This is a genomic window from Pseudoalteromonas sp. SCSIO 43088, from assembly GCF_023650795.1.
Lineage (GTDB): Bacteria > Pseudomonadota > Gammaproteobacteria > Enterobacterales > Alteromonadaceae > Pseudoalteromonas > Pseudoalteromonas shioyasakiensis.
The window spans coordinates 1,687,230-1,917,915 of record NZ_CP072675.1 but is presented as its reverse complement, the minus strand read 5'-3'; the positions used below and the strand labels follow the sequence as shown (position 1 = coordinate 1,917,915).

194 protein-coding genes, 14 tRNA genes and 1 pseudogene (2 of these 209 only partly in view) are annotated in these 230,686 nt (G+C 40.7%); 75 read left to right on the top strand and 134 right to left on the bottom strand.

The window, feature by feature from the left end; genetic code table 11:
* The 6 genes from J8Z28_RS08915 to J8Z28_RS08890 form a co-directional block, all read left to right on the top strand.
* Positions 1–808, top strand: partial view of an electron transfer flavoprotein-ubiquinone oxidoreductase gene (locus tag J8Z28_RS08915; protein WP_250660345.1) — the 3' end only. Its footprint begins 839 nt before the window's first position; the window shows 808 of its 1,647 coding nt (coding positions 840–1,647); its start codon lies off the left edge, out of view; the stop codon is at positions 806–808.
* A gap of 103 nt (positions 809–911) precedes the next feature.
* Positions 912–1,376, top strand: coding sequence for an acyl-CoA thioesterase (locus tag J8Z28_RS08910; RefSeq protein WP_054561436.1), 465 nt, complete (start codon positions 912–914; stop codon positions 1,374–1,376).
* 239 nt (positions 1,377–1,615) lie between these two features.
* The gene (locus tag J8Z28_RS08905) at positions 1,616–2,188 is read left to right on the top strand and encodes an outer membrane beta-barrel protein (protein ID WP_054561435.1); all 573 of its coding nucleotides are present in this window, start codon (positions 1,616–1,618) and stop codon (positions 2,186–2,188) included.
* 98 nt (positions 2,189–2,286) lie between these two features.
* Positions 2,287–2,991: a tRNA (N6-threonylcarbamoyladenosine(37)-N6)-methyltransferase TrmO gene (tsaA, locus tag J8Z28_RS08900; RefSeq protein WP_054553913.1), complete on the top strand. Its 705-nt coding sequence runs from the start codon at positions 2,287–2,289 to the stop codon at positions 2,989–2,991.
* A gap of 113 nt (positions 2,992–3,104) precedes the next feature.
* Positions 3,105–4,829, top strand: a complete 1,725-nt coding sequence (locus J8Z28_RS08895; RefSeq protein ID WP_055198358.1) for a proline--tRNA ligase — start codon at positions 3,105–3,107, stop codon at positions 4,827–4,829.
* A 142-nt stretch (positions 4,830–4,971) separates the two neighbouring features.
* Positions 4,972–5,805, top strand: a complete 834-nt coding sequence (locus J8Z28_RS08890; protein ID WP_054561432.1) for a UDP-2,3-diacylglucosamine diphosphatase — start codon at positions 4,972–4,974, stop codon at positions 5,803–5,805.
* Here the strand turns inward: J8Z28_RS08890 and J8Z28_RS08885 are convergent.
* The 5 genes from J8Z28_RS08885 to J8Z28_RS08865 all read right to left on the bottom strand — a co-directional run bounded on the left by J8Z28_RS08885 (position 5,802) and on the right by J8Z28_RS08865 (position 11,810).
* The gene (locus J8Z28_RS08885; protein WP_250660344.1) at positions 5,802–6,593 is read right to left on the bottom strand and encodes a response regulator; all 792 of its coding nucleotides are present in this window, start codon (positions 6,591–6,593) and stop codon (positions 5,802–5,804) included. The genes J8Z28_RS08890 and J8Z28_RS08885 overlap by 4 nt on opposite strands.
* Positions 6,594–6,673: 80 nt before the next feature.
* Positions 6,674–8,839, bottom strand: coding sequence for an ATP-binding protein (locus tag J8Z28_RS08880; RefSeq protein ID WP_250660343.1), 2,166 nt, complete (start codon positions 8,837–8,839; stop codon positions 6,674–6,676).
* A gap of 172 nt (positions 8,840–9,011) precedes the next feature.
* Positions 9,012–10,220 (bottom strand): ABC transporter permease subunit, encoded by a 1,209-nt coding sequence (locus J8Z28_RS08875; protein WP_054553916.1) that lies wholly within the window; start codon positions 10,218–10,220, stop codon positions 9,012–9,014.
* Positions 10,213–11,001, bottom strand: coding sequence for an ABC transporter ATP-binding protein (locus tag J8Z28_RS08870; RefSeq protein ID WP_054561430.1), 789 nt, complete (start codon positions 10,999–11,001; stop codon positions 10,213–10,215). The genes J8Z28_RS08875 and J8Z28_RS08870 overlap by 8 nt, the downstream gene beginning before the upstream one ends.
* Complete coding sequence (locus J8Z28_RS08865; RefSeq protein WP_250660342.1) at positions 10,998–11,810, bottom strand: DUF3025 domain-containing protein; 813 nt, start codon at positions 11,808–11,810, stop codon at positions 10,998–11,000. Before J8Z28_RS08865 ends, J8Z28_RS08870 begins: the two co-directional genes overlap by 4 nt.
* Positions 11,811–11,920: 110 nt before the next feature.
* Here J8Z28_RS08865 and J8Z28_RS08860 point away from each other — a divergent pair, with 110 nt between their 5' ends.
* Entirely contained in the window at positions 11,921–13,546 is a 1,626-nt protein-coding gene (locus J8Z28_RS08860; RefSeq protein ID WP_250660341.1) for a M28 family metallopeptidase, read from the top strand.
* A gap of 71 nt (positions 13,547–13,617) precedes the next feature.
* A complete protein-coding gene (locus J8Z28_RS08855) occupies positions 13,618–14,790 on the top strand; it encodes a putative manganese transporter (protein ID WP_054561427.1) in 1,173 nt (390 codons plus the stop codon).
* Between the two features lie 61 nt (positions 14,791–14,851).
* Here the strand turns inward: J8Z28_RS08855 and J8Z28_RS08850 are convergent, their stop codons facing one another.
* The 6 genes from J8Z28_RS08850 to seqA form a co-directional block, all read right to left on the bottom strand.
* On the bottom strand, positions 14,852–16,423 hold the full coding sequence (locus J8Z28_RS08850; RefSeq protein ID WP_250660340.1) for a dihydrolipoyllysine-residue acetyltransferase: 1,572 nt from the start codon (positions 16,421–16,423) through the stop codon (positions 14,852–14,854).
* Positions 16,424–16,431: 8 nt separating this feature from the next.
* Positions 16,432–17,409, bottom strand: a complete 978-nt coding sequence (locus J8Z28_RS08845) for an alpha-ketoacid dehydrogenase subunit beta (RefSeq protein ID WP_054561425.1) — start codon at positions 17,407–17,409, stop codon at positions 16,432–16,434.
* Positions 17,409–18,623, bottom strand: coding sequence for a thiamine pyrophosphate-dependent dehydrogenase E1 component subunit alpha (locus J8Z28_RS08840; protein WP_054561424.1), 1,215 nt, complete (start codon positions 18,621–18,623; stop codon positions 17,409–17,411). Before J8Z28_RS08840 ends, J8Z28_RS08845 begins: the two co-directional genes overlap by 1 nt.
* Before the next feature lie 269 nt (positions 18,624–18,892).
* Positions 18,893–19,948, bottom strand: coding sequence for a succinylglutamate desuccinylase (gene astE / locus J8Z28_RS08835; RefSeq protein ID WP_250660339.1), 1,056 nt, complete (start codon positions 19,946–19,948; stop codon positions 18,893–18,895).
* 79 nt (positions 19,949–20,027) lie between these two features.
* Positions 20,028–21,665 carry a phosphoglucomutase (alpha-D-glucose-1,6-bisphosphate-dependent) gene (pgm, locus tag J8Z28_RS08830; protein WP_054561422.1) on the bottom strand — a complete coding sequence of 546 codons (1,638 nt, stop codon included), beginning with the start codon at positions 21,663–21,665 and terminating at the stop codon, positions 20,028–20,030.
* A 16-nt stretch (positions 21,666–21,681) separates the two neighbouring features.
* Positions 21,682–22,284 (bottom strand): replication initiation negative regulator SeqA, encoded by a 603-nt coding sequence (gene seqA, locus J8Z28_RS08825; protein ID WP_250660338.1) that lies wholly within the window; start codon positions 22,282–22,284, stop codon positions 21,682–21,684.
* A gap of 131 nt (positions 22,285–22,415) precedes the next feature.
* Between seqA and J8Z28_RS08820 the strand changes: the two genes are divergently transcribed.
* The 5 genes from J8Z28_RS08820 (at position 22,416) to fur (ending at position 24,958) form a co-directional block, all read left to right on the top strand.
* A complete protein-coding gene (locus J8Z28_RS08820; protein ID WP_054561420.1) occupies positions 22,416–23,180 on the top strand; it encodes an alpha/beta fold hydrolase in 765 nt (254 codons plus the stop codon).
* Between the two features lie 99 nt (positions 23,181–23,279).
* Positions 23,280–23,501, top strand: a complete 222-nt coding sequence (locus tag J8Z28_RS08815; RefSeq protein WP_036968243.1) for a DUF2788 domain-containing protein — start codon at positions 23,280–23,282, stop codon at positions 23,499–23,501.
* Between the two features lie 2 nt (positions 23,502–23,503).
* The gene (gene ybfE / locus J8Z28_RS08810; protein WP_004586673.1) at positions 23,504–23,782 is read left to right on the top strand and encodes a LexA regulated protein; all 279 of its coding nucleotides are present in this window, start codon (positions 23,504–23,506) and stop codon (positions 23,780–23,782) included.
* A 14-nt stretch (positions 23,783–23,796) separates the two neighbouring features.
* Positions 23,797–24,324 carry a flavodoxin FldA gene (fldA, locus tag J8Z28_RS08805; protein WP_054553928.1) on the top strand — a complete coding sequence of 176 codons (528 nt, stop codon included), beginning with the start codon at positions 23,797–23,799 and terminating at the stop codon, positions 24,322–24,324.
* Between the two features lie 190 nt (positions 24,325–24,514).
* Positions 24,515–24,958, top strand: coding sequence for a ferric iron uptake transcriptional regulator (fur, locus tag J8Z28_RS08800; RefSeq protein ID WP_054561419.1), 444 nt, complete (start codon positions 24,515–24,517; stop codon positions 24,956–24,958).
* Positions 24,959–25,026: 68 nt separating this feature from the next.
* On the opposite strand, the gene bamJ is transcribed toward fur, so the two are convergent.
* The 7 genes from bamJ to J8Z28_RS08765 all read right to left on the bottom strand — a co-directional run bounded on the left by bamJ (position 25,027) and on the right by J8Z28_RS08765 (position 30,258).
* On the bottom strand, positions 25,027–25,644 hold the full coding sequence (gene bamJ, locus J8Z28_RS08795; RefSeq protein ID WP_054561418.1) for a BamJ family beta-barrel-assembly machinery protein: 618 nt from the start codon (positions 25,642–25,644) through the stop codon (positions 25,027–25,029).
* A 73-nt stretch (positions 25,645–25,717) separates the two neighbouring features.
* Positions 25,718–26,119, bottom strand: coding sequence for a hypothetical protein (locus tag J8Z28_RS08790; RefSeq protein WP_250660337.1), 402 nt, complete (start codon positions 26,117–26,119; stop codon positions 25,718–25,720).
* A gap of 52 nt (positions 26,120–26,171) precedes the next feature.
* A tRNA-Ser gene (locus J8Z28_RS08785) sits at positions 26,172–26,262 on the bottom strand.
* 73 nt (positions 26,263–26,335) lie between these two features.
* Complete coding sequence (locus tag J8Z28_RS08780) at positions 26,336–26,713, bottom strand: hypothetical protein (RefSeq protein ID WP_250660336.1); 378 nt, start codon at positions 26,711–26,713, stop codon at positions 26,336–26,338.
* A 199-nt stretch (positions 26,714–26,912) separates the two neighbouring features.
* A complete protein-coding gene (locus J8Z28_RS08775; RefSeq protein ID WP_250660335.1) occupies positions 26,913–27,461 on the bottom strand; it encodes an NAD(P)H nitroreductase in 549 nt (182 codons plus the stop codon).
* 63 nt (positions 27,462–27,524) lie between these two features.
* On the bottom strand, positions 27,525–28,235 hold the full coding sequence (locus tag J8Z28_RS08770; protein ID WP_250660334.1) for an HvfX family Cu-binding RiPP maturation protein: 711 nt from the start codon (positions 28,233–28,235) through the stop codon (positions 27,525–27,527).
* Between the two features lie 61 nt (positions 28,236–28,296).
* The gene (locus tag J8Z28_RS08765; RefSeq protein WP_250660333.1) at positions 28,297–30,258 is read right to left on the bottom strand and encodes an oxidoreductase; all 1,962 of its coding nucleotides are present in this window, start codon (positions 30,256–30,258) and stop codon (positions 28,297–28,299) included.
* 199 nt (positions 30,259–30,457) lie between these two features.
* Between J8Z28_RS08765 and sppA the strand changes: the two genes are divergently transcribed.
* A complete protein-coding gene (gene sppA, locus J8Z28_RS08760; RefSeq protein WP_054561414.1) occupies positions 30,458–32,323 on the top strand; it encodes a signal peptide peptidase SppA in 1,866 nt (621 codons plus the stop codon).
* A gap of 59 nt (positions 32,324–32,382) precedes the next feature.
* The gene (ansA, locus tag J8Z28_RS08755) at positions 32,383–33,393 is read left to right on the top strand and encodes an asparaginase (protein ID WP_054561413.1); all 1,011 of its coding nucleotides are present in this window, start codon (positions 32,383–32,385) and stop codon (positions 33,391–33,393) included.
* Between the two features lie 55 nt (positions 33,394–33,448).
* On the opposite strand, the gene gnd is transcribed toward ansA, so the two are convergent.
* Positions 33,449–34,822: an NADP-dependent phosphogluconate dehydrogenase gene (gnd, locus tag J8Z28_RS08750; protein ID WP_250660332.1), complete on the bottom strand. Its 1,374-nt coding sequence runs from the start codon at positions 34,820–34,822 to the stop codon at positions 33,449–33,451.
* Positions 34,823–35,246: 424 nt separating this feature from the next.
* On the opposite strand from gnd, the gene pyk reads away from it, so the two are divergent.
* Positions 35,247–36,680, top strand: coding sequence for a pyruvate kinase (gene pyk, locus J8Z28_RS08745; protein ID WP_054561412.1), 1,434 nt, complete (start codon positions 35,247–35,249; stop codon positions 36,678–36,680).
* A gap of 83 nt (positions 36,681–36,763) precedes the next feature.
* Here pyk and J8Z28_RS08740 read toward each other — a convergent pair whose 3' ends face one another.
* From J8Z28_RS08740 to thrS, 10 genes are all read right to left on the bottom strand, one after another.
* On the bottom strand, positions 36,764–37,588 hold the full coding sequence (locus J8Z28_RS08740) for a LytR/AlgR family response regulator transcription factor (RefSeq protein WP_054554883.1): 825 nt from the start codon (positions 37,586–37,588) through the stop codon (positions 36,764–36,766).
* Positions 37,585–38,658, bottom strand: a complete 1,074-nt coding sequence (locus tag J8Z28_RS08735) for a sensor histidine kinase (RefSeq protein ID WP_250660331.1) — start codon at positions 38,656–38,658, stop codon at positions 37,585–37,587. Before J8Z28_RS08735 ends, J8Z28_RS08740 begins: the two co-directional genes overlap by 4 nt.
* Positions 38,659–38,813: 155 nt before the next feature.
* On the bottom strand, positions 38,814–40,370 hold the full coding sequence (locus tag J8Z28_RS08730) for a SulP family inorganic anion transporter (protein WP_250660330.1): 1,557 nt from the start codon (positions 40,368–40,370) through the stop codon (positions 38,814–38,816).
* A 144-nt stretch (positions 40,371–40,514) separates the two neighbouring features.
* Positions 40,515–40,973 (bottom strand): Lrp/AsnC family transcriptional regulator, encoded by a 459-nt coding sequence (locus J8Z28_RS08725; protein ID WP_036968198.1) that lies wholly within the window; start codon positions 40,971–40,973, stop codon positions 40,515–40,517.
* 145 nt (positions 40,974–41,118) lie between these two features.
* A complete protein-coding gene (locus J8Z28_RS08720) occupies positions 41,119–41,760 on the bottom strand; it encodes an MBL fold metallo-hydrolase (protein WP_250660329.1) in 642 nt (213 codons plus the stop codon).
* A 1-nt stretch (position 41,761) separates the two neighbouring features.
* Entirely contained in the window at positions 41,762–43,558 is a 1,797-nt protein-coding gene (locus tag J8Z28_RS08715) for a M14 family metallopeptidase (protein WP_250660328.1), read from the bottom strand.
* Between the two features lie 199 nt (positions 43,559–43,757).
* A complete protein-coding gene (gene rplT / locus J8Z28_RS08710) occupies positions 43,758–44,117 on the bottom strand; it encodes a 50S ribosomal protein L20 (protein ID WP_036968189.1) in 360 nt (119 codons plus the stop codon).
* A 15-nt stretch (positions 44,118–44,132) separates the two neighbouring features.
* Positions 44,133–44,333 (bottom strand): 50S ribosomal protein L35, encoded by a 201-nt coding sequence (gene rpmI / locus J8Z28_RS08705; protein ID WP_054554888.1) that lies wholly within the window; start codon positions 44,331–44,333, stop codon positions 44,133–44,135.
* A 208-nt stretch (positions 44,334–44,541) separates the two neighbouring features.
* Positions 44,542–45,105, bottom strand: a complete 564-nt coding sequence (gene infC, locus J8Z28_RS08700) for a translation initiation factor IF-3 (RefSeq protein WP_082401559.1) — start codon at positions 45,103–45,105, stop codon at positions 44,542–44,544.
* A 57-nt stretch (positions 45,106–45,162) separates the two neighbouring features.
* A complete protein-coding gene (gene thrS, locus J8Z28_RS08695; RefSeq protein WP_054561407.1) occupies positions 45,163–47,073 on the bottom strand; it encodes a threonine--tRNA ligase in 1,911 nt (636 codons plus the stop codon).
* A 248-nt stretch (positions 47,074–47,321) separates the two neighbouring features.
* Here thrS and J8Z28_RS08690 point away from each other — a divergent pair, with 248 nt between their 5' ends.
* The 4 genes from J8Z28_RS08690 (at position 47,322) to J8Z28_RS08675 (ending at position 52,029) form a co-directional block, all read left to right on the top strand.
* Complete coding sequence (locus J8Z28_RS08690) at positions 47,322–48,335, top strand: endonuclease/exonuclease/phosphatase family protein (RefSeq protein ID WP_058584951.1); 1,014 nt, start codon at positions 47,322–47,324, stop codon at positions 48,333–48,335.
* Positions 48,336–48,399: 64 nt separating this feature from the next.
* A complete protein-coding gene (locus tag J8Z28_RS08685) occupies positions 48,400–48,852 on the top strand; it encodes a DUF3010 family protein (RefSeq protein WP_054561405.1) in 453 nt (150 codons plus the stop codon).
* Positions 48,853–49,086: 234 nt separating this feature from the next.
* Positions 49,087–50,802, top strand: a complete 1,716-nt coding sequence (locus J8Z28_RS08680) for an AMP-binding protein (protein ID WP_250660327.1) — start codon at positions 49,087–49,089, stop codon at positions 50,800–50,802.
* Positions 50,803–51,054: 252 nt separating this feature from the next.
* Complete coding sequence (locus tag J8Z28_RS08675; protein WP_250660326.1) at positions 51,055–52,029, top strand: transposase; 975 nt, start codon at positions 51,055–51,057, stop codon at positions 52,027–52,029.
* Positions 52,030–52,341: 312 nt separating this feature from the next.
* Here the strand turns inward: J8Z28_RS08675 and gdhA are convergent, their stop codons facing one another.
* The 3 genes from gdhA to J8Z28_RS08660 all read right to left on the bottom strand — a co-directional run bounded on the left by gdhA (position 52,342) and on the right by J8Z28_RS08660 (position 56,454).
* Positions 52,342–53,694 carry an NADP-specific glutamate dehydrogenase gene (gene gdhA, locus J8Z28_RS08670; protein ID WP_239964464.1) on the bottom strand — a complete coding sequence of 451 codons (1,353 nt, stop codon included), beginning with the start codon at positions 53,692–53,694 and terminating at the stop codon, positions 52,342–52,344.
* Between the two features lie 82 nt (positions 53,695–53,776).
* Positions 53,777–54,262, bottom strand: coding sequence for a hypothetical protein (locus J8Z28_RS08665; RefSeq protein ID WP_250660325.1), 486 nt, complete (start codon positions 54,260–54,262; stop codon positions 53,777–53,779).
* 2 nt (positions 54,263–54,264) lie between these two features.
* Complete coding sequence (locus J8Z28_RS08660; RefSeq protein ID WP_250660324.1) at positions 54,265–56,454, bottom strand: LruC domain-containing protein; 2,190 nt, start codon at positions 56,452–56,454, stop codon at positions 54,265–54,267.
* A gap of 223 nt (positions 56,455–56,677) precedes the next feature.
* Between J8Z28_RS08660 and J8Z28_RS08655 the strand changes: the two genes are divergently transcribed.
* Positions 56,678–58,834: an ATP-binding protein gene (locus J8Z28_RS08655; RefSeq protein WP_250660323.1), complete on the top strand. Its 2,157-nt coding sequence runs from the start codon at positions 56,678–56,680 to the stop codon at positions 58,832–58,834.
* On the opposite strand, the gene J8Z28_RS08650 is transcribed toward J8Z28_RS08655, so the two are convergent.
* The 4 genes from J8Z28_RS08650 to J8Z28_RS08635 form a co-directional block, all read right to left on the bottom strand.
* Entirely contained in the window at positions 58,827–60,224 is a 1,398-nt protein-coding gene (locus tag J8Z28_RS08650; protein WP_250660322.1) for a M28 family peptidase, read from the bottom strand. The two genes, J8Z28_RS08655 and J8Z28_RS08650, sit on opposite strands and share 8 nt — an antisense overlap.
* Before the next feature lie 118 nt (positions 60,225–60,342).
* Positions 60,343–61,251: a sensor domain-containing diguanylate cyclase gene (locus J8Z28_RS08645; protein WP_054561397.1), complete on the bottom strand. Its 909-nt coding sequence runs from the start codon at positions 61,249–61,251 to the stop codon at positions 60,343–60,345.
* A 61-nt stretch (positions 61,252–61,312) separates the two neighbouring features.
* Positions 61,313–61,708, bottom strand: a complete 396-nt coding sequence (locus J8Z28_RS08640) for a VanZ family protein (protein ID WP_055022248.1) — start codon at positions 61,706–61,708, stop codon at positions 61,313–61,315.
* 3 nt (positions 61,709–61,711) lie between these two features.
* Positions 61,712–62,545 (bottom strand): alpha/beta hydrolase, encoded by an 834-nt coding sequence (locus tag J8Z28_RS08635; RefSeq protein ID WP_250660321.1) that lies wholly within the window; start codon positions 62,543–62,545, stop codon positions 61,712–61,714.
* 156 nt (positions 62,546–62,701) lie between these two features.
* Between J8Z28_RS08635 and J8Z28_RS08630 the strand changes: the two genes are divergently transcribed.
* The gene (locus J8Z28_RS08630) at positions 62,702–64,549 is read left to right on the top strand and encodes an ABC transporter ATP-binding protein (protein WP_250660320.1); all 1,848 of its coding nucleotides are present in this window, start codon (positions 62,702–62,704) and stop codon (positions 64,547–64,549) included.
* Between the two features lie 74 nt (positions 64,550–64,623).
* On the opposite strand, the gene J8Z28_RS08625 is transcribed toward J8Z28_RS08630, so the two are convergent.
* Positions 64,624–65,040, bottom strand: coding sequence for an MAPEG family protein (locus J8Z28_RS08625; protein ID WP_250660319.1), 417 nt, complete (start codon positions 65,038–65,040; stop codon positions 64,624–64,626).
* Between the two features lie 314 nt (positions 65,041–65,354).
* Here J8Z28_RS08625 and J8Z28_RS08620 point away from each other — a divergent pair, with 314 nt between their 5' ends.
* Complete coding sequence (locus tag J8Z28_RS08620; protein WP_250660318.1) at positions 65,355–66,554, top strand: Nramp family divalent metal transporter; 1,200 nt, start codon at positions 65,355–65,357, stop codon at positions 66,552–66,554.
* 66 nt (positions 66,555–66,620) lie between these two features.
* Here the strand turns inward: J8Z28_RS08620 and J8Z28_RS08615 are convergent, their stop codons facing one another.
* The 3 genes from J8Z28_RS08615 to J8Z28_RS08605 form a co-directional block, all read right to left on the bottom strand.
* Positions 66,621–67,847: an amidohydrolase family protein gene (locus tag J8Z28_RS08615; RefSeq protein WP_054561391.1), complete on the bottom strand. Its 1,227-nt coding sequence runs from the start codon at positions 67,845–67,847 to the stop codon at positions 66,621–66,623.
* Between the two features lie 11 nt (positions 67,848–67,858).
* Positions 67,859–69,241, bottom strand: a complete 1,383-nt coding sequence (locus J8Z28_RS08610) for an amidohydrolase (RefSeq protein WP_239964083.1) — start codon at positions 69,239–69,241, stop codon at positions 67,859–67,861.
* A 112-nt stretch (positions 69,242–69,353) separates the two neighbouring features.
* A complete protein-coding gene (locus J8Z28_RS08605) occupies positions 69,354–70,139 on the bottom strand; it encodes a hypothetical protein (RefSeq protein ID WP_054561389.1) in 786 nt (261 codons plus the stop codon).
* Between the two features lie 358 nt (positions 70,140–70,497).
* Between J8Z28_RS08605 and J8Z28_RS08600 the strand changes: the two genes are divergently transcribed.
* Positions 70,498–70,860, top strand: coding sequence for a DUF3718 domain-containing protein (locus J8Z28_RS08600; protein ID WP_054561388.1), 363 nt, complete (start codon positions 70,498–70,500; stop codon positions 70,858–70,860).
* A 53-nt stretch (positions 70,861–70,913) separates the two neighbouring features.
* On the opposite strand, the gene J8Z28_RS08595 is transcribed toward J8Z28_RS08600, so the two are convergent.
* Positions 70,914–71,609 (bottom strand): DUF445 domain-containing protein, encoded by a 696-nt coding sequence (locus tag J8Z28_RS08595; RefSeq protein ID WP_239964082.1) that lies wholly within the window; start codon positions 71,607–71,609, stop codon positions 70,914–70,916.
* Positions 71,610–71,721: 112 nt separating this feature from the next.
* On the opposite strand from J8Z28_RS08595, the gene J8Z28_RS08590 reads away from it, so the two are divergent.
* Entirely contained in the window at positions 71,722–72,582 is an 861-nt protein-coding gene (locus J8Z28_RS08590) for a fructosamine kinase family protein (RefSeq protein ID WP_239964081.1), read from the top strand.
* A 228-nt stretch (positions 72,583–72,810) separates the two neighbouring features.
* Complete coding sequence (locus tag J8Z28_RS08585) at positions 72,811–73,014, top strand: CPXCG motif-containing cysteine-rich protein (protein WP_054561385.1); 204 nt, start codon at positions 72,811–72,813, stop codon at positions 73,012–73,014.
* 18 nt (positions 73,015–73,032) lie between these two features.
* Here the strand turns inward: J8Z28_RS08585 and J8Z28_RS08580 are convergent, their stop codons facing one another.
* Positions 73,033–73,659: a riboflavin synthase subunit alpha gene (locus tag J8Z28_RS08580; RefSeq protein ID WP_239964080.1), complete on the bottom strand. Its 627-nt coding sequence runs from the start codon at positions 73,657–73,659 to the stop codon at positions 73,033–73,035.
* Positions 73,660–73,753: 94 nt separating this feature from the next.
* Between J8Z28_RS08580 and J8Z28_RS08575 the strand changes: the two genes are divergently transcribed.
* From J8Z28_RS08575 to J8Z28_RS08560, 4 genes are all read left to right on the top strand, one after another.
* The gene (locus tag J8Z28_RS08575; RefSeq protein ID WP_054561383.1) at positions 73,754–75,112 is read left to right on the top strand and encodes an MATE family efflux transporter; all 1,359 of its coding nucleotides are present in this window, start codon (positions 73,754–73,756) and stop codon (positions 75,110–75,112) included.
* The gene (locus J8Z28_RS08570) at positions 75,087–76,106 is read left to right on the top strand and encodes a DUF3080 family protein (RefSeq protein ID WP_239964078.1); all 1,020 of its coding nucleotides are present in this window, start codon (positions 75,087–75,089) and stop codon (positions 76,104–76,106) included. Before J8Z28_RS08575 ends, J8Z28_RS08570 begins: the two co-directional genes overlap by 26 nt.
* A 114-nt stretch (positions 76,107–76,220) precedes the next feature.
* Positions 76,221–76,297, top strand: a tRNA-Val gene (locus J8Z28_RS08565).
* Positions 76,298–76,319: 22 nt separating this feature from the next.
* Positions 76,320–76,396, top strand: a tRNA-Val gene (locus J8Z28_RS08560).
* 317 nt (positions 76,397–76,713) lie between these two features.
* On the opposite strand, the gene J8Z28_RS08555 is transcribed toward J8Z28_RS08560, so the two are convergent.
* Positions 76,714–77,448, bottom strand: coding sequence for a tetratricopeptide repeat protein (locus tag J8Z28_RS08555; protein WP_250660317.1), 735 nt, complete (start codon positions 77,446–77,448; stop codon positions 76,714–76,716).
* 823 nt (positions 77,449–78,271) lie between these two features.
* Between J8Z28_RS08555 and J8Z28_RS08550 the strand changes: the two genes are divergently transcribed.
* A complete protein-coding gene (locus J8Z28_RS08550; protein WP_250660316.1) occupies positions 78,272–78,964 on the top strand; it encodes a hypothetical protein in 693 nt (230 codons plus the stop codon).
* 257 nt (positions 78,965–79,221) lie between these two features.
* On the opposite strand, the gene J8Z28_RS08545 is transcribed toward J8Z28_RS08550, so the two are convergent.
* The 5 genes from J8Z28_RS08545 to J8Z28_RS08525 all read right to left on the bottom strand — a co-directional run bounded on the left by J8Z28_RS08545 (position 79,222) and on the right by J8Z28_RS08525 (position 83,403).
* Positions 79,222–80,577, bottom strand: coding sequence for a DUF3987 domain-containing protein (locus J8Z28_RS08545; protein ID WP_250660315.1), 1,356 nt, complete (start codon positions 80,575–80,577; stop codon positions 79,222–79,224).
* Positions 80,570–80,815, bottom strand: a complete 246-nt coding sequence (locus tag J8Z28_RS08540; RefSeq protein ID WP_250660314.1) for a helix-turn-helix domain-containing protein — start codon at positions 80,813–80,815, stop codon at positions 80,570–80,572. The genes J8Z28_RS08545 and J8Z28_RS08540 overlap by 8 nt, the downstream gene beginning before the upstream one ends.
* Positions 80,815–81,054, bottom strand: coding sequence for a helix-turn-helix domain-containing protein (locus J8Z28_RS08535; RefSeq protein ID WP_250660313.1), 240 nt, complete (start codon positions 81,052–81,054; stop codon positions 80,815–80,817). The genes J8Z28_RS08540 and J8Z28_RS08535 overlap by 1 nt, the downstream gene beginning before the upstream one ends.
* 254 nt (positions 81,055–81,308) lie before the next feature.
* A complete protein-coding gene (locus J8Z28_RS08530) occupies positions 81,309–82,136 on the bottom strand; it encodes a hypothetical protein (protein WP_250660312.1) in 828 nt (275 codons plus the stop codon).
* Positions 82,129–83,403 carry a site-specific integrase gene (locus tag J8Z28_RS08525; RefSeq protein ID WP_250660311.1) on the bottom strand — a complete coding sequence of 425 codons (1,275 nt, stop codon included), beginning with the start codon at positions 83,401–83,403 and terminating at the stop codon, positions 82,129–82,131. Before J8Z28_RS08525 ends, J8Z28_RS08530 begins: the two co-directional genes overlap by 8 nt.
* Positions 83,404–84,053: 650 nt before the next feature.
* Between J8Z28_RS08525 and J8Z28_RS08520 the strand changes: the two genes are divergently transcribed.
* Both J8Z28_RS08520 and J8Z28_RS08515 read left to right on the top strand, forming a co-directional pair.
* Positions 84,054–84,124 (top strand) — tRNA-OTHER (locus J8Z28_RS08520).
* Between the two features lie 220 nt (positions 84,125–84,344).
* Positions 84,345–85,106, top strand: coding sequence for an IS5 family transposase (locus J8Z28_RS08515; protein WP_024600859.1), 762 nt, complete (start codon positions 84,345–84,347; stop codon positions 85,104–85,106).
* A gap of 180 nt (positions 85,107–85,286) precedes the next feature.
* Here J8Z28_RS08515 and J8Z28_RS08510 read toward each other — a convergent pair whose 3' ends face one another.
* Positions 85,287–87,233: a glycoside hydrolase family 97 protein gene (locus J8Z28_RS08510; RefSeq protein ID WP_239964487.1), complete on the bottom strand. Its 1,947-nt coding sequence runs from the start codon at positions 87,231–87,233 to the stop codon at positions 85,287–85,289.
* 194 nt (positions 87,234–87,427) lie between these two features.
* On the opposite strand from J8Z28_RS08510, the gene J8Z28_RS08505 reads away from it, so the two are divergent.
* The gene (locus J8Z28_RS08505; RefSeq protein WP_250660310.1) at positions 87,428–88,336 is read left to right on the top strand and encodes a substrate-binding periplasmic protein; all 909 of its coding nucleotides are present in this window, start codon (positions 87,428–87,430) and stop codon (positions 88,334–88,336) included.
* 40 nt (positions 88,337–88,376) lie between these two features.
* Here J8Z28_RS08505 and prpF read toward each other — a convergent pair whose 3' ends face one another.
* From prpF to J8Z28_RS08480, 5 genes are all read right to left on the bottom strand, one after another.
* Complete coding sequence (gene prpF / locus J8Z28_RS08500; protein WP_239964485.1) at positions 88,377–89,546, bottom strand: 2-methylaconitate cis-trans isomerase PrpF; 1,170 nt, start codon at positions 89,544–89,546, stop codon at positions 88,377–88,379.
* A gap of 3 nt (positions 89,547–89,549) precedes the next feature.
* Positions 89,550–92,141: a Fe/S-dependent 2-methylisocitrate dehydratase AcnD gene (acnD, locus tag J8Z28_RS08495; protein ID WP_054561377.1), complete on the bottom strand. Its 2,592-nt coding sequence runs from the start codon at positions 92,139–92,141 to the stop codon at positions 89,550–89,552.
* Between the two features lie 116 nt (positions 92,142–92,257).
* On the bottom strand, positions 92,258–93,382 hold the full coding sequence (gene prpC / locus J8Z28_RS08490) for a bifunctional 2-methylcitrate synthase/citrate synthase (protein ID WP_054554725.1): 1,125 nt from the start codon (positions 93,380–93,382) through the stop codon (positions 92,258–92,260).
* Between the two features lie 24 nt (positions 93,383–93,406).
* Entirely contained in the window at positions 93,407–94,282 is an 876-nt protein-coding gene (gene prpB, locus J8Z28_RS08485) for a methylisocitrate lyase (RefSeq protein ID WP_250660309.1), read from the bottom strand.
* An 87-nt stretch (positions 94,283–94,369) separates the two neighbouring features.
* The gene (locus J8Z28_RS08480; protein WP_250660308.1) at positions 94,370–95,071 is read right to left on the bottom strand and encodes a GntR family transcriptional regulator; all 702 of its coding nucleotides are present in this window, start codon (positions 95,069–95,071) and stop codon (positions 94,370–94,372) included.
* Between the two features lie 280 nt (positions 95,072–95,351).
* Between J8Z28_RS08480 and rsmF the strand changes: the two genes are divergently transcribed.
* Entirely contained in the window at positions 95,352–96,791 is a 1,440-nt protein-coding gene (rsmF, locus tag J8Z28_RS08475) for a 16S rRNA (cytosine(1407)-C(5))-methyltransferase RsmF (protein ID WP_055198655.1), read from the top strand.
* 310 nt (positions 96,792–97,101) lie between these two features.
* Positions 97,102–97,917: a polysaccharide deacetylase family protein gene (locus tag J8Z28_RS08470; RefSeq protein ID WP_054561372.1), complete on the top strand. Its 816-nt coding sequence runs from the start codon at positions 97,102–97,104 to the stop codon at positions 97,915–97,917.
* Here J8Z28_RS08470 and J8Z28_RS08465 read toward each other — a convergent pair.
* The 14 genes from J8Z28_RS08465 to yceD form a co-directional block, all read right to left on the bottom strand.
* Positions 97,914–99,770: an alkaline phosphatase D family protein gene (locus J8Z28_RS08465; RefSeq protein WP_502934621.1), complete on the bottom strand. Its 1,857-nt coding sequence runs from the start codon at positions 99,768–99,770 to the stop codon at positions 97,914–97,916. The genes J8Z28_RS08470 and J8Z28_RS08465 overlap by 4 nt on opposite strands.
* Complete coding sequence (locus J8Z28_RS08460; RefSeq protein ID WP_250660307.1) at positions 99,770–100,549, bottom strand: TatD family hydrolase; 780 nt, start codon at positions 100,547–100,549, stop codon at positions 99,770–99,772. Before J8Z28_RS08460 ends, J8Z28_RS08465 begins: the two co-directional genes overlap by 1 nt.
* Before the next feature lie 13 nt (positions 100,550–100,562).
* Complete coding sequence (locus J8Z28_RS08455) at positions 100,563–100,889, bottom strand: PilZ domain-containing protein (protein WP_054554720.1); 327 nt, start codon at positions 100,887–100,889, stop codon at positions 100,563–100,565.
* Positions 100,890–100,897: 8 nt separating this feature from the next.
* Complete coding sequence (locus J8Z28_RS08450; protein WP_250660306.1) at positions 100,898–101,791, bottom strand: DNA polymerase III subunit; 894 nt, start codon at positions 101,789–101,791, stop codon at positions 100,898–100,900.
* Position 101,792: 1 nt separating this feature from the next.
* Positions 101,793–102,419, bottom strand: a complete 627-nt coding sequence (gene tmk, locus J8Z28_RS08445; protein WP_054561369.1) for a dTMP kinase — start codon at positions 102,417–102,419, stop codon at positions 101,793–101,795.
* A 17-nt stretch (positions 102,420–102,436) separates the two neighbouring features.
* Complete coding sequence (gene mltG / locus J8Z28_RS08440) at positions 102,437–103,414, bottom strand: endolytic transglycosylase MltG (protein ID WP_250660305.1); 978 nt, start codon at positions 103,412–103,414, stop codon at positions 102,437–102,439.
* The gene (pabC, locus tag J8Z28_RS08435; RefSeq protein WP_250660304.1) at positions 103,411–104,223 is read right to left on the bottom strand and encodes an aminodeoxychorismate lyase; all 813 of its coding nucleotides are present in this window, start codon (positions 104,221–104,223) and stop codon (positions 103,411–103,413) included. Before pabC ends, mltG begins: the two co-directional genes overlap by 4 nt.
* A gap of 57 nt (positions 104,224–104,280) precedes the next feature.
* On the bottom strand, positions 104,281–105,519 hold the full coding sequence (fabF, locus tag J8Z28_RS08430) for a beta-ketoacyl-ACP synthase II (RefSeq protein WP_054554715.1): 1,239 nt from the start codon (positions 105,517–105,519) through the stop codon (positions 104,281–104,283).
* 117 nt (positions 105,520–105,636) lie between these two features.
* Positions 105,637–105,873, bottom strand: a complete 237-nt coding sequence (gene acpP, locus J8Z28_RS08425) for an acyl carrier protein (protein ID WP_016707440.1) — start codon at positions 105,871–105,873, stop codon at positions 105,637–105,639.
* 238 nt (positions 105,874–106,111) lie between these two features.
* The gene (gene fabG, locus J8Z28_RS08420; RefSeq protein WP_054554714.1) at positions 106,112–106,858 is read right to left on the bottom strand and encodes a 3-oxoacyl-ACP reductase FabG; all 747 of its coding nucleotides are present in this window, start codon (positions 106,856–106,858) and stop codon (positions 106,112–106,114) included.
* 11 nt (positions 106,859–106,869) lie between these two features.
* The gene (gene fabD, locus J8Z28_RS08415) at positions 106,870–107,796 is read right to left on the bottom strand and encodes an ACP S-malonyltransferase (RefSeq protein ID WP_250660303.1); all 927 of its coding nucleotides are present in this window, start codon (positions 107,794–107,796) and stop codon (positions 106,870–106,872) included.
* Between the two features lie 70 nt (positions 107,797–107,866).
* Complete coding sequence (gene plsX / locus J8Z28_RS08410; RefSeq protein WP_054554712.1) at positions 107,867–108,895, bottom strand: phosphate acyltransferase PlsX; 1,029 nt, start codon at positions 108,893–108,895, stop codon at positions 107,867–107,869.
* Positions 108,896–108,906: 11 nt separating this feature from the next.
* The gene (gene rpmF / locus J8Z28_RS08405; protein WP_036967969.1) at positions 108,907–109,077 is read right to left on the bottom strand and encodes a 50S ribosomal protein L32; all 171 of its coding nucleotides are present in this window, start codon (positions 109,075–109,077) and stop codon (positions 108,907–108,909) included.
* Between the two features lie 10 nt (positions 109,078–109,087).
* Positions 109,088–109,612, bottom strand: coding sequence for a 23S rRNA accumulation protein YceD (yceD, locus tag J8Z28_RS08400; protein WP_054554711.1), 525 nt, complete (start codon positions 109,610–109,612; stop codon positions 109,088–109,090).
* Between the two features lie 141 nt (positions 109,613–109,753).
* Between yceD and J8Z28_RS08395 the strand changes: the two genes are divergently transcribed.
* A complete protein-coding gene (locus J8Z28_RS08395) occupies positions 109,754–110,350 on the top strand; it encodes a Maf family protein (protein ID WP_250660302.1) in 597 nt (198 codons plus the stop codon).
* A gap of 52 nt (positions 110,351–110,402) precedes the next feature.
* Positions 110,403–111,485 carry a hypothetical protein gene (locus tag J8Z28_RS08390; RefSeq protein ID WP_250660301.1) on the top strand — a complete coding sequence of 361 codons (1,083 nt, stop codon included), beginning with the start codon at positions 110,403–110,405 and terminating at the stop codon, positions 111,483–111,485.
* 20 nt (positions 111,486–111,505) lie between these two features.
* Here J8Z28_RS08390 and J8Z28_RS08385 read toward each other — a convergent pair whose 3' ends face one another.
* Positions 111,506–112,150 carry an HAD-IA family hydrolase gene (locus tag J8Z28_RS08385; RefSeq protein ID WP_250660300.1) on the bottom strand — a complete coding sequence of 215 codons (645 nt, stop codon included), beginning with the start codon at positions 112,148–112,150 and terminating at the stop codon, positions 111,506–111,508.
* A complete protein-coding gene (gene rluC / locus J8Z28_RS08380; protein ID WP_250660299.1) occupies positions 112,137–113,105 on the bottom strand; it encodes a 23S rRNA pseudouridine(955/2504/2580) synthase RluC in 969 nt (322 codons plus the stop codon). The genes J8Z28_RS08385 and rluC overlap by 14 nt, the downstream gene beginning before the upstream one ends.
* 619 nt (positions 113,106–113,724) lie before the next feature.
* Here rluC and rne point away from each other — a divergent pair.
* Positions 113,725–116,982 carry a ribonuclease E gene (gene rne, locus J8Z28_RS08375; protein ID WP_250660298.1) on the top strand — a complete coding sequence of 1,086 codons (3,258 nt, stop codon included), beginning with the start codon at positions 113,725–113,727 and terminating at the stop codon, positions 116,980–116,982.
* A 59-nt stretch (positions 116,983–117,041) separates the two neighbouring features.
* Here rne and J8Z28_RS08370 read toward each other — a convergent pair whose 3' ends face one another.
* The 8 genes from J8Z28_RS08370 to yejK form a co-directional block, all read right to left on the bottom strand.
* On the bottom strand, positions 117,042–117,908 hold the full coding sequence (locus J8Z28_RS08370; RefSeq protein ID WP_250660297.1) for a PhzF family phenazine biosynthesis protein: 867 nt from the start codon (positions 117,906–117,908) through the stop codon (positions 117,042–117,044).
* Positions 117,908–118,420, bottom strand: a complete 513-nt coding sequence (locus J8Z28_RS08365) for a GNAT family N-acetyltransferase (protein ID WP_055198665.1) — start codon at positions 118,418–118,420, stop codon at positions 117,908–117,910. Before J8Z28_RS08365 ends, J8Z28_RS08370 begins: the two co-directional genes overlap by 1 nt.
* A 243-nt stretch (positions 118,421–118,663) precedes the next feature.
* Positions 118,664–119,377 carry a hypothetical protein gene (locus J8Z28_RS08360; RefSeq protein ID WP_250660296.1) on the bottom strand — a complete coding sequence of 238 codons (714 nt, stop codon included), beginning with the start codon at positions 119,375–119,377 and terminating at the stop codon, positions 118,664–118,666.
* Positions 119,378–119,512: 135 nt separating this feature from the next.
* Positions 119,513–120,040 (bottom strand): tellurite resistance TerB family protein, encoded by a 528-nt coding sequence (locus J8Z28_RS08355; RefSeq protein ID WP_250660295.1) that lies wholly within the window; start codon positions 120,038–120,040, stop codon positions 119,513–119,515.
* Positions 120,041–120,075: 35 nt separating this feature from the next.
* Positions 120,076–120,525: a DUF3291 domain-containing protein gene (locus J8Z28_RS08350; protein WP_250660294.1), complete on the bottom strand. Its 450-nt coding sequence runs from the start codon at positions 120,523–120,525 to the stop codon at positions 120,076–120,078.
* Positions 120,526–120,790: 265 nt separating this feature from the next.
* On the bottom strand, positions 120,791–121,135 hold the full coding sequence (locus J8Z28_RS08345; protein WP_054561353.1) for a hypothetical protein: 345 nt from the start codon (positions 121,133–121,135) through the stop codon (positions 120,791–120,793).
* A gap of 129 nt (positions 121,136–121,264) precedes the next feature.
* Complete coding sequence (locus J8Z28_RS08340) at positions 121,265–121,654, bottom strand: hypothetical protein (RefSeq protein ID WP_054561352.1); 390 nt, start codon at positions 121,652–121,654, stop codon at positions 121,265–121,267.
* A gap of 119 nt (positions 121,655–121,773) precedes the next feature.
* The gene (gene yejK / locus J8Z28_RS08335; protein WP_054554703.1) at positions 121,774–122,790 is read right to left on the bottom strand and encodes a nucleoid-associated protein YejK; all 1,017 of its coding nucleotides are present in this window, start codon (positions 122,788–122,790) and stop codon (positions 121,774–121,776) included.
* Between the two features lie 63 nt (positions 122,791–122,853).
* Between yejK and J8Z28_RS08330 the strand changes: the two genes are divergently transcribed.
* From J8Z28_RS08330 to J8Z28_RS08305, 6 genes are all read left to right on the top strand, one after another.
* Positions 122,854–123,066 carry a YejL family protein gene (locus tag J8Z28_RS08330; protein ID WP_036967930.1) on the top strand — a complete coding sequence of 71 codons (213 nt, stop codon included), beginning with the start codon at positions 122,854–122,856 and terminating at the stop codon, positions 123,064–123,066.
* Between the two features lie 5 nt (positions 123,067–123,071).
* On the top strand, positions 123,072–124,565 hold the full coding sequence (locus J8Z28_RS08325; RefSeq protein ID WP_250660293.1) for a DUF3413 domain-containing protein: 1,494 nt from the start codon (positions 123,072–123,074) through the stop codon (positions 124,563–124,565).
* Between the two features lie 75 nt (positions 124,566–124,640).
* Positions 124,641–125,120 carry a DUF4124 domain-containing protein gene (locus tag J8Z28_RS08320; protein ID WP_055021030.1) on the top strand — a complete coding sequence of 160 codons (480 nt, stop codon included), beginning with the start codon at positions 124,641–124,643 and terminating at the stop codon, positions 125,118–125,120.
* A 91-nt stretch (positions 125,121–125,211) separates the two neighbouring features.
* Entirely contained in the window at positions 125,212–126,936 is a 1,725-nt protein-coding gene (aceK, locus tag J8Z28_RS08315; RefSeq protein ID WP_054561349.1) for a bifunctional isocitrate dehydrogenase kinase/phosphatase, read from the top strand.
* A 16-nt stretch (positions 126,937–126,952) separates the two neighbouring features.
* Positions 126,953–127,891: a LysR family transcriptional regulator gene (locus J8Z28_RS08310; protein WP_054554698.1), complete on the top strand. Its 939-nt coding sequence runs from the start codon at positions 126,953–126,955 to the stop codon at positions 127,889–127,891.
* 186 nt (positions 127,892–128,077) lie between these two features.
* A complete protein-coding gene (locus tag J8Z28_RS08305) occupies positions 128,078–128,521 on the top strand; it encodes a ferritin-like domain-containing protein (RefSeq protein WP_054554697.1) in 444 nt (147 codons plus the stop codon).
* 69 nt (positions 128,522–128,590) lie between these two features.
* Here J8Z28_RS08305 and J8Z28_RS08300 read toward each other — a convergent pair whose 3' ends face one another.
* The gene (locus tag J8Z28_RS08300) at positions 128,591–130,012 is read right to left on the bottom strand and encodes a DUF1254 domain-containing protein (RefSeq protein WP_250660292.1); all 1,422 of its coding nucleotides are present in this window, start codon (positions 130,010–130,012) and stop codon (positions 128,591–128,593) included.
* 262 nt (positions 130,013–130,274) lie between these two features.
* Positions 130,275–131,252: a catalase family peroxidase gene (locus tag J8Z28_RS08295; RefSeq protein WP_250660291.1), complete on the bottom strand. Its 978-nt coding sequence runs from the start codon at positions 131,250–131,252 to the stop codon at positions 130,275–130,277.
* Between the two features lie 290 nt (positions 131,253–131,542).
* On the opposite strand from J8Z28_RS08295, the gene J8Z28_RS08290 reads away from it, so the two are divergent.
* Positions 131,543–131,941, top strand: coding sequence for an ExbD/TolR family protein (locus J8Z28_RS08290; protein WP_055021032.1), 399 nt, complete (start codon positions 131,543–131,545; stop codon positions 131,939–131,941).
* A gap of 59 nt (positions 131,942–132,000) precedes the next feature.
* On the opposite strand, the gene J8Z28_RS08285 is transcribed toward J8Z28_RS08290, so the two are convergent.
* The 4 genes from J8Z28_RS08285 to J8Z28_RS08270 form a co-directional block, all read right to left on the bottom strand.
* Positions 132,001–134,907, bottom strand: coding sequence for a TonB-dependent receptor plug domain-containing protein (locus J8Z28_RS08285; RefSeq protein WP_502934616.1), 2,907 nt, complete (start codon positions 134,905–134,907; stop codon positions 132,001–132,003).
* Positions 134,908–135,032: 125 nt separating this feature from the next.
* Entirely contained in the window at positions 135,033–136,103 is a 1,071-nt protein-coding gene (locus J8Z28_RS08280) for a FecR family protein (RefSeq protein ID WP_062565237.1), read from the bottom strand.
* Positions 136,100–136,660, bottom strand: a complete 561-nt coding sequence (locus J8Z28_RS08275) for an RNA polymerase sigma factor (RefSeq protein ID WP_250660289.1) — start codon at positions 136,658–136,660, stop codon at positions 136,100–136,102. Before J8Z28_RS08275 ends, J8Z28_RS08280 begins: the two co-directional genes overlap by 4 nt.
* An 85-nt stretch (positions 136,661–136,745) precedes the next feature.
* Positions 136,746–137,621: a LysR family transcriptional regulator gene (locus J8Z28_RS08270; protein WP_250660288.1), complete on the bottom strand. Its 876-nt coding sequence runs from the start codon at positions 137,619–137,621 to the stop codon at positions 136,746–136,748.
* A 106-nt stretch (positions 137,622–137,727) separates the two neighbouring features.
* Between J8Z28_RS08270 and J8Z28_RS08265 the strand changes: the two genes are divergently transcribed.
* From J8Z28_RS08265 to J8Z28_RS08220, 10 genes are all read left to right on the top strand, one after another.
* On the top strand, positions 137,728–138,381 hold the full coding sequence (locus J8Z28_RS08265; protein ID WP_250660287.1) for a peroxiredoxin-like family protein: 654 nt from the start codon (positions 137,728–137,730) through the stop codon (positions 138,379–138,381).
* A 55-nt stretch (positions 138,382–138,436) separates the two neighbouring features.
* Positions 138,437–139,129 carry a haloacid dehalogenase type II gene (locus J8Z28_RS08260; protein ID WP_250660286.1) on the top strand — a complete coding sequence of 231 codons (693 nt, stop codon included), beginning with the start codon at positions 138,437–138,439 and terminating at the stop codon, positions 139,127–139,129.
* Between the two features lie 129 nt (positions 139,130–139,258).
* Positions 139,259–140,464 (top strand): efflux RND transporter periplasmic adaptor subunit, encoded by a 1,206-nt coding sequence (locus J8Z28_RS08255; protein ID WP_054561341.1) that lies wholly within the window; start codon positions 139,259–139,261, stop codon positions 140,462–140,464.
* Positions 140,465–140,478: 14 nt separating this feature from the next.
* Entirely contained in the window at positions 140,479–143,652 is a 3,174-nt protein-coding gene (locus tag J8Z28_RS08250; protein ID WP_250660285.1) for an efflux RND transporter permease subunit, read from the top strand.
* A gap of 105 nt (positions 143,653–143,757) precedes the next feature.
* Positions 143,758–144,351, top strand: coding sequence for a PilZ domain-containing protein (locus J8Z28_RS08245; RefSeq protein ID WP_250660284.1), 594 nt, complete (start codon positions 143,758–143,760; stop codon positions 144,349–144,351).
* Between the two features lie 84 nt (positions 144,352–144,435).
* Positions 144,436–145,494, top strand: coding sequence for an agmatine deiminase family protein (locus J8Z28_RS08240; RefSeq protein WP_250660283.1), 1,059 nt, complete (start codon positions 144,436–144,438; stop codon positions 145,492–145,494).
* Positions 145,487–146,380, top strand: a complete 894-nt coding sequence (locus tag J8Z28_RS08235; protein WP_055198676.1) for a carbon-nitrogen hydrolase — start codon at positions 145,487–145,489, stop codon at positions 146,378–146,380. Before J8Z28_RS08240 ends, J8Z28_RS08235 begins: the two co-directional genes overlap by 8 nt.
* A 29-nt stretch (positions 146,381–146,409) precedes the next feature.
* Positions 146,410–149,883, top strand: a complete 3,474-nt coding sequence (gene mfd / locus J8Z28_RS08230; RefSeq protein WP_239963735.1) for a transcription-repair coupling factor — start codon at positions 146,410–146,412, stop codon at positions 149,881–149,883.
* The gene (locus tag J8Z28_RS08225; protein ID WP_250660282.1) at positions 149,883–150,713 is read left to right on the top strand and encodes a peptidoglycan binding protein CsiV; all 831 of its coding nucleotides are present in this window, start codon (positions 149,883–149,885) and stop codon (positions 150,711–150,713) included. Before mfd ends, J8Z28_RS08225 begins: the two co-directional genes overlap by 1 nt.
* An 11-nt stretch (positions 150,714–150,724) precedes the next feature.
* Complete coding sequence (locus J8Z28_RS08220; RefSeq protein ID WP_055198739.1) at positions 150,725–150,988, top strand: hypothetical protein; 264 nt, start codon at positions 150,725–150,727, stop codon at positions 150,986–150,988.
* 49 nt (positions 150,989–151,037) lie between these two features.
* On the opposite strand, the gene J8Z28_RS08215 is transcribed toward J8Z28_RS08220, so the two are convergent.
* The 3 genes from J8Z28_RS08215 to J8Z28_RS08205 all read right to left on the bottom strand — a co-directional run bounded on the left by J8Z28_RS08215 (position 151,038) and on the right by J8Z28_RS08205 (position 156,124).
* Positions 151,038–152,414 carry a hypothetical protein gene (locus tag J8Z28_RS08215; protein ID WP_054561335.1) on the bottom strand — a complete coding sequence of 459 codons (1,377 nt, stop codon included), beginning with the start codon at positions 152,412–152,414 and terminating at the stop codon, positions 151,038–151,040.
* Positions 152,415–152,522: 108 nt separating this feature from the next.
* Complete coding sequence (locus tag J8Z28_RS08210) at positions 152,523–155,114, bottom strand: TonB-dependent receptor plug domain-containing protein (protein ID WP_250660281.1); 2,592 nt, start codon at positions 155,112–155,114, stop codon at positions 152,523–152,525.
* Between the two features lie 590 nt (positions 155,115–155,704).
* Positions 155,705–156,124: a hypothetical protein gene (locus J8Z28_RS08205; protein ID WP_250660280.1), complete on the bottom strand. Its 420-nt coding sequence runs from the start codon at positions 156,122–156,124 to the stop codon at positions 155,705–155,707.
* 346 nt (positions 156,125–156,470) lie between these two features.
* Here J8Z28_RS08205 and ccoN point away from each other — a divergent pair, with 346 nt between their 5' ends.
* The 10 genes from ccoN (at position 156,471) to uspE (ending at position 165,397) form a co-directional block, all read left to right on the top strand.
* Positions 156,471–157,904, top strand: coding sequence for a cytochrome-c oxidase, cbb3-type subunit I (ccoN, locus tag J8Z28_RS08200; protein WP_036967883.1), 1,434 nt, complete (start codon positions 156,471–156,473; stop codon positions 157,902–157,904).
* A 12-nt stretch (positions 157,905–157,916) separates the two neighbouring features.
* The gene (gene ccoO / locus J8Z28_RS08195) at positions 157,917–158,591 is read left to right on the top strand and encodes a cytochrome-c oxidase, cbb3-type subunit II (protein ID WP_054561332.1); all 675 of its coding nucleotides are present in this window, start codon (positions 157,917–157,919) and stop codon (positions 158,589–158,591) included.
* A 5-nt stretch (positions 158,592–158,596) separates the two neighbouring features.
* Positions 158,597–158,782 carry a cbb3-type cytochrome oxidase subunit 3 gene (locus J8Z28_RS08190; RefSeq protein WP_054561331.1) on the top strand — a complete coding sequence of 62 codons (186 nt, stop codon included), beginning with the start codon at positions 158,597–158,599 and terminating at the stop codon, positions 158,780–158,782.
* Entirely contained in the window at positions 158,779–159,744 is a 966-nt protein-coding gene (gene ccoP / locus J8Z28_RS08185) for a cytochrome-c oxidase, cbb3-type subunit III (RefSeq protein WP_054561330.1), read from the top strand. Before J8Z28_RS08190 ends, ccoP begins: the two co-directional genes overlap by 4 nt.
* Before the next feature lie 149 nt (positions 159,745–159,893).
* Positions 159,894–160,385 (top strand): FixH family protein, encoded by a 492-nt coding sequence (locus J8Z28_RS08180; protein WP_054561329.1) that lies wholly within the window; start codon positions 159,894–159,896, stop codon positions 160,383–160,385.
* Positions 160,386–160,394: 9 nt separating this feature from the next.
* Positions 160,395–162,770: a heavy metal translocating P-type ATPase gene (locus J8Z28_RS08175; RefSeq protein ID WP_250660279.1), complete on the top strand. Its 2,376-nt coding sequence runs from the start codon at positions 160,395–160,397 to the stop codon at positions 162,768–162,770.
* Entirely contained in the window at positions 162,767–162,934 is a 168-nt protein-coding gene (ccoS, locus tag J8Z28_RS08170; RefSeq protein ID WP_054553052.1) for a cbb3-type cytochrome oxidase assembly protein CcoS, read from the top strand. Before J8Z28_RS08175 ends, ccoS begins: the two co-directional genes overlap by 4 nt.
* Entirely contained in the window at positions 162,927–163,598 is a 672-nt protein-coding gene (locus tag J8Z28_RS08165) for a sulfite exporter TauE/SafE family protein (protein ID WP_250660278.1), read from the top strand. Before ccoS ends, J8Z28_RS08165 begins: the two co-directional genes overlap by 8 nt.
* A gap of 38 nt (positions 163,599–163,636) precedes the next feature.
* The gene (locus tag J8Z28_RS08160) at positions 163,637–164,371 is read left to right on the top strand and encodes an FNR family transcription factor (protein WP_054553050.1); all 735 of its coding nucleotides are present in this window, start codon (positions 163,637–163,639) and stop codon (positions 164,369–164,371) included.
* Positions 164,372–164,473: 102 nt separating this feature from the next.
* Entirely contained in the window at positions 164,474–165,397 is a 924-nt protein-coding gene (gene uspE / locus J8Z28_RS08155; RefSeq protein WP_058584855.1) for a universal stress protein UspE, read from the top strand.
* 48 nt (positions 165,398–165,445) lie between these two features.
* Here the strand turns inward: uspE and ttcA are convergent, their stop codons facing one another.
* The 6 genes from ttcA to J8Z28_RS08125 form a co-directional block, all read right to left on the bottom strand.
* On the bottom strand, positions 165,446–166,339 hold the full coding sequence (ttcA, locus tag J8Z28_RS08150) for a tRNA 2-thiocytidine(32) synthetase TtcA (RefSeq protein ID WP_054561325.1): 894 nt from the start codon (positions 166,337–166,339) through the stop codon (positions 165,446–165,448).
* Between the two features lie 226 nt (positions 166,340–166,565).
* The gene (locus J8Z28_RS08145) at positions 166,566–166,985 is read right to left on the bottom strand and encodes a hypothetical protein (protein WP_250660277.1); all 420 of its coding nucleotides are present in this window, start codon (positions 166,983–166,985) and stop codon (positions 166,566–166,568) included.
* A gap of 117 nt (positions 166,986–167,102) precedes the next feature.
* Positions 167,103–167,417 (bottom strand): hypothetical protein, encoded by a 315-nt coding sequence (locus J8Z28_RS08140; RefSeq protein ID WP_250660276.1) that lies wholly within the window; start codon positions 167,415–167,417, stop codon positions 167,103–167,105.
* An 11-nt stretch (positions 167,418–167,428) separates the two neighbouring features.
* Positions 167,429–168,322 (bottom strand): polyphosphate kinase 2, encoded by an 894-nt coding sequence (ppk2, locus tag J8Z28_RS08135; RefSeq protein ID WP_082665603.1) that lies wholly within the window; start codon positions 168,320–168,322, stop codon positions 167,429–167,431.
* A 494-nt stretch (positions 168,323–168,816) separates the two neighbouring features.
* Positions 168,817–169,485, bottom strand: a complete 669-nt coding sequence (locus J8Z28_RS08130; protein WP_054561320.1) for a DUF2987 domain-containing protein — start codon at positions 169,483–169,485, stop codon at positions 168,817–168,819.
* Positions 169,478–170,296 (bottom strand): glucosaminidase domain-containing protein, encoded by an 819-nt coding sequence (locus J8Z28_RS08125; protein WP_250660275.1) that lies wholly within the window; start codon positions 170,294–170,296, stop codon positions 169,478–169,480. The genes J8Z28_RS08130 and J8Z28_RS08125 overlap by 8 nt, the downstream gene beginning before the upstream one ends.
* Before the next feature lie 214 nt (positions 170,297–170,510).
* Between J8Z28_RS08125 and J8Z28_RS08120 the strand changes: the two genes are divergently transcribed.
* Entirely contained in the window at positions 170,511–171,806 is a 1,296-nt protein-coding gene (locus tag J8Z28_RS08120) for an anti-phage deoxyguanosine triphosphatase (RefSeq protein ID WP_250660274.1), read from the top strand.
* A gap of 101 nt (positions 171,807–171,907) precedes the next feature.
* On the top strand, positions 171,908–172,999 hold the full coding sequence (locus tag J8Z28_RS08115; protein ID WP_239964767.1) for a DUF481 domain-containing protein: 1,092 nt from the start codon (positions 171,908–171,910) through the stop codon (positions 172,997–172,999).
* Positions 173,000–173,067: 68 nt separating this feature from the next.
* Here the strand turns inward: J8Z28_RS08115 and J8Z28_RS08110 are convergent, their stop codons facing one another.
* From J8Z28_RS08110 to J8Z28_RS08085, 6 genes and pseudogenes are all read right to left on the bottom strand, one after another.
* The gene (locus tag J8Z28_RS08110) at positions 173,068–175,221 is read right to left on the bottom strand and encodes a prolyl oligopeptidase family serine peptidase (protein ID WP_250660273.1); all 2,154 of its coding nucleotides are present in this window, start codon (positions 175,219–175,221) and stop codon (positions 173,068–173,070) included.
* Positions 175,222–175,382: 161 nt separating this feature from the next.
* Positions 175,383–176,384: pseudogene (locus tag J8Z28_RS08105) on the bottom strand (branched-chain amino acid aminotransferase); the annotation flags it as partial.
* 178 nt (positions 176,385–176,562) lie between these two features.
* Positions 176,563–177,351 (bottom strand): SDR family oxidoreductase, encoded by a 789-nt coding sequence (locus tag J8Z28_RS08100; protein WP_054561314.1) that lies wholly within the window; start codon positions 177,349–177,351, stop codon positions 176,563–176,565.
* Between the two features lie 21 nt (positions 177,352–177,372).
* A complete protein-coding gene (locus J8Z28_RS08095; protein WP_250660271.1) occupies positions 177,373–177,876 on the bottom strand; it encodes an Mpo1 family 2-hydroxy fatty acid dioxygenase in 504 nt (167 codons plus the stop codon).
* 104 nt (positions 177,877–177,980) lie between these two features.
* On the bottom strand, positions 177,981–178,385 hold the full coding sequence (locus J8Z28_RS08090; protein WP_250660270.1) for a V-type ATPase subunit a family protein: 405 nt from the start codon (positions 178,383–178,385) through the stop codon (positions 177,981–177,983).
* Between the two features lie 53 nt (positions 178,386–178,438).
* On the bottom strand, positions 178,439–179,101 hold the full coding sequence (locus J8Z28_RS08085; RefSeq protein ID WP_055021052.1) for a Crp/Fnr family transcriptional regulator: 663 nt from the start codon (positions 179,099–179,101) through the stop codon (positions 178,439–178,441).
* A 109-nt stretch (positions 179,102–179,210) separates the two neighbouring features.
* On the opposite strand from J8Z28_RS08085, the gene J8Z28_RS08080 reads away from it, so the two are divergent.
* On the top strand, positions 179,211–180,500 hold the full coding sequence (locus J8Z28_RS08080) for an amidohydrolase (RefSeq protein ID WP_055198688.1): 1,290 nt from the start codon (positions 179,211–179,213) through the stop codon (positions 180,498–180,500).
* Positions 180,501–180,616: 116 nt separating this feature from the next.
* Positions 180,617–181,246: a trimeric intracellular cation channel family protein gene (locus J8Z28_RS08075; protein WP_250660269.1), complete on the top strand. Its 630-nt coding sequence runs from the start codon at positions 180,617–180,619 to the stop codon at positions 181,244–181,246.
* Here the strand turns inward: J8Z28_RS08075 and J8Z28_RS08070 are convergent.
* The 8 genes from J8Z28_RS08070 to J8Z28_RS08035 all read right to left on the bottom strand — a co-directional run bounded on the left by J8Z28_RS08070 (position 181,243) and on the right by J8Z28_RS08035 (position 196,652).
* Positions 181,243–181,698 (bottom strand): GNAT family N-acetyltransferase, encoded by a 456-nt coding sequence (locus J8Z28_RS08070; RefSeq protein WP_250660268.1) that lies wholly within the window; start codon positions 181,696–181,698, stop codon positions 181,243–181,245. The two genes, J8Z28_RS08075 and J8Z28_RS08070, sit on opposite strands and share 4 nt — an antisense overlap.
* Complete coding sequence (gene recD / locus J8Z28_RS08065) at positions 181,685–183,751, bottom strand: exodeoxyribonuclease V subunit alpha (RefSeq protein WP_250660382.1); 2,067 nt, start codon at positions 183,749–183,751, stop codon at positions 181,685–181,687. Before recD ends, J8Z28_RS08070 begins: the two co-directional genes overlap by 14 nt.
* A 5-nt stretch (positions 183,752–183,756) precedes the next feature.
* A complete protein-coding gene (gene recB, locus J8Z28_RS08060; RefSeq protein ID WP_250660267.1) occupies positions 183,757–187,332 on the bottom strand; it encodes an exodeoxyribonuclease V subunit beta in 3,576 nt (1,191 codons plus the stop codon).
* On the bottom strand, positions 187,319–190,642 hold the full coding sequence (recC, locus tag J8Z28_RS08055; RefSeq protein ID WP_250660266.1) for an exodeoxyribonuclease V subunit gamma: 3,324 nt from the start codon (positions 190,640–190,642) through the stop codon (positions 187,319–187,321). Before recC ends, recB begins: the two co-directional genes overlap by 14 nt.
* A gap of 153 nt (positions 190,643–190,795) precedes the next feature.
* Positions 190,796–191,857: an alkaline phosphatase D family protein gene (locus tag J8Z28_RS08050; RefSeq protein ID WP_250660265.1), complete on the bottom strand. Its 1,062-nt coding sequence runs from the start codon at positions 191,855–191,857 to the stop codon at positions 190,796–190,798.
* Positions 191,854–192,981, bottom strand: coding sequence for a sulfatase-like hydrolase/transferase (locus J8Z28_RS08045; protein WP_250660264.1), 1,128 nt, complete (start codon positions 192,979–192,981; stop codon positions 191,854–191,856). Before J8Z28_RS08045 ends, J8Z28_RS08050 begins: the two co-directional genes overlap by 4 nt.
* A gap of 57 nt (positions 192,982–193,038) precedes the next feature.
* Entirely contained in the window at positions 193,039–195,396 is a 2,358-nt protein-coding gene (locus J8Z28_RS08040; RefSeq protein ID WP_250660263.1) for a TonB-dependent receptor domain-containing protein, read from the bottom strand.
* Between the two features lie 212 nt (positions 195,397–195,608).
* Positions 195,609–196,652, bottom strand: coding sequence for an alkene reductase (locus J8Z28_RS08035; protein ID WP_250660262.1), 1,044 nt, complete (start codon positions 196,650–196,652; stop codon positions 195,609–195,611).
* A gap of 284 nt (positions 196,653–196,936) precedes the next feature.
* Between J8Z28_RS08035 and J8Z28_RS08030 the strand changes: the two genes are divergently transcribed.
* Complete coding sequence (locus J8Z28_RS08030) at positions 196,937–197,518, top strand: TetR/AcrR family transcriptional regulator (protein ID WP_250660261.1); 582 nt, start codon at positions 196,937–196,939, stop codon at positions 197,516–197,518.
* A gap of 85 nt (positions 197,519–197,603) precedes the next feature.
* Complete coding sequence (locus tag J8Z28_RS08025; RefSeq protein ID WP_054561299.1) at positions 197,604–198,002, top strand: DUF2750 domain-containing protein; 399 nt, start codon at positions 197,604–197,606, stop codon at positions 198,000–198,002.
* 27 nt (positions 198,003–198,029) lie between these two features.
* Here the strand turns inward: J8Z28_RS08025 and J8Z28_RS08020 are convergent, their stop codons facing one another.
* Positions 198,030–198,914 carry an AraC family transcriptional regulator gene (locus J8Z28_RS08020; RefSeq protein WP_250660260.1) on the bottom strand — a complete coding sequence of 295 codons (885 nt, stop codon included), beginning with the start codon at positions 198,912–198,914 and terminating at the stop codon, positions 198,030–198,032.
* A 229-nt stretch (positions 198,915–199,143) separates the two neighbouring features.
* Here J8Z28_RS08020 and J8Z28_RS08015 point away from each other — a divergent pair, with 229 nt between their 5' ends.
* Complete coding sequence (locus J8Z28_RS08015; protein WP_250660259.1) at positions 199,144–199,668, top strand: carboxymuconolactone decarboxylase family protein; 525 nt, start codon at positions 199,144–199,146, stop codon at positions 199,666–199,668.
* A 163-nt stretch (positions 199,669–199,831) separates the two neighbouring features.
* Here J8Z28_RS08015 and J8Z28_RS08010 read toward each other — a convergent pair whose 3' ends face one another.
* The 25 genes from J8Z28_RS08010 to J8Z28_RS07890 all read right to left on the bottom strand — a co-directional run bounded on the left by J8Z28_RS08010 (position 199,832) and on the right by J8Z28_RS07890 (position 218,424).
* Entirely contained in the window at positions 199,832–200,404 is a 573-nt protein-coding gene (locus J8Z28_RS08010) for a uracil phosphoribosyltransferase (protein WP_250660258.1), read from the bottom strand.
* Position 200,405: 1 nt separating this feature from the next.
* A complete protein-coding gene (locus J8Z28_RS08005) occupies positions 200,406–201,671 on the bottom strand; it encodes a P-loop NTPase family protein (RefSeq protein ID WP_250660257.1) in 1,266 nt (421 codons plus the stop codon).
* Positions 201,634–202,581, bottom strand: a complete 948-nt coding sequence (locus J8Z28_RS08000; RefSeq protein WP_250660256.1) for a radical SAM protein — start codon at positions 202,579–202,581, stop codon at positions 201,634–201,636. The genes J8Z28_RS08005 and J8Z28_RS08000 overlap by 38 nt, the downstream gene beginning before the upstream one ends.
* Entirely contained in the window at positions 202,578–203,804 is a 1,227-nt protein-coding gene (locus J8Z28_RS07995; RefSeq protein WP_250660255.1) for an ankyrin repeat domain-containing protein, read from the bottom strand. The genes J8Z28_RS08000 and J8Z28_RS07995 overlap by 4 nt, the downstream gene beginning before the upstream one ends.
* Positions 203,805–204,562: 758 nt before the next feature.
* Positions 204,563–204,650: transfer RNA gene (locus tag J8Z28_RS07990), tRNA-Ser, on the bottom strand.
* Positions 204,651–204,796: 146 nt separating this feature from the next.
* Positions 204,797–205,837 (bottom strand): quinolinate synthase NadA, encoded by a 1,041-nt coding sequence (nadA, locus tag J8Z28_RS07985; RefSeq protein ID WP_054561293.1) that lies wholly within the window; start codon positions 205,835–205,837, stop codon positions 204,797–204,799.
* 129 nt (positions 205,838–205,966) lie between these two features.
* A tRNA-Lys gene (locus J8Z28_RS07980) sits at positions 205,967–206,042 on the bottom strand.
* Between the two features lie 53 nt (positions 206,043–206,095).
* Positions 206,096–206,171 (bottom strand) — tRNA-Lys (locus J8Z28_RS07975).
* Positions 206,172–206,222: 51 nt separating this feature from the next.
* A tRNA-Lys gene (locus J8Z28_RS07970) sits at positions 206,223–206,298 on the bottom strand.
* A gap of 56 nt (positions 206,299–206,354) precedes the next feature.
* Positions 206,355–206,430, bottom strand: a tRNA-Lys gene (locus tag J8Z28_RS07965).
* A 58-nt stretch (positions 206,431–206,488) separates the two neighbouring features.
* Positions 206,489–206,564: transfer RNA gene (locus J8Z28_RS07960), tRNA-Lys, on the bottom strand.
* 56 nt (positions 206,565–206,620) lie between these two features.
* Positions 206,621–206,696: transfer RNA gene (locus J8Z28_RS07955), tRNA-Lys, on the bottom strand.
* 56 nt (positions 206,697–206,752) lie between these two features.
* A tRNA-Lys gene (locus tag J8Z28_RS07950) sits at positions 206,753–206,828 on the bottom strand.
* A 63-nt stretch (positions 206,829–206,891) separates the two neighbouring features.
* Positions 206,892–206,967 (bottom strand) — tRNA-Lys (locus J8Z28_RS07945).
* A 168-nt stretch (positions 206,968–207,135) separates the two neighbouring features.
* Positions 207,136–207,897: a tol-pal system protein YbgF gene (gene ybgF / locus J8Z28_RS07940; protein WP_054561292.1), complete on the bottom strand. Its 762-nt coding sequence runs from the start codon at positions 207,895–207,897 to the stop codon at positions 207,136–207,138.
* A 12-nt stretch (positions 207,898–207,909) separates the two neighbouring features.
* Positions 207,910–208,452, bottom strand: a complete 543-nt coding sequence (gene pal / locus J8Z28_RS07935) for a peptidoglycan-associated lipoprotein Pal (RefSeq protein ID WP_250660254.1) — start codon at positions 208,450–208,452, stop codon at positions 207,910–207,912.
* A gap of 34 nt (positions 208,453–208,486) precedes the next feature.
* A complete protein-coding gene (tolB, locus tag J8Z28_RS07930) occupies positions 208,487–209,845 on the bottom strand; it encodes a Tol-Pal system beta propeller repeat protein TolB (RefSeq protein ID WP_054561291.1) in 1,359 nt (452 codons plus the stop codon).
* Between the two features lie 9 nt (positions 209,846–209,854).
* The gene (gene tolA, locus J8Z28_RS07925) at positions 209,855–210,793 is read right to left on the bottom strand and encodes a cell envelope integrity protein TolA (protein WP_054561290.1); all 939 of its coding nucleotides are present in this window, start codon (positions 210,791–210,793) and stop codon (positions 209,855–209,857) included.
* Position 210,794: 1 nt separating this feature from the next.
* The gene (gene tolR / locus J8Z28_RS07920) at positions 210,795–211,229 is read right to left on the bottom strand and encodes a protein TolR (RefSeq protein ID WP_054561289.1); all 435 of its coding nucleotides are present in this window, start codon (positions 211,227–211,229) and stop codon (positions 210,795–210,797) included.
* The gene (gene tolQ, locus J8Z28_RS07915) at positions 211,216–211,920 is read right to left on the bottom strand and encodes a protein TolQ (RefSeq protein WP_054561288.1); all 705 of its coding nucleotides are present in this window, start codon (positions 211,918–211,920) and stop codon (positions 211,216–211,218) included. Before tolQ ends, tolR begins: the two co-directional genes overlap by 14 nt.
* Positions 211,921–212,918: 998 nt before the next feature.
* Positions 212,919–213,923, bottom strand: a complete 1,005-nt coding sequence (ruvB, locus tag J8Z28_RS07910; protein ID WP_054553011.1) for a Holliday junction branch migration DNA helicase RuvB — start codon at positions 213,921–213,923, stop codon at positions 212,919–212,921.
* A 7-nt stretch (positions 213,924–213,930) separates the two neighbouring features.
* Positions 213,931–214,551 (bottom strand): Holliday junction branch migration protein RuvA, encoded by a 621-nt coding sequence (ruvA, locus tag J8Z28_RS07905; RefSeq protein WP_250660253.1) that lies wholly within the window; start codon positions 214,549–214,551, stop codon positions 213,931–213,933.
* Between the two features lies 1 nt (position 214,552).
* Positions 214,553–215,077, bottom strand: a complete 525-nt coding sequence (ruvC, locus tag J8Z28_RS07900; protein WP_250660252.1) for a crossover junction endodeoxyribonuclease RuvC — start codon at positions 215,075–215,077, stop codon at positions 214,553–214,555.
* A 136-nt stretch (positions 215,078–215,213) separates the two neighbouring features.
* Positions 215,214–217,715, bottom strand: coding sequence for an ABC transporter permease (locus J8Z28_RS07895; RefSeq protein ID WP_250660251.1), 2,502 nt, complete (start codon positions 217,713–217,715; stop codon positions 215,214–215,216).
* Positions 217,705–218,424, bottom strand: coding sequence for an ABC transporter ATP-binding protein (locus J8Z28_RS07890; RefSeq protein WP_054561283.1), 720 nt, complete (start codon positions 218,422–218,424; stop codon positions 217,705–217,707). The genes J8Z28_RS07895 and J8Z28_RS07890 overlap by 11 nt, the downstream gene beginning before the upstream one ends.
* Here J8Z28_RS07890 and J8Z28_RS07885 point away from each other — a divergent pair, their 5' ends adjacent.
* Positions 218,425–219,042 carry an arylesterase gene (locus J8Z28_RS07885; RefSeq protein WP_250660250.1) on the top strand — a complete coding sequence of 206 codons (618 nt, stop codon included), beginning with the start codon at positions 218,425–218,427 and terminating at the stop codon, positions 219,040–219,042.
* Positions 219,043–219,147: 105 nt separating this feature from the next.
* A tRNA-Pro gene (locus J8Z28_RS07880) sits at positions 219,148–219,224 on the top strand.
* Positions 219,225–219,725: 501 nt separating this feature from the next.
* On the opposite strand, the gene J8Z28_RS07875 is transcribed toward J8Z28_RS07880, so the two are convergent.
* Positions 219,726–230,686, bottom strand: partial view of an LPD38 domain-containing protein gene (locus J8Z28_RS07875; protein WP_250660249.1) — the 3' portion only. It continues 280 nt past the right edge of the window; 10,961 of the gene's 11,241 nt are visible here — the last part of the coding sequence; its start codon lies off the right edge, out of view; the stop codon is at positions 219,726–219,728.

Sequence of the window (230,686 nt, the reverse complement as noted above, 5' to 3'; positions counted from 1 at the left end):
GCGCATGAAACATCACCCTGTCTTTAAAGATGTTTTAGAAGGCGGAGAACGTATAGCCTATGGCGCAAGAGCCATTGCCAAAGGTGGCCTGCGCTCTTTACCGAAAATGCACTTCCCGGGGGGGTTACTTGTAGGTTGTGATGCGGGCACATTGAACTTTGCCAAGATCAAAGGTAACCACACAGCCATGAAATCAGGCATGGTTGCCGCTGATGTGATTGTTGCAGCCCTTAGCAACGGTAAAGAAAATGCCGATTTAACTGAATATAAATCAGCCTTTGAACAAAGCTGGGCGTACAAAGAGCTTTATCAATCGCGTAACTTTGGCCCTGTTATGCATAAACTTGGTAAGTTCTTAGGTGGTGCTTATAACACCCTCGTTCAAAACCTATTTGGTGGCAACTTACCATTTAACTTTGAAGACAACATGCCAGATCATGCCACATTAGTTGCAGCTGACCAGGCCGAAAAAATCGATTACCCGAAAGCAGACGGCAAGCTTAGTTTCGATAAACTTTCATCGGTGTTTTTATCAAATACCAATCATGAAGAATCACAGCCATGCCATTTAAAGCTAAATGATAACTCGATTCCAATTAAGGTGAATTTACCGCAATTTGATGAGCCAGCACAACGCTACTGCCCTGCGGGAGTTTACGAAGTACAAGAAGTTGAAGGTGAAAAAGAGTTTGTGATCAACTCACAAAACTGTGTGCACTGTAAAACCTGCGACATAAAAGACCCAAGTCAAAACATTACTTGGGTAACACCTGAGGGAGCTGGCGGGCCAAACTATCCTAATATGTAACGCACGTTACTCATTTAATTAAAATTTATCCTAAATTGCAGGGGCTTCGGCCCCTTTTTTAGGCTATGCTGAAAATGTCGTGTTTTATAAAAGTGAGTAAAGTATGCCGTCTTCAAGTGTAACCTTTCGTTTTTTAGCTGAACCTACTGATGTCAATTTTGGCGGTAAAGTTCATGGTGGTGTGGTAATGAAGTGGATTGACCAAGCTGGTTACGCCTGTGCTGCAGGTTGGAGCGGTCATTACTGCGTAACTGTCTCAGTTGCGGGTGTAAAGTTTCAGCGCCCTATTTTGGTTGGCCAAATAGTCGAAGTGAAAGCTAGTATCGCACACACAGGTAAAACCAGTATGCAAATCTTTATTCAAGTACGCTGCGGCGACCCTAAAACCCAAAACCTAGTTGAAACCAATCATTGTGTTATAAGTTTTATTGCTATGGATGAAGCAGGCTACCCAATCGAAGTACCTTCATATACAGCCGTAACAGACGAAGAAAAGAAAATCGAAAACTATGCGATAAAAATGAAAGAGATTGCGATAGAAACAGAAACCCTTTTACAAAAAGCCTAAAAGCTTAAAGGAACAAAAAATTATAAACCGTACCTAGTAACTTCTACAGAGCACCCTGAAATTGTTACGACTGCCAAACTGAATGCCTGATTACAGTTTCAACAAACTGCACAAAAAACCACTTAAAAAAGCCTAAAAACAATACTTTAGGCTTTGTTTTAAGCTTGGCATTGCCGTTGCAATACTCCTTGTGAATGACGCGAAACATTCGTTTATTTATTTTATAAAGGAGCTATTAAATGATTAAAGCAATTTCACTTTCTGCACTTTCTTTAGCACTACTAGGTTTTAATAATGCTGCACATGCAGATATTACCGAAATGGATTCTCCGCGTATTTATACCGGTATCGGCTACGGCCAATATTCTTTTGAGTTTGAAGACAGTGAAAATGACACTGACTTTGATGACGATTCACAAATGCTGAAAGGTTATATTGGTACTCAGTTTAACAAGTACTTGAGCCTTGAACTTGCCTATCAAAATTTTGATGAAGTAAGCGATATCGATTCTAAAGCCGAAATTGACGGTGTTTCATTAGCAGCACGCTTAGCAGCCCCAATTACAGATAGCTTTTCTGTTTATGCCAAAGGTGGTTGGCTAGAGTGGGATGCTGAAATTGAGCAAGACCTAGGCGAGCTTGGCAGTATCAGTGCTGATACAGACGGTGGTGATGTATTTTATGGTGCAGGTGTAGAATATGCTTTCACAACAAACATGCAAGTACGTTTAGAGTATGAGCGCTATAAATTAGAAGATGATATTGACCCAGATATGGATGTAGCGTCTGTATCATTCCAATACATGTTTTAATTTAGACTACATAGTCTAAATATTAAAAGGCAGTCTCGACTGCCTTTTTTTACGTTTGCATGTAAAATGTCGGCAGATTTTCTTAACAACAATGCACAATGAGCGAATACCAATTAACTGCCGTCGGCCATATTCAATCTCCTTATAAACAAAAGTTTGCCATACCTCGCCAACCTCGTTTGGTTCCTGAGGCTAAAGCAAAGCTGGTATTCAGCAGCGATTTTAATCGTGAAGAGTTTGTACGCGGCCTCGATGAATTTAGCCATATTTGGTTACTATTCAGATTTCATGAAACCGCAGATAAAGGCTATTCAGCAATGGTGAGACCCCCTCGCCTAGGCGGTAATGAACGTAAAGGTGTATTTGCAACACGTGCAACCTTTCGCCCAAATGCTATAGGCATGAGTGCTGTAAAACTTGAAGGCATTGAATATAAAAATGGTCAATTAAGCTTATTGCTTTCAGGTATCGATTTACTCGATGGCACACCTATTTTAGACATTAAACCTTATTTGCCCTACTCAGACGCAATGACCGATGCCACCGCAGGCTTTGCCGATACCCGACCAGAAACCGATATGAGCGTTGAGTTTAGTGAAGAAGCGCTTGCGTTTATTGCAAAGCAAACTGAGCAACCTGAATTAAAAGCGTTTATAAGCAATGTATTAAAGCAAGATCCTCGCCCAGCTTATAAAAAGCAACGTGACTCAGAACAAAGCTACGGCATGACCTTATATGATTTTAATATTAGGTGGCATGTTCAGGACAATCATAATACAGTGACCAGCATTGAAAAATGCTAGTTTTTAGCATATAGCGCTTTAGTGTCAGTGCTTCCACTGGTAAACTTAGCGCCTTGTTATTACTCAAACGTCTTGAGTAAACGATAATAATTTTAACACTACTTGGAATAGAGATGCGTACCAGTCAATATATACTCGCAACACTTAAAGAAACTCCGTCTGATGCAGAAATTGTTTCTCATCAATTAATGCTACGAGCAGGCATGATCCGCCGCGTTGCGTCGGGTTTGTATACATGGTTGCCCTCTGGTCTACGCGTACTTAAAAAAGTAGAAAACATCGTACGTGAAGAAATGGATAAAGCAGGCGCTATCGAAATGTTAATGCCTATAATCCAACCAGCTGATCTTTGGGAAGAGTCTGGTCGTTGGGAGCAATTTGGTCCTGAATTACTTCGTATTAATGACCGTCACAACCGCCCATTTGCACTTGGCCCTACACACGAAGAAGTGATCACTGATTTTGTACGTAAAGAAGTAAACTCTTATAAGCAATTACCGCTTACTCTTTACCAAGTACAAACAAAAGTACGTGACGAAGTTCGCCCTCGTTTTGGTGTAATGCGTGCTCGTGAATTTACGATGAAAGATGCTTACTCTTTTCACTTAAGTGATGAGTGTTTAGAGAAAACTTACCAAGTTATGCACAAAGCTTACTGCAACATCTTCGAGCGCCTTGGTCTTGATTACCGCCCTGTTATCGCTGATACCGGTTCTATCGGTGGTAGCGTGTCACATGAGTTCCATGTGCTTGCAGAATCAGGCGAAGATGCAATCGCATTTAGTGATGCAAGTGATTATGCTGCAAATATCGAAAAAGCAGAAGCGCTGGCACCGACTGAAGACCGCCCAGCTGCAAGCAAAGAACTAAAAGCGTTCCCAACGCCTGATGCAAAATCAATTGCTGAGCTTAAAGAGCACTATGGTGTTAAACCTCATCGCGGTGTAAAAACATTAATCGTGTATGGCGCACCAGATGAAAACGAACAACGTGGTTTAGTTGCCCTTGTATTACGTGGTGACCATGATCTAAACGAGTTAAAAGCTGAGAAACACCCGCTTGTTGACTCACCGCTTGAAATGGCAAAAGAAGAAGACATCGTTGCTGCTATTGGCGCAAAACCAGGTTCATTAGGCCCAGTCGGCCTATCAATGCCAATAATTGTTGACCGTACAGCTAACGTAATGGCTGATTTTGTAGCTGGTGCTAATAAAGATGGTGAACATTTCAGCGGTATCAACTGGGATCGCGATGTAGAAAACTACGAAGTGGCTGATATCCGTAATATCGTGGAAGGCGATCCAAGCCCGTGTGGCCAAGGTTCACTGCAAATTAAACGTGGTGTTGAAGTTGGCCATATTTTCCAACTTGGCACTAAGTACTCAGAAGCAATGAAAGCAGGCGTATTAAGTGAATCAGGTAAAAACCAAGTAATGACAATGGGTTGTTACGGCATAGGTGTATCACGTATCGTAGCTGCCGCTATTGAGCAAAACAACGACCAATACGGTATTAAATGGCCGCAACCTATCGCACCATTTGATTTAGCAATTGTACCTATGAACATGCATAAGTCTCATCGTATTCCTGATATTGCAGATAACCTTTACAAAGGTTTAAAAGATGCAGGTTTAGATGTGTTGTTTGATGACCGTAAAGAGCGCCCTGGCGTTATGTTTAACGACATGGAGTTATTAGGTGTGCCTTTCACGCTGGTTATTGGTGAGCGTAACCTTGATGAAAATAAGGTGGAGCTTAAAAACCGTCGTACTGGTGAAAAGCTAATGCTTGATTTAGACAGTGCCGCTTCCGAAATTGCCGCACTTGTTAAAGGCTAATTAAGTCAGCTCAACAAAATATAAAAAACCGCTTCGGCGGTTTTTTTGTATTTCTTAATTGTCATAGATGTTTCGCTAAAGCGTCTTTTAACTGTCATTGATTCTGCCTAGCATTTACTTTATTACACCATGAGTAAATGCCATGAATAACACCACTTGCAGTAGTAAAACCCACTATCCTGCCGTTTGGATTTCCGACGTTCACTTAGGTTATAAAGACTGCCAAGCGCAGTATTTACTAGACTTTTTAAATGCGATTGAATGCGATGTTCTGTATTTGGTCGGTGATATTGTCGATTTATGGTCGATGAAACGACAGTTCTTTTGGCACCCTAGTCATTATGATGTATTAGCGCTTATTCAACAAAAAGCGAAAGATGGCACTCGAGTGATCTATATACCGGGTAACCACGACGAAACCTTTCGCCATTATGCCAATGATTCATTATTCGGTATTGAAGTACATAAACAATATATCCATACCACAAAAGCCAACAAACGGTTTTTACTGTTGCATGGCGACGATTTTGATTCAGCAACCCGCTACAACAAATTAATCAGTATTGCGGGCGATGCAGGATACGACTTTTTACTTTTTTTAAATCGTTGGACTAATCGCATTCGCCGTTTATTTGGTGGTAATTATTGGTCATTGGCCTCTTGGATAAAAGCGCGAGTGCATAAAGCACGTGAAGCAATTGACGCATTTGAAAAAGCGGCAATCCACGAAGCAAAAAAACAAGCCGTCGATGGCATCATTTGTGGGCATATTCATCACCCAGCCGTTAAAGTGGTTGATGGAATTTTGTATTGCAATGATGGCGACTGGATTGAGAGCTGCACTGCATTAGTTGAAAACAGCTCTGGCCGTATTGAGTTATTGCACTGGAGTGAAACACAAAAAGTGATTCACTCTGCTGATATTAGTACATTAACGCCTAAACCTGCATTTAATAAAGATCGTGATGCCGCTTAAGTCTTCAGCCACATTGAGAGCTTTTTACGCAATGTGGCTTGTTTAATTGGCTTGGTGATATAGTCGTTCATACCAACACTGAGGCATTTTTCTCTATCGCCAGCCATCGCGCTTGCGGTCATGGCTATGATCACCACATCTTGGTATTTCTCACCTGTTTTTCCCTGCCTGATTGCTTTGGTACAGTCATACCCATTTAAGTTTGGCATTTGGCAATCCATTAAGATCAGATCAAATTGAGTTTCGCTGTTATTCAATACCTCAATTGCTTCAAGACCATCGCTGGCTGATTCAATATGAACATAGCTATCTCTTAAGATCGCTTTGCTCACCTCAATATTAATCATATTATCGTCGACGATAAGCACTGAACGAGATGTTAAATCAAGCTCAATAATTTCTTTTGTATCTGTATTTTTACGCTCAATAACAGAATCATTGTTATTAAATAAAACAGCGAGTTTGTAGGCTAATTCATCAGGAGTGACAGGTTTTGCAATAACAGTACAATTGCTCGGTAATGTTTCTTTTTGTTTAAGTGATGCCATCACACCTAAAATTAATACACAGGTGTCGGAGTATTTATTTGCAAAACTCAACACATTGTTTAGTTCTGGGTGTTTATGATCAATGATAAGTAAATCTAACTCATTGAAAACATTGTCAGGTATATCACTTAATCGAGAAACATTCGATGGCTGAGGCTGACAAGTTTTCTCTAATTGGGTTTCTATGTTTTGACCAAGCAGATCATATAAAACTGCACAACCAACGTGTTTGTTATTCAAAGCCGTAATCGCCCCCTGCTCTTTTAATGAGGCACTGAGTGATACTGTGATACTGGCACAAAAGCGGCTGCCCTTTCCTTTTAACTTTCAACGATAATATCACCGCCCATCAACTGAGCGAGTTTTCGGCTTATTGAAAGGCCTAAACCACTGCCACCATAATGGCGTGTTGTACTTGAGTCCTCTTGAGTAAACACTTCAAACAATTTACTTTGGTTTTCTTTCGAAATACCAATACCTGTATCTTCAACTACAAAGCTTAGGCAAAGCGACTTATCTGTATGCAGCTGTTCCTTAACCGTTAAACTAACATGACCTTTATGAGTAAACTTAAATGCATTACTGAGTAAATTATTGAGAATTTGTTTTAAGCGGTGGCTATCCCCCATCACGGTTCGCTGAGTAATATCATGCGCATCGAACAGTATCTCAATACCTTTTTTCTGACCTTGAACAGCCATCGATGTTATTAAATCACTGCACACTGAAACGACATCAAATTCGTGACTATCTAAATCAAGTTTACCAGCTTCAATTTTTGAAAAATCTAGAATGTCATTAATCAGTGTCATCAATGAGTTAGCGCTGGTATTTGCATAATGTAAGTATTGCATTTGCTGAGTAGATAATGGCTCTTCTTCAAGCATTTCGAGCATGCCAAGTACGCCATTCATCGGGGTGCGGATTTCATGGGAGATATTGGCGACAAATTCACTTTTAGCTTTACTTGCAGCTAATGCTTCTTCGGTGGCCTTTTCGAGCTCGGCTGTGCGGCTTTTCACTTTTTCTTCTAATGTCACATTAAGCTTTTCTAGTTGATGTTGAGCGCACTTAAGTGAATCAATATTGCGTAGTATTGCCGCTATTTGATATTGCTGTTTTGCTGCATCAAAAACAGGTGTCATGGTAATCGAGAAATAATGTGTGCTTAGCTCGCTGATGTGAACCGCTTCAAACGAGCACCGCTGCCCTTCTTTAATGGCTTGTGCAATCCCTTGAAAATCTTCATCGTTATAATTAAACAATGTATCAAAGTGGGTGGTTTGTTCTGTTATACCAAAAAACGTTTGTGCCGTTTCATTGGCATTACAAATAACACCATCTGGCTGAACCATAATAATGGCATCTGTTGAGTTTTCTATAATTTTACTGTTCTTTTCTTTTAGAAAACTGAGCTCAATTTTTCTGTTGATGTCACGTTGATAGATTATAAATAACATCAGCACAACTAAAATGATTAAGCATAAAATGCCAATAAACCTTAATCGTTTTTGATGTATTTCATTCAGCAGTGTATCAGTGCTTATAGAGACAGCCAGTGTAAACGGCTGCATATGTACACCATCTTTAAACTCAATAATTTTATCTAGATAAAGTTTTTCAGGTAGGTTTACTACGTCAAAAAAATCAACTGAACTAATTTTGAGGTCGGCACTAAATTCCTCTGACCAATAATGTGGATCATCTAACTCAAAACTAAAACGGTATGATTCCTCTGGATGATAGATAAATTGTTGTTGAGCATTTAACAGATAAACAGAGAATTTATCTGATGATTTGCTTGTTAGCTTGTTAATAAGATCTTCTGCATAATAATTGAGGATAAGAACAGCAAAGGGCTTACCTTCGTTATCTTTCACCAGCTTTGCAATCCGGTATGTGCTGGTATAAGGCTGTTGTAAACGACCATTTTCGCGGTTGTAGTTAATTGGTGATAAGTAGATTTGACCATTTTCAAGCTTTGCCGTAATTTGCATGTAATCACGTTGGCCTTTGTGTTGTAAGTCCTCCTCACTAATTCTAAAGACCTGTTTATTCACACTATCAACGCGTACAACCTCTTTGCCATTATCAGCAATGTAGATATAACGAGCCTGAGCTAAGTCTTTATCTGTTGTCATAAAACCAGTAAAGATTTTAGCTAGGCGATCTTTCCATGCCGAGATAGGCGTGCCTAAAACGGGATCTATATTTTGATCATTGGTTGCGCGCATAATTGCAAGCACTGGCGGCGTTGAATCTAAAAAGTTAAGTGCAGAAATATTCTCTCTTAAACTTGTTTTTAGCACACTTTCTTTAGTGTCGAGCTCTCTTTGCATCTGTTCAAAGGTGCGGCTGAACACATCCTCTCTAAGGTCGTATTCATACTTTACAGTTACAAAAATAGCCAATAGCAAGAGAATACAAAAAGCAAGTATTGGTAATTTGTGACGTTGATAGAAATGCGCTGAATGTCCAGAATCCATTGAATCGAAAGCCTTCTTTTCTACTCTGCTTTAGAGTATAGGAGAGAATAGTAATAAAAGCGGAGTATACAGAAAATATATTAATTAATAAGGATTAGCAGGTACTTAGCTTGGCTTACAAACAAATAAAGCACCAAAATGGTGCTTTATTATTAGGTAAAATCAGTATCTCTTATCTAAATAAGACATCTTCTTTATTAAACCATTTAACGCAAAACGCGAGTAATGCACCTGCCACAATCACTGTCGCTAAGAAAATTAAACCCACGAGTGTGTAATCAACTGTACCTTTAATAATTTCTTTGATTGCCAAGGCTACATTTGTAACAGGAATAAAAGCAGTTTTGCTCGTCAGTTCAACATTTGGCATCAAGGCAACCATAATTGGGAAAATTACACCCATGCTAAGTGGTGCCATGTAGTTTTGCGCTTCTTTAAAGGTTCGCGCATAAATTGAAATAGCCAACGCTAATGATGAGAAGATTGCGGCAATAGGTAATAACAACACAAAAATCAGCCCTAAATCTAATACGGTTAAAGAGCTAAATGCGTTTTTAACAACTGCTAAATCTACAAATGCAATGGCCACTGATATCCATACACCCATACTGAGTACAGTAATGGTGGTTGTTGCAATAGAAGAAGCAAGTAAGGTTACAAACTTACCTAACACCAGCTGTGTACGGGTGATTGGTGTAAGTAGAAGGGTTTCGAGGGTACCGCGCTCTTTTTCCCCAGCTCCTAAATCAATCGCCGGATACGTTGCGCCCATCAATACCAGAGGAATAAGTAGATAAGGAATAAACCCACCTATTTTCTCGCCAAGATTTTCACGTTTATCTGCAGTGTCGACCTTCACAACTTTAATAGGCTCGATAATGGCAGCTTGTTGCTCTTCTGATACACCAAAGCTTAATAGTTTGTTTGTACGCAGCGTATCGCCATATTCTTTTGCCAGTTCTTTTACACGGTCAAATAGGAAGTTAATTGCTTTTGCGTCGTTATACACAACTTGCCATTCGCTTTGCTTTGCATCATCTAACGTTTGCTTAGCGTCTGACGGTAAATAGATACCCATGTCTATGGTGCCTGCTTTTACCGCTTTAGTGAGATCTTCTACCGTATTAAAGGTTTCGTCGCCTTTATATAAAGCAAAGCTCTTATGGTAAAACACCTTATCTGTAAAATCTTGCGCGTAATTGCCATTGATAATAGCGTAAGTATGGACCTCTTGTTCTGCCTCTAACGCCGCTTGTGAACTAATAAAGGCCATAACAGCAAATAAAAGTGGGAAGATAGCAACCGGTAGTGCAACAACGAATATCAATGTTTTACGGTCACGTAATAGCTCTTTTAATTCCTTTTTAAATACTTCAAACATCACGGCTCTCCGTTAAAATATTCATAAACGCTTGGTTTAATTCTTCACTTTGACCTGTTTGTTTAAACTCATCTAAGGTGCCATCAAAGCAACTAATTCCTTGGTTTATCACTGCAACACGGTCACAAAGTAAGGCAACTTCATCTAAATGGTGCGTTGAGAAAATAACTGGTGTGCCCTGCTCTTTAAGGCCGCGAATAAAGTTAATTACGGTTTGCGTAGTCATAATATCTAAACCAGTTGTCGGCTCATCAAGAATAACCACATCAGGATGATGAACAACAGCACGGGCAATATTGGCTTTTTGCTTCATACCTGTTGAAAGGTTTTCGGCGCGTTTATCAATAAAGCTGTGCATATCAAGTAAGGTGAATAGCTCATCACAACGAGCGGCTACCGCTTTTTTACTCATGCCATGTAAACGGGCAAAGTATTCAACGTTTTCTTTAACTGTTAAACGCCCATATAAGCCGGTACTACCTGACAGAAATCCAATTGATTTGCGGCCAACCAATGGCTTTTTAACGATATCGTGACCAGAGATGGTAATGCTGCCTTCATCTGGTTTTAAGGCTGTTGAAATCATTCTAAGGGTGGTTGTTTTACCGGCACCATTTGGGCCGAGTAAACCGAGTACTTCACCTTTGTTACATTGAAAGCTGACGTCTCTTACAGAATGGAAAAACTCTTTATCTTCACGGGGGTCTACGTTGTCCGTTTTATTTTTTTTATGATCTTTTGTTAGCTTAAACTTCTTTTTAAGCCCTGCCACTTCAATCATGTGCGTTTCCTTCGTTTCGGTCTAAAGTAATCAGTGTTACTGTAAAATTCTGGATCTTCATTGTCAGTCCACCATCCTGGTACGCCTAACAAGGGTAAGGGTGATAAGTTTTTATTATCATGCAAACAATCATCAAGCTTTATCATCTCATAAAGACGTTGATCTAGATACGCATATTGCTCGCTTAAATCTTTACAAAATATGTCATCAGGAACAATTACAAATAATGCTTTACCCGTTAAACCAATATACGGCTGAGTGAGCATTTCGTAGTTAGCATGACCAAACATAAATGGCCTAATGCTTTTACCCCAATGTTCACGTTGTTCTACAAAGGCTTGCTGCCATTGGTGGTCGCGTAATTGCTGCTGCCAGCTTTGCTCAGTAATTGCCAGCACCACACCGCACTCGTCAAATAAAGTAAGCGCATTTCGGTGTTTACTACGCTCTTTTAGACCATGCAGTTTAATTTCTTCGATATGCTGATGATTAATCAGCGCTTTGGTTTTTGGAAATAAACACCAAATAAAGCCACCAAAAAGGTCATGCCAATTTTGTTGTCTTGTCGGTACTTGCCCTGTCTCAAATATGATTTGCTCATAATAACGGGTTTCATCAGCAAACTTTTCATCTTCAACAAAGGTTATGGGTTTGCCCTGTGTAGTTTTCGCATTTAGATATTGATTAAACCACTGGCAAGATGGCCAATCTGACAGTTTATCTAAATTAAATAGCGTCGCTAGGTCACTAAAAGCACCCGTTGTGAGGTATTGTGTTGACCATTGCTCGGGAGCAGTAAATCGTTTCATTGCTTATTTTTTAACTTCTTGATGTATTGTGGGTAGTTTACCGTAAAAACTGGTTCTCATTAATAGAACCTCATATACTAATACCACCATAAAACAAAAAAAGAGCTATTATGAAACGCTATTTTCCAATGACAGTCCTTGCAAGTGCCATCCTTGCGGGCTGTGCTTCAACAAGTATCACATCAAGTGATGTCGAAAAAGCCTATCAAAGCATTAATTCAGAGCAATTAGCAGAGCACATTAAAGTGCTTGCCTCTGATCAGTTCGGTGGCCGTGCACCATCATCTAAAGGTGAAGAGCTAACGCTTGCCTATTTAACCGACCAATTTAAAGCATTGGGTTTTGAGCCGGGTAACGGTGATAGCTTCTTACAAGAAGTACCGCTTGTTTCACTAGAAGCTGATTCAGACATGGTACTTACCATTGGCGGCAAAGATTACCAATACAAAAAAGATATGGTAATGGGTAGCAGCCGTATTAGTGCTAAGCAAAGCATTAAAGATTCTGAATTAGTATTCGTTGGCTACGGTGTTAATGCACCAGAATACAACTGGAACGACTACGAAGGCCTAGATGTTAAAGGCAAAACAGTTGTTATGCTGGTAAACGATCCTGGTTTTGCGACGAAAAACCCTGATTTATTCACCGGCGATGCCATGACCTATTACGGTCGTTGGACATACAAATATGAAGAAGCAAGCCGTCAAGGTGCAGCAGGTGCGATTATCATTCACGAAACCGCACCGGCTTCTTACCCATGGTCAGTTGTTGAAAACTCTTGGAGCGGTGAGCAATTTGGTTTCCAAAAAGAAAATAACAACATGGACCGTGTTGCTGTTGAAGGCTGGGTAACAACTGATGTTGCTAAAGAGCTTTTCACAAAAGCAGGCTTAGATTTCGATACAATGAAAGCTAATGCGGCAAAAGGCGCTTACCATGTTGATATGGGCGACCTAACAGCAAGTGTTGAAGTAAATAACACAATCAAAAAGTCAATTTCGTATAACTTCATCGCGACGTTACCGGGTAGCGAAAAGCCAGACGAGCACATCATTTATTCAGCTCACTGGGATCACCTTGGTACTGATAAAACCCGCAAAGGCGACCAAATCTATAATGGTGCCCATGATAATGCAACGGGTACTGCTGGTTTAATCGAAGTTGCTGAAGCATTCGCTACTTTACCTGAGCACCCTAGCCGTTCAATGACTTTCTTAGCCGTTACTGCTGAAGAACAAGGTTTACTTGGCTCGAAATATTATGCTGCAAACCCAGTGATCCCAGCATCACAAACGGTTGCTAACATCAATATGGATAGCTTAAACCTATTAGGTAAAGTAAAAGACATCAGTGTTGTTGGTATTGGCAAATCAGAAATGGATAGCCTGCTAGAAACAGCTGCAAAAGCTCAAGGTCGTACAGTATCTGGTGATCCTAAACCGTCTTCAGGTGGTTACTACCGCTCTGATCACTTTGCATTTGCAAACATGGGTGTACCAGCAATGTATGCCGGTGGTGGTAGTGAAGCTCTTGACGAAGAAACGGCAAATTACCGTAAGCGTATGAGCTTAGTGCTACGTGGTTGTTATCATCAGCCTTGCGACCGTTACCGTGATGAATGGGATTTATCAGGTGCCGTTCAGGACCTTCAGTTATTCTATCAAGTAGGTTTTGATATCTCAGAACGTAAAGAGTGGCCGACCTGGAATGCCACTTCTGAGTTCCAACGCAAATAGATACAAATGAGATTGATTTTCATTTAAAATCGTAATACAGTGTAACCTGATTAATTTTTAGGTTGCACTGTATGCTCTCACTAACACAAACGAGGTTTATTCCTAATAAAGCGAGGTGTTACATTACGGATAATAAACGCTTAATTTTACCCCTTTTATTACTGATTTCTTTAGCGGTACCTGCAAGCCGAGAATTCACCCTACAAGCGCTGAGTGATGCTTTTTTTCAAGTATCTGTATTTGTTGCAGCCACCTTATTAATCTATTACTACCTTATTGATCGACTTCCTCAATTACAGCTTAGCTATTTACGTGCTAAATCAGGCATTCTAGAGGTGAGCTTTGCATCTATTTTAGGTGCTTTGCCTGGCTGTGGGGGTGCCATTATTGTGGTAACCCAATTTACTAAAAAGCAGGCTAGCTTTGGCTCTGTTGTTGCTGTCTTAACCGCAACCATGGGCGATGCCGCCTTTTTACTGTTAGCAACCCGCCCGCTTGATGGTTTATTAATGATGTTAATCGGTGTTGCTGTAGGTATTATTAGCGGTCAGATAGTTAATACATTTCATAGCCCAGATAAATTTCAACCTGACGAAGCAAGTGAATATACTGAGCAGCCACAATGCCAACCAAGCGCTTTGAAATTTAGCCGCCCTATTTGGAAGTTTACCCTAGTACCAAGCTTGATTATTGCTTCTGTCATAGCTACCAATTCTGACCTTAGCGAATTTAGTCAAAGCGTTAATACTGGCGTCACCCTGTTTGGCTCAATCATGGCGCTATTCACCGTGGTTGTGTGGTCTCTGTCTTCTAAAGGCAGCAGTTATAAGCAAGTAACCAGTGAAGAAGCGCCTTGCACACCTCCCTCAAAGCTCACGAAAGTATTAATGGACACGCACTTTGTTACTGCCTGGGTTGTTGCCAGTTTTATGCTGTTTGAAATTCTCGTTAACCTAGTCGGTGTTGATTTAACAGCCTGGTTTTCTGAGTATGCTTATCTTGCACCGCTGGTGGCTGTGGCTATTGGCTTATTACCTGGCTGCGGGCCACAAATCGTCGTAATGACACTCTATATTCAGGGTATTATTCCATTTAGTGCGATGACAGCCAATGCAATTTCAAATGACGGCGATGCCCTATTCCCAGCTATCGCATTAGCACCAAAAGCGGCCTTAATCGCGACGGTGTATTCATCAATACCTGCGCTGTTACTGGGTTATGGGTTGTATTTTTACGGAAAATAGCAAATACAAAATTTACAATTAAAAAAACCAGCCGAGGCTGGTTTTTTAATGCTTACTAATGTTAGCTCATCGCCATCATCATTTTTGCAGGGTCTTCTAAGTAAGACTTCCATAAGTTATTGAAACGGGCAATTGTACCGCCATCAATCACTCGGTGGTCTCCAGACCAGCTTACTTGCATAATAGCAGCTGAAACGACATTGCCTTGTGCATCAAAGCGAGGTAAATGCTGCAGTTTACCTAAAGCAACAATAGCTACCTCAGGTTTATTGATGATCGGGGTTGCAATTGTGCCGCCAATCGCACCGATGTTAGAAATGCTAATAGTGCCGCCTTTCAAATCATCCGGTGAAACACGACCATCACGTGCTGCTTCAGTTAAACGAGTCACTTCGTTTGCAACATCTACGATACTCTTTGACTGGCATGATTTAATGTTTGGTACTAGTAAACCAATCTTAGAATCAACCGCCATACCGATATTATGATCATCAAAGTAAGTTAGCTCACTGCAATCATCATTTACTTGCGAGTTTAGTACTTGGAATTGCTTAATCGCTAACGACAGTGCTTTGATAAAGAACGGCATCATAGTGAGCTTAACGCCCTGTTGCTTATACTGCTCTTTAAGCTCACTGCGCATTGCAATTAGTTTAGTTAGGTCAATTTCATCACAGAAAGTAAAGTGAGGAATTGTCGAAACTGAAGCAACCATTTGCTTAGCCATTGCCGCTTTAATGCCTTTAATAGGCTCTACGCGACTGCCACTAGAAGACGCCACAGTTGAGACAGGCTCTGCCGCTTTTGGCGCAGCTTGTTGTGATGCTGCTTGGCTTGGTGTTTCATTCAAGAAATCTTCGATATCTTGCTTATAAATACGGCCATTTTTACCAGAGCCTGGCACTTGTGTTAAATCAACATCAAGTTCGCGGGCTTTACGACGAACAGCAGGTGAAGCAACAGCTTTCTTATTCAATTGTTTGCTAGAGTTTGCTGAAGTCGCAGACTTCTGCGAAGGTTTAGTTGCTGCATTTGTTTGTGCTTTAACTACCGCAGAACTTACATCTGGCTCTGCACTTTGGCCTGCAATGCTCATTTGGAATAATGGGCTGTGAACCGCTGCAATATCACCTTTTTGATAATAAAGCTTTTCAACTTTACCTGTGTATTTAGCCGGAATTTGCACCAATGCTTTGTCTGTCATTACATCACACACAGCTTGGTCTTCTACGATTTCATCGCCTTCACTCACTAACCACTCAACGATTTCACACTCAACGATACCTTCACCGATATCTGGTAAAATGAAATCTTCTAAGTGCTCACCCGCCTCAGATGATGCTTCAGTTGGAGTTGCAGGAGCTTGCACTTCTTCGCTTTGTGTTGGTGCTTCGCCATCAACATCCATTGCAAATAATGGTGCATGTACTTTCGCAATATCCCCTTTTGCATAATAAAGCTTACTGATCACACCATCATGAACAGCAGGAATTTGCACAAGCGCCTTGTCGGTCATAACATCACAAATAGGCTGGTCTTCTTTTACAGAATCGCCTTCTGCAACTAACCATTCAACAATTTCACACTCTACGATGCCTTCGCCGATATCTGGCAAGATAAAATCTTTAGACATACTGACTCCTAAAACTCTACTGATTGCTTAATCGCAGCAAGCACTTTAAGTGCATCCGGCACATATTCTTTTTCAAGTGCTAATGGGTATGGCGTATCTAAACCACACACGCGAGCAATTGGCGATTCAAGGTGTAAGAAACACTCTTGTTGAATTGTTGCAACAATTTCTGCACCAAAACCATTCGTGATTGGTGCCTCGTGGCTTACCACTAAACGGCCTGTTTTAGTCACTGATTGAGCAATGGTCTCAACATCCCATGGTAAAATGGTACGTAAGTCGATCACTTCACAACTAATACCTTGCTCTGCAGCTTTTTTAGCGGCGTCTTCGATGATTTCCATCTGTGCACCCCAAGCAAGTACAGTGACATCAGTACCTTCTTGCACGATTTCAGCTTTACCGAGCTCGATGCTGTAATCTTCTTCTGGAACTTCACCTGTTGATGCACGGTACAAACGTTTCGGCTCAAAGAAAATAACAGGGTTATCATCTTTAATCGATGCACGAAGCAAACCTTTTGCTTGATATGGGTTACGTGGCACCACCAACTTCAAACCCGGTGTGTGAGCAAAATAAGCTTCTGGTGATTGTGAGTGATATAAGCCGCCTGCAATACCACCACCGTACGGTGTACGAATTGTTAGATTGCCAACATTAAATTCATTACCACTACGGTAACGGAACTTAGCTGATTCATTCACGATTTGGTCAAATGCAGGGAAAATATAATCTGCAAACTGAATTTCAGCTAATGCAGGCGCACCAAACGCCGCTAAACCATTAGCAAAACCTAAAATACCTTGCTCAGTTAACGGTGTATTGAACACACGATGCTTACCATATTTTTCTTGTAAGCCAGATGTAGCACGGAATACACCACCAAAATAACCAACGTCTTCACCGAAAATACATGCATTTGGATGCTCTGCCATGGTGATATCAAGGGCAGAGTTAATTGCATGAAGCATGTTCATTTTAGCCATTACTTTAATCTCCCTGCAGTTGTTGGATAAGCATCAGGATGCTGCAAAATGTGCTCTTTTAGTTCTTCATATTGTTTTTGCAGTGATGGGATTGGCTTATCATAAACATCAGAAATAAGGTCTTCTAATGCTGGCTTTTCAACTTTTTCAGCGCGTTTAAGGGCTGCTAAAATTTCTTCACGAATAGTTTCTTTGTCTTTTGCGTCTTGCGCTTCGTCTAACCAGCCTTGCTTTAATAGCCACTTACGGAAACGCTCGATTGGACAGCCTTTATGTTTTGCTTCTTCATCTTTTGTACGGTAACCGCTTGGATCGTCACTGGTTGAGTGAGCGCCTAAACGATAGGCAATCGATTCAATTAAAACAGGTTCACCTTTGGTAGTCGCAATTTCACGGGCTTTTTTCGTTGCTGCATAAACAGCAAGTGCATCAGCACCGTCAACACGGATTGTTTTAATGCCATAGCCAACACCACGTGATGCAATACCATCACCTTTAAATTGCTCGTCAGCAGGTGTAGAAATCGCATAACCATTGTTACGGGCAAAGAAAATTACCGGTGCTTCATGAACTGCGGCCATATTTAAACCAGCATGGAAATCACCTTCGGATGCAGCGCCTTCACCAAAGTAACAAATAGTGATGTTATCAATAGTGCTGTTTAACTCACCTGTTTGGGCATCAATATGACGAACTTTTTGGCCATATGCATAACCTGTTGCTTGCGGAATTTGTGTACCAAGCGGTGATGAAATAGTCATGTAGTTAAGTTCGCGTGAGCCATAGTGAATTGGCATTTGACGACCTTTACCCAAATCTTTTTCATTTGAGAACATTTGATTCATGAATTGGTCAAGGCTAAAACCACGATAACGTAAAGCTGCTTGCTCACGGTATTGGGCCATGATCATATCGTTTTGATCGAGCGCTGCAGCTGATGCTGTTACAGCCGCTTCTTCGCCTAGACATTGCATATAAAAGCTAACACGGCCTTGACGCTGTGCTGCTTGCATACGCTCATCAAGTGCTCTAATAAAACGCATTGTTTCATATAGGCGGATTGCCGTTGCTTTGTCGATATCAGGTGCGGTTGCACCTTCGTAGATGTCGCCTTCCTCATTAAGAATACTTAATGTAGGGATCGTTAATGCGTGACCATCAATAAATGACAGTTCATGATTAATGTTTAGCGATACGTTATTTGGATTACTCATAACCTACCTTCTTTCGTTGTCAGAAACCTACGCTACTGCCCTTAATTATATTTTTATCAGCATGAGCTGTAAGGATAAAGTTTGCGCAATATTCAATCTAATTAAATTAAACTGCCGTCACTTTACGTTAACGTAAGTTGTTATTCAACTAATCATAGACGAATAGATGACAAATGGCTAAAAACGCATGGAAAGTTAACTATACAACAAGATAAGTTCTTTAAAGTCATATAGTTAACTAAATTTAGATGGGTGTTAATGCAGAGATTTTAAATAAAGTTGCTATCAACTTGCATTGGAATAACAGTAAGTAAAGCGCGCTGACCTAAGGCTACATCAGCGTTTGGGAAGATAATAGCTTCACCATCTACTTCCGCTTCATATCTGGTCTGACCATCAGTTGCCATTAATTCACCCTTTGCGAAACCGGTGAAATTTTCCACATCATCAGCAAATGGAAAACTAAAGTCTTCGCAAGTACGGTTTATTGTTCTATATACTGAAAACAACTCGAAATCCTCTGCATTGAATTCTTTATATTCAACAGATTCTTGACTAATTAATGCAGTTAAGGTTTGTTTGGTTTTCTCAAATCGCGACATGTCATTTTCTCCAAATGGTTTTACTTGGCCAAGTTCTACCGTAAATGAATCAGCTCCATGTACAAACGACGAGTAGTAACTGAAGGTAGTTGCCGCTGATTTCATCATTAGTACCGTGTTTACGCCACAGCTAAGTAAAAATTGCAGTTGTGATTTTTTCCACGGTTTACCATGTAAGAAAGGATACACTGCAAACTTTTCATTTTTAGAGCCACGAATTGCAGTGTGAAGATCATAATGAAAACGCTCACTGTCTTGGTTGCCTCTAGCAAAGAAATCAGTAACCACGTCTTCAAGTAGCTTTGCACGAACTCGCTCAGGGTTAGAAGCAATGCCTTCAACAGTATGATGACCATTAAACAAACGGTTTAAGTTTTCATCAACAAAACGCTTACCGATATTAATAGATTTAGGATTACCATAAATAAACAGTACACGCTGCTTCAAGGTAAGTTGTTCTGTAATGATTGACTTGATTAATTGATCGCAAATTTCAATTGGCGCAGTTTCGTTACCATGTACCGCACTTGAAAGTACAATATCTTTGTTTGTTTGCTGTGCAGGTTGAAACTCAATGATACCCGTGTCGTGAACAGTGACATCAGTACCGTTTGTAAGGGTAAATGCACAAGGTTCTAGTGAAAATTCATTGTTGCGGGTCAAGGTTAAAAAGTCGCCAGTACTTTTTAATTCTTCGAGATATGAAGGAGTTGAATAGCTCATTGTTCTATCCTAAAAATGCGTGAGAGTAGAATACAAAAACGGCTGAGAATCTCAGCCGTTTTAATAGGTAAAAAAGAAATTAGCTAATTACTGAATCAACCAGCTTTTTCGCTTCTTTTTCTAATAATGCTAGATGTTCTTCACCTTTGAATGATTCAAGGTAAATTTTATAAATGTCTTCAGTGCCAGATGGGCGTGCAGCAAACCAACCGTTTTCAGTAACAACTTTTAAACCGCCGATAGCAGCGTTATTACCAGGGGCATGGGTTAATTTTTGCGTAATAGCATCACCCGCTAATGTACTTGCAGTTACATCATCAGCTGATAACGCTTTTAAACGTGATTTTTGCTCAGCACTAGCTGGCGCATCAATACGTTTATAAATAGGCGCACCGAACTCTTGTTCAAGTTCTTTATAAAGCTGTGAAGGTGTTTTACCTGTTACAGCTAAAATCTCTGCAGCAAGTAGACCTAAGATGAAACCATCTTTATCAGTGTTCCAAACTGTTCCATCAAAACGTAAGAATGACGCCCCTGCACTTTCTTCACCACCAAAAGCAAGGGTACCTTTGCTTAGACCTTCTACAAACCATTTAAAGCCTACCGGTACTTCTTTTACTTCACGGTTATTACGTGCAACAACTTTATCAATCATGCCGCTTGATACCAGTGTTTTACCAATTGCGACATCTTTTGACCATTCGCGGTTATTTAATAAGTAGTCAATCGCAACTGCTAAAAAGTGATTTGGATTCATTAAACCGTCAGGCGTAACAATACCATGGCGATCATAATCAGGGTCGTTACCAATACCGATATCATAGTCATCTTTTAATGCAATAAGGTTTGTCATTGCATAAGGAGAAGAGCAATCCATACGGATTTTGCCGTCTTTATCTAAAGGCATGAACGAAAATGTTGGGTCAACAGACTCATTTACGACCGTTAAGTCTAAATTATATTTTTCTGCAATGACTGGCCAAAAGTTGATACCAGAACCACCAAGTGGATCAACACCAATTTTGATTTTCGCATCGCTAATTGCTTTTAGATTAACGATATTAACTAAGTCATCAACGTAAGGGGTAATTAAGTCTTGGTACTTAATAAAACCAGAACGTGAAGCTTTAGCATATGGAAATAACTCTACTTCAACTAAGTCTTCTAAAAGTAATTGATTTGCTCTGTCTTCAATCCACTTAGTCACATCAGTATCTGCAGGTCCACCATTTGGCGGGTTATATTTAAAACCACCGTCTTCTGGCGGATTATGTGAAGGAGTTACCACAATACCATCAGCAAGTTCATTTGGGTTTTCTTTGTTATGGCAAACAACAGCATGACTGATCACCGGCGTTGGCGTGTAATCGTCATTTTCTTGTGCAATGACTTGCACTTCGTTTGCAACAAGTACTTCAATAGCAGAGTTAAAAGCCGCTTCACTCAATGCATGTGTATCTTTACCTAAGAAAAGTGGACCAAAAATATTGTTTTCTTTACGGTAATCACAAATTGCTTGAGTGATCGCTAAAATATGCGATTCATTAAATTTTACATCGAACGAACAACCACGATGGCCAGACGTACCAAAAGCAACACAATGCTCTGGGTTTTGTTCTAGGTCAGGTTCATTTAAGTAATAAGCCGAGATCAGTTTTGGTACATTCACTAAGCTTGATTGCGGTGCAGGTTTACCTGCATCTGGATGAATCGCCATATTATTTCCTTATGGATTATAAGTAATCACGAATTTTTTCTGCTTCATCCGCACTGTAACCTAAGCACAGTGCAACTTCGTGAAGCATCATTTTTTTTCTGGTTGTATTTGAATTTGTCATCACCCAATACTCAGTATCAGTGATATTTTTTGGATTCATGCTGCTACCGCTTTCCAGTAGTGCTTCTTTGCTAGTAGCAAAATAAACACGGTCACGGCCTTTAATTTCAAGCACGTTAACAAAATCTTTTTTATGCGTTCTATATAAAGCAGCTAGTATAAATAAGAATCGACCAACAACACCTTTTTGCATTGCTAGCTCTTCTTTGTTTAATACATTAAACACATTAACTTTCACTTGTGTCGATGCTGTGACAGTTTGTGCAGCCTCTTCAACATTTTCGTCGCTTGGTTCAGGGCTTGTTTCTTGTTCTGCTTGTTCTTGTACTTCAACAACTGGGGTTTCTTGTTCAGTTTTAGTAGTTGTTTCAACTGGGGCATTGGCGCCATCAGAGAGGTTTAATAAACGACGCAAAATGGTTGATGCACTTTCACCAATACTTTGCGTGTTGCTTGCAATGTATTGATATAACTCGTCGTCTATGTCGATTTTTTTCATGTTATTCCTGTCTTTACGGGTCACATTTTAAAAGTTCTCAATGATTATACCTAAGCTCGCAGCAATTCTCTATGTTTTGCATTTTGTAATTTCACTAGGCAAAATACTGCCATTAAAATTAGGAGTTGAAAATGCTATTAAACTACCAACAAATGGGTCAAGGTTCAGACGTTGTATTGATCCACGGTTTGTTTGGCTCACTTGAAAACCTCAATGTAATCGCAAAAGCATTAGCTGAAAATTATCGTGTAACGAATATTGATTTACGTAACCACGGTAAATCATTCCATAGCAATACCATGAATTATCACGCTATGGCTGAAGATGTCAGTGAGTTACTTGAACATCTAAATATTAGTAAAGCACACATCATAGGTCATTCAATGGGTGGCAAAGTGGCCATGCAATTAGCACTTAATCACTCTGCACTTATCGATAAGCTTGTAGTGTTAGATATTTCTCCTGTTGCTAATAACCCTCGTCACAGTGCTATTTTTGCAGGCCTAAACGAAGTTGCACAGTCTAATATCACAGATAGAAAAGCGGCTGATGAAATACTTACCAAGCACATTGATGAAATGGGCGTACGTCAGTTTTTATTAAAAAGCTTTGCTAAAAATGATCAAGGTCACTATCAATGGCGCTTTAATTTAGCTGTTTTATACCAGCAATATGAAAATATTTTAGCGCAAGTTAGTGAAAATGATTCTTGTTTATGTGATACTTTATTCATTAAAGGTAATGATTCTGACTACATTTTAGCAGAACACCGCCCTGCTATTATGGCGTTATTCCCTAATGCAAAAGCAAAAATTATTCATGGTGCAGGTCACTGGCTACATGCCCAAAAACCACTTGCTGTAAATAAAGCAATCAGCGATTTTTTAGCTCATTAATTGGGCTGATAAAATTCGCTGTTTTTGATCGTGCGCACTAAATTATTACAAATTTGTGTGCTATAGTACGCGCCGTTTAATTTAAAGGTTTATACGTTGATGGTCAGTCAGTTAATTAACGAATTTGATACCTTAGGGTTGTATTTTGGCTTAGCCGGTATTTTCTTTTTTATTGGAATGGCAATTCAAGACGTCCTTAAAAAAGGTGATGTACCACGATTTGGCCGATACATCGTTTGGTTAGTGCTATTTTTAGGCTGTTCTGGGTTTATAGCGAAAGGACTTATTCAAGTCTTCTGGCAAGGCGCAGGTGTGGGCTAGACATGGCAAAGTCAGAAACAGATAGAACAACACCCGATTTATTTGAATACGAAAAGCGTCCAGGTAGGCCGAAAACAAATCCCCTACCTCGCGATATGCAATTAAAAGTAAATAAACGTAATCAAATAAAGCGAGATAAAGCACGTGGTTTAAAGCGTGTAGAATTTAAGGTTTCATCACAGTTATATCAAGCATTAAGCGATATGGCAGATGCGCAGAATATTAGCCGTAGCGCGTTGATTGAAACAATTTTACAAGAAAGATTGGCTATTGATAGATAGAAGGTTTTAAATCCATGTCAAGCGTAGGTATTTTTTTCGGAAGTGACACAGGCAATACTGAACACGTAGCTAAAATGATTCAAAAAGAATTAGGTAAAAAGCTTGTAGCGGTTCACGACATTGCAAAAAGTTCTAAAGAAGAGATTGCTGAATTCGATTTATTGTTATTCGGTATTCCAACTTGGTACTACGGTGAAGCTCAATGTGACTGGGATGATTTCTTCCCTGAATTAGAAGAAGTTGACTTCGAAGGTAAACTTGTTGCTATTTTCGGCTGCGGTGACCAAGAAGACTATGCAGAATACTTCTTAGATGCAATGGGCATGATCAACGATATCGTTACTGAGCGTGGCGCAATCGTAGTGGGTCATTGGTCAACTGAAGGCTACGACTTTGAAGCTTCAAAAGCACTAGTAGATGACAGCAATTTTGTTGGCCTTGGTATTGATGAAGACCGTCAACCAGAGCTTACTGAAAAGCGTGTTAAAGACTGGTGTGCTCAGGTTTATGACGAAATGTGTTTAGCGGAACTTGCTGATTAATAACAAGTACTACTCGCATTTACTAGCTGATGTAAAGATGCACAACCAGTTCATTTTTGTTTGAAAAATCGGCAAATAGACGAATTGTTCTTTGCACTTAGTAACTAGGCACGTTATTCTAATAGTTGCTAATGTGTCGTGTGCATCTTGATGATGCCTAGTATAACTAAATAAAATTGAGACAGATTGAATGACTGATCACAACTTGGAATTAAAAAAAGCAGGGTTAAAAGTAACTCTGCCGCGTATTAAAATTTTAGAGATTCTGCAATCTCCAGACAACCAACACATCAGCGCTGAAGATGTCTATAAAATTCTTTTAGACAAAGGCGAAGAGATTGGTCTTGCAACTGTCTACCGTGTTCTTAACCAATTTGATGATGCAGGTATTGTATCTCGCCACCACTTCGAAGGCGGCAAGTCAGTATTTGAATTATCAGGTAGCACTCACCATGACCACTTAGTGTGCCTAAAATGTGGTAAGGTTGTTGAGTTTGAAGACGATACAATTGAACGTCGTCAAGAAGAAATCGCAACAGAGAATGGTATTAAACTGACCAACCACTCTCTTTACCTATATGGTGAATGTGAAGACACTGCTGCGTGTAAAGAATACGCTGAATCAAATAGCTAATTAGCTATTTGTTTCAGACATAAAAAAACCTGCTTTAAGCAGGTTTTTTTATGTCTATTTGAAATCGATTAGATGATTTCTAATAGCTCAACGTCAAAGATTAGCGTTGAGAAAGGAGCGATTGCTGCACCAGCACCGCGCTCACCGTAAGCAAGTTCGTGTGGTACGTATAAGCGCCACTTAGAACCAGTACCCATCATTTGTACTGCTTCAGTCCAACCTTTGATTACACCGCCAACTGGGAATTCAGCTGGTTGACCACGCTCGTATGAGCTGTCAAATACTGTACCGTTGATTAGTGTACCGTGGTAGTGTGCACGGATTGTTGAATCAGCAGTTGGTTTTTCACCGTCGCCTGCAGTAAGTACTTCGTATTGAAGGCCTGATTCAGTTACTGTTACTTCTGGACGTTTTGCATTTTCTTCTAAGAATGCAATACCTTCAGCTGCAAGAACTTTAGCTTCTTCTTCACGACGAGCTTGGATCTCAGCGTTGATTTTCTCAAAAGCTGCTTGAATTTCTGGGATTTCAACTTGGAAATCATTACCAGTGTATGCGTCTTTCATACCTTCAAATACAGAATTTAAGTTTAAACCTTCGAATGGATTCGCTTTTAATTGCTCACCCATTTGTAAACCAATACCGTAACTTGCTTTTTCAGCGTCTGTTGTAAAATTATCTGACATGTTTTAATTCACGTTTATTTAGTTAAAAGACGTGCTCATACTAACATAAAAAAACAACGAATATCGCCTAGTTTTACTGCGTTTGCTCAGTGTTTGCACTAATTCGCTGCTTTATTTTATCAATTACAAATGTCGCAACAGGTAATGTAGCGATCATCGAAGCAATAAAAAAGCCGCTCATTAAACCATCTTTGCCTAACATAATTAAAGGCACAGCAATAAGACCCACAGTAGAAATCACACATGCAGCAATGACAGACCAATGCTTGTCGTATTTGCCAATAAGGTGCCCTACTAACACATTAAAGCCAATACCATAAGCGATTGAAGATATTAACCCGTAATCAGGCTGCGCATCATGGGCCATAGCTACAAGTACATTGATCCCGCTGTGATAAAAATAAGAAAAGATACACCAAAGCAGAACATGTTTAACAATGCGCATTAGTGTAGAAGAAGACTCGCTTGCTGACATTACTTATCTCCAGATAGCAAAAAACCGCCCTAAAGGCGGTTTTTCTAAATAATGGTGGAGAGATAGGGATTTGAACCCTAGAGGGGCTACAAACCCCTGCCGGTTTTCAAGACCGGTGCATTCGACCACTCTGCCATCTCTCCGTACGGCGCGCATAATAGTGTTTACTGCGTTCGTTGTAAAGCCATAAATGTAAAAAACTTTAAAAAAGTAATTTTAATAGTACTGCTTAGGGCGCTTTGCGATTAAAGAGCAAACTAAACAAACAATTAAACTAACAATTGCAAAGCCTGAACCCTGCACTATTACGTCAATTTTATTGAGGTTATAGCTAGGTATAATGACTAATGCAAAGGCTGGTAAGCAGGTGATCGTTAAAACGTAGCAACAAATTTTAAAAGCGCGGCCGAAATCGAAACGTTTAGTGCTTTGCATCCACCAAGTCAATAGGAATAATACCACTACAGCAGACAAGCCAAGGTAATGAGGTTGTTTCGTAGACATGGCAACAAAAAAAGTGACCACGGCGCCAACTAAGCCCCAAATTGACCAAGCGAACCAATTTTCTTTTTCACGTAAAAATAAGTTTCCCATCGTTCTCGTCTTCTTTATCGTTATTTTTTTAAGACTATCCATACGTTAACAAAAAATAACCGATTAAAAAACACACTGAAGAAGAATTATTTCGTTTTTTGCATCCGTGCGCTTCTTACAGCTAAGCTAAATCTAAAAAAACTAACATATGTAAGCTTAATAGTGTCTGACTGCTTAACTGCAAAAAAGTTCCTAATATTTATAAATTCTCAAAAAACGTCTCTGGCTTGTGTCTTATTGGTTTTTTAATGTCTACTTCTGGTGTACCTAGATATAAGTAGCCAACAATCTCATCTTGTTCTTTACAACCTAATGCCGCTTTAACAGCAGGGCTCTGTGCAAAATAACCTGTGCGCCAAATGCCCCCTAAACCTTGCGCAAATGCCGCTTGTTGCATTGCAAGTACAGCGCAGCCTGCACTTTGTACTTGTTCAATACGTGGCACTTTTGGGTTTTCAGTTACATCAGCAATGGCAATGATCATCATAGGAGAACGCAGCGGTAGCTCTTTAGCGCGCTCAATGGTTCTATCATCTTGGTTTTCAGCAACAGCGGCTTGATGGTAGATATCGCCTAATTTATTACGTGCATCGCCTTCAACGACAATAAATCGCCAAGGAGCAATACAGCCATGATCAGGCACTTTAATGGCCGCTCGCTTAATAATTTCAAGTTGTTCTGCAGTTGGCCCTGGTGCAATAAGACGAGGATCTGATTGTCGAGTTTGTAATAGCGTTAAAGCGTCCATGAATATTCCGTAAATGCTTAAGTACGATGCCCCTTAATAATCGGGGCAGAAAACCCAAGCTTATCATTTATCTTTATTAGCAATAAAGCTATTCGATGCTTTTCTAGTTAACCAATAATCTAAACTGACGTAACGACCGCCACCTGCAAAAAATAAACTTAAAAGCATAACAAAGTATATTGCGGAAAACTCAATACCATTATTTAAGATCACAGGTTTCCCTTTCGCATAGAGGTACTCTGTATAACCATGCGTTTCTAGCAACTCGCGCATTTTGGTTAATCTTTCACTGGCTTCATTGGAATTAACTAAACTGGCTTCACTTCCTGGTATTGCTAGCCAATTCAGTACTCTCGCAGGGCTGGTACTGGCATCGGTAGGTGTTACAGCAAACCAGCCATTACTGGCATGTACTGTTGTCGCTGCAACCAGCATGGTGATCATTAAAGGGATAGCTGTTAAACGAGTAAATAAACCCAATAATATAAAGATCCCCCCTAAAAACTCAGTCCATGCAGCTAAAAAGGCCAGTAGAGATGGCATGGGTAGGCCTAAACCCCATTCACTATTTCCGAACCAAGCAACAATATCATCTGATGCTAAAAAGTATTGATAAAAATGAGTTACATCACCGCTTAAAGCTAGTTTATTAAAGCCGGCAATGATCATCACTGGGGCTAAGATCAAGCGAATTAACAGGCTGGGGAGCCCATCTAAAAACTGCAGTTTATTTAAAATGCGATGGTAAAGGGGTGTTAGGTGTGTGTTCAACATAGCGGTCTCGTGACTAAATAGATTAATCACACAGACCGCACGTTTTCTAGTTTACTTTCAATTAAATTTTACGAGCAACTTGTAGCGCTTCAAAAATCGCACGTTTTGCATCAATAGCAGCAGCTAGTTTTGCGCCACCAATAACGTGTACTTTAGCGTTTTCGGTTTGATTATCGAACGTTTCAGTATTTGACACCTGACCAATACAGGCAATCACAGTATCAACATCGAGGATTTGCTCTTCACCTTTTACCGTTATCTTCAAACCTTGCTTATCAAAGCTTAGATACTGACACTCAGCGATTTGTTTAACACCGTGTTGTTTAGCAACTTGACGGTGGATCCAACCCGTTGTTTTACCCAGTTCACTACCAAAGCGCCCTGCACTTCGCTTAAGCATGTAAATTTGACGATTGTCTTTTTCAGGCGCAGCTTCGCATTCAATACCCCATTGAGTTTTGAATTGCTCAATTGTTTGGCCTTTGTGTTCACTTAAAAAGGCAACCATATCAAAACCGATACCACCGGCACCTAGAATCGCAATTTTATCCCCTAGTTCTACTTCACCACGAATTACTTCATCGTAAGCGAATACGCGTTTGCCATCACTGCATTCTATTTTGGCTTCGCGCGGACGTACGCCTGTTGCAAACACCACATCATCGTATTGGTTGAGCATATTGTCAGTAAATTCAGTACCGAGCTGTAAATCGACATTTAAACGCTTTAATTCATTAGTAAAGTAGTTAAGGGTATGGTTAAAGTCTTCTTTACCCGGCACTTGCATGGCTAAATTAAATTGGCCACCCATTTGTTCTTTACGTTCAATTAAAGTCACTTTGTGACCTTTCGCTGCTAAGTAACAACTTGCAGCAAGGCCTGCAGGGCCAGCACCCACAACCAGGACTAATCGAGAAGATGGTGCTTTTTCAAGGCTGTAATCTAACTCAAAAGCCGCTTGCGGGTTAACCAAACAGGTTGCACGTTTATTTTTAAACACATGGTCTAAGCAGCCCTGATTACAACCAATACAAATATTGATTTGCTCAGACTTATTATTAACGTATTTATTGAAAAACTCTGGATCTGCTAATAAAGGACGTGCCATCGAAATTAAATCAGACTCGCCTGCTTCTAAAATTCCATTGGCAATTTCAGGAGTGTTAATACGGTTAACCGCGATCACTGGCACTGATACCGTTTCTTTTAAGCGTTTTGATGCTTCTTTAAATGCACCTGCTGGTACCATACTGGCAATGGTTGGTACACGAGCTTCGTGCCAACCAATACCCGTGTTAAAAATATCAACGCCAGCTTGTTCAAGTGCCAATGCTTGTTGTTTTACTTCATCAGGTGTTGATCCATTAGGAATTAAATCCATCACAGACAAACGAAATACAATAATGAACTTTTGACTTACTTTAGCGCGTACAGCTTTAACAATTTCAACAGCCAAGCGCATGCGGTTTTCTAAACTACCGCCATAGTTGTCTGTTCTTTTATTAGTGTGGTTAGCCATGAATTCATTAATCAAATAACCTTCAGAACCCATGATTTCAACACCGTCATAACCTGCTTTTTCAGCCAATTTTGCTGAGTTAGCAAAGTCTTTGATGGTTTTTTTAATTGAACCTAACGACATTTCTTTAGGTTTATACGGATTAATAGGTGCCTGAATTGAGCTTGGCGCTTGATTGAATGGATGATAAGCATAGCGACCTGCATGCAATAATTGTAAGCAAATTTTTCCGCCATGCTGATGCACTGCATCAGTATATGCTTTGTGTTTGATCACATCATAAAATGAGTTAAATGTTGATGCGAACGGAGATAGCTTGCCACGAATATTTGGGCTATAACCACCTGTAATGATTAAACCCGTGCCGCCTTTGGCACGTGCTTCGTAGAATGCACGTAAGCGTTTACGGTTATGCCAGCCTTCTTCTAAGCCGGTATGCATTGAGCCCATAACCAAACGATTACGAAGTTCGGTATGCGGTAATTGTAATTTTTGTTCTAACATTGTGTGCCCCGTTAACTGGTCGAACCTCTATTTGAAATAGATTCTGCGGCAATAACTTAGAATAATCAACTTTTCACTGGTAATTTATATGTAGCAAATTGTCGTTTTAAACACTCTGTTACTATTTAACAGTTAATTTTAAAGTTATTCTAAGCTAAGATGAGATCACTACTAAGCTGTACTGAATTAAGGATTTATTTTGCTAGCAAAGATATTTAAAGGCATTTGGACCGGGATTAATTTCTCCCGCCGTTTGGTCCTAAACATATTATTTCTATTACTAGTAATACTCTTCTTTGTTGCCATCACAGGTGAAGAAGACCAAGTAAAAGTAGCAGACGGAACCGTGCTACGCCTAAACTTAAATGGCCCTATTGTTGAAGAAAAAACGTATGTTGATCCTGTAGAAGCAGCAATCAACGATGCAACTATGGGTAAAGAAGCACCATCAGAAATTCTACTTGATGATGTTGTTGAAGTGATCAACCAAGCAACTAAAGATGATCGCATCAGTGTGATGCTTCTTGATCTACAAAAAATGCCAAGTGCACACATCAATAAGCTAAAACAAATAACTAAAGCAATTGATGCGTTTAAAGAAGCAGGCAAGCAAGTTATTGCAACGGGCTATTACTATACACAAGCTCAATACTATATTGCAGCCCACGCTAATGAAGTGTCTATGCACCCTTATGGTGGTGTGAGCATTGAAGGCTACGGTATGTTCCCGCTTTACTTCAAAGATGCGCTTGAAAAATTAAAAGTAACTCAACATATTTTCCGTGTTGGTACTTATAAGTCAGCGGTTGAGCCTTTTATTCGTAATGACATGTCAGATGCGGCAAAAGAAGCGAATAGCGTTTGGTTAACTGCACTTTGGAACGAGTATAAAACTGACGTTGCTGCGAGCCGTCCATTCGATGAAAGTAATTTCGATGAAGATATGGATGTTTACCTTGCAAAAATGCAAGCAGTAGACGGTAACTCGGGCCAATACGCTCTAAATAATCAGTGGGTTGATTCTTTAAAAACCTCACAACAAATTCGCCAACAGCTTATTGAGTTAGTTGGTGCAGAAGAAACAGGCAAAACCTTTAAGCAAGTAAGCTTCCGTGAGTATTTATCGCTGGTAAAACCGCCTGTTGAGTTCGATAACCCAATCACTGAAAAAGTAGCTGTGGTTGTTGCGAAAGGAACCATTGTTGATGGCGAGCGTAAAGCAGGTGAAATTGGTGGTGACTCTACAGCAGCCCTACTTCGCAAAGCGCGTCTTGATGACAAAGTGAAAGCCGTTGTACTACGCATCGATTCAGGTGGTGGTAGTATGTTTGCTTCTGAAGTTATCCGTGCTGAAGTATTAGCTCTTAAAGCAGCGGGTAAACCGGTTATCGCTTCAATGAGCTCAGTGGCAGCATCAGGTGGTTACTGGATTGCATCTGCAGCCAATGAAATTTGGGCAGCCCCTAGCACAATTACAGGTTCAATCGGTGTATTCGGTACTTTCATGACGTTTGAAAATACTATGGCTGAATTAGGTATATACTCAGATGGTGTTGCTACAACAGACCTTGCTGGCTTCTCTATTGCACGCCCACTTGACGAGAAAATGTCAGATATCATTCAAATGAGCGTTGAAAATGCATACAAACGTTTTTTAAATGTAGTGGCTGAAGCGCGTAACATGACCCCTGAGCAAGTTGATAAAATTGCCCAAGGCCGTGTATGGATTGCAACTCAAGCAAAAGAACTGGGTTTAGTTGATAAACTTGGTGATAAGCAAGATGCAATTAAGGCGGCAGCTGAGCTTGCTAAGCTTAATCATTATGATGTTAAAACCATCAAGCAATCGCTCACACCACAAGAGCAAATGCTGCAAGATATCTTTGGCACCGCGGCTGTTAAGAGCTTTTTTGCTAAATCTGATTCATCACAATCAGTACTAGCAACACAAGCCAACTTACAAAGCCTAATTAATCAGTTAAGTAGTGAAATTGATAACCTAAAAGATTACAACGATCCACAAGGCGTTTACGCTCGTTGTTTAGTGTGTAATGTTATTCAATAAGTTACTTAGCTAAGCGATTTTAGGTATACTAAGCCCAGTTATTTAACTGGGCTTTTTTTATGAAACGTAAACGTATATATATCGCCTATACGGGTGGTACTATCGGTATGAAAAAATCGAGCCGTGGCTATGTTCCAGCGGAAGGTTTTTTAACCGAAACAGTGGTCAATAATGCAGAGTTTAATCGTGATGAAATGCCTTTGTTTGATATTCACGAATATTGCCCGCTCATTGATTCTTCAGATATGTCCCCTGCCCACTGGCAATTAATTGCTGACGATATTAAGAGTAAATACCAAGACTATGATGGCTTTGTGGTTCTGCATGGTACCGATACCATGGCCTACACAGCTTCTGCTTTGTCTTTCATGTTCGAAAACCTCACAAAACCTGTAATTGTGACAGGCTCACAAATTCCATTGTCGCAACTTCGTTCTGATGGCCAAGTAAACTTACTTAATGCCATGTATTTAGCCGCTAATTACCCAATTGCTGAAGTAAGCCTGTTTTTTAATAACCAATTATTCCGCGGTAACCGTGCAACAAAAGCCCATGCTGATGGCTTTGATGCCTTTGCATCACCGAACCTTGAACCATTAGCACTATCAGGAATTAATATTCAACTGATCAAAGGGCAACTTAGCCCTTATGTTGATAACGAACTACAGGTGTCAAATATCACGCCACAGCCAATTGGTGTGCTTTATCTCTATCCTGGGATCAGCCCAAAAGTGGTTAAAAGTTTAGTTAATGACGACATCAAAGCACTAGTTTTATTAAGTTTTGGCGTAGGTAATGCCCCGCAAGATCCGGCGTTCTTAGATATTCTTAATGATGCAAGTAAACGCGGTATGGTGATTGTTAATCTAACGCAGTGCTTAAAAGGCCAAGTTAATATGGGCGGTTATGCAACCGGTAATGCCTTATTAAATTGTGGTGTGATCAGTGGCTACGATATGACATTAGAAGCGTGTTTGACCAAGTTACACTACTTATTTAGTCAAAAGCTTGAAGTAGAAACAATTCGTCACTTGATGCAAGACAACCTGCGCGGTGAGCTAAGTCGTTAATGCAGCAAATACAAAAAAAGGCACCAATTGGTGCCTTTTTTATGCTTTTTGATAATTAACGAACTTTTTCGTCAATCTCAACTAAGTCTGTTAAATGGCAAATCTCACCACTGTGAGTTTTAATACCATGTTCACCGAAGTAGTCACGTTGTGCTTGAACTAGATGACCATTACTTGGTGTTGTTAACGTCGCAATGTAAGTTTGCGTTGCTGTTAACACTGGGAATGCAAGACCAGATGAAACTGCTGCACCCGTTACTTTACGTAATGCTGCTGATTCACGCTGCATAGAATCAATAAATTCTACACCTTCAGCTACATTGTCTAAGTAATCAGCACGGATGATACAACCTGCGCGCCACGTTTGTAGCGTTTTAGAAAGATCTACTTTCCACTGATGCGCACGAGACGCACCTTTGATAAGCGCTAAACCTTGGCGGTAAGCAAGTAAACTTGCCAATGTGAATGCGTCTTTTAGCTCTGCTAAGTCTAAATCAACGGTATCAGTTGCTTTAGCAGCGTAAGTCATTTCTTTAGCAGCATGCGTAACACACGTATTTGTTAAGTGACGTGCTTGAACAGCTGCAACTAGTGATGGCACTGCAATTCCAAGCTCTAGGGCATTTTGTGCAGTCCATAACCCCGTGCCTTTCGCGCCAACTTTATTGTCGATTAAATCAACTAGTGGCTCGCCTTCTGTCGTTTCAAGGCTTAAGATATGGCTTGAAATTGACAATAAGTAGCTATTTAAAGTGCCTTCAGACCATTCATTGAAAATGTCAGCCACTTCTTTTGGTGAACGATTAGTACCTAAACGTAATAGTTGATACATTTCTGCAATTAATTGCATTAACGCATATTCAATACCGTTATGAACCATTTTCACAAAGTGACCACTTGCAGATTGGCCTACACGTGCAAAACACGACTCACCTTTGTAGCTTGCCGCTACTTTTTCAAACCACGGCTCAACACGCTCCCAGCCGCCTTCTGAACCACTTGCCATCATTGCAGGACCGTGACGTGCGCCTTCTGCACCGCCAGAAATACCCATAGTGGCAAATTCAAATTTGTTTTGATATTTAAGTTTACGGCTAATGCCATCTTTGTAGTTACTGTTGCCGCAATCTACGATAATGTCATCACAGTCAACACCTGCTTCTGCAAGCTCTGTACATACTTTATCAACCAATTCACCAGCAGGAACTAAAAGAAGAATCGAACGAGGCGGCTCTAAGCGTCTAACCATATCATTTAAATCAGACACAATATGTAAACGGTCTGCCAAACCTAGTGCTTTCGCACAGCTTAGTAACTCGGCACCCGCATCTGGGTTTTTATCATAAGCTACTAATGTCAGCCCTTTTTCAATCAGGTTGAGGGCAAGATTTTTACCCATAACGCCTAACCCTACTAATGCAACTTGCATTTAGTGTCCTCCTCGGTAACAACTATTGGTTAGTTAATCAAAATAATTACGCGCGCATTATACCCAAGCAGCCCAAAAATGCGAGCTTGACAGCCAACTTGAGATAAATCATCGAAATCATGAAGCGACGTTGCCCCCCAGTATATCAAAATAACCAAGGCATCGGACCAGATTTTTATAATACCCTTTAAAAAGGTATGTGTATTGACGCTACCTGACACCGGTGTCATAATAACGTCATTCACCCTTTGTATACTCTATAATTAATACAAAGAGCCAGATTCTCATAAGTAAAAACAATCATTTTTTACTTATGAGTTCTACATTGTGCTTATGTATAAGCCTATATTAAAGGTTTATAGCACGACATTTTAATAGATAACCATCAATTCGCTTAATATATTTGAGCGCACAGGAGAATTTGATGCTAAGACGCACAAAAATTGTTGCGACCCTTGGACCGGCAACCGATCGCGATAACAACCTAGAAAAAATTATTCGTGCAGGTGCAAATGTGGTTCGTTTGAACTTCTCACATGGCGTAGCACAAGATCACAAAGACCGCGCAGAAGCGGTACGCAGCATTGCTAAGCGTTTAGGCAAACACGTTGCTATCCTTGCAGACTTACAAGGTCCTAAAATTCGTGTATCAACGTTTAAAGACGGTAAAGTAAACCTAGAAGTTGGCGCAAAATTTACCCTTGACGCAAAAATGGAAAAAGGTCAAGGCGACGTTAATGCGGTAGGTATCGACTATAAAGAGCTACCTAACGACGTTAAAACAGGCGACTTACTGTTATTAAACGATGGTTTAATTCAATTAACGGTAGATAGCGTTGATGGTGACCTAGTGCACACGACTGTTACTGTTGGTGGCGTACTTTCAAATAACAAAGGTATCAACCGTTTAGGTGGTGGTTTAACAGCCCCTGCTTTCACTGATAAAGATAAAGAAGATTTAATTACTGCCACTGAGATTGGCGTTGATTATATTGCTGTTTCATTCCCACGCAGTGGTGATGACATGCGTTATGTTCGCTCTTTAGCAGAAGCCGCTGGCTCAAACGCACAACTATTAGCGAAAATCGAACGTGCAGAAGCCGTTGAAAACGTTGAAGCAATTGACGATATCGTACTTGCTTCTGACGCTGTAATGGTTGCTCGTGGTGACTTAGGTGTTGAAATTGGTGATGCAGCCCTAGTTGGTAAGCAAAAGCTTATCATTAGCCGTGCTCGTTCACTTAACCGTACAGTTGTTACTGCAACACAAATGATGGAATCTATGATCGATAATCCTATGCCAACACGTGCAGAGGTTATGGACGTAGCAAACGCCGTATTAGATGGTACTGATGCAGTTATGTTATCTGCTGAAACAGCCGCTGGTGACTACCCTGAAGAAACAGTAGCTACTATGGCTCGCGTTTGTTTAGGTGCTGAATCACAAAAAGAAACGCACGTTTCTAAGCATCGTTTAGACAGCCGTTTTTCATCAAATGCTGAATCAATTGCATTATCTGCGATGTATGCAGCTAACCACTTAGATTCTGTTAAAGCTATTGTGACTCTGACTGAATCAGGTAGTACAGCTAAATTGATGTCGCGCATCAGCTCTGGTTTACCAATTTATTCATTATCACGTCATCCAAGCACACTGGGCCAAACAGCACTTTACCGTGGTGTTTATCCTGTATTTTTCGATTCAACGAAGTGTGAAGATGAAAGCATGGTACGTGATGCATTAAACACACTTGTTGAGCAAGGCTCACTAGTAGCTGGTGATACTGTGATTTTAACTCACGGTGATGCAATGGAAACGATTGGTGCAACAAACACTATGAAGATTGTAACTGTTTAATCTGTTACGAATTTTCATTAAAAAAGGCGCAATTAATAATTGCGCCTTTTTTTGTTTTTAACTTATTAAATTTTGAATAGCTATTAGCTCGCGAGCGCTGCTTTCACTTTATCGCGATAGCTACGGCTTACTTTTAGCTCTTGGCCGTTATCAAGCACTAAAAGATACTCACCGCTTACTTGAGTTACAAGTTTGCTAATTTGCTTCGTATTCACAATGGCACTGCGATGAACTCGCACAAATAGTTGTGGATCAAGCTCTTGTTCAAGCTCTTTCATTGTTTTACGAAGGATATGCGTTTGCCCATCTTGGCAATGAAGGCACATATAATCACCAGCCGCATCAACCCATTGAATTGTAATAACAGGCACACGAACAATCTCGCCCTGCTCTTTTACAGCTAATGATTCTGGATAACGACGGTCAGCAAGACTATCGCCCGTTGCTAACTTCTTTAAAATTTCTTCGCAATTATTGCCTGTAATACCTGCAACAAAGCTCGCTAGTTTTTTCTTATGGGCGTTATCTTGTTGCGTTTTTAAATAGGTATGCACTTTTTCTACCGCCTGTTTTAGTCTGTTGTCATCGACTGGTTTAAGAATATAATCCAACGCATGAATCTCGAATGCTTTAACTGCAAACTGGTCAAAAGCCGTTACAAACACAATAGCGGGTAATGGATTTACGCTCTCACTAAGTGCTCTTGCAACTTCAAAACCGTTCATATTTGGCATTTGAATATCTAAGAAAACCAATTGAATATTGCCTGATAAGCATTCATCAATTGCCTCTTGACCATTGCTACATAAACGAATGACTTCTAAATCGTCAAACTCAGAAAGTCGAACTGCTAAGCCTTTTCTTGCTAGCGGTTCATCATCAACGATCAAAGTTCTAATTTTGCTCATTTCTTAACAGCCCTTTCAAACGGAACGCGCAGATTAACTTTTAATCCACTTGGCGTATTGTCAGAGAGAACAAACGAGTAGTTGTTCTCATAAAGTGTTTTTAAGCGGTCCTGTGTATTAGCTATGCCAACGCCTTGAGAATTAACCAGTTGGCCATTTTTAAGCTCAGTGCCAGGACCATTATCGCCTACTTCCAATAATAGTTCATTTGCAAAAACTTGTGCTTTAATATCAATCACACCACCTTCATTTAGTTGCGCTATTGCATACTTTATCGAGTTTTCGATAATCGGTTGGAGGATCAAGCTTGGTACCAAGGCTTCTTTTGCCTGCTCGCTTACATCTACATTAACTTGTAAACGTTCATCAAAGCGTACTTTTTCAATTTCTAAGTACAGCATGAGGGCATGAATTTCTTGCTCTAATGGCACCTTTTTTATTGGGTCGGTATTGAGTGTGTATCGTAAGAAGTCACTCAATTTTGACACCATTAAATTTGCATCTTTGTTCTCTTTTACCAAAATTAAGGTTGATATTGCATTTAAGGTATTAAATAAAAAGTGCGGATTAAGTTGATAGCGCAGCATTTTCAGCTGAGCTTCGTGAGCCATAGTCGTTGCTTTTAGGGCCTTTTGACGCTCATTTTGTAATAGCTGGTAATACTTAATACCAAAATACAAACCGCTCCAACAAAGAATGATGTAAACCGAATCTAACCCTTGTTGTAAGTAATAAAACCATTCATTTGGTCGGTAACCGTGACGATAGATTTCCCATAAATTGAATTTTTGTACAACGGCCCATAATGTGCCTGTAACATAGGAAGCACCAAAAACGACAAGCATTAATACCCAAGGTGAGGCATTCCAAACTTTACGATACATATAACGTAAAGGTACTGTCATTAAACAGCCTGCATAAGCGTTTAATACAATAACAAATACGTAAATATCACGCATTTCAAAGACTTTTGAGCCGATATAATTAACTAACGCATAACCTATCCAGCCTGCAATTTGCAAAACCCAGAAAAAGCGTTGTCGATTATCAACTAATGATTGCCAATTCAAAATATCAGATTACCTTTCATAATTATTTTTATTATACCGATAGTCACGAGAGCAAAGCACTGCCGCCTATCTTAATTTTTTATAGCCTTACCGCATTCTTCAGACATTAAAAAAGCGAAGGCCACAACAGCCTTCGCTTTTTCTCTGCTTTATTTTTAAGCTAGTTTATCTGAAGCCACTTTATAATTTGGATCTTCAATCACATTCACTTCAACTAAATCACGCGCATTGTGTAATAGTTGAATACAATCAGTGCTTAAATGACGTAAATGCAGTTTCTTACCCACTTTTGCGTATTTGTCTGCAAGACTGTCAATCGCTTCAATCGCACTGTGATCAGCAACACGGCTATGTTTGAATTCAATGATCACGTCTTCTGGGTCATTTTTAACATCAAATAACTCGGCAAAGTTCTTAACCGAACCAAAGAATAAAGGACCATGAAGCTCATACACTTTAGAGCCTTGCTCATCGATGTAATTGCTTGTGTAAATGTGTTTCGCATGCTGCCAAGCAAAAACTAAAGCCGAAACAATCACACCCACACATACCGCGATCGCAAGGTCTGTTACTACGGTTACACCTGAAACAAGCACAATAACAAAAGCATCAGACTTAGGTACACGCTTCATCATCTTGAAGCTTGCCCACTCGAAGGTACCAAGTACAACCATGAACATAACGCCAACTAAGGCAGCTAATGGGATCATCTCAATGAGGCTGGCTGCAAAAATAATGAATGCTAGCAGTATTATTGCTGCACTAATACCAGATAATCGTGAGCGACCGCCCGAGTTAATATTGATCATTGATTGACCAATCATCGCACAACCACCCATTGCACCAAAGAAACCACAGGTAATATTTGCAGCGCCTTGACCAATACACTCTTTATTACTGTGACCACGGGTTTCAGTAATTTCGTCAATTAGGGTCAGTGTTAATAACGATTCAATTAAACCAATCGCCGCTAAAACTAAGGCATAAGGGAAGATAATTTTTAATGTTTCAAGATTAAATGGCACCATAGGAATATGGAACTCAGGCAAGCCACCGGCAATGGTTGCTTGCTCATTGCCTGTCATTCCTTTTAAGAAATCAAGTACAGTGCGCGCTTCTAAATCAAAACCAATCACAATCGCTGTTACAGTTACAATGGCAGCTAACGATGAAGGTACTGCAGTGGTTAGCTTAGGTAAGAAATGAATAATAGCCATAGTTAACGCTACTAAGCCAAGCATAATATAAAGTGCTTGCCCTTCCATCCACTGTTGACCGCCCATACCGTCTGGTACTTTAAATTGACCCAGTTGAGCTAAGAAAATAACAATCGCAAGACCATTTACAAAGCCCAGCATTACTGGGTGCGGAACCATGCGAATAAACTTGCCGAGCTTGAAGATACCTGCGAGTACCTGCAGTATCCCCATCAATAACACGGTAGCAAATAAATACTCTACACCATGATCTAAAACTAAACTTACCATTACAACGGCTAGTGCACCGGTAGCACCAGAAATCATACCTGGACGACCACCAAAAATAGCCGTAATTAAGCCAACAATAAATGCGGCATATAAACCAACCAAAGGCTCAACATTAGCAACAAAAGCAAACGCAACCGCTTCTGGTACCAATGCCAACGCAACGGTCAAGCCTGATAGAATATCGTTTTTAGCAGAGCTTGGCGCTTTGCTGAGTAAGTTAAACATTAAGATCCTCTTTATAGTGAATGCATTTCGGCAAGGCGCAGAATTCTAGCAAAATCCGCAAAAGTTAACAATTATTAACAACAAAACGGCTAGTACCTAAAAGCACTAACCGTTTTCGAAAAAATAAAACGTAGTAGAAAAAGATTAAAGAGGTAAAGACGTACTACGCTTAACGCATGTCATGGTCACGTTTGAGTGAACTTCTTGAACAAACTCAAGGTTTAGTAGGTTATCACGAACAAACTGCTCATAACCTTCAATACCTTTAGAAATAATTCGAAGCATGAAATCCATGGTACCCGCCATGCTGTAACACTCGGTTACTTCATCATAGCTCATAATTAAACGCTCAAACTCAGCTAGGTTCGTTCTACCGTGGTTAGAAAGACGAACATGGGCATAGACCAACATATCAAAGCCAAGCTTTTTCTCATCAAGCAAAGCAACTTTACCTTTGATATAGCCATCTTGCTCAAGCTTAGCAATACGACGCCAACATGGAGATTGAGATAAACCAACTTTATCGGCAATTTCTGCCGTAGATAAGCTAGCATCCTGCTGTAATAATGCCAAAATTTGGCGATCTACTTGGTTCAGAGACATTTTATTTCTTTTTCTGTAAAAATACTGGTTAAATTATATAACTGATTTAAAAATCAGTCTGCCTATTTTCTACTATTTATGCAAAAAAATTGCAATTTTATACCGTTCCACTTACAAACTACTTAACTGATGTTACGCGTTGGCATTAACCAAAACGTCCGCTAATAAATGGATTTGTTTTTCGCTCATGCCCTACGGTGGTATTCGGACCGTGGCCTGGCAAAATAGCAACTTCATCAGAGAATGATAAAATCTCAGACTTAATTGATTCGAGTAATTGCGCACTATCCCCTTTTGGAAAGTCAGTACGACCAACAGAGCCTTGAAAAATCACGTCACCCACTATCACCTGTTCTGAACCTTGGTGGTAAAAAACAACATGACCAGGAGTATGCCCAGGGCAATGGCGTACAGATAATTCAAGTTCACCCACTGTGATTGTATCGCCATGATTTAGCCACTTTGTTGGATAAAATGGTGTAATTGGTGCAAAACCAAACATTTGCGCTTGCATTGGCAAGGCATCAAACCAAAATTTATCATCTAAATGTGGGCCAATGATATCAACGCTAAAATGCTCTGCGAGTTGCTTTGCTGCGCCCACATGGTCTAAGTGGCCATGTGTTAAATAAATTGCCTCTAATTGGCAATTTAAAGCAGCAAGTTCTGCTTGAAGTTTATCTGCATCGCCACCAGGGTCAACCAATGCCGCTTTATTCGTTTGCTCACAAATAATAATGCGGCAATTTTTCGCAAAGCCAGTAACAGGAACAGCTTTCACTTTCATGTTATTGTCCTTTTTGTAACTGCTCAAACGCCATTAAAATTGGGTATTTTAAATAGCCTTGATCATAAAACGGTGTACGCTCATAGAGCCAATGCAAGCGCGCATCAGCATCTTTTGCAAAGTTTTTATCTTCACGAATTTTTTTATCGAACTCTAAAGCCAATGCAGGTTTTTCTTTAAGCATTTGTCGTGCATAAGGCATTAAAGCGTAATTCTCAACGTATTCAGTGCGCTGAAAAATAGTATTAAACTCGCCCCAAGCAAAGAATGAATCTGGCGCTTCTGGGTGTAGTAAGTGTGTAGCCAGTTCTGAGTATGGCTGCTCAGTTGAGACTTTGTACCAGCCGGTCATATCGACATTTTCTACGGTGTTGTAATCAAATGTCGCCTCTACACGAAAACGTCCTTCAAAAGGTGCTTTTGCAAATGAGTAATCAGCAACGCTTACTTGCGTTAATGGCTCAGAAACAGAACCATTCACTGTCGTTACCTCTACGCCGTGTAATTTAAGCTTACTTACCAATTGGCTGTACGCTGGCGGAATATAAAACGCTGCAGGAACGTTAACGGTCTTTTTAACCTCTTTCTGCCAGTAAATAGGCAAAGCGTCATAGTTTTTAACTTCACCTAAATATTTAACTTCAGCTTGCCCTGACAATGCACTTTCAGTTCTTGAATAAGCGATACCTTTAAATTCGATGGTATCTGGCTCTTTTGCATAACCACGTTCAACAACTAATTGCGTAGGTTTGAAATCGAGCTCTTTTTGAACCGCTTCATTAAGGGCTTTATCGTTTGCAGCTAAGGCGTCAATGGCACCATCAATAAATACATAAGTACCTAATACGCGCTGCTTATAAGGTTTTAAAGAGTGGTTCTCAACTAATATTGTTGGTAATGAACGTAAATCACCCCAGCCATTTGAAAAACGTGGTGTTGCCACCCAACCAGCTAAACCTTTTTTAAATTCGCGCTTGTCCATTACAAAAACCAGAGGACCAGGAATATGCCCTGCTTTTTCGAGTTTGGCATCAATAACAGGTTTAAACAGATTATCTAACGCTTGTGACACACTTGGTGATTCACTAGAAAAAACCGGATTATAGCCGTAGGTAACATCATATTGGTAATCAGCGCCATCTGTTACATGGACATCCACGTATAAATCTGGCTTAAATTGATTAATAACCTGCATTACACCGCGTACTTCGGGTGTATCTAGCTTAGTGTAATCACGATTTAAATTTAAATTTAGACCATTCGTTCGAAAGCCCATTTCTACTGGGCCACGCTGATTAATACGGTTGTATTGGCTACTGCGCTCGTGACCATCAACGTTTAAAATAGGAATAAACAGAATATTTACTTTGCTAAGAATATCGCGGCGTTTACCTGTTGCAATGTCGCGTAGCAACATAAACATGGCGTCTTTGCCATCAATTTCACCACTGTGAATGCCTGCTTGAATAAAGATGGTTGGTTTTGTATCAGCAACAAGTTGTTTGGCATCAAACAAACCTTGCTCATTCGCCACTAACATCTTAACCGCACGACCTGCACTGCTTGTCGCAATAGTCGTTACTTTGAATTGTGTTGGGTTTGCGGCAACAAGGCGTTCTACGAACGCCATAGTGTCTGCATAATCAGGCGATAAAGTGCCTTCGCTTAATTCGAAATCTGTGGTTAAAGGTCCTTTTTCTTGCATTAAAGACACACTATCGCCTTGCCATGGCAATAATGGGGGTAAGTGGCTGTCTAAAGTTACTGCAGCAGATAAAAACACTAAACTCGCAAACATATCACTCTCAAGTGCGGTACTTATTCTATATTGGGGAAATTATAACAACTAATCTGAATGGATTGCGTAAACTGCGGTGATTCAACAAAAAAATGGAGCAAACGACATACGCTATGCAAAATCGTTGTTAGTTATGAATATTAATTAAGATCAAAAAAAGGAGCACTAGGCTCCTTTTTAAACTTTATGAAAAGCGAAATTAAGCCGCTAGGCCTTCTTTTGCTTTTGCAACAAGCGCTGCGAATGCAACTTGGTCATAAACAGCGATATCTGCAAGGATCTTACGATCGATTTCTACAGAAGTCTTTTTAAGACCATTGATAAAACGGCTGTATGAAAGACCGTTTTGACGAGCTGCTGCATTGATACGTGCAATCCAAAGTTGACGGAAAGTACGTTTCTTAGCACGACGGTCACGGTAAGCGTATTGACCCGCTTTAGTAACTGCCTGGAAAGCTACGCGGTAAACACGTGAACGTGCTCCGTAGTAACCTTTAGCTTGCTTTAAAACTTTTTTGTGACGTGCACGTGCGATAACACCGCGTTTAACTCTTGCCATTTCTGAAGACTCCTATTAAGCGAATGGTAACATACGTGAAACTAGACCATGGTCATTTTTATGAACCATCATCTTAGGACGTAAGTGTAATTTACGCTTAGAAGTTTTCTTAGTCAGAATGTGACGAAGATGCGCTTGTTTACGCTTGAAACCGCCAGAAGCAGTTTTCTTGAAACGCTTAGCCGCGCCTCTGTGAGTTTTTAGCTTGTAAGCCATTGCAATAACTCCAAATGTATTGCTTAAAAATTAGCAAGCAGGCGAGAGATATAAAAATAGCTCTACTTTTAAGGCCTAACTTACTGCCATAATCCGGTGAAGGCTCACTACAAAAGCAGTGCAACCTTACTTATAACCGGTTATTTCAGGTGAACAGTAAACTGTTACTTGCAAACCTGAAATAAAATCGGTGCGTAATATACCCTGTTTATTGCTTTTTAGCAATAGGTGCCATCATCATAACCATCTGGCGACCTTCAACACGATTTGGGAATGATTCAACTTGTGAAACATCTTCCAAATCAGTTTTAACACGGTTTAATAATTCGATACCAATTTCTTGGTGAGCCATTTCACGACCACGGAAACGGATAGTGATTTTAGCTTTATCACCCGCTTCTAAGAACTTGCGTAAGTTGCGTAGCTTAACCTGGTAGTCACCTTCATCCGTACCTGGACGGAATTTGATTTCTTTAACCTGGATTTGCTTTTGCTTTTTCTTTTGTTCTTTTAGTTCTTTGCTTTTTTCAAAGATGAACTTACCGTAGTCCATAACCTTACAAACAGGTGGCTCAGCATTAGGACTGATTTCTACAAGATCTACACCCGCATCATCAGCGATAGCTTGCGCCTCTTTTAATGACACGATGCCAGCTTGCTCGCCGTCGATGCCAATTAAACGAACTTCTTTAGCTGTAATATCTTCGTTGATACGATTTTTTTGAGCTGTTTGTTGCCCTTTCTTGCCGCCTCTAATGGTACGATCCTCCAAGAATATAAAATAAAAAGCGTGTAGTTGGCTGTTTGTTTTGCCCTACACGCTCATGATTTATTGTCGATTTTTAATTTCTTCGCTTACTTTAGCAACGAAATCATCAACACTAAATTTGCCTAGGTCTTCACCTGTGCGAGTGCGTACTGCCACTTCTTGTTGTTCAACTTCTTTATCGCCAACAACAAGTAAATATGGAATACGTTTTAACGTATGTTCACGGATTTTAAAGCCAATCTTCTCATTTCTCAAGTCAGCAGCGGCTCTAATTCCAAGTTTATTTAATTTTTGTACAATTTCTTGCACATAATCTGCTTGTTTGTCCGTGATGTTCATGATCACAACTTGCTTAGGAGCAAGCCACGTTGGGAACAAGCCAGCGTATTCTTCAGTTAAAATACCGATGAAACGCTCAATTGAACCTAAAATTGCGCGGTGGATCATAACTGGTGTACGACGTTCGTTATTTTCAGCAACATAAGTTGCACCTAAACGACCTGGTAATGCAAAGTCTAGCTGTACAGTACCACATTGCCATGCACGGTCTAAACAGTCATAAAGTGTAAACTCAATCTTAGGACCGTAGAATGCACCTTCACCTGGTAGGTAATCAAACTCAATGTCGTTTGCTTTTAATGCATCAGCTAGTGCAAGCTCAGCTTTATCCCACATTTCGTCTTCACCGATACGTTTTTCTGGACGAGTAGATAGTTTTACAACGATCTTCTCAAAGCCAAACGTTTCGTATGTGTCGTAAACCATTTTGATACATGCAGACACTTCATCCATGATTTGCTCTTCAGTACAGAAGATATGCGCATCATCTTGAGTAAAGCCACGTACACGCATTAAGCCGTGTAATGCACCTGATGGTTCGTTACGGTGACAACAACCGAACTCTGCCATACGTAATGGAAGATCACGGTATGATTTTAAACCTTGGTTAAAGATTTGTACGTGACCCGGGCAGTTCATTGGTTTGATTGCGTATTCACGCTTTTCAGATTCAGTTGTGAACATCGCATCTGCGTATTTGTCCCAGTGACCTGATTTTTCCCATAAACCACGGTCCATCATTAATGGGCCTTTAACTTCTTCGTAATCGTACTCACGTAGTTTTTCACGAACGAAGTCTTCTAGTTCACGGTAAATGCTCCAACCATCGTTGTGCCAAAACACCATGCCTGGTGCTTCTTCTTGCCAGTGCCATAAATCAAGCGCTTTACCAATACGACGGTGATCACGTTTTTCAGCTTCTTCTAAACGTTTTAAATACGCTTTAAGTTGCTTTTTATCTGCCCATGCAGTGCCGTAGATACGTTGCAGCATCTTGTTTTCAGAATCACCGCGCCAATAAGCACCTGCCACTTTCATGATTTTGAAATGTTGACAGAATTTCATGTTTGGAACGTGTGGACCACGACACATGTCGATGTATTCTTCGTGATGGTATAAGCCTGGACGATCATCTTTCGCGATGTTCTCGTCTAGAATTTCCATTTTATAGGTTTCACCACGCGCTTCAAAAGTATCGCGTGCTTCTTGCCAGCTTACGGTCTTTTTAACAACGTCGTAGTTTGTTTTAGCAAGCTCAAGCATACGCTTTTCGATAGCATCTAAATCATCTTGGCTTAAAGAGTGTTCCATATCGATATCGTAATAGAATCCGTTATCGATGGTCGGACCGATTGCCATTTTTGCTTCAGGGAAAAGCTGCTTAACCGCATGACCAATAAGGTGCGCACATGAGTGACGGATAATCTCTAAACCATCATCATCTTTTGCTGTGATAATTTCTAAACGCGCATCTTCGGTGATTAAATCACATGCATCAACACGGGTACCATTAACACGGCCTGCAATTGTTGCTTTGGCAAGACCTGGACCGATATCGCTTGCTACGTCATATGTGCTTACTGGGTTTTCAAAACTACGCTGACTGCCGTCAGGGAGGGTAATAACTGGCATTATAAATCCTTAATACAGTGGTGATGCCTACAATGCATCACATGTAATATTTTTAAAAAATTTTATGTAACTCTGCAACGCTTTTACGAATAAGCATTGCTATTTAAGCATGTATTTACTGAGTCTTCGCAAATACAAGCGACCATTGTCGCCGCTCACGTTCTTAAATACAAGTAGTTAGAAGAGTAAATTGACAATTAGTTAAGTCATTTCATACTTAGTGAGTCAGTACTTTTAGGGTGATGAAGATGCCAAACACGCGTACGTTCAAATTTGCAACGTTTAACTTATTAAATTATACCGCGCCACCCTATTCGTTTTACCAATTACATGAACGCTATAACAATACGCAATGGCAGCAAAAACAATTATTTGTTGCTAATTTTTTAAATGAAGCAAACCCTGATGTGGTGGCGTTTCAAGAAGTGTTTAGTCAGCATGCTCTAGAAGTGCAATGCAAAGAAGCGGGATATGATTATTTTAAAACGGTCGATAGCCCGTCCCATGATAGCCTTTATCCGCAAGTGTTATTCAATCCTGTGGTTGCCATTGCCAGTAAATACCCGTTTAAATCGGCCGATGCATTGACACCATGCCCTGAATTACTTGAGTACTTAAACAATCAAAATGAGTTCAAATTTAACCGCACCCCGATAAAATGTATGATTGATTTACCTGATTTTGGTGAAGTCTGCTTTTATGTTGTTCACTTTAAGTCACAACGTGTGCAATCAATGGCGCATATTCTTAATATTCATAACCTTGAAGATCCGTTGCTGCAGTTGTTACACCAAACTGTGGGTACCATGCAGTCTCAAATATCGCGTTCATTAGAAGCATCTATTGTTTATTATGATGCGCTAAAAACCCAACGCGAAAAGCAATGTGCAACGCTCGTTATGGGTGACTTTAACGATGTACTTACTAGCCCTACTTTATCGTTTATGACACAGGGCTTTCACCCTACACGCTGTGAACCCTGCATAGAACATAACGAACCCGTTGTTGGCCTAACCGACAGCTATGAGTTTAGCCGCTCGTTTTATGATAAGAAAAACAAACCCTTTAGCCATTATTACCAAGGTAAAGGTAATGTACTAGATTATATTCTTGCCTCTGCACATTTTAATCCCGATTGCCAAGTTTCAAAGGTGAAAGCGCTCGACTATGAAAGTTATGACAAGCATATTTCCCCTACACAACTGACCGAAGACATTAGTGTAAGTGACCATAGTGTTATCGCTATAAAAATTCATTTTTAAAGCAACTGTTTTTCATAACGTTACTTGCTATAATTGCGCAAATTAAGTTATTTAGAGAATGACCATGAGAACATGCGGTGTAGAAATTACAGGTAGCGACGTACTACTGTGTATTTTAACCAAAGACAATGACGTATTTGATATCCGTGATGTCAGACAAACACGTTTTACCTTAGGTAACGGTAATGACACAGAAGTAATGCGTAAATTCCAATTTGATTTCAAAAAATTAATGGAAGATTACCAAATTGACTCTGTAGCAATCAAAGAGCGCCAAGCTAAAGGTAAATTCGCTGGTAGTGCGAAAGGTTTCAAAATGGAAACGGCTATTCAGTTAATTGAGCGCTTAGATGTGCAAGTTTTATCTGCAACTGAAATCAAAGAGCAGCTTAAGCGCAACCCAGTGCCTATTGATTTTGAAGACACAGGCCTGAAAAAATTCCAAGAAAACGCATTCATTAGTGCTTACGTGTACATTATGCGTAAAACTTATAAGCAAGATGAGCCAAAAGCTTAGTTGATACTTATTACCAAAAAACGTGCTACGGCACGTTTTTTTACACCCCAAAAACCACTCTTTATTCTGTTTTATTAAAATTACACTCTGTACATTAGTCTTATAAAGCTTTTCTTTGTCGACAATCTATGTTTAGTTAATCAGGTACGCATGTTTTGAAATCATCTTAAATGATTGTTTCAATTCTTTTGCATCAAGTCCATGACAACAAATTAACCGGACACGGAGAATACAATGCAGACAAAGAACACACACATCAATGCGCTTCCACTCACTCAAAGCTATTATCAAGGCCGTACAGACATTCCATTGATAGAACAAACAATTGGACAGTATCTTGACGATATTGTCGACAATTACCCTAATCACCCCGCAATTGTGGTTCATCATCAACAGAACCGATTAACCTATAGACAATACCAGCAGCAGATTAACCAGTTAGCAATGGGGTTATTATCACTTGGCGTAAAACCTGGCGATCGGGTTGGTATTTGGTCACCCAATAACATCGAATGGTGTTTAACTCAATTTGCTACAGCTAAAATTGGTGCAATCATGGTATGCATTAACCCTGCATATCGACCAAGCGAATTAAAATACGCACTCAATAGTGTTGAGTGTTCAACACTTATAACAGCGAGTGAATTTAAAGCCAGTAATTATATAAGCATGCTCAATGAGCTCGCACCGGAACTAAAAGATTCACAAGCAGGTAAATTAAATTTAAACGCCCTGCCACACCTAAAAAATATAATTCGTATTGGAGCTGAGCCTGCTGCTGGCATGTTTAGCTTTAGCGATATCATGCAGCGCGCTACAGATGCCCATAAGCTAGAGCTTGATGCAATTGCTGCTACTTTACATTGTGACCAAGATATCAATATTCAATTTACTTCTGGTACTACGGGTAATCCAAAAGGAGCGACCTTATCGCATAAAAACATCCTCAATAACGGATTTTTGATGGCCCAAGCGATGAAGCTGACACATGAGGATAAACTCTGTATTCCTGTACCGCTATATCACTGCTTTGGTATGGTTCTTGGCAATTTAGTATGTATAAGTAAAGGTGCTACCGCAGTTTTCCCGGGTGATTCATTCGACCCTAAAACAACCCTTGAAGTTGTTGAAAAGGAACGCTGTACAGGCCTGCATGGTGTTCCAACTATGTTTATCGCCGAGTTAGAGCTTAAAGATTTTGCAAACTATGACTTATCTAGCCTACGAACAGGCGTAATGGCCGGCTCAACCTGCCCTGAGCAAGTTATGCGTAAAGTTCACTCATTAATGCATATGAAAGAAGTTGTAATTGGTTATGGCCAAACTGAGTGTAGCCCGATAAATAACGTGACCGAAACAGACTCGCCTCTCGAAAAACAAGTTACCACAGTGGGCCGTGCATTAGCCCATACTGAAGTGAAGATTATCGACGAGCTGGGTGATATTCAAAAAGTTGGCATACCGGGTGAAGTATGTAGTCGTGGTGCTGGAATTATGCGCTGCTATTGGAATGATGAAGAGAAAACGAAAGCAACAATTGATCAAGACGGTTGGTTACACTCTGGTGACTTAGGTGTGATGGACGAAGATGGCTTTGTTGCTATCGTTGGTCGAATAAAAGACATGATCATCCGTGGTGGTGAAAATATTTACCCAAGAGAAATAGAAGAAGTTCTCTACACCTACCCTGGTATTCAAGATGCGGCCATATTTGGTATTAGTGATGAAAAATACGGCGAAGAAGTATGTGCCTGGATCCAACCAAAAGATGATGCAGTGCTTGATGAAAATGACATTCGTGATTTCTTAAAAGATAAACTAGCCTACTTCAAAGTACCAAAGCACATCCGCTTTGTTGAAGAATACCCAATGACAGTAACAGGCAAACTTCAAAAATTTAAAATGCGCGAACAAATGCAAGAACTCCTAAGCGAAAAAGCCTTCTCGTAACCATTTACGTGCAAAAATACACCCTAATTTCAACCAAGCTCAGCACCGCTGAGCTTTTTAAATTAATTAAGACACCCAAATTATGAAAAGATATTAAGACACCCATATTAAATTAAGACGCTCATATTTATTTAAGGAGTTAACCGAGCTTCATATCTAAAGAATTAATTTAAGAAGACACCCAACTTAATATTTCTCACTTCTCAAAATTATGACTAAACTTAAATTGTTCAACTCATGGAGGAGAAGAGCATGGCAACCCCACGTAGAAACTTGATTAGCGTTTCAAACACGCCTTATTACCATTGTATTTCACGCTGCGTTCGTCGCGCTTATTTGTGCGGAAAAGATCCACTAACGGGTCGTTCATATGAACATAGGCGCGATTGGGTTGAAAAGAAACTACTTCAACTTGGGCGAATATTTTGTATTGACATTTGCGCCTACGCTGTAATGAGTAATCACACTCATCTGGTTCTTCACATTGATATAGCAAAAGCTAAGCGTCTAAATAATAAAGCGATTCTTATTAGATGGCACAAATTATTCAAAAGTACATTCCTTTGCCAACGATTCTTAAATGGCGAATTGCTAACACAAACCGAGCTCGCTACGGTTAATACCAAAGTAAATTTATATAGAGAAAGGCTCAGCAGCATTAGTTGGTTTATGCGAGTTCTTAACGAGGGTATTGCACGAAAAGCGAATCAAGAAGATGGATGTAAAGGGCGGTTTTGGGAAGGTCGCTTTAAATCACAAGCTTTACTTGATGAAGCAGCACTTGCCGCTTGCCTTGCTTATGTTGATTTAAACCCAGTAAGAGCAAAAGCGGCCGATTTACCTGAGCAACCTGACTACACCAGTATTAAATCTAGAATTTATGCAGCTCAAAATAATAAGCAACCAAAATCGCTTATGCGCTTTGCAGGTAAACCTCGTAAACATATGCCTAAGGGACTACCATTTGAGCTCAAGACATATCTGCAACTTGTAGATTGGACAGGCCGTTCAATACGAGAAAATGAGCCAGGTAAAATCCCAGAAAATGCGTTACCAATACTTGAAAGATTAAATATTTGTACAGAAAACTGGCTCACACTCACCACTTCCTTTACCCACTCGTTTAAAAATACAGCGGGTAAAGAGCAAGCTATAACTGAGTATGCAAAACACATGAAACGAAAGAGAAGAAGCTCAATAACTAACTGCCAAGCTTTGTTTTGCTAAACACTTAAACTTTTCATTTACTACTTTTATTCATCTATTTTAAATAAATAGAAAATGTCTACGTTCTGAAATTAACTTTAGCTAAAACTAAATGACCAACCCTTAAATCTAAATAATACAAAAGAACTAAACATCATTATATGCAAAATTAGTTCAATCAAAAGCTGTGGCTATCTAGCTTTAAACTACTAAAAGTGGGTGTCTTTTTATAAAATGTATGTCTCTTTAATTCGCTTATCAAAAGCTGTGACTATCTACTTTTTACATACTAAAAGTGGGTGTCTTTTTATAAAAATGGATGTCTTTTATTTATTACACTACTCCTTGTTTTAACATTGCATCTGCAACTCGTTCGAACCCTGCTATATTCGCACCAAGGACCAAGTCATGTTCATTCGAGTACTGCTTGGCAGTAGCTGAAATTGTATCGAAAATAGACTTCATAACTTGCTGAAGTTTCTCATCAACTTGCTCAGCTCGCCACTTTTGCATACTGGCATTTTGAGCCATTTCAAATTGACTGGTAGCAACTCCACCAGCATTTGCAGCCTTACTTGGCCCTAAAAATACATCGTTGTCTTTAAACACTTTTAACGCATCAGCTGTGGTCGGCATGTTTGCACCCTCGCAGACAACAGAGCAGCCATTTTCAACCAAAGCTTCAGCATCTTTTTCGGTAATTTCATTTTGAGTTGCACAAGGAAGTGCAATATCTGCCTCATATCGCCATACATGATGTCCGTCGCTAGGGTATTGATTTACAGGCGTAAACTCAGCACCTTTGTGCTCGTTCAAATAATCCCTAAGCTCAGCACCTCGTTCATTTTTTAAGTGTTTTACAAGAGCCACATCAAGCCCATCTTTACAATACAAGGTCCCTTTTGAATCACTACAGCTAAGAATAACAGCATCGTATTGGTCAAGCTTTTCCATCAAATACAATGCTACATTACCAGCACCAGAAACTAGGCATCGCTTACCTCTTAAAGAATCGCCTTTAGCATCTAGCATGGCACTTAAAAAATATGCAACACCATAGCCAGTTGCTTCTGTTCTCAGTGAAGAACCTGCCATAATCTCAGGCTTACCAGTTAGCACCCCTTCAAATTGATTAGTGATCCGTTTATATTGACCAAATAGATAACCAATTTCTCTCGCCCCAACGCCAATATCACCAGCAGGAACATCTGTGTTAGCACCTATGTGACGATAGAGTTCAGTCATATATGACTGACAAAAACGCATAATTTCATTGTCACTTTTTCCTTTAGGGTTAAAGTCAGCACCGCCTTTAGCGCCTCCTAATTGCAACCCTGTGAGTGCATTCTTCAAAACTTGCTCAAAGCCTAAAAACTTCACCACACTTTGATTGACACTCGGGTGGAACCTCAAGCCCCCTTTATAAGGGCCTAGAGTTGAGCTAAATTCGATTCTAAAACCACGGTTAACTTGCACTTTGCCGTCATCATCAAGCCAAGGAACCCTAAATATTGCTTGCCTTTCAGGCTCAACTAACCGCTCTAGAATTGCCTGCTGTTGATATTCACTATTCCCTTCTACTACCTGATTTATTGATGAAAGCACTTCTTCAACAGCTTGATAAAACTCAGGCTCATTTGGATTAGACTCTTTAACTGATTGCAGTACCTCTTCGATATATTGCATTACAAAATCCTCTTTCAAGCTGTTGAAAATATTCAGTCTATTAGAATTAAACTAACTTAGACATAATATCGATCACTCATGTTTAACGAATAATGAACACCGCTGATTGCTCCCCATCATATTGCCACTCAAAACGCAGTGGTTCATTTTGAGAATCATAAAACCAAACTTCTGCCACAAGCTCTAAGGCACTATTTGCCAGCATCACAGTCGACGTTAATTTGCTTTGTTTTAGAGGTGCCCGCAATAAGCATTGATTGTAATCAGCCTTATTATCATCGCCTTTCAAGCAGATATTTAAATACGCTCTGCTATCACCCATGTTCAAATCAACATCTATGTTTAGTTCTATCTTGCTACTTAAATCAAATTGAGGAGCAATCGTTAGGTCAGCCATTGTCTCTGTTTCTACACTCGTGTCAGGAGGTGTTGTTTCTGGTGGCGGCGTGCTAGTTGTGGGTGTCTGCGTAACAGTTGTACTTACCGCTTCAGTTGAAGAGCTACCTTCACCACCGCCACCACACGCAGATAACATTAAGCTAATGATTAATAGAGTATAATGTTTCATGACTATTCTCCTCGTAGAATAACATTTGCAAGTTTTGCATTATTAAACCAAAGCGGCTTTTCCCGTCCTTCTGATTCAGCAAATGCTCTAAAGTCACTATACGCATGTGTTATATCAACACTCTCTTTTGGATGCGCCCATGAACTGCCAATCTCCATTGCCCAAGGTAGACCAGTTTCAGTTTGGAAATAATAACTTTGAGCACTATTACTGGCATCATCAGAGTCAGTGATTGAAAATAATTGTGAATTGAATTTTTCGGTTGGTTGTTGATTCTTAATATGAACTTCCCAACCACGTGGGTTTTGTCCAACTAAAAACTCACCATGGTAGTGATCTTGAGCTGCGAAAATAAATGGGTCTAAAGTATATTTTGGCGCTTCAATTGTGGTCACTCCATTTTGAAGTGAAACGGTTAAACTAAACGAAACTTTGCTGTTGGTATCACAGCCTGTTTCAGTTCTAAAATAACTACAACTTGACTGCTTATCTGCATAAGCCCAAGTGTCTGGCATGATAATGAAAATAGCATCTTCAACCCCTTGTTCTAATATAGAATGTGATTGTGTTTCGCCATTTATCGTTAAATTAATTGAACTTGTATCTATCTGACTTCTTAATATTCGTTTATCAACATCATCGGCTATCGTTTGATACAAACGAACTGCAAAGCCATTATGAAAATCAGCACCAATTCCAACCAACTCCCCTTCTATTTTGTAACCAATGGCCTGACCTTCTTTATCAATCAATGTAGTACGGTAATTTACAACTAAATCGTTAAAGTCATAATCACCAGCAAAAGGCCATTGATCTTCGTAGGCAAGGGTTACCCAGCCGTTTTCACCTGGGTATACCAAACTTCCATATGTTGTTACCGGGTAATCCTCGACTTCGCCGCCTGTTACCCCACCACTTGCGGTAATTGGGTTAGCCTCGCTGCCATCGGTTACACGAAAGCGTGCCCATGTTGCTCCCATCACAGCATCACTCGGTACATCAACCAGCACACTGTTATCACCTTGATTTAAACTGTATTTACTTACTGTGATTTCGTCTGGATCAAACTGGAAATTTTGATCCCAATCGAACCAAGCATATAAATAACCATTATCATTAGGAGCGGTCACAATTATCTGGCTGGTAGAACCTGCAACAAAATCAGTGACAAATTTAACACCATCATCTGAGCTATCGACGGGCGATGCCTGTAAATCTGCCGGAGTGTTAATGTTTTCACCATCAACAACGGCTCCTAAATAAACTAAATTTGATTGGTCTTCATTAGGGTCAAACAGATGGCGGGCACCACTATCAGCAAGCGCTGTTTTATATGGCATAGGTGCATCGCCAAAGTCGATCGAGTTATCAGTGACTTTTACTTCTGCAATAGCACAACGTGCCCCATCATTTTGATTCGATGTTGGCCCTAAGGTGAACACTGCAGCGGTAGGTGTATAACCAACCACAGGGCTGGTGCTTAAATCTACTTTATGGATTTTACCGCTGCGGTTATTACTAAAATAAAACTGACCTTGCACATCAAAGTAACCTGCACCATTAGCGCCAGTATCGCCGGCTATGTCGAGGTTTGCTATAAAAGTGGGTGTCTTATTATCTAAGTTGATTTCGTAAAGGTCGCCGTTTGACTCAACTGCATACAAAAGATTGCTATGTGGGTGAAAAGCAAAATCATAAATAGCTAAATTCCAGCTTGCTGAGCCTGCAACTAATTGTGCCTGATACTCGTCAGCCTCTTCAGTTAAATCAATGCCATATAAACCAAATTTAGGATGGTATAAATAGTAAATCGCCTGATTAGTTTCACTATTTACATGAATATCACCAACATAAAAATTGGTATCTGGTAGACCATTTACAATCAAACGTTGTAAAACATAATCGTTACCAATACGTACAACACTTCTCGGGGCTTGTTTGCTAAAGCCATACATGTACTGGTCTTGATAATTAAAGCCAACCGCATTTACGCTGTCGTTATTCGCCTCTGTTGTAAAATCCATTGACGCTGCAAGCACGGTGGTTTTGGCAGATACTAGGTCAACGCCAAACATTTGCGCAGGCGAACCTTGAATCAAAAATGCTTTACTTGGGCACTGTTCAAATGGTGCAGCACTTACAAAGCCTGTTGCAAGTGCGGTTATTAGGTAAGCAGGTATGTTACTTTTCATAATTACACTCTCCTGTGGATGTGTTATTACTCAAAGCAGTAACCATTCCAAAATATAACTCACGCTATAACAAGGTGTTATGAAAAATCAGCCTGAGTATTTGCAAGATGCAAGAGGCATAGTTGCATAATGCAATTCTTTTTAGCTATAAAAGCAAATCATTCCCACTTAAAAGAATGGCATGCTAGACTAGTTAGGAATAAAAATAATAATAAACCCCACTATGAAACTTAAAGCCTCTGTAATTCTGTACTTTGCCTTATCAATGAACAGTGCTTTTGCATCAACACTGCAACAAAACATTGATGAAGCCAGAACAATCAGTGACTACCAAAAACGATATGACTATTTAAAAGCCATCGATAAAAAGCTTATTGAGTCTGCCAGCCTTGCAGAACAAGTAAGTTATAACGTTAGATTAATTCACGTTCACATACACCTCGGCCAATTTCAACAAGCGCAAACTATCATTGATGAACTTGAAGCGGGCCCAAAATACAAAAAAGACTCCCCCATTTACAGCGAGTTGTATCTAGCGAAAGCGCGGTTGGCATACAGAAAAAGTGACTTAGAAACCGCAATTTATTTATCGCAACAAAATGTCGCCCTGTTTCAGCGCTTACAACTTACCCATTATGAAATTGATGCCGTGGCGAGTCTTGTCAGTGCTTATCATAATGCTGGCGAGTATCAAGCAGCCTTAAACTTGCTTGAAGTTTATATTCACGACAACAATCGCGAATTAACCTTAAAGCAAAAAGAAATGCTCTATCATGGTTATTCGCGTAATCTTGAACAGTTAGACCGCTTAACGCTTGCACTCGAATATAAGCTAAAACGCCGTGAAGTTATTCAACAGATGTCGCCGTCTATCTCGTTACAAGCCGGCATTAGTTATTCAATTGCTCAAAGTTATTTAGATTTAGAACAATACGAAAAAGCAAAGAGCGAGTTTATTACAGCCCTTAGTTTTGATAGGCAAACGGGCTCACTTTCTGATATCGGACATAGTTTAGTTAAACTATCCCAATGCGAATATGGGCTAAAAAACTACAATGTAGCACTTGAATACGCACAAGAGGCTCAACAGGTGTTCGCAAGTTATAACAGCGCACGAAATACAGCCTGGGCAAACCATAATATTGCGATAAATTTGCTCGAAATCGATAAAGCAACTCAGGCATTAACCATAGAAAAACAAGTGATCACTGAACTCAAGCAAGACGATCACTTATACATAGATGTACTACTTACATTAGCAAAGCTATACATTGGCTCTAATGAGCACGAACAAGCTAAACATTATGCTGAGCAAGCCTACAAGTTAAGCAACCAAAAAAATAAGCTGCAAAAGCAAATCACAGCCCTAGAACATTTGATCACTGTGGCAGAACAACAATCTGATTACAAACAGGCATTGTCGTATCAACGTGCTATTACAGAGCTTGAAAAAGGCTTTGCCCGCAACAACTACAATCAACGTTTAGCGGAGCTGCAAAATTCCATTGCCATGCGCGACCGTGATTTGGCCATTCAAGATTTAAAACTCCAAGATAATGAAAAAAGCCAAGCAATTGCCTCACAGCGCCAAACTATCTTATATAGCATTTTATTATTTAGCTTGCTTTTAGCTGTAATGGGCATTGCTTTATTAAGAATAAGACAGAGAAAACAGCTTATTGAACAGCGCCGAAATTATCTCGATAAACAAATCAGCCAACGTAGTAAGTTATTATCACAAGTTGCTCACGAGTTAAGTGGTCCATTAACCGGGTTGCGCTTACACCTTGAAACGCTCCAAGCAGGCTTAACTCAATTTAATCAGCTTACCTACGAAAAGCTCAACCAAAAAATCACTGATATGGCAACTTTAGTGACTGATTTAAATAAAATTTCACTTTTAGAACAAAGCAGCTTTCAGCTCAACGTAACAACAATTAATGCGGCTGAGTATTTCCAAAGCTTGCACACAGATATGGTGATCCAACTTGATAAATTTGAAGTGAGATTCTCACAAAATGTTGCTGATGAATTAAACTTTGAGTGCGATGCAACACGGCTTTCACAGTTATTTGCAAACTTAATCAGTAATTCGCTTAAGTACACAAATCACCCTGGTAAGATAAATTTGACGATTAGCCAAAATCAAACTCAGCTCTTAATCTGCTATGAAGACTCAGCCCCTGGCGTCAGCGATGAGAGTTTAGCAAAGATTTTTGACCATCTTTATAGAGTGCCAGACTTAAAAACAGTGAAACAGTCAGGTTCAGGAATTGGGCTTGCGATAGTAAAACAAATTGTCGAAGCCCATAATTGGCATATTACAGCTGCTCATAGCGAACTGGGTGGTGTCCGCTATGACCTTACAATTCCTATTTAGTTGATTTTTCTGGCCATTCAAACGCACCAACATCACCAGGAAATACAACCGGTGATTCAATACCGTCTTTGTTTACAGCGGCAACACCAAAATAGTAGTTATCGATAAAAACATTTTTAAGGGTTGCTTCGGTTACATTGCCAACATCGCGGCTAAATTGCCATTGTGGTTCACTCGTGTAACGCCAATAGATTTTATAACTGACCACCGTTGGATCATCGCTTTTATGCCAGGCTAATGTTGTACTTGGCTTTACTGCACCTGAAATACTAACGCCCGTTGGTGGCGCTGGAGCCCATGCCATCGAAGCCATTGTCACTGCATTAAGTGACGTTAACTTCGCCGCATAGGCAAAATCAACATGGTCAATGGTGTCACCGTAGGTAATACCATTTTCAGTACGCAAGTCTTGATGCTGTTGATTATAGTTTTCGTTGGTTTCCATTATACGCACAGCTGCAAAGCCAACATCGTTAAATGGACGGTGATGCCCTCCTCGACCAAAACGATCGAGTCGATATACCAACATGGTATCCAAATTCTCAATGTAGCGATCTGCAATTGTATCTATGTAACGCGCTAGGTTTCGACTTGCAGAGTCAACTTCACCACCGGTAAAACGGCGTTTATGGGCTTGCTCTTTGGTTTCAATAACGCGTGTACCTTCAGAGAAGATACGTGCAGTTGTGTTATCTGTTACCCCATTAATCCCGGTTGAATTACCAATCATGTCGTTGTTTAAAACACCATGAACACGCCAGTTATGCTCTTGTGCATATTTAGCTAAAATTTTACCGCCAAACAAGCCTTGCTCTTCACCAGATAATGCTGCATAAACAATTGAGCCATTAAATTTATACTTTGATAAAACACGCGCCGATTCCAGCACGCCAGCCACACCAGATGCATTATCATTAGCCCCTGGCGCATCTGAGGTATAGTCCATTACATCAGACACTCTCGAGTCAATATCACCCGACATCATAACCATACGGTTCGCATCAACTTGACCGCGCTGAATAGCCACAATATTGACAACTTCAACCGGGTTTGGAATACGCTTTTCACCGGAAATAGTGTCTTTTACTTCGATGATTTCTAGGCAGTTACCGCAGGCTTTAGAAATTGCCTCAAACTCAGACTTGATCCAACGCCTTGCTGCTCCAATACCACGCGTATTTGATTTCGTCTCAGAGAGAGTATGGCGAGTGCCAAAATCAACCAGCGTTTGAATATCTTGCTCTATACGTGTTTTAGAAACAGCATTTGCAATATCATGTAAAGCTTGTTGATCTTTATATTGAGGTGTTGTGGCATGAGCTGCCGAGATCAAAAACAGCGATGAGCTAAACAAAGCACCCGTTGTTGTTATTATTTTACGCTTAAACATAGTTTCACTCCTTCAATGAATCATTCAAGGCTAACTAATATTTCATTTCGCGCAATAGTTATGAGTTAGAAAACAAATTATTAGGTTGAAACCATATACCAGCATTGCCTTAAATAAGTTACCCTGTATTTTTAGCGCCGGGTAACTTTATTCCATCATTGTAAAACACCATACGATTACCCCCTTCATACTTTGCTTTGTACATGGCTTTATCGGCACACTGAATGAGATATTCTGCGTCACCATAATGCTCGGGGAACAATACGGCACCAATACTTGGCGAGTAAATAAGCTCTGCATCGTTATAAATTAAGGGTTGGCAAATCTCGGTTATTAATTCGTCAACCATTTCGATGACGTCTTTTTTGTGTTTAATGCTATTGAGGATCACCACAAATTCATCGCCCCCTAAGCGCCCTACACTGTCTTCTTTTTTTAAGACATGACGAATACGCATAGCAATGGTTTTTAAGAGCTTGTCTCCAGCGCCATGACCATGAATATCATTAACTTGCTTAAAGCCATCAATATCGATAAACAGTACTGCAATCACGGTTGAAATGGTGTTCGCAATCGACAATGATTCCTCAAGCTGGGTGGTTAAGAAACTGCGGTTGGGGAGATCGGTCAGAGGGTCGTGCCCAGCCATATAAATCAGTTTTTGTTCGAGCTTTTTTTGCTCTGTAATGTCATAAGCAATAGCCACTCTAACTTGCTTTTCTTTAGACCAATAAACAGACCATAAAACATGCACTATTCTGCCATCTTTTCTAACCCAGCGGTTTTCAAATCGTGGGTGCTGATCATTGACCACAATTTGATTAATGGCATTGATGGTTTTGGCTCTGTCTTCTGGATAAACAAAGTCCAACATTTTTCTATTAATGGCTTCTTCTGGCGCGTATCCGAAAATTGTTTCAAAGGCAGGATTAGTAAAAAGTAACGTGCCTTTGGCATCAACTACACATACTGCATCGAGTAGAAGCTCAATAATATCTGACAAATAATCCGATGTATCTATGTTCATACGCAACTTTTAGGCTAAGTCTACACTGAGTATAGACGAAACCTAACAAGTCACTGAAAGTTTAAGCCTTAATTGGATATAACTTTTTGCAAAGCCAAGCTGAAAAAGCACTGAAAACGGCAATACCCACAAAATCAGCGATTAAATCGACAAAATCTAGCGTCCGAGATTCGACAAAATACTGGCTTAGCTCTTCTAAAATCACAAATGTACTTACAATCAGCACAGCTAAATAAATAGGCCGCCCAGCAATATTCATTGTTTTAAACTTAAAGGCGAGGTTGATGAATAGCGTAAGTAGTCCAAATAAGCAAAAATGCCCCAACTTATCACCGTAAGGAATTGCCGCAACAAGTTCGAAAAACACCGACTTTTGCCCAGTATTGGCAAGATAGATAACCCAACCAATAAAACCAAAAAAGCCGATAGCAATTAACACAAGAATACGTTGAAACATCTTTTATGGCGCCATATGTGAGGTTAAAAATAAAAATTGATAGGCAATCACTTTATTCCAATAGTGCCAGTCATGAATGCCCGGACGTTCAATATAGTCATGGCGGATGCGCATTTTCAACATCGCTTGGTGTAGCGCTCGGTTTTGCTCAATAAAAAAGTCATCAACGCCTATATCAAGCATAATCGGTAAGGTATCAGCGCCCTTTTTCCATGCCGTATTGCCTGCAGCAATTTTATGGAGGTTATTAATAATGGCTATGCTATCCCATTTTTCTTTGTTTTCAGCGTAACTGCCGAGTACTTTTGCAAGATCAAACTCTGCACTAAAGGGCCTAACATCAACCCCAGCAGACATCCCTGAAACTGCTGCAAACAGGTTTGGGTGATTTATTGCAATGTGCAAAGCACCAAAGCCCCCCATTGATAAGCCTGTGATTGCACGGCCACTTTTAGACCGATTGGTCGAATATTTAGAATCAATATAATTTAGTAAATCGTCTGCGATGTAGGTTTCGTATTGCGAGCTTTTGTCGATATCTGAATCCAAATACCACGAACCAAAATTGCCATCTGGATTAACAATGATGACATCATATTGGTCTGCTAATTTTTCAATGTTTGTCAGCTTTGTCCAATCGCTGTGATTGCCACTATAGCCATGTAATACATAGATAACATTGTACTCTTTTGAGTCTTGATAGCCATCAGGTAATGTCACCGTTACGGGTTTTTCGATGCTGGTTTTTTTGCCCTTAAATATGTGGGTATCAGTTTGGTAGGCACAAAGCGGTAAGCTGAAAACGAGAGACAGCGTACAAAGCAACTTTTTCATCATTAATTCCTTTTTCTTATTATATTTTCATTTCTCACACTAGATGTAAATAACTGAATAGTTGATAGATTTTAATCTTAATTTTTAAATTAAATGAACTGCTAAAAAACCACTCGAATGATATAGTAAGGCCACTTTGATTTTTAAAAAGCGTCGTCTATGTATCGTTTATTTGAGCGGATGACTAATCCGTTTCCTAAAGAGCAACCCTCTCAGCCACCTAATAGCTTATTTGCTTTTTGCCGTCATTATACCCGTGGCATGGAACTATCACTGCTATTTATGTCTTTGAGTGCCGCAGCGCTCGCTATTTTAGAAGTATCGCTATTTAGTTACATGGGGCAACTGGTCGATTGGCTTGGCGAATATACCCCAGATACCTTGTTTGTAGAGCAGCAGGCTGAACTTACAAAAATGGCGGTTATGTTGCTGGTGGTGTTACCTATTGTCGTGTTCTTTCACTCAGCGCTGTTACATCAAGCGCTCCTTGGCAACTATCCTATGTCTATCCGTTGGTTAGCACACCGTTATTTGCTTCGTCAGAGTGTTAGTTTTTATCAAAACGAATTTGCCGGCCGTATTGCGACAAAAGTCATGCAAACCTCATTAGCTGTTCGTGAATCAGTGATGAAATTGCTCGATGTATTAATGTATATCGTTGTCTACTTTGGCGCCATGGTGTTTTTGGTCGCAGAATCTGACTGGCGTTTGATGTTGCCATTATTGATTTGGCTAGTTTTATACGCCGCTATTCAAATGTATTTTGTACCTAAGCTAAAAAAAGTAGCCAGCTCGCAAGCTGATGCACGCTCAGAAATGACCGGACGTGTAGTTGATAGCTACACTAACATTTCGACTATCAAATTGTTCTCGTACACACAGCGAGAAGAACAATATGCAAAAGATAGCATGGATGTATTTTTACAGCCGGTATATAAGCAAATGCGCCTAGTTACCAGCCTAAACTTCTCTATCAACACGCTAAATTACTTATTGGTATTTAGTATTGCTGCCCTCTCTTTATATCTATGGTCAATTAGCGCCATCAGTGTTGGTGCTATCGCCATTGCGGTGAGTTTATCGCTGAGATTAAACGGTATGGCACAGTGGATCATGTGGGAGATCAGTAGCCTATTTGAAAACATTGGTACTGTTGCTGATGGTATGAAAACCCTATCAACGCCGATTGAAGTTGATGATAAAGAAAACGCAAGCACTCTTACTGTTAATGAAGGGTCGATAAGCTTTGAGAATGTGCAATTTAACTATGGTAAAGCTGCCAACGAGACCCACCGCGGCCCTGTTATCAATGGCTTAAATCTAGACATTAAACCGGGTGAAAAAATAGGTTTAGTGGGTCGCTCTGGCGCGGGTAAATCTACCTTAGTGAATTTATTACTGCGTTTTTATGATGTTGACTCGGGCACAATTCGTATTGATGGTCAAAACATCGCTGAGGTAAGCCAAGAAAGCTTACGTAAGCACATTGCGATGGTGACGCAAGATACCTCACTGTTACACCGCTCAGTAAAAGACAACATTCTTTATGGTAGACCCGATGCAACTGAAGATGAAATGCTTGCGGCCGCAAAGCAAGCAGAAGCAATTGAGTTCATCGAAGACCTTGAAGACAGCAAAGGCAATAAAGGCTTTGCCGCACAAGTTGGTGAACGCGGTGTGAAGCTTTCTGGTGGTCAACGTCAACGTATTGCTATTGCACGAGTCCTTCTAAAAGATGCGCCAATTCTTATATTGGATGAAGCAACCAGTGCTCTTGATTCTGAAGTTGAAGCCGCGATTCAAACCAGCCTAGACGATTTAATGACTGGCAAAACAGTAATTGCCATTGCACACCGTTTATCAACTATTGCACAAATGGATAGGCTCATTGTGCTTGATGAAGGTGGCGTGGTTGAACAAGGCTCTCATGAGCAATTAATCGCACAAGGTGGCATCTATGCTGCCCTGTGGTCACATCAAACCGGTGGCTTTATCGGCGTTGAGTAGCTAGGTTTTCACTATTAAAAAAGGCATTGAATGAGTATTCGTTCAATGCCTTTTTTATATGTTAGAAATGCCGTTTAAATCAAACGTAAACCAATCAGAATGAGCATCACAATATTTGCCAAAGCAGCGATTAAAAAGAAATAGCTGCGTGGGCTTGGGTTCTTCTCCGTAGCCACACCATAATACAGCAGCATATGAATGATTCTGGCTATCACATACATCCAAATACACAGTGCAAATGCGCTGCTGTTCAAGTTTAAAAAGAACCCCAGAAATACGGTACCTAAAAATAACGGGCTATTTTCTAAGGTATTCATAAATGTGCGATGCGAACGAAACACAAAGCTGTCATGGCTTAATGAATTATCGAGTTTACCAGGCACCGCATTGGGTTGTTTGGCTTTAGTGACAGAAGCAATTATCCACTGAATAGTCAGCATAATTAGATAAACATACACAGCCGCATATGCTGAAAAAGTAAGTTCAGGCATTTTCATTTCCTTTTGTATAACAACATGAATGCCTATTCCTTGCAAAAAACCAACCAAACCAAAAACTAAATTAACTTACTGATTTTAAATAATTATCTATCTGTTAAAAACTATGTATGCTGTGCCACTGTTACCTATTTTGTATAAAATTTACAGAGTGGATAGATATTTGTTAAACACATGAACTTAACGCAACTCGCCTCTTTTACTTTACCCTTGCTTCGACTCTCTATAGTCTTAAGATCTGTTTTATATAACGATAGCTGTTTTATCTATCAGTTAATGTACTAAAAATAATAATAAAAGGTTTTATCATGCGTTTAGGACCCGGACTTCTTGTTACCGCTGCTTTTATTGGCCCAGGTACTATCACCACGGCAAGTGTTGCTGGTGCTAATTTTGGCTTTGCTCTTATTTGGACTTTATTGTTCTCTGTCATAGCGACTATTTTGTTGCAATCTATGGCAGCTCGTCTTGGTGTGGCTACAGGGCTAGATTTAGCCTCAGCACTTAGAACCACCATTCAAACACCGGTATTTAAAGCCCTGGCTGTAATATTAGTAATAAGTGCGATTGGCATTGGCAGTGCAGCTTATGAAGCTGGTAATCTGACTGGTGCCAGTTTAGGTTTGCAAGAAATACTACCTTCTGTAAGCCCATTACTCTGGACTCCCCTTATTGCAGTTTTAAGTGCAGTTCTTTTGTACACTGGCAAACATAAAGTCATTGAGGGTGCGTTAATTGTTTTAGTGGTGTTGATGAGTTTAGTGTTTATTTCAACGCTGGTGATGGCGGCTCCGCCACTTGGTGAAGTGCTAAAAGGATTTATACCTAGCTTACCTGATAATTCAATTACCACGGTACTTGCCTTGATAGGCACAACAATTGTGCCCTACAACCTGTTTTTACACTCTGGGGTACTTGCAGAAAAACACGATAGTTCAAAAAATATCGACAAAGTAATCAAAGAAACAAACCTTGATACCGGTATATCGATAACTTTAGGTGGCATAATCACGTTAGCTATCTTATCAACAGCCTCTGTGGCATTTTACGGTACTGATGCAGGTAAAATTTCAGCGGCCAATATGGCTGTGCAGCTTGAGCCACTTCTAAGTGGTATGGCTCATTATTTCTTTGCTATCGGTTTATGTTCTGCCGGGCTTACTAGCGCAATAACTGCACCTCTTGCGGGTGCTTACGCTGTTTGCGGCATGCTTGGTTGGTCAACACAAATGAGTGATACACGTTTTAAACTGGTTGCTATCACTATCCTTGTTTTCGGTGCACTGGTCGCATCGCTTGGGCTTGATCCGGTTGCGGTTATCATCTTTGCGCAAGCTGCCAATGGTTTATTACTGCCAATTGTAACCTGTTACCTTGTTTGGTTGGTAAATCAAAAAAAGGTGATGAAAAGCTACACTAATTCGCTTTTACTTAACCTTGTAATTGTGCCAGTAATACTGCTTATATTTGGCCTTAGCCTTTATAAACTAAGCAATCTAATTTTTTAGTTTTTACTTTGAAAATATGTATTAAAAAAGGCCGCAAGTTTGCGGCCTTTTCGTATGCATTAACGCTTATTTTGTATAAGCGCGTGGCATCGCTGAATCAGTTGTATAACGATCGCGTAGTTTATCTTGACGCGCTTCGGTTGAAACCTCTTCACCGTTGATCCACATTTTGCTTACGTGTGAGTTAAGCTCAAATGGATCTGCAGACCACATAACTAGGTTTGCACGTTTACCTTTGGCAATTGCGCCTGAGTTTAAACCAAAAACATCAGCAATATTGCTGGTTACTGCGCTAAGTGCACCTTGTTGGCTCATACCGTATGACACAGCATTACCTGCATCAAAACGTAATTGGTATACATTGTGGCTTGAGTCACCAGCAACACCAATAATGACTTTTACACCAGCTTTTTCAAGCTTACCTGCGTTAGCAAGGTTTGCATGTAATGAGTCAAAGCTACCCGGTAAGTTAGCCATAGAGCTAATGATCACAGGAACATCCGCTTTAGCTAGAGCATCCGCAACCACAACAGCATCATCACCGCCATGAATCACTAAATTGATGCCATAGGTTTCTTTTAACTTAACAAGCTCATAGATGTCTGATGCGCGTTGAACACTCGCAATCAGTGGCATATCACCCGCAAGCACAGCTGCTAGCACTTTTTGCTCTGTTGATGGCTCTTTTTTGTCATCTTTTTTAGCTGACTTTTCGCCTTCAAGCTTGTCGATAAGTGTTTTCATCGACATAGCACGTGAGCCTTTACTCTTTTCACCTAAATGAACAACAAGTGCAACTTGCTTTTTATTTACGCTTTCAAAGCTACCTGATAGATCAACTACAGATGCAAGACCCGCAAAGATACTGTCACCGCCGTTTGGTACAATTACGTCTTGTGTAATGCCGCCTTTGCGTGCATAAGGAATTAAGCTACTGCGTGGGTTGAATGCAAGGCTTGGATCAAAATCAATCCCCGCTTTGTCGTCACCACCATCGCGCGACCCTGCAACAGCACCCACTTCGACTAAGCCTAATTGGTTCATAGTGCCAATAAAGCCAGCAGTCACGATTTGGCCTTTTGCATCAATGGTTGTATCCGCGTTGATAGATGCTGGGTTAATAGCAACAATTTTGCCATCTTCAATAACAATGCTTGCGCCTTCAAGTACGCCTTGCTCTGTTGAAGTGTGTAGTGTTGCATTTACAATCGCTACCGATGCAGCACTTGCTGTCGCAGAAAATAAGCCAGCAGCAACAAGTGACAGCTTTAATGATTTAGTTAATTTTGTCATCAATGTTACTCCTATTTTTGACCTAGCATGAAATCACTTTGTGCTTGGTATTTATCATCGTTACGATCATAAACTTTGGCACCATCGATAAATACTTGTTCAGCTTTCGCATAAACACTGAATGGGTTTTGGTTCCAAATAACCACATCAGCTTGCTTACCTGCTTCAAGTGAACCTGTTTTATCATCAATACCTAGCGATTTAGCCGCGTTTGAAGTGATCCACTTGATTGCGTGTTGCTCAGAGATGTCATAGCCCACATCATTCGCGCGATACATAACTTTACCGGCTTCTTGGTTTAAGCGTTGGATAGTTGTATCTGAATCAGAGTGAACAACGGCACATGAATTTTTAACAGCATCTACAATTGCTACGTTCTCTTGAACCATGTCGTAGGCTTCCATTTTAAAGCCCCACCAATCTGGCCAAAGTGCCGCACAGTTACCGTTCTCAGCAAGTAAATCAGCAATTTTGTATGCTTCAACACCGTGATGGAAAGTACCTGAGTGATAGCCGAACTCTTTACCAAGGTCGATCATCATGGCCATTTCTTCTGCTTTATAACAGTGGTTATGGATTAAAATGTCACCTTCTAACACACCAGCTAGTGTATCTAGCTTAATGTCGCGATGAGGTACTGCAGGGTTTTTACCCGCGGCATAATCACTTTCGTATTTATCCCACTCGCGTTTGTACTCAGTCGCTTCAATCCACGCTGTGCGATAGCCCGCCATGTTACCCATACGCGTTGATGGTAAAACACCTTTACGGCCATAAACACGTTTCGGGTTTTCACCACATGCCATTTTTAAACCATACGGTGCTTCAGGAAATTTCATACCCTGCATCGTGTGCGAAGGAATGTTTTTAAGTGTTACACCGCGGCCACCAATTAAGTTTGCTGAACCTGGTAGAATTTGTAATGACGTAATACCGCCTTCACGAGCACGGTTAAAGCCAGGATCTTGTGGCCATACTGAATGCTCAACCCATACTTCTGCAGTCACAGGGCTGGTCATTTCATTACCATCTTGGTGAGATGCCACTGATGGAGTTGGGTATGCACCTAAATGTGAATGCACGTCAATAATACCCGGCGTTACCCATTTACCTTCTGCATCAATTGTTTTATCAGCTTGTACAGAAAGGTCTTTACCTACTTGTTGTACTTTGCCATCAACAAAGAATACATCTGCGTCATCTAAACGTTCACCTGTGCCGGTTAAAACAGTGGCATTAGTGATTAACGTACTTTGTGATGCAAGTGGCTGATAAGTGCTTGGGTATGGGTTTTTGTTAATCGAGACTTTTGGATCTTGTGGGCCATTGTCTTGGCAACCCGCTAACGCGACACCAAGCGCCATAACCAACAAGGATGGTGCAAATTTTTGCATTCTTACGTTCCTCTTTTTTATTATTTAATTACTTTAACTAATTGTTAATTCTAATGCGAGTAAACGAGGCCAGTCACCAATATTCAAGACGAACAACCAGCCTCACAGAGCACTATTTCTTTATGTAGTTGTTATATAGCTGCTCTAACGCACCTTCGGTCGTCAAGCTCGGATCTTTGTTGATAAAATGTTTCACAGTTCGAGTTACAAAATCAGAGTTTTGCTTATGCTGCTTGGCAAAACTTTTAATCAGTGAATCAGCATCGTTAGCTGCGGTTACTTTTTCGTGTCGATGGCGGTATTGACTCAATGCACGGTTAAAATCGCCGTTATAATCTTCTACCACCAGCTTATAGAATTCTGTTCTGTCGACTTGTAAATCATTAATGCAGTAATTAAGCGCGTCTTTAAAGTCATAAAAGACTTTGCCTTGCACATCAAATTCAGCACGCTTCTCACGAATAGTGACACTGGCATCTTCAGTTGCATAGCTATAACCTTGAAATGCAAGTCGCTCTGCTGCCTCTGCACCTAACTTCATGCCTGCTTTAATACTGTGCACAAACTCATCACTCATATCGTGAAGTTCACTCTCATGCCACATGTGATAAATTCTCAGCGCTTTTGCATACTTTGTTGAAAGTTTCTTTTTAAGCTTTGTAACTCGCCCATCAATAGTCAGCACTCGTTCGTTATGCAGTAATGCAAAGCACTCATAACATGCTGGAATTGATATAAATTCAGCCTCTTCGCCTAAATCTATAATGCTTTGCAGCATATGCAGTGGCGGACAAAAATCTCGCTCAGTTGCTTCACAACCACAATAAAAACATTGATTAAAGTGTTTTGATTCAGATGCATAGGCTTGTTGATAATAGCCTGCTAATTTTGTGGTCACTCATGCTCCTTATACTCTGATTAGCCTTTTTAAGAAAAGCTAGAGTTAATACTTAAATGTAACAGCTACGTAAAAATTAAGCCTTTAATACGAGCCAAAACACGTTTTAAAAAATAAATGAAAAAAAATTTCAGCCTATTTGTGTCAAAATTCACACTTTAAAATAGCACTAATCAAGCGGTTAGTTTTACTTGTTCACATCTACATACTTACTTACATCTTGTCGATTTTCATTAACAGCAATTGTTCTTGTTTAGCGTAATACTTTAAATGTGCCCAGCAAACAGGAAGTGTGAAGTATCCATAAAAGCGAGGTCGCACATACTAAACGTAATACGGACAACAACTGGAGAGAAAGATGAATACGTTAACTACAGCACTAGGTACAGCATTAATTTTAGGTTCTTCATTAGCAGCAACTGATGCAAGTGCAGCACAATTTGTCGCAGCAGATAACTCTGTTGGCACGCAAGCTTGCATGGCCATTGCTTCTAACAAACCATTAAACGTATCAAGCACAATGCGCGATCTACGCTTAAGCAAACGAGTAATGACAGAAAAACTACTTTGCAATGATATGACGACTGATAAGTTTGCAAGCACTTATGGTTTTCATAACTCTGCGAAATACTTAAATTTTGAAACAGCAACAAAAACAAGTATTCAAGATATTGCTAAAGTATCTGATGACACAGTGATTGTTATTGCTGGTTCTAAATAATGATGAATTCACTGTAGCAGGTCTTTAAAGGCCTGCTACAAATTCCTTCTTCGTTAAACTAGCGCAGCGATCAGGCCAAATAGGCCGCCAAATACTCCGCCCCAAATCACTAACCAACCTAAATGTTCTTTGATCATGGTTTGAATAATATCTTTTACCATGGTTGGCGTAAGCTCATTCAAACGCTCATCAACTAAACGCTCAACAGTACTGTGCAATGAGCCACCAAGATGAGAGTTGGCAAATAGCTTTTCATCTAGAATGGTTTTAAATTCTTCGCTCTTTGAAATATCAATCACCGCTGCTTTCATTTTTTCAATGAAAGGTTCACGCATCGGCTCAAGCGCATCACGGCCACCAAACATTGATAGCATGCCACCAAATTGTGAGTTTTCGATAACCTCAATTAATGAGTCATAAGCCGGACTTAAATTAACTTCACTGATCACTGGCTCTAAATCAATATTTGGCTTAGCTAACGCCATTACCTGATCGATTTTCTCTTCGGCGAAGAACTCGGTCATTACCAAGTTACGAATAGCCACCTTAAAAGAGGCAAACTTTAAAGTGATAACCCCAGAGCCGTATAAAAATGGTACTTTTTCGAATAGCATGTGAATAGCAAGCCAGTTAGTTACTGCGCCCGATAACGCAAATAAACCAACAGAAAGCACAATTGCTTGTTCAAATAAAAATCCGACTAATACTAAGGCAAGCGCCACTAAATTAGTAATGAGACTTTTATTCATCTGACCCCTCATAAATACTTCGATAAACTTTAACAATATTAACGCTATGGGTTTGTTAATTCATCGTCTTTTTGCCATAGTTTAATTATATGGTTAAAAGGTGAACAAAATTATGTGGAATTCGGTGAATGAACAGATTAGCCAAGCGATGCACTTTGATTTTAAGCATACCTTTAAGCGCCAATTACAATCACCCAATAACGACAAATACTTTCAAATTGGTGATGATCTACACCACTTCTTTGTGAAAGTTGCTCACTTGAGTGATCTAGAGCGCCTAGAGTGCGAAGCCTTTAATCTTGAGCTATTAACCCAAGAAAGCCTATTTATGATCCCAGACTGCATCACCACAGGTTGCAATATTGAGTTTTCATTTATCGTGCTTGAATGGTTAGAGCTTGATAAACAGCCCCATACCAATTGGCATGAAATGGGGGAACACCTTGCCCATTTACACCAAAAGCATACCCAAGCCATGTTCGGCTTAGATAACGATAATTTTCTTGGCCCTACTCTACAACCAAATCGTTGGCACAAAAAATGGGATGTATTTTTTGCTGAAGAACGCATTGGTTGGCAATTGCAGTTATTACAAGAAAAAGGCATTGAACTTGTCAACCAAGACACCTTCATCGCTTTTATTAAAGACGCACTGCATAGCCATGTTGTAGAGCCTTCGTTATTGCACGGTGATTTTTGGCGTCGAAATATGGGCTTTTATAATAATGTACCCAGTGTATTTGACCCTGCTTGTTATTATGGTGATCGGGAATGCGATATTGCCATGAGTGAGCTATATGCGCCACTGCCTGATAGCTTTTATGATGCCTATAACGATATCTACCCATTGCAGGTAGGTTACGAGCAACGTAGAGCCATCTATCAACTATACCCTATGCTCAATAATGCCAATATATTTGCTGGGCACTATCTTACTGAAGCAAAACAACAAATTGATCAGCTACTGAAATAAGCACGAAATCACTGTAAAAGGAATGTCACAAACCGCTAAACACAGCTATATTTATCTTATAAAGCGTATTAATAAAGATGCTAACCGAATTGGTAGCACTACGCTTACATCTATTCGGTTAGAGAGTTATATCAATCTAATTAAATCTAGATTCATTTTTGATGAGTTAGGGTTTAATAAAGATTGCAATTTAACGAACTCAGGCATGCCTGACTAAGGTAAAAGCTGATGAAAGACCAATACACACAACGGATTTCATGCCCTCACTGTGGCCACCATATTCATGTTGCACTTGATGCAAGCGACGGTGACCAAGATTACTATGAAGATTGCGCAGCATGTTGCAATCCCATTCATTTAAATATGCATATAGATTACGCACACAACAAACTCGAATTACATGTCGATAGTGACGACGAGCAAATTTTTTAATTTGCTCGTTTTATGTATTTATTTTGCTTGTTGCGAAAGATAATTTTCGACCGTGTTGATAATGGTATAAGTTTGCTGATCGACTTCGATATTTAACTTATCACCCTCGCGGTAGTTATCGAGATTGGTAATAGAGAGTGTTTCTGGGATCAAGTGTAGCCAAAAGCCCTGTTCATCAACTTCACCTACAGTGAGGCTTGCCCCGTTAACGCTCACAAACCCCTTATAAAGCACATATTTTTGCCACTCTTTTGCTAATGCTAATTGCATTTTACAGTTATCTTGATGGTGGTTAATTGAAAGTATCTCGGCCATACAATGAATGTGACCAGACACGATATGTCCGCCCAGTTCAGTACCAAAAGTCACTGAACGTTCAAAATTCACTGTATCATTGACAGCCAGCATACCTAGGTTGGTTAACTTTAATGTTTCATCAATCACATCAAAATTTATAACACAGCAGCCTTTAGTGTCTGATGCAAACTTCACCACGGTTAAACAACAACCATTAATGGCTATGCTTGCGCCGATATTCAGGTTTTCAGCAAATTGCTGATCTACTTTTAAAGCTAGCCTTAGTACACCGCCTTGGTTAGTAGCATCAACCACAACGGCTTGCGTTTGCACAATTCCAGTGAACATCGCTTTCTCTTTTCTTCATTAAATAGATAACTGCGATTTTTATTGATCTATGAATAGATTACAATGGCTGTCTGTTTATTTAGTCGTGTAATTTATGTCTTTTTGTAGTTGGGAAGCCAAAAGGTTAATTTCGTTAGCCATTCCTGTTTTTTTGGCACAGGTAACCCTTATTTTAATGACGGTTGTTGATACCGTGATGGCAGGCCAAGTGAGTGCAACAGACTTGGCAGCACTTTCTATTGCAACGGGTATTTGGAATCCGTTGATGCTTGCACTGCAAGGCATATTATTGGCGTTAACCGGGATCATAGCGCAGTTTGCTGGTTCAAACGATAAACAAGGTATTAGTCATTATTTTCAACAGGGCCTGTATCTGGCGTTAGTACTTGCCATAATCGGTTTAGGGCTGGCAAGCCTTGCTGATACTGTGCTTAGTCAATTAGATACTTCACAGTCTATTACCCACTTAGCTGAGCAATACATTCATTTTGTTAAATGGGGTATTTTTGGTTTTTTACTTTTCAGTGTGTACCGAAATATCACTGAAGGTATGGGAATGACCAAACCTGCTTTTTACATTAGTTTAATTGGCTTAGCAGTTAATATTCCGGCCAACTACGTATTTATACACGGTAAATTAGGTTTTCAAGCGTACGGTGGCGCGGGCTGTGGTATTGCCACGGCGCTGGTATTTACAGCAATGGCGTTAACTCAGGTTATTTATTGTCACTTTAACAAAAAGATTGATGCCAAAGCATTGCTAGCCAATTTCGAAGCGCCAAAGCCCGCTACTTTATGGACTATCACCAAAGTGGGTATCCCTATTTCATTAGCTACCTTTTTTGAAGTAACGCTATTTGCTTGTATTCCTTTATTTATAGCGCACTTAGGTGCGGTTGCTGTTGCCGGTCACCAAATTGCAGCCAGTGTGACGACATTACTGTTTATGATGCCGTTGAGCCTCTCAATTGCCATTAGCATTCGAATAGGCAATTTGTTTGGCCAACAACATTATCAGCAGTTAAAAAATGCCGTTAAAACGAGTTATATTCTCGCGGCAATTATTGCTTTTTTACTGGCAAGTGTGACCTTTTTTGCTCGAGATATTATAAGCCAATTGTATTCTGACAACCCTGAAGTATTAGCTCTTGCTTCTTCAATCATGGTACTTGCTTGTATCTACCAGTTACCAGATGCCCTGCAAGTTTCCGCCAATGGTATTTTACGTGGATTGAAATACACGGCACCGATTGGTTATATCACCTTTGTATCCTATTGGTTGATCGGCTTTGCGCTTGGCTTCGTACTTGCTCGTACAGATTTAATTGTTCCAGCACTGGGCCCTCATGGCTTTTGGATAGGTATTATTGTGGGGTTAAGTGCCGCAGCAATTATGTTGATGTTCACTGTTCATAGGCGATTTAAACATGCACCTTTTTTGCAAAACCAATAGCCTTTTAAACTCTATCATCGCAACAGCGTGCCTGGCACTTATTGCCTGCACGCCCTCTTCCGGTGATGTAAATCACACCTACGCACATAGATTAGAAAACGTACTTAAAACTGAAAGTTTTAAACTCTCTAAACCAAGTACACTAACTGTTAACCACTTTTCTGAAAATACTGAAGATAAAGCAACCATTGGCATGCTTGAACTTGCCCAGTTACGTCAATGTAAACTTGCAACCCTTATTGCTGAGCACAATAACCAGCTTGGCAAAACAGCGACGCCTGCTAACATTCTTAGTTATCAAATTAAGTTTATTCAAAGCGCAAATGAGTGCTTAGAAAGCTTTGAAGATCAGGATGATCTGTTTGAAAAAATAAAACTCACCGCAGTACAAAAGCAAGCAAACCTTCCTAACTACTTTAAAGCTATGCTGCTCAACGAAAGCGAGTTTAAGCAAATCTGGCAGCTAAGTTCGACTCACATTGATGAAAACACCGCAGGTTTTAGCGAAACCGTGAGCGCGATGGAGCAAATTGCTAAATTAAACAACCATATTAATAACGGCAAAATAAACGCTGTAGACCCTGAGCAAATCATCAACCAACTCGAAGTATTAAACCGTTTTAAATACAACAAGCTTCTTATTTCGGCGGCAAGGGTGCAAACACATTACAATCAACAAATAACAGCGCTGCTCAAGCAGTACTCAAAAGATGAGCTCTGCCCTGTGAACAAGAATAAACAAAAGGCACAAACGCTAAGTAATGTGTTTAAAAAGTTTTATTTAGAGCAATTACAGCCCTATCAATCATTCTTAGTGGGTCGATTAGAAACCCTACAACCTCTTTACCAGCAAATATGGCGTGACACAGAAATGGGCAAATTTGTAGATAGCGAAAGTAATGATGCAATTTTACAAAATCTAAAGCGCTCAGCTAAAAGCCATGTCACTTGGTGGCAAGGTTTTTATAGAAGGTGCGAAATTAGTCCGTTATGAATAAAAAACCAGCACTTAGCATAAAAATAGCTAAAGCTGCTTGATTCACACAACCAGTCGCTATATATTAGCCTCCGTTGTTTAGCCACGCTAACATCAATTTAAAATCAAAATACAACCGTAGCTCAGTTGGTTAGAGCACTACCTTGACATGGTAGGGGTCGGTGGTTCGAATCCACTCGGTTGTACCAATCTTGATTTTAACATCTCAGTACGACCGTAGCTCAGTTGGTTAGAGCACTACCTTGACATGGTAGGGGTCGGTGGTTCGAATCCACTCGGTTGTACCAATTTAACTAATAAAACCAGTTAGTTATAATCCTTAAACAATCTCAATCGATTCTACATTAACTTCCAGACACCAAATAGACACCTCTTGAACTACCATTAGTTTAATTTCACACTCAATGAGCTTGCCACTCCTTACGGAGTGTCATCATCTCTTATCCTTTGCCTTTTGGTGTTCGTCACTTCGTTGCGCTGCGCTACACTTCGTGCCTTCTCCAACAGCTCAGGAACGAGATGAACAATATTTAATGAATACGGTTACACCTAGTCATTAGACAGGTCAATCACTCTTATGAACTAGGTGTGATATAAATGTGGATTACCCGCAATTACCCAAAAAGCTAGAAAGACAGTCATAGTAGAGATCTTTAGCTCCTATGATTTGTTCTTTTGTCATCACTTTCGCTAGTTTTTCAATATGTTCTTTAGCTTTAACTCTTCCTTGATCCCGAGCGAGAAGATAAAGAGAATAAGCTCGTTCTATATCTTTATCTACGCTTCTCCCTTTTGAATAATCCCAAGCTAGATAAAGCATGGCTTCAGGACTGCCTTGTTTTATGGCTTTTCTATACCAATCAATTTCTTCTTTTTCGTTCTTAACAACACCTAAGCCCGTTCCGTACCGATGACCAATTTCAGCTTGTGCTTCTGTGTGACCTAAACTAGCAGCTTTAAGAAGCCATTTTGTCGATTCTTCATCATTTTTAACGACACCTTTTCCAAAGAAATATGCAATACCTAAAGCATACATTGCAGAATCTTCACCTTTTTCCGATGCTTCAAGTAAGGGAGCTATTTCGCCTGAAATACTCATACTTCTATAATTTCGTAATTGCCTAGATTCTTCTGATCTTTTTTTATAAATCATCTCCCGATATTGCAAGACATGGTTTGCCTTGTCTTCGACAGTACTCTGTTCCATGTTTTTGACTAACTTGGTTTTAGAACCCGTACTGTTTTCTTGTGATAATTCCCCTTCAACATCTGGCTTTGATGAAACACATCCCAAAAGCACTAAAGGTATAATGGCTTTTACTAGAAATAACTTTTTCATTGGCTTCACTCTATTTTTAAATGGCCTAGGTAGCTGACAATTAATCAAATCTCCTCTAACATGACAGAGTTACATTGATTTAGCAAAATAAATGATATGGAATCAGCGTAAAGATAGGTAATTTACCTTAAGTACAAAAACGTACACTAGCTGTTATAGCGAAATGAGGCTGCATTTCTTATAGCCGTTTCACTTACGTTAAGCCAATTAGCAGCTTGAACATCCCCCCTAGTTACCATATCAGTCAAATAGAATAGTCAATTAAGTACTGATAACAGGGAACTAGCCTAGTTATTAAAAGTACAGAAAAGTACAAACTTCAAAATGATAATGATAACACGTTTACAATTAGTTAGCTTAGTAATATAGTGCAATAAATTAACTTGTAAAAGAAAAATCAGTGATGTTTAAAATTTGTTTGTTTCTATCTGCTTTGCTTTTATCATCTAACTTGTACGCATACTCAGCTACATGCGATACCCGAGATGGAAAACAATTTCATATCAGTGTGCAGAACAAAGTAATGAAAATTGATCACAAATATTCAGCATTCTATAAAGGTCGTGACGATGAAGGTTATTATATCTATTCAAACAAAGGCTACACATACTCAACTGGTAAATTCGATGGCGACATGTTTCCTATAAAAGTTAAGAATAAATGGGGAATTGATGCAAGCGGAACATGCAAATTACAGTGATGCCAAAATTATGATTAAAAAATTTGCGCAAACTTACAAACATTTTTCCTAACTTGGCTTGTTGTAATAATCTTAAACCAAATTTTTATTTTTGGTGTCTGTTAAAAAAGGGATGATCACCGCATGATTACAAAAAATAAATTAGCTCTATCTATAATATTTTCATTTCTTCCAGTTGTTACCATGGCTGCTGACTCTGACCCGATTGAAAAACTAAAGGCGTGTCACAATGCGGAATTAGGTTCAAAGCTAGCGCCAGGAGAAAGTTCCGAAATTATCACTGAAGGCAATACAAAAGGTATGTTAGTAGATGGCATACCTCGAGGATGGGCTATTAGGTATGAAGACGGCAAAGTCTATAGAAAAATGTACTTGGATAAGTTTGGTCAAAAAGATCGTAGCAAAGCATGTACTTTTTCTTATTATGGCGGAGATGTATATACCTATAGTTTAGGGATGGGTACTAATTTTCCATTAGCTTTTTTGAAAAATGGCAAGCCACTTAACGGCTACTTTGAGGAAGGTGATGTAAATGAAAAATATTACGTTAAAATACACGCTAAAAATGGACTTGCTCATGGTGTATCACATACAAGATCGACCAGTCTTGAAGCATTTTCTATCCAAGATGAAAAAGGAATTTATTATCAAGGCTTGAAAAATGGTCGGTTTCAAATCCGTCTTGAATTTTTAAGTGATAGTTATCATCAAATTTCACTAGAAAATGAATTTAGGAAGGGGAAAAAAACAAATACTGAGGTAATATGGGCTATTCCCGAAGAAGGTAATAAGATCCTTGAATTTATCGGATCTTAACGGGAAAATAATATAAAGCTTATCTAACTACGTGAAAACTTTTTTTTGCATGAAACTATCGCGCTTCGCTTGATGGATACCTGCACAAGCACAATTTTTCAAATTGTACTAGCTCGGCATCTTGATGTTTTAAAGTGCAGTCAGCAGTCTAGTGTTCCTACTTGAACGAAGGATTCAGAAATAAACCTAAAAAACCTAAAGAACCCAACAATGAAGTTTTTTAGGTTCTTTAGGCTATTTAGGCGCGATAATGATGTTTAAGAAACTAGGGGCAGACAATTATTCCAACGATACCTTTCACTCGGCCTTCCACCCTTGCTACTTATTTGGCTGTCGAGCTTTATTAGATAGTTATGTTTAATTAGCACCTCTAAACCAAGTCTAACGTCTTTAGTTGTTTTTAAACCACTCCAATTATTCTGCGTCACTTCACTCGGTGAAAAGCTTTTATTTAGCTGCTCTCTTTTATCCAAGATTTGTTGAGCAATGATCGTAGGTTTGTCTTGGATACCGTAAATACGTTTTGCATGTGTAACTAAGTAGTTAGCCCATCGAATAGCCTTAACTATGGATTGCTCCATAATTTCTGTTGCACTGGGGTCTTCAGCTAGCTCAATAAGTAAAGCTAACGCTGGCACCATTTTTCTGTACTTAGTGATATGGTTAACTAAACTATGTTGCTGATCATCTTTATTTAACTCATTTATTATCTGAATACTGTCTTTAAACCAGTATGTGAAAACTGATTGAGCTTCTGGAGAAAAACATAATGTTTTTTCTTCTAGTTGGTATAGAGTTGTAAAAGTAGCCCATGCAGTGCGCTCAGCAGCCTCATTTGGAGGTTCATCAATGTACTCTTGAATGACTGGATCAGGCCATACAGCTAGTTGTAATCGTTGCATAAAGCCATCATTGGAGCTTTCCTTAGCCAAAAAGATACTTTGTAATACTTCTGGTTGAATTGTGCCTATTAGTGAAAGTGTATTTTTCTCAATAAAGACACTATTTCTTGTTACTCGATCTACGCTATAAGACGAGTTACCGTTAAATGCCTCAAGTAAATATTGTCGATCATTACTGCTTGGTTGGTCGAATTTTCTAAATAACGCTGATATTTCATCTTGAACGTACAAAATACCTGAGTTGTTTTGACTCTGTATAACCTGTAATTGCTCTATTGTCGTATCTCTTACTATAAGCCTTCTTGAGAAGGCTGAACCGCTTGGAGTCTCAACTTTGATGTCCCTTAAGCTTTCTTCCATTTTGCTAATGTGCTTGAGAGCAGAATCCATTGCAGGACTCTTCATTGAGCTAGGTTGACCAATTAATAACCCCCATAAATTTGGAACGACAACCCAACTATGATCATTAGCTTTAGGTTGAACCATAACCTTGTTACCCACTGCCGCAGCAAGAGCAATCATAATTCCAACCCCAACATAATCTGGAGGACATTGTAATCTATGCTGAAGATCCTCTCCCCAGCTCTGTAACGAACTAGGGAGCAAAGTAAAATCAAAACTATCTACAGGTAAACCAGCTAGTTTCGTTAAGGGGATGATATTAGGGTCTTGCAACACTACATTTGAAATTTCCGTGGTAGGCTTATTCATTGTCAACTCCTTTTGCACCTTCAAATTCGTACAAAGCCACATTTTTGTGTTCAATGCCCCATTTGTCTTTTACAGTTACGCTAGTTTTACTTATGTTGTACTTTTTTCTTAGCCTTTTAATTACACCTGCTGGATGAAATGGTCCTTTTTCTCGGATTTCATAAGTGTTCATCGACCCTTTTTTTAATTGTTCTAGAATGAGTTCATCGAAAGATAGCGGCTTATTTAACGCAGTCATTACGCCACCTCCGTTAATGTTAACTCAGCTTCAGCTGTATTATTGTACTTGGGGAAGCTTTCCAGCCATTGCATTAGGTCTGCCTTTAGATAGATGATTTTCCTACCCATCTTGATAAATGGAGGAGCTTCTCTGCCGCATAGCTTTCCAGTAGAACGAGAGTTACGTAATGTATTAGCTGAAATAGTAAGAAGTTCAGCTGCTTCTTGATTTGTATAATTGAATTTATGGATATTCATTAGTCGAGCCTTCTTGTTAGTTATTGCAAGAGCCCTATGCGCTTGCTGATGCCAATACTAGGGAGCGACTAATGAGTCGTATAGGAACCTAGGTTTATAAAACCTTAGCCCCTGTTTATGATGAAGAACGCTTTTTTACAGCCTTATAACAATTGCTAAAAAGCTAGATTTTCCTTGTGGGTCAAGTGATTAGCTAGGGACTAGGTTTGCAATCAAACACTAGCCTAGGTTCTGAAATTTCAAGAGTGGAGAAGTTATAGTTTTTGCGATAAATCTTTGGCAAGAGCCTGTTCATAGATGGATTGTTTAAACCCCTCTGTTGTTGTTCCACCTGAAGAGTTCCAGTTTATCAATGTGACAATTCGATCAATTGCTTTTTTAGAGACAGTAATTTGAGCTTTATCTTTAACATTTGCTTCACCGTACTGTTCATCAAGCCACTTTTTTATGTAAGCCTTAGGATGTGTGAGATTTAAACCTGAAAAACGTTGCCATGCCTCTATAGCAATCCCTAGTTCAAGTGAATATTCTGGATGGTTTTTATCGAGAACGCTTGGTACTCCTTCGGAAGTGCTTGGTTTATCAAAAAATGGTGTATTAAAGTTGTTCTTCTGAAACCACTTTCTAACAGACTCCGTTTTTACTAAATACCCTTCAGAGATATTTTTTAACCGTACATCTTCACTAACGCATTCAGCAAATTCGCACTCAATTTCTTTCCTTTTCACTGCTTCGACAAGTCGTTCTTTTAACTCTTGGTAGAGAATGTCTTTAGGACTGGGGATATAGTTACCCAATGAATCACAGCCTTCAACAGGAGCTAGGGGATGGGTGTTCGCTTCCTGTTTAAGGTAATCATCAATTGAGCAACTATCGGCTCTCATAGGGTAATACCAAGATTGCGGGGAATTATCAGAATGCTCATAAGTAAACACCTCTTCACGATCAAGATTAATTACAGCAGGAGTAATTTTTAAAAACCTAGGATCTATGCCAAGTACTAAAGCTGTCATTATATAAATTGAATGAGATTCTTTTAGTTTAAGAAGCTCAATATAATCAGGGTACTTGTGTTCAGTCATCGTTAGGCATCATCATATTAAAGGCTTTTGATAAAGCGTTTTGTTTGTGTTCAGGTGCAAGGTGTCCATAATGCTTTTCAACCATTTTAGTATCAGCATGTCCCATGAGCTTGGCAACAGTGAGTAAGTCTGTACCACTCATAACAAGCCAACTCGCAAAGTTATGCCTAAGATTATACAAATCAAAGTCTTCAGGTAAACTAGCCAGTGGCCTAATATGTTTTTTCCAAGGGTCAGATATAAATCGTTTTGTGCGTATGGTTCCTTTATCACTTGGGAACACTAGACCTAGCGGAGAGTTGTTACTTTGTTCTTTCCATTTTTTTAGCGTTTGAGTTGCTTCAGGCATTAAAGGGAAAGTCTGTGGCTCATTATTTTTATGTTTACTCTTCTCGAGTGCCTTCCTGATGGTTGGCGTGGTTGAGCTTAGGTTGATCTCTTCCCATGTTAAAGTGCGAATATCACTAGGTCTGAAGCCTGTATAAAACATAACTAGAATGGCAGGTTTTACAAAATCAACATACTCTAAATCATCAAAGCTAGGTAAATTAGCTTTACCATGTAAACGGCTATTTTTACGTTCTGTTCGTCTTTTTTCTTGATAAAGATCTAATGCTCTCATTAAGTTAGCAATCTGCTCTTTGCTTAAATATTTGCGTTCATTAACTTGTTTGACCCCTTGTTCAGGTCGGTGATATTTATCTAAGTTAATATTATGAATTGGAGAATCTGTGATGTGTTGTTTTTTTACTGCATCATTAACTAATGTTTTAAAAGCACCGTAAACTCTTTGTATAGTAGAGTCTTTTAAGTCTTTGGCGATCATGTTCATATGCCATTTATGAATATGTTTTGCATTAATTTCAGCAAAAGTTAGTTTCATTAATTCAGAACAGTGACGTTTAAAATATGCAGCTGTTTCGTTGCCTGACTTTTTACCATTTAACACAACTGAGTAAGTTGAGTCGAAGTAAGCTTGAATGGTATCTTTTGAAGCTAGTTTTTTCTCTTTTCTTTGGCTTAAAGGGTCTTTACCTTGGGCGAGATTGATAAGATGTTGTCGAGCTGACTCTCTAGCCGCATCTAGCGTAACACTCGGGTATAAGCCAATTTTAATTGAGTGCTTTTTTCCTGAGTCATTACGGTAGGATACGTTCCAGCTATAACTCTTTGCATTTCGCTTAATAAATAGCCCTGTGACTTTGTCATCCCACAACCTTAGAGTTGTCTCATTATTTACCCATTGAGTAATCTGTTTTTTATTCATGATGCTTTATCTGGAATAAGTTTTTGATGTCTATATTCTAACAGACACCAAATAGACACCAAGTAAAAAATACAGCAAAGTACTTTAAATGATTGCCATAGATGTGCCAATTAATAATATACCCTTTAAATACAATGTGTTGCGTAGATTTTGATGTAATTGCTGATAACTAGAGATACTTTAACTTATCAGCTATTTTTACCTTGACATGGTAGGGGTCGGTGGTTCGAATCCACTCGGTCGTACCAATTTATTCAAACTCCTCAGAATTTTATTATCCTAAAATCAACATTATACAGTTCTATTTCAGTTGGTTAGAACACTACCGCTCTCTATGACCCGGCCCAAAAGTCGGTGGTTCGAATCCACTCGGTCGTACCAACTTATTCAATTCTTTATAATTTTTCTATCATAAAACCAAAATCATACAGTTGTAGCTCAGTTGATTAGCGCACTACCGCTATCTATGACCCACGCCAAAATCGGTGGTTCGAATCCACTCGGTCGTACCAATTCTAATTTTTCCGAATTATAAATTTAAAAGCTCAGTTGGTTAGAGCACTACCGCTCTCTATGACCCGCGCCAAAGGTCAGTGGTTCGAATCCTCTCGGTCGTACCAATTCTAAATTTCCCGAATTATAAATTTAAAAGCTCAGTTGGTTAGAGCATTACCGCTCTCTATGACCCACGCCAAAATCGGTGGTTCGAATCCACTCGGTCGTACAAATTCTTAATTTTTCCTAATTTAAAATATTGTGTAGCTCAGTTGTTTAGAACACTACCGCTCTCTATGACCCACACCAAAAGTTGGTGGTTCGAATCCACTCTGTGTACTAATTCTAAATTTCTCTAGGGCGTGTTGATCTTTGTGGTATGAAAAACAAACAGCATGAAGATAAGGTATAATTGAATTCGCCAGAAAACTTTACACCGAACCTACATGCCAAGATTAATGCTAACAGACGGGACATGGAATGTCTTATCAAAAGTAATGTACTTAAGTGGTCGAATTTATAATAAGCCCGACCATAGAAAAACGCTCGAAGGCATACTGTATAAGATGCGCACAGGTATTCCATGGCGAGATTTACCTTCTGATTTTGGCCGTTGGAGTGCTATCTACAGACGGTTTAATTTATGGTCCAAAAAAGGGATTTTGAATGAACTGTTTCGCGCATTATCTCGTGATGCGGACATGGATTGGGTCTTCATTGATGGCAGTATTGTCAGGGCTCATCAACATAGTTGCGGTGCAAGAACTGCTGACAATGAATCAATTGGAAAGAGCCGAGGTGGAAATTCTACGAAAATTCATCTTGCAGTCGATAGCGGAGGGTTGCCTGTTTATTATGAATTATCCTGTGGAAATACGCATGATATCGTCCATGCAGAGTCACTCGTAGCTAATTGCCCAACAAGTAATATGGTTGTCGCAGATAAAGGCTACGACAGTGAAAAACTGAGAGCGTTTGTTCGTGATAATAACGCTACACCCGTTATTCCACGTAAGGGCAACAGTTTAGTAGGCAATGAAGATATTGACTGGTGCATGTATAAATATCGGCACTTGGTTGAGAATGCATTTGGCCGTATTAAGCAATATAGAGGGATAGCCACGCGGTATGAAAAGCTTGAACGAAATTATCATTCAATGCTCGCTTTAGCATTTACTATGATGTGGCTACCAATGTGGGCTGATTGATATATGTACTACAAAGATCAACAGCCCCTAATTTAAAAAAATAAAAAGCTAAGTTTATTAGCGCATCCCTCCTCTCTGTGACCCACGTCTAATTTAACAAGGCAAATATAGCTATAAAAAAAGCGAGCAACCTGCTCGCTTTTCTCTACTTGGTTTTGTTTATCGCCTATTAACTCACATTTAGCGACCAATTATCAGTGCGCCACCTTGAGCTAATAAGTTTAAGGTTAATTTACCACTGTTACTTACTGTGACTTGCTTAGTACCTGCAATGCCATCTTTTTTATCAAACAACAGGGTGATTTTTTTACCTGCTAACATAGGTAAATCAATATCTAATGTTTTAGATTTATTTTCACCATTCACGGCTGCTACCCACCATGTTTGTTGATGACGCCTCGCAATCGTTGCATCTTGACCCGGCTGACCTGCAATATAGCGTGTTTCATCCCATACCGTTGGCATCGCCTTTAAAGTATCAATAACAAATTGAGGTTGTTCTTCAAGGTTATTTGGCGTCAGACCAAAATGTTGCACTGGTGATTGATAAAGCACACCTGTTGCCAGTTCAAATGTATCTGTGGTTTTACGAATATTGCCGACTGTTTGATCTTGAGATAAGCGTTTGTTTAAAAACACTGGGGCAAAGTCCATAGCGCCAATAGCATTACGAGTGAACGGTAAAATAGTCGCGTTATAGGCATGTAAATCTAACGAATTTTGATGAAAAACAAGGTTCTCCGATGCCAGTACTGCTTCAGATGTGACGAAGTTAGGATACATTCTTTCCCAGCCACGCGGGATGGTGCTGCCATGAAAGGTGATCACTAAACCATACTGATTTGCATCTGTAAGAATATCTTCATAGAGTTTAATGGTCTCTTGTTTGTCACCACCAAAAAAATCTACTTTAAGCCCTTTAACACCAATGCTTTGCAACCACGCCATTTCATTTCGACGTGCTGGTGCACTGTTCATTCTATTTTGTGGGGTTTGAGGTGCGTCATTCCACCAGCCATTTGAGTTGTACCATAAAATAACATCAACGCCCTTTCCATTGGCGTACTTAACCAATTCAGCCATTCTCTCGCGGCCAATGTTTTTATCCCACCAATTGTCGATTAATACATATTCAAAGTTTAATGACGCAGCTAAATCGATAAATTTGATTTGATCATCGTAGTTGATACTTGGGTCTTGCCAAACAATCCAGCTCCATGTTGAACGACCCATTTTATATTCTTGGCTTGCTTGATAAAGGGGTTTAACCAAATCAAACGCCACGGTTGATTCAACAATTGGCTTTAAACTTGCTCCTAACGTGATGGTGCGCCAAGGTGTGGTTGCAGGCATTGCCATAGCCGCATAAGTTGCACCAATGCCATTGTTTTCTCCAGCCTGAGGAAATGAAATACGATAAACACCGTCTTTCGTGCCTTCGCTTAATTTTGAGCCAACATAATGGCTATCAACACCGGTTTCAGAAATTAATAACCAGCCTTTATCGCTATTTTTAAATAATGCAGGAAATGTATAGCCCACGCCATTCGCTGACGGTGTTCCAAGGGCTGCGTTGAAGGTGTAAGGCTCTTCGTAACTTGGTTTTGTTTGCATCCAGCCCGTTTCAGGTAAGGCTTGTGGGCTTATAAACGTGGTTGCATTATCTGGTAGGTTAAAAGCACTGTATTCAGCTAACACCTTAATACGGGTATCAGTTTCAGCTCCCGATATCTGATAACGAAATGCAACATCGCTATCAGACACGTTAAACTCGACTCCTAGTACTTTGCCCTCTTGGTTTTCAAATTGCGCTTTTAAGGTATTCGCCGTGTAGTTTACTTCACTCACCTTTGCATTATGCAGCTTATATCTTTCATTGACTGAAGCTGTTGTATGGCTTTTATATTTTAGGCTTTGTGAAAAATCACCCAGGTTGGTATTTAAACCAAGCTGTGATTGCTGCAAAAACTCTTGGTTGCCATAATTTACGCTATAAACAAGCTGATTTTGTTGTTTTTCGAGTTTTACAGTTATTTGTCCATCAGGGCTTGTAACGCTAAGCGGTAATTGTGCGTGAGCAAGCATAGAGCTTGTGAGAAGTGATATATAGATACTTGGTTTTATCATTGTTGTTATCCTTAAGCTGCAAAAGCATTAAGTGATATCATAATACAAATGTAAACTTTTTGTCACTCAAGTCTATTAATATAAGCTGTGATCGAAAAATGTACTCCATCCGTTAGATATTGTTACAGTTACTAGGTTGTATATTTACGGCAAAAGGCTAAGCTTTAGATAAATAACAAAAACTTAAACAATTTATGAAACTACTGACCGTATTTTTTTTATTCGCCTCATATCAAGCTCTTGCGGGCCTTACGCCTGTTAGCTTTGAAAAAAATGGCGAAATCATCACTGAAGAAGCGGTGCGTTTCAACGGCGGATATGGGTATAACTTAGATGCCAAACATGTATTAAAGCTCGTTACTTTAGATTGGCCTCCTTATATAGACGAAAACTTATGCAACAAAGGCTGGCTCTATCAATTTACTGTAAGCTCCTTACTTGAAAAAGGTTATGGCGTGCATATTGGTTTTTATCCTTGGGCACGTGCCGTAAGAGAGGCTGAATTAGGTCGCGCTGATATTCTCTTTCCTGAATATTTCATTGAAGATGATGTTATTTCAGATAACTTCCTTGATAAAACCCGCAACGATTTACTCGCTTTAAGCCATGCCATTCCAGGTGGGGATCTTTCTTTCGTGGCGTTAAAGGGAACTCAAATTCCATTTAATGGGGATTTAAAATCAGTTAAAAATTTACCAATTGGCGTAGTTCGCTCATATAAAAACACCAAAGAACTCGATGCCATGATTGATAATAAAGAAATCGATACAATCGTCGCTAATAATGAGTACCAACTAATTCACCTCTTACTTAGTAACCGCGTAAGCCTGATTGTGGCAGATCTTGAAGTGTTAAAAGCAAGCGTTTACAAGTCTGAATTATCAATTAGCGGCAAACGACAAATACTAGAATCACTGGTCGCATTAGAGCCTAAGCTTGAATACAAACCGCTATATTTTTCTGTCAGCAAATCAACGCCACACTGGCAAAAAGTTTTAGAAGACTTAAATGATGAAGTAGAACTCATGCAACAGAGCGGCAAGTTTGATGAGTTTATTGAAGGCATGAAGCAACAATGCTACGGATTAGACAAAGCGGCGTAACCGCCGCTTTATTTAAATTATATCTGTGCACAGCTGTGTACTATTGAGGAACTCGAACCCAGCCTTCCATTAATACACGTGCACTTCGGCTCATACTTGCTTTTGTGACTTGCCAATTACCATCAACAAGTGTTGCAGCAGCGCCCACTTTTAAAGTGCCAGAAGGATGACCAAAGTTTACCTCCTGTCGCTCACCACCACCTGCAGCAAGGTTTACCAAGGTACCAGGAATAGCAGCTGCAGTACCTATTGCAACCGCAGCCGTGCCCATCATGGCATGGTGCAACTTACCCATCGACATAGCACGTACTACTAAATCAATATCGGCTTCGTTTACAACTTTACCGCTTGATGCATGATAAGTTTTAGCTGGTGCAACCCAAGCTACTTTTGGCGTATGTTGACGTGCCTTTGCTTCATCAATATGAGAAATTAGCCCCATTTTCAACGCCCCATAGGCACGAATCGTTTCTAACTTTTCAAGTGCCGATGCATCACCGTTAATGGCTTCTTGTAGCTCTGTGCCATCATAGCCAACTTCACTGGCGTTAATGAAAACTGTAGGAATACCCGCATTGATCATCGTTGCAGACAACATACCAATACCCGGCACTTCTAATTCATCGACTAAGTTACCTGTTGGGAACAAAGCCCCTTCGCCATCAGCAGGGTCCATAAATTCAAGTTTTACTTCAGCGGCTGGAAAGGTCACGCCATCAAGCTCAAAATCACCAGTTTCTTGCACTTCACCGTTAGTAATTGGCACGTGCACTATGATGGTTTTACTAATATTGACTTGCCATACTTTAACTTCAACAACGCCATTCTCTGGAATTTTGCTGGCATCAACAAGACCGTTTGACACAGCAAAGGCCCCGACTGCTGAAGTTAAATTACCGCAGTTACCACTCCAATCAACAAACGCTTTATCGATAGCAACTTGACCAAACAGATAATCAACATCGTGATCAGCTTTAGTACTTTTCGATAATATCACCGTCTTACTGGTGCTTGAGGTTGCACCGCCCATACCATCAGTTTGTTTTTGGTAAGGATCGGGACTGCCAATCACACGTAATAACAGGTTATCGCGCGCCTCACCTGCCACTTGGGCAGGCTCAGGTAAATCAGTTAAGTTAAAGAACACCCCTTTACTGGTGCCGCCACGCATATAGGTCGCTGGCACCTTAATTTGTGGTTTAAATACCATTGCTTAGTGCTCCTCAGATTCTAAAAAATCTTGCGCGAAACGTTGCAGTACACCACCCGCTGAATAAATTGACACTTCTTCAGCTGTATCTAAACGGCACGTCATTGGTACTTCAACGATTTCACCATTGGCACGGGTAATCACTAGTGTCAGTGTTGCGCCTGGTGTTGGCTCACCTTTAACACTGAAACTCTCACTACCATCAATACCTAGCGTAGTTCGCGTGGTACCTGCTTTAAACTCAAGCGGTAATACACCCATACCAATTAAGTTGGTACGGTGAATACGCTCAAAGCCTTCGGCTGCAATCACTTGAACACCAGCTAGGCGTACACCTTTTGCAGCCCAGTCACGTGATGACCCTTGACCATAATCGGCACCAGCCACAATGATAAGCGGTTGTTTGCGCTGCATGTAGGTTTCGATAGCTTCCCACATACGCGTCACTTTGCCTTCAGGTTCAATGCGAGCATATGAACCTTGCTTCACTTCACCATTTTCTTTAACCATTTCATTCAGTAACTTAGGGTTAGCAAATGTTGCACGCTGTGCTGTTAAATGGTCACCTCGGTGAGTAGCATACGAGTTAAAATCTTCTTCTGGGAGACCCATTTTAGCGAGGTACTCACCAGCAGCACTTGACGCTAGAATCGCATTTGAAGGCGATAAGTGATCAGTAGTGATGTTGTCGCCCAACACAGCTAAGGCACGCATATCACTCAAAGAGCGTTCACCCGCTAATGCGCCTTCCCAATAAGGAGGACGGCGAATATAAGTACTTTGTGGACGCCATTGGTAAAGCGGATCGTTGTCTTCGCCATAATCTACACTTAAATCAAACATTGGCTCGTAAACCTTTTTGAACTGCTCAGGTTTAACACTTTGTTTAATCACTGCATCAATTTCTTCGTCTGATGGCCATAAATCCATAAGGCGAATTTCGTTGCCTTGTTGATCATGCCCTAATACATCTTTTTCGATATCAAAACGAATAGTACCGGCAATAGCATAAGCAACAACCAGTGGTGGTGAAGCTAAGAATGCTTGTTTAGCATAAGGGTGAATACGACCATCGAAGTTACGGTTACCCGAAAGTACAGCCGTTGCGTATAGGTCTCGGTCAATCACTTCTTGCTGAATTTTTGGATCAAGCGCACCACTCATGCCGTTACAGGTTGTACACGCGAAGGCAACAATACCAAAGCCAAGTTGTTCAAGCTCAGGTAATAAATTGGCTTCTTCTAAGTAAGACTTAACCGCTTTAGAACCCGGTGCCAGTGATGTTTTAACCCATGGCTTACGAGTTAACCCTTTAGCGTTGGCATTACGCGCAAGTAAACCTGCAGCAATAACGTTGCGTGGGTTACTGGTATTCGTACAACTTGTGATTGCAGCAATGATACAGGCGCCATCTGGCATTAAGCCTTCTTCATTCTCAACAACGCCAGTGATACCTGCTTTATCAAGTTCGCTTGTTGCAACACGGCGATGTGGATTTGAAGGGCCCGCAATATTGCGACCAACTGAAGACAGATCAAAAGTTAACACACGCTCATACTCGGCTGTTTTAAGGCTATCACTCCAAAGGCCAGTCTCTTTTGCGTAAGTTTCAACTAGTTTAACTTGCTCTTCTTCACGGCCTGTTAAACGTAGGTAATCAAGTGTGTTGTCATCGATGTAGAACATCGCAGCTGTTGCGCCAAACTCTGGCGTCATATTAGAGATAGTTGCTCTATCACCTAGGGTAAGTGCATCGGCACCTTCACCATAAAATTCAAGGTAGGTCGACACAACTCTTTCATTACGTAAAAATTCGGTGATCGCTAATACGATATCGGTTGCAGTAATACCCGGTTGTGGCTTGCCTTTTAGTTCAACACCTACAATATCAGGTAAACGCATGTAAGATGCACGGCCAAGCATCACGCTTTCAGCTTCAAGGCCACCTACACCGACAGCAATTACACCTAGCGCATCAACCATAGGTGTGTGGCTATCTGTACCAACTAATGTATCTGGGAATGCCACGCCATCACGTTTTTGGATCACAGGTGACATTTTCTCTAAATTGATTTGATGCATAATGCCGTTACCCGGCGGGATCACATCAATATTTTTAAATGCTGTTTTTGTCCAATTGATAAAGTGGAATCGGTCATCGTTACGACGGTCTTCAATAGCACGGTTTTTTTCAAATGCGTCAGGTTCAAAACCTGCGTGTTCAACCGCTAATGAATGATCAACAATTAACTGTGTAGGTACCACAGGGTTCACTTTTGCAGGATCGCCGCCTTTTGCAGCTATTGCATCACGCAAGCCTGCTAAATCAACTAACGCTGTTTGACCTAAGATATCGTGACACACAACACGCGCAGGAAACCATGGAAAATCTAAATCACGCTTGCGGTCAATTAACTGCGACAGTGCATCATTTAGCATTTCAGGGTCACAGCGACGAACTAAGTTTTCGGCAAGTACTCTTGATGTGTAAGGAAGTGTGTCATAGCTGCCCGGTTTAATTGCATCAACAGCAGCGCGCGTATCAAAGTAATCGACGCCGGTGCCTGCTAATGGTTTTCTAAAATTTGTATTCATGATGATTCTACTTGTACTTGGTGACGGTGAACAAAGGTGGCCTGATTGTTTTTGTATTTATTTCGCCCCTTCATAAAGGGGCAGCCAAGCTACCCCTATCACTGATTTAATTACGATTAACGCTCAGAAATTGGCGTATAGCTACGCGCTTCTGGGCCCGTATAATCTGCACTTGGGCGAATAATACGGTTATTAGCACGTTGCTCTTTCACGTGCGCTGTCCAACCTGTTACACGGCTCATCACGAAAATTGGCGTGAATAACTTAGTTGGGATCCCCATGAAGTGATACGCAGATGCATGGAAGAAATCAGCATTACAGAATAATTTCTTTTCACGCCACATAACTTCTTCACAGCGAACAGACACAGGATATAGAACATCATCACCCACTTCTGCTGCCAGTTTTTCTGACCACTTTTTGATGATCACGTTGCGTGGATCTGATTCACGGTAAATGGCATGACCAAAGCCCATGATCTTGTCTTTACGCTCAAGCATACCCATCAGTGCATCTTCAGCTTGGTCTGCACTTGTGAAGCCTTCAATCATATCCATAGCCGCTTCGTTCGCACCACCATGTAATGGACCACGTAAACTACCAATAGCACCCGTTACACAAGAGTGAATATCAGACAATGTTGATGCACACACACGCGCAGTGAATGTTGATGCATTAAACTCATGCTCTGCATAAAGAATTAAAGACACATTCATTACTTGCTCGAACAGTGCTGATGGTGCTTCGTCATGTAATAAACGTAAGAAGTGTGCACCTACCGAATCATCATCTGTTTCAGTTTCAATACGAACGCCGTCATGGCTAAAACGATACCAGTAACAAATAATGCTTGGGAATACGGCAACTAGGCGATCAATCGCATCATTCGCTTGCGAGAAATCTTGCTCCATTTCTAGGTTACCTAGCATAGAACAACCCGTACGCATTACATCCATTGGATGCGCGTCTTTAGGAATGTTTTCAAGCACTGTTTTAAGTGCATCTGGTAAACCACGTAGTGATTTTAGCTTTGCTTTATATTCAGTCAGCTCAGACTCTGTTGGTAATTCACCGCGCGACAGTAAAAAAGACACTTCTTCAAACTGCGCTTTATCTGCTAATTCACTAATATCATAACCACAATAAGTTAAACCTGAACCTGACTTACCTACTGTACACAGTGCTGTTTCACCTGCTACTTGACCACGTAAACCTGCGCCGCCTAATGCTTTATCTACCATGAGTGTTCTCCTTATATGTTGTCGTTATGATTTTTTAGCTGAGAAAAGGTTATCGAGTGTGCTTTCATATGAGTGATAATCTAAAAACTCATATAATTCCGCACGTGTTTGCATATTGTCTACTTGGCTTTGTTGCGAGCCTTCGCTAAGAATAGACGAATACACATTAAGTGCGGCTTTGTTCATGGCTCTAAATGCACTAAGTGGATAAAGTACAATTTCAACACCCACTTCGCTCAATTGCTCTTTTGTATAAAGTGGCGTTTGACCAAATTCAGTGATATTTGCAAGAATCGGCACATTTAACGCTTTAGCAAACGCTTGGTAATCTGCTAAATCATGTACCGCTTCTGCGAAGATGGCGTCTGCACCTGCTTCAACACACGCTGCTGCGCGGTCAATCGCGGCATTTAAGCCTTCTTTTTGAAATGCATCAGTACGCGCCATAATATAAAAATCACTGTCTGTCTTGGCATCAACCGCAGCTTTAATACGGTCAACCATTTCATCTTTAGACACGATCTCTTTATTAGGACGGTGACCACAACGTTTTTGTGCTACTTGGTCTTCAATATGAAAGCCCGCTGCGCCTGCTTTGGTCATTTCTTTAACGGTACGAGCAATATTAAATGCACCGCCCCAACCTGTGTCAGCATCAACAAGAAGCGGTAAGTCGGTAGCGCTGGTGATTCGACGAATATCTTCAAGTACGTTATCAAGGCTAGTCATACCTAAATCTGGCATGCCGTATGATGCGTTAGCAACACCCGCACCTGAGAGGTAAAGTGCTTGGTGACCTGTTTTTTCTGCCATCATTGCGCAGTACGCGTTGACGGTGCCAACCACTTGCAATGGCTTGTTGTTGGCGATTGCCTGTTTGAATTTCAATCCTGCTGACATTGGATAACTCCTATCTTTGAACGGTTTTAGCTCTTTGGCTAACTCTATTTTTTAAATCTAAATTGTGACTGTTTAACTAAAGCGCTACTAATTTTTTGCTGCGAGTAAGTCAAACTTAGTCTGAATATTTGCCTGAGACGCACTGATATGGCGCTTCATAAGCATTTCGGCTAATTCACCGTCATGGTTTTCAATGGCATTAATAATAGCCAAGTGTTCATCAAACGCTTTTGATACACGCGGCCCAACCATCCCCATTTGTACACGGTACATACGAATTAACTGGTACAACTCATTACATAAAAGATGAATTAGGTGTGCGTTTTTCGACCCTTTAATAATGCGATAATGAAAATCAAGGTCGCCCGCTTCTTGGTAGTATGATTCACCTTCTTTTACACGCTGTGTTTGTAAGTGCTGGTTCAATAACTGTTTTAAACCCTGCACTTCTTCAGGTTCCATGTTATCGGCAGCTAAACGACAAGCCAGCCCTTCTAAGGTACTACGAACCTGATAGACTTCGATTAAACGCTCAGCTGTTAGTGCAACGACACGGCAACCGACATTTGCTTTACGCTCTACCAAATAACAGCTCTCTAAACGATTTAGCGCCTCACGTAAGGTGGCACGGCTTACACCATAGCGTTTAGCAAGTTCTGGCTCAGAAATTTTGCTACCCTGCTCGATGGTGCCTTGGACAATTTCACGACGCATGTCGACAAACACTTGGTCTGATGCTGTTGTTATCGTGATATCGTTGTAGTTATCGTTGGCTTTTTGCTCTGTCATAATAGGTCTATCAAAGTACTAAATTAAGATTGTCGACAATTTGTGAGTTCACTATGCGCCCTATCATTGCAAGTGTCAACCTTGAGAACGGAAAAACAGGCTAAAAAACCAACAAAATGTCGACATAAATTGATATTTATCAAAAATAATGGCTATAAAGAACATTTATATTAGCAATATGTCGACACTTTAATATCACTCTTAAAAAGCTAAAAATATCCCCTGATAGCGCTATAAATGGTATGATCCAGCTATTATTACGTGATGTGAGAGCCATTTAGTGGACGCTAATACATATATTCCTGACTCATTTATTGATGATGTAAAAAGCTACCTTCCCGAACATTTATCATTAGACGACTTTATTGCAGCCTGTCGCCGCCCACTCAGACGATCTGTTCGCGTAAATACCTTAAAAATGTCAGTCGATGAATTTCAGCGTCAATGCGCCAAAAAAGGATGGGAATTAACAGCAATTCCATGGTGTGAAGAAGGATTCTGGCTAACACGTCCTAGCGACGAAGAAGCGGCGCTTGCCATCGGAAATACCGATTTACACTTAAGTGGTGCTATGTATGTACAAGAAGCCAGCTCAATGTTACCGCCTGTAGCACTGAGAGCCGAAGTTCAGCAAAGCGATGCGGTACTTGATATGGCATCGGCACCAGGTTCAAAAACATCACAAATCGCTGCCATGATGGATAATAGTGGCGTGTTAGTGGCCAATGAGTTGTCATCGTCACGCTTAAAAGTATTAGCAGCAACCCTTAAACGTATGGGCGTAGGTAATTGTGCATTATCACATTTTGACGGTGTGATATTCGGGGATTACATGTATGAGTGCTTCGACAGTATTTTGCTAGATGCCCCGTGTTCAGGTGAAGGCACGGTTCGTAAAGATGCTGACGCCCTAAAGAATTGGTCAATTGAGTCAAATATTGATATTGCTGCTGTGCAAAAAGCCCTTATCAAAAGTGCCTTTTATGCCTTAAAACCAGGCGGCACATTAGTGTATTCGACCTGTACTTTAACACCGCTTGAAAACCAACAAGTGTGTGAGTATCTATTAGCAGAGTTCCCTGATTGCATCGAAGTACAATCGCTCGATAGCCTTTTTGATGGTGCAGACAAAGCAACAACCAGCGAAGGTTATTTGCATGTTTGGCCGCAAACTTACGACAGTGAAGGTTTCTTCATAGCTAAATTTAAGAAAATAGCGTCAAGCGATAACCCTAATCAAAAAGTTAAAAAAGGCGCATTTCCGTTTGCTGAGTTTGATAAAAAGCAAAGCCAAGCGTTTATGCAAACAATTAAAAAACAATTCGGTCTAAAATCACTCAAAGGCACGCTAATGCAGCGTGATAAAGAGCTTTGGTTGTTTCCTGGTGGCTTTGATGAACTGCAAGATAAAATTAAATACTCACGTTTAGGTATTCAACTTGGTGTGATCCACAAAGGCGGAGTTCGCTTAACTCACGAGTTTGCCACTGTCTTTGGCCAAGATTGCGATAAAAATACCTTTGAGATGTCTGCTTGCCAAGCAAACGATTACTTTAACGGTAAAGATATTCGACTCGAAAAACCAACGCAAGATAATGGTGAAGTAGTTTTAATGTTATGTGGTTGTCCGGTAGGCCTAGGTAAGTGGCAAAAGAATAAAATTAAGAACTCATTACCTCGTGATTTGGTCCAAAATGCCCAGTTGATAACTTGGGTATAAGTTGCGCATAAAGACTGTATAAATAAGGCACTAATTTAGGTAAAAAGATGTAACAGACTGATTTTAAACTAGTATAAAATTTGTACATTTACCGTGCAATTTCCTGCTGATTAACTACACTTAAAAGTACTTTCTACTTCTCCCTACTGAATTTAGAAGGTGTTTTTTTATAGTTAGCGCAGGCTCACACGAGCCACCCCCTAAGCCCAGAACAATGCGGATTCGTTCTGGGCGTTTTTTATTCAAAAGTCGCATAGCAAAGCATTAGTCTTTTTGATTTCATTGTAAAAACAATGATAAAGGATTGATTATGCTTAAACCCTTGTGCGTCGTACTACCACTTTTAATCAGCTGCCAAACTCTGGCAAAAAGCAGTGACTACCTAGGCTTTGACTACCCTAATAAGGCTAAAAATGCTGTCAGTATCACTTTTGATGATGCAAGACATAGCCAAGTTGATACCGGTTTAGCGCTTTTAAACAAATACCAAATAAAAGCGACATTTTATGTATCCCCTTTTAACGTAAAAGAACGTGTTGAAAAGTGGCAAATGGCTGTAAAAACAGGTCACGAAATTGCGAATCATACGGCAAGCCACTTGTGTACCGGCAACTTTGAATGGCTTCGTGAACTTGGGGTGTCGCTTGAACAATTTACGTTAAAAGAAATGGAGCAAGATATCTTAAAGGGGCAAGACTATATAAAAGCCACACTCAACGTGACACCAACCGCTTTTGCCTACCCTTGCGGAAACACCTTTGTTGGCCGTGGTGCAAATACTAAAAGTTATGTACCGTTAATAGCCAAGCACTTTAAAACAGGTAGAACTTGGCTCGACGAAACGGCGAATAACCCCAACTTTACAGACTTTTCGCAGTTAACTAGCTTACCCATTGATGGACTTACTTTCGAAGAGATCCAAAAAACCATAGAGCAGCACCGAACTAACAATAGTTGGATCATTCTGGCAGGCCACGATATTGGCAAACGAGATCAGTACACTACCGGCACCGACGCGCTAGAGCAGCTCATTGTTTATCTACAAGATCCTAAAAATGGGTTTTGGTTAGATACAGTAAGTAATGTTGCTGACTACGTTGAGGCGAATCGCAAAGCAATAGATTAATTATCGTTTAAATCGAATTCAGTTATTTGGTTATCAGCGTGAATAAGTTCATATTTAGCAAGCAAACCGTCATTGAGCTCAATTAAGCTGATAGCCGCATTACTGACCAAATACTTTTGCCCTTCGCCTATGGTTTGGTGTTTATCAACTTCCATTTGCCAACGTTTAGTGAAAAAGTTAAGTGGGCTTTTTGGCGCATATAAAATTGAGTCGAGCTTATCGAGTACATTAATAAGTTTGCGTGGGAACTCATTTTTAATACCACTGGCGGTTAACTGCCAAATCCGATTTTTATGCTTACCAAAGCGCTTTTGAACTGAAAAACAAAATGAATAATGAACATCACCAGAGAGGATCAAGGTTTCTTTTGGCGTATCTTCACGGCGAAAAGTATCTAGCAACTTTTTAGCAGAACCTTCATGGGCCATCCAGTTTTCAACATCAACTAACAAGGGTTGCCCGCAAAAATTAAAAATCGCTTGAATTGCTTCAATCGATTTAACACCAAACACCGGAGCTGGAGATACGATAATCACTTTATCGTGAGACAGTAAGCTTTCTTCTAATTCAGTGAGCCTTTCCCAATCAAGTAAACCTGATGGCTCATTGAAGTTTTGTTCATTACGCCAGCGATGGGTTCGGGTATCGAGCACTACAACCTTTGGAATGGTATTAAGCTCGTAATGCCAATGGTTAAAATTGAGTATTAACTTATCAAAGTCTTTAAAATACCAGCTCTGTTGCTGCAGACTTTCTTTAAAGCTGGGTAATAAAGACAGTGAGTTATCGCCTGCATCATTACCAATCCCCTGCATTAACCAATAACTAATTAAACCATTATTTACAATACGACGGCTAGCTGGGTGCTGATAAATAGCCTGCTCCCAGCCTGCGGTTAAGTTCCAATCATCGGTGACATCATGATCGTCAAACATCATTAATGTCGACACATTAGCGAATAACCTTTCAACGCTTTGAAGACCCTTTGCAAAGCCAACCAGTGCGTCCTTTTCAAGTTTAAATAAGTTAGCGTATTTAGGGGCTAATGCTGGGCATTCAATTGATTCAAAATCTATTAGCTGCCAAGTAACAGCGCTGAAGTTTAATAAATAAAGCGCAATAAATTCTTGAAAATGAATTAAGTGGTTTTCAGCTTTTAAACTTGAGAAGTGTGGCTCGTCTTTTTTGAGCCAATAACCAACACCAAATTTGCTCCTTTTCTGCCAAGGTACTTTGGGTAAGTGTAAATGGCGCTGATATAGTTGCTGCTCAAACTCTTCTGGCAAATCTAAATCAAGCTCTGGTTCTTGAAACACACCAAATAGACTAATCACTTTTTCAATCGCGAGCAGCATTGGCCCTGCGACATCATCCGCATATATTTGGTCGCCAGATAACAATAATAAATCAGCACCTGCATTAAGCGATTGGCGCTGATCATTTTGCCAATTATCTGCAGCAACAAGGCTGTCTTTTGCAGGGTGATGAGGATTACGACACGAACCATGAAGAATTCTATCGAGTCGATTTGGGATCACAAATGCCGGAGATTCGGCACGTTCATAGCAATAAGACGATAAATCAAGGCTTTTTTCTTCATCATGTAATGAATAGTAGATCAGTGAATCAACTGCAAACTGGCCACTGACTGGCATGACATTAATGAAATTTAAGTAAAGGTGTTGCCCTAATTGGATTGATTCTAAGCTAGAGAATGTCTCAACACCTTTAAACTCTATTCGGTATTGGCAAGGCAAAGTTGTAACAAATTGAAAGCACACTCGCCCTGCATCTGCTCGGCGTACCATTGGCCCCATTACTAACTGAGGTAAGTTCGATACGCCGTCCACTATTACGCCCTTTTAGCCTGATTGAACAACGAATAAAAGTTTTTAGTTGTTGCTTCAGCTAATTCGTTAAAAGTGAGCCCTTTTAACTCAGCAATGTAGTAAGCGACATCTTCAACATAGGCTGGTTGATTTGTTTTACCACGATATGGCACAGGTGCTAAATACGGTGAATCTGTTTCGATTAGTAAGCGATCTAGCGGAATTTGCTTTACAACGTCTTTTAACTCTACTGCATTTTTAAACGTAACAATGCCCGAAATCGAAATATAAAAGCCCATATCAATGGCTTTTTTGGCCATTTCCCAGTTTTCTGTAAAACAATGCAATACACCGCCACAGTTCTCGGCATTGTGAGCGCGCATTAAGTTAATAGTGTCTTCTCTAGCGTCTCGTGTATGAATAATAAGCGGCTTATTTAGCTCATTGGCAACGTCGATATGACCGACGAAACTCTCTTGCTGAACAATATGGGTGTCTTTTGAGTAATAGTAATCAAGACCCGTTTCGCCAATAGCAACCACTTTGTCGTGGCTTGCAAGTGAAATAAGCTTTTGCTTATCGAGTGCGTCTTTTTGATCGAGTGGATGCACACCGCATGATGCAGAAACATCTGGATAGTTCTTAATTTTATCCAGCATACTTGGGAATTGATCTAAAGTTACACTTACACATAAAAAGTGTTCAACCTTTTTAGCGCGAGCATTATCTAGTACTTGGTCTAAGTCTAAGTCTAGTTTTTCAAAATCTAAACGATCTAAATGACAATGAGAATCTACAATCATGGTACTACTTTTATTACATGGTATAGGTCGGATTGCCGGAGTTTAACATAGTACCGAGTAGTTTTTCGATTTTCGCATTCAAATTGGTTTTATCATCGATAAAATTAACACCAATACCTGGTGGGTTTGAGCTTTGTGCACCTTGTGGTGTGATCCAAGCAACTTTACCCGTTACTACATCATCTTCTAATGCATCTGGTAATGTGACCTTTAAAGCCAATGAATGACCCATTTCAAAGCGCATATTAGTGCGAACAAACAAACCACCATTTTTTAGATAAGGCATGTAACAGCGATATAATTCTTCTAAGTCTTCAATATCTACTAATAATTCTTGCACGATACTTCCTAATTTTGGCTTTCACGTAAAGTAAACGCTAATTGTGAAATGGCTAGTTCCATATTCAAGCCAAGCACATGTGAGTTATTATAAAGAAACTCTGAAATTGCAGTTTGTGCTTTCTGATAATTGAAAAAGTCCATTCCTAACATTAATTGCGTTTTAAGATGCTCTGTTAAGAACAAAGCAAATACATTAACCAAGCTATGATCTTTATTAAGGATGTCGACTAACGCACTGAAATTATGGCTGTCTTTTATCTCAGTTGCAAATTTATAAAGAGAATCGACAGCTTCAAGTTGGTTGTCATTTTGCCACTGCTGAACAAGTAAAGGTTGCCTAGCGAACAACTCTAACCATGAATAATTAGCAATACTTAATGATGCTAACCATTTTTTCGTATATTCAGAGTTAACTTTTATTTCGTGTACGGCACAGCGACTTAAAATTGTTGCAGGTAATAATGCTGTTTGCTCGCACGTTAACAATAAATAACGGCGTAAGCTTGGCTCTTCAAGGGTTTTTAATAAAGCATTAGCCGCAGCAGTGGTCATTTTGTGACACTGTTCGAGCACAACTACTTTGTTACCATTTTGCGCCGCTGAATGGTTGATAAAATCACTGATCTCACGAATTTCATCAACGCCTATTGTTTGGCCTTCCACCTTTAAAACGCGTTTATCAGGATGAGTACCCGCTTGATTAAGTTGACAGCTTTTACAATTGCCACAGGCTTTTAAATTTACAGGTGACGCGCAAAGTAAGCCATCGGCGAGCGAATCGACTAAACATTGTTTGCCAACACCTTTATCACCATTAAATAGCTGGGCATGATGAAAGCGTTGCTGTGCAAAACTTTGCGCTAGTTGCTGATAAAGCCCTTCAAGCCACGGCAAAGGCATATTAATTTAAACCTGCAAAAAAGTTATCAAGCACAGTTGTGATTGCCGCATGTACTTCTGGCATTGTTTGGTTTGCATCCACTGTTTTGATACTGCTATCAGTTTTAGCTATTTCAAGGTAGCGTGCGCGAGTGCGCTCAAAAAAGCCTAATGCTTCTTGTTCGATACGATCAAGTTCACCACGGCCTTTTGCACGAGCAAGCCCAACTGCAGGGTCAATGTCTAAATAAATGGTTAAATCCGGTTTTAAACCATTTAGCACCATATCAGCTAAAAAAGAGAGTTTAGTCTGTTCAATACCGCGACCCCCACCTTGATATGCTTGTGATGAAAGATCATGGCGATCACCTAAAACCCAAGTGCCCTTTTCAAGTGCCGGATTAATAACATTAGCAACTAATTGTGAGCGTGCTGCATACATTATTAACAGCTCCGTTTCGCCCGTCACTGTTTCTTGGTGAGCCTGTTTGACGATATTACGCAGCTCTTCAGCCATAGCTGTACCGCCAGGCTCACGTACATTAATAAAATCGACTTGCTTGTTTTCTAAATAAGCTTGGCATACGGCAATGGCCGTTGATTTTCCGGCACCTTCTAGGCCTTCAATCACTATAAATTTCGCTGTCATAGACTCAATTCTGGTTGTTAGTTTAATTGGTACTGCTTTACCGCACGATTATGTTCTTGCAATGTTTTCGAAAATTGATGGCTGCCATCCCCTTTCGCAACAAAATACACATATTCAGACTCCGGTGGATTAACCGCGGCCAAAATCGCTGCTTTCGAAGGCATGGCTATGGGTGTTGGCGGCAAGCCTTTTATCTTATACGTGTTATACGGTGTATAGGTTGTTAAATCTTTTCGTTTTATATCGCCATCAAAATCAGCACCAATACCATAAATCACAGTTGGATCGGTTTGTAAGCGCATATTGGTTTTTAAACGATTGGTAAATACCGCAGAAATTAATGGTCGCTCAGAAGCAAGGCCCGTTTCTTTTTCGATGATAGAAGCCAGTATTAACGCTTCATACGGTGAACTTAACACCAAATCTGCTGCTCTAGTTTGCCATGCAGCGTCTAATTCCTGCTGCATTTTGTTGTATGCACGTTTTAATACGCCGCTGGCAGTATCTTCACTATGGTAGTGATAGGTGTCAGGGAACAACCAGCCTTCTAAATTTTGTTGTGTGCTACTTATCTGCGCCGCTAAATTTTCTGTATCTAAGTCTTGTGTTAAATGTGCTTGCTTTTGAATATTAGCAACAACGTCTCGAAGTGGCTGACCTTCAATAATTGTAAAGCTAAAGCTCACTTGTGCACCTTGATTGATACGACGAATATTATCAATAACAGCGCTTGTATCCAGTTCATATAGACCCGCTTTTAGATCAGTAAGCGTAGGATCTAATTTAGCAAGTACCTGAAATTTAAAACAGCTATCAACCCACTGCTTTGTTTGCCATGCTTGGCAAAGCTGATTAAAGCCAGTGCCACGTTCTACTTTAAATAAAGTACTATTTTCAACCTTTAACGGCATTTTTAATGCTGATTGAAGCTGTTGATAGCCAATACCACAACATAGCAATGCTAATAACAGCACGCTAACAATGACTTTTATCACACACTCTCCTTGGCAAACTGCGCCGCTAATAGCGCTTTACTGCATTCAATATCAAACTGTGTATCAGCAATCCGTGCAACGGGAACCACGCCCATTAAACTGTTACACATAAATACGGCATCCATAGCTAAAAGCTCATCTAATTGGATTGCTTTAAATTCAATGGCTAACTTATCACATAAAGCGCTGAGATAAACCCCAGTGATACCGCAGCGGTCTAACTTAGGTGACATAACTTGACCGTCTTTAATAGCAAATAAATTTGCAGCCGAACATTCAATCACATTGTTATCATAATCAAGAACAACAACGTCATCACATTCAAGGCTGCTCATTTGCTTTTTGATAAGCACTTGCTCTAGACGGTTCAATGTTTTTAAGCCTGCAAGTAAAGGTTGATGTGCAAGTTTCACGTCGCTGACTGCTAAGCTTACGCCCTGCTGCTGCCAACTTTTATAGTGTGAAACTGCAGGCATTATACTGATCAGCACTTGAATACTTGGTGTATCTGGTAAGCCATAACCACGCCCACCTGCACCACGGGTGATAACTATTTTTAAAATACCAGTTTGTGTATCACTGATTGTGTGGTTAACTTCACGCTCAATTGCGGTTAAATCTAATTCGGGGAAAAATAGTCTTTGCGCGCATTCTTCTAAACGCGCTTTGTGTAAATCCCAGTGCTCAACGACAGAATTCACCACAGAGGCGGTGGTAAAAAAGCCATCACCATAATTTAAGCCACGGTCTTGCGTGCTTATTGTGGTGTCTGGTGTGATTATTTTTATTGTTTGTTTTAATTTACTCATACAAAAAAGCCCAGTTAAACAACTGGGCTCTTCTTTTTAGTCCGTTGTTAAAAAGAATTATACCTTTTTAAATAGCAACGAGCCATTAGTACCACCAAAACCAAATGAATTACATAGTGCGTAATCCAATTTAGCGTCACGTGCAGTGTGCGGTACGTAGTCTAAATCACAGCCTTCATCTGGGTTATCAAGGTTGATTGTAGGGCTTACTTTCTGGTCAACAAGTGACAAGATAGTAATGATCGACTCTACCGAACCTGCTGCACCTAACAAGTGACCCATCATTGATTTAGATGAACTTACCATCACATCTTTCGCTGCATCACCAAAAATAGTTTTAACAGCTGATGTTTCGGCTTTATCGCCTGCATTAGTCGATGTTCCATGAGCATTAATGTAACCAACTTGGTCTGCATTAACTTGTGCATCGTTTAGGGCATTTTCCATCGCTAGAGCTGCGCCTGCACCGTCTTCAGGTGGAGACGTCATGTGATATGCATCACCACTCATACCAAAACCAACGAGTTCAGCGTAGATTTTCGCGCCACGTGCTTTAGCATGCTCATATTCTTCAAGTACGATAACACCAGCACCATCAGCAAGAACAAAACCATCACGGTCTTTATCCCAAGGGCGTGATGCTGCTTGTGGATCATCGTTACGAGTTGATAATGCACGTGCTGCATTAAAGCCACCCATACCAATTGGTGTCGATGCTTTTTCAGCACCACCGGCTACCATTGCATCTGCATCGCCGTATGCAATCATACGCGCAGCATGACCAATGTTATGTAGACCTGTAGTACAGGCTGTAACGATTGAAATATTAGGACCACGTAAACCGTGCATAATCGATAAATGACCAGAAATCATATTGATAATGGTCGAAGGCACGTAGAACGGAGAAAGCTTACGCGGGCCGCTGTTTAATAGTTTGATGTGGTTTTCTTCAATTAAAGTTAAACCACCGATGCCAGAACCCACTGCTACACCAACACGAGTGGCGTTTTCTTCAGTGATCTCTAGACCAGAATCTTGTAGTGCTTGTACACCCGCTGCAATGCCATATTGGATAAACAAATCCATTTTCTTTGCATCTTTCGGTGACATGTAAGCTGATGCATCAAAGTCATTCAGCAAACCTGCGAATTTGGTGCCGAAACTTGAGGTATCGAAATGCGTGATAGTTTGAATACCACTTTTACCGTTTAACAAACCTTGCCAAGTAGATTCAACATCATTACCTAGCGGTGTCAACATTCCTAAGCCAGTTACGACGACTCGACGTTTAGCCACGGGTTGCCTCCAATAAGGAAATTATTTTAGGTGGGGTGTATACCAAATTTATTAGTATCATTCTATAGATAGACTAAGGGCAGCTTAATGCTGCCCTTAAAATCAAAATGCGTAAAATTACTCAGCGTGAGCTGTAACGTAATCGATTGCAGCTTGAACTGTAGTGATCTTTTCAGCTTCTTCGTCTGGGATCTCAGTGTCGAATTCTTCTTCAAGAGCCATTACTAGTTCTACAGTGTCAAGTGAATCAGCACCTAAGTCGTCAACGAAAGAAGCTTCATGTTTTACTTCTTCTTCTTTAACACCTAGTTGCTCAATGATAATTTTCTTTACGCGTTCTTGGATGTCGCTCATTCTTCTTTCCTTTATTAAAAACGCCAATGCGTTATTTTCAGATTGCGGCGTAGTTTACGCCGCATAATTCTGTGATTCAAGGATTTGCTGATAATTACTTATCTGGTCAAACCTCTCGAATAGTATTTGTTCATTTATCGCTTATTTTCATAGCGAATTCAAGTATGTTTAAAGCAAGATCACAAAAATTTCAACAATTTTCGATAATCTTTCGTTAGCAAATTTTTGCTAACTTTCATTAAACCATGTACATCGCGCCATTTACGTGCAATGTTTCGCCTGATACATACGCAGCAGCGTCAGATGCTAAATAACATACCGCAGCAGCGATTTCTTCAGGTTGGCCTAAACGCCCTGCAGGTACATTTGCAAGCGTAGCTGCTTTTTGGTCTTCAGTCAGCTCGTCTGTCATATCTGTTTGGATAAAACCAGGTGCAACAACGTTCACTGTGATACCACGTGATGCAACTTCGCGTGCTAATGACTTAGTAAAACCAATTACACCCGCTTTCGCTGCAGCGTAGTTAGCTTGACCCGCATTACCCATAGTGCCCACAACAGAACCGATATTAATGATACGGCCATTTTTCTTTTTCATCATAGGGCGTAAAACAGCCTTAGATAAACGGAAAATTGAGCTTAGGTTCGTGTCGATGATGTCATCCCACTCACCGTCTTTCATACGCATTAATAAGTTATCGCGAGTAATACCCGCATTGTTAACTAATACGTCGATATCGCCTAAATCAGCCTTGATCGCAGCAAGTGTCGCCTCAATCGATTCAGGATCTGTAACGTTAAGGGCATAACCTTTACCGTTGTCACCCAGGTATTCACTGATTTTAGCAGCACCTGATTCGCTTGTTGCAGTGCCGGCTACTTTTGCACCTTGTGCAACTAGCGTATTTGCAATCGCTTTACCAATACCACGGCTTGCACCAGTGATTAGGACAACCTTGCCCTCAAGAGAAAATAAATTTGTCATTCTATTCCTACTTATTTCGCTTCATCAATAGCAGCTTGCGTATTAACCGCACCACATACCATTGCTTTATCAATTCGTTTAGCAAGACCCGTTAATACTTTACCTGGGCCAAACTCATAGCTTTGTGTGATACCTTGCGCAACTAATGCTTGTACAGTTTCAGTCCAGCGTACCGGGCTGTAAAGTTGGCGTACTAATGCATCTTTAATTGCTTCACTTGATTGCTCAGCTTTTACATCAACGTTGTTGATTACATCACACTGAGGTGTATTAAATGTTAAAGCCGCTAAATCAGCAGCTAATTTTTCAGCAGCTGGTTTCATTAGTTCACAGTGAGAAGGTACGCTTACTGCGAGTGGTAAAGCACGTTTAGCACCTGCTTCTTTACATGCTTCTGATGCACGCTCAACTGCCGCTTTGTGGCCGGCAATAACAACCTGACCTGGTGAGTTGTAGTTTACTGGTGAAACGACTTCACCATTTGCTGATGCTTCACACGCTGCTTTGATTTCGTCGTCACCTAAGCCGATGATTGCAGCCATAGAACCAACACCCGCAGGTACTGCTTCTTGCATATATAAACCACGATTTTCTACTAGTTTAACGGCTTCGCTTAAGCTTACAACGCCAGCACAAACTAATGCTGAATACTCGCCTAAACTGTGACCAGCCATAACAACATCGGCATCAGGGTTTGCGTCTAACCATTGACGGTAAATAGCAACACTAGCAGTAAGAAGTGCTGGTTGTGTACGATGGGTTTGATTTAATTCTTCTTCTGGACCATTTAGTACAAGTGCAGCTAGATCATAGCCAAGAGCTTCAGATGCTTCAGCGAATGTTGCTTTAGCAATTTGTGAATCAGCTAATAGTTCAGATAACATGCCCACAGTTTGTGAGCCTTGACCTGGAAATACGAGTGCAATTTTATGTGCCATACTTTGCTCTTATAATTAAACAAAAAAATATTCTGTAGCAGGCAGCATAACAAGTTTAAGATATGCTGCACTACTTTGTTGTTGGATGTGTTTGCTCAAAAATCGCAGCGATTTTTTCAGGGAGTTGGCGTTCGACTTCCCGCGCGGCTTCATCAATAGCAGCATGAAACGCCTTTGGTGAGGCATTGCCATGGCTTTTAACAACAATACCGCGCAATCCTACCAGACTTGCGCCGTTATACTGGTCGGGGTTCACCCGCTTGTAGAGTTTTTTTATCACTGGACGCAATAAAAACGCTAAACTTTTGTATAAGAAATGCTTGTGTAAGGCTTTGGTGAGTTTATGCATGATCAGTTTGGCAATACCTTCACAGGTTTTTAATGCCACATTACCTACAAATCCTTCGCACACAATAACATCAGCTTTTCCACTGAAAATATCACTACCTTCACTGTAACCTGTGTAGTTGAGATATTCACACTGCTGCATTAACTGTGCAGCTTGTTTTATTCCTTCATGCCCTTTGATGTCTTCAGAGCCAATATTCAATAAACTAACTCTTGGGTTATCACACCCAAGTGCCTGCCCTGCTACCACAGAACCCATAATGCCAAATTGATAAAGGGTTTGCGCATCACAATGCACATTCGCACCTAAATCAAGTAAATAAACAGGGTTTTTACGTTCGGTTGGAACAGCAGAGATTAATGCAGGACGTTTTACGCCTGGAAGCATCTTTAATACATAATGCGCCATAAAAAATAACGCGCCTGTATTACCAGAGCTTACACACGCTTGCGCTTCACCCGATTTAACTAAATCGAGGGCAACTCGCATTGATGAATCTTTTTTAGAACGAACCGCTGAAGCAGGTTCACACGCATTTGTGACGACTTCGCTACAATGGCGAATAATTAAACGAGGGTGTGAAACAGAATCGAGTGCTTCGAGTTCTTTTAGAATAACTTGCTGATTACCACATAAGATGAGTCTTAAGTTGGTATTAGCATTTACCGCTTGCACGGCAGCGGGGATAGATGAACGGGGGCCGTAATCGCCCCCCATCATATCTAACGCTATGGTTAGATTGGTCAGCATATAGCAATCTCTTAGTTAGAAATTACTTTAACGCCTTTGTAGTAACCGTCAGCAGTTACGTGGTGACGACGGTGAGTCTCACCAGAAACTTGATCTACAGTTAAAGTTGGACCACTGATCGCATCGTGTGAACGGCGCATGCCGCGTCTTGCACGAGACTTTTTGCTTTTTTGTACAGCCATTAGTCTTCTCCTAAGAATCTTTCTTAAGTTGTTTCAAAATATCAAATGGATTTGGTTTGTCATCTTTTGCTGCTAATTTACCAAAGCTAGTAGGCTCTGATGAATAACTGCATGAAGCTTCGTTGTGTGTAGGCACTATTGGAATAGCTAAAATCAGTTCGTCTTCGATTAACTCAAATACGTTGATTTCACCGTTTTCGTCCAGCTCTACTTCATCGTAACCTTCAGGTAGATGATCTGACTCTGCATCCAAACCAATTGGCGAATACACAAAGTCTTGTTCCAAATCCAACCCTAATTCTCCATTACAGCGTTGACAAGTTACAGTTACATGTGTTGATAAGTTACCACTTATTACCACTAAACCTTGCTCGTCAATTTTGCAATGAATCTTTACCGCTATTTCACCTGCTTCCTCCTGCACAACTTGCTCTAAACGAGAAAGTTTTTCAAGCGGGACAATACCGTCATACGTTAAACGATGTTGAGCTGCTTTGCTGGGATGAAGAGTGATGGGAATTTTCACCTTTTGCATAGGGGCTGCATCATATAGATAGTTAGTAAGTTAGTCAAAGTAAAAAACCAATTTTGGTTGGTTTTTAACGATCTTCTGCTTTGTTTTAGGATTCATTGTGGCTTATCCTTGGCAAAATACAATTTTCATCCAGAATTTATTATGAAACCAACACTTATATTAGCGTCAAGCTCACCATTTAGACAGCAATTATTAACTAAGTTTAACTTACCTTTTCAAAGTTTTTCTCCAGATATTGATGAGTCCCCTATTGCAGCTGAAACACCAGAGCAATTAGTTGCTCGTTTAAGCGAGCAAAAAGCCCGAGTTGCCAAACAACATTTTAGTGAAGGTTTGGTGATCGGCTCTGATCAAGTTGCGGTATTCAACGATACAATTTTAGGTAAACCTCATACTAAAGAAAATGCCATTAAGCAGCTATCATCGTTTAGTGGCCATATAGTGACCTTTTTAACTGGTTTAAGTGTATTTGATATACAAAGCGACAAAGCAATTACCACCGTGGTGCCATTTGATGTGACATTTAAAGCACTCACACTTGAACAGATCAATGCTTATTGCGATGCAGAGCAGCCATACTACTGTGCAGGTAGCTTTAAAAGTGAAGGATTAGGCATCTGTTTATTTGAAAAGCTCAGTGGCGATGACCCTAATACATTGATAGGCCTGCCACTGATCACATTAACTAAAGTGCTGGCTGAGTTTGGTGTTGACGTGTTGACATGTCACAAAACTTAGTAAAATCTATTAAATAGCATAGATTAAAATTCAGCTAAAAAGGAAAGGCTTTATGACTCGACAAGGATTGTTAATAACCTTTTTTCTATCAGGGTTAAGTTTGTTTACGAGCAAAATGCATGCCTCACAAGGGTTATTAGAAGTTTACTCATGCAATACGTGTAATTATGAAAAAGCCAAAACAATTGCTAAAGAACACCACGTCAAACCTGACTGCCAAAGGGAACCTTCATCTAATGAAAGGTTACACCTTGGTCAGCCTATTCTTAAATGCGATACTTCATCGAAAAACTTGATAATAGTAAATCCATTAGTTAAAAGAGCTTTTAAATTTAATGTTAAGGCGACAAACAACTCATCAACTTCTCAAGAAAATGAGATTATTTCAACAATCGAAAGCTTGCCATTAAACACCTCAGAAAAAGATTTATTAAAAACTTTTTACGATATAGACCGAAATTTCAGAACCGCAGTATCGAAGAGTTCTTCCACAACATCCTCTAAAATTCAAAGTCCGCTTGAGCTTAATTCAACGAGTTCAAATAACGAAGATAGCTGTGCCTTACACCCAGTTAATTACTTTGGCAATCAACAATATCAAACCAACCTCCATGAAGATTTAACAAAATTCATAGAAAAAGAACTTTTTGATGCAAATTGGTTTGATAACTTTAAAGCCTCTGATACAACTGAAAGTGTGCTAAAACTACGTAAAGGCGACTCAGGATTTCAAATAAGTCTTCAACACAATGAAATAGGTTCTTATATTAGTAAGGTTTATGGAAGTTCGGATAACCTTTTAAACTTTGAAGTGAAATATAATGGTGAATTTAATATTGGTGGTACTCGTAAATTAAACTTAACTTACAAGTTAAACCGTGGCGCATCAATTATAGATGGTATGGCAATGAACTTATTATTCAGTCCTGTGGTGGATTTAACTGATGTAGCTATTTCAAATTGTCTACTTAAGTTTATTGAGGAAAATAGTAAAGAAATTGAAACGATTGATAGCCACACACGTGGTAATGCGCATTTAGCTGGGAATTGTAACCGAAAAATTAAAAAGGAATTGTGTTCTACTGAACACAATAGCCAAAAATGTACAAACTCGATTATTAGCTTACGTTGTTAGTGTTTAAATTGGCTAAGCAGTTAAAGCAAATATTGCTTTAACTGCTGGTATGAATCAACAACACATAACGGCGTATGTTGTTGCAACTGCGCCGGGCTATGGGCACCAAAACTCACTCCAATACAAGCAATACCTGCGGCATTAGCCATTGCCATATCGAGTTGGCTATCACCAATCATCACAGCATCACTTTTTGCTATGCCCTGCTCGTGCAATATTTGCTCAAGCATATCTGGAGATGGCTTCGACTGTGCATCATCTGAGCATTTTACATTCAAAAAGTACTTCCCAAGACCTGACTCATTAAGAAGCCTATCAATGCCTTCACGTCCTTTACCGGTAGCCACAGCCAATTGCATACCTGCATCACTTAACTTCTTTAAAACGGATTCTACATCTTTAAATAAAGGTGTAGGTGTAACATCTAACTCACGGTACTGTGCTTTGTAACCTGCAACGAGTTCGTCGTTTAAATGTAAATGCGCCGGAAAAAGCACTTCAGTGGCTTTTGCCAGCGACAAACCAATGACGTCTTTCGCTTGTTGCTCTGTTGGAACAGGAATACCTAAGTCTCGCGCAGTATTTCGCAAGCAGGTAACAATTTTTGGCACAGAGTCCATCACAGTGCCATCCCAATCAAAAATAACCAGCTTAAACTTGTTCATTATCGGCACGTAGCTTTTTGATACAGTTTTGAAGTGCATTATCGAGTGGCGCTTCAACATGCATGGTTGTTTCGTTTTTAGGGTGCATAAAACGTAAATCATGGGCATGTAAAAACAAACGGTTTAAACCAGTCAGCTTATTTACGTATTGATCAAACTCTACAACGCCATATTTATCATCACACGCGATTGGGTGACCTTTACATTGCGTATGCACACGAATTTGGTGAGTACGCCCCGTTACTGGCGACGCTTGCACTAATGAGCACTCAGCATATCGCTCAAGCACACGAAAACGCGTGTGCGATGGTTTACCTTCGGTATTATCAACACGAACCACACGCTCACCAGATTTCAAGGTATTTTTACGAAGTCCTTCAGTAACGTTTTTCGTTTTAGAATCCCATTGACCATCAACTAATGCCCAATAGTTTTTTTCCATGGTTTTTTCACGTAACTGTTTATGTAGATCAGTTAACACTGAACGACGTTTAGAAATAAGCAAACAACCTGATGTGTCACGGTCTAGTCGGTGTACAAGCTCTAAACTACGCTCTTCAGGGCGAAGTACGCGAAGCGCTTCGATTAAGCCATAACTTAGGCCACTGCCACCATGCACAGCCATACCCGAAGGCTTGTTGATCACCATTAAATACTTGTCTTCAAACAAAATGGCGTCTTCAAGTTGTTTTACTTTATCGAGTTTTTTTGGCACAAACTCTTCTTTTTCGGCCACTTTAATAGGTGGAATACGAACCACATCATTTAGTTGTAGTTTGTATACGGGTTTTATGCGTTTTTTATTTACTCGCACTTCGCCTTTACGAAGGATTTTATAAACTGCACTTTTAGGCACACCTTTTAGGTGAGTAATAAGAAAGTTATCAATACGTTGACCTAGATGGTCTTCACCTATGGTAACAAACGAAACTTGTAAGCCGGTTTTTTCTGACATTGCCTAATCACTGATTTAAGTAAATAATTTAGTTGCTAACGCGACGGTAATAGTGGGATAATCACCGTCGCGAACATAAAGTTTGCAAGTAACAACGGTGCTTTTATCACATTAATACATTCGTGAAGCATATTCTGGGTTGCCGATCATACAGATCCGCGCTAAGTTTTCCAAAGCTTTTATAATTACCCAGCCAACACGAGCGTTCAATTATCGGCGATGCGCGTAATATATTGCCTGAATAATTTGAGCACGAATGTTGATTAATGAACATAAAAAGCAATTGAACAAGATAAATTGACTGATAGTGACGACGTAGCAACGTCATTCAGAAGCAGCTGTTGTAGCAAGACATTGAATAAAAATTTGAACATGGTCGACTTCGGGACAAAACTCGTAAATTAAAACCGCAGAATTGGCGGCAGTTTTGACACCTATAAGAATTTAATAACGTGAGAACATGTTATTGTCAGCCACACTTAGTGATGCTCAATGTAAGCAAACAACTTCAGGTTTTGACTTTACCCAGTCGTGAGACTGCACAAAAACAACCGTCAGAAACCACTGAACAGACGAGTTTATATCGTCATGTCAGCGACAGAATTAGTAGAGTAACAATATGAAACGTATGCTAATCAATGCGACGCAGCAAGAAGAAATGCGCGTTGCACTGGTTGATGGCCAGCGCCTGTATGATTTAGACATAGAGAGCCCAGGTCACGAACAAAAAAAAGCAAATATTTACAAGGGTAAAATTACCCGTATCGAACCGTCACTAGAAGCTGCCTTTGTTGATTATGGCGCTGAAAGGCACGGTTTCCTTCCTCTTAAAGAAATAGCTCGCACCTACTTCCCACAAGGCTATACATTCCAAGGTCGTCCAAATATCCGTGACGTGATCAAAGAAGGCCAAGAAGTCATTGTGCAAGTTGATAAAGAAGAGCGTGGCCAAAAAGGTGCTGCGTTAACGACTTTTATCAGCGTTGCAGGTAGCTATTTAGTACTTATGCCTAACAACCCTCGTGCCGGTGGTATTTCTCGCCGTATCGAAGGTGATGAGCGTACTGAACTTAAAGAAGCACTAAGCCGTTTAGAACTACCTAAAGGCATGGGCTTAATTGTTCGTACTGCGGGTGTTGGTAAATCATTTGAAGAACTAGAGTACGACTTAAAAGCCCTATTAGTGCATTGGCAAGCGATTCAGCAAGCTGCTGATAGCGGCCCTGCTCCGTTCTTAATTCACCAAGAAAGTAACGTAATTTTCCGCGCAATCCGTGACTATTTACGTCGTGATATTGGTGAAATTTTAATTGATAAAGCACGTGTATTTGAAGAAGCGAAAGCGCATATTGAGCGTTTCCGTCCTGACTTCATGAGCCGCGTTAAGCTTTATCAGGGCGATGTACCACTATTCACTCACTACCAAATTGAAAGCCAAATTGAATCTGCTTTCCAACGTGAGGTTCGCTTACCATCAGGTGGTTCAATTGTAATTGACCCAACTGAAGCACTAACGTCTATCGATATCAACTCATCTAAAGCCACTAAAGGCGGTGATATCGAAGAAACAGCACTTAATACTAACTTAGAAGCAGCAGACGAAATTGCTCGTCAATTGCGTTTACGTGACTTAGGTGGTCTTATTGTTATCGACTTCATCGATATGACACCACCACGCCACCAACGCGAAGTAGAGAATCGTTTAAAAGACGCTGCTCGCCCTGACCGTGCCCGTGTACAGATTGGTAAGATCTCACGCTTTGGTCTGCTTGAAATGTCGCGTCAGCGCTTACGCCCTTCATTAGGTGAAGCAAGCCAAGGTCCATGTCCTCGTTGTAATGGTCAAGGTACGATTCGTTCTAACGAATCAATTGCACTGTCTATCCTTCGTTTAATCGAAGAAGAAGCAATCAAAGACAACACATCACAAGTAAATGCACAAGTGCCTGTGGCTGTTGCCGCTTACCTATTGAACGAAAAACGTCGTAGTGTTCAACGCATCGAAAAGCGCCATAACGTTGATGTTGTGATCATTCCTAATCAACACATGGAAACGCCACATTACGAAGTAGTTCGCTTACGTAAAGACGAAACAATCGAAACAGTAAGCTACGAGCAAGTTGTTGCTCCTGAGCCAGAAGCATTTGAAATGGCTAAAGCGCCTTCAGCACCAGTTCGTGAAGAGCCGGTTCTTAAAGGTGTTGTTATGCCTACTACACCTGCACCTCAAGCTGCACCAAAAGCTGAGCAAACGACTCCTGCGGCTAAAAAGTCTGAAGGTGGCTTATTTGCTGCAATTGGTAAGTTCTTCAAGTCGTTATTCAGCAATGCCGAAGAAGAAGCTGAAAAAGAGCAAGAAGAGAAAAAAGCAGCACAAAGACGTAGCAATAATCGTCGCAACAACGACAACCGTCGTCGTAGCAACAACCAACGCCGTCGCAACTCTCGTAATAAACGTCCTGACGATGCACAAGCTAAAGAAGAAAACACAAATACTTCGAATAAGCCTGAGCAAAAAGAAGGTAACGAGAATCGCAACAAACGTCGTCGTAATTCTAACAACAGAAAACGTAATGAAAAACGTAATGATGATGTAGAACAAACGAATAAAGACACTGCACCAGAGACGAAATCTGAGCAACCAAAGGAAACTAAACCTAAGGTTCGTCGTCAACGTCGCAACTTACGCAAAAAAGTTCGCGTAACAGATGAAAGCGCAGATGAAGCAAAAGCAGTACAAACGACTGAAACAACTGAGCAAGCACCTAAAGCTGAAAAAACAGCCAAGCCTGCAAAAGAAAAAGTAGCAGTTGAAACTGAACAAGCAGAACAGCCAGTTGCTGAAAAGCAAGTATCTTCAGAGCCAGTAAAAGCTGACGCTGAGCCTAAACAAGCTGAGCAAACTGAATCGGTAGTTGAATCATCAACTGATGAAGATCAAGCTCAACCTCGTACACGCTCTCGTCGTTCACCTCGCCACTTACGTGCCGCAGGTCAACGTCGCCGTCGCCCTGAGCATGATGAAAAGTCAAGTGATGACAAAGCTGATGCGCCAGCATTTATTCCAGTTGCCGATCAAGCTGCTGCTGAATATGAAGCTGAGCTAAAAGCAAAACAGGCTCAGGCTGAAACTGAAGAACCAGTAAAAGCTGAAGAGCCAGTTAAAACTGAAGAGCCAGCTAAAGCTGAAGAGCCAGTTAAAGCTGAAGAGCCAGTGCAAGCTGAAGAGCCAGTTAAAACTGAAGAACCAGTGCAAGCTGAAGAACCAGTGCAAGCTGAAGAGCCAGTGAAAGCTGAAGAGCCAGTGAAAGCTGAAGAGCCAGTGAAAACTGAAGAACCAGTAAAAGCTGAAGAACCAGTAAAGGCTGAAGAACCAGTAAAAGCTGAAGAGCCAGTTAAAGCTGAAGAGCCAGTTAAAGCTGAAGAGCCAGTTAAAGCTGAAGAGCCAGTTAAAGCTGAAGAGCCAGTTAAAGCTGAAGAGCCAGTAAAAGCTGAAGAGCCAGTAAAAGCTGAAGAACCTGTAAAAGCTGAAGAGTCAGTACAAGCTGAAGAACCAGTGAAAGCTGAAGAGCCAGTTAAAACTGAAGAACCAGTGAAAGCTGAGGAACCAGTGAAAGCTGAAGAGCCAGTGAAAACTGAAGAGCCAGTGAAAGCTGTAGAACCTGCTAAAAATGAAAAGACTGTTTTAGTAAAAGGTTCAGCAAGCGCTGCAATGGCAAAACCTACGCCAGTTGCAGATATTGAGCCAGAGCCAACACCAGCGGCTATGGCGCATAACAAGCGTGTAGCTATTCCAGATAGCGGCCTTCGTGCAGGTTCAATTAAACCTGCTGGCAGAGCCCGTGCTGATATGGCAAAAACCTTAGCGGTTGAATAATTTAGTCGCTTAAGTAAAAAAGCCGCGTTCACAACGCGGCTTTTTTGTGTGTAATGTTTTTAAATAACAACCTGTTGAGTACCTAGGTGATTTGCATAGCCACCTACAAGAACCTTATAAACACCCTGCTCATCCGAATAAACACTGGCAGAAATATGTGAACTGCACCCCATTGCTCTGCCTTGTTCAAACATAAAACGGTTTTCTTGCTGTATAAATACATGTTTTGATAAATAGCATGCAAGCGCGCCACTGGCGCTACCGGTTGCTGACTCTTCGGGTATACCAACCAAAGGCGCAAAGTTACGACAACTTGCAGTCAGCTCACTTTGCTCTTCACACAATTCAAAGGCATGCACACCAATCACGTTATGCTGTTGGCAGAAGTCGCTAAGCGCTGCCTCATCAATAACAATTTGATCTAAGTAGCCATTCGGCACAGCGACTATAATATCTGGCAATCCTGTAGTTATTACATCAATTGGCAAGCCTGTTTCTGCTAGAGTCGTTTCATCAAGTCCTAATAAGCCTGCAAGGTCGTCATAAGCAAAGTTGCCTAGGTATTTTGGCAAGGCTTGCTCCATGATAACTTGACCGTCTTCGGCGATTGTTACGCCTAACAAGCCCGCTTTTGTTCGCTGAGTGTAATAACCTGGTTTTAATAACCTTTGTTCGAAGAGCGTAGCAAACACCGCTAGGGTTGCGTGGCCACAAAAATCAACTTCTTCAGTTGTCGTAAAAAATGACACAGCAAAGTCAACTTCATGATCTTGCGCCACAAATGCGGTTTCTGAAAAGCCAATTTCTTTTGCAATAGTCAGTTTTTCTGCGTTTGTGAGTTTATCTGCATTCAAAACGACACCTGCTGGGTTGCCGCCTGTATTATTTGCACTAAACGAGTTAACTAAAAATGCAGTTATTATCATTATTGTATGCCTTGGTTTAAATTAAATTCATAAAACAACATGCCATTTTCCTTAGATGCTTGCTCTTCAAAAGCCAATTTTTTTAAAAGTTTAATTGATGGTGTATTTGATTCATCAACACCAGCAATGAGCTTATGCCAGTGTGGCTGAGTATCAGCCAAGTTTATAAATCCCTGCAATAACTCAAATGCAAGACCCTGCCCCCAATATTGCTCAGCTAACAAATAACCAATATGAGCATTATGGTTTTCGGTATATATAAATAAAAGCCCAACAACTTCTTGATGTTCAGATTGCAGCATTAATAAGCGGCACTCGTTAAGCATGTTACCCAACCACTTTTCAGCAACAGCTATAGAATCTATCCCCTGAAAATAACCAGGTAAGTTTGCAACTACAGCAGGGGTTAATATCGTTGGTAAGGCAATCGTTAATTGATGATGCTCATCCATTGACGAGCTTGCGTCTATTTCAATCACATTTAATCTTTTTGTAGTGAAAGATAAATTCATTTTTCATCACCTAGTAAAAGCAATAACAAAGTGAATTATTACTTAGACCATTTATTTGAAACAACTAAGATTGCAACACTAACGCTTATTACAGCAAATAAAAGACCTATAAGCAGTTGCTGGTATGCAATGAAGATTGAAAACCCAATAGCAGCACCGATACAAAAAATAGCCCAGTATTAGCTTTGTTGCGTTTTATCATGGCCGTATCCCTCATCTGTTACCTCATCCTTGATGTTTCTTCTAATTATTGCTGCTTGGTATTTCAGGGTCGAGTTTCCCGCCTTCTCTAATATAAAGGCTGTCTTTTATCAATTCCGACAAGTACTCAGCATAACCTTTTAACTCAGGATCAGTCACCGATTTCAATGCTGTTTCCAAATCGTCTAAGTAACCTACATTTTTATTTTGCTCTGCAAACTGCTTTGAGTAGTTAGTCGCCAAATAAAGATATTCAAGTCGTTTATATCCATTTAAATCTCCATTAAGGGCATGTTGAATATCTTTAAATGCTCTAGCTCGATAGCTATTTGCCTTATTAAGGTTACCTAAAGACTGCTGCCAACGAGCAAGGATTCTTAGCAACTTATTTTTAAAAAATTCATCTTTTTCGCGAAGTGCGTAAGTTTGCTCGAGAGTTGGCTTCGAAATGTGTTGAGACGCAAGAAATTCCGTTATTCTCTCAATTTCTGCAGGTTTAAGTTCGTCAAAATCACCAATTAAAGCTATAAAACCCGATGTCTCGCAAAACCAAATGCCATTTCTATCCGTATGCGGCCAAAACACCTGATCATATTTTGATGGCCAACTGTAAATATAACCACCATAGCTTGCAGGCTCAGCAACCGCACATTTTGCACCCTTAACGATTGGGTCATCTACTTCTAACTCTCCCCACGTTGTTGAGTTAGCAAAAGATGATAAAACCAATAAAGCCACTGATAACTTTTTTTTCATAAAAACTCTCTTATAAACATCTTTAAAAATTAGATTTGTTGTTACATCTTCACGATATTCACTAGAACGTTTCAAAATCAGTTAAGGGGTTATAATTGTCATTTTAATTTTCAGCTGGTTGGGTTTATGGATGAATTACCACTTGCCAGCAGCCTCCCGAGGGCATGCATTTTTTATCTCTGTGACAAGTTTTCTTTGCTGAGCCGTCGGTTCACCTTCAACATTCGCTACCTCATCGACGAGATAACAAATTGAAGCTGCTTGCTCTTTTGTTACTTTATCTAAGCATCGCTCAATTACTTTGTGAGGTTTATTGTAAACGTCACTAGTATGCCCTAATAAATGCACACTTGAGCGTAATAAATCTGTAGCTTCTTTCATACTTAAATGAAATTCACTGTTAAAAAGAGCTAGAATTTTTTCTTTTTGTTCTTTACTCATTTCTCCATCTATTTTGGCCACTGCAACCATATATAACGCAGCCACATCCATCGGTGAATCTAACTTAAATGCGGGATTTAAATCATGGTGTTTTCTGAACTTACGACGTCGGTGCCAGCTAAAAGGATTCAACCAACCAATATCTATCCCCCCTTCTTGAAGTCGATTCAGTAACACCAAAATGGTCACTACAATACCTAAAACACCTAATACAACATGCATAGTTTTTCCTTATTTTTATCGCAGTTAATTGTTATTTATTTTTTAAATTCTTCAGCTGTAAAATTGCTTTTAAATGTGAAAGCATGTGGTGTGTCGCCGTTTTCTCGCAGATACTGCAATCTCTCTAATGCCTCTTGAGGGGTTGGAATATGGTTATCTTCAATCCACCATAAAACATAGCTATCTTCAGTTAAGCGGTGAAACCATTCACCTTTTCTGCGCATAAAATCTCTGTGATGTGTGCGAAACATAAAATTTTTAAGATCTTCAACGCTTTCCCACACAGACATATTGATTATCATATTCGGATCATCAAACAATTTAATATTTGTGGCATCACCCGATTCGTCTTTTAATCGCCATACAAAACCAGCACTGCTTTCAGCAACGCCATTTATTAAATCAAGATTATCAACAAAATCTTTTATTTCTGGCGCATCTAATGGATATTTAGCAAGAGCGATATTCAATTGAGCAAGTTTCATTTATGACTCTCCTTAGCCATCGGGGAAGTTTGTACCTTGAGTGTATTAAAACTAAGCGATACTGAAAGAAAAGAAAAGCACTTTTACGCCTTCCACTATTCGAATTTTTATATTAATCATGCTAAAAACCATCTGTAGATGTTTTACTAAATCAATGATGGCAAATGGAACTACTTTATCTAATCTCCGCCACCGCAATCACCGCCGCCGTCAGAACATGAACTGTCCGATGAACAAAAGCAAAGTAAATATTAGAAGTAAATTTTTACTTAAGCTTAGGTAAAGCGAGTTGAAATTCTAAAGCTGTAAATTCATTTCTAGTGTAAGGCCCAAAAACGAACTCATTATGTTCTGCATATTTATGATCGTTCACTTTATCAATATAAAAGTAAGAACAAATATTTTCAGGGCAAGCCAAAACCGAAATGTATTTATCGTTAGACGCAATCAATTTAGGTTCATCTATACGTCCAATGAATGCACCTTCACCAAGCGAGTAGCCTAACTTTTTTGAGTTATCACTAAAATAGACTTGATATGGAGGTTCTTCCCAAAGCGGTGAACAACCAAGAACAAACAGTGATATGAATAATATAAGTTTCTTTGTCATTAATATACGAGCTAATTTTTGTTGTTATTTAACCATTCAAAATACTTCTCTAAGAACAAATGAGCATCACCCAACAAAAGTTTATCATGTGCCATTACAAGCTTCTTAGCGTGCCAACCTAGCATGGTATTAAGATGGCTTTTGATCCTTAATCTCTTGGCATATAAGTTTAAACTTTGCTTTTTTAAAGCGATTCATAAAAGAGTTTAAATAAATTAACTGACCGTATTCATCCATAGTTGATTCTCTGTGAGATACACCTAACCAATGCTGGTAAAAGTCATCAAAGTCAGAATAAGCAATTTCTTTTGAGGCCCCTTCTACTAACCAACAATGCTCTATATCTATTAAATCGAGATTAATTGTTTTGCTTAAACTCAGCCCGAGCATTGCAAGCAATAATTTGAGCTCTTCTAAATTATTCAGGCATACAGATTCTTGCAACTCAAACCGAGACTCTAAGTTATTTAACATATTAGTATCTAAACTATTTACCGCTACAAAACTATAGTGATGCAATGTTTCTTCCTTGTAGTAGATAGTGTTTTAAAGTACCCAAAACTAAAAAGCCCAGCAAGTGCTGGGCTAAAAACGGTTATCTATCGTCTTATCGCTTAAAACTTGAAGCTTAAACCAGATTAACTTTCGTCCTGCTCCATAAAGCGCTGAAGCTGGTCTTTAAGATTAGGTGGAATACCTTTGATCACTAGTGTATCGGTTGCTTCGTTATACATTACGCGTTCACCTAAGTGTTTACGTTCAAAGCTCACGCTAACACCGCCACCCATGCCAGAGAACTTCACCATGCTAGTTACTGTTTTCTTATCAACAGGGAACGACTCTTCTAAGTCATAACTTTGCTCTTGGCAGAAGCTTTCAAATGGACTGTCGTCATTTTTCGATAAGGTTGCAGAAAGCTCTTTAACGTTGGCATCTTCACCTGTGGTTACGCAATCATTACAGTAATCAAAAACTTGCTTACGTAGCTCATCTTTCTCTGACTTGTCGTATTGTTGCTCAGATAAATAGTCTTCTACAGCACTAAGCATAACTTGGCTTTGTTGTTTAGGGTCAATACCCTCTTCGCAGCCTAAAAAGTCTAAAAAGAAGTCAGCCACTTTACGACCTGCACGACCTTTAATAAACGACACATAGCGATTATCTTCTGGTTGAGTATCCCACGCAGTTAAATCGACACGTGCAGCTAGTTGCATACGCGAAATATCTAAGTGACGTGATGAAGCTAAATCAAGCTCAGAAGTAATTGAGTAATGCTCTTTAATATTGATCATCGCAATTAACAAAAAGTCACTTGCAACATATTGATAATGGCAAAAAACTAAATAACCCGTTTCATTAAAGGCATACTTATTTAACTCTTCTTTTAGCACATTTGTTGCTTGCTCTGTCATGTGCCAAAAGCCAAGTTCGTCGTTACGGTAACTTTGCATAGCCGAAGCAACAATGCTGTTTTTCTCGCCGCTGAATGCACAATAGCCTTTACCAGGCTTACCATTATATGCATGGTGTAGCTGCTCTATAAAAACGGCTACTTTATCGTTAACAACCATCTCATCATTGCGTAAATGAATATCTGTATCGTCATCTTTTTTGTCTACATAATGAACGACTAATTTTTTAACATCTATTGTCATCTTTGTTTTTCACGCCTCTGGTGTTAAAATACGGGAATATAACTCTTTTTATCGAACCAACTGATGCCTATCATATCAAAATATTCTAATGAGCAAGTAGAACAAATCGTTGATCAGCTGATTGATGTACTAACAGAGCACAAAGCGCCTGTTGATTTAAGCCTTATGTGTTTAGGAAATTCTATCACGCATATTTTAAAAGAGCATGTACCATCAGAGAAAAGACAAGCTGTTGCCGACAACTTTGCAAAAGCATTAGCACAGTCGGTTAAATAAGATTTATGAATTTATCGCAACAAAGTCAGTTTTCTTCAAAAGTAAGTCAGCTTTTAAGTTGGGGCCATTGGTTCACCTTTGCAAACATAGGTTTAGTGCTATTTATTAGCTTAAGCTACTTAGTTGCAGACAGTGCACCGACAACCTTCATGGGCTATTTATACATGCTCGTGACCTGGTTAAGCCACACCAGCTTTATTACTTTTATTGCCTTTGTTTTAACGATATTTCCATTAAGCTTAGTGTTTCCATACCCTCGGCATATCCGAGGGATGGCAGCCATTATTGCAACCCTCGGCGCGTCATTCTTAACGCTTGATGCCTATGTTTATTTTAACTTGGGTTATCACTTAAATACGTCTGCTCTACCTGAAATCGTTTCTTTGTTGTGGCACCGCTTAACAAGCTCACCAGCATTAACAACGATTCTTGCAGGCGGCATTGTGCTGCTAATTTTAGCGTTCCAGTTATTAGTCAGTAACTACACCTGGCACCACTTAGCGCGTTTAAAACAATATAAGTTCCCGCGCTATGCAACCAGCACAATTTTAGTGTGTTTTGCACTTAGCCACAGTATTCATATTTGGGCTGATGCTAATTTAAAATTTGATATCACTAAACAAGATAATGTATTGCCGTTGTCTTACCCTACAACAGCCAAAAGCTTGTTAGCTAAAAACGATTTACTAGATCTAGAAAGCTATAAAGAAGCACACGATGTAAGACTTGACCCACATAATATCGATTACTTAGCACCTACTCCACTTGCCGAGTGTAAAGCTGAGTCGAGTGCGACTATCGATATTTTAGTATTTGAGAATAATGCTGACCTAGAGCAATTTGTTGCCACTGAGCCTGCATTACGTAAGACAGACTTGTTCTTACAACCTGTAGAAACCGAAGATACGTTATTTAGTTTAGTTTACGGCCTGCCAGCATTTTACAAAGCCCCAATTCTAGATAAACAGCAACTGCCTGTGTGGCTTGCTGATAATCGCTCAATTCAAATTAATGGTTTTGAACAATTCGAATTTATTAATAACGACGATCAAAACCCTGCGGTTCGCCTTGTACGTGCAGACGCCACAACACAAGCGCGTGAATCTGCTAACGCCGTGTTTGCCTTTAGTCTCGCACAGCAGAGCAATGGTATTGTTACAGCCTCTCGTTTATACAGCTCAGATAAAAAAGTTGTACAAACCGAAGGCCTTATTCAACCAAGTGATATTATCGCCACCAGCGTGGGACATTACCTTGGTTGTAAAACACTCGCAAAACAAAGCATGTTGGGTAGTAACTTATACAAACGCCATGACGACACCGGTGTTAACTACTCGCAAAATGTATTTATCGCATTTAAAAAAGACAGAATTACCCTGATAGATTCAGACGGTAACTTTAAAAACATTTCAGCAGCGCAAGGCTTTGCCATTGAACAAGGCTTAGATATTCCATTCTTAGTGCAAAGCATTAAAAAGCTGAAACAATATACGCCCTAGCGCTTATTGATAAATCATTATTTCGAGCTAGCTTTAGATATTAGACACCTTAATTGATTAGGAGACACGGACGTCATGAAAGCCATAATCATTTATCTAATATCACTTACACTACTTTGTTTTACCAACACATCACTTGCTGCTACCACAGAATACTATAAATGTGTCACAGACAGAGGCACGGTATTTAGTGAGTTCCCCTGTGGTAGCCGTGCAACCAAGCACAAAATTCAAGTCACCGACCCAGACTTACAAGCTCCGCAAAACTTCGTTAAAGAGCTCAACGAGCTTGAGCGCCAGCAAATTATCAGAAACCTCGAAGCCGAAATTCGAAGCTATAAACACCGTTTAGATATCTTAAGCCGTGATCGAGACCGAGCTCAGTACCAGCAAGAACAGCGCTTAAACCGAATTTTGTCTGATAAAGAAGCTAAAAAAATTAATAAAGACATTAAAAAACAGCTAAAAGCAATTAACAAGCAATACGGGCGCGACGTAAAAAGCGTTAATAAAAAACTCGCAAAACTTGAGAAAAAACTAGCTCGCTATAATTAAATACACTTTACTATTGGGTTTGAAGAATAAATAACATATTCTTAACACCAATAGAGTTATTGCTCTATGTTGGTTTAAGTAAGGAGTTTATATGCAGCCACAACACATTGCAGAGTTAATTTTATCTGGGTTTCGCAATCACTATAAACTCTTTCAAGCAATTACTGCCAAAGCACCACTCGCGTTTGCAGATCGTGATTGGCAAAAAATAAATGAGATAAGCAAACTCAGAATTAGCCATTACGATGATCGGGTGAACGAAACCATTGCTAAGCTAAAGTCGCTTAATGAACAGCAAATTATTACCTTAGATCAAACCTGCTGGCTCGAAACCAAACAGCTCTATCAGCAATTTTTGCGCTTTCACCCTCAGGCAGAACTTGCCGAAACCTTTTACAACTCTGTTTTTTGTCGTTTATTTCATCGTCGTTATTTTAATAATGACTTTATCTTTGTAAAAGCGACGCTTGCGGATGCCCCAGCACTACCAATGGAAGTTGAATACCGCAGTTACCACCCTGTTGTTGATGGCTTAAGACCCACAATACGCAAAATTATTAATCAGTTTGATTTTAAAGCACCCTTTGTTGATTTAGAACGCGATATTCGCTTGCTGGTAAAAGCCTTTTATAAACAAGCGCCTGATACACATCACCAAGCATGGCAAATGCGCTTTGATATACTGCAAGCCCCGTTTTACCGTAATAAAGCGGCTTATATTGTTGGCCGTGTGGTATCAGAAAGTGGCGTACAGCCATTTATTATTGCGGTATTGCATCATGAAGACAAAGGGCTATACCTCGATGCCCTACTCACCAAATCATCACAAATGCGGGTTATCTTTGGTTTTGCTCGTGCTTATTTTATGGTTGAAACCCATGCGCCATCAGCGTTAGTACGCTTTTTAAATCAGCTTATGCCGAATAAAACACTGGCTGAGCTATACAATGCAATAGGCTTTCATAAACAAGGTAAGACCGAGTTTTACAGAGAGTTTTTAAGTCATTTAGATCATTCAAACGATCAGCTTGTAATTGCCCCTGGTACACCGGGTATGGTGATGATGGTATTTACCCTGCCGTCGTTTGGATATGTGTTTAAAGTCATTAAAGACACCTTTGGAGAAAGCAAACCCTTTGGCCGCGATACCGTATTAAAACGCTATCAATTAGTAAAAAGCCATGACCGTGTTGGCCGCATGGCCGACACCATAGAGTATTCGAACGTCGTATTTCCACTAGCCCGATTTGATAGTAAATTACTTGCAGAGTTACATAAAACCATTGGTTCTTCGATGATTATTGAAGGCGAGTGGTTAATCATCAAGCATTTGTACATAGAAAGACGCATGACACCGTTAAATCTGTTTCTTGAAAATGCCAGTGAACAACAAGCGTTTGAAGCAATAGAAGAATATGGCCAAGCTTTAAAAGAAATGATCGCCGTAAATATTTTCCCAGGCGACATGCTGTTGAAAAACTTTGGGGTGAGTAAACATAATCGCATTATTTTTTACGACTATGATGAAGTTCAGTACCTAACAGACATGAACTTTCGCGCCTTACCAAAAGCAAAGTCGTACGATGATTACTTAACCAATGAGCAAAGTTACTCTGTGGCACCGCAAGATGTGTTTCCAGAGCAATTATGTACCTTTGTGACAGCAAATCCGGTGTATAAGCAATATTTATTGAGTACACACCCAGAGCTTGAAGATCCAGCCTATTGGCGACAAGCACAATACAATTATAAGCAAGGTGTAGTTAGCCACATTTATCCATACCCTGCTGCACAACGATTTATCCATTATTGGTAAACACCAAGGACACACAATGAATATAAGTAAAATAGATTTAAACTTACTTGTTTACCTAGATACGTTACTAAGGGAGTGTAATGTAACTAAAGCTGCTAACCAGCTAAGCATTACGCAACCTGCCATGAGTAATGGCCTAAAAAGACTCCGTAATTTATTTAACGACCCTATTTTAGTGCGTACCAGCGAAGGTATGGTGCCAACAGAGCGCGCAAAAGAATTACAACCGGTGATCCGCGGCATTTTAATGACCCTTGAAGAAACACTGGCACCAAACCGCGAATTTGAAGCATCACAAAGTAAACGTGTTTTTCGTATCATGGCCAGTGACTACGCAGCAAGTACCCTTGCCCCACGCTTATTAAGTAAATTACACGAAGAAGCGCCCGATACCACACTCGATATTTTGACCCCAAGTGATGTTACCTTCCACGATGTTGAAAACGGTAAGGTAGATATGGCTATCAACCGCTTTGAAAACTTACCGCAATCGTTTCACTATAAACAAATTTGGAAAGACAGCTTTTGTTGCCTAGTAAAAGCAGATAACCCAATTATCAAAGACTTCAGCCTCGACAGTTATTTAAAAGCGCGCCACATCTGGGTTAGTAAAACAGGCTTTGGTGTAGGTGTGGGTATGGACCCTAAAGATGTGCAAAAGCTAGGTTGGGTGGATGAGGCGCTCGCTCACTTTGGTAAACACCGTAATATTGCCACCTTTACCCGTAACTACCACGTTGCTATTCACTTAGCGAAAGAACAAAACTTGGTTGCAACGTTGCCTTCAAAAGCGGCGAATATCTATTTAGATGATCCGGGCCTTAAAATTCTTGAGCCGCCATTCCCTATTCCGCCATTTGAGCTAGATATGATTTGGAGCCCGCTATTACACCGTGATGCAAGCCATATTTGGTTACGCCAAAAGGTTGCAGAAGTAGCCGACGAGCTTAAGTAAGATTTTACCAACAAAATTGTAATTATTGCTGATAAGCAAGGTGTTAGCTTAGCTTATCAGCAGCATCTCTCCTATTAAAAACCAATAACCAACTGAAATACAATAACTTTATATTTAAGTAATGAACTGGAATATGCTTTGCAAGTATCTAATTGCATTGTTTTTAATATTCAAAAAGAGGTCATTATGAATACTCATCAAGGACAAGACGTTCATCATATTGCAGATATCATCCAAGTTATGAATAGCGGTATCGATTTTTATGAAAAAGCACAGGAAAAAGTAACCGACCCAAGCATTATTGCCCTATTTCAACGCATGATAGATGCGCGTAAAGTAAGTGTTGAACGCTTACAACCTTATGCTATTAACGAAAATGGCGAGCGCGAAAATGGTTCTGATTTTGCTGTAGAAGCACGTAAAGCCTATACATCACTAATTACTAAACTAGGTGCCGACAAAAACGCCACCTATGTTAGCGAACTTGAAGAAGTTGAAGATAAAACACTAGCCGAAATCAAACATGCGCTTAAAAAACCACAACCCCATGATTGTGAAGCCGCGTTATCTAAAACCCTGCTGACAATTCAAAGTTGTCATGCTGAAATGAGTAAAATGAAAAAGCATTAAATTGTGAGAGTGCAAAGCCCAGTTAAGCTGGGCTTTTATTTGTTTAGATTTAGATAAGCGGTTCGTATCTTATCTGAGAATTTTACTATTAGTTTGGAGCTTCATCTTTGGCAGCTTATATTCGCCATTTATCATTACATCGTCAGGGCCATAGCATCGAAGTGTTACGAAGAAGGGACCATCAGGCGCAGGTAGCCAATTAGTGTACTTATCGCCTTTAGGTTGCTCATGCTGAACATAAACCGTAAGTGATCCATCATCGTTATAGCGGATACCATCAGTTCTGGGACCTAGTGAATATCTGTCGATCGGATTAGCGACGAGATAGCGACCGGGAAGATCGAATAATGTTACAGACCAAAAGAATTTCACGTTCGGCAAATCTTTCTTCTCGAAATGAATGACGTATTTGTGTTTTCCGTCTAAGGGCTGACCACTAGAATCCAAAGACCACTGGCTATAAAAAGCCTCTTCTACAGAATTGGCGTAAATTCCTGCAAATGCCCCAGCAGCTCGATAAAGATAGTTATTTTTCAATTGTTCCCGTGAGCCATACACTTCGCCAGAATTGGTGAGTGAAGGCATCACCTCTTCGATTTCTTTCAATCCTTGCTCGACGCCATCAGTCAATGCTTGTTGGATATCTCGCGGTAGACTTTTGATATCGAATGGCGCACCAGCTTTGATGCCGATCTTTTCGAATCTTTTTAGAAGTTCCTTTTCAGATGGGTGAGGCTGAGTAAACTGCAAGAGAAAGTTTAAATAAGCGATGAATTCACCTGACAATGCACGACTCTCATTCCATGCCGGCCACGCTATCTCTGCAGCGGGTACCGGCGGCTTTTGACCTGCGAATTCACTGAGAGGCTGCAACACATATTTGTGCTGGATAGCCAACATGTTTTCCACATCACTCTCACCTTTGAGCTCTGTGCGAGTGAGAGTTCCTATAAATTCACTCTCACTGCGAAATACTTTCTTAATAGATGCAGGAACCTCGCCGTTCCATTCAGGCCCTGCGAAGAGATAGCTCCCCTCTCCAAATCCAGTTGCTCGAGCGCCAGTATAGGCAAAATTATGTGTGAAAAGATCAAACCACTGCTGTGTGTAATAGCGTTCTCCAGACACTTCGGGCAAGCTCAACACCCACGGTTCCGCCCTCAAGTCGAGCCACGCCCAGGAATAAGGAGTGTCATTATTGGGCGCATTTATATCCTTATCTTCAGGGGTGTTTAGTCTAGTGTAATGACGATATCTTCCGAATCCGCCAATAAAACCCGGGTCAAGTGGATCTTGGGTTTGCGCCACCATGGTCTTATACCCGTATAGCATGGGATAGGCGAAGATAAATGCCTCTTTAGCAATCTTATGAGCTTCTTCAAGTGAAGTAATTATCTGTTGCGACTTTACGCCCTGAGCATACAATCCTAGCAGAGTGATTGAGAACATAAACAGTAAGTTTTTGATATTTATATGTTTTAGAAGTTTCATTCCATTTCCCTTTCTATTTAATCGCTTCAATGCATCCTCCGTATCAGGGCAGAGAGCATACTCTAAGAATAGGTATTTTTTGACCACTTATCAACACTGTAATTGTCCCGTTTACGTGATACATGAAAGGGTAAACTATAACTATTAGAAATCAAACTCATCCTTTAGCTTATACAACAGTCAGGTTTTATTAACTCCTTTTAATCAAGCATGACAAATACCCTTAAAAATTATTCAATTTAGTGAGTTAACCCCAAGAAACTTATTGCCCCGTTAAACGCTTCGCAAATGAAATTGCATAAGCTGTTGAGCGTAATTTAAGTACTTTATCATCACTTGGCATAAAGCCCTTAGACAACAGGTTTGGATCATAATTAGTAAGATCGCAGCCTGACTCACCTGTCGCTTCTATGGTGAGCTTTCCTAAATTAATTGTTTTGCGATCCGCAGGCCAACGAACTGAAGGGTCAGTTAATGCATCACCGGGCTCGGCTAATTGTGCTTGAAAACGATAATGCACCTTCCCTTTTGCTAAATCTTCTTCAAGTCGCTTAGCCAAAAATGATTTAGGGAAGGTTTTCATTTGCTCTTCTGTTAGCACCTGCTCTGGCTCTTCTGGCACCATAGTCCATCTAAAGGCATGCTTCGCACCCTTTGCATCAACCATGTAAAAGGTATGCACACCAAAATAACGTGAAGACACATACGATGCTGGCGGGTTATGGCTTTGCAGCCAATTAAATTGCCCTAAGGTACTCGGGTTTTGCTCTCTGTATGCTTTTACTTTTGCAAAATCGATTTGCCCAGTTTTTTCGTCAGGTACTAATGTACTTAGCAAACCAAAAAACGCTTCTGGGCTGTTCCCTGCAAATACCGGCGTAGTTAGCCCTGCAATATTGTGTACATCACCATTTTCTAGTACAAACTGCACCCCTATTCCGCGTGGAGAACGTGATGTTTCATCAGCATTAGGGTTACCCCCGCCCATAGAAAAGCGAATATTTGCTTTTGACGGTGCGTTAAATAAAGGGCTAATTGAATACTGTTTTGCTGCTTGATTAGGTGTAAATGTGCCGACAGCGCACACCCCTTTGGCGTGACCTTTTCTGATACCGGGCTGCTTACCTGACAGCTTCTCAAATAAATTTATGAAATCTTGCCCATTTACTGGCTCCTCAGCAAAACTTGCTGTTGGTAATACAAGGCACATAGCACAAACTAAAGGCTTAATTTTTAGCATTTATCCATCCTTTAAACTTAGTTCCAACAAAAATGACCAGACAAACTTCAAAATGATTTCATCAAAGCTAAAAAATATTTTTACCAACAAAAACGCTACAAACATTTAATAAACTTAGAATATTTATTTAACTACCATTTTTTTAAAAGCTGCTAACTTTAAATTTAGGATCCTAAAAACTGCTGTGGCGCCCAGCATTTTAAAAATAATCCGTGGTATTAATCACGACTATGGCTAGTCCACTTAATCGTAAATTTTGTGGCTTGGTCAAAAACAACAAGGACCTAATTATGGTGAAACAACATAAAAAAACCACTGCAAACGCTGATGTAGATATGACTCCAATGCTCGATATTGTGTTTATCTTGCTGATATTTTTTATCGTCACAACCTCATTTGTTAAAGAGCGCGCTATTGAAGTAAATCGCCCTTTAGCAAAACCAAGTCTTGAAAACCCTAAAAAACAAGCGCAATTTACTATCACTGAAAACGACAGTATTTATTTTGCAAACCGGCTTATCACACCAGAGCAGATAATCGCTAACCTTGCGTTATTTGCCGCACAGTTTGAAATGACCAATGTGCAAGTAACAGCAAGTGAGCAAAGCAGCCACAAAACCTTAGTCACCTTGCTTGATAAAATAAAACAATATCAAGATGTGCCAATTTCTATAAGCACGTCTTTATAACTAAAAAAGGGCCTAACGGCCCTTTGCAAAGTTAAATAATAAAGGAATCTAAAGGGAGTTTAGAACTTGTACTCTGCACCTACGTAGTAGTACGCACCGTTAAAACCAAATGGTGCTGAACGACGTGAGTAAGTGAATACACCAGGGCTTGAAACAATTGTGTTGCCGCTAGCATCAACAATCGTACCCGAGCGTGAATTACCAATGGTGTTCTTATCTGGGTAAACATCAAATAAGTTATTTGCACCAATGTTAAATGACAGATTTTCGTTAAAGAAGTAGTTAACTTTTACATCAGTTAATATTTCAGCACCGTATGTTTGACGGCCACCATCTTCAACTGTGTATTCGCCGTAACGGTTTAGAGAAAGGTTTACTGTCCAATCTTCTAAACGGTAAAGCGCACTTAAGTTAATGCGATCTTCAGGTTGCCATTCTTCGATAATTGATGTTTCTTGGGCAGAAAACACATCTTCTACTGGAATAGTCTCAAGACCACTGCCTGATGGCGTGAATAAATCAACTACATCTGTTTTAGTGAAGTTAGCAGCAAAGGTGAAATCAAGCGTGCCGCCAAGGCCTTCTGTGTTCCATGTTGCAACTAAATCAACACCTTCTGTTTCTGTGTCGGCACCATTTAAGAAGAACTGACCCGCACCTGCGCCTGAGCTTTCAAGTGCAGCATCTAGCGTATCTGATAAACCTTTACCTAAACGGTTAGAAATAACGATACGGTCGTCGATATCAATCGAATAGTAGTCAATGGTTAAATTGATATTGTCGGTTACGTTATACACAATACCTAAACTACGGTTTTGTGATTTCTCTTCTTTTAACTTAGGAATACCAATTGATTGCGCTAAGGTACTGTCGTTTCTAAACGTACCTACTTGCTCAGCTACTAAGCTGCCATCATCACCTACAACAAACTGTGTACTTACGTTATTAAAGTAAAGCTGTTGCATAGAAGGCGCTCTAAAACCTGTGCTTAGTGCACCACGTAATGACACATCTTCAGTGACAGACCAGTTACCCGCTAACTTAAAGTTAACTGTGTCACCAAAGCCTTTGTAGTTATCGTAACGTACCGCACCTGAAATAATGACATCATCGATAACATAGGTTTCTGCATCCATATAGAATGAAATCACATCGCGCGACTCATCAACTGATGATGCCGGATCTGAACCACCAAAACCTTGCGTGCCACTTGCAGCATCAACACTACCTACCCCGCCATTTAAGCCAGAATAGATGCTCATACCATCAACAGTGTCGTAATCACGGTATGCGTATTCGCTACCTTCAAGAATACGGAACTCATCGGTACGAAGCTCAGCACCTAGTGCTAATGAAAAGTTGTCGTAATCTTTGGTGTAATCAAGGTTTAGAGTTTGCAGTGATAATTCAAGGCCATATGCATATGCTGAACGCGGGATAGTGGCACGAATTTCATCAGCCGTTAAACCTTGGTCATAGCGAAGGTAGTTAGCGTAAGAGCCGTTGATAGTGTCACTTGTGGTGTAATCAATGCTGTTTTCACCGTAGGTGTACGATAAATCAACGCTTGAATCATTATCGAACGACTTTTTATAACCAAAGTTATAAGACACGTCATCAATGACAGTATTAATTTTCGGTAAGAAACCCATAGGAATGGTTGCATCACCATCTTGTAATACAGGGTTACCATTAGCATTAGCGTTGTGACGGAAAAACGCAGCTGATTCGTTTTCACGATTTGAATAAGTGATAAAGCCATATAGCTCACCACCAGCAAGCTCATAGCCAGTATTAACTGTTAGAGCGAATTGTTGTGAATCTGCATCACCAATTCTAAACGTATCACGAGGTGCCGTTAACTCACGAGGGTCGCCTGCTAATAGCGTACCATCATCAAGTTCAGTACAGCCGTAAAATTGACATGAGCCATGAAGGCCTGCACGGTTAGTAGGTGCACGGTCACGGTAGTTAATTGTGGTGTTTAAATAACCTTCGTCACCTAAAGCAAAACCTTTGTTGAAATCAACAGTCACAGTTTCGCCATCACCTTCTGAATACTCACCATAGTTAATCGCCGCTTTACCGCCCTCTTCAGCGTCTTTTAATACGATATTAATAACACCTGCAATGGCATCTGAACCATATTGCGCAGCAGCACCATCACGTAAAACTTCAATACGTTTGATTGCAGCAGCAGGAATAGCATTCATGTCGGTACCCGCCGTACCACGACCTACTGACGTATTAATGTGAATAAGGCTCGCTTGGTGGCGACGTTTACCATTGATAAGAACTAAGGTTTGATCTGGCCCTAAGCCACGTAATGTTGCAGGGCGAAGTGCATCAGTACCATCACTGATAGATGAGCTTGAAAAGTTAAAAGACGGTGCAATAGCCTGAAGCATACGGCCTACTTCTGTTTGACCTGTATTCTCGAGTGCTTCGGCACTTAAAATATCAACCGGAACCGGTAAATCTTCAACCGAGCGTCCTGCTACACGGCTACCGACAACGGCAATTTTTTCGATGTTTTGTTCTGCTGATTGATCTTCTGCTAACGCTTGCGTATTGGCGGCAAGCAGTAATGGCACGACTGCAGCGCTGACCCCTGATACTTTGATCATGTTATTATCTATCCTATCTACTTGTTTGAGTTTTATACTCAGCAAGCCTTGTTGATCAACAACCGCATCGAGCTCAGTGCCTTCTAGCATCGCATTCAGTGCATCAAGTTTAGTGTAAAAACCAAACACAGATTGCGCTTGATATTGCTTTGCTAATTCGAAAGAAAAAATGACTGTTTGTTCAGTTTGCTTTGCAAATTCGATTAACGCCAAATCAGCTCGTTGCGCTTTGATGTCAAATTGCAGCATTTGTTTTTCAGCCGCTATTGCTACTTGGCCTGCTGTGAGGCCATAAATAACAAAAGAGGCAGGTAACAACGGCAATTGCTTACTGCGCAATTTAAACAAACAAGTGAGGAAGAAAAATCCGCTATGTAAATTTAACTTTTTTTTAATTAATTTTTTGTGACGAGAAGGTGGCGCACAATTAACATCATTACATTGGCGTATTCTCATAGATAGAACTAACCTTTTGCAGCGATAGTTAAGCTAACACGATGTTCACCTAAACGTTGATGTTCTACACCTAAGTTGGCTTGTAAAGAATCAAGCAAACCTTTAATGTCGCCTGTTTTAAACACGCCAGCCACTTTTAAAGAGGCAAGTTCTGGGTCATTTAATTCAAAACGTGTGGCAGTATAACGACTCACCTCTTGTAGAGCTTCGCCTAAAGACTCGCCATTAAAAATCAGCATTTCTTGTTGCCATGCCAAATCACGTTGTACGTCATCAACCGATAACTGTTTAATTGGCTCAGTTTTACTTTGTTTTATCAGTGCTTTCTCACCAGATACAACAACATTAGCGCGAAGCGCTTTAATATCTGCACTGTTATCTGAGGCATCTTTTAAACGATTAAAGTCGCTAGCATCAACCTGAGTACTCGGATCAGCAATCATCACCTTGCCTTCAGTCACCACTAGCTCTAAGTCTGAAGCAGTATTTCGCTGAACATTAAACACCGTACCAAGTGCAGTAAATGATTTATCACCAGCAATAACCGTAAACGGACGGCTCGGATCTTTGGCAACATTGAAGCGCCCTTCACCGCGGCTCAAAATCAACTGCCGGCGATCGCCTGAATAGGCAACTTCGAGTTTAGTATTGGTATTAAGCTGAACAATAGTGCTGTCTGGCAGCACAAATTCAGCTTGCTCACCCACTTTGGTTCGGTAAATTTTGCTAAATTTGGCGTAATCGTTTTCTTCACTTTGCCAATAGCTTGAATAAATAAGCATGATAGAACCAAGCAGCATTGCCACTAAAAAGCTGGCAGCGGTTGCCATACCAAACACTGCAGGTTGTTTTTGCGGTGCTTTATAAGGAAACAAACTACTTAACTCATTAAGTACACTCATTTCATCCCATAAGGTCGCAAGTTCAAACAATGCCTCTTGATGAGCCGCACTTTGGTGAGCCCACAAATGTAATTGGCTTACTTCATCTTTAGATAGGCCACGATCAATTGCACTGATCCACTGACTCGCTTGCTCTTGAATCATGTCTTTTGATGAAAATGGATGAACATTACTCATTTGTTCACCTCTTTTGCAGTGAACTCTGTAGTTGGGGTAAATGTCTGTGGTTGTACGTCGTGTGATTTCATTGCTCGGTGAACATGTAATAAGCCTTTGGCTATATGTTTTTCAACAGTACTTTCGCTAAGACTCATTTTAGCTGCAATTTCCTTTTGGCTTAAGCCATAGACTTTTTTTAAGATAAAACATTTTTTAACCTGAGGGCTTAATTCGTTAGTCACTCGGCAAAAAAACAAAAAACGCTCTTTAGAAGTCACTTCATCTTCAAGTGCCATTGAACGCATGTGATGCTCAACCTGCTGTTGTTCATCTAACGATTCTTTGTATTTATTGTCCCATTTAGCAATATGATTTAGCGCCAAATGCTTAGCTGTTTTCAGCATATAACTGTGAGTATATTCGATATTTTGCTTAAGATCAGCTTCATAACTTTTTATAAACGTCTCTTGCACAATATCTTCTACATCATCAGGGCTGACGATACGTGATACAAAGCGCCTAAGCTTGCTCGATATCTCGGTAAAAGCGGTGATAACCCCAGTTCTATCTGTCATCCTTAACTCACCTTTATTATATTTTTATTGCTTTAGGGTACGAGATTTCAGTTTAATTACAAGCCATTTGTTAAGTTTTTGTACCTTAGGTAAACAAAGATTTCATAAACTCATAAAAAACCTCTGTTTTGCGCGTCACTAGGCTGTTTTGTGGTTTTAAAAACCATACTGGCGCGTCAGCATCAACAAGGCTATTAGGGAGTATTTCGATTAACCGCCCTTCGGCTAAATCATCTTTAATTGCAATATAAGATTTAATCGCTATGCCATGGCCTGCAATCGCCGCCTGTGTCATGTTATCTGAGTTAGATACAGTAAAACGCGTTCTCGCATTATAATTAATGACTTGTCCGCCTTCGTTAAATTTAAGCTGTCGCTGCCATGGCAAACACACCCAGTAATGGTCTTTAAGATCAACCACCGACTTAGGTTGCCCATATTTTTCAATATAGCTCGGTGCTGCGCACAAAATACGAGAGTTACTAACAAGCTTACGAGAAAGCAGGTTTGAATCTGCCAACTGACCTACTCGAATAGCCACATCTTGGGCGTCATCAACAATATTCACAAATTGATCTGTAATCATAAAATCGAGTTTTAAGTCGGGAAATTGCTGTTCAAAGTGGCCAAGCTCGGGCATCACAAATTTCGAAAAGACCCAAGGCGGCATAGTGACTCTTAAAAGCCCTGTAACCGCTGAGCCCCGAGCGCCAATTTGATGTTCAGCATCATATAAAGCTTCTAAAATGGCACCAGCTCGTTGATAAAACAGCTCCCCTGCAGGTGATAAGCGTATTCGCCGACTATCACGAAACAACAATACAGTACTTAAGGCTTTCTCTAACTTACTTAAGCGATGACTTACCGTCGCAGGTGAGAGGCCCTGAGCTTTAGCGGCGGCAACTACACCTTGGTTTTCAACTATGGCAATAAAGGTTTCTAAATCACATAAACTGTACATGGCTTTGATTCAACATTTTCGAATTTAGGTTTCAGTTTTGTATTGTATATATAAAAATTTAAAACTCTATACTTGCTACAAATTGTAAAAAATGATTGGAGTATGTATGTCTTTAAAAACCCAAATCGACGCATTTGAAGTGCAAAAGAAAGCCAATGTCCCAGCTGATATCTTAAATTTGATGGATGTCACGACTGAAAAACTGATTGCAGAACAATTAAGTAAACATGCTTTAAAAGTCGGTGATAAGTTTCCAGCATTTGAATTACCCGACAGCAAGGGCAAACAAATCAGCTCGACTGAATTGCTAGCGAAAGGCCCGCTTGTACTGAGTTTTTACCGTGGTGGTTGGTGCCCGTATTGTAATTTAGAGCTTCGCGCGCTTAATAATATGCAACAAGCATTTGCTGATCAAAATGCACTGTTAGTTGCTGTTTCGCCTCAGTTACCTGATGAATCACTGTCTACCCAACAGCAAAACGAGCTGGCTTATACAGTGCTTTCTGATGTGTCTAACTCTTTGGCTAAAAAGTGTGGCTTGGTATTCACCTTAGATGAAAGCTTAATCCCTGTTTACGATCAACTTGGTTTAGATATTCCAAAAGCCAATGGTGACGAAAGCTACGAATTACCACTACCAGCAACCTATGTTATTGATAGACAAGGGGTGATTCAATTTGCATTTGCTCATGAAGATTACACATTAAGAGCAGAGCCTTTAGATGTTCTTAACGCTGTTAAGGCACTAAACCATGTTTAAAAAAGCATTTTTTAGTCTAGTTTTATTAGTAACCATAACTTACTCGGGAGGCACAATGGCAGAGTCTCAACACCAAGCAAAACCAAAAGTAATTGTGTTTGATGTCAACGAAACCTTGCTTGATCTTGAACAAATGCAAAGCTCAGTCGCTAAAGCGCTTGATGGTAATACCCAGCTATTACCGCTTTGGTTTTCGACCATGCTGCATCATTCCTTAGTGAGTACGGTGTCGAGTGACTATCATGACTTTGGTGAAATTGGCGTTGCTGCACTGATGATGGTGGCAAGTAATAATCAAATTTCGTTAACTAAAGAGCAAGCAAAGCAAGCGATTGTGCCACCGCTTTTATCTTTACCTGCCCATACTGATGTTAAACCCGCTTTAGCGAAATTACAGCAAGACTATAAACTAGTCAGCTTTACAAATTCGTCAAATAACGCTGTAAAAGCACAGTTCCAACATGCAGGCTTAACAAATTACTTTACTCACCGTTACAGTGTTGAAGATATTAAAGTGTATAAACCCGATCTGCGCGCTTACAAGTGGTTGCTTGAACAATTAAATGTAGCACCTCACGAAGCCTTGATGGTTGCTGCGCACGGCTGGGATGTAGCAGGCGCTAAAGAAGCGGGTATGCAAACAGCGTTTATCGCAAGGCCCGGTAAAGCCCTTTACCCACTGGCAAAGCAACCAGACTACATCGTTAAAAACCTTGAAGAGTTAGCCTCTTTACTAGCGAAAAAGTAAACTACAGGGTGTACCTTTCTCTTTTTTGGGTATAAACTAAACGCTAAATGAATATGCATAGTGACGTCTTTCATGCTAATAGACTATTTTTTATGCATACCTACTTAACAATTGGACTGTGGAGTAAACATGCGTCTGCCTTTCGCACCTGCCAAATTATCATTATCTGCGTTGTTATTAGTTTCTGCTCCTTTGCTACTGCAAGGTTGTTCTGAAGCGCCACAGCAACAACAGGGTCAAATGCACCCCGCTGCTGTCGCGACTATGACAATGGAAACTCACGATGCACCTTTTACTATTGAGCTGCCAGCGACGCTGTCTGGTTCAAAGGAGGTTGAAGTTCGTGCCCGTGTCACTGGTATTCTTGAATCACGCAACTTTGAAGAAGGTCAGCGTGTAGAACAAGGCCAATCACTGTTTACAATTGACCTTGAACCTTATCAACTCGCAGTTGACCGAGCACAAGCTGCACTTGATGGTGCAAAAGCAGCGCTTGTTCAAGCTGATCGTGACGTTAAACGATTAGCTAAACTACGTGCCGAAAAGTCCGTCTCACAACGTGATTACGATAACGCAAGCTCAGCCAATGATATTGCTAAGACAGATTTAGCCGCTGCAAAAGTTGCGTTAAAAGAAGCACAACTAAATCTTGAATATGCGCAAGTAAAAGCCCCTGTCGCAGGTGTAATGGGACGTGAGTTTGTTTCTGAAGGAACCTATGTTTCTGGTCCAGATTTATTACTGACTCAAATGACTCAGTTTGACCCTATTCGTATTCGCTTTGGCTTATCTGAGCGCGAACAACTACAAATGCGTCAAGATGTTAAAAATGGCTCACTAACATTACCTGAGCAAGGCCACTGGAAAACACAAATTAAACTACAAGATGGTTCGTTATACGGACAAACCGGTGAAGTTAACTTCTCTGATGTACGTATTAATCCAAACACAGGTACCAGTGAGTTTCAGGCAATTATTCCTAACCCTGATTTTCAACTTCGCCCGGGCCAATTCGTTCGCGTTGAGTTAAGTGGTGCAGTACGCAAAAACGCTTTCATTGTTCCGCAACGTGCAGTACTTGATAACGGCACTGGTAAGTTTGTTTATGTAGTAAGTAAAAACGAGCAAGGCATGGATGTCGCTTTACCTGCCCCTGTTACTGTAGGTGAGTGGATCAAAAAACCAGAAAACGAACAATACCAAAACTTTTGGTTAATTCGCAGTGGTTTAAAAGAAGGCGACCAAGTTATTGTTGATGGCATGGCACGTATTTTCTTCCCGGGTATGCCAGTCAATGTTGGCCAACCTGCCGCTAACCCAAGCCACGCAGAATAAGCACAGGGAGTCTTATGTTTTCTCGTTACTTTATAGACAGACCCATTTTTGCGTTTGTTATATCTATTGTTATTGTGCTTGCGGGCCTTGCTGCGATGCGCAGCTTACCTGTTGCGCAATACCCTGAAATAGCACCACCGGTTGTACAAGTAACCGCAGCCTACCCGGGTGCATCTGCCGATGTGCTTGAGCAAACGGTTGCGACACCGATTGAAAATGCCATTACCGGTGTTGAAGGCATGATGTATATGTCTTCAACGTCAACCAGTGCAGGTTCAACCACAATCGAAGTTACTTTTGAAATTGGTACTGATGTTGACCAAGCAGCCGTTAACGTAAACAACCGTGTTAAGCAGGTTGAAGCGCGTTTACCTGAAGAAACGCGTCGCCAGGGTGTGGTAGTTCAAAAAGGTTCTTCTAGCTTTTTACAAGTTCATGCCTTCTACTCACCAGATGGAACACGTTCAAGTTTATGGACATCAAACTATGTCACTATGAACGTGCTAGACCGTGTTAAACGCATTCCTGGCACTACCAGTGTACAAATTTTTGGTGCCAAAGATTACGCAATGCGTATTTGGTTGCGCCCTGATGTAATGAGCCAATTAGGTGTCACTGTTGAAGAAATTGCAGGGGCAATTCGCGTACAAAACTCACAATACGCCGCAGGTAAAATTGGTGCCACACCTACTACACAATCTCCACAAGAGCTCGTTTACAGTGTGACTGCACAAGGGCGTTTGTCTGAGCCTGAGCAATTTGAAAATATCATTATTCGTTCAAACACAGACGGCAGTAGCTTACGCTTAAAAGACGTAGCCCGTGTTGAGCTTGGCTCAAAAGACTATAACTTCAAAGGAACAATCAACGGTAAAGAAGCGGTTCTGTTAGGTATCTTCTTACAGCCGGGTGCTAACGCCCTTGATGTAGCTGAAGAAGTAAACAGTGTTATTGAAGAAATGAAAAGCCAGTTCCCAACCGGACTTGCCCATTTAACTTCTTACGACACAACCCGCTTTGTTGAAGTATCAATCCGTGAAGTTGTAAAAACACTACTTGAAGCCATGGTATTGGTATTCTTAGTGGTGTATTTATTCTTACAAAACTGGCGCGCAACGCTAATACCTACCCTTGCAGTACCAGTGTCACTACTGGGCACATTTGCAGGTATGTATATGCTGGGTTACTCAATTAACTCACTCACCTTATTCGGTATGGTGCTGTCGATTGGTATTGTTGTTGATGATGCCATCGTGGTACTTGAAAACGTTGAGCGTATCATGCACGAAGAAGGCCTAGGTGCTAGAGAAGCAGCTGTTAAAGCGATGGGCGAAGTAAGCGGCCCGGTGGTGGCAATTGTTTTAGTACTTTGTTCAGTGTTTGTGCCAATTGCGTTTTTAGGTGGCTTAACCGGTGAGCTATTCCGCCAGTTCGCTATTACTATTTCGATTGCTGTAAGTTTATCGGGTGTCGTTGCTTTAACGATGACACCAGCGCTTTGTGTGCTTATTTTAAAACAAGAACACAAACAAACTGCCCGCTTCTTCTTATGGTTTAACGACATGTTTACCAAGATCACTGGCCGTTATGTCGGTGCTGTTGGCTTTATGGTGCGCCGTGGTCTGTTAGGGCTGATCTTAATGACAGGTATGATTGCAGCAACGATTGGTCTTTGGCAAAACACCCCAGGTTCGCTTGTGCCAGATGAAGACCAAGGTTATTACATATCTGCAATCTTCTTACCTGACGGTTCATCACTTGAACGCACAGAGCAAGTCACACAACAGGTCGTTGAGGCCGTGCAATCAAACCCAGCGAACGAAAACGTGGTGGCATTTACCGGTTTTGACTTTATTGGCGGTGGCTACAAAAACAGCGCTGCAACCTTATTCGTGACTCAAAAGCACTGGGATGAGCGTGAAGTTGATACCAAGGCACTGGTGCAAGAGCTCTTCATGAAAACAGCAGGTATTAAAGAGGCGCTCGTTCTTGCCTTTAACCCTCCGGCTATTTTTGGTTTAGGTAACACAGGTGGTTTTGAGTTTTACATTCAAAACAAAGGTGATAGCGATCCAGACAAACTACAACATGCAATGCAGTTGATGACAGCTGAAGCACAAAAGAGCCCTATCATCAGTGATCTGCAAACACTTTGGCGCCCTGATGCACCACAGCTACGTGTTGATGTTGACCGTGAACAAGCGCGTGCTATGGGTGTAGAGATTGATGATGCGTTCACTGCCCTTGCAGGTAACTTAGGAACTTATTACGTTAACGACTTCAATAAATTTGGTCGCGCATGGCAAGTACTAATGTCTGCAGACGCTGAGTTTAGAATGAAGCCTGACGACATTGGTCGTATCTATGTTAAAAACAACCAAGGTACTATGGTGCCGCTTTCAGCCTTTACCACTATCGAGTATAGCCGTGGCCCTGAAAACCTAAATCGTTATAACAACTTACCTGCTGTTAAACTGATGGGTAATGCAGCTCCTGGTTACAGCTCAGGTCAAGCTATTGCTGAAGTTGAACGTATTGCACAAGCAGTATTGCCACCTAATATGACCTACGAGTGGACTGGCTCTGCATTCCAAGAGAAACGCAGTTCAGGCACCACAGGAATTGCCTTAGGCCTTGCTGTGTTCATGGTATTTTTGATTCTAGCAGCGCTATATGAGCGTTGGTCACTACCACTGTCTGTGATGCTTGCCCTGCCATTTGGTACCTTTGGTGCGCTTATAGCAGTTTGGGTTGTTGGCATGACAAACGATGTGTACTTCCAAATTGGTCTAGTAACACTACTTGGTCTTGCCAGTAAGAACGCGATTCTTATTGTTGAATACGCCTTGATGAAACATCAACAAGGCTGGAGCGCAAGTACGGCTGCTCTTGAGGCTGCACGTTTACGTTTTCGACCAATCATTATGACTTCGCTTGCTTTCATTTTAGGCGTTGTGCCTTTAGTACTTAGCTCTGGCGCAGGTGCAGGTGCCCGCCACAGCGTTGGTACCGGTGTAATGGGCGGTATGATGGCAGCGACATTCCTTGCAGTATTCTTTGTGCCGCTGTTCTTTTATTGGTTAACGGCGCGAAAATTAACTGAAAAACGATCAAGACAAGAGCTTGCTGATGAGATAGCAGAACATCATCAACAAGAACATGTTAAAACCCAAGAGGGTAACCTGTAAAAAATGAAGGGCAAACAATGAGTTTGCCCTTTTTTTTGATTATTTGATTACTAGCAATTTACTGCTTCGAACGCTAGTATTAAGGAAAGATGTGTGGAGTACAGCATGAATAATCAAAAATTAGCCGAATTTGAACAGTTTTTTCAAATCAACGAGAGCAACCGTGTCAATTTATATGCGGTTGAACCTAGTGCTGTGCCAAAAACCAATGCTGAGCTCGAAGCGGATATCCCTGCCCTATTTAAACTTGCCAACGAAGTAAACGAACTTGAGCAAACAAGCTTACGACCACTGCGTAATCTGGGTGATGTTGCACAAGAACTCGCGGCCTTTTTACAGGCACAATCTCGTAAAATTGATTTAATCATGAGTCACATCTTAGCCTCAGAGCAGCCTGACGATAACGCAAACTATTGCGATAGTTATGGCGGTGGTGGTGTAAAACTTACCTCAGCTGATGTGTATGAATTAGGGCAAACATTTCATACTAAGTTGTTCTTGCAGCACGAAGCATCTGCCATTTATTGCTATACCGAATTAGTCGCCATTGAAAAATGCGATGATGATAAATACCAATACACATTATTGTTTACTGCCATTCGCGATGCTGACCAAGATTTAGTCGTAAGAGCAGCCCTGCACGCACAAACACGCCAACTTAAAAAACGTCAGCAAGAAAACAATCAGCAAGACAGTTAAAAATCACGCTTTATCGCGCACAAAAAGCTGACATCTATGGCTAAAATGCTAAACTAGCCCCACCTTAGTTTGTTTAATACCTTCATGAAATTTAGACTTTTACCTGAATGGGCTGAGCAAGATGCCGTTATGCTCACTTGGCCTCATCAAGACACAGATTGGGCTGCAAATTTAACCGCTGTTGAGCCTGTGTATGTAGCACTTTGCCAAGCAATAAGCCAACAACAAGATGTTGTGATTGTGGCCCATGATAATGCTCTCAAAGCACATATTGCAGCTTTACTTGCAAATGCAGAGGTTGATGCTAATCGCATTCACTTTGTGGTTACACCGTGTAACGATACCTGGGCACGTGACCATGGCCCATTGACCTGTGCAAATATTGATGACGCAACTCAATTAAAAGTAATGGATTTTATTTTTAATGGTTGGGGCAATAAGTTTGCAAGTGATCTTGATAACCAAATTAATCAAGTACTTGTAAAGCAAGTCGCATGTCCTAAAAATGGTTATCAGCAAAGTGAACTGGTTCTTGAAGGCGGTGGCGTCGAGATCAATGAACACGGCGTGCTACTCACAACCAGCGAGTGCTTATTAAACCCAAATCGTAACCCAGAACTCACAAAAGCAGATATAGAACAAACGCTGGTCGAGCAACTGGGTGCTACGTCGTTTCTTTGGGTTGATCACGGTTATCTTGCAGGTGATGATACCGACAGCCATATTGATACGCTGGTACGTTTTGCACCAAACAACACCCTTGTTTATGTTAAGTGCGACGATAAAAATGATGAGCACTTTGCAGCCCTTGATGCAATGGAAAAGCAACTGCAATCATTTAAAACAGCAGAGGGTGAAAACTACACGCTGATTGCCTTACCTTGGCCAAAAGCGGTTTTCGATGAAGATGGTGACAGATTACCTGCCACATACGCTAATTATTTAATTATCAATAAAACCGTTTTAGTACCAATTTATGGTGATGAAAACGATCAACTGGCGCTTGGTCAGGTTGCCAAAGCATACCCAAATCACACTGTGGTGGGTATTAATTGTGTGCCAATTATTCACCAATTTGGCAGCTTACACTGTATTACAATGCAATTACCGCGCGGCTTTTTAGCAGGAACAAACAATGACTAAACCAACGCATTTAAAGGTTGCTCTTGTTCAGCAATCAAACACCGATAATGCTCAAGACAATATGGCAAAATCAATTGCCGGTATTCGTGATGCAGCAAGCCAAGGCGCTAAGCTTATTGTTCTTCAAGAGCTACACCGTAGCTTGTATTTTTGCCAAACCGAAGATGTAGACGTTTTTGATTTAGCAGAAACAATCCCGGGCCCAAGTACAGACGCCTTAGGTGCACTTGCCAAAGAACTCAATGTGGTGATCGTGTCATCATTATTCGAAAAGCGCGCTACGGGTCTTTATCACAATACTGCTGTGGTACTTGAAACTGACGGCAGCATTGCCGGTAAATACCGTAAAATGCATATTCCTGATGACCCAGGTTTTTACGAGAAGTTTTATTTTACACCGGGTGATTTAGGTTTTGAGCCTATTCAAACCTCTGTTGGTAAACTAGGCGTATTAGTGTGTTGGGATCAATGGTTCCCAGAGGCTGCACGCTTAATGGCAATGGCCGGTGCTGAAATTTTAATTTACCCAACAGCCATTGGCTGGGACCCGCGTGATGAAAAAGACGAGCAAACACGTCAAAAAGACGCCTGGGTTATTTCACAACGTGCTCATGCAGTTGCCAACGGCGTGCCTGTGATCAGTTGTAACCGTGTTGGCCACGAAAGTGATCCAAGTGGTCAAAGTGAAGGTATTCAGTTCTGGGGTAACTCGTTTATCGCGGGCCCTCAAGGTGAAATTTTAGCCGAAGCAAACAACAGCGATGAGCAATTATTAGTTGTTGAATTAGACCAAGCGCGTAGTGAAAACATACGTCGAATTTGGCCTTACCTTCGTGATCGTCGCATCGATCACTATCAGGACTTAACCAAGATTTATCGAGACTAAGCAGTAAAAACAGTTTAAAGGAGTAGTAAATGGCGTTTGCGCAATGGGCAGCATTGCCTTGGGTAAAATCTGAAAAAGATAAAATTCAATGGGGACAACTTACCGGTAGCGGGCTTAGCATCGCTATCGCAGAAGGTGTAAAGCAACACAACGAGCTGGTTGTGATTGTCACCCCAGATACACCAAGCGCCCTACGCCTTGAAACTGAACTCGAATTTCTGTTGCCTGAAAACCCAGTCATGGTCTTCCCTGACTGGGAAACACTCCCTTACGATCATTTTTCGCCACATCAAGATATTATTTCAGCGCGCTTAGCCACGTTAAATACCTTAAAAAAAGAACAACAAAGCGTATTAATCGTGCCAGTTTCGACCTTGATGCTGCGTACTGCCCCTGCTTCGTTTATTTATGGTTCAACCCTTAACTTTAAAGTGGGCGATACCTTAGATACACACACACTACGTGAAAACTTAGAACAAGCAGGCTATTTACACGTACAACAAGTGATGGAGCATGGTGAATACGCGATTCGCGGCTCTATCGTTGACTTATACCCTATGGGTAGTCCTCACCCATTTCGTTTAGACTTTTTTGATGATGAGCTAGACAGCATTCGTTTATTTGATGTTGAAAGCCAACGCTCTGATGAAAAAGTCGACAAAATTGAGTTACTGCCAGCTCACGAGTTTCCAACTAACGACTCAGACATCGAGCGTTTTCGTATCAATTATCGTGAACAATTTGGCGCAAGCTCTGAGCAAGACTCAATTTATATGCAGGTGACTAAAGGAACTTGGCCTGCGGGTATCGAATATTACATGCCACTGTTTTTTGATGAATTGGCAACTATCTTCGATTACTTACCAAGTAATACAACGTTTATGCATTTTGGTGATATCGAGCATGCTGCTGATCAGTTTTGGCATGATGTGAATGTACGCTATGAAAACCGTCGTGTTGATCCGCTCAGACCTTTACTTGAACCTGTAAAGCTGTATCAAAGCGTTAATGAACTATTTGGTGAGTTTGGTAAGTACGCGCGCATTCGTTTATCGCAAGCAAAATTAGGCACTAAAGCGGGTCACACCAACCTTGCTAGTAAAGAGCTGCCAAATGTTCGTATTGATCATAAGTTACATGAACCTTACCAAGGTTTAATTGACTATGTTGCCAGTGAGAAAAAACAAAAAGGCCGCGTGCTGCTCTCGGTTGAATCGGATGGCCGCCGCGAATCATTACTCACCTTATTAAAGCCAAGTGGTTTAAAGCTTAAAGAATTTGAATCGTTTAGCGATTTTACCAATAGTTCCAGTGATGTTGGCCTAATTGTTTCGCCACTTGAGCAAAGTGTGGTGTTAGACGGTAAGCCGCGTTTAACTATTATCACAGAGCAAGAATTACTAGGCATTAAGGTCTCGCAACGTCGACGCCGTAAACACAAATACGAAGCCAGCCAAGATGCACTTATTCGTAACCTTGCTGAGCTACGTGAAGGTCAACCTATTGTGCACCTTGATCATGGTGTAGGACGCTATCAAGGCCTTGAAACCATTGATGCTGCCGGTGTTATCACTGAGTTTGTTACGATCATCTACGCCAACGAGGCAAAGCTATACGTGCCCGTTTCAGCGTTACATATGCTGAGCCGCTATTCAGGTGGCGAAGAAGCCTCTGCCCCGCTTCATAAGTTAGGCTCTGATGCATGGGAAAAAGCAAAAAAACGCGCCGCCGAAAAAGTTCGTGATGTGGCTGCTGAACTCTTAGATATTTACGCTAAACGGCAAGCAAAGCCTGGCAATAAATTTAAGCTTGATGGCAGTGCTTATCGTCAGTTTAGCGACAGCTTCCCATTTGAAGAAACTGACGATCAACGCAACGCCATTGAGTCTGTGCTCGGTGATATGCAAAGTAAGCAAGCGATGGATCGTTTAGTATGTGGTGACGTTGGCTTTGGTAAAACCGAAGTTGCAATGCGCGCAGCCTTTGTGGCCGTGAATGATAACAAGCAAGTTGCGGTACTTGTACCAACCACACTACTTGCACAGCAACATTATGAAAACTTTAAAGACCGCTTTGCCGATTTACCAATTGAGGTGGGTGTTTTATCGCGCTTTAACTCAACCAAAGAGCAAAAAGACACCCTAGATAAAATGGCTGAGGGTAAATTAGATATCGTAATTGGTACTCACAAGCTTATTCAACAAGATATTCAATTTAAAGATTTGGGCTTATTGATTGTTGACGAAGAGCACCGTTTTGGGGTGCGTCAAAAAGAAAAAATTAAAGCATTACGTGCAGATGTCGATATTTTAACGCTCACAGCGACCCCTATCCCACGTACATTAAACATGGCGATGAGTGGTATGCGTGACTTATCAATCATAGCTACACCGCCTGCGAAACGTTTAGCGGTTAAAACCTTTGTAAGACAAAGAGATGCTGAACTTATTCGCGAAGCAATTCTGCGCGAGATTAAACGCGGTGGTCAGGTGTATTTCTTACACAATAATGTTGAGACCATAGACCGAGTTGCTGAAGAAATTAGCGAATGGGTACCTGAAGCCAGCGTAACAACCGCACATGGTCAAATGCGAGAACGCGAGCTTGAACAAATCATGAGTGATTTTTATCACCAAAAATATAACGTAATTGTGTGTACCACTATTATCGAAACCGGTATCGATGTACCCACTGCCAACACCATTATTATGGATAGAGCAGATAAGCTGGGTCTGGCACAACTGCATCAGTTACGTGGTCGTGTTGGCCGCAGCCATCACCAAGCGTATGCATACCTACTGACTGGTAACCCTAAATCACTGAGTAAAGATGCGGTTAAACGATTAGAAGCGATAGAGTCACTTGAAGACTTGGGTGCAGGTTTTGCGCTTGCAACTCATGATTTAGAAATTCGTGGTGCCGGTGAGCTGCTTGGTGATGATCAATCGGGTCAAATGCAAACAATTGGTTTTAGTTTATATATGGAAATGCTTGAACAAGCGGTTAACTCCCTCAAAGAAGGTAAAGAGCCTACCCTTGAGAACTTATTAGGTCAGCAAACTGAGGTTGACTTAAAGCTGCCAGCGTTATTGCCTGATGATTATATTCATGATGTAAATGCTCGTTTAGGTATCTATAAACGTATTGCAAGCTGTGCTAACCTCAATGATATGGACGAGTTACAGGTAGAGCTGATTGACCGTTTTGGTCTACTACCTGACGCCACAAAAAACTTATTCAGTTTGCAACAATTAAAACTGCAAGCAAGTAATATTGGCATTAAAAAGATTGAAGCAAACCCGAAAGGCGGTTATTTTGAGTTTAGCCAGCATACAAAGGTTAACCCTAGCTTCATTATAGGTTTGATACAAAGTGCACCGCAGGTGTATAAAATGGATGGCGCAAACAAACTGCGCTTTGCAATTAGCGAAGCCAACGCTCGCGAACGCTTAAAAATGGTCACTGCAATGATTGCAGATTTCGAAAAAAAGGTTAGCCATTAATGTTGTTTAGAAATAGTTTACTACTGCTTTGTTGCTTATTTACAAGCTCGTCATTTGCAGCACGTTGGTTCGAAATAGAAGTTCTTATTTATAAACAGCGCCCGGCTCCTTATTTACAGGAAGATTTCAGTTTAAAACACGATGAAATCAAGGATAAGCGTAGCAAAGATTTATTATCTCCTGCATACACAGAGCAAGCAAAACAGGCTTGTATTGAAGGCGATAGCCGCTTTCGCTCAGATTCGTTCACTGATTCTTTAGTCAATACCAACCCTCACTCAAACGTATGTGATGACAGTGTTGATTTTTTAGCAAGCTATAATCAACTGCCTGTGACACCCGTTGTTGAGCCCCGTGAAGACACTGACGAAATTTATTTAATGGCGCCAGAACATTTACAGTTTGTTGAACAAAAAAATCAGCTTGATAGAAAAGGCTTAACCCCTATTTTGCACACCGGCTGGCGTTTTCCTGAAATGAGTGAAAGAAGAGCACCGAGTATCCGCCTCTTTGCCGGCGAGCACTTAGCAAAACACGCAAGTCCTGTAAAAGAAAACAACGATTTTATTAGTTTAGTCGGCCCTACTGAGCGCTACATTCCCGATCAGCTGCAAAATGTGCCTGAGTGGGAATTAGACGGTTTAATGAAGATTTATGTTCGTCACTACCTGTTTATAAACGCAGATTTTGATATTAGTCAGCGCTTAGAAACTGGTGATTACGAAAAAGCACGTTTTTCACAATTCAAACGTGTGATCAGTAACGAGATACATTATTTTGATCACCCACGTATGGGGATGATCGTGCAAATAAGACGCTACAACCATTAATGGATACAATTATGAAAAAATATATGGCAATTGCAGCAGCGGCTGCGGCACTTACTTTAGCTGGTTGCTCAAAAGTAAATTTAGAGAACTACGAAAAAATTGAAATTGGTATGGATAAAACTGAAGTTGAAGCTATTTTAGGTTCAGCGGATAAGTGTGAAGAAAAGACACTACACACTAACTGTATCTGGGGTAACAAAGATAAAAACATCGAAATCACATTAGTATCAGACAAAGTGTCGCTTTACAGCAAAACAGGTTTAGACGCTAAATAAACCGAAATGGGTGGCCAAGGCCACCCTTTCATCTTTCATCTTTCATCTTTCATCTTTCATCTTTCAAAATGTCAGTTTGCGAGTAAATACGCTCAATATTGACAATTTTGCTGCGATTTAACGTAATCTTGTAGCGCTGATACAAAGTTTCATCTTCGCTTTGTGTAAACACTAATACCACATTTAACTGATAACGCCTCTCTACGGCTTTCTTAGAGATTTTATTGCTATCTAGATGATAGAGCTTACCTTCACCCCGCTTTAAATAGCGAGCAAACGGTGCCAAGCTAAATTGCATGGTTTGTTGCAAGGTATCGTAGCCAGGTAAAAACTCTTTCGCGTTAACTTGTGTTTCGCTTGCAAAATGCAGCCACTGAGCAGCCTGTTTATTTTGATGGCGGCGCTTTGAAAAAATTCTTCTTACCGCTTTAGGCAGGCGTTTAAAACTGGTGTATTCAAGCCAAATGTATTGGCTGGCAATTTTGTCTTTGGTTATGCTGTTTTTAAATTGAAAGCGCCATTTAGGTCGCCCTCGTACGATAGCTCGCCAGATCACCCGTGTTATGTCTTCTTTAAATATTTCACGAAGACCATAAATAACACCCAAGATCAAAATCAACGTCGCTGTTACTTCGGTAAAGTTTGAGCGAGCATTTAACACAACCAACATCACAAAGGCCATGATCACAGCGGTCACCGTGCCCTTTACCATACGTTTTAAATAACTGTTTAAGTGACGCGTGCTACGTGTAAGCACCACTCCATGCTCAATCAAACGTTGTAATAGGCGCATTTTGTTGGTGATACGGTTGGCATCTTCAAGTGTTGATTGCGAATTATATTCTTGCTCTTCACGGTAACTGTTTTCAGCTTTACAAAACTCTAATAGCTCACTGCGCTCTTTTGCAAAATCACTACTGCGCGGCCCTTCATCCAGTAGTTTCAAAAATGACTGCTCTACATGCCAGCTTAAGTAGTTATCAGCGTTTTTATAAAATGGCAGTAGCTTTTCATCATCTGGGGTGTAGCGTCTTAGTTTTTTCAACAAGCCTTTGGTTTGCTCGCACAACTCAATGGCTGCAGGGTAAAACTCATCGGCTTCTTGGTGTTTTAGGGTGTCTTTAATATCGGCATTCAGCGCGAGTCGAACTTGATAACAATATAAGTTTAAGTTTTGCCGATAATCTTGCTGTTCACCTTTGTTTTTACTAACAAAGCGGCTTCTAACTAAGGGTAAGTGAATGTTGTTAGCGTTATACGCAAGGTGCGATTTAAAGTTATTATTAAAGAATGATTCTTCGCTCAGTGTTTGTGGGTTAACACTCATTTCATTCGGAATGGAGAAATACAGGTCGAGTCGTTGCTCTGTGCGTGGTTTAAGCTCAGGCTCAATAATAAAAGATAAGTTTTCGTCTTGTTTAAGCAATATCACCTCGTTTGTTAAAAGTACCTCTATAGTTTACGCGTTGATAGGCTTTCAGACAATAAAAAAGGCCCAGTAAAAACTGGGCCTTAGTAATCATTTCAAACTAGATTAGAACTTGATGTTCATACCAGCGAAGAAACGACGACCTAGTACATCGTATGTGTACGGGTCAGTGTTTGAGTCATTGTTACCTGAGTAGTAAGGTGCTTGCTTATCGAATAAGTTGTTAACACCTGCAGAGAATGACACTGTGTCGTTCAGGATGTATGAACCGCTGATGTCGTGGTATACAACAGTACCAACGCTTGGTACTAGACACTCGCTGTCGTCAGCAAGACATGCGTAGCTGTCTAGGCCGTCGATCATACGTGCTTGGTATTGTGCATCCCAGTTGTCGCCAGACGCGTTAAGAGTGAAGTTAGACTTAACTTTCGCGTAGCTACCGATACCTGAAGTTACAAGACCTGTGTAATCGATTGTGCTTGTGCCTGAATCAACGATGTACTCATCAAGGATTGTTACATCAAGACCTGTGCGCCAGTTAAGACCTGCAGCTTCAAATGCATACTTGAAGTTTACGTCGTAACCTTTAGTAGATTCATTACCAATGTTTTGTAATTGGTTGTTGAAGCTAATGCGACCAGTGCTTTGGTTGAAGTTGATTGCAGAAGACTGACATAGAGCAGTATCTTGGTTCTTGTATGCGCCAGTAGAAGCATCAAGACAGTTTTCAACGATGTACTGGTTGTTTACGCTTGAAATTGAGTTTTCAATTTCGATTTCGTAGTAGTCAACAGTCATTGAGAAACCGTCGAACCATTCTGGAGCGTATACGAAACCAGCAGTTACTGTATCAGCAAGCTCTGGCGTTAATTGGTCGTTACCACCAACAGTTACTTCAGCTTGGTCTTGTGCACCAGGGAAGTTAACTTGTTCGAATGAAGGTGATTTACCTTGGTAAAGCTCAGATACTGTCGGAGCACGGAATGCAGTTGAACGAACAGCACGTAGCATTAGTTCGTCGTTTACACGCCAAGTTAGACCTAATTTCCAAGTTTCATCTGAACCAAATGTGCTGTAATCGAATGCACGAACAGCAGCGCTTAAGTCAACCATTTGAGCAAATGGTGCGTCAGCTAGAAGTGGAACAGCGAATTCAACGTAAGCTTCGTTTACGTCAAAACGACCACCAGTTGGTTCAACACGTGGGTCATTTGCAAGACCTTGTGAAGTTAGTGAATCTGGAACGTACCATGCTTTTTCTTCACGACGCTCGATACCAGCAGCGAAACCAACATAACCAGCAGGAAGTTCCATTACTTCACCGTTAAGGCCAGCAGAAAGAACTAATAATTGGCTACCACCTGAGTTGTTTTCAGTGTAGTTGTATTGTGCAAGGTTGCTACCTGACCAATCAGCTTGGTTAAGTGGGTTGAAAGTACCCTCTTCGATTGCGTCTTGGATTGAACCCATGTTAAGTAGGTTAGTTGCGCGGTCAACTGAGTCGTTACGACCGAATACTACTGAAGTATCCCAGCCCCAACCGTTGTCGAATGCACCGTCAAGACCGATTACTGCACGTACAGTGTCAACAACTTGCTCATAGCCACGAGGACCTACGTCAGTCATACGACGACCGTAAGAGATGTCTTCACCGTCAGCTACGCCGTGAGAAAGAAGTGAATCACCCATTGCGTCTGCATCGTAAGTGAAGTCAAACCATACTGGCTGTGGAGCCATTTGTTGAGTTGACCAACGCTTAGAGTAAGTGAACTCAGAAACTAAACGCGTTTCATCAGTTACGTCAAAGTGGCCGATACCTGTTAGGTTTAAACGACGCATTGGCGTGTAAAGGTAGCTTGTTGCTGAGTAGTTGTAAGCATCACCTGCTGAAGTGAAGTCGTGCCACTCGCCGTCTGCTTGACCTTGTAGGTCTGCATTTTCAGCCCAAACGTGGCCGAAAGGCGTGTAAGAAGAACCACCACAGTAGAAGCTACCGTTTTCGTAATCTTCTTCGATTGGACAATCAGAGAAATCACGGTCTGCTTGAGAAGCGTCGCCACGGTCAGTGTATTGTAAACCAATTACAACGTTACCACGGTCAAAGCTTGAACCCATTGTGATATCGAAAGACGTTTCGTCTGCATCGCCTTCACCAGTGATAGCACCGTTAAGGTTCATGTCTAGACCTTCGAAGTCGTCTTTTAAGATGATGTTAACAACACCAGCTACCGCGTCAGTACCGTATACAGCAGATGCGCCGTCTTTTAGTACTTCAACTTGCTTGATCATTGATACTGGGATTGTGTTTAAGTCAACAGTAGATGCTGCGCCAGTACCAGAGTTGATCATACGACGACCATTTACTAATACTAGAGTACGTTGTGCGCCTAAACCACGTAGGTCAACACGTGCGTTACCGCCTGAACCGTTGTTAACAGCAGGGTTAGTCATCGCACCGCTTGCTGCAGTCATTTTTTGTAGAACGCCATCGATGCTTGATGCACCCATTGCTTTGATGTCATCTGCGCCGATTAAAGTTACAGGACTAGACGTCTCCATATCGGTACGCTTAATGCGAGAACCTGTAACTTGAATTTTTTCAATAGACTCTGCTGCATCATCAGCAGCTAAAACTTGCATGCTTGAGAACATTGGGATTGCTGAAACAACAGCTAAACCAAGAATTGATTTTTTCATGTGAAAACCCTACTTGTTGGAAATTTACCTTTAGTCAGGTAGCGCTCGTTATTATTAGAATCACGAGTCAGCGGAGGGCAACTTAGGCTCAGTTAACTGAACGAAAACTGAATGACAGGTTAAAGAAAAAACAACCCAAAAATAGCGTATCCATTTTGGGTAATAAGGTTTCACGATGTATCAATGTTAACAGAAAAAAACACTGCCACATCAGCAAGCTAACATTATTAAGTAGCAAAAAAAACACGATTGAAATCAATTGCACGCACTTTGTAATCAAGTGTAACTAAAGGCCGATTAGTGCTACAAATGAAATTTTTACAAGTTGATCACACAACGTTATAAAAACCGTAAAAGCTTGGTAAGACTGCTAACCATAGTTATTCACTAAAATTAACTAAATAGACAAAGTTAGTCCGTTAAACAGTGTATTAGAGAATGATTTCTTGGTTTTGTTCCGTCAGTTTGCAATACCGTATAAAGATACGACTAATAAAGAACATTAAAGTAGAAAAAGATGACGAAGGGATGACGACAATCACAGCTTTTAAATAATCAAAAGCTGTGATCAACAATAATAAGGGAAGATGTTATCGAGTTTGCAGTGAATCGAAATAATAAAGCAAAGTTTGTGGTTGATTGTCACCAGTAGTATAAGTGAGCATCATTTTCCAGGTCATTACAGGCTCAGAGCATGCGCCAACCATAGTATCAGCAACCCAAACTTGACCTGTCTGTTTAAACTGCAGTGGAATAAAACCCATATACATAGTGACCCCTTCAAGTTTTGCAGAGAGGTTTTTAGCATCTTTCGGCAGCTTTAGGTTGATTGCAAAAGGCAACTCAGGGCTGACATCTGGGTTGCTCAGCCAAACTTCTACATTATTAGGGTAATAACAATGACTATTGTTCTCACAACTTGTACTTGTGCTGCCCTCTTCTATACTTTGGCTATCACATGCAGCTAAAAATACACTGAAAAGGAAAACGGGTAAAAAACTAGTTCGCACTCTATTTGCCTGTATAAAATAAAAGCGGATACTAGTGAGCTACCCGCGAAAAGACAACCATGCTAGATGGAATAAGCTAATAAAAATACAATCTCTGACAAAAAATAACCAACAAAGCGCTAAAATTTGATTGATGTCATAATTTTATGCAATTGACCTATCTTTTTAAGGTCAAAAATTTTATCATTTCCATCGCAAAAATAAGGGTTTCTCGAGTTTGTTTTCTGAAGCTAGCACCGCTAAGTTGGCTTTAGGTAACACGCTTGTGAAGTAATAGTAGGCCCCACTTTGTATTAAAGTGGGTAATTCATTTCTAAAACGCATTTATTGCAGCGGAAGCCAGAAAATGAGCCAAACAGTAGCATCACAAACTGAGTACAATTATAAAGTTGTACGCCAATTCGCTATTATGACAGTGATTTGGGGCATCGTTGGCATGAGTGTTGGGGTTCTGATTGCTGCCCAATTAGCTTGGCCAGCACTTAACTTTGATACACCATGGTTAACTTACTCTCGACTACGTCCGTTACACACGAACGCAGTAATTTTCGCATTTGGTACAAGTGCACTTTTTGCGACGTCTTATTACGTCGTACAACGTACATGTCAAACGCGCCTTTTCTCAGATAAACTAGCAGCCTTCACCTTCTGGGGTTGGCAACTTGTTATCGTACTAGCAGCGATTACCTTACCATTAGGTATCACCAGCTCAAAAGAATACGCTGAACTTGAATGGCCAATCGATATTCTTATCGCCGTTGTTTGGGTAACTTACGCAGTTGTATTCTTTGGTACGTTAATCAAGCGTAAAGTATCGCACATCTATGTTGCGAACTGGTTCTACGCTGGTTTCATCATTACTGTTGCCGTTTTACACATTGTAAACAGCATGGCAATTCCAGTTTCACTAACTAAATCATACTCTATCTACGCAGGTGCTGTAGATGCAATGGTTCAGTGGTGGTACGGTCACAACGCTGTTGGTTTCTTATTAACTGCTGGTTTCTTAGGTATGATGTACTACTTCGTACCAAAACAAGCAGGTCGCCCTGTTTATTCTTACCGTTTATCGGTAGTTCACTTCTGGGCTCTTGTTTCTTTATACATCTGGGCAGGTCCTCACCACCTACACTACACTGCGCTTCCAGACTGGACGCAAAGCTTAGGTATGGTTATGTCAGTTATCCTATTCGTTCCATCTTGGGGTGGTATGATCAACGGTATCATGACGTTATCAGGTGCATGGCATAAACTACGTACTGACCCAGTACTTCGTTTCTTAGTTGTTTCTCTATCTTTCTACGGTATGTCTACGTTCGAAGGCCCAATGATGGCTATTAAGTCAGTTAACGCGCTTTCTCACTACACTGACTGGACTGTAGGTCACGTACACTCAGGTGCACTAGGTTGGGTTGCAATGATTTCTATCGGTGCTATCTATCACCTAATCCCTGCACTATTCTCACAAGGCCGTATGTACAGTGTTAAACTAGTTAACACGCACTTCTGGTTACACACTGTTGGTGTTGTTCTATACATCGTAGCAATGTGGATCTCAGGTGTAATGCAAGGTCTAATGTGGCGTGCAGTAAACTCAGACGGTACGTTAATGTACAGCTTTGTACAGTCATTAGAAGCTTCGTATCCGTTCTATATCATGCGTTTCCTAGGCGGTGTATTCATCGTAACAGGTATGCTAATTATGGCTTACAACGTTTATCGTACTATTGCAGCGAAGAAAGATTCGCTTCAATTAGACGCTGACGCACAATTGGCATAATGGAGTAGCACGATGAGCAATAATAATTCACAAAACAAACACGAAATAGTCGAAAAGAACGTTGGCCTAATGGCTATCTTGACTGTCTTTGCAATCAGCTTTGGTGCGTTAGTTGAGATTACTCCACTAATGTTCCAAGACGATACGACTAAACCTGTTGATGGCTTACGCCCTCTTACAGCGTTAGAAATGGAAGGTCGTGATATCTACGTGCGTGAAGGTTGTTACAACTGTCACTCACAAATGATTCGTCCTTTCCGTGACGAGGTTGAGCGTTACGGTCACTACTCTGTAGCTGGTGAGTCAGTATGGGATCACCCATTCCAATGGGGTTCTAAGCGTACTGGTCCTGACCTAGCTCGTGTTGGTGAGCGTTACTCAGACGATTGGCACCATGCCCACTTAATGGACCCACGTGCTGTGGTTCCTGAGTCAAACATGCCAGCGTTTCCTTGGTTAGACGAAAACAGAGTCGATACGACCCATACACTTAAAAAGCTTCAAGTATTCCGTGATAGCTTCGGAATCGACAAAGCAAGCGACCGTTACGACGGTAAAGGTTACGGAAGCGACGAAGAGCTAAAAGCTGACATTGCGAAAATCGAAGCCATGAACAATGGTGAAGGCGCAACTGAAATGCAAGCTCTAATCGCTTACTTACAACAGCTTGGCACACACTTGAAGTAATTATTATGGATTACGGAACATACAGAGGCATTTTGACTCTGGTAATTTTAGTACTGTTTATTGTGATTGTTGTATGGGCATACAGCAAGCGTAGCAAAAGCCGATTTGATAACGCTGCAAATGCCATATTTGAAGATGAAAAAAAACACAACAACACAATCTCTAACGAGGAAAAGGAGTCTGAGAAATGACTAGCTTTTGGAGTATATGGGTTATCGTATTAACCCTAGCGTGTCTTGCTATCATCTTCGGCCTACTTCTGTGGAACTTAAAAAACTACACAGGTGTTAAAGAAGGCGAAAGCTGTGGTCACGAGTTTGACGGCATTGAAGAACTAAACAACCCACTACCAAAATGGTGGACTTACATGTTCTTCGCGACATTCATTTGGTCTGTATACTACCTTGCTGCTTACCCAGGTTTAGGTAACTGGGAAGGTTTAGGTAAATGGACAAGTTCTAACCAAGGTATTACTTCTTTAGCTGAGTCTAAAGAAGCGACTGAACAAGCATTAGCTAACGGTGAGAACGTTCAATTAGACCAAGAATTTATCGCTGCTGATGAGCGTTTTGGCCCAATCTTTGAGTCATTCGCAAAACAAGATATTGAAACACTAGTTAAAGATGAAAAAGCGCTTGAGATTGGTCAACGTTTATTCTCACAAAACTGTGCACAATGTCATGGTTCAGATGCACGTGGTGGTCAAGGCTTCCCTAACCTAACGGATAACGATTGGTTATACGGCGGTACACCAGACAAGATCAAAGAAACACTTCTTTACGGTCGTGTTGCTGCGATGCCACCTTGGGGTGATGCACTTGGCGAGCAAGGCATTAAAGAAATGACTGCTCACGTACTTAGCCTTTCAGGCCGTACTGTTAACCAAAAAGACGCTGCTGCAGGTGCTGCTAAGTTTGCAATGTGTGCTGCGTGTCACGGTGCTGACGGTAAAGGTTCAGTTGCACACAATTTACCATTTGGTGCACCTAACCTAACAGATAACATCTGGTTATACGGTGGTTCTAAACGTGCTGTTGAAGAAACACTAATCAATGGCCGCGCCGGTGTAATGCCAGCATGGAAAGACATTTTAGGTGAAGATAAAGTTCACTTATTAACAGCGTACGTTTACAGCTTATCGCAAGATAAATAACCACGCGGTTAATAAAATGTATAAACAATTAATCTTTTAATTCAATAGATTAATTAAGATCAAAAAAGCCTCCATCTGGAGGCTTTTTTTTAGTCTTTTGCTTTTAAATCCGATAAAATGCGTACAACGTTTTTAAAGGTATAAGTACTATGAAACCCACTCCTTGGTATAAAAACTTTTGGCCATGGTTTTTAATCTCTTTTCCTCTTGCAGCCATCATCGGCTGTGCTGGTCTTATTTATATGGCGATTGGCAACGGCCCAGATATGGTTGTTGATGATTACTATAAAAAAGGCAAAGCAATTAACCTTGAACTCAGCAAATTTAATAAAGCAAAAGCACTTTATTTACATGGCGATTTAAATGTTGCAGGCGACAAAGTAACTTTCACTTTCACCAAGGGTGATGCAAGCAATGTTCACTCTTTAAAAATGTCATTTTATCATCGCACCATTAAAGCCAATGACTTTGATGTAAGCCTAATGAAAAACGCCCATGGCGATTTTACTGCCCTACTCGACACCCATGTTGACGGTGCATACACAGTGTTTATTGAACCAATCGATAACAGTTGGAAACTTAAAGAAGATGTCATTTTGCCAACTGATAAAACGATTTCGATTAGCCCTGAATATAAGTAGTAAACTCTAATGTCCGATAATTGCTTTCATTGTCTTGAAAGTGTGCCAAAAGGCTTTAATGCGACTGTCGAAATAGACGGTAAGGCACAACCTATGTGTTGTATTGGTTGTCAAACGGTTGCTGAGAATATCGTCGCCCAAGGCATGACCGATTACTATAAATTTAGAACTGTGCGCTCTGGTAAAGTTGAACAACTTGTTCCAGAGCAACTCGAGTTGATTAAAAGTTACGATAACGAAGATATTCAAGACGAGTTTATTTCAGCCACTAATGATTTATCAGAAGTACTATTAACGGTTGAAGGCACCACCTGTGCTGCCTGCGCTTGGTTAATCGAAAAACAACTACTTAACTTAAAAGCAATCAAACGTGTTGATGTAAATACTTCGACTAATCGTGCCATGATCCAATGGGATAAATCGGTTACACCGCTTAGCCAAATTATCACTTCATTACATCAAATCGGCTATAAAGCCTATCCGTTTCAGGCAGACCTTGAAGCAAGCCAAAAACAACAAGCCGCAAAAGCCTACATTCGCCGTTTAGGGGTTGCCGGTCTGATGACCATGCAAGTAATGATGTTTGCTTTTGCCATGTATTTTGGCATGTTCTCTGGCATGGAAGAGAACTTTGAGCAGTATTTTCGCTGGATAAGCTTAGTGCTTGCTTCTCCAGTTATTCTTTACAGTGCCCTGCCATTCTTAACCAATGCCATTAATGGTTTAAAAGCCAAACAGCTGAATATGGACTTACCCGTTTCATTAGCGATTTTTGGTGCTTATGGGGCAAGCTGTTATGCCACATTAATGTCGGTTGGCGAAGTTTATTTTGAATCTATCTGTATGTTTACCTTCTTATTGTTATTAGGTAAATATTTAGAATTTAGAGCCCGTTTAAAAGCCAGTGAATTTACCGCTAATTTGCAAAAGTTACTGCCGCTTACAGCTCGAATTATCGATGAGAATAACCAAGAATCGATAATTGCCGCTAAAAAACTAAAACTGGGTGATGTTGTATTAATCAAAGCAGGCGAGACTATTCCTGCTGATGGTATTGTTACAAAAGGTCAAACAACCGTTGACGAAGCCATGATGACCGGCGAACATCAACCCGTTAATAAGTTTGTCAGCCATCAAGTTTACGCCGGAACGATTAACCATGATGGCGTGATCAGTATTGAGATCAACAAAATCGGTCAAAATACCCTGCTTAATCAAATTATTAAGTTACAACACACAGCGTTAACCAAGCGCCCGCGATTAGTTGAGATAACAGATAAAGTAGCGCAGTGGTTTGTTGCCTGTTTATTAGTGTTTGCCTCAATAACAGCAATTGGTTGGTATCAAATAGATCCCGAGCATGCCTTTTGGGTTACTATTTCTGTACTTGTTGCAACCTGCCCTTGTGCGCTTAGCTTAGCAATTCCAACCGCTCTCACGTGCGCTGTAGCCAGCCTTACTAAGCGTGGAATTTTAATAAAACAAGCCCATGTGTTAGAAACGCTACCACAATTAACAGATATCGCTTTTGATAAAACAGGTACTTTAACGCAAGGTCGCTTTACCATTGAACGCGTTGAACTAGTTAACACCCAATACAGTGAAGCTGATGCATTACGCTTAGCAGCGCAACTTGAAAGTTTCTCTGAGCACCCTATTGCTAATGCATTCGCTGGTTTCAACGACACAGTGAACCCTATTGAAAATGTGACTATCGAACCGGGTAAAGGCATTACCGCTTTACTCAATGATCAGCACCTTGCGATAGGTAAAAGCGGTTGGTTTAATACCGAAAAAGCAGATGCTCAAGCAACCTTATATATCGATAAACAAGTCATTGCTCGCTTTTACTTAGCCGACAGCCTACGTAATAACGCAGAAAAATTGATTACTACACTTCATTCGCAACAAATTAAGTGCCATATGTTAACGGGCGATGCCTCTAACAGTGGTGAGCGAATTGCAAAACAGCTCAATTTAGATACCGTTCATGCTGCATGTAGCCCTCGCGACAAACAAACCCATGTCGAAGCACTTGCCAGTAAAGGTGCCATTGTTGCTATGGTGGGTGATGGCGTGAATGATAGCCCAGTATTTGCCAGTGCCCATTTATCTATTGCGATGGAAACCGGCGCTGATATTTCCAAAAATAGTGCCGATGTGGTATTACTCAATAGTGATCTAACGGCCATAGAGCATTTGCTTACTGTCTCGAAAAAGACGCGCCGTATTGTTAAGCAAAACTTGGCATTATCACTTATTTACAATGGTTCGATTTTACCATTGGCAGCCCTTGGGCTCGTTGCTCCTTGGATGGCTGTAATTGGTATGTCTGCAAGCTCCATTTTGGTTATTACCAACTCATTAAGGTTATTAAAACTATGAGTATCATCTACATGCTTATCCCAATTGCCATTTTATTTGTGCTAATTGCCATTGGGGTGTTCTTTTGGGCTGTAAAAAGCGAACAATTTTCTGATTTAAACAAACAGGGCCACAGTATCCTGTTCGAAGACGATAAAGAGCAGCACAACAAAAGTAATGATTGATCCGCTGTTTATTAGTGCATTTATAATGGGCTTGTTAGGCAGTGGTCATTGCCTAGCGATGTGTGGTGGCATTGCCAGTAGTTTACAACTTGCCGCCAACAAAAACCGTGCAGTGAGCTTTTCGGTTGCTTATAACCTAGGCCGCGCACTAAGTTACATGCTTGCCGGTGCTCTTGTAGCAGGAATTAGTAGTCGCTTTGCAGCGCAAAATACTTCTATATCGATAGCGTTGTCGTTTTTGAGTGGTATTTTTATGCTCCTTGTTGGGGTTTACATTATGCGTTTAGCGGCAACCCTACAGTGGCTAGAAAAGTTAGGCAAAACCCTAATATGGCAGCATTTAGCTAAACTTAATCGTTATTTATTACCGGTTGACACTACCCCAAAGGCCCTGCTCTATGGCGCTTTGTGGGGCTGGTTGCCCTGTGGATTAGTTTATTCAGCGCTAACCTGGGCACTGACTAGCCCATCAGCATCACATGGTGCAGGTGTGATGTTATTTTTCGCGTTAGGCACCTTTCCTGCCATGATAAGCGTAGGACTCGTCAGTCAGAAAATAAACACTATTTTCAACCATGTTTGGACTAGGGTTATTCTAGGCAGCGTAATAATATGGTACGGTATATACTTATTAATTATAGCAACCGATAAGCTAATTCATTAATCTTACCAGTTGTTAACTTATTTGAATGGATTTGATGTATGGACTTCTCACAAAACAAGTCAAAAGGCTTATGCACAATTAGCTGTAATAATTGCAGTATCAGCCAGCTATGTTTGCCATTTTCATTAAACGGCCAAGAAATGGATCGTCTTGATGAAATCATCGAACGTAAGAAACCACTGCATAAAGGTGATTATTTATTTGAGTCTGGCGAAAGCTTAAATGCCATTTATGCGGTACGCTCTGGCTCGTTTAAGTCTTATACTTTGTCAGAACAAGGTGATGAACAAATTACTGGTTTTCATCTAGCTGGTGATTTGGTTGGTTTCGATGCTATTAACAAAATGGCTCATCAAAGCTTCTCACAAGCCCTTGAAACTTCAATGGTATGTGAAATTCCATTCGATACTCTAGACGAATTAGCGGGTAAACTACCTAAGCTACGCCAACAAATTATGCGTTTAATGAGTAATGAAATTAACTATGACCAAGAAATGTTATTGTTACTCAATAAAAAGTCAGCTGAAGAGCGTTTAGCAAGTTTTATTTATAATCTTGCAGAGCGTTTTGGTGAACGTGGTTTCTCACGTAAAGAATTCCGTTTAACCATGACACGTGGTGAAATCGGTAATTATTTAGGCCTTACTGTTGAAACAATTAGCCGCCTTTTAAGCCGCTTCCAAAAAGCTGGTTTTATTAAGGTTGAAGGTAAATTTATCACCATTTTGGACCAGCAAGCGCTTGCAGCAACAGCAGCGATTAAATGTAAATAGAGTTTGATTTAACGCAACTTTATATTGTTTGCCCCTTTAACTGTTCTAAATTTAGGTTACACTCAAAGTACTACTTTTTGCGGAACAGTTAAGGAGCAGCACATGGACGCAATTAAACGAATTTTAGCAGTTATAGACCCAACCAAAGAGCAGCAACATAGTTTAAGCCGCTCAATTGATCTAGCCAAAAAATCTGGCGCGACCATCACCGCTTTCCTCAGTATCTACGACTTCTCTTATGAAATGACCACAATGCTTTCTGCTGATGAGCGTGAAGCAATGCGCGAAGCCGTCATAAAAGACCGCCAAGAATGGTTAAATGAACAAATTGCCCTTTACCCAGAGCTTACCATTGATAGCTGTGTGGTTTGGCATAACCGCCCTTACGAAGCCATTATCAATACCGTGATCAACGATGGTTTTGACCTTGTTGTCAAAGGCACTCATCAACACGATACACTTAAGTCTGTTATTTTCACGCCAACTGACTGGCACCTCATTCGTAAGTGCCCTGCTCCAGTTTTACTTGTTAAAGAGAAAGAGTGGCCGGCAAAAGGCAATATTTTAGCTGCTGTGAACGCAGTGAGTGAGAATGAACAACACCTTGAACTTAATAAGCGTATTATCAATGACGCTCGTTTCATTTGTGATTTGGCCAACGCAACGCTTAACTTAGTTAATGCCTACCCAGCAACTCCAGTTAATATCGCTATTGAAATCCCTGAATTCAACCCAGGCGTTTATAACGAATCAGTTAAAAAACATCACTTTGAATCAACGCTTTCATTAGCTGAAGGGTTTGATATTGATAAAGCTCATTGCCACATTGAAGAAGGCTTACCAGAAGATGTTATTCCTGATGTGGCTGCACGCCTCAACAGCGAATTAGTAGTGATAGGTACAGTTGGACGTACTGGCTTAAGTGCAGCGCTTGTCGGTAACACAGCAGAGCATGTTATTGATAGCCTTGACTGCGATGTTTTAGCACTAAAACCAGACGGCTATGTGAGCCCACTTGCTAAATAACCTTTTAAATATGCATTAAAAAAGCCCCAGTTTGGGGCTTTTTTCTTTTTATATATTTGTTACATCAATAAATAATGATTCATCAATGTTTGTTGATGAGACCACCGCCTCGCTAAAGTCATAGCTTTCACGATTGCCTTCTCTATCAAGTGGTAAATTTTCAAAATCAAATAAGTTTCTGTCTGCAAGCTGGCTTGGACTAACATTTTGTAAAGATTTAAAGATACTCTCAACACGACCTGGAGTTTTCTTATCCCACTCAGTCAACATGGCTTTGATTGATTGACGCTGCAAGTTTTCTTGTGAGCCACATAAGTTACAAGGAATAATTGGGAAGTCTTTGTGCTCAGCGTATTTAATTAAATCTTTTTCACGGCAATATGACAACGGACGGATTACCACGTTACGTTCATCATCAGAGCGCAATTTTGGTGGCATCGCTTTTAGTCGTGAACCATGGAACATATTTAAGAACATTGTCTCAACGATATCATCCATGTGATGACCAAGTGCTAGTTTGGTTGCACCAATTTTTTCTGCAAATGAATAAAGTGTGCCGCGACGAAGTCGTGAACACAGACCACAGGTTGTTTTGCCCTCTGGTACTTTTTCTTTTACTACTGAGTAAGTATCTTTATCAACGATGTAATACGGAATATTTAGCGTTTCAAAGTAATCAGGCAAAATGTGCTCAGGAAAACCAGGTTGCTTCTGATCAAGGTTTACTGCAATCACTTCAAATTTAATCGGCGCTGCTTTTTGTAAATTAAGCAAAATATCTAGCATTGCAAAAGAATCTTTACCACCACTGATACATGCCATAACAACATCACCGTCTTCAATCATGTTGTAATCAGTAATCGCATTACCAACATGCCTTCTTAGACGCTTTTGAAGTTTATTAAATTCAAGAGTTTCTTTTCTAGTATCAGTTTGATTCATTTGCTCTGCTCATACAGGCTTTTGTAAGCCATGTTTCATAGTAAAAAGTTCGGCGTGGATTATACGGACTTTTTAAGCCAGTTGAAATGATTAGCATGGGATAATTAAAGCGCTTCACTCGTAGAGATACCACGTAAAGCAAAGCGCTTTGGGTATAGGCCCTCAGGTTCTTCAATTTACAGGCTGAAAGCTCTAATTTTCTGACCTCTGTAAACTGATTACTGATTTATTTTACTGTGCATTTGTAACGAGAAGCTGTACAAGCAAGATCAGGCCAATCATCTCTGCCCCAACAGTATTTATCATTTCTAAGAGGTTTTAGATGCCAAACCACAGGCTTGCCCTTTTTATCTAAGCGGGTTTCATTTTCAAGCTGCACACGGATTAAATTTTTCTCTGCTGAGAGAATATTATAAACGAAGGTTTTTCTCGCTTCAGACGCGGAAATATAGCCCTGCTCATCATAAGAGATTTCTAATGTTTTATTTTTCAACGTCATGGTATGAAAATTAACTTCACAAACTGGGCTATTTGTAGACTGCCATGAGCCTTGCAACTTAGTTTGCATTTCTTGGTTGATAGGTGAATGACTGCTACAAGCTGAACATAGCAGTAAAATAACAAAAATAGGCGCTGAAGTTTTCATTAAGATGCTTTTAAGTCCCTGAAAAAGTAAGGTTTAGCATATCGAGAATCGTAAAAATGTCCAGCTATACGCTTAATAAAAACAAAGGGCACATGAGCCCTGTGCCCTTTGTTAACTTTAAGCGCTTTTAGTTTTAGCTTTTTTATTCTTTGCCATTCGTTTAGCACGTTTTATTGCCGACTTTTTCGACGCATTTTTCTGCGCTATTTTTAACACTTTAGCCTCTTTTAATTGCTTTTTTGCTGCTTTCAAGCGCTTTTTAGCATTTTCGGCTAGTTTCTCTGCTTCACTAGCGCACTCTACAGCTGCTTGTGCTTTAAGTGCTGCATCTTTTGCAATTTCAGTGGTTTTGGCCACTTCTTTTTTACTCTTTTCGAGAGTTTTTTCGAGCTTAGCAAGACGTTTCTCAAATACTGACTGTGAATTTTGCATAGTATTCTCCTTTACTGACGTGCAGACATGCGGGTAGGTTCGGTGACAATAAGCGGGTCGAGACGATTCACAATTTCGTGATCTTTTTCTGGGTAATCCAAACAGCTTAAGAAATGACGCATACAGTTGATACGCCCGCGCTTTTTATCATCAGATCGAATTTGTGTCCAAGGTGCATCCTTAGTATGGGTATGAAACATCATGGCATCTTTGGCATCACTGTAATCATGCCATTTAGCCAGTGATGCCATATCAACTGGGCTTAGCTTCCATTGTTTGAGTGGATCATTTTGGCGAGATTTAAAGCGTCTAAATTGCTCTTCTCTGCTGACCGAAAACCAATATTTAAATAGCTTAATACCGCTATTCACCAACATACGTTCAAGTTGAGGAGTTTGACGCATAAACTCTAAATATTCGTGATCATCACAGAACCCCATTACCTTCTCAACACCGGCTCGGTTATACCAAGAACGGTCAAATAATATAATTTCACCCTTTGTTGGCAGGTGGTTAATGTAACGCTGAAAGTACCATTGATCACGCTCTCTTGCAGATGGTTTTTCTAAAGCCACCACGTGCGCCCCACGAGGGTTTAAATGCTCCATAAAGCGCTTAATAGTGCCACCTTTACCCGCCGCATCTCGACCTTCAAATAAAATCACAATTTGCTGGTTGGTCTCTTTTACCCAGCCTTGCATTTTTAAAAGCTCGATTTGCAGTTCGTGTTTATGACGCTCGTATTCAACTACGTCCATTTTGCGTTTATATGGGTATTTACCGTCAGCATTCCACTTTAAGCTTGGGTTTTTAACATTTAGATCAAAAACCACATCCTGCTTCGCATTGGCTTCGGCTAATTTCTGCTGTTTAACTGATACAGGTTCGACATTGACTGTCTGCATAACGACTCCTTTTAAACTATAACTACCTATATTGAGATCTTTATAGTTTTACTTTAAGCCAGTTATTGCTAAGTAACTTGATCTAAATCTATATTTTCAATTCTTGAAAAATCATTTAAAAATATAAGGTTAGCACTTAATAATTAAGTAAAAATAAGGATGCTAAAATAAAATTAAACCTTTTATCTATAGCAAGAAACAATCAGTAAAAACGCATATCTTCATACTGTTTTCAGATCTAAAAACACGCTAATTCTTAAATGCACAGCAATACAAATAGTTAGAAAAGATATGAATTAAAGGGAATAATGTAGATAAAATAAACAGTCAAAGTAACTGCACTGCTTACGATGAATTTCAGATTTTGATGCTAAACCAAAATAACGAGGAAACTCTTTAAAAAAGAGACATAAGAACTATCTGCTTCACAACGAAAAAAGGACTTAATAAGGTCCCTTTTGTCAATATTAAAACGCTTTACCAATATATGGTCGCTATTTAACAATCCACGGTGTGGCACTGATAAGCTCAGCATGACTGCTAAGCACTGTGTTATCGTCTTGCCAGTCGTCTGTTACTTTTATTGAACAACGCTGCTCTTTACAGCTAACGTCATTTGCCGAAATAGCATCTTGGCCATTAAATTTAAGAACAACACCTTGTTGTTCAGGCAGTAAAAACCACATTAATTTGCTAACAAAAAAGCCTGACAAATCAGATAAAAGCTCGTCAAATTCTTCATTTAACGTATATAAGTTCGCTTTACTGAGTTCAAAATCAGCCAGATCCGTTGCTTCAATTTGTAACTTTAACTGGCATTCATGTTTTGGATTTTCAGGTTGAACAACAATTACGGCTTTGTCAGTATCTAGTTGCTTATCAAAAGGTAAAAGTAACTGAGCCTTATCTGTATATGTTAGGTCAAACTCTTGTTTTTCTGTAATTATTTTACCTGATTTAATTGTGCATACTTCGTTGCTAGCAATATCAGACAAATAAAAGTTAACTTGAGCGTATTGAAACTCGCCTTTATTAACAACTTTCAAACGATCGTAAAAGCCATCATAGGCAACAACAAATTCTGTTGCAGCGGCCTTTGAAGCAACTGCACCTAGCGCAACCGCGATGGTTGCTGCTTTTAACCATGGAAGGAGTTTATTCATCAAAGTAAGCTCTGTTTTGATTTATCATTTTATTCAATTCTTCAATGTACGCTTCACGTCGTTCAGAGTAAGACAGTAAACCTTGTGTTAGCTTAGTTGCATCAATTGGCTTTTGCTGGCGACGTAAATCAGCACGAATTGATCTTAAATCTTTATACGCCGCATGGGTATTAATATTTTTAAAATAAGAGTTTACAGCAGCACGTACCGATTGAAATGCAGCCACTTCGTGAGCAGCTTCGTTGGCACGGCGACGAGGAACCATGCCACAGCCTTTTTTATAACACCACTGGCCGAAAAAGTTTAAGCCAATACGTGCAAAGCGTGACGTACCCCATGCTGACTCATTAGCTGCTTGCATAAGCGCAAGCTCTTTAGGAATGATATCTACACGACGAAGTGCCTGGGTAAGCGATAAAGTATCTATGGTGGTAGGCAACTTGTAGCTATTCAGTATTTTTTTAATATCTGATTGCTGTTTGCTACTTAGTGGCTCATTGTACTCCAGCATCATGCGCGCGATTTCTAGAGTCGCACGCTGCTGTAGAATCTTTTTATTTTCGGCCTCAACATGAGGGCGAATAAAATCAAAAAATGCATGTTTCTTTTCTTTCACATCAGTAAAAGCTGCAAAATCTGGCAGTTTCACATTATGTAATGGCTTTTCTTTTTTGATTACGCGCTGGGTCCCTTTTGGCGTTGTCTGCGATTGTTCAGACCCACTTTCTACTACTTCTTTATCTACAAATGGCGATAACAACGCCCATGCAAAAAAAGCAGCAAGTAAAGCTCGAAAAACGTAATTATGCATGTATTCTCTCATATAAACTACTACTCATGTGCGGTAACGTCACGCACACACAAAGGCGAAGTATACCAAAACCCTCTATTTTTGGCGAATTTGCCCTAAGAAAATTACCTAAACCTTTACCAAAATAGCGTGATTTAGCGCCAATTTACTCGCAATTTTCAAGCGCTTGCGTATACTGAAAAGCAAGCAAACGAGAAAAAGGTAGGTTATTTTTATGTGCCAATCTTGGCAAGCTCGCATTATTGATCAGCAAAAATATCGTCCAAACGATAACCGCTCAGCTTGGCAAGTTGACCGCTCTCGAATCATCCACGCCGCAGCCTTTAGGCGGTTGCAGGCTAAAACCCAAATTATGGGTATTGGCTTAAATGATTTTTATAGAACCCGTCTGACCCATTCTTTAGAAGTTGCTCAAATTGGCAGTGGTTTATTACGTCATCTAAAAAAGCAGCACCCTGAATTTACGAATTTTCCGAGCGGTAGCCTACTCGAGACCCTATGTCTTGCTCATGATATTGGCCACCCTCCTTTTGGTCATGGTGGTGAAATAGCATTAAATTACATGATGCGCGAGCATGGTAGCTTTGAAGGTAACGCCCAAACATTAAGAATTGTGTCTAAGCTTGAGCCCTATTCAAATGGCTATGGTATGAATTTAACCAGACGCACCTTGTTAGGTTTTATTAAATACCCAGCCTTTATTGATGATTTATGGCACAGCATTCCACCTTTGAGTGAGCAGCGTAGCTTTATTAAAGCTGACCATTGGCGACCAGCCAAAGGCTTATATAAAGACGATAAAGATGTTTTCGACTGGATCATTGATCCACTGTCGAATAACGATAAAGCGCTGCTGAGTAGTCATTATAAGGTTGATGAGTTTAGAGCTAAAACCCATTACAAATCGATAGACTCAGCAATTATGGAATTAGCCGACGATATTGCTTATGCCGTACATGATTTAGAAGATGCCATAGCTACAGAGGTTTTAACGCTGGCTGATTGGCAAAATCATGCCCTTGTACAATTACAAGAGCTTGACTCTGCATGGCTAACCACCCATTTGAGCTCGATAACCGCCAGACTCTTTTCTCATCACGAGTATGAGCGTAAAGACGCTATTGGTGAGTTGGTTAACACCTTTATTATTAACGCTCAGTTAGTTGTACAAAACGCAGATTTCGAATCAGAAATACTGCAATACACAGTAAGCCTACCGGATGAATTTGCCGAAATTCTTAACGTGCTAAAACATTTTGTTTTTAAACGTTTAATTCGCGAGCCAAAGATGCAGCAAGTTGAATTTAAAGGGCAAAACCTGTTGATTGAGTTATTTAGTGCTTTTGCCAGCGACCCAATGCGCTTATTACCTGAAACAACCCAAGAAATGTGGCTAAATGCGCACCAGCAAGGTGATAATGCAATGCGCATAATATGTGACTACTTATCAGGGATGAGTGATGAATATGCTTATAAAACCTATCAGCGCTTGTTTTTGCCATCTGCTTAAGTAATTTTTGAACAGCAGTTGAAATTGTTCTAAAATTAAACAGGTTATAGCAATAACAACCTCACCCCTTGAATGCATTTTATTTAACATGGATTGAAATAATGCTCAAAAAATACCTGCTTATTAGTGCTGCTGTAGCAAGCTCATTTGCTTGCTATAGTGCAGAATCACTTCCTGATCCGCTTCTTGAAGAACGCGGCATAATCATAAAAGATGCCACTCATTTCGATTGGGTACGGCTGAATTCGGGCGAATGGCTCAAAGGCGAGCTAGTCTCCATGTATGATAAAGAGATTGAGTTCGACAGTGATGTGCTCGACACATTAATTATTGATCGCGAAGATGTCTACATGATTATCTCAGATCGCCACCATACTGTGCGCTTTAACGATGGTAATGAGCTAAGCGGCACATTAAATATCTCTGGTGGTTTTGTGAAAGTTGGCGAACAAGAAGCTAAATACCGTTATCGCGATTTAGTCTCTATTGCTCCTTCAGTTGAAAGCGAACTCAGTGCATGGACAGTGAAAATATCACTAGGTGCCGATATATCAAAAGGTAATACTGACCAAACCGAATATTCGGCTCGTGCAGATATCAAGCGCCGTACGGCGTCTAGCCGTTTCCTCGCAGAGTTTTTAGGTTATCGCACCACCAGCGATGAGCAAGTCACTAAAAACAACATTCGCGCTAACGGTACCTTCGACTGGTTTCAGACCCAAAAAATGTATTACCGCCCTATCTTCTTTGAGTACTACCGTGATCCGTTTCAAAATATCGCTAACAAGTACACTGTGGGTGCCGGTGTTGGTTACTATGTAATGGATACCGATAAAACAGAATGGGATTTTTCAACAGGCCCTGCTTATCAAAAAACTGAGTTTGATACTGTCGCTACGGGTGAAGAAAAATCAAATTCATCTTGGTCATATTTTGTCGGCACTAATTACGAGCTAGAGGTCACCAAGAAAATTGATTTTACCTTTAATTACCGCTACCTAACTGCAAACAGTGATGCAGGTGGTGACTCTCAATATGCGATGGCTGCGTTTGAGTTTGAGATCACCGATGATATTGATTTTGATATGTCATTAGTATGGGACTATTTAGCTGACCCGATTGCCGATGAAAACGGTGTAGTACCAGAAAAAGAAGATTACAAAATGATTTTCGCGCTGGGTATCGATTTATAAACATCCCAATTAATCGATATAAAAACGCCGAGCTTAGCTCGGCGTTTTCATTTTAGTTAAGTAATATCTTATAGCGATTTAACACCCATGTTGTATAGGGTAAAGCCATAAATATCAGCGTATTGATCAATGATCTTACTTGTTGGTGTTCCTGCACCATGGCCTGCATTTGTTTCAATGCGAATAAGATACGGATTTTGATTCGCACCTTTTTCTTGTAGCTCTGCTGCAAACTTAAATGAATGCGCAGGCACAACACGGTCATCATGATCCCCTGTTGTTACTAAGGTTGCTGGGTAGCTAACACCCTCTTTTACATTATGAACTGGTGAATAGCCTTTTAAGTACTCGAACATTTCTTTACTTTGTTCACTCGTACCGTAGTCATACGCCCAACCAGCACCCGCTGTAAAGGTGTGGTAACGCAGCATATCTAAAACACCTACAGCAGGAAGCGCAACTTTAAATAGCTCAGGGCGCTGTGTCATAACCGCACCAACTAATAAGCCACCATTTGAGCCACCACGTACCGCTAGGTAATCAGGTGAGCTGTATTGTTTTTTGTTTAAGTACTCAGCCGCAGCAATAAAGTCATCAAATACATTTTGTTTCTTAAGCTGTGTACCATTTACATGCCATTCTTTACCGTATTCGCCACCACCACGAATATTAGCAACAGCATATACACCACCGTGCTCAAGCCATGCCGCAATTGTAGGGCTGTAGCTTGGTGTTAGGCTCACGTTAAAGCCACCATAACCATATAAAATAGTCGGATTTTTACCGTTAAGTTCGGTGCCCTTTTTGTACGAAATTATCATCGGAACTTTGGTGCCATCTTTTGATGTATAGAACACTTGTTCAGAGATATATTCTTCGCTATTAAATTTAGCGCCCGACTTGCGGTATACATCAGACTTACCTGATTCAACATCAAACGAATAGGTATTGCCTGGTGTAGTGTAATTAGTAAATGAGTAATACAGCGTTTGTGCATCGTGCTTACCGCTAAAGCCATATGCAGTACCCACACCTGGCAGGCTGATGTCACGCACCAATTTGCCTGATTTATCGTATTGTTTTACTTGTGAAATCGCATCAACCATATACTTAGCAAAGAAGTAGTCACCGCCTTTTGATAGGCTAAGCACATTGTCAGTTTCTGGGATTAAATCTTGCCAATTTTCTGGGCTTGGATCAGCTGCATCAACAGTTACAACACGTTTATTTGGCGCGTTTAAGTTAGTCACCAAATATAGTTTCGAGCCGTCATTATCAATAATTGAGGTATCTGAGTCTGTGTTATCTAAAATCGTCACTAGCTTGCTGTCAGGCTTAGTTAAATCTTTTATAAACAGTTTATTACCTGAAGTTGAAGTACTTGCAGCAATAATTAAATAACGATTATCACGGGTTACATCAGCACCAATATAACGATGTTTCTGAGCCTCTGTGCCACCATAAACTAATTGGTCATCTGCTTGTGCCGTGCCTAACTTATGGTAGTAAACTTTATGTTGATCTGTTTTTGCAGACAGCTCACTACCCTTTGGCTTATCGTAGCTCGAATAATAGAATCCTTCGTTGCCAAGCCAAGAGATACCGCTGAATTTTACATCGACTAATGCTTCTTCAATTGGTTGTTTAGTCGCTGTATCAATAATGATAATTTTACGCCAGTCACTGCCGCCTTCAGAGATTTGATAGGCCGCTAGCGTGCCGTCCTCTGTGAATGTTAAGCCCGACATTGAGGTTGTGCCGTCGCTACTGAAAGTATTTGGATCTAAGAACACCTCAGCTTCTGACTCACCTTTTTTACGATAAACTACATACTGATTTTGCAGACCATCGTTTTTATAAAAGTAGGTGTACTCACCCTCTTTAAATGGCGCTGTGACTTTTTCATAGTTCATCAACTTTTCAAGCGTAGTTTTTAGCTCATCGCGATACGGAATCTTTTTTAGATAAGAAAAGGTAACGTCATTTTCGGCTTTAACCCACTGGGCTGTTTCGTCGCTCATATCGTCTTCTAACCAACGGTATGGATCGGCTACTTTCTCACCGAAGTATTCATCAACAACATTGCCTTTTTTAGTTTCTGGATAATTCACAGCAGCTTTAACCTCTGCAGTTTTCACTGTTTGTTCTGTTTTTGTTGGGGTAGATTCACCACAGCCCGCCAATGCAACAACAATTGCACATGCTAGTGTTTTCTTGATCATAATTAATTTACTTTTAGTTATTGTTAATAAAATGAAAGTAAAATTAAAGCATTCGAATGTCTAGTAATTTGCGGTTAAACACAGGAACTGCTGTAAACCAATGTAAAAACAAAAAAGCCACGTAGTAACGTGGCTCTTAAAAGCATGTATTTGCTAAGCGATTATACTTTTGTTAACCAGCCATGAGTATCTGCTGATTTACCCCATTGAATATCATTCAATGCTTGGCGTAATTTAGCAACTTTCTCACCTGGTTTACCCGACCCCACTTTAAACTCTTGGTCGTTATGAATAAGTGTGCCAACCGAGGTAAGTACCGCAGCGGTACCTGATAACGCAGCTTCAGTACCTGGTTTAGCGGCTCTTTCTAGTAACTCAGACACAGTAAAGTTACGCTCAGATACTGTCATACCTAAATCTTTAGCAATCGTTAAAATACTATTTCGCGTCACACCGTGTAAGAATGTGCTATCAAGTGCTTTTGTGATGATCTCATCACCATCAATTAGAATGAAGTTTGCAGCACCAGTTTCTTGTACATCACCACCAGGGCAGAATAAAATTTGGTCTGCTTGATGCTCTGAGCGAGCGTCTAAGATTGGGCCTAATGCACTTGCATAGTTACCACCACTTTTAACCATACCCATGTGTGGTGCACAGCGCATGCCGTCTTCTTCAAGTAATACACGTAATGCTGTAGCACCGCCTGAGAAATAATCACCTACTGGCGAAAGCAATACATAAAGCAAGGAACTCATTGACGGTGCAGCCGCTTTACCGATTGCCGCTTCTGTACCAATGTGAGTTGGGCGAATATACATTGAACCCGGCGGTGTTGGTGTTTCGTCTGCGTACTCTTTTACAATGTCTTTGATCATTTGCTCAAGCATGCTTTCGTCAAAGTCAGGTAAGTTTAGTAACTTAGAGCTTTGTTTCATACGAGCAATGTTAGCATCCATACGAAAGATATAGACCGAGCCATCTTCGTGACGAAATGCTTTTAATCCTTCAAAACAGGTGCTTGAGTAATGTAATACGTGAGCACCCGCATGTAATTCGATTTTATCAGATGGGACCAGCGCGCTTTCACTCCATGAGTTATCAGCAAAACGTGCTTGGATCATTTGTGGCATAAATACAGTACCAAATGCGGCCATTGTTGTTCTCTCTTGTTTGGACTACTTTTACCCCATTGTATGCTAATCCATCCCCGTTTAACCATAGCAAACTAGTGCCTTTTATCGATTAAAGTGATAATAACCCGACCATTTAGTACAAAAAATGCGCAACCCAAGTTGCGCATTGTTTACTGAGAATCATTCGCTAACAAATGACTATAAATTATCTGTAGTTCATTTTTGCTGTGAGGCGATTAAAAAAGCCCGGGAAAAAACGCTTAATAGTCGGTGCTAAACCACTTATTCCTTCACCAATAACAACTTCATCTTTCTCGGCTTCAATGGCTTTAATCATTTTTGCAGCCGCTTTTGCCACATCCATACCGTTTTCAATTGATTCCTCTGGCTTATTTTGCGGTTTACCTTGGCCATCTAACGAATTATGCGCAATGGCTGTTTTAATTGAACCCGGGCAAATAGTCAGGCAATTCACATTTTTGTCGGCTAGTTCTGCTCTTAAGCAATCCATAAAGCCGACAACCGCATACTTAGAACCCGAATACCCAGTTCTGAACTTTGAACCGACTTTACCCGCTACACTGCTAATTGATACCACCATGCCCATACCTTGCTTCACCATCTGTGGTACGACCGCCTTAGTTAAAGCAATTAAACCAAAGTAATTTACTTCCATCAGTTGGCGATAAACAGTAAATTCATTTTCTAAAAATAGACTACGCTGCGACACCCCACCGTTATTGATAAGCACATCAATGCGGCCAATTCGCTCAATCACTGCTGGCATATCTTCAAGTAAGGCTTCGGGCTTTGCCAAATCAAGAGCGACCACATGATGATTACCACCGAGCCTTGTATTAAGAGCGTTGAGTTTTTCCTCATTGCGGGCAGACAGTACTAACGTTGCCCCTTTTGCCGCCAATTGCTCACAAAGTGCCTCACCAATTCCAGAAGATGCCCCAGTAACCCAAACTGTTTTACCATTTAATTGCATGTGTGTTCCTTATTATTGTTGTTATGCTTTGTTAGGCCCTGCATGTTGTTCTATATGATCAGCAATATCTTTATAGAAACCAAGCATAATCAAGAACTCTGCTAATACAAATAACGGGCCTATGACCAAACCAATTAAATCATCAACAAAGGCTGGCTTTTTACCTTCAAAATAGTGACCAATAAACTGAAACACCCAACCAAGAACGAAACTGCCAATGCTCACAGTTAGCCATAACTCTGTTGAAAGCGACACCACAGGCTCAGCAGCAATGCTTAACAAACTTAAGCATACAGCCATAATTAACCCCATAGATAAGCTAAGCATTAAGTAATAAAGACAGGTGAGTGCAATTACCACGGTTGCTAAAGAGATAACGGCAGGCTCTGAGATAAGCGTGACGCGTTGTAATAAACAAATAATTGCAAACACAATTAATGGAATGCCAATAAAGTGAGTGTAAATATTGCGTTTAGAACGGTGATAAAGGGCGTAATTTGTCAGTTGTTGTTTTAATGTTTTCATTGTTTTTCCTGCCAAAACTGTGTTCAAAATTCAGATTAGCAGAAAATTTACCATCAAGAATGTCAACTAGCCGACATTTAAAGTAGCTAGCTTAAACTCACACATTAAACCAGCGCATCAATAACTTTGCCTTTTTCAGCTTCTGGTCGCATATCCATGCGTTCGCGACCTTTTTGATACTCTTCATCGAGCATCGTTTGCAGCTCATTCATTTTTTCTTGCAGTGCTTTAGTATCGGCACCTTGTTGTTGCATTTGTTCAGCAAGCTTCTCTATTTGCGCTTTTATTTCATCAATTTTCTCTTTATCAACCCCGAGTCGCTTATAAACCAAAGCTTCTTGTGCCTGCGCTAAAAAAGAGCTGGACTCAGACTGCTTTTGTAAAAGTTGTTGTGCTGAAGATGCAGGCTTATGCATGGCTTTCACACCCTCAGTGCGAGCCGTTTGCGACAGCTTAGCAACAGCCGAAGCGTGATAAGGGTTATATTGATTATGAAATGTAATTGCCACAAGTGTCTTCCATTTAAGCTTGATTACAACCTTGTAGCAATTTTAGTTCCAAGCTAGCTTTGAGATTGCAATTTATCTATATCAATAATTTCAATCGTTTGATATTTAAGATTAATAATTGAATCAGCTTGCAGGGATTGTAATATTTGGTTAATGGTTTGCCGTGTTAAATAGGTCATATCGGCAAGTTGTTGCTGGGTAAGCGGCAAACAGCTTTGGAGTGACGATTGATAAAGCATGCACAACCGCTTACTTACCTTTTGCTTTGCTGTAAGGAGTGCGTGATCTTCTAATGAGTCAAACAGGTTTCGCACTTTATTGGTAAGCAGAAGCCCAAAATCATGCCAATATGCAGGGCTTTCTTGTAATAACTGGCTTAAAGCCCGCTCAGGTACGTGTAAAAGTCGTACCGCAGTTTGAGCATACACATCGTGGGTGCGCTTACCACCATCAAACAGAGCCACTTCACCAAACCACATAGCACTGGTTACAAAACTGAGCACGGCTTCTTTGCCTTGGCTATTAACCCCAGAAACTCTAAGCACGCCATTAATAACACAATACAGACCGGTATTTTCATCACCACGCAAAAACAATGCATCACCCGCATTTAAGGTGATTAATTTAGCATTTTTTACTAGCTTGTCCCTAAATAATTGTGTGCGATTTTTAAACCATTTGTCTTGGTTAATTACCGAAAGGTCTTGTTCATTCAAGTGTTTATCCTTTACATTGGTGTAGTGTGCATATATCCAAGCCACCTCAAAATGCAGAATTCAGCGTTTCACAGGTTGTTTGGATATCTAAATAATAAAAGGATACGGGATGTTAAACAAACTACTTTCGACCAGCCTACTTCTCAGTGCTATTTCTACCCCTGCATTTGCGAGTGATATTAATACTGAACTTAAATCTGCCAATAAAAGCGTCAGCGAAAAAGTCATTAAATGGCGCCGTCATTTACACCAATACCCAGAGCTTAGTAACCGTGAGTTTGAAACAGCCAAATACGTGGCTAAGCATTTACGTTCGTTAGGCCTTGAGGTTCAAACAGGTGTGGCTCATACCGGTGTGGTTGCCAAACTTAAAGGGGGAAAAAAAGGTCCGCTTATTGCGCTACGTGCTGATATGGATGCACTACCTGTTAAAGAGCAAGTAGACTTACCTTTCGCGTCAACTCAAACAACAGAGTACAAAGGCAATACCGTTGGCGTAATGCATGCCTGTGGTCATGATAACCATGTGGCTATTTTAATGGCAGCAGCTGAGTCTTTAGTAAAAATTAAAGACCAACTAGCTGGTGATATTCTGTTTGTCTTCCAACCTGCTGAAGAAGGTGCACCAGATGGCGAAGAAGGCGGTGCTGAGCTGATGCTTAAAGAAGGCTTATTTAAAGAAAAGCCAGAAGCCGTATTTGGTTTACACGTAACCAGCTCTCTTAATACCGGACAAATTGGTTTTCGTGAAGGGCCGTTAATGGCCAGCGCCGACAAATTTACAATTACAGTAAAAGGTCGCCAAACTCACGGTTCTCGCCCTTGGAATGGGGTTGACCCAATTGTGGCGTCATCACAAATTATTATGGCAACACAAACCATCGCTTCTCGCCAAGTTGATGTGACCAAAGCGCCTTCTGTGGTTTCATTTGGTGCCATTAATGGCGGTGTGCGTAACAACATCATCCCTGATGAAGTTGAAATGGTGGGCACAATTCGTACCTTTGACCAAGAAATGCGTGCTGACATTAAAAAACGTTTAGCTAAAACCGCTGAGATGGTAGCTGAATCAGGTGGCGCAGAAGCACATGTTCACATTGACCATGGTTACCCAGTAACAGTGAACGATGTTGAATTAACCAAGAAAATGACACCAACTCTTGCTGGTGTGGTTGGCAAAGAAAACCTGATCACAACGCCACTTATCACAGGTGCCGAAGACTTTAGTTACTACGCCTTAGAAACACCAGGCATGTTCTTTTTCTTAGGTGTCACACCAAAAGGTCAAGATGCGGTTACAGCACCCAGTAACCATTCACCACACTTTTTTGCAGACGAAAAAGCTTTACAGCTTGGCGTAAATGCAATGACGCAATTAGTGGTTGATTACCTAAAATAATAAAAATTTTCTTACCGGCGGGTGACATCACTACCCGCCCTATTTTCTTATCTGTTCAGCATCAATAAAGTTCATTTTGCTAGGGTTAGATTACTATAAACAGGTAAGGAAACCCCATGACATCAGAATACTTTCATTTTTTAAGCATTATCGGTGTAGCGTTTTTTGCTATTTCTGGCACCTTGCTGGGCCATGAAAAAAGTGTCGGTGGTTTTGGTGTGGTGGTCGTTGCCACAGTCACAGCTCTGGGTGGTGGCACACTTCGAGACATATTGCTTAACAAACCAGTATTTTGGATAGCTCAGCCTGATTATTTGTACGCAACTTATATAGCCATATTCGCGTCTATTCTATCAATTCGCCACTTACCCGATTTAAGTAACACCACCATGCTATTAATGGATGCCGTAGGGATGGCTATTTTCAACATTATTGGTATCGAAAAGGCATTGATTGGCGGCGCAGATATGGTTGTAGCCATCACAATGGGTATGACCACGGGTATTTTTGGCGGCCTGATGCGTGATGTGATCTGCCGAGAAGTGCCTTTAGTAATGGGCGAAGAACTTTATTCAACCGCTTGCTTATCTGGCGGGTTAACTTACGCGGCTATATTCACCCTTGAGGTGAGTTATATTTGGTGCATTATTGGCGCATTTGCTGTGACGGTATGTTTAAGATTAGGCGCCATACACTTTGGCTGGCAACCTAACCTGTTTCGTAAAAGCAGCTTTAAACGCTCTTAGCAAGTCATATAAATACAGCCATCGAGTGGCATGTCAGCGGGGTACTGGGTTTGTATAAAACCCAGTTTTTCATAGGCTGTTTTAGCAAGGGTATTGTGGCTATACACAAACAACGACAAACTATCGCAGTTAAATTGCTGTTTCCCCTGCTCTCCTAGTAAATTTATCAACACTTTTGCAAGACCTTTACCACGTTCACTTGGCGCGATAACTAGCCGCCCTAAATGGCAACGACCTTCACGTAAATAGTATTGACCAAACCCTAACATCTGGCCCTCGTCATTAATCAACGTGTAGGAATTCAGCGCATCTAGGTTTAAATCATTCTTAAAGCTTTGCGTATCTAATGGGTAATTAAAAAATGGCCCAGACCAAATACGCAGTTCAGCCTCTGAGTTAAACCAACCCATTAACTCGTTGAGTTGATCACTCGTTACTTTAACTAGCTTCATGTTTTAACCTATCGTATAAACCTGATGCACGAGTAACAGATTTATTCATTGCCATAAGCAATACATTTTTATCGGCCACCAGCTCAAATGTGGTTTTCGCGCGGGTGATCCCCGTGTAAACCAATTGCCTGTTAATGCCCTGATTAGCCTGTTTTATTGGTGGTAAAATCATTGCTGTATAAGCAAATTCAGAACCTTGCGACTTATGAATTGTCATGGCATACACTTTGTCGTGAGCAGGTAAACGCGCGGGTGAAAAGGCACGAATATTTTCTTGCTCATCAACAAACATGGCTTTTAACTGACCTTGCTCATCGTGCATTAAAATACCTATGTCGCCATTAAACAGTTTTAGCTGGTAATCGTTTTGGCTGATCATAATTGGCATACCCACGTAATGCCTTTGATATGGCGAGATTAAACCTTGTTGAGCCAGTGCTTTTTCAATACGCTGATTAAGGCTATTTACACCATAATCTCCCTCTCTGACTGCAGCTAACAACTGATAATGCGCAAATGCTTTATGCACACTGGCAACACTTGCCCCTTGCTGGATAAGCTGCAAATAATCGTGATATTGCAACGCCGCTTGTTGCACAAATTGCTCAATCGGTTTATTAATTACGCTGTAATTAAGTTTAAGGTCTTTAAAGCCACCTTGATTAATCGTTTGCTCAACGTAACCCAGTAAGCCACTGTTATTGGTATTTACAGCTTGAGCTAATTGACCAATGCCGCTGCTGCCATCAAAACGATAACTTTGCTGTAAAAACGCAATACAATCGTTAAGTACAAAATGACTGCTCGCCGCGGGTATTTCGCTCTGATTATTAAAACAAACGCGATTAAGCTGCGCTGCTCTTTCACTGCTGTAATCAGGCATTTTGCCAAGCTCTAACCCTTGGCATAGGTCGCTAAGAATACTGCCCGTATCAACCGAGGCTAATTGGTCTTTATCACCCAGTAAAATAAGTCTTGCATGACTCGGTAATGCCTCAATTAGTTTTGCCATAAGCGATAAATCTACCATCGATGCTTCATCAATGATAAGTACATCTAAATGCAGCGGATTACGCTTGTTATGGCGAAACTTATTGGTATGCGGAATAACCCCCAGTAAACGGTGAATCGTTTGCGCGCTGTCAGGAATAAGTGGCGCGATATTATCAGGGATCATACTGAGCTTTTGCTTTGCCCCTAAAATCGACTCAGTTAAACGCGCTGCCGCTTTACCTGTCGGTGCAACCAGCTTAATTGTTAGCGGCGCACTGGCATACAAAGATTGTAATATGGCCAATAGCTTAGTTACAGTGGTGGTTTTACCTGTACCCGGGCCGCCAGTGATCACACTAAAGCCTTTTGTTGCAGCAATCGCACAGGCTACTTTTTGCCAGTTTAATGTTTTAATAGGATCGCTTGGGTTGGTTGTATGTTCACTGCTAGGAAAATACACCTCAAGTAATGACGTTAATTCGGCTTCATCAAGTGTGAGTTCTTTCGTTGCTAAATGATGTAAACGCGAAGCCAGTGTGGTTTCGTACTCTGCCAATCGGGCAAAATAAAGTTTATTCGCAAACAATAGCAGTGGTTTGTCGTCCCCGACACACTCAGCATTCATTAGTTTATCAACGGCTTCAGCAAGGCCAAATTCCATATCAAACGGGGTTAAAACATCAGGGGCTGCAATGCTGGCATCAGCTAAACTTTGTTCTCTTATTTCAAACGGGTTTTGCCAGTTTATAGTCACGAGCTCTAAACAGCTGTGCTGACTTTGCTGCGCGGCCGCAAGCAATAAAATCAGGTAAAAAACCTCACTGTGCGCTGCTTCGTTACTCTCTATCAGTGTTTGTGAACCGGCTACTGTTTCTGTGCCAGTCAATAGCTCTGCAAGTTTCACATCAACTAAGCGAATACGTTTTGCCTCCAGCAAATAACTCAGTAAAGGCTGTGTTTTAAGTTCTGTAGCAGGCAACACTGAATCGCTTTGGGCATGTTGTTCTGGTTGCTTATTCATTGGCTCGTTTGGCTCATGGTCATCAAAGCCGAATGTCATTTGACTCATAGCATGGCTCCTTGTGCGAATAAGCTATCAAGCTCAGTTATTTGCTGTTTTGTTAGCTGATTGAAATACACCCCTTGCCCTTCGCTCATACCACGTAAGAAGGTGTAGTAAACACCGCCTAAATGCATATCGCTATCGTAATCTTGAATACGTTGTTTTAATAAACGGTGCAATGCCACGGTATATATCAAATACTGCAAATGATACTGGTGACTGGTCATGGCTTGCTCTAGTTGCTCATGTTGGTAGTCAGTCGCACTATTGCCTAAAAAGTTCGATTTATAATCAAGAATATAATACTTACCCTGCCAGCAAAATATTAAATCAATAAAGCCTTTTAGTAGGCCTTGCACCTCACTAAAATCAAGCTGACCAGGTAAGTTAAAATGTTTTACTAACACTTGGTTAAGCTTATCACTTGAGAGTGATAACAGCGGTAAGTTAAATTCCATTTCGACCAAACAGGTATCAGGTTCAAGTACTGATAAACTAAGCCCTTTATCGTTTAATGGGCAATTCAGTGCAGCAAGGATCCACTGCTCGGTCATTTCCTGCCAGCTATCGTCAATATGGTATTTTTCGAATAACGTTTTGATCACTTTATCAAGTGCGTGGTCGTCTTGCTCAGTGGCTGGACGCTTTAACGCATAAGGGTCAGTAAAGTCTAATTGCTCAAATATTTCATGCAAACAACTACCCGGCTTTGCGCCTTTAGGGAAACTGTAAGGTGTTAAAGCATTGGCATTTTGGGCTAAAAACTCATCTTTTTCGTGATCTTCATCACTGCGACCAAGCTCAATATGATCAGTATGCTTTTTCAGCGTTAAGCTACTAAAGCTGGTTGAGCGCCAATCACGCTGAATGTCTGCTTTAACAGTATTAACTTGATAGGCTTGCTCACTGTCAGCGCCAACAAATGTTAACTTTTCAAGCTCATCCGCTTCGCTAAACGCCTCATAGTGCATGTGCGCAGAGCCATCACAAAATTGTTGTAACAACGCGCGCCATTCATCGCCCGATTTAATCTCTAACCCTGCAAATAATACGTGGCCAATGCTGGTACTTTGAATTCCAGGGCGAGCACTGCGACCTTGCGAAATGTTATACATACCCACAGAACAAAAATGCACAGCACGAGTCAGTGCTACGTAAAGTAACCGTAAATCTTCAGCCAAGCGCTCTTGCTCGGCTTTTTGCATTGCGTCGTCACCTTTAGCAAGGTCATAAATAAGCTTACCGTCTTTATGATAAAGGGCTTCTTTGCTTTCGCGATAGCCACAGGCAAACGGCATGAATACTATCGGGTACTCTAAGCCTTTTGAGGCATGCATAGTAACAATTTTCACCAAATTAGCATCGCTTTCTAGGCGTACTTGCACCGCTTCGCCATCTTGTTGACTAACTTTTTGCGCAAACCAACGTAGCAATCTGTGGGTGCCCTCAAGCTCAATTTGCTTTTGCTGTAAGATTTCCCCTAAATGACGGAAATCGGTGAGCCAGCGCTCAACGTTGTAGCCTAAGCCTTGCCAACGTGCTGCAAGTTCATTATGGCTTAATAAACGCTCAAGCATCGCCATAGCGCCTTGTTTATGCCAAATATGAGCAAGCTGAGCAAAAAAGTTTAAATGCTCTTGCCATGCGCTTTCGTTTTCGTGAAGCTCATAAATACGGTTGTAGCTTAAGCAAAACAACGGCCCGGCTAGCACACCACGCAGTAACGACTCATCATACTGTCCATGCAATGCAGTTAAAAAGTTCAGTAAGTGATGACTAAGCTCTTGGTTAAAAACACTATCTCGCGATAAATACACGCTGGCAATGGCGGCTTCTGCCAGTGCTGTTTTCATCAGCTGTGCTTCGTTTCGGTCACGCACTAACACACAGATATCAGCGGCCGTGAGAGGCTTTCCTGCAATGGTTGCAGCACCTGCATTAGCTTGCTTGAGTAGCTCAGTAATTTTTTTCGTATACTGCAAAGCCAATGCCTGTTGAGCCACCCCTTTGCTGGTTGGCTTGTTGTTGGCTTCGGCGTATTCATCAACAAAAACCGAAAATTCAAACGCACTTGGCATTTCACCGTTTATTAAAAACGCTTTGTCTTGCTGTTTTCCTTTGGCATTAACCTTTTGAAATGGGATCGCATCGTTGTAAATAAAGCTATTAGCATTTTTAGCAAATAAACGGTTTACGCTATCAACAACCCCTTCACTTGAGCGGTAGTTGGTATCTAGGGTGTATTGCTTATCCTCTGAAACAGCTTGTTTTGCGCCAATATAAGTAAAAATATCTGCACCACGGAAGCCATAAATAGCCTGTTTTGGATCACCTATCATGGCAAGCGTGGTGTTTTTAATGCCATAAATGCGGCTAAAAATACCATATTGAACTGGGTCAGTATCTTGGAATTCGTCAATCATGGCAACTGGAAACAAGGCGGCAATTTTTTCACTTAACGCTTGGCCTTGCTCACTTAAAAGCGCTTGATGCAAGTTACTTAATAAGTCATCAGGGGTGATCACGCCTTGTTCTTGCTTGCGTTTAACTAATGCATTTGCGACCCATTTAGCTGCGTATTGCACTATCGCAATATTCAAGCCGTTATTGATAAGGCTACTCAGTTTAGCCATTTCATCAAAACGAGCCAGCATTTCATGACTAAGCAAGCTGCCGTTTTTCTTATAATTTGCAGGGTCGCTTAAATTCTCTGTGCTCCACACTTCAAAAGAGTATTTACTGGTACCAAATACAAAAAATAGCTCATCATTGTTTATATACTCTTCAAGCGCAGCAAGGCTGTTTTTACGGCCTGGGGTTTTTGAACCACTTAAATCAGACGCTTTTACGGCATTAATAAATTCACTCTCACGGCACGCCTTTTTAAATGTTGGTACTTTTGCCACAAAGTTGTCGCGCGCTTGCCATATTTCATCAAGGTCGTACTCAGGGGTAATTTTTGCCCCTTGTTTATTGAGTAAGCTCACCACCTGTGAGTACAGTGACGCTGGCACAGGGAAAATATCGGTAATTGCTTGGGTGCGCTCTTTTGATTGTGGGTAAACAAAAGCACGCCAGAAGTCATTAAGGGTTTCTTGAATGAGCTCACGTTCATCTAAAATAAACTCTAAGTTAAACGCCACGCCGGATTCAAAGGCATGTTGTTTCAGCATTCGCTGACAAAAGCCATGAATAGTGAATATAGCGGCTTCATCCATCGACTTTGCCGCAGCGTCTAGCAAATCAAATGCGGCGTGTTTGTCAGTTACCTCGTTAATTACTTGCTCAATCAGCTCATCATCAGGCTTTTTACCAAGCAGAGCATCTCTGGCATTGATTATACGCGCCCTTACACGGTCTTTAATTTCTTGAGTTGCGGCCTCAGTAAAGGTCACCACCAGTATTTGCTCAACACTCAGCGGCGTATTTAATTGTTCATCTTCACCGGTCGCTTTTTGTAAGCCCAACAAATACCGTAAATACAAACCTGTGATGGTGTAGGTTTTACCTGTACCGGCACTGGCTTCAATAAGGCTTTGCCCACACAGCGCCATACTCATTGGATTAAGCGTTTGCATGATCTGCCTCCTGTGCTAATTCAACAATTGGCGATAACAGCAGCTCGCTCCATTTTATAAACTCTTCTTCACAGTCTTTAAGGCTCTTTATGGTTAAACGAATATACGGGTTTTCACCTTCACCTATGCCTATGTATTGCGGTGCGAACTTATTGTTTGCTTTAACCATATCTTTGTCTGTTTTTATGTACTCGTAACCACTGACCGGGAAAAACGCCACAGGGCGAGTTAAAAGCGTTTCATAAAGCGAAAACCAATCGTTTAAATAGCTGCGGGCATCGTCTTCTGACAAGGGTGAAAAACTAATTTGCTTGTCTAAACCAAGAATAAGGGTTTCAACCGGCTGCCCCATTATTTGCGCCGCTAAATGATGCACAAAGCCGCGAATAACATCTTTTGCTTTAATACTGGCGGTGCGATAAAACACCTGTTTTTGACCATAAATATGATTTAACCAACCTTCTAAAGTGGTGTTGGCTATTTTAATATTTACTTCAACGGGTAATGCTTCATCATCTTGAATATGCGCTTTCACTTGCCCAGCAAGCGCATCAACTCGGTGCTGCATACTTTCAAACACAAGATCGCCAACATGGGCTTGAGGTAATTCACCGCGCTGCATTATTTGCGCTTTGTTAAGCGGTTGCTCTTGAATGCTAGCTTCGAGAATTTCGTCAAGGTAAAAGTAACGACGTAATGCGTCTAAACTAAATGGCTCTTCATCTTTAGCGATATCGTTAAATTGCGGTAAGCGTAAACCCAAACTTTGCTGATAAAAGCTCTCGTGCGGCTGGCAAATACTGCGAATAAACTGAGTTAACTCAACACTGCTTTCTGGCTGAACACTAAGAGCTTGCTGTGGCTCAGGGTTAACAGCTTGAGTTGGCATCCACACAGGGTTATAGCTGTGTAATTGTGTGGCTAACGGTTTGTTTGCTTTTTGCTCGTCATCAATTTTCTCTGTTAGATAATAAGCCGAGTTAAATGGCTGTAAGTGCTGATAATTAATTAGCGCCTCTGGTAGCTTTAAGTGAGTGTCTTGATCAGCAAACTCAAAGCTACGGGCTATGTATTCCAAAAGCTCGCTCACTAAGGTTGAGGGCATTCTTGGTTGGTTATCAAAGCAAGAACGGCCAATATAACTGATGTATAAATTCTCACGAGCACTTAAAATCGCTTCTAAAAACAGGTAACGGTCGTCGAGCTTACGAGAACGGTCGCCTTTTTGGCGTTTTGAGAAAGGCACTAAGTCAAAACCGATTGGCTGAACGGTACGCGGGTAATCTGCATCATTTAAACCTAGCATGCACACCACTTTAAATGGCACCGCACGCATTGGCATCAGCGTACAAAAGTTAACTTGCCCCACTAAAAAGCGCTGCCCTACACCTTTTTCTTGAATACCTTGTTTAACCAAGTAACTCACAATGCGCTGCGAAACAGCTTGTTGGTAATCGCCATTGTCATAATGCTTATTCAGTGTATCGAGCACTTTTTGCAGTACTAATAAATCCCAGCTTTGTTCGCCTTCATCACTGTATATATCGCTTAATAACTCTTTTAGAATTTCTGCCTTTTCGTTAAGCGGTGCATCGGCTTGAAGCTTAGCTTTATAACGGGCCAGTACATCAATAAATTCAATGAGTTTATTAAGTGTATTCAGTGCCATGCCTTCAACTTCATCGGCACTGTAAATCCCCGAAAACGGCAGTTGTTCATCACGTTGTGCAACACCTAATAACAAGCGGTTTAAGCCATGTTGCCAAGTGTTTAAATCTATTGCGGGTAAGCCAAAACTGTCTTTGTGGGCGGCATCTAAGCCCCATTTAACGCCAACGCGTTCAAGCCAAAAACCAATTTGTTCATATTCATGGGCTTCGAGGTTAAACTTCTCGGCAATTTGTGTGACTTGCAGTAAATCAAGAATGTCAGACACACCAAAGCGTGAGTATGGTAAATCAGCTAAACTGGCAAACGAGCTAAGTACGGGTTTTTCTTGTTCTATGGCTAAATCGGCTAACGCATAAGGAATAAAACGTCGCCCTTCGGCACCACCAAACACCGCCTCAATATACGGGCTGTATGTGCCAACATCCGGCATCATTACAATAATATCTTTTGGTGTTAGCGCTTTATTTTCATTGAATAGATTGAGCAAGTAATCATGTAGTCGTTCGACTTCACGTAGTGGCGTGTGACAATCGCTCAGCACAATACTGGTATCGTCTGCCTGAATCGGCAATTTGCCTTCGTCATTAATAAACCATTCTTTATCAGGCGTTAATGACTCCCCCTTGAAGGCTAATTGGTAAATTTCAGACTGAATTTGCGATAACAAGCTTTGATCAAACTCGTTATCGAATCCGTCAAGCCACTGCGCGTCTAATTGTAGTAACTGCTCAAAATAGTCTCGGCCTAATTTACCCCACGACGAGAGTAACGGGTTACCAATAAAAAAATACTCGTGATCAGGGTTTTTAGCGCTGTCTTCAAGCGCTTGTAACTGCGGGCGCTTGGCATATTTAGCAGCAATCTTGGCTGCTGTTTTCTCATCGAGTGTGTCGCCCCAGTAATGTTCACTGGGGTTAAAGAAAAACAAAAATACCTGCGTTTTTTTCGCAATGGCCTGAAACACTTCAAGCTGGCTGCTCGCAATTGCAGAAATACCAAATAAACTAATGCGCTCAGGTAATAGGCTTGCGTCCATTTTTTCAAGGGCTGCAAGGAGTTTGTCTTGCATATTGGCGCGGTGATATTGGCTTTGCCCAAGTTCTTTACTGTGCGCCACCAGCTTACGCCAGAGATCTGGCTGCCATGGCGCAATGCCCACATCAACATCATCAAGTTCATCGATGCCCTGCTCCCAAGTGGCAATCCAATTGGGGCGATACATTAAATATTGGTCATAAACGTCGGCAATTTTCTCGCACAAGGCAAAGGTTTTTTGCCCTTCACTGTCACCATCTAAATAGGTTTTAAGTGGTAAGTACAGCGGCTCATCAATGCAGTTTGGTAAAATCGCAAACAGCTTCCAAGCAAGGTTAGCTTTGTTATACGGTGATTCACTGGGTACATCAGGCAGCAATTGTTGGTAAAGCTGCCATATAAAACTTGAAGGCAGCGGAAAATCAACCTGAGCGGCAATCCCTAAGTGTTCACTTAAACCTATTTTTAGCCACTGCGACATACCCGGTGACTCCACAAGCACAATTTCTTTTTTAAAGGGACTCGTTAATGGATTAACTTTAATAACTTTATGAAAAAGCTCTTGCAGTGCTTCCATGCGATTTGATTGAATTATATTCAGCACTCTACACTGTCCTTGCTTGAAACTAACTAGTTGACACAGTGTAAGATATTTTAATTAGATGGGATAGAGAGAAATACCCGCAAACAAGGCTTATTCCATGTTTACGGGTATGAGCTGCGGGCATGTGTTAAATATATGCGCAGCTGGCAATATTTACTGGTATGGGCTTATCGTCGATAACGCGAACTCGGTGTGCATGATCTCATCACCCTTAATACCTTTAAGCGCAATACGAATGGTAGGATCTGCTTTTTGCCAATCGATTGTTAACTCGCCGTAGTTAACTTCATGAGTGTAATCACCCACACGGTGTTTATTAGGGCTAACATCTTTCCACTTTTCTGTAAGCCCAGAGCTGGTCATTTCATATAACGGGTAATCTAGGTTTTGTTGATATTTAGACAGCTCACCCCAGTGAGTATCACCACTGACAATAATCACACCATTTACTTTATGTTTTTTAATAAGCGCAAATAAACGCTCACGATCAGCCGGATAATTTGCCCATGACTCCCAGCCTGTAAAATCAGCCAATAACTGTAAGCTTGAGGCAATGATTTTTATCTTTTCATCTGACTTAAGCTCTTGTTCGAGCCATTGCCATTGGCTTTCGCCAAGCATAGAGGCGTTTTTATCGGTTGTTGGACTATAAGGCCCTTGTTTTGCCGGTTTACGCTCAAGTTGATAGGTCATCGCCGAGGCGTGATTCAACGGCGCGCGATTAAAACGAAGATCAGGCATGATGACCTTTACTGTTTGCTCACCTTCACCGTACGTGTACGAAGTGTAAATACCATCTTCACGAGTCCTGCGAGCAGAATCCGCTGGCTCTTGCCAAAAGTCGAGCATGATTTTTCGTGACTGCTGTTTTTTCGGGTATTCGCTGCCAGCGTCATTTTCGCCATAATCATGGTCATCCCACATGGCTATTATCGGTGTATTCGCACGTAATGTTTTAAAGCCAGGCTTTTGCCCTAAACGTTGATATTTATCGGCAAGTACCGACATATCTTCGGTATCACCATAAATGTTATCGCCAAGGAACATAAATAAATCGGCTTGCTCTTTGTTGATGGCATCAAAAATCGGAATAGCCTTGTCTTGATGACCACATGAGCCAAACAAGATTTTACTTGGCGCGGCAATCGCACTCGCACTACTCACTAGCATTAACCCACTTAAAGCGCTTCTAAAAAAGCTAAGTGCTAAACTCATTTTAAAATCTCCTTAATCGGCGCTGGCATCTTCGGGTTAACTTGCTGACTGTTGATGCCTAAAATGCTCAACACAGTTGCCGCTACTTGCGATTGTTTAAGCTCATTGCTTGGCTTAATTAAGCCTGTTGCTTTTATATCTGGGCCAATCGCTGCTAACCAAATATGCTCAGAGCCAACAATGCCGTTTGGAAAACGCTGCTTTCCTTGCTCTGAACGTGCTAAAGCACGCTTAGAACTATGATGTTGCCAATCATCAGCATGACTGCCACGGCCATGATCGGTAGTGATGATCATTGTGGTGTTGTCTTTATAGCCCGGTGTTTGTTGAATTGTTTGCCAAAGGTCACGGATAAACGCATCACTTTGTTTAGCCGATTTTAAATAGGCATCGTATTTACCGTTATGAGCAAAATCATCGGTTTCACCCAAGCTAATAACAAGCAAACGCGGCTGTTTATTTAATAAATATTGTTTGGCAAATCGGTAGGTAAAGCTGTCGAGGCGCACATTGTGCCAAGGGCTTGGGATCTCGCTTTGCATTTGGTTTAGCAGAGTCACTTCGGCTGAGTTCACTGCATCAAAGGATTCAAAGCCAGCATTAACATAAACCCCACTGCGCTCACGATTTACAATATAAGGAAACACATCCCAGCTACCAAAAAGCGCGGTTTTACCTTTAAACTCTGGCTGAGAATTTAAACTCTCTAAAATGGTTTTATTGGGGTTAGGCACTTTATCGTTGCTATCGATATTCTCATCTACTATGCCAGTTAAAATTTCACTGTAACCTGGGTATGAGAAATACCACGGGTTGCTTACCGACATCAATGAGCCTTGAGTTCTATCTCCAATCAAAACGCCCTGCTTTGCCAGTGTTTCACTAAAAAATGGCATTAACGCTTGAGTTCGCTGTGCTTGGTCATCTCGCCAAAAAAGCGCCTTTAGTTCATCTGTATCTGCAACAAAATCAGTGTTATCGATTAGGTTTTTATCTGCACCAGAGAACACTTCTTGCCAGCGAAGCCCATCAAGAGTAACGAGCACAACATTGTCTGCAGCTTTACTGTTTAAGCTTAATAGTGATGCCGCTACCACCACCGTGGCTAAAATTAATTTTTTCATATTTCACCTGCAAAAAAGCCCATCAAAGATGGGCAATTTAAAACGTTAGCTTATTACTTAAAACTGCGCTGTAAGTGTTAAAGCTGCGGTACGTGGTGCACCAATAAAGTAGGTTGAACCATTACCTGTGCCACCTGCGAGATATGATTTATCAAACAGGTTATTCACCACAAATGCAAGGTCGATTGATTTAAACACGCCTGAATCAAGGCTGGTGTTATACCCAATGTTTAAATCAACCAAAGTGTAACCATCAACCTCATTACGCGAACGGGTTTGCTCATCAGTCCATGCACCTAAACGCTCACCTGTGTATTTAGCCGATAAACCAAAGCGGAAATCACCACTGTAGTAGTCTGCCGATACCACAAATAAATCTTGTGCTGAGTCAATCACTTCATCACCCGCTTTAAAGCTGGCTGATGCATCCTCAAGTAGCTCACCATCGCTGTTGTAAGCACTTGGATCGTTCGATTGATACTCAGAGTTATTGTAGGTATACGATGTGTAAAGATTCCATTTGTCAGTCAGCATATAGCTTGCTGATAGCTCCACACCCGTTGACTCAATACCACCAACGTTGATGTAAGAACCGTTCGTGCCAATGGTGTAATCAATACCATCGGTATCACTGCCCGGAGCAATAAAGGTAATACGGTTATCAAATTCGATGCTGTAAGCGGTTGCCGTTAAACGTAAACGGTCATCACTGTAACGCACACCTAGGTCGATGTTTTCAGCTGTTTCAGGTTCAATTTCGGTCAGTGTTGATGAATCACGTTCAAGTACACCATCTTTAATTGCCGCAAAGTTTTCGCTGTAGCTGGTGAATAGCTCTGTGCTTGCAGATAGCTGATACAGCACACCACCGCTGAAAAGTACGTCTGAATCACTGTCGATTTTATCTGAGTATTCATCTTCAAAATGATTATAACGCTGAAGCTCAACAAGGTACTGTTTAGCACCTAAATTAAGCGTGAAATCACCTAAACTGATTGAGTCTTGTACGTACCACTTGAATGTATCTGTTTCGAAGGTGTTTTTATACTGTGTCCAATACGGCGTATGGTCAAAGTGATGATAAATACGGGCATCAATAACTTTATGCCAGTCACGTGACTCATCACGGTCTGTTTGTTCAAACCAAAAACCAGCTTCAATATCATGATTACCAAGAGTTACTTGGTACTCACCGGTCATACCTAAGCGGTCTTTTTTATAGTGAGTATGACGATACGACATAACCGGAATAGCATCATCTGGGTAACAGGCTGGGTTTAAGCCAGGGCCAGATGACCATGGCCACTCTAAACTTGCCGTACAACCTGCAGCAGGTGCAAGTGGGTTACCGTCGCTGTCGGTGAAGCCGTAGCTACCAGCATTTTCGCCGCCAATTGTTGTTGGGTTGCCATCGCCATCAACAGGTGACGTTAAATAAGGCGGGATCCAATCGCCACGACCCGAGTTTTTATGATAGTAAGGTGACAAGCTTAAGTTTGAAGTGGCACTTAACGCGTAATCAAACTTTACATACGCAAGAGTATTTTCACGCAGTGTACCCCAGCCCTCAGCAAACATTTGATCAAAATGCGGCACGCCAGTCCAATTCCAAGTTAAACGATCCCAATCAGGGTTTTGTTCAAACTCGCTAATGCTAATGCTGTTATAGTTAATTTCGTGAACATCATCATACGAAACACGACCCGTTACAGTTAAGTCACTAAAGTCTGATACAAACTTCGCTTCAATGTGCTGATTGTCTTTACCACCATTGCTGCCATCACCAACCCAGCGGCTGGTATCTGTTTGCGAATAGCTGATATAGGCTTGCGTGTTATCAAACACAGTGCCGGTTTCGTGCTTCACAAAGTAGCGGCTAGCGTTATGATCGCCCGTTGTATAAGCAAACGTAGTGCTTTGCTCGGTACTCGGTTGTGCACTTACAAAATTAAAAGTGCCGCCTAATGCTTCGAGTGATGCAGAGGCAATATCAGACGTACCTTGCCCTACTTCAACCGTTGCTAAGTTTTCGCTGTCTAAGTAACGGTTTGCTTTTGCACCGCCACCATAGTTAGAACCACCATTAGGAATACCATCAATTGTCATACCTAATTGCTGTTGATTACCATCAATACTAAAGCCACGCATAGTAATGGTGGTTGACCAATCGTCACCACCAAACGCATCACCTTCGTTGATGCTAATACCCGGTAGGTTATCAATCACGGCTAACACGCTTGATACTGAACTTTGTTGCTCAAGCATGGCAGGTTCAATAACGTTATTTGCATAACTGGTTGGCTTTGCAACAACGGTAATTTCTTCAATTTCGTTATTCGTGTTTGCATTTGCCGATGTTGCTAAAAGCGTTGCGACTACAAGGCTTAGCTTTGTTTTTTTAGTTACTGTGCTCATTGTTTTTCCAAGGTTACGTATTTAAAAGCGGGCACAGTATGCAGAGCGCGTATGACATTTAGGGTCAAAATTTTTGACACAATAATTAAACAATTAATGCATTTTCATGGCAGATTTAAGACTTAACTGTTTAATAAATAAGAAAGTATTAGAAAAAACGCCCAGTTAAATTAACTGAGCGCTTGTTGGTTGGACAATATTATTAGGTTTGCTTAAATCAGTTCAGCCAGCATTTCGTCGCTGTATGGTGTTAACGCTTCACCATGTTTAACTTTACTGATGTAATCTGGGTTCGCAATGAATGGGCGACCAATCGCAATTAAGTCAAATTGGTTGTTATCGATAGCTTGATTAGCTGACTCAGAGCTATAGCTACCTACCCCGACTAAGGTACCTTTGTACGCACCGCGCATATATTCAGACGCTGACTTATCACCTAAGCTTGCAAAGCGCATGCTGTCATCAAAAATACCAACATGTAAGTACGCAAGGTTACGTGTTTCAAGGGCTGGTAATAGATAATCAAATACCGCCTTATCACCGTCACTTTCAGTCATATTAAAATACGCGCCTGGCGATAAACGTAATGCAGTTTTATTTGCACCAATTGCTGCCACTACTGCATCAACGACTTCAAGAGCAAAACGCGACATGTTTTCTGGTGTTTGACCGTATTGGTCTTTACGTTGGTTTGCAGCAAAGTGTAAGAATTGATCAATTAAGTAACCATTCGCACCATGAATTTCAACCCCGTCAAAACCCGCTTCAATAGCGTTTTCCGCCGCTTTTGCGTAGTCAGCAATCAAACCTTGGATGTCTTCGATGGTTGCCGCTTTTGGAGTAACGTAAGTTAACTCACGCATTCTTGGTACCGAACCTTCAATACCAATTGCTGATGGTGCCAGTACATCACCACCAAAAAAGTGAGGATGAGCAACACGACCAACATGCCAAAGCTGAGCAAACATTTTGCCGCCTTTAGCGTGCACAGCATCGGTCACTTTCTTCCAACCTTGTATTTGTTCACTAGTAAATAAACCCGGCGTATTTGGATAACCTTGGGCATCTGGGCGGATAATCGTTGCTTCGCTAATAATTAAGCCCGCATCAGCAAGGCGTGCATAATAATCAACCATTGCTTGTGTCGGTACTTGGTTATCGTCGCTCATACAGCGCGTAAGTGGTGCCATTAGTACACGGTTTTGCAGCTCAATGCTGTCGTTTAATTTAAACGGAGAAAGTAAATCGGTTGTCATGGTTTTATCCTTATCTTGAACATACATTCAAGATAAGGGCGAAACATACACAGTTCAAGGTTTATTTTGAATAATCGTTCAAGATTACGTAAACTTCGTTTATACCAATTCGATTAATTAAGTGGTCTATTTTGAGGCAAGAAAACCTCGTTGATAACAAGGCAAAATTTTCGTTAATTAGTTGTTCTAAATCAGAAATTTTTAACGCGGGTAGCGACAGGTTTAATCCCTCAAAATGACTAAGTATTATTGCGGATTGGTATTATATACCGTGAGGAGCTTTAATGAGAACTGCTGAATTTGATACTGAATTTGTACTTCGCCAAGCCATGCATGCTTTTATGCAATATGGCTATGCGAAGACCAGTATGCAAAAATTAAAAGAAGTGACTCACCTTCACCCAGGTTCTATTTACGCGGCTTATGGCAACAAAAAAGGCTTGTTTTTAGCCGCCACCGAGCAGTATCAAAAAGATAGAAACCAACAATTTACTGCCCTTTTTAATGACCAACAATCAATTTTATCGACCCTCAAACATTACTTAACTGTGATTGTCGATGAATGTATTGAAGGTGAAGTCGCTAAAGTGTGCTTGCTTACAAAGAGTATTTCTGAGGTTGAAGGCAACGACCCACAAATTTGCACTGTACTGCGTTGTAACTTAAACGCTTATGAGCATGCCCTCGCTGAACAACTTCAAAAAGCGCTAGATAACCACGAATTTGTAAGTAGCAAGTCAGCTCAACAGTTGGCGCGCTTTTTAGTCATGGGCATATACGGTATTCGTACCTATGCGCTGACAAATCAAGACCCTAAATCTCTGCAACAACTTGCTGACGATCTATTTGCTGCATTAGTAAATTAATTTAGCTATTAACTTTACTTGTCATATTAATTTATCACCTTATGATTAAGGTGTAGCTGTGTATAACTAAAAGAGTGAGCCTGTCATGAATAATGCAACTGCTAAACGTGTTGAAACTGAATTTGATGCTGTACTCGCCTTAGGCGCTAAGAAACGACTCGCTTATATGTTTGAAACGGTTCAAGAGTTTAAACAAGTGTGGATCCTCAATGATGAACATGGCTGCGTCATGCTCTCAAACGAAGACGACGACTGCGTGCCTGTGTGGCCTAGCCGCGAATTTGCCCAAAGCTGGGCAACCGGCGAATGGCAAGATTGCACACCAAAAGCCATCCCTGTAAAAGACTGGTTAAGTCGCTGGACACCGGGCCTTGAGCAAGATGACTTACTCATTGCGGTGTTCCCAACTGATCAAGATGACGGCACCATTTTATTCCCCGATGAGTTTGACTCACAACTGAGAATGCCAAAAAGACGATTTTAAATACAAGGGAGCCAAGCGCTCCCTTTTTTATGCGATTTGTTGTAACCGAAGTGCCGAAATATCTTTTATCGGTGGCTTGCCAAAAAAGCGTGTGTACTCGCGGCTAAACTGCGATGGGCTTTCGTAACCCACTTTTAAAGCCGCAGAGCCCACATCAATTCGCTCATTCAGCATTAATTGCCTTGCCGCCTGCAACCGTAAGTTTTTTACGTATTGCAATGGGCTCATCTTTACCACATCACGAAAATGTAGCCTGAATGTCGACGGACTCATGTGCGCATCACGAGCTAAATCATCAATTGAAAATTGACTCGTGTAGTTTTCTTTTAACCAACATAAGATCTTGGCTATTTTTTGATGGGCAGAGCCAGACATCACAATTTGCCTTAAATAAGGGCTGTGCGGACTATTTAACAGGCGCAATATAATTTCTTTTTTAATAAGTGGCGCAAGGTTAGCTTTTAATTGAGGCTCTTTATCGAGCTCTAAAAGCCTAAGTAAAGCATCAAGCAGGCCATTGTCAGTATCAACCACCGACATAGCTTGGTGCTTAGGGAACTTGTCTTGCCCAGCAAACTCCATTTCAGCAACAATATGGCTGATTTCATGGGCATCTAAGCGTAAGTAAATGCCGTAAAATGGCAGATCTTTACTAGCTCGCGTTATTTGTGAAGCTACGGGCACATCGACTGAGGTCACCAATGATTGGCCGTCAGTGTAATCATAACTATGTTCACCCAACACAACTCGCTTTGCACCTTGCAAGCTAATACCCAGACCTAACTCATACACGCAGGCCATCGGTAATGAAACTTCGCTTCGCCTGAACACCAATAACTCTGGAATCGCCGTTTCAAAATTACCGTCTGCGATCGCTATCGCTTTAACCGCTTCTATTAATGCCTGACGCATTTAGATTACCTCTAAGAAATACTCAATTAAGTGTATCACCGTAATTTGAGGTTAGGACCATTTTAGGTAACAGTTCGTTATTTTAGGCAAAAATTAAATCATTTATGGCAAGCAGAAATCGCCATCATCAACCATAATGTATTTTCAATTTTTCGATTGCATGCTCTTTGCAATCAGCCAAAGCTACAAAACCTCAATACATTCAATATCTAAAATCAAAAGAGAAATTATGAACCATAACAACACGGATTTATTTGTGTTTGTCGCGATCGCTGCTTTGGTCACTGTTCATGACAAGCCCTTGTTAAAACGAGCATGTCAGCACGCATTGAATGATGGCGTTTCAATGCAAGAGTTGTGTGATACTTTACCGCATATCAGTGTGTATTCTGGGGTGCCAAAAGCATTGCTAGCACTAGAGGTTTTAAAGTCCCTTGATGATATTAAAGGTTCACATACGTTGCTTATCAAACGCACAGAGCAGCAACTAAAAACCGCGCTCACATTTGGCCAACTACCTTTTGGTTTAGATCAGCAAAACAACAGGGTATTTGAGCTTGCCTCTTTAGGCGCTTTATTTGCGCTAGACGATGCCAGCAGCTTAGTTAGCGAGCAACTTAAACGCTGTGTATTACTTGGTTATAGCCGTGAACAACTTGAATTATTAGTAATAGAACTTGCCAGAAAGGTCAGTAGCCACATAGCAATGCGCGCTAAATGTAACCTTGAAAAGCACTTTGCTATGGTGGGTTAAATTTTTTGGTAACTTGCAAAAAATGAACACAGCTAATGCTGTGTCATTTTTTGACTCTTTCGAAAAATCGTCTCGTATGGTTAACTACAAAGTCTCAAAAAACCGAAAGCTAATAGACACTTCCACTATCGACAAGAATATCAAATATGGCATGTAATAGTCGTTATAACGTTCCGAATAACCTATCTCCAGTATCAGGCCCGATATTCCCCTGTATTTTAGATACCTTTGCGCCAGTGTATTTATTATCTGACAACCTTACAGTAAATATTTTCAAGCCAGGTAATAACTCGACTGAACTAGAGGGCATCACCGTTGTAAAGGCCATACATCTTTTCCTTTCAACTTCAGGCAATTGGTTAGTAACACTGAGAATGCTTTTTCCTGAGTTTATAACCGCATCAACGATCAGAACTTGTTTTCCTTTGATTGACGTTAAAATATCATCAGTAACAAGGTCATTATTTAGGAAATGAATATCCACTACTTTGCCCATTTTCTCTAACATATCGCTGATACCTAGAGCAAACTTTAAGCCTGCTCTCATCATGACAAGAACAGAAAAGTGTTTTTGATTCAGATAATCAGTTTTTACTAAATTTTCAGCTGAAGCTTGTCCAAGATTATAATGAGCCTCTCTTAATTTATAGCCTGTAGTTTTTGAGCTACTTTTACAATGCTCTATTAACGCTTTAATTTCTGGAGAAAGTTTAGTTTCTAATACAGTTACGCTCATTCTAACTAACTCCAGAAATCTGTTTTACGGGGTAAAGCCAGTCTTTCGCAAACAACTGGGCAATACTTGATTGATTATTTTGTTTCAAATATTCCATTACAGCCTTATTTATTTTTCTGTGAGCTACTATAAGTCCAATATCAGAGCTTTCGAGCATTGGGACATCAATGATAGAGTCTCCAATCGAAGTGACTTTGATATTATGATTTCTTATTTCTTCAACAAAAAATTTCTTAAAAAGAGGTGTGACAAAATAAGGCGATTGAATATTAGATGTATTTCCATAGAGAGTATTTATCGAACCAAGCTCTTCGATTTTAGGTTGCCAAATTTCAGTTAATCCTGAAGTTAAAGCAATAACAAATGAATATTTCTGGTTTTCAACAACCCGCTCTATGTCAGCGCTAATTTTGATTTTTTCCTTTGCAAATAAAGACGCCTCTGTTCTCTTCTGCTTATTAAATTGAGTATACAACTTGTTAGCTTTAAAGAATTGATAACTTGAATAACGATCACCCACAAATATTTTTTTCAATATTTTTGCATCTATCTCTAGATAACTACAATAGTCATAAGTCGTATCATTAGTAGCAAAAGTATTATCGCAATCAATGGCTAAAACCTCAGATATATCTGTGATTTCAACTTCTGATATTAGCTTTCTTACTAGGTCTTTGGCTATGCTTTGATAGTCATAATTCTGTCTAAAGCATTTAACCCAAGATAACACGAACTCAACACAACTTTGAGTATCTTCATCCAATATAACCAACTCTTTTTTTAAGCTTGAACACATAGTTTGCATAGCGCTTATTTCAAAAGCCTTCCATGCTTCTATGTCCTTAGTTTGGATGTCTGTATTTTTTTTATCACCGACACTTTGTCTTGAGTTTTTAATAATTAACTCTGAATCCGTATCCAAATAAAAGAAGTGGTCATAACAATTTTTATCTGACTCAGTAAAAACAATATCAAAACCACCTTGCTTAACATCGCTAGGAAAAGCAAAGTGACCATCAACGAAAACTACTTCGTATTTAGCATCAAAATCGCTGATCAAATTAATAAACTCTTCACGCAAGTGATGCTTTTTATCATCGGACAGCTCTTTAAACTTACTTCCATATATCTCATCAGCAAGTTCATTTAATTTTGTCGAACCCGGAATATGAATTGCACTTACATCATTCTCATTAAGATGAGAAATGATATGACTGATTTGGTAATCTTTACCTGATCTCGACGTGCCATATATTGCTATTTTCATCAGCTTTTAATCCTACATACTTATCAAAGTAACACTCGCCATCTTTCAGAGGTTTCATTTTTTTCATCAATGCCTCTAACTCAGATAACTCCATATCAAATGGCCCATAATTGTAATCTTCATTACCATAAAATCTGCCACATGGATAAATCCCTCTTTTAGTGATAAAAATATTCGTTCGACCTACTCCACAAAGACTCCCATACATAGTGCAGTCATATTTTTTCTTCTTATTTTCATCCAGTTGCCTAACTTCAAACTGGCTTCCTTTAAAAAATTCAAGTAAGTCTTTATATTCTGGTTCAGTAACCACTAAACTTTGATCGTGAGAATCAAAAAGACGAGAGAAAGTCACATCTTTAAAGTTTTCATCAGTTAAAAACTCAAAAAGTTTCACCTGATTTTTGAGCGTCTCTTGATGGACGGTGCAATTTATAGGCGGTTTCTCTTTAAATTTTTCTTCATATTTTTTTACTCCTTTATAGACCTCATCGAACTTTTCTCGACCAACATTATGCAGTTCTTCATAACCGTCTACCGAAAAGCAAAGCTTGATCAAGCTCTGATTTTTATAGAAAAAATCAAGAATGTCTTTATTCAAAATTGTGCCATTCGTTATCGTATAAAACTGTAAGTTCTCAATTCCCTGTCGTAGTACATATTGAATAAGGTATTTTATCTTACGGTACTGTAAAAGTGGTTCTCCTGACCCAACGATGCCTATTTTAAAAGTATCAATGCCACTTATTTTTGCATAACGATGAATAGCATCAATAATACTTTTCAACTCATCAGTATTAAACTCTTGAGGTAAACCACTTAACTTTCCATTATCTTCGTTGTGGAAGTGGCAATATGCACACTTTAAATTGCACCTTTCACCTAATGAAATGCATGCTCTATCAATCATTTTCTATCCTTAAAAAGTAATGTAACAGTTTGATGATTTATCTTCTTTGGATTAAGGTAATCTGCGGCTTGTTTATTTTTCCTACAACGAATAGCTAAATCAGTTAAGGGAACTAGCTTACTGATAATTTTCTCGTAATTTTTAATACATGCTTTAAATAAGGCGGTATAGCCATTGCTATCTTGTTGATTAACGCAAGCACCATTTTCTAAGAAAAAATCAACGCCTAAATTAAACCCGCTCCATGCTGAGATCATCAAAGGTGTATTTCCCGCATTTTTTGCGCCACTCCCCAGGTCAATATCAGCACCATGTTCAGCTAAGACTTTTATCATGGATAGATTTTTTAACTGGGTAGCATGATGAACAGGAGAAAAATTGTATTTATGCTTATCCTGCTTATCAACATCGATATTAGGTAATGATAAAATGTATTTCAGAATCTCCTGATTACGACTTCTTACAGCTGTAATCAATGGAGTAAAACCATCATCTGGATTATGAAAATTAACATCGACACCTTCTAAGTCGTAAGTTTTTATGTCTTCTAACTTGCAGCTTTTAATGAGAGAAACAAACTCTATCGTTTTTACTGGATCAAATTCGGTATCAATATTTGCAAACTGCTGGGCATAAGTCTGAGGGGTCATTGACGATAAGTTTTTCACTCCCTTACACAAAAATTGAAAATATATATCATCCGATAGTAAATATACTTCATTGTTGGGCTTAGCTCTTGCTCGCCTTATCGCCACATCTGCAATTTTTTCGTCATTATTACCATCGTTCTTGTGGTTTTTAGAAATTGTTAGGCGATCTTTAATGTTATTAACCGAACTCATAACCAACCAAGCTTTCTGCTTTACTGCTGGCTTACCACGATCTTTCAAGTTATTTAGTTCTGAGATAACGATATCAGGCACGATTACTTCATCAAACGTTGCCAACAAATCCGATAAAAAATTTGGCCGTTTAATAAGAGCAGAAGTATCAACCACAACCAATTTCTGTGAATCTGTAGCGATTCCTAGTATTTCATCCGTGGGTCTTTCGAACGTCTGTGCCAATTTTATTAATTGACTTGACGATGGTTCATTTTTACCATTTTCCCAATTTGATATTACGGGGCGTGCGACATTTATTTTATTGGCCAAATCCTTCTGGGACATTTTTCTTCCCTCTCTAAGTGATTTTATGTTTTTCCCTATTTGATCTGTAATCATTAGTTACAACTCCATTTAATTTTCAGTAGGTTGGCAGAAAGCCTGTATCGAATCATAGCCAACCAACAATAATCACTCAATGAAATAAAAGGAGATGTATAAATCTATTACACAATGTATAAAATCATGACAATAATAAGCCACTGGTAATTCGTAATGGACAAATTAACTAGAGACTTTTTGGGGCTAGTAGCTTGAAAAAGCTTTTGCTTGAATAGAAAAGCAAACCAATATGTTAAAGTAAGAATTCCATCCCTAGTATTTCCCACTCACCGAAACTTCATCAGTTAATCACCATCTACTGGAAAGTGAAACTAAACATTCGATTAAATATTTGTGTGACTCTTTAAATCTTGGATTCCCAAAACATCCAGTTATGTTCTGGATGGTGCATCTTAGTGGGTAAGATTGAAACGCGAAAAGCTCTACAAATTATTGTGAAAGCTTTCGTGTACTGTTATCGCTTAAACTAAATTTTTAATAAAAAGTAAAAGGAAGTCTGCAATGAAAATTGGTTACGCCCGAGTTCACAGCAACGACCAAGATCTGCAAATCGTGGTGCAGTTTTTCAGTACAAGTTAGAAGGTGCTGCTAAAAAAGCAGTTATAAATCTGGGTGAGCTAAAACTAATAATGTTATTTACTTGCAGAATGCCTTGGCCTTTTCTAATGAGTACATACACCTCATCCAATGATATGGTAAGCAATTGCTTTTATAATTAACAAATGATTTTAAAGCGTAAATGCTTTGAGCTAGGATGGCGGTGACGGAGAGATTCGAACTCTCGATACGTTGCCGTATACACACTTTCCAGGCGTGCTCCTTCAGCCACTCGGACACGTCACCTAAGGCGCTTAGAGTTTAGCGCGGCGTTATAGTATGAAAACAACCCTACAGACGCAAGGGCTTTTTAAAATAGTGCAGTTAAGTGATTAGTAATCAAACAAAAAAGGCAAGGTAAACACCTTGCCTTTTGTATAGTCAATTAGTTCTTAGCGTTGAAGCGTTGCTGAAAAATCTAACATACGGTTAAGCGACTTTAATGCGCCTTCGCGCAAGTCCATATCAACAAACACTTCTTTACCTTCTGGGTCTGTCAGTGCTTCTTCAATCGCTTTTAAGCCATTCATTGCCATCCACGGGCAATGTGCGCAGCTTTTACAGGTTGCGCCTTCACCTGCTGTTGGTGCTTCAAAGAATTCTTTCTCTGGGCATAACTGCTGCATTTTGTAGAAAATGCCTCGGTCAGTTGCTACGATGAACTTTTTGTTGTCCATAGTTTGCGCTGCTTTGATTAGTTGGCTTGTTGAACCAACTGCATCAGCTAAGGCTACAATCTCCGCAGGAGACTCTGGGTGAACCAATACAGCCGCATCTGGGTGTAAGGCTTTCATATCCTTAAGTGCTTTGGTTTTAAACTCGTCATGAACGATACAGGCGCCATTCCACATGATCATGTCAGCACCTGTGTTCTTTTGAATGTAAGAACCTAAGTGTTTATCTGGACCCCAAATGATTTTTTCGCCTTGCTCATCAAGGTGCTCAACGATTTCTAGGGCACATGAAGAAGTAACAATCCAATCTGCACGCGCTTTAACAGCTGTTGATGTATTTGCATACACTACTACCTTGCGATCAGGGTGCTGATCACAAAACGCTGAGAATTCTTCAATTGGGCAACCTACGTCTAATGAACAAGTTGCAGCAAGCGTTGGCATAACAACTGTTTTATTTGGCGTTAGGATTTTTGCTGTTTCGCCCATAAAGCGAACACCGGCTACCACAATTACATCTGCGTCGTGCTTAGCGCCAAAACGCGCCATTTCTAGCGAGTCAGCAACACAACCGCCTGTTTCTTCAGCTAGTGCTTGAATTTCAGGATCAGTGTAATAATGGGCAACAAGAACCGCGTTCTTGTCTTTTAATAATTGTTTGATACGCGCCTTATACTCAGCTTGCTCGTCTTTTGATAACGGAGCTGGCTTTGGAGGGAAGATATAATCTTCAGGCATAATTTGTTCAGCTAGACTCATTTCTCGACCACTTAGTCCACAGTGCATTCATGGCGCGAATTATACGAGAATCTTAAGCTAAAGAACAGTATTGCTGTGAGCTGTTAAGATAAATAAAGGATAACTTAGAAAGAAAAGATAAATCAGGAATGGTGGGTCATGATGGACTTGAACCATCGACCAATGGATTAAAAGTCCACTGCTCTACCAACTGAGCTAATGACCCGCTCTGGATATTTAGATGCGTAAATCCGCCGATATGAGACCATTCGAAAAGAATGGTGGGTCATGATGGACTCGAACCATCGACCAATGGATTAAAAGTCCACTGCTCTACCAACTGAGCTAATGACCCGCTCTGGAAATTTAGACACGTAAATCCGCCGATATAAGACCATTCAAAGAATGGTGGGTCATGATGGACTCGAACCATCGACCAATGGATTAAAAGTCCACTGCTCTACCAACTGAGCTAATGACCCGCTCTGATGCTTGTAATAAGCTACGTAAATCCGCCGATATAAGACCATTCAAAGAATGGTGGGTCATGATGGACTTGAACCATCGACCAATGGATTAAAAGTCCACTGCTCTACCAACTGAGCTAATGACCCGCTCTGATGCTTGTAATAAGCTGCGTAAATCCGCCGATATAAGACCATTCAAAAAGAATGGTGGGTCATGATGGACTTGAACCATCGACCAATGGATTAAAAGTCCACTGCTCTACCAACTGAGCTAATGACCCGCTCTGATGTTTGTAAAAAGCTGCGTAAATCCGCCGATATAGAACCATTCAAAGAATGGTGGGTCATGATGGACTTGAACCATCGACCAATGGATTAAAAGTCCACTGCTCTACCAACTGAGCTAATGACCCGCTCTGATGCTTATAATAAGCTGCGTAAATCCGCCGATATAGAACCACTCAAAGAATGGTGGGTCATGATGGACTTGAACCATCGACCAATGGATTAAAAGTCCACTGCTCTACCAACTGAGCTAATGACCCGCTCTAATTGCTTATAAAAGCTATACGTAAATCCGTCGATTAAAGATTACCATTCTAAGAGAATGGTGGGTCATGATGGACTTGAACCATCGACCAATGGATTAAAAGTCCACTGCTCTACCAACTGAGCTAATGACCCGCTCTTTTTTCCGCATTTTGGCTGTTGTTACCAATCGCCTGCTGCGGGCGCTTATAATACTTATTTAAATGCTGAGTGCAACAGAAAATATCTCTTTTTTTAAGTTTTTATGTCTAGTTGCCTAATTTTAGACCGCTTATGTCAAAAAGCAGTCTAATCAGGTCAAATCTACATTTGCGACAGACGTTCTGTGGCTAATTTAGCAGCGGTAGTACTTGGGTACTGATTAATTAAATCATTAAAGGTTTTAAGGGCTTGCTCGCCTAAACCTTGATCCGCTAATAAGTTTCCTAACTTTAACATCGCATCTGGGCGCTTATTAGAATTAGGGTATTCATTCACAACAACTTTAAAGTGCTCAGTTGCACCAGCTTGATCGTTTTGAATAGTTAACAGCTGACCTAACCAATAATGCGCATTAGATGCATACACTGAATTAGGGTAAGTAGTTAAGAATGTTTGGAACTCAGGAATTGCTTGCTCATAACGTTTATCTTTCATGATTAACGCTACAGCACGTTCATAGGCTTCGTTTTCAGATAAGTCTGAACTGATTGCCTGTGATGCACCCACATCCGTATAAGTGTTAGTAGGTTGAGTTTGTGTTGCAGCAGGCTGACTATAAGCTTGGCTTACACGGTTCTCAATCTCTTGATAAAGCTCACGCTGACGTTGTAATACTTTTTCAAGCTTATAGCTTTGCTCTTCAGTAATACCACGTACTTGGCTCACTTCGTCTTGTAAAATATTAAGCTGCTGCTGAAGCTCAGCTTGCAATAAATTACGTGACTTCATCATGTTTTCTAAAGCGACTAAACGCTTCTCAATGCTCGATTGCGAGCTTGCAGCTTCTGAAACAGGAGCGGGAGCAGCCCATAACTGGGTGCTCCCGCTTAAGATCATTGCTGCCAAAATAATTTTCGGCTTCATAATGACTCTTTATTAGTAAACTAATACTGCGCGACGGTTCTTCGCGAACGCTTCTTCAGTGCGAGACTTAACCATTGGCTTCTCTTCACCATAGCTCACTACTGACATTTGGCTAGCAGAAACACCTAAACTTTGTAGGTATTTTTCTACTGCTTGACCACGGTGCTCACCTAGTGCGATGTTGTACTCAGGCGTACCGCGCTCATCTGCGTGACCTTCGATTAGAACTTTAACTGAAGGGTTTTGTACTAAGAACTCAGCGTGTGCTTGTAATAGTTCAGCATATTTGCTTTGGATTTTTGCGTTATCAAAACCAAAGTAAATGATTTGCTCTTGACGTAACGCTTCGTATTTTTCACGAAGTGCTTCTTCAGCTTGTTGCTCTGGAGTAAGCGTTGCTACTTCAACAGTATCAGAGTTGTTTGATTGCTCAACCATACCTTGGTTAGATTGGTTTGCAGCACCTTCGTCAACACCTGAAGAAGAGCTACACGCCGCTAATGTCATCACTGGCACAGCAATTAGCAGGCCTTTTAAAGTTTTATTAAGTTGCATTTAATTGATTCCTATATTGAGTAAACCAGTAAAATTACTGTAAATAAGGCGACCAAGCTGGTGCCTTTACTTGTCCGTTTAGCACAGGTAAGCGTGCTTTAAAGCGACCGTCCATAGAAACTAACGCCAACACCTGTTTATTATTATGAAGCGTGCTGTAGATAATCATCGAGCCGTTTGGAGCGATACTCGGTGATTCATCTAAGCGAGTTCTAGTTAATACTTGGAACGCGCCTGTAGCTAGCTCTTTCTTAGCAAGATGGTATTGACCGTTGGTACGGTTCACCATCACTAATTCTTTTCCGTCTGGAGAAACCGAACCTGCTAGGTTCATATCTCCGTCAAACGTCATGCGTTTTGACCTACCAGTTTGCAAATTTAACTTATAAATCTGGGCATTACCACCCCTTTCAGACGTAAACACAATATCTTGCCCATTAGGGAACCAAGATGGTTCAGTATCTATACTACGGTGGTTTGTAAGGCGTCTTTCTTTACGAGTTGCAAGGTCTAAAACATATACTTCTGTTGCACCATTTCGGTCTTTAGAAAGCACTAATAATAACTTTTTACCATCAGGCGAGAACTGCGGTGCACCATTAATACCAGGGTGACTTGTGATCAGCTCACGTTTACCTGTGTATAAATCTTGAATATAAATTTGGCTTTGACGATTCTCAAATGTTACGTACGCAAGCTTAGTACCGTCAGGTGACCACGCTGGTGACATTAATGGCTCTTTAGAGCGAAGTAACACTTGCTCATTAAAACCATCGTAATCAGCAACTACAAGCTGGTATGGCTTAGGCTCTTCTTCGCGAACAATCACATAAGCAATCTTCGTTAAGAATGCACCTTTTTCACCCGTAAGCGCTTCGTAAACTACATCACTAATGCGGTGCGCGTAACGGCGAAAACCTGTTTCAGCAATTACGCTTTCACGCGCGTCTAAAATGTGATCTTGGCTTTTAACTAATTGGCCATTGCTCATCATTTGCGTTTCGCCACCAGTAATTTGACCACGAATAACATCAATAAGCTCATACTTAACTAAGTAACGGCCATTTGTTTGCTGCTCTACTTGGCCTACAAGAACCGCTTCAACGCCTTTATTAACCCAAGCGCCGTAATCAACGTCGGTGTCAGTAGCTGGAAGCTGCGGCATTGTGTTCACGTCAATTGGCTTAAACTTACCACTACGCATTAAGTCAGCTGCAATCACTGAGCTTAATTTTTCAGGGATAGTTCCTACACCATTGTACTGGAAAGGTACAATCGCAATTGGACGTGCACCGTCAATACCATCGGTGATCACAATTTCTAGTGCAGCACTGGCAATGCCATGAAAGCCCAGTAATACAATAAAACATGCTGTTTTTATCTGGTTAAACATATCATTCCTTTAAAATTGAGGCGCTATTGTTAAATTAATATTTTTAAGTTGCTCAAATACTTCACGGTCTGGTGATACTGGAAGTGTGTCTGCCATACGCACCGCGCGCATTGCAGCTTCACATACCAAGGTATCTCCGCCCAGTGATTTTACTTGAGTCACTAAGCCATTAAAACCAAGACGAATATTAAGACGACATTCTTTACCTTTCATCTTCTCATCTTTTAAGAAGTTTTGTTGAATGCGCGCCATAATTAACGCTTTATATTTTTCAACTTCGCCCACTACTTGTTGCTGGCGCACTTTATTACGTGCAGCCTGCTCAGCAGCTAATTGTTCTTGTAGCATTTGCTCTTGCAATGCTTGCTGGCGTTTACGCTCTGCTTCAGCTTCTTTGCGTTTACGTTCAGCTTCAGCTTCGGCAGCTTTACGCTTACGCTCTTCTTCCGCTTTCTTTAACGCTTCTTCTTCAGCTTTACGTTTTTCAGCTGCAGCTTTCGCTGCGGCTTCAGCTTCTTGCTTTTGCTTTTCAGCCTGTTGCGCTTTAGCTCGTTCTTTCTCTTGAATTTCACGTGCTTTCTTCGCTTGTGCTTCTGCTTCTGCTTTTTCTTTCTCTTTCGCGCGGCGTTGCTGCTCTAGCTTTTTAAGGCGTCTGTCTTCAGCTTCACGTTGCTTACGTGCATCATTTGCACGGCGCTCAAGATCACGAATACGTTTTGCTTCGGCTCGTTTTTTTGCTTCTTCTTGCTTTTTAAGCTCGGCAATTTTCTGCTCAACCTTTTGCTGATCAACCGTTACTGCGGCAACGGCTTTTTCAGGCTCTGGTAAAGCAGGGTTCAGCGTTACTTCCATCACCTTAGGCGCTGGCATATGAAAATTAGCTGTTGCTACTAATAAACCTGCTATTGCAAGGTGCAAAAGAACCGATTTTACTACTGATGCACCCATACTAGCCTTTCGTCCCCTCGAATGATTCGGTCATAAGACCCACTGAAGGCACACCAGCATTTTTCAAAAAGTCCATAAGCAGCAGTACTTCTTGATAAGAAACACGGCCAGAACCTTTAATCATTACAGGTGTATCTGGATTTTTTTGCAGTTGAAGTTTAATTACCGCCGCAACATCCAGCGCTTCCATTGGTGCTTCTGGGTCAGTACCAATACTTACATAGTACTTACCTTCAGCATCAATTGACGCAATGATAGGCGGTGTATCTTTAGTATCAACTAAATCCGATTCTTCCATTTTCGGCAAGTCCACTTTTACGCCATGGGTAATAAGTGGCGCAGTTGCCATAAATATAATTAGTAGTACCAACATTACATCAATGTAAGGTACTACGTTTATTTCACCTACAGGGCGACGTTTCTTACGCTGATACATTCGCTTTAGCCTCTATTTGCGCAGCTGCTTGGCGGTGTAAAATATTGGCGAATTCTTCCATAAAGTTAATGTAATTACCTTCAAGCTTTTCTACTTTATTGGCAAAACGGTTGTAAGCAATTACAGCAGGGATTGCAGCAAATAAGCCCATTGCAGTTGCAATCAGCGCTTCGGCAATACCTGGCGCTACCATTTGTAGCGTTGCTTGTTTAACTTCACCTAACGCGATGAATGCGTTCATAATACCCCATACCGTACCAAACAGACCGATGTAAGGACTAATTGAACCCACTGTTGCTAAAAACGATAAACTAGACTCAAGCTTTTCAACTTCGCGCGATAGCGCAACTCGCATTGAACGATGTGTGCCTTCCATTACGATGCCTGCACTTTGAAATGTATTTTTCTTATGACGTGCAAACTCTTTAAATCCTGCAACGAATAATGCTTCAACACCTGATGCACCACCAGGACGAGCAGATACTTCGTTATATAATTTACTTAAATCAATACCTGACCAAAACTTTTGCTCAAAACGCTTAGCGCCATTAAGTGCATCAGAAATCGCTTTTTTACGTTGAAAAATAATTGCCCATGACATTACCGACATACCGACTAATGCCAACATTACTAGCTGGACAAGTACACTGGCTTCTAGAATAAGATCTAAAAAGTTAAGCCCTGATCCCACGTTAAACTCCTAAAATAGATTTCTATGTAATTTGTTATATTTTTTACACTTGCATTTATTGACCACAATCATGGCCAAAAGTTACATCTAGTGTATCTAGTCAGTTATAAACTGACAACGCTCTTGCTGTGAATTAGCGGCAAATAACGGTAAAAAGCAATTTGCTTAGTTATTTTTTAGCCATATTAGGTTTTATCAACACATTTACGCATATTTTCACCTTAATAATAAGTCACTAGAATAGCTCTTAAAAGCAACCAAAACAGCCAAAAACACGACGTTTATTCATAAATTACGCATAAACACCCAAAAGCACTTTTGCAAATCTACTACAGAATACTTAAACTAATCCTGAATAAAGATCACAAAATTTATAAAAACCCTTTTATTCAGAAGGTTAAAAACAAAATAGTTACAAAGTGAACAAAAAGAAAACAATTCAACTTTTAGCTCACATTAGTTTTTTTTATTTGAAAATAAAATTTTTCTAGTTTGAAGAAAAATCCATCATTGCGTATTATTTACCTATACCGAGCTAGCAACCTCATGAAAGTTTCTTTCATCAAGCTCCGTTTTTAGCAATATGAAGTTTCGTATTGCTCTAGGTTTACTTAAATCGGGATAAAACCTTATTCAAGTAGACCGTAGTTCCCTGGATTACTTCCTTCAACTTGTTGTTTGCCCGCATCCTTATGCGGGCTTTTTTTTGCCTACACAAACGCCAATGAGAATACCTACCGATAACTTAACAGCATGTGAATTACAGATGTTAAAATGAGACAACAACCCAGTGGTAAGCGGTAAGCGGTAAGCGGTAAGCGGTAAGCGGTAAGCGGTAAGCGGTAAGCGGTAAGCGGTAAGCGGTAAGCGGTAAGCGGTAAGCGGTAAAAACCTATACACCTACTTAATATAAGCAAGTTATCTCGATAAAAAAAGCAGCTCTCTCGAGCTGCTTGATACTTATAGCTTAAAGCTTGTAACTAACCGCGGGGTTTTAGTTATTTCTCAGGCGTAAGCCCAAAGTGTAAATAAGCAATGTCTGAAACGAGTCGTCCGCGTGGGGTACGCTGAATAAAGCCTTGTTGAATTAAAAACGGCTCTATCACATCTTCAATGGTTTCTTTTTCTTCGCCAATTGCAGCCGCTAGGTTATCAAGGCCAACTGGGCCGCCCATAAATTTTTCGATAATAGCTAGCAAGTATTTTCTATCCATGTAGTCAAAACCGCTTTTATCGACATCAATCATATCGAGGGCTTGCTCTGCAACTGTGGCATTCACTTTGCCGTCTGATTTCACTTGGGTGTAATCACGAACGCGGCGTAATAAACGGTTTGCTATGCGCGGTGTACCGCGTGAACGCTTGGCGATTTCGGTTGCACCTTCATCACACATGGTTAAGTCTAAAAAGCTTGCTGAGCGGGCAACAATTTTTGATAAGTCTTCAACAGAATAAAACTCTAATCGCTGAACAATACCAAAACGGTCTCTAAGTGGTGAGGTGAGTGAGCCAGCACGCGTTGTTGCACCAATTAATGTAAATGGCGGCAAATCAAGCTTTATTGAGCGCGCTGCGGGGCCCTCACCTATCATTATATCCAGCTGATAATCTTCCATTGCGGGATACAAAATCTCTTCGACTTGCGGGCTCAAACGGTGTATTTCGTCAATAAACAGTACGTCACCTTCTTCAAGGTTCGTTAAAAGCGCAGCTAAATCGCCTGCTTTTTCGAGTACTGGCCCCGACGTTGTTTTAATATTAACGTTAAGCTCGTTGGCTACAATGTTTGCAAGTGTGGTTTTACCAAGACCCGGCGGACCAAATATTAATAAATGATCCAGCGCTTCGCCACGATGGCGAGCGGCCTCGATAAAAATCTCCATTTGTTGCTTAACATGCGGCTGGCCTGTGTAATCGGTTAACAGCTTTGGTCGTATTGCACGATCAACACTGTCTTCGTTACTTTGTTCACTCGCATCTATTAAGCGATCTGCTTCAATCATGGTTTACTCACAACATTGATTTTAGAGCTTCTTTAATTAGAATCTCAGTCGTCATATCTGGTTTGTTCACTGTTTTAACCGCTTTTTGTGCTTGCGGTAGCTTATAGCCTAATGCCACAAGTGCTGATACTGCATCATCGGCAGCATTATTTGCCACTAGGGTATCATCACTTGATGGCTCAATGACGGCATTATCGCTAAATGGTGTAAATAAGTCATTACCCCAATCTTTGAGTCTATCTTTCATTTCGAGCACTAAACGCTCAGCCGTTTTTTTACCAACACCTGGCAGTTTAACCAGTGTTGTTGCATCTTCATTGTTAACACAACTTACGAATTGCTGCGCTGACATACCCGATAAAATAGCAAGACCAAGTTTTGGCCCTACACCATTGGCTTTTAAAAGCTCTCTAAATAAAGCGCGTTCGGTTTTGTTGTTAAAGCCAAATAATAGCTGGGCATCTTCACGTACCACAAAATGGGTATAAATAATCGCTTGCTCACCCACTGCCGGTAAATCATAAAAGCAAGTCATGGGCATTTGTACTTCGTAGCCTACACCAGTTACTTCAATAAGAATTTCTGGTGGCTGCTTTTCAACAAGTAAGCCATTTAATCGACCAATCATATTACTTCCTTAATCGTCCTCTTACGGTTTTGCTCGCACTGCCCGCAAGTTTTATTAAATTTTGTTCTGAGTGAGCATGGCAAATAGCGATTGCTAAGGCATCTGCGGCATCGGCTTGAGGGGTACCTGGCAGCTTTAAAATGTTTTTAACCATATGCTGTACTTGAGACTTATCAGCGCCGCCATTACCTACAACAGCCTGCTTAATTTGCCGAGCAGAATATTCATAAACTGGCAGCTCTGCCATTGAAGCACCAACGATAGCAGCACCACGTGCTTGACCGAGTTTAAGCGCTGAGTCTGGGTTGTGTGCCATAAACACTTTTTCTATAGCAAAACTGTCTGGTAAGAATTGCTCTACTAATTGACTGATCCCTTGGTAAATCATTTTTAAGCGTACCGGAAAATCGTGATCGGCCAATTTAATGCAGCCACTACCTAAATAAGTGAATTTAGCACCTTGGTGAGCTATCACGCCGTACCCTGTTAATCGTGAACCAGGATCAATCCCTAAAATAATCGCCAACTAACTGAACCGTCTATTATCATTATTATCTGCGGTTAATAATGCCAGAGCACTGTATAAATTACCAGTAACCAATTGCAATTCATAAAAAATGCCCGCAATTGCGAGCATTTTATAGTCAACTTTCAAGAGACTTTTACGCGAGTGAACGTAATAAGCCTTGCGTATTTTTTCGCATTGTGCAGGCTATCATCAAATAACCTAAACATGCCACAAATAAGCCACCGACTGCAGGGCCAATCACCCAAATATGAGGGTGGAACTTACCTGCTAAATCGAACATCTGTTTTTGCACTATTAACAGAGCGATGTCACTGACAATCGCTGCGACTAAGCCAGCGGTAACGCCTAATAGTAAAAACTCATATAAGGTGGCATTTTTAATTAAGCGCCCTTTCGCACCTAAGGTTCGCAAAATAACAATCTCTTGCATACGCTCACCCAAACTTGCTTGCACTTGTGAAATAAGCACTAAAGCGCCACAGGCAACCACAATCGCTAGTACAAAGCCAATCGCTAACGATACTTGCTCTATGGTTGAGCGAATTTGTTTAATAAAGCTCTCAACATCTATCACGTTAACCGTTGGGTATTGACGCATCAACTCATTAAACTCACGTTTTTTCTCTGCTTTTACATTCACTGATGAAATATAAGTAGCAGGAAAGCTCGCTAGTACATCAGGGCTTAAAATAATAAAGAAGTTAGGTTTAAGTGTGGTCCAATTAACCTTACGTACACTGGTGATTTTTGCATCAAACGACTGCGCACCAATTAAGAAAGTAAGCGTATCGCCAATTTGTACATCAAGGCGTTCAAGCATCGACTCTTCTACCGATGCCTCGGCTACTGAGTCTTCACTAAACCATGTACCGTCGATAAGCTCATTTTGATTAGGTAAGTCTTTACGCCAAGTTAGGTTTAACTCACGACCAATACCAGAGCGGGCTTCTTCGTCTTTCTTTTCGTTGTCTTCTTGCGATACTTCGCGAGCAACCAACTCACCATTTACGGCGTTAACACGGCCACGAACAACCGGATAGAAATCAGACGTTGGCATATCGTTTTGCGCTAAGAAGCTAGTTATAGGCTCTAATTCTTGCTCAGTAATGTTCACTAAAAATGAATTAGGGGCATTTTCAGGAAGCTGAGACTGCCAATCCGAAATCATGTCGTTCTTAAGTACAATTAAAAACAGTAATAACTTGATAGCCAAAGCAAAGCTAATTAATTGTACCGCATTCACATTGGCACGCTTTTGAATTGACGCAATCGCCAATGACCAACTATTGCCCGGACTCAAGCCAAGTTTGCGGCCACCACCAAAAATAACCTTTGATAAACCAAATAACACCGCAATTAAAAATGCCGTCGAAAGGAACAAAATTGCACTAATTTTGATGTTGTTACTAAATAACCACATCAGTAAAAACACAGTAAGCGCCGACATAGTAAGGTGCACTTTACTTACTAATAAACGGTCGCCTAAGTTACGGCGAAGTACACGTAGCGGCGGAATATCAAATAAATCGAGTAGCGGTTTAATTGAAAACATAACCGCACAAATCACACCTGTGCTGATCGCAATAATCCAAGGTTTTGCCGATGCGCTTGGCAGTGCTGTGCCCATGGTTTGTGCCAAATAATCCGTTGCAACCGCTTGTAAACCATAACCAATCAGTAAACCGACAATCACCGACATTGAACATACAAGGCTCAAATGTAATAAATAGATCTTACGGATCATAGCGCGGCTACCGCCAAGCGTTTTCATCATAGCAACTGGGTCGTACTGACGCTCACAATACCGTTTTGCCGATACCGCAATAGCAACAGCAGCTAAAATAATGCCAAGCAAACCAGCTAGCAATAAATAGCTTTCGGCACGATTTAAACTATTAGAAATAGGTGACTGGCGGTCTTTAACGCCATACCAACGCTGGTTTTCTTTCATCTGTGGTTTTAACCAAGCATAAAAGGTATCTAAGCTGTCTTTGTCGCCAGCATAAAGTTGGCGGTAAAACACCCGACTGCCCGGCTGAATTACCTCTGTAACAGCAATGTCTGCTTCATTAATTAAGATTCGCTGGCTGCTCGAGAACACATTAAACGGTGCATCTGGCTCTTCGGCTACAACATGACTAGCCGTAAACGTAGCAGCACCAAGCTCTACTTTATCGCCCACTTTAATGTTTAGCGCATAAAACACAGATTCACTTAACCACACTTCACCACGACTTGGGATATCAGAAGTTACTTGTGGTTGGTCAGTCAGGCTGGTTTTTACTTTTAACTCACCTTTTAACGGATAGGTATTTGATACCGCTTTCACCGAGCCAAGCTGCATTTCGTCACCGGCAAATAGCATGGTGTCGAAGTAAGTTATTTTAGCGGTGCGTAAGTTATCTTGGTTGGCTTTTTCTAAAAACTCAGCAGGTAAAGCATGGTTACTTGCTAAAACGCGATCAGCGGCAATAAAGGCACTGCTTTTTTCTTCAATACTTTGGCCAATTCGGTCGGTAACCATAGACAGTGTTAAAACAGTGAGAACAGCTAAGGCTATTGCTGCACTGATCACTGTTAATTCGCCACGCTTAAACTCACGTGAAAACAGTTTTAGTGCTAATTTAGCCCACATTCGCTTGCACTCCTTCGCTTTCTTTTACAGTTACTAACTGCCCTGCTTCAATATGTAAAATTTGCTGACACTTTTGTGCAAGCTGCTCATCATGGGTTACTAAAATGAGTGTTGTGCCGTGCTCCTTATTTAATTCAAATAATAAAGATTCAATTAACTTACCGTTTTTGCTATCTAGGTTCGCTGACGGTTCATCGGCAAATAAGATTTTCGGTGTGCCAATAAATGCACGAGCAATTGCTACACGTTGCTGCTCACCGCCAGATAATTGCGATGGGTAATGACCAACACGATGGCTTAAGCCTACCTTTTCAAGTAACTCAAGTGCTTGCTGCTTAGCGTCTTTGCTTCCTGCAAGTTCTGCCGGAAGCATTACATTTTCAAGAGCTGTTAAGCTTTGTACAAGCATGAAAGATTGAAACACAAATCCTACTTTTTCAGCGCGAAGTGCTGCGCGTGCTTCTTCATCTAATTCGTGTAATGCGGCTCCGTCTAAATGAATACTGCCGCCCGTTGATTGGTCAAGGCCCGCCAATAAACTTAATAAAGTAGACTTTCCCGAACCTGAGGTGCCTACCACTGCAACTGAGTCGCCCGACTTGACATTAAAGCTGATGTCACTGAGGATGGTCAGGTCGCCCTCAACCGTGGTGACCGTTTTAGAAAGTCCTTTAACTTGAATGATGTTTAATTGAGAAAGCGCTGACATATGATGCATCCAATCCTACGTTTTATATTCGTTTTACTGTTAGTAATCAAACCACTTACGGCAGCAGCTGACAACACAATTTTAATCCTAGGTGACAGTTTAAGCGCCGCTTACGGACTTAAACAAGAGCAAGGCTGGGTTAAATTGTTACAAGATAAGTACGATGAAAAAGACCAATCTGTATACCTAGTAAACGCCAGTATTAGCGGTGAAACCACAGGTGGCGCCCTAAGACGGCTCGGCGCGTTACTAAGCGAATTTGAACCCACTCATGTACTCATTGAGCTTGGCGGAAACGATGGTTTACGAGGTTTCCCTATTAAACGCCTGCAAGCTAACTTACGTGATTTAATTGCAAAAAGCCAAAAAATTGGGGCGAAAACCGCCGTAATGGAAGTACAAATTCCACCAAACTATGGCCCGCGTTATACCAAACTTTTCACCGATAGCTTTAAAACCATTGCCGATGAAACAGATTCTGAGCTCATGCCCTTTTTCATGCTTAGTATTGCAGGCCGTCCAGAACTTATGCAAAACGATAACCTGCACCCTAATGCCGATGCTCAACCATTAATACGCGACTTTATGTACAAAACGATCAACGATTGGCTAGATTAACCTCTAGCCCATTGATTTAATGCAGATTACCTGAACAATAAACAAGCAATCGAACAGCGGAGATATTGATTTTTATAAAAAAAGCCGTACTATGGCTTGCAACGTCGGCATATAGCGCAGCTTGGTAGCGCACTGTCATGGGGTGTCAGGGGTCGCAGGTTCAAATCCTGCTATGCCGACCATTTTAACCTTTTAAAATCAACACCTTACAACATAATAAGAATAACCATTAAAAACGCTGTGGTAAAATAGTGGTAATATTGTGGTAAAACTCTTTTCTAAATTCCCATCAAGATCACGCTCTAAAAGCTAGTAAGTGCGAACAGCAATAAAAAACACGTAGACTTAAGCCAATCGCTCAGCTAACTTTAAAAAACTTTATTACAAGTGAGTTAATAATGCACATTGCCTTGATGCTTCTCGGTATGATCACCGGTCTATCTGTTGGAACAAACTTAACCTGGTTTTTGGGATTGCCTATTATGGCTGGTAGCTTGCTTTTTCTGCAGGTAGGTACGTCGCAGTGGAGAGAAAGACAGGAAGGTTTTTTGTTATTCATTGGACTGGTTTGCGGTGCAATTTTGCTTGTAGTTAATATTCTTACTTAAAAGTAAGTTTTTTTACCTTATGTTGATGCTATGCCCATGCAATCAAAGGCCCTGTTTATCAGGGCCTTTTTATTATCACCACTCGCCAAGACTGTAAGCGATATATGCCTTATGGAAAATAGCGTTCTTCTTGCGCTGTATATTGTCTAGTTGCTCGCGCTTCTGGCTGGATGACAAGTTATTATTGTCATTTATTGCCTTTTGCATCTTATTCAATTTAGATATACCACGCTGAATCTTAGCCAACTTAGCTCTCGATCTTAGCTTTTCCCCGTCATTTTCAATAAGCTCTTTTATGCGCGATGTATCACCAAGTTCTTGCGCTCGCTTGTAACTGCCGTATGCCTGGTTTGCAGTATCAAGCGCTTCGTAAAACTCATTGGCGAACTTAGTGCTGCTCTTTGGCCCGCTACCTTGATAAAAAGATTTTATAACAGGGTATCGGCTGACCGGTGTTTCTGCTGACTCAATCCCCATCGCTTGACGGGCGACAATATCGCTTGCACCTAAAACGTATGCGCCTAGCGTGCCGGTATAACCTTTGATCAAGTGTTCGACTTTTTTAGGCGATACACCAAACGCTTGCGCAATAGCTTTTGCTGTGTCGCTAGTGTATGCGTTGTAGCGGTCCTCAGCTTGTTTGTTTTGATCTGCCATTCCTTCAATCGGTGCCCATTTGAAGAAAGACTTGTTCATTACAACTTCTGTAGCAGGTAGCATAAATTGTGGAATAGGATTCATAGACATAGTTGACGTTATAGCGTGAACAACTGCGCGCCCTAAGTCCTTTTCGTTTTGTGTGCCTGTACCAAAGTGAAATAGGCGTTCCGGCATGGTGCCAAATATCACGCCAAGCTCAAACGGCTTAGGAATACGGTAATGATCTTCACCTGCAAAAACATGCCAGTTCATATCCTTATCCCAATCTGGCAATTCTTGATAACGCTCGTCATCGTCATTCATTGCAGCTAAAGCGAGACTAAAAGCTGCTAACTTAATGCCTTTGCCTGCAAGGTTAGCGCTGAGAATGCGCAACAGTTGGTCGTCACCATTAGCTTTTGATGCTCGAACGAGCTTGCTCATACCCTGCAAGCGAGCGTTAAAGAATGGCAGCATATCAACAAAGAACGCGATAGTCTCAAAGTTCCCTTTCAAGCTGTAATCCATAAGATCTTTAGCTTCAAATGCCGCTTGGCGCTTGCTCTTTCCTGCCTTTAACGCTGCTTCGTATGTGCTTAATCGGTTTGCGTTTTCAAATTTGTCACTTACATTTCTATATTTTTCGAGTAGCGACGCGCCACTGTCAACAATAGATCTCATGTAACTGTCAACTTGATTATTGCTCAAGCCTTTACTTCTTAACGCTCTACGCATCTGCTGCGCCCCGGCTTCTGGATCTGAGCCGTGAACATACCCGCCCTGGAACGCTGCGCCGCTAAATATTAGATCGCGGTAGGCTTCATCTTCTTTAAACGCTTTTTTAAGTCCTTTAAAGCTATCAGTGCCTAATTTGAAGTCATCCTTATTTATCATCCATGCGTGAGCCGCATCACGAACAAAGTTTCTAAATATAAAGTCTGGCGACAAAGTTACACCGGCGGTCAAAAATCGCTTAGCACTTCTGCCTAGCTTTCTAAATAAATTCTGACTGCCATTACTATTTATTTGTATTAGAGAGCGTAAAAGCGCTGGGTCACTCACAACATAAGCCTGCGCCTTACCACCGTTCATTACCTTTACTTTGCCAAGCTTGTTTAAGTCATGCTGGCTAAGCGCTGCAATATCTTCGCTGTTTTCTGACTTCATAAAGTCAGTGCCATCGAGATTGTTAACTACTTCAAGCATCGCTTTGTTTTTTAATGAAGCATCAATTAGCGTGCTTTGCCTAGTGATAATATTCTCTAACAAGTCTTTAGTAGACATTCCGCCGCCTTTCAGTGCCTTAATTTGCGCTGACTGTCCGGCTATGCCATTTCTTGTGTGAGGCTCTATAATGGCCCGTTTAATATCATCCATTTCTGGATCTGTTTCGCCCATATCGCGGAAAAATGGCACGTAATATTCTTCATCAAATGCTGCACGCTGCTGCTTGTTTAATAATCCTGCCTGCTCAGCCAGATCAAGAATAGCTGAATTTATCTTGTTATATTCTTTCCTTACTTCCTCAAATAGCTTTTCTTTACCTTTGCCAAGCGCTTTTAACTCGGCAATATCAGCATCGGTTAAGTTGTTTTCTCGGCCATCTTCTTTTAGCTTTTCAGCTCTGTGTGCGCCCATCCATGCGAGCCAATTATTAAGATCATCACCTAGCATGCCAAACACTTCTAATAACCCTTTGGTGTTTTCTTTGCGTGCAACGATCCCGTTTTTCCATTGTGGTGCGCCATAGTTATATACACCATGAAGCACATCAGCCAAGCCGGATGCAAGACGAGCGCTTACATAACCTTGTTTATTTATATCGGTAATACCTGCCTTTTCTTCTGCCTGCTTAATGCCCGCCAGTCCATCGAAAATACCTTCGTTAAGTCTGTTCCAAAAACTAGAGTCTTTAGCAGTTTCATAAACGCTATTTAATTTGCCTTTGATGATATCCGCCACTGATTCTTTAGCCTGTTCAACAAGGCCTAATTTTTCTTTAGCGGTGCGGGTATCTTCATCGGCGGTTCGACTGAACTTTTTACCTGGTTGACTGTAAGCTAAGCCACTTCTCTGTTGAATTTTTGGCTCTCTCTGCGCTTTAAACCCTTTCACTATACTTTCGAGCATATCACGCATTGCAGTAACTTCGTCATCTTCACGGTACATGATGCCAGCTTTATCCAGCTGCGCTTTTATCCAGCGTTTTAATGCTTGCCACCAGTATTTAAGCTCGCCTTTGCTTGGTTCGTTTTCTACAAAGCGTGCAAAAATCTCCTCTGCTTTAACGTCATCGCTCATATCCCAATAATCAGTGTTTGCGTCTTTCCAGTATTTCTCGAACGCTTTACGGCCTTTGGTTTTTTTGATGCGATTAATAAACTCTTGCTTGGCTTCTTTACCTATAACAGTATCAAGGCCACCATGCGCAATAGTTTCATGCGCCAGTGTTTGTTTTAAGTCTGTTACGCTATCAATATTTTCAGCAATAACATAAACAGTATTGGATATTTCGCTATAAGCGCCCTTAACTGTTGCGCCGTCCAAGCTCATGCGCCACATTTGCTCTGCTTCGGCAGTAGTGGCTAATATACGAACCTTAATTCCATTTGCGCCGTTTAAGCTTTCGATAAACCCATCAGCTATTTTTTGCGCCTGTTCTGCGTTTACGCCTTTTGCTTTGCCTTTTGTATTAGATTTTGAGAACTTAATATTGTCACCACCAGACAACAAACCCTTTGCACGCTCATTAAACTGCTTAACATCGTCCTCAGTCGGGAACATGAATTTTTGACCACGGGCCCAACCGTTATATTCTTTGGCTAGCTCTTTTAATGCGGCATAATCATCACGCGCTTGGCGGTCTTTCATTTCAGTTACTAAAAACTCTTTTCCGCGCTTAGTCGTGTATGTCTCGCCGCTGTATTCAAAGTAATCATTGCTAGATTCGCCGTCCACTTTTGGCTTAGGCTTTGGCGTATCGAACGAAATCTTAACGCCTGACTCCATTGCTTCTTCAATTGTTCGACCTATAAACTGAGCAAGATCAGATCTCGCTTCGGGGTGATCGACTATATAAACACGCTCGTCACGAGTTGGAATTGCGCCAAATGTATTTATAGCTTCAGCATCAACTATCTCTTTTACGTCTTGTGGCAAGTAGCCGTACAGTTCAATTTTATATTGATCCTCACCTTTGCGCCCTTTTCTGGCTGGGCTTTCAATATTCATGTACTGGCTAACGTCAACTTCTACTGGTGTAGGCTGTTTTCGAGCTCTCAATTCAAAGTCTTTTATACGGTCAAACAGCGTATTAACATCGCTTGATCCTGTAAAATTAACGTACTGCGTACTAGGCGCGTCAGCTTGGTTGTCAAATCTATCTAGTACAATGATCTTTGTTTTTACACCCGTACCAGCACGCGCAAATACACCGGCTGGCAAATCAATCTCAGCGGCTTGATAGATATTTTGTAATGATTCATCTTCTAGCATAGCGTTCAATCGCTTGTTTGCCATTGGACCATCTGGCACAAGCGCGACAACACGACCACCATTAGGCAAGTGTTTTAATGCTTTTCGTATATGATCATAAGCAAGCTTGCCGCCTTTGCCGAAAGGCGGATTCATGGCAATGCCCTCAAACTTGTTGATCACCTTAAGATCTTCAAAAGGAATATTATCTACATCGCCTGGGAAGTTCATTTGCGCTAATGATGTTAGCTTAAAGCTTTTTTCTGTCGCTCTATTTCTAGTGTTGCCAGGGAACCAGCGACCAATCGCAGCATGCCCTACGCTTGGTTCTAAAAGTCTGTGACCGGCCATAGGCTGCAACCATTCGACCATTTTTTTACCTAACGGCTCTGGCGTTGCAAAGTAGTCATCGCCCTCAGCGCTCTTCGTTCCTTGGTTTCGCTTTAAGTTACTGTAGTAAAGCGAAATAGCTTTATCCCATTCGTTAATCTCGCTAGGTTTGTCTTTTATTTTTCCGCCTTGGCCTATTTTAGTTTGCGCTGGCAGGTATTCCGCATCAAGATAACCCTCGCTAATATTCTCTTTCAAGCTTCGTGCAAACTCGCCCATAGCCAAGTTTTCTGCGGTACTCGCTCTGCCTGCTATTTTGCTTGCAAAAACACCGCGCTCAAAAGCTGTTCCGGTTGTTAAGTTTTCAAACTGCGCATCTGTTTTTACGCCAACTCGATAGGTCCTACCTTCAATTTGTATGAATTGTGTAGGCTTTACAGGCATGCCGATATTAATTAATACTCGTTGGTGTTTGCCCGTTACGTCATGCAAGCTTATGCCTGCTTCGCCAGCTTCTTGTTGAACAACAATTACATTTACGCCACTGTCGTCTTGGTTAAACAAGTCTTTGGCGATCTTACGCTCTTTGTCTGAAACTGTGCCATTGTAAAATCTTACTTGGTCGCCAAATTTATCAGCAAACAAGTCTAGTGGACGTTGCAGGTTGCCAAAGTTAATATCGCTCATACCAGGGAACTCTTCATCAAACTGCGCCATAAGCTCAGGCTTTGACTGTCTTACCTGGTTTACTGGATCAAATGAGCCGCCTACATTGTAAGAGTGGAAAAGTACAACCTTTCGGCCCATTGCAATATGATCAAGTGCTCGATTAGCCGCTTCTTCTGCCTTGATTGCTTCTGTTAGCTTAACTTTGCCTGTGTAATCAAAAACATTGTTAAGCTCGTCAGCCAGCTCTGAATAAGGCCTGTCAGGAAACTCGCTCCCCTCTTTAGTAGCTTCATGATCTCGCCATTTTTCTATTAAATCGTCTAGCTTTTCGCCTGCCGCTGTTTCAACCTTTACAAATACCCGGTTGTAATCTGCTTCAACTTCAAGAGTTCGCCCACCTACAACACCCTTTTCTTTCATGGTTTGATTAAAAGTGCGCTCCATCAAGCTTTCGTCTACGTCCGCGCCTGGCCTATTAAGTTTGTGGTATCGCCATTGATAACCAAAGTTTTGAATGTAAAACGCATTGTGTCCGTGAAAGGCGTTATCATAACCACCTTCGTATTTATCACCGTAATCAGTATAATTAAATAAATAGCCTTCTGAGTAATCAAGGTTTCGTGCATAAGGCCATGGCGTAGCAGAAAGGAATAAAACTTTTGTATCGAACTGCCCTTGTTTTTTGAATTTATCGCCCAACGCTCTTATTTCTGACTCTAAAGCGTTTAACTCTTTTGAATAAAACTCTTTAGCTTCATTCTTCGCACCCTCGGCGCTGTCTCTTTGTGGTAGTAGCTCGCTATATTTAGCGTCTATCTTTTTGTTAAGCGCATCAACTTTATCACTGAGCATCGCGCGCGCTCTCGCATACGTACCGCGCTCATGGTTTGTTATTGCTCGCAGGCTTTTAAGTGCGTTGGTTTCTTTTGCTTGCTGGTTGCCCATTAGGTTTTGCGATTCATCGGCCACAATGAGATCAAATTGATTGCGGTCTTTGATAATTGCGTTGTTATTTCCTAGCGTTGCATAGGTGGCAATAGTTATTCCTCTGCCTGCGTCCTTAGTTTTTGGTTTGCCGTCTTGACCAATAAGATAAACGTCCAGCCCAAAAAAGTCTTTTGCCGCTTTTACCCATTGCTGAGCAATGCCGTCGTTAGGAACAACAATTAATGAATTATCCTTGCCATTTTGACTAAATCGCTTCACAGCACCAAGGCCAACAAAGGTTTTGCCGGTGCCTGTCCCATTAGTGTTTTGAAAGCCTAAACCTTGATTATCAGCGCCAAAAAAACGGGCTTCTATTTGTGCAATGTCACCTGCTTGCTCAGGCATAAGTACCGGCACGCTGGCAATAATGTCTTTTTCATCGCCCCATTTTGCGGCATGACTGTTTTTTTGTTTTGTTTTTTTGGTGTCGCTATCAGCGCCTAAGCGTTTAGTAGCTTCGCTAGTTGCTGTTGCTGGGCCGTGTTCAGCCTGTGTTCTAGTGTCATCGTCGCTATTGCCTCGTCCATTGTTTCCGGCACTGCCAGTATTTTTAGTTCCTTTAACATTCCCTGATCCATCAAGTAAGCTGTTAACGCTTTCCGCTCCAAGTACGGCACCATCATTTGTTGATAGGCTAGGCTCACTGCTGGATCGTGCCCCTGGTTTAGCCTCTGGCTCTGCTTGTCTAGCAGGTCGTTCAACTGCGTCTGATTGAGCATCATCATCGTTTTTATGTTCGGGTTCTCTATCTCTGCTCCGGCGGCTATCTTGTTCCACGTTTTCGCTGGTAGTTGATACATTGCTCTCGCTCTCTATGGTATCTATGTCAAACTTGCGCACGTTTCTTGGCAAGTCCATTGAATCGGCTGTGCTGTCGTCAATATTATAACGCTCAGGGTTTGCGCTCATTGCGCCATAAGCCTCTTTTAAAAATGGCTTAACGTCCTCGTCTTTAATTCCTACAGCACGAGTAGTATTTAATACGTCACGCGCCCATTGCGCAAATTTTATTGCACCCTCGGCAATAGATAGCGCGCCTACTTCGGCAACTGCTACCATTACTTCAGGATCAATGCCGCTGTTAAACTGGCCCTTACGCGAATTTATTAGCTTTTTAAGCTTTTCTGCGGCTGCACGCTTCTTATCACTGATCTTCAGCGCTGCATTATCAAGCTTGCTTTGCTGAGATTCGGGCAAAGAAAAACCGCTATCAAGCGGCTTTGTTTGGTTTTGCGCTGCAAGCTCTCTTGCTCGGGGCACTTCTATTGGTTTGCCATCCTCCATCGCCAAGAAATCCAGGTAAGGGCGATTTACTGGCCCATTCCACGATTCAACCTTGACTGTTTTAGCATTGAATTTAATCACAGTTTCTGGCGTACCTAAGATCACGTTATGAAGTTGCTCGCCAGGCTTTACAATTGCTTTAAGTATTTCAGCATATTCAGCATTCGCTTGTTGCTGCTCTGCTTTTTGTGATTTAGGCATACCGTTAGCGTGTAATCGGCCTGCTTTATAGCCTGTTAAGGTGTTTTTAGCTTTGGCAAGGTCTGCTTGCGCTTGCTGTAGGGCTTTAAATGCCGCTTGCTCTTTGTTTGTTAGACCTTCAATTTGCTTACCAAGTTTAGGATCTCGGTTATTTCTGCCTGTGGTCGCCCAGCCAGGGATCTCCTTGAGTTGGCTGGCTATATTATTAAGCGCTTTTTGTGCGTCTTTAACTTCCCATTCAGCAACGCTTACTTTTCTTTCAAGCGCCTCAAGGTCACTATCAGCGTTTACTCTTCCACTTGATCCGCCGCTTCTGCTGCCTTGGCTAGCATCTGACGCCATGCCTTGCGTCTGGCTGGACTGTTGCGCTTCTGTTGCGCTTCTGCCACCCATGTTTCTGCTGGTGTCTTGTTTGTCTTGCGTGAATCGTTGTTGTGCATTGTTTAAGACCTCGCTCATGCTTGGTAATGGTTGCGCTTCGCCAGTAAATATATCGGCCTGCTCTGCATTAATGAGAGCTGCGTCAATATCGTCTGCGATACTGTTTATTATAGCGCTCATTTTCTTAGCGCTTCGTATGTTTTTACTTAGCAGCTTAGCTAAGGCTTCCGCTTCTTCGTCCCGATCTGTAAATGCGTCTTGCTGGCTGATCATATCGTCTATTGATAAATTATCTCTGCGCGATTTAATGATCATGTTCGCTGCGCTGCTAACAGTTTCCGCTAGCTCTTGGCCGAAAGCGTTACTAACACTTGTGCCGTCGCTAGGGCCTTTTAACGCTGCGACTTTCGAGGCACCGTTAACTAGCGCATTAATTAAGTTTGCACTCTCTTTTGTGGTAGCTTCACTGCTTGCTGATACAAGATCCGGCGAGTCATACGCTTTAGCAAAGATAGCATTATTCACTCTTGCTGCAAATTGACTGTTCCATGTTCCATCGCTCTGTCTGTATTTTGCAGCTTCATTATTGCCTAATTTATTAGCAAACGAATTAAGAAATGCTTTATTGTCACTGCTTAAGATGTTGCCGTTTTCTGGTACGTTTAGCAGTTTTAATTCATCGTCAGTAAATAAAGACGCATCTGTTAAGGCAAGCTCTGCTGGGCTTCTTTCTATACCTGCTTGCCTATTGCTATCAACGGTAAAGTTTACAAGCTCGTCTTGAGATAACTCAGTCAGCCGCTCTCTTGTTAAAATAGGCGCTTCCATTGCTTCAATATCTTGCTTGTTTAAACCAAACTGCTCAGCATTATCAATCAAGAATTGCTTATACTTTTCTGCCTTTCCGTTTTTGTATGCTTGACGTATAGCCAATACACGACCATTGCCAGATTCAACCACGCCAGATTTAACAATAGGCGCGCCGCGATCTGTTTCTTGCGAGTCGCCCAGCCTACTAGGCTCTATTTTGTTTGCTATCTCGCTTATTTGCGCAAGCGATGATACTCGTGTTCTATCTCTTGGTTGTAAGTGTTGTGGATAGTTAGGGTTTGAGTTTCCGGCGCTATCATTTGATGTGACAAGACTTTGATCGTTAGCGTCAAAAATTGCAAACTCTGTTTCAATCTGCTTTCCTGTCGGAGTATAAGTCGTTGATCGCTTGCCTTTAGGTTGGGCTAGGTTGGCGGCTGGTTTTTCGTTTGTTTTTTCAATACTTTCAGATTGTTGTGGCATGCTACCTTCATTTGTGAGGGTGGCATCTGCTTGCTGATTTTCCGCACTTAAATCCGGACCAGTATTAGGTGCGGATTTAAGTGAGCTATCTTTAGTGGTCCAACCAAAACCATTATCAAAAGGTATTGCTTTTGTTTTTTGTCCGGCTCTGCGTGCGGCACGCGCTTCTTTGCTTAATAGCGCATCGCGTTTTGTTTTAAAAGGCAAGCCGTTTCTAGCCACGTTAACGCCGCTTTGATCACCTGCAAAAACAATGTCTTTGTGTGGCAACAAGTTTTCTGCGTCTTTGCCAGCTTGTTTTATTTGCTCTTGAGCTCGCTGTTGTGGTCGCCCATCTTCGCCAAAAATAATGTCTTTCTGTTCTATTCCTTTGGCTTGCGCGTCAATCTCGGCTTGTGCCTGCTCTCGCATTTGACGGTTTTTTGTTTGCTCAGTTGTTGGCAGCTTGCCTTGCTCTGGCACTGTAAAACCATCAATAGGCCCTTTTTCTACGCCTAGCGCTTGCGCCTGTTGTTCGGGGCCTAATAGCTCTCCCTCATGGGTGTACTTAATAGGGCTAAATCTATCGTCCGGTGTAGGCGTTTTATCAAATGCTGCTGCTTTTACTCGCTCGTCAACGCTTGGCGCGCCATTTCCTTGATCAAGCGCGCGCAATGATTCTTGCGCTGGGCTTGTAAGCATATCGCCAAACTGACCGGCGGCCTTATCAGTTTCCGCAAAGCCTGCCTTCCTCGCTGCTGTTGGCGAGTCATAATCAACGCCTTGATCATGCTGTAATGCGTCGTCCTGCTGGAATTGCGGGGCCACATTGTCGTCTGGTATGGCTTGTTCCGGCTCAATGTCTGCAATGTCGCTGTATTCTGCGAACATATCTCGCATTGTTCTTGCAACTGCTACGTTGGCTTCTTCTTCTGTGAATCCTTTTTTGATGGCAGCATTGTATTGCTGTTCTCGTATGGCTTCCTTTGCTTCGGCTTCATCCATGCCTGAGTTGACCATATCTGCATAGCCAGACTTTAGAACTTCTGCTGATTGCTTTTGGTAACTGTCTAGCTTTTCATTTTTCGGCTTATTGTTATTATCCTGGGACTTATTGACAATGCCGCCCGCGGCGCCCGCAAGGCCGCCAAATGCGCCGCCTGCTAAGCCCTCGTTTAATCCTGCTGCTACAACGCCTTTCATTGAGTCGCGGTTGTCAATCGGCTGTATAGCTTCGTTAATGCCGTATTGCTGTACGCCAGCCTGCAAGGATTCTGTTGCACCCTCTGTGGCAAAGCCTTTTAAGGCGCTTCCCAATGCACCATTTTTCGCTATTCTGGCACCGGTTAACGCCTTTCCAATTACCGGATCGCCAATTGCGCTTGCTGCAAAATTTGTAACTAACACCTTGGGATCTGTTCTTACGTCTTGAGCTACACGTCTAGCAATTTCGTCTTTTGCTAAATCCCACTTTTCAGCGCCGCTAAGACTTGGATTTTTTGAGTGGATATCCCTTAGTACATCTACAAACATTGGTGAATCAGCAAGCACATCATCAGGCATATTTTGTATTTCCTGCCTTGCTTGCTCCATGCCCTGACCAGTGCCAGCCGCGCCGCCTGTAGCACCCATGCCTATAGCGTCTGCGGCCTTGCTTCCTTTTTTGCCTAAGCTCGCCACCTTTGTTACTGCTCTTGCTGCTCCGCCGCCCGGGACCGCTGTGCTTGCAAACTGGCCTGCAACATTGGCCATTGTTAAGATCCACGTATCAATGTCCTTCATACCCTCACCAATAGCTA

Bases quoted from the DNA above. Each gene is read 5' to 3' on its own strand.
- mfd (WP_239963735.1), top strand. From the start codon at position 146,410: ATGGCGTTTGCGCAATGGGCAGCATTGCCTTGGGTAAAATCTGAAAAA.
- J8Z28_RS08530 (WP_250660312.1), bottom strand. From the start codon at position 82,136: ATGACTGAACACAAGTACCCTGATTATATTGAGCTTCTTAAACTAAAA.
- J8Z28_RS08165 (WP_250660278.1), top strand. From the start codon at position 162,927: ATGATTGATCCGCTGTTTATTAGTGCATTTATAATGGGCTTGTTAGGC.
- J8Z28_RS08525 (WP_250660311.1), bottom strand. From the start codon at position 83,403: ATGAATAAAAAACAGATTACTCAATGGGTAAATAATGAGACAACTCTA.
- J8Z28_RS08075 (WP_250660269.1), top strand. From the start codon at position 180,617: ATGACATCAGAATACTTTCATTTTTTAAGCATTATCGGTGTAGCGTTT.
- ansA (WP_054561413.1), top strand. From the start codon at position 32,383: ATGAAACGTAAACGTATATATATCGCCTATACGGGTGGTACTATCGGT.
- ttcA (WP_054561325.1), bottom strand. From the start codon at position 166,339: ATGAATCAAACTGATACTAGAAAAGAAACTCTTGAATTTAATAAACTT.
- J8Z28_RS08450 (WP_250660306.1), bottom strand. From the start codon at position 101,791: ATGCCTTTGCCGTGGCTTGAAGGGCTTTATCAGCAACTAGCGCAAAGT.
- J8Z28_RS08100 (WP_054561314.1), bottom strand. From the start codon at position 177,351: ATGCAATTAAATGGTAAAACAGTTTGGGTTACTGGGGCATCTTCTGGA.
- J8Z28_RS08125 (WP_250660275.1), bottom strand. From the start codon at position 170,296: ATGCATAATTACGTTTTTCGAGCTTTACTTGCTGCTTTTTTTGCATGG.
- J8Z28_RS08540 (WP_250660314.1), bottom strand. From the start codon at position 80,815: ATGACTGCGTTAAATAAGCCGCTATCTTTCGATGAACTCATTCTAGAA.
- J8Z28_RS08325 (WP_250660293.1), top strand. From the start codon at position 123,072: ATGAATTTATCGCAACAAAGTCAGTTTTCTTCAAAAGTAAGTCAGCTT.
- prpB (WP_250660309.1), bottom strand. From the start codon at position 94,282: ATGTCAGCAGGATTGAAATTCAAACAGGCAATCGCCAACAACAAGCCA.
- J8Z28_RS08290 (WP_055021032.1), top strand. From the start codon at position 131,543: ATGGTGAAACAACATAAAAAAACCACTGCAAACGCTGATGTAGATATG.
- J8Z28_RS08555 (WP_250660317.1), bottom strand. From the start codon at position 77,448: ATGAAAAAGTTATTTCTAGTAAAAGCCATTATACCTTTAGTGCTTTTG.
- J8Z28_RS08270 (WP_250660288.1), bottom strand. From the start codon at position 137,621: ATGTACAGTTTATGTGATTTAGAAACCTTTATTGCCATAGTTGAAAAC.
- J8Z28_RS08880 (WP_250660343.1), bottom strand. From the start codon at position 8,839: ATGGATTCTGGACATTCAGCGCATTTCTATCAACGTCACAAATTACCA.
- J8Z28_RS07895 (WP_250660251.1), bottom strand. From the start codon at position 217,715: ATGTGGGCTAAATTAGCACTAAAACTGTTTTCACGTGAGTTTAAGCGT.
- J8Z28_RS08365 (WP_055198665.1), bottom strand. From the start codon at position 118,420: ATGAATTTATCTTTCACTACAAAAAGATTAAATGTGATTGAAATAGAC.
- J8Z28_RS08590 (WP_239964081.1), top strand. From the start codon at position 71,722: ATGTGGAATTCGGTGAATGAACAGATTAGCCAAGCGATGCACTTTGAT.
- rpmI (WP_054554888.1), bottom strand. From the start codon at position 44,333: ATGGCTTACAAGCTAAAAACTCACAGAGGCGCGGCTAAGCGTTTCAAG.
- fur (WP_054561419.1), top strand. From the start codon at position 24,515: ATGACTGATCACAACTTGGAATTAAAAAAAGCAGGGTTAAAAGTAACT.
- J8Z28_RS08845 (WP_054561425.1), bottom strand. From the start codon at position 17,409: ATGGCTAAAATGAACATGCTTCATGCAATTAACTCTGCCCTTGATATC.
- J8Z28_RS08015 (WP_250660259.1), top strand. From the start codon at position 199,144: ATGAACCATAACAACACGGATTTATTTGTGTTTGTCGCGATCGCTGCT.
- aceK (WP_054561349.1), top strand. From the start codon at position 125,212: ATGCAGCCACAACACATTGCAGAGTTAATTTTATCTGGGTTTCGCAAT.
- J8Z28_RS08840 (WP_054561424.1), bottom strand. From the start codon at position 18,623: ATGAGTAATCCAAATAACGTATCGCTAAACATTAATCATGAACTGTCA.
- rpmF (WP_036967969.1), bottom strand. From the start codon at position 109,077: ATGGCTGTACAAAAAAGCAAAAAGTCTCGTGCAAGACGCGGCATGCGC.
- J8Z28_RS08510 (WP_239964487.1), bottom strand. From the start codon at position 87,233: ATGATAAAACCAAGTATCTATATATCACTTCTCACAAGCTCTATGCTT.
- thrS (WP_054561407.1), bottom strand. From the start codon at position 47,073: ATGCCAGTTATTACCCTCCCTGACGGCAGTCAGCGTAGTTTTGAAAAC.
- yejK (WP_054554703.1), bottom strand. From the start codon at position 122,790: ATGACAATAGATGTTAAAAAATTAGTCGTTCATTATGTAGACAAAAAA.
- J8Z28_RS08630 (WP_250660320.1), top strand. From the start codon at position 62,702: ATGTATCGTTTATTTGAGCGGATGACTAATCCGTTTCCTAAAGAGCAA.
- pyk (WP_054561412.1), top strand. From the start codon at position 35,247: ATGCTAAGACGCACAAAAATTGTTGCGACCCTTGGACCGGCAACCGAT.
- J8Z28_RS08645 (WP_054561397.1), bottom strand. From the start codon at position 61,251: ATGAACATAGATACATCGGATTATTTGTCAGATATTATTGAGCTTCTA.
- J8Z28_RS08910 (WP_054561436.1), top strand. From the start codon at position 912: ATGCCGTCTTCAAGTGTAACCTTTCGTTTTTTAGCTGAACCTACTGAT.
- J8Z28_RS08190 (WP_054561331.1), top strand. From the start codon at position 158,597: ATGGATTACGGAACATACAGAGGCATTTTGACTCTGGTAATTTTAGTA.
- J8Z28_RS08045 (WP_250660264.1), bottom strand. From the start codon at position 192,981: ATGAAAAAATTAATTTTAGCCACGGTGGTGGTAGCGGCATCACTATTA.
- J8Z28_RS08470 (WP_054561372.1), top strand. From the start codon at position 97,102: ATGCTTAAACCCTTGTGCGTCGTACTACCACTTTTAATCAGCTGCCAA.
- J8Z28_RS08310 (WP_054554698.1), top strand. From the start codon at position 126,953: ATGAATATAAGTAAAATAGATTTAAACTTACTTGTTTACCTAGATACG.
- ppk2 (WP_082665603.1), bottom strand. From the start codon at position 168,322: ATGCAGACAGTCAATGTCGAACCTGTATCAGTTAAACAGCAGAAATTA.
- J8Z28_RS08875 (WP_054553916.1), bottom strand. From the start codon at position 10,220: ATGTTTGAAGTATTTAAAAAGGAATTAAAAGAGCTATTACGTGACCGT.
- acpP (WP_016707440.1), bottom strand. From the start codon at position 105,873: ATGAGCGACATCCAAGAACGCGTAAAGAAAATTATCATTGAGCAACTA.
- J8Z28_RS08355 (WP_250660295.1), bottom strand. From the start codon at position 120,040: ATGCATGTTGTATTAGGTGTTTTAGGTATTGTAGTGACCATTTTGGTG.
- J8Z28_RS08120 (WP_250660274.1), top strand. From the start codon at position 170,511: ATGTGCCAATCTTGGCAAGCTCGCATTATTGATCAGCAAAAATATCGT.
- bamJ (WP_054561418.1), bottom strand. From the start codon at position 25,644: ATGTCAGATAATTTTACAACAGACGCTGAAAAAGCAAGTTACGGTATT.
- J8Z28_RS08235 (WP_055198676.1), top strand. From the start codon at position 145,487: ATGACTAAACCAACGCATTTAAAGGTTGCTCTTGTTCAGCAATCAAAC.
- uspE (WP_058584855.1), top strand. From the start codon at position 164,474: ATGGACGCAATTAAACGAATTTTAGCAGTTATAGACCCAACCAAAGAG.
- J8Z28_RS08300 (WP_250660292.1), bottom strand. From the start codon at position 130,012: ATGAAACTTCTAAAACATATAAATATCAAAAACTTACTGTTTATGTTC.
- J8Z28_RS08850 (WP_250660340.1), bottom strand. From the start codon at position 16,423: ATGTCTAAAGATTTTATCTTGCCAGATATCGGCGAAGGCATCGTAGAG.
- J8Z28_RS08815 (WP_036968243.1), top strand. From the start codon at position 23,280: ATGGTCAGTCAGTTAATTAACGAATTTGATACCTTAGGGTTGTATTTT.
- prpF (WP_239964485.1), bottom strand. From the start codon at position 89,546: ATGGTATTTAAACCACAAATTAAGGTGCCAGCGACCTATATGCGTGGC.
- J8Z28_RS08130 (WP_054561320.1), bottom strand. From the start codon at position 169,485: ATGAATAAACTCCTTCCATGGTTAAAAGCAGCAACCATCGCGGTTGCG.
- J8Z28_RS08350 (WP_250660294.1), bottom strand. From the start codon at position 120,525: ATGAAACTTGCTCAATTGAATATCGCTCTTGCTAAATATCCATTAGAT.
- J8Z28_RS08180 (WP_054561329.1), top strand. From the start codon at position 159,894: ATGAAACCCACTCCTTGGTATAAAAACTTTTGGCCATGGTTTTTAATC.
- J8Z28_RS08905 (WP_054561435.1), top strand. From the start codon at position 1,616: ATGATTAAAGCAATTTCACTTTCTGCACTTTCTTTAGCACTACTAGGT.
- J8Z28_RS08895 (WP_055198358.1), top strand. From the start codon at position 3,105: ATGCGTACCAGTCAATATATACTCGCAACACTTAAAGAAACTCCGTCT.
- J8Z28_RS08370 (WP_250660297.1), bottom strand. From the start codon at position 117,908: ATGATAATAACTGCATTTTTAGTTAACTCGTTTAGTGCAAATAATACA.
- ccoN (WP_036967883.1), top strand. From the start codon at position 156,471: ATGAGCCAAACAGTAGCATCACAAACTGAGTACAATTATAAAGTTGTA.
- J8Z28_RS08585 (WP_054561385.1), top strand. From the start codon at position 72,811: ATGAAAGACCAATACACACAACGGATTTCATGCCCTCACTGTGGCCAC.
- ybgF (WP_054561292.1), bottom strand. From the start codon at position 207,897: ATGAAGCCGAAAATTATTTTGGCAGCAATGATCTTAAGCGGGAGCACC.
- rne (WP_250660298.1), top strand. From the start codon at position 113,725: ATGAAACGTATGCTAATCAATGCGACGCAGCAAGAAGAAATGCGCGTT.
- J8Z28_RS08890 (WP_054561432.1), top strand. From the start codon at position 4,972: ATGAATAACACCACTTGCAGTAGTAAAACCCACTATCCTGCCGTTTGG.
- J8Z28_RS08505 (WP_250660310.1), top strand. From the start codon at position 87,428: ATGAAACTACTGACCGTATTTTTTTTATTCGCCTCATATCAAGCTCTT.
- J8Z28_RS08260 (WP_250660286.1), top strand. From the start codon at position 138,437: ATGGCAGAGTCTCAACACCAAGCAAAACCAAAAGTAATTGTGTTTGAT.
- J8Z28_RS08720 (WP_250660329.1), bottom strand. From the start codon at position 41,760: ATGAAAGTGAAAGCTGTTCCTGTTACTGGCTTTGCGAAAAATTGCCGC.
- seqA (WP_250660338.1), bottom strand. From the start codon at position 22,284: ATGAAAAAAATCGACATAGACGACGAGTTATATCAATACATTGCAAGC.
- recD (WP_250660382.1), bottom strand. From the start codon at position 183,751: ATGACATTCGGCTTTGATGACCATGAGCCAAACGAGCCAATGAATAAG.
- J8Z28_RS08240 (WP_250660283.1), top strand. From the start codon at position 144,436: ATGAAATTTAGACTTTTACCTGAATGGGCTGAGCAAGATGCCGTTATG.
- J8Z28_RS08010 (WP_250660258.1), bottom strand. From the start codon at position 200,404: ATGAGCGTAACTGTATTAGAAACTAAACTTTCTCCAGAAATTAAAGCG.
- J8Z28_RS08360 (WP_250660296.1), bottom strand. From the start codon at position 119,377: ATGAAAAAAAAGTTATCAGTGGCTTTATTGGTTTTATCATCTTTTGCT.
- J8Z28_RS08685 (WP_054561405.1), top strand. From the start codon at position 48,400: ATGAGAACATGCGGTGTAGAAATTACAGGTAGCGACGTACTACTGTGT.
- J8Z28_RS08535 (WP_250660313.1), bottom strand. From the start codon at position 81,054: ATGAATATCCATAAATTCAATTATACAAATCAAGAAGCAGCTGAACTT.
- J8Z28_RS08610 (WP_239964083.1), bottom strand. From the start codon at position 69,241: ATGCAAAAATTTGCACCATCCTTGTTGGTTATGGCGCTTGGTGTCGCG.
- J8Z28_RS08255 (WP_054561341.1), top strand. From the start codon at position 139,259: ATGCGTCTGCCTTTCGCACCTGCCAAATTATCATTATCTGCGTTGTTA.
- J8Z28_RS08780 (WP_250660336.1), bottom strand. From the start codon at position 26,713: ATGGGAAACTTATTTTTACGTGAAAAAGAAAATTGGTTCGCTTGGTCA.
- J8Z28_RS08660 (WP_250660324.1), bottom strand. From the start codon at position 56,454: ATGAAAAGTAACATACCTGCTTACCTAATAACCGCACTTGCAACAGGC.
- J8Z28_RS08245 (WP_250660284.1), top strand. From the start codon at position 143,758: ATGAATAATCAAAAATTAGCCGAATTTGAACAGTTTTTTCAAATCAAC.
- J8Z28_RS08580 (WP_239964080.1), bottom strand. From the start codon at position 73,659: ATGTTCACTGGAATTGTGCAAACGCAAGCCGTTGTGGTTGATGCTACT.
- J8Z28_RS08870 (WP_054561430.1), bottom strand. From the start codon at position 11,001: ATGATTGAAGTGGCAGGGCTTAAAAAGAAGTTTAAGCTAACAAAAGAT.
- J8Z28_RS08345 (WP_054561353.1), bottom strand. From the start codon at position 121,135: ATGACAAAGAAACTTATATTATTCATATCACTGTTTGTTCTTGGTTGT.
- tolB (WP_054561291.1), bottom strand. From the start codon at position 209,845: ATGTTTAACCAGATAAAAACAGCATGTTTTATTGTATTACTGGGCTTT.
- J8Z28_RS08280 (WP_062565237.1), bottom strand. From the start codon at position 136,103: ATGAGTAATGTTCATCCATTTTCATCAAAAGACATGATTCAAGAGCAA.
- prpC (WP_054554725.1), bottom strand. From the start codon at position 93,382: ATGGTAGATAAAGCATTAGGCGGCGCAGGTTTACGTGGTCAAGTAGCA.
- J8Z28_RS08715 (WP_250660328.1), bottom strand. From the start codon at position 43,558: ATGTTTGCGAGTTTAGTGTTTTTATCTGCTGCAGTAACTTTAGACAGC.
- J8Z28_RS08820 (WP_054561420.1), top strand. From the start codon at position 22,416: ATGCTATTAAACTACCAACAAATGGGTCAAGGTTCAGACGTTGTATTG.
- fldA (WP_054553928.1), top strand. From the start codon at position 23,797: ATGTCAAGCGTAGGTATTTTTTTCGGAAGTGACACAGGCAATACTGAA.
- J8Z28_RS08390 (WP_250660301.1), top strand. From the start codon at position 110,403: ATGACTCGACAAGGATTGTTAATAACCTTTTTTCTATCAGGGTTAAGT.
- fabG (WP_054554714.1), bottom strand. From the start codon at position 106,858: ATGACAAATTTATTTTCTCTTGAGGGCAAGGTTGTCCTAATCACTGGT.
- J8Z28_RS08020 (WP_250660260.1), bottom strand. From the start codon at position 198,914: ATGCGTCAGGCATTAATAGAAGCGGTTAAAGCGATAGCGATCGCAGAC.
- J8Z28_RS08385 (WP_250660300.1), bottom strand. From the start codon at position 112,150: ATGAACAAGTTTAAGCTGGTTATTTTTGATTGGGATGGCACTGTGATG.
- J8Z28_RS08550 (WP_250660316.1), top strand. From the start codon at position 78,272: ATGATTACAAAAAATAAATTAGCTCTATCTATAATATTTTCATTTCTT.
- J8Z28_RS08770 (WP_250660334.1), bottom strand. From the start codon at position 28,235: ATGTTGAACACACACCTAACACCCCTTTACCATCGCATTTTAAATAAA.
- J8Z28_RS08860 (WP_250660341.1), top strand. From the start codon at position 11,921: ATGAAACGCTATTTTCCAATGACAGTCCTTGCAAGTGCCATCCTTGCG.
- J8Z28_RS08790 (WP_250660337.1), bottom strand. From the start codon at position 26,119: ATGTCAGCAAGCGAGTCTTCTTCTACACTAATGCGCATTGTTAAACAT.
- J8Z28_RS08680 (WP_250660327.1), top strand. From the start codon at position 49,087: ATGCAGACAAAGAACACACACATCAATGCGCTTCCACTCACTCAAAGC.
- J8Z28_RS08515 (WP_024600859.1), top strand. From the start codon at position 84,345: ATGCCAAGATTAATGCTAACAGACGGGACATGGAATGTCTTATCAAAA.
- acnD (WP_054561377.1), bottom strand. From the start codon at position 92,141: ATGAATACAAATTTTAGAAAACCATTAGCAGGCACCGGCGTCGATTAC.
- tolR (WP_054561289.1), bottom strand. From the start codon at position 211,229: ATGTATCAGCGTAAGAAACGTCGCCCTGTAGGTGAAATAAACGTAGTA.
- J8Z28_RS08635 (WP_250660321.1), bottom strand. From the start codon at position 62,545: ATGATGAAAAAGTTGCTTTGTACGCTGTCTCTCGTTTTCAGCTTACCG.
- J8Z28_RS08050 (WP_250660265.1), bottom strand. From the start codon at position 191,857: ATGAGTTTAGCACTTAGCTTTTTTAGAAGCGCTTTAAGTGGGTTAATG.
- rplT (WP_036968189.1), bottom strand. From the start codon at position 44,117: ATGGCAAGAGTTAAACGCGGTGTTATCGCACGTGCACGTCACAAAAAA.
- recB (WP_250660267.1), bottom strand. From the start codon at position 187,332: ATGCAAACGCTTAATCCAATGAGTATGGCGCTGTGTGGGCAAAGCCTT.
- J8Z28_RS08665 (WP_250660325.1), bottom strand. From the start codon at position 54,262: ATGAAACATTATACTCTATTAATCATTAGCTTAATGTTATCTGCGTGT.
- J8Z28_RS07995 (WP_250660255.1), bottom strand. From the start codon at position 203,804: ATGATTACAGATCAAATAGGGAAAAACATAAAATCACTTAGAGAGGGA.
- J8Z28_RS08275 (WP_250660289.1), bottom strand. From the start codon at position 136,660: ATGACAGATAGAACTGGGGTTATCACCGCTTTTACCGAGATATCGAGC.
- yceD (WP_054554711.1), bottom strand. From the start codon at position 109,612: ATGCAAAAGGTGAAAATTCCCATCACTCTTCATCCCAGCAAAGCAGCT.
- J8Z28_RS08145 (WP_250660277.1), bottom strand. From the start codon at position 166,985: ATGAAAACTTCAGCGCCTATTTTTGTTATTTTACTGCTATGTTCAGCT.
- J8Z28_RS08740 (WP_054554883.1), bottom strand. From the start codon at position 37,588: ATGAGCAAAATTAGAACTTTGATCGTTGATGATGAACCGCTAGCAAGA.
- J8Z28_RS08690 (WP_058584951.1), top strand. From the start codon at position 47,322: ATGCCAAACACGCGTACGTTCAAATTTGCAACGTTTAACTTATTAAAT.
- J8Z28_RS08030 (WP_250660261.1), top strand. From the start codon at position 196,937: ATGAGAACTGCTGAATTTGATACTGAATTTGTACTTCGCCAAGCCATG.
- J8Z28_RS08070 (WP_250660268.1), bottom strand. From the start codon at position 181,698: ATGAAGCTAGTTAAAGTAACGAGTGATCAACTCAACGAGTTAATGGGT.
- J8Z28_RS08295 (WP_250660291.1), bottom strand. From the start codon at position 131,252: ATGCTAAAAATTAAGCCTTTAGTTTGTGCTATGTGCCTTGTATTACCA.
- J8Z28_RS08115 (WP_239964767.1), top strand. From the start codon at position 171,908: ATGCTCAAAAAATACCTGCTTATTAGTGCTGCTGTAGCAAGCTCATTT.
- ruvB (WP_054553011.1), bottom strand. From the start codon at position 213,923: ATGATTGAAGCAGATCGCTTAATAGATGCGAGTGAACAAAGTAACGAA.
- J8Z28_RS08225 (WP_250660282.1), top strand. From the start codon at position 149,883: ATGTTGTTTAGAAATAGTTTACTACTGCTTTGTTGCTTATTTACAAGC.
- fabD (WP_250660303.1), bottom strand. From the start codon at position 107,796: ATGGCACATAAAATTGCACTCGTATTTCCAGGTCAAGGCTCACAAACT.
- J8Z28_RS08000 (WP_250660256.1), bottom strand. From the start codon at position 202,581: ATGATTGATAGAGCATGCATTTCATTAGGTGAAAGGTGCAATTTAAAG.
- ccoO (WP_054561332.1), top strand. From the start codon at position 157,917: ATGAGCAATAATAATTCACAAAACAAACACGAAATAGTCGAAAAGAAC.
- J8Z28_RS08140 (WP_250660276.1), bottom strand. From the start codon at position 167,417: ATGCAAAATTCACAGTCAGTATTTGAGAAACGTCTTGCTAAGCTCGAA.
- J8Z28_RS08570 (WP_239964078.1), top strand. From the start codon at position 75,087: ATGCACCTTTTTTGCAAAACCAATAGCCTTTTAAACTCTATCATCGCA.
- J8Z28_RS08005 (WP_250660257.1), bottom strand. From the start codon at position 201,671: ATGAAAATAGCAATATATGGCACGTCGAGATCAGGTAAAGATTACCAA.
- J8Z28_RS08675 (WP_250660326.1), top strand. From the start codon at position 51,055: ATGGCAACCCCACGTAGAAACTTGATTAGCGTTTCAAACACGCCTTAT.
- J8Z28_RS08330 (WP_036967930.1), top strand. From the start codon at position 122,854: ATGCCTATCATATCAAAATATTCTAATGAGCAAGTAGAACAAATCGTT.
- J8Z28_RS08320 (WP_055021030.1), top strand. From the start codon at position 124,641: ATGAAAGCCATAATCATTTATCTAATATCACTTACACTACTTTGTTTT.
- J8Z28_RS08110 (WP_250660273.1), bottom strand. From the start codon at position 175,221: ATGATCAAGAAAACACTAGCATGTGCAATTGTTGTTGCATTGGCGGGC.
- ruvA (WP_250660253.1), bottom strand. From the start codon at position 214,551: ATGATTGGTCGATTAAATGGCTTACTTGTTGAAAAGCAGCCACCAGAA.
- J8Z28_RS08625 (WP_250660319.1), bottom strand. From the start codon at position 65,040: ATGCCTGAACTTACTTTTTCAGCATATGCGGCTGTGTATGTTTATCTA.
- gnd (WP_250660332.1), bottom strand. From the start codon at position 34,822: ATGCAAGTTGCATTAGTAGGGTTAGGCGTTATGGGTAAAAATCTTGCC.
- plsX (WP_054554712.1), bottom strand. From the start codon at position 108,895: ATGCTGACCAATCTAACCATAGCGTTAGATATGATGGGGGGCGATTAC.
- astE (WP_250660339.1), bottom strand. From the start codon at position 19,948: ATGAGCTATTCAACTCCTTCATATCTCGAAGAATTAAAAAGTACTGGC.
- J8Z28_RS08305 (WP_054554697.1), top strand. From the start codon at position 128,078: ATGAATACTCATCAAGGACAAGACGTTCATCATATTGCAGATATCATC.
- J8Z28_RS08460 (WP_250660307.1), bottom strand. From the start codon at position 100,549: ATGATTGTAGATTCTCATTGTCATTTAGATCGTTTAGATTTTGAAAAA.
- J8Z28_RS07890 (WP_054561283.1), bottom strand. From the start codon at position 218,424: ATGTCAGCGCTTTCTCAATTAAACATCATTCAAGTTAAAGGACTTTCT.
- J8Z28_RS08210 (WP_250660281.1), bottom strand. From the start codon at position 155,114: ATGAAAAAATCAATTCTTGGTTTAGCTGTTGTTTCAGCAATCCCAATG.
- J8Z28_RS08725 (WP_036968198.1), bottom strand. From the start codon at position 40,973: ATGTCTCTGAACCAAGTAGATCGCCAAATTTTGGCATTATTACAGCAG.
- J8Z28_RS08865 (WP_250660342.1), bottom strand. From the start codon at position 11,810: ATGAAACGATTTACTGCTCCCGAGCAATGGTCAACACAATACCTCACA.
- J8Z28_RS08655 (WP_250660323.1), top strand. From the start codon at position 56,678: ATGAAACTTAAAGCCTCTGTAATTCTGTACTTTGCCTTATCAATGAAC.
- J8Z28_RS08040 (WP_250660263.1), bottom strand. From the start codon at position 195,396: ATGAGCACAGTAACTAAAAAAACAAAGCTAAGCCTTGTAGTCGCAACG.
- J8Z28_RS08595 (WP_239964082.1), bottom strand. From the start codon at position 71,609: ATGAATAAAAGTCTCATTACTAATTTAGTGGCGCTTGCCTTAGTATTA.
- J8Z28_RS08600 (WP_054561388.1), top strand. From the start codon at position 70,498: ATGAATACGTTAACTACAGCACTAGGTACAGCATTAATTTTAGGTTCT.
- J8Z28_RS08395 (WP_250660302.1), top strand. From the start codon at position 109,754: ATGAAACCAACACTTATATTAGCGTCAAGCTCACCATTTAGACAGCAA.
- J8Z28_RS08025 (WP_054561299.1), top strand. From the start codon at position 197,604: ATGAATAATGCAACTGCTAAACGTGTTGAAACTGAATTTGATGCTGTA.
- ccoP (WP_054561330.1), top strand. From the start codon at position 158,779: ATGACTAGCTTTTGGAGTATATGGGTTATCGTATTAACCCTAGCGTGT.
- tolA (WP_054561290.1), bottom strand. From the start codon at position 210,793: ATGGGTGCATCAGTAGTAAAATCGGTTCTTTTGCACCTTGCAATAGCA.
- J8Z28_RS08480 (WP_250660308.1), bottom strand. From the start codon at position 95,071: ATGACAGAGCAAAAAGCCAACGATAACTACAACGATATCACGATAACA.
- J8Z28_RS08160 (WP_054553050.1), top strand. From the start codon at position 163,637: ATGGACTTCTCACAAAACAAGTCAAAAGGCTTATGCACAATTAGCTGT.
- tmk (WP_054561369.1), bottom strand. From the start codon at position 102,419: ATGACAGCGAAATTTATAGTGATTGAAGGCCTAGAAGGTGCCGGAAAA.
- tsaA (WP_054553913.1), top strand. From the start codon at position 2,287: ATGAGCGAATACCAATTAACTGCCGTCGGCCATATTCAATCTCCTTAT.
- J8Z28_RS08640 (WP_055022248.1), bottom strand. From the start codon at position 61,708: ATGTTTCAACGTATTCTTGTGTTAATTGCTATCGGCTTTTTTGGTTTT.
- J8Z28_RS08775 (WP_250660335.1), bottom strand. From the start codon at position 27,461: ATGGACGCTTTAACGCTATTACAAACTCGACAATCAGATCCTCGTCTT.
- J8Z28_RS08250 (WP_250660285.1), top strand. From the start codon at position 140,479: ATGTTTTCTCGTTACTTTATAGACAGACCCATTTTTGCGTTTGTTATA.
- J8Z28_RS08855 (WP_054561427.1), top strand. From the start codon at position 13,618: ATGCTCTCACTAACACAAACGAGGTTTATTCCTAATAAAGCGAGGTGT.
- J8Z28_RS08730 (WP_250660330.1), bottom strand. From the start codon at position 40,370: ATGTTTAACTTACTCAGCAAAGCGCCAAGCTCTGCTAAAAACGATATT.
- J8Z28_RS08650 (WP_250660322.1), bottom strand. From the start codon at position 60,224: ATGTTTAAGCGTAAAATAATAACAACAACGGGTGCTTTGTTTAGCTCA.
- ccoS (WP_054553052.1), top strand. From the start codon at position 162,767: ATGAGTATCATCTACATGCTTATCCCAATTGCCATTTTATTTGTGCTA.
- J8Z28_RS08220 (WP_055198739.1), top strand. From the start codon at position 150,725: ATGAAAAAATATATGGCAATTGCAGCAGCGGCTGCGGCACTTACTTTA.
- rluC (WP_250660299.1), bottom strand. From the start codon at position 113,105: ATGTCAGAAAAAACCGGCTTACAAGTTTCGTTTGTTACCATAGGTGAA.
- J8Z28_RS08095 (WP_250660271.1), bottom strand. From the start codon at position 177,876: ATGAAAACATTAAAACAACAACTGACAAATTACGCCCTTTATCACCGT.
- J8Z28_RS08575 (WP_054561383.1), top strand. From the start codon at position 73,754: ATGTCTTTTTGTAGTTGGGAAGCCAAAAGGTTAATTTCGTTAGCCATT.
- J8Z28_RS08545 (WP_250660315.1), bottom strand. From the start codon at position 80,577: ATGAATAAGCCTACCACGGAAATTTCAAATGTAGTGTTGCAAGACCCT.
- gdhA (WP_239964464.1), bottom strand. From the start codon at position 53,694: ATGCAATATATCGAAGAGGTACTGCAATCAGTTAAAGAGTCTAATCCA.
- pgm (WP_054561422.1), bottom strand. From the start codon at position 21,665: ATGGCGATTCATCCAGATGCAGGTAAACCTGCACCGCAATCAAGCTTA.
- J8Z28_RS08765 (WP_250660333.1), bottom strand. From the start codon at position 30,258: ATGTTAGAACAAAAATTACAATTACCGCATACCGAACTTCGTAATCGT.
- nadA (WP_054561293.1), bottom strand. From the start codon at position 205,837: ATGAGTCTAGCTGAACAAATTATGCCTGAAGATTATATCTTCCCTCCA.
- J8Z28_RS08620 (WP_250660318.1), top strand. From the start codon at position 65,355: ATGCGTTTAGGACCCGGACTTCTTGTTACCGCTGCTTTTATTGGCCCA.
- pabC (WP_250660304.1), bottom strand. From the start codon at position 104,223: ATGAGTAAATTAAAACAAACAATAAAAATAATCACACCAGACACCACA.
- J8Z28_RS08080 (WP_055198688.1), top strand. From the start codon at position 179,211: ATGTTAAACAAACTACTTTCGACCAGCCTACTTCTCAGTGCTATTTCT.
- J8Z28_RS08035 (WP_250660262.1), bottom strand. From the start codon at position 196,652: ATGACAACCGATTTACTTTCTCCGTTTAAATTAAACGACAGCATTGAG.
- pal (WP_250660254.1), bottom strand. From the start codon at position 208,452: ATGCAACTTAATAAAACTTTAAAAGGCCTGCTAATTGCTGTGCCAGTG.
- J8Z28_RS08615 (WP_054561391.1), bottom strand. From the start codon at position 67,847: ATGACAAAATTAACTAAATCATTAAAGCTGTCACTTGTTGCTGCTGGC.
- J8Z28_RS07885 (WP_250660250.1), top strand. From the start codon at position 218,425: ATGATGCATCCAATCCTACGTTTTATATTCGTTTTACTGTTAGTAATC.
- J8Z28_RS08265 (WP_250660287.1), top strand. From the start codon at position 137,728: ATGTCTTTAAAAACCCAAATCGACGCATTTGAAGTGCAAAAGAAAGCC.
- J8Z28_RS08175 (WP_250660279.1), top strand. From the start codon at position 160,395: ATGTCCGATAATTGCTTTCATTGTCTTGAAAGTGTGCCAAAAGGCTTT.
- ybfE (WP_004586673.1), top strand. From the start codon at position 23,504: ATGGCAAAGTCAGAAACAGATAGAACAACACCCGATTTATTTGAATAC.